The 230,686-nt window shown below is 54.0% G+C and carries 211 protein-coding genes, 5 tRNA genes, 1 other RNA gene, 1 pseudogene and 1 riboswitch (2 of these 219 only partly in view); of the genes and pseudogenes, 78 read left to right on the top strand and 140 right to left on the bottom strand.

Annotated elements, in window-relative coordinates:
* Positions 1 to 2,386 carry the 3' portion of a bifunctional acetaldehyde-CoA/alcohol dehydrogenase gene (adhE, locus tag G163CM_RS04785; RefSeq protein ID WP_231827083.1) on the top strand. 290 nt of this gene lie to the left of the window's left edge, so 2,386 of the gene's 2,676 nt are visible here — the last part of the coding sequence; the start codon falls outside the window, past its left edge; it ends in the stop codon at positions 2,384 to 2,386.
* 177 nt (positions 2,387 to 2,563) lie between these two features.
* Here adhE and tdk read toward each other — a convergent pair whose 3' ends face one another.
* Positions 2,564 to 3,193, bottom strand: a complete 630-nt coding sequence (gene tdk, locus G163CM_RS04780) for a thymidine kinase (RefSeq protein ID WP_231827082.1) — start codon at positions 3,191 to 3,193, stop codon at positions 2,564 to 2,566.
* A gap of 880 nt (positions 3,194 to 4,073) precedes the next feature.
* Between tdk and hns the strand changes: the two genes are divergently transcribed.
* Entirely contained in the window at positions 4,074 to 4,487 is a 414-nt protein-coding gene (gene hns / locus G163CM_RS04775) for a histone-like nucleoid-structuring protein H-NS (protein WP_015964157.1), read from the top strand.
* A gap of 151 nt (positions 4,488 to 4,638) precedes the next feature.
* Here hns and galU read toward each other — a convergent pair whose 3' ends face one another.
* From galU to rssA, 3 genes are all read right to left on the bottom strand, one after another.
* Positions 4,639 to 5,547: a UTP--glucose-1-phosphate uridylyltransferase GalU gene (galU, locus tag G163CM_RS04770; RefSeq protein ID WP_015964156.1), complete on the bottom strand. Its 909-nt coding sequence runs from the start codon at positions 5,545 to 5,547 to the stop codon at positions 4,639 to 4,641.
* A gap of 197 nt (positions 5,548 to 5,744) precedes the next feature.
* Positions 5,745 to 6,758, bottom strand: a complete 1,014-nt coding sequence (rssB, locus tag G163CM_RS04765; RefSeq protein ID WP_015964155.1) for a two-component system response regulator RssB — start codon at positions 6,756 to 6,758, stop codon at positions 5,745 to 5,747.
* A gap of 90 nt (positions 6,759 to 6,848) precedes the next feature.
* Positions 6,849 to 7,760, bottom strand: coding sequence for a patatin-like phospholipase RssA (gene rssA / locus G163CM_RS04760; protein WP_231827081.1), 912 nt, complete (start codon positions 7,758 to 7,760; stop codon positions 6,849 to 6,851).
* 111 nt (positions 7,761 to 7,871) lie between these two features.
* On the opposite strand from rssA, the gene G163CM_RS04755 reads away from it, so the two are divergent.
* The 5 genes from G163CM_RS04755 (at position 7,872) to G163CM_RS04735 (ending at position 9,761) form a co-directional block, all read left to right on the top strand.
* The gene (locus tag G163CM_RS04755; protein ID WP_231827080.1) at positions 7,872 to 8,330 is read left to right on the top strand and encodes a YchJ family protein; all 459 of its coding nucleotides are present in this window, start codon (positions 7,872 to 7,874) and stop codon (positions 8,328 to 8,330) included.
* A gap of 48 nt (positions 8,331 to 8,378) precedes the next feature.
* On the top strand, positions 8,379 to 9,221 hold the full coding sequence (purU, locus tag G163CM_RS04750; RefSeq protein ID WP_015964152.1) for a formyltetrahydrofolate deformylase: 843 nt from the start codon (positions 8,379 to 8,381) through the stop codon (positions 9,219 to 9,221).
* A gap of 159 nt (positions 9,222 to 9,380) precedes the next feature.
* Positions 9,381 to 9,465, top strand: a tRNA-Tyr gene (locus G163CM_RS04745).
* Between the two features lie 34 nt (positions 9,466 to 9,499).
* Positions 9,500 to 9,584: transfer RNA gene (locus G163CM_RS04740), tRNA-Tyr, on the top strand.
* A 46-nt stretch (positions 9,585 to 9,630) separates the two neighbouring features.
* Positions 9,631 to 9,761: non-coding RNA, RtT sRNA (locus G163CM_RS04735), on the top strand.
* A gap of 189 nt (positions 9,762 to 9,950) precedes the next feature.
* Here G163CM_RS04735 and narI read toward each other — a convergent pair.
* The 5 genes from narI to G163CM_RS04710 form a co-directional block, all read right to left on the bottom strand.
* Positions 9,951 to 10,628: a respiratory nitrate reductase subunit gamma gene (narI, locus tag G163CM_RS04730; protein ID WP_015964151.1), complete on the bottom strand. Its 678-nt coding sequence runs from the start codon at positions 10,626 to 10,628 to the stop codon at positions 9,951 to 9,953.
* The gene (gene narJ, locus G163CM_RS04725; protein WP_231827079.1) at positions 10,628 to 11,338 is read right to left on the bottom strand and encodes a nitrate reductase molybdenum cofactor assembly chaperone; all 711 of its coding nucleotides are present in this window, start codon (positions 11,336 to 11,338) and stop codon (positions 10,628 to 10,630) included. Before narJ ends, narI begins: the two co-directional genes overlap by 1 nt.
* Positions 11,335 to 12,873 (bottom strand): nitrate reductase subunit beta, encoded by a 1,539-nt coding sequence (gene narH, locus G163CM_RS04720; RefSeq protein ID WP_231827078.1) that lies wholly within the window; start codon positions 12,871 to 12,873, stop codon positions 11,335 to 11,337. Before narH ends, narJ begins: the two co-directional genes overlap by 4 nt.
* Positions 12,870 to 16,613 (bottom strand): nitrate reductase subunit alpha, encoded by a 3,744-nt coding sequence (locus tag G163CM_RS04715; protein ID WP_015964148.1) that lies wholly within the window; start codon positions 16,611 to 16,613, stop codon positions 12,870 to 12,872. The genes narH and G163CM_RS04715 overlap by 4 nt, the downstream gene beginning before the upstream one ends.
* A gap of 341 nt (positions 16,614 to 16,954) precedes the next feature.
* On the bottom strand, positions 16,955 to 18,346 hold the full coding sequence (locus G163CM_RS04710; protein ID WP_231827077.1) for a NarK family nitrate/nitrite MFS transporter: 1,392 nt from the start codon (positions 18,344 to 18,346) through the stop codon (positions 16,955 to 16,957).
* Positions 18,347 to 18,656: 310 nt separating this feature from the next.
* Here G163CM_RS04710 and narX point away from each other — a divergent pair, with 310 nt between their 5' ends.
* Both narX and narL read left to right on the top strand, forming a co-directional pair.
* The gene (gene narX / locus G163CM_RS04705) at positions 18,657 to 20,453 is read left to right on the top strand and encodes a nitrate/nitrite two-component system sensor histidine kinase NarX (protein WP_015964146.1); all 1,797 of its coding nucleotides are present in this window, start codon (positions 18,657 to 18,659) and stop codon (positions 20,451 to 20,453) included.
* The gene (gene narL, locus G163CM_RS04700; RefSeq protein ID WP_015964145.1) at positions 20,446 to 21,096 is read left to right on the top strand and encodes a two-component system response regulator NarL; all 651 of its coding nucleotides are present in this window, start codon (positions 20,446 to 20,448) and stop codon (positions 21,094 to 21,096) included. The genes narX and narL overlap by 8 nt, the downstream gene beginning before the upstream one ends.
* Here narL and G163CM_RS04695 read toward each other — a convergent pair.
* From G163CM_RS04695 to nasR, 8 genes are all read right to left on the bottom strand, one after another.
* Entirely contained in the window at positions 21,093 to 22,493 is a 1,401-nt protein-coding gene (locus G163CM_RS04695) for a YchO/YchP family invasin (protein WP_231827076.1), read from the bottom strand. The two genes, narL and G163CM_RS04695, sit on opposite strands and share 4 nt — an antisense overlap.
* Positions 22,494 to 22,638: 145 nt before the next feature.
* Positions 22,639 to 23,781, bottom strand: a complete 1,143-nt coding sequence (locus G163CM_RS04690) for an IS481 family transposase (RefSeq protein ID WP_420851270.1) — start codon at positions 23,779 to 23,781, stop codon at positions 22,639 to 22,641.
* A gap of 123 nt (positions 23,782 to 23,904) precedes the next feature.
* The gene (locus G163CM_RS04685; RefSeq protein ID WP_231827075.1) at positions 23,905 to 26,547 is read right to left on the bottom strand and encodes a nitrate reductase; all 2,643 of its coding nucleotides are present in this window, start codon (positions 26,545 to 26,547) and stop codon (positions 23,905 to 23,907) included.
* On the bottom strand, positions 26,544 to 30,608 hold the full coding sequence (gene nirB, locus G163CM_RS04680) for a nitrite reductase large subunit NirB (protein ID WP_231827074.1): 4,065 nt from the start codon (positions 30,606 to 30,608) through the stop codon (positions 26,544 to 26,546). The genes G163CM_RS04685 and nirB overlap by 4 nt, the downstream gene beginning before the upstream one ends.
* 11 nt (positions 30,609 to 30,619) lie before the next feature.
* Positions 30,620 to 31,408, bottom strand: coding sequence for an ABC transporter ATP-binding protein (locus G163CM_RS04675; protein ID WP_231828331.1), 789 nt, complete (start codon positions 31,406 to 31,408; stop codon positions 30,620 to 30,622).
* Positions 31,409 to 31,418: 10 nt separating this feature from the next.
* Complete coding sequence (gene ntrB / locus G163CM_RS04670; RefSeq protein WP_231827073.1) at positions 31,419 to 32,303, bottom strand: nitrate ABC transporter permease; 885 nt, start codon at positions 32,301 to 32,303, stop codon at positions 31,419 to 31,421.
* A 1-nt stretch (position 32,304) separates the two neighbouring features.
* Positions 32,305 to 33,561 (bottom strand): CmpA/NrtA family ABC transporter substrate-binding protein, encoded by a 1,257-nt coding sequence (locus tag G163CM_RS04665; protein ID WP_231827072.1) that lies wholly within the window; start codon positions 33,559 to 33,561, stop codon positions 32,305 to 32,307.
* Between the two features lie 224 nt (positions 33,562 to 33,785).
* Entirely contained in the window at positions 33,786 to 34,982 is a 1,197-nt protein-coding gene (gene nasR / locus G163CM_RS04660) for a nitrate regulatory protein NasR (RefSeq protein WP_231827071.1), read from the bottom strand.
* Between the two features lie 66 nt (positions 34,983 to 35,048).
* On the opposite strand from nasR, the gene G163CM_RS04655 reads away from it, so the two are divergent.
* Both G163CM_RS04655 and G163CM_RS04650 read left to right on the top strand, forming a co-directional pair.
* Entirely contained in the window at positions 35,049 to 35,402 is a 354-nt protein-coding gene (locus G163CM_RS04655) for a DsrE/DsrF/TusD sulfur relay family protein (RefSeq protein WP_015964137.1), read from the top strand.
* 263 nt (positions 35,403 to 35,665) lie between these two features.
* A complete protein-coding gene (locus G163CM_RS04650) occupies positions 35,666 to 35,899 on the top strand; it encodes a DUF1883 domain-containing protein (RefSeq protein WP_041686229.1) in 234 nt (77 codons plus the stop codon).
* A gap of 36 nt (positions 35,900 to 35,935) precedes the next feature.
* On the opposite strand, the gene G163CM_RS04645 is transcribed toward G163CM_RS04650, so the two are convergent.
* On the bottom strand, positions 35,936 to 36,616 hold the full coding sequence (locus tag G163CM_RS04645) for a gamma-glutamylcyclotransferase (RefSeq protein ID WP_231827070.1): 681 nt from the start codon (positions 36,614 to 36,616) through the stop codon (positions 35,936 to 35,938).
* Between the two features lie 215 nt (positions 36,617 to 36,831).
* Entirely contained in the window at positions 36,832 to 37,062 is a 231-nt protein-coding gene (gene chaB, locus G163CM_RS04640) for a putative cation transport regulator ChaB (RefSeq protein WP_015964134.1), read from the bottom strand.
* 286 nt (positions 37,063 to 37,348) lie between these two features.
* On the opposite strand from chaB, the gene chaA reads away from it, so the two are divergent.
* Together chaA and G163CM_RS04630 are read left to right on the top strand one after the other, a co-directional pair.
* On the top strand, positions 37,349 to 38,449 hold the full coding sequence (chaA, locus tag G163CM_RS04635) for a sodium-potassium/proton antiporter ChaA (RefSeq protein WP_015964133.1): 1,101 nt from the start codon (positions 37,349 to 37,351) through the stop codon (positions 38,447 to 38,449).
* A 328-nt stretch (positions 38,450 to 38,777) separates the two neighbouring features.
* Positions 38,778 to 38,885, top strand: a complete 108-nt coding sequence (locus tag G163CM_RS04630) for a type I toxin-antitoxin system toxin Ldr family protein (RefSeq protein ID WP_041686436.1) — start codon at positions 38,778 to 38,780, stop codon at positions 38,883 to 38,885.
* Positions 38,886 to 38,989: 104 nt separating this feature from the next.
* Here G163CM_RS04630 and G163CM_RS04625 read toward each other — a convergent pair whose 3' ends face one another.
* On the bottom strand, positions 38,990 to 39,466 hold the full coding sequence (locus G163CM_RS04625; RefSeq protein WP_231827069.1) for an Imm57 family immunity protein: 477 nt from the start codon (positions 39,464 to 39,466) through the stop codon (positions 38,990 to 38,992).
* A 400-nt stretch (positions 39,467 to 39,866) separates the two neighbouring features.
* Between G163CM_RS04625 and G163CM_RS04620 the strand changes: the two genes are divergently transcribed.
* The gene (locus tag G163CM_RS04620) at positions 39,867 to 39,974 is read left to right on the top strand and encodes a type I toxin-antitoxin system toxin Ldr family protein (protein WP_041686436.1); all 108 of its coding nucleotides are present in this window, start codon (positions 39,867 to 39,869) and stop codon (positions 39,972 to 39,974) included.
* A gap of 151 nt (positions 39,975 to 40,125) precedes the next feature.
* Here G163CM_RS04620 and kdsA read toward each other — a convergent pair whose 3' ends face one another.
* The 6 genes from kdsA to hemA all read right to left on the bottom strand — a co-directional run bounded on the left by kdsA (position 40,126) and on the right by hemA (position 45,510).
* Positions 40,126 to 40,980: a 3-deoxy-8-phosphooctulonate synthase gene (gene kdsA / locus G163CM_RS04615; protein ID WP_015964131.1), complete on the bottom strand. Its 855-nt coding sequence runs from the start codon at positions 40,978 to 40,980 to the stop codon at positions 40,126 to 40,128.
* Positions 40,981 to 41,091: 111 nt separating this feature from the next.
* Positions 41,092 to 41,901, bottom strand: coding sequence for an invasion regulator SirB1 (sirB1, locus tag G163CM_RS04610; RefSeq protein ID WP_015964130.1), 810 nt, complete (start codon positions 41,899 to 41,901; stop codon positions 41,092 to 41,094).
* Between the two features lie 3 nt (positions 41,902 to 41,904).
* Complete coding sequence (locus G163CM_RS04605) at positions 41,905 to 42,297, bottom strand: SirB2 family protein (RefSeq protein WP_231827068.1); 393 nt, start codon at positions 42,295 to 42,297, stop codon at positions 41,905 to 41,907.
* The gene (prmC, locus tag G163CM_RS04600; protein WP_231828330.1) at positions 42,294 to 43,136 is read right to left on the bottom strand and encodes a peptide chain release factor N(5)-glutamine methyltransferase; all 843 of its coding nucleotides are present in this window, start codon (positions 43,134 to 43,136) and stop codon (positions 42,294 to 42,296) included. Before prmC ends, G163CM_RS04605 begins: the two co-directional genes overlap by 4 nt.
* The gene (gene prfA / locus G163CM_RS04595; RefSeq protein WP_231827067.1) at positions 43,136 to 44,218 is read right to left on the bottom strand and encodes a peptide chain release factor 1; all 1,083 of its coding nucleotides are present in this window, start codon (positions 44,216 to 44,218) and stop codon (positions 43,136 to 43,138) included. Before prfA ends, prmC begins: the two co-directional genes overlap by 1 nt.
* Positions 44,219 to 44,253: 35 nt before the next feature.
* Complete coding sequence (hemA, locus tag G163CM_RS04590) at positions 44,254 to 45,510, bottom strand: glutamyl-tRNA reductase (RefSeq protein ID WP_015964126.1); 1,257 nt, start codon at positions 45,508 to 45,510, stop codon at positions 44,254 to 44,256.
* Positions 45,511 to 45,743: 233 nt separating this feature from the next.
* On the opposite strand from hemA, the gene lolB reads away from it, so the two are divergent.
* The 4 genes from lolB (at position 45,744) to dauA (ending at position 50,116) form a co-directional block, all read left to right on the top strand.
* Positions 45,744 to 46,364 carry a lipoprotein insertase outer membrane protein LolB gene (lolB, locus tag G163CM_RS04585; RefSeq protein ID WP_231827066.1) on the top strand — a complete coding sequence of 207 codons (621 nt, stop codon included), beginning with the start codon at positions 45,744 to 45,746 and terminating at the stop codon, positions 46,362 to 46,364.
* Complete coding sequence (ispE, locus tag G163CM_RS04580) at positions 46,361 to 47,212, top strand: 4-(cytidine 5'-diphospho)-2-C-methyl-D-erythritol kinase (RefSeq protein WP_231827065.1); 852 nt, start codon at positions 46,361 to 46,363, stop codon at positions 47,210 to 47,212. Before lolB ends, ispE begins: the two co-directional genes overlap by 4 nt.
* A 149-nt stretch (positions 47,213 to 47,361) precedes the next feature.
* Entirely contained in the window at positions 47,362 to 48,309 is a 948-nt protein-coding gene (gene prs / locus G163CM_RS04575; protein WP_003856663.1) for a ribose-phosphate diphosphokinase, read from the top strand.
* 124 nt (positions 48,310 to 48,433) lie between these two features.
* Positions 48,434 to 50,116, top strand: a complete 1,683-nt coding sequence (gene dauA / locus G163CM_RS04570) for a C4-dicarboxylic acid transporter DauA (RefSeq protein ID WP_231827064.1) — start codon at positions 48,434 to 48,436, stop codon at positions 50,114 to 50,116.
* A gap of 41 nt (positions 50,117 to 50,157) precedes the next feature.
* Here the strand turns inward: dauA and ychH are convergent, their stop codons facing one another.
* Entirely contained in the window at positions 50,158 to 50,433 is a 276-nt protein-coding gene (gene ychH, locus G163CM_RS04565) for a stress-induced protein YchH (protein WP_015964122.1), read from the bottom strand.
* A 273-nt stretch (positions 50,434 to 50,706) separates the two neighbouring features.
* Between ychH and pth the strand changes: the two genes are divergently transcribed.
* Positions 50,707 to 51,291 carry an aminoacyl-tRNA hydrolase gene (gene pth, locus G163CM_RS04560; RefSeq protein ID WP_231827063.1) on the top strand — a complete coding sequence of 195 codons (585 nt, stop codon included), beginning with the start codon at positions 50,707 to 50,709 and terminating at the stop codon, positions 51,289 to 51,291.
* Between the two features lie 115 nt (positions 51,292 to 51,406).
* Positions 51,407 to 52,498: a redox-regulated ATPase YchF gene (gene ychF, locus G163CM_RS04555; protein WP_015964120.1), complete on the top strand. Its 1,092-nt coding sequence runs from the start codon at positions 51,407 to 51,409 to the stop codon at positions 52,496 to 52,498.
* Between the two features lie 166 nt (positions 52,499 to 52,664).
* Here ychF and prpE read toward each other — a convergent pair whose 3' ends face one another.
* The 4 genes from prpE to prpB are packed head-to-tail and all read right to left on the bottom strand — an operon-like array spanning position 52,665 to position 58,166.
* Positions 52,665 to 54,551, bottom strand: coding sequence for a propionate--CoA ligase (gene prpE, locus G163CM_RS04550; protein WP_231827062.1), 1,887 nt, complete (start codon positions 54,549 to 54,551; stop codon positions 52,665 to 52,667).
* A gap of 21 nt (positions 54,552 to 54,572) precedes the next feature.
* The gene (locus G163CM_RS04545) at positions 54,573 to 56,024 is read right to left on the bottom strand and encodes a bifunctional 2-methylcitrate dehydratase/aconitate hydratase (RefSeq protein ID WP_231827061.1); all 1,452 of its coding nucleotides are present in this window, start codon (positions 56,022 to 56,024) and stop codon (positions 54,573 to 54,575) included.
* Between the two features lie 44 nt (positions 56,025 to 56,068).
* A complete protein-coding gene (gene prpC / locus G163CM_RS04540) occupies positions 56,069 to 57,235 on the bottom strand; it encodes a bifunctional 2-methylcitrate synthase/citrate synthase (RefSeq protein ID WP_231827060.1) in 1,167 nt (388 codons plus the stop codon).
* A gap of 40 nt (positions 57,236 to 57,275) precedes the next feature.
* On the bottom strand, positions 57,276 to 58,166 hold the full coding sequence (gene prpB, locus G163CM_RS04535; RefSeq protein WP_231827059.1) for a methylisocitrate lyase: 891 nt from the start codon (positions 58,164 to 58,166) through the stop codon (positions 57,276 to 57,278).
* A 272-nt stretch (positions 58,167 to 58,438) separates the two neighbouring features.
* Here prpB and prpR point away from each other — a divergent pair, with 272 nt between their 5' ends.
* Positions 58,439 to 60,019, top strand: a complete 1,581-nt coding sequence (gene prpR, locus G163CM_RS04530; protein ID WP_231827058.1) for a propionate catabolism operon regulatory protein PrpR — start codon at positions 58,439 to 58,441, stop codon at positions 60,017 to 60,019.
* On the opposite strand, the gene urtE is transcribed toward prpR, so the two are convergent.
* The 8 genes from urtE to atzF all read right to left on the bottom strand — a co-directional run bounded on the left by urtE (position 60,016) and on the right by atzF (position 71,650).
* On the bottom strand, positions 60,016 to 60,714 hold the full coding sequence (gene urtE, locus G163CM_RS04525; RefSeq protein ID WP_231827057.1) for an urea ABC transporter ATP-binding subunit UrtE: 699 nt from the start codon (positions 60,712 to 60,714) through the stop codon (positions 60,016 to 60,018). The genes prpR and urtE overlap by 4 nt on opposite strands.
* Before the next feature lies 1 nt (position 60,715).
* Positions 60,716 to 61,507, bottom strand: a complete 792-nt coding sequence (urtD, locus tag G163CM_RS04520; RefSeq protein WP_015964112.1) for an urea ABC transporter ATP-binding protein UrtD — start codon at positions 61,505 to 61,507, stop codon at positions 60,716 to 60,718.
* Complete coding sequence (gene urtC, locus G163CM_RS04515) at positions 61,500 to 62,576, bottom strand: urea ABC transporter permease subunit UrtC (protein ID WP_231827056.1); 1,077 nt, start codon at positions 62,574 to 62,576, stop codon at positions 61,500 to 61,502. The genes urtD and urtC overlap by 8 nt, the downstream gene beginning before the upstream one ends.
* Positions 62,576 to 64,141: an urea ABC transporter permease subunit UrtB gene (gene urtB / locus G163CM_RS04510; RefSeq protein WP_231827055.1), complete on the bottom strand. Its 1,566-nt coding sequence runs from the start codon at positions 64,139 to 64,141 to the stop codon at positions 62,576 to 62,578. The genes urtC and urtB overlap by 1 nt, the downstream gene beginning before the upstream one ends.
* 83 nt (positions 64,142 to 64,224) lie before the next feature.
* On the bottom strand, positions 64,225 to 65,496 hold the full coding sequence (urtA, locus tag G163CM_RS04505) for an urea ABC transporter substrate-binding protein (RefSeq protein WP_231827054.1): 1,272 nt from the start codon (positions 65,494 to 65,496) through the stop codon (positions 64,225 to 64,227).
* A gap of 57 nt (positions 65,497 to 65,553) precedes the next feature.
* Entirely contained in the window at positions 65,554 to 66,228 is a 675-nt protein-coding gene (locus G163CM_RS04500) for a GntR family transcriptional regulator (RefSeq protein ID WP_231827053.1), read from the bottom strand.
* Between the two features lie 9 nt (positions 66,229 to 66,237).
* Positions 66,238 to 69,855: an urea carboxylase gene (uca, locus tag G163CM_RS04495; protein WP_231827052.1), complete on the bottom strand. Its 3,618-nt coding sequence runs from the start codon at positions 69,853 to 69,855 to the stop codon at positions 66,238 to 66,240.
* The gene (gene atzF, locus G163CM_RS04490) at positions 69,848 to 71,650 is read right to left on the bottom strand and encodes an allophanate hydrolase (RefSeq protein WP_231827051.1); all 1,803 of its coding nucleotides are present in this window, start codon (positions 71,648 to 71,650) and stop codon (positions 69,848 to 69,850) included. Before atzF ends, uca begins: the two co-directional genes overlap by 8 nt.
* Positions 71,651 to 72,016: 366 nt before the next feature.
* Between atzF and G163CM_RS04485 the strand changes: the two genes are divergently transcribed.
* Positions 72,017 to 73,654: an alpha,alpha-trehalase gene (locus G163CM_RS04485; RefSeq protein WP_231827050.1), complete on the top strand. Its 1,638-nt coding sequence runs from the start codon at positions 72,017 to 72,019 to the stop codon at positions 73,652 to 73,654.
* A 76-nt stretch (positions 73,655 to 73,730) separates the two neighbouring features.
* Here the strand turns inward: G163CM_RS04485 and G163CM_RS04480 are convergent, their stop codons facing one another.
* Entirely contained in the window at positions 73,731 to 75,833 is a 2,103-nt protein-coding gene (locus G163CM_RS04480; protein ID WP_231827049.1) for a TonB-dependent siderophore receptor, read from the bottom strand.
* A gap of 155 nt (positions 75,834 to 75,988) precedes the next feature.
* Positions 75,989 to 76,246 (bottom strand): GlsB/YeaQ/YmgE family stress response membrane protein, encoded by a 258-nt coding sequence (locus tag G163CM_RS04475; RefSeq protein ID WP_113857059.1) that lies wholly within the window; start codon positions 76,244 to 76,246, stop codon positions 75,989 to 75,991.
* 264 nt (positions 76,247 to 76,510) lie between these two features.
* Between G163CM_RS04475 and ycgR the strand changes: the two genes are divergently transcribed.
* Positions 76,511 to 77,245, top strand: coding sequence for a flagellar brake protein YcgR (gene ycgR, locus G163CM_RS04470; protein ID WP_231827048.1), 735 nt, complete (start codon positions 76,511 to 76,513; stop codon positions 77,243 to 77,245).
* Here the strand turns inward: ycgR and emtA are convergent, their stop codons facing one another.
* Positions 77,246 to 77,857: a membrane-bound lytic murein transglycosylase EmtA gene (emtA, locus tag G163CM_RS04465; protein WP_149462758.1), complete on the bottom strand. Its 612-nt coding sequence runs from the start codon at positions 77,855 to 77,857 to the stop codon at positions 77,246 to 77,248.
* 94 nt (positions 77,858 to 77,951) lie between these two features.
* On the opposite strand from emtA, the gene ldcA reads away from it, so the two are divergent.
* The 3 genes from ldcA (at position 77,952) to G163CM_RS04450 (ending at position 82,869) form a co-directional block, all read left to right on the top strand.
* Entirely contained in the window at positions 77,952 to 78,863 is a 912-nt protein-coding gene (gene ldcA / locus G163CM_RS04460) for a muramoyltetrapeptide carboxypeptidase (RefSeq protein WP_231827047.1), read from the top strand.
* A 362-nt stretch (positions 78,864 to 79,225) separates the two neighbouring features.
* Positions 79,226 to 80,986: a M48 family metallopeptidase gene (locus G163CM_RS04455; RefSeq protein WP_231827046.1), complete on the top strand. Its 1,761-nt coding sequence runs from the start codon at positions 79,226 to 79,228 to the stop codon at positions 80,984 to 80,986.
* A gap of 149 nt (positions 80,987 to 81,135) precedes the next feature.
* Entirely contained in the window at positions 81,136 to 82,869 is a 1,734-nt protein-coding gene (locus tag G163CM_RS04450; protein WP_015964099.1) for a potassium/proton antiporter, read from the top strand.
* 17 nt (positions 82,870 to 82,886) lie between these two features.
* Here the strand turns inward: G163CM_RS04450 and dadX are convergent, their stop codons facing one another.
* Positions 82,887 to 83,957 (bottom strand): catabolic alanine racemase DadX, encoded by a 1,071-nt coding sequence (gene dadX, locus G163CM_RS04445; RefSeq protein WP_231827045.1) that lies wholly within the window; start codon positions 83,955 to 83,957, stop codon positions 82,887 to 82,889.
* A 9-nt stretch (positions 83,958 to 83,966) separates the two neighbouring features.
* A complete protein-coding gene (locus G163CM_RS04440; RefSeq protein WP_015964097.1) occupies positions 83,967 to 85,265 on the bottom strand; it encodes a D-amino acid dehydrogenase in 1,299 nt (432 codons plus the stop codon).
* 326 nt (positions 85,266 to 85,591) lie between these two features.
* Between G163CM_RS04440 and G163CM_RS04435 the strand changes: the two genes are divergently transcribed.
* Positions 85,592 to 87,124 carry a SpoVR family protein gene (locus tag G163CM_RS04435; RefSeq protein WP_015964096.1) on the top strand — a complete coding sequence of 511 codons (1,533 nt, stop codon included), beginning with the start codon at positions 85,592 to 85,594 and terminating at the stop codon, positions 87,122 to 87,124.
* Positions 87,125 to 87,209: 85 nt separating this feature from the next.
* Here G163CM_RS04435 and fadR read toward each other — a convergent pair whose 3' ends face one another.
* Positions 87,210 to 87,914: a fatty acid metabolism transcriptional regulator FadR gene (gene fadR / locus G163CM_RS04430; protein WP_149462870.1), complete on the bottom strand. Its 705-nt coding sequence runs from the start codon at positions 87,912 to 87,914 to the stop codon at positions 87,210 to 87,212.
* A 212-nt stretch (positions 87,915 to 88,126) separates the two neighbouring features.
* Here fadR and nhaB point away from each other — a divergent pair, with 212 nt between their 5' ends.
* The 3 genes from nhaB (at position 88,127) to cspF (ending at position 90,676) form a co-directional block, all read left to right on the top strand.
* Positions 88,127 to 89,677, top strand: coding sequence for a Na(+)/H(+) antiporter NhaB (nhaB, locus tag G163CM_RS04425; RefSeq protein WP_231827044.1), 1,551 nt, complete (start codon positions 88,127 to 88,129; stop codon positions 89,675 to 89,677).
* A 128-nt stretch (positions 89,678 to 89,805) separates the two neighbouring features.
* Positions 89,806 to 90,336 (top strand): disulfide bond formation protein DsbB, encoded by a 531-nt coding sequence (gene dsbB, locus G163CM_RS04420; RefSeq protein WP_231827043.1) that lies wholly within the window; start codon positions 89,806 to 89,808, stop codon positions 90,334 to 90,336.
* A gap of 127 nt (positions 90,337 to 90,463) precedes the next feature.
* Positions 90,464 to 90,676: a cold shock-like protein CspF gene (cspF, locus tag G163CM_RS04415; RefSeq protein WP_231827042.1), complete on the top strand. Its 213-nt coding sequence runs from the start codon at positions 90,464 to 90,466 to the stop codon at positions 90,674 to 90,676.
* Positions 90,677 to 90,687: 11 nt separating this feature from the next.
* On the opposite strand, the gene G163CM_RS04410 is transcribed toward cspF, so the two are convergent.
* The 3 genes from G163CM_RS04410 to G163CM_RS04400 all read right to left on the bottom strand — a co-directional run bounded on the left by G163CM_RS04410 (position 90,688) and on the right by G163CM_RS04400 (position 92,251).
* Positions 90,688 to 91,134, bottom strand: a complete 447-nt coding sequence (locus G163CM_RS04410) for a YcgN family cysteine cluster protein (RefSeq protein WP_231827041.1) — start codon at positions 91,132 to 91,134, stop codon at positions 90,688 to 90,690.
* A 93-nt stretch (positions 91,135 to 91,227) separates the two neighbouring features.
* Entirely contained in the window at positions 91,228 to 91,887 is a 660-nt protein-coding gene (locus G163CM_RS04405) for a fumarylacetoacetate hydrolase family protein (protein WP_015964090.1), read from the bottom strand.
* 82 nt (positions 91,888 to 91,969) lie between these two features.
* The gene (locus tag G163CM_RS04400; RefSeq protein WP_015964089.1) at positions 91,970 to 92,251 is read right to left on the bottom strand and encodes a YcgL domain-containing protein; all 282 of its coding nucleotides are present in this window, start codon (positions 92,249 to 92,251) and stop codon (positions 91,970 to 91,972) included.
* Between the two features lie 126 nt (positions 92,252 to 92,377).
* Between G163CM_RS04400 and minC the strand changes: the two genes are divergently transcribed.
* The 3 genes from minC to minE are packed head-to-tail and all read left to right on the top strand — an operon-like array spanning position 92,378 to position 94,193.
* Positions 92,378 to 93,085, top strand: a complete 708-nt coding sequence (gene minC / locus G163CM_RS04395) for a septum site-determining protein MinC (RefSeq protein WP_015964088.1) — start codon at positions 92,378 to 92,380, stop codon at positions 93,083 to 93,085.
* A gap of 22 nt (positions 93,086 to 93,107) precedes the next feature.
* The gene (gene minD / locus G163CM_RS04390) at positions 93,108 to 93,920 is read left to right on the top strand and encodes a septum site-determining protein MinD (protein ID WP_015964087.1); all 813 of its coding nucleotides are present in this window, start codon (positions 93,108 to 93,110) and stop codon (positions 93,918 to 93,920) included.
* Positions 93,921 to 93,923: 3 nt separating this feature from the next.
* Complete coding sequence (minE, locus tag G163CM_RS04385; protein ID WP_015964086.1) at positions 93,924 to 94,193, top strand: cell division topological specificity factor MinE; 270 nt, start codon at positions 93,924 to 93,926, stop codon at positions 94,191 to 94,193.
* 58 nt (positions 94,194 to 94,251) lie between these two features.
* Here the strand turns inward: minE and rnd are convergent, their stop codons facing one another.
* The 5 genes from rnd to G163CM_RS04360 form a co-directional block, all read right to left on the bottom strand.
* A complete protein-coding gene (gene rnd / locus G163CM_RS04380; protein WP_231827040.1) occupies positions 94,252 to 95,379 on the bottom strand; it encodes a ribonuclease D in 1,128 nt (375 codons plus the stop codon).
* A gap of 69 nt (positions 95,380 to 95,448) precedes the next feature.
* Positions 95,449 to 97,134, bottom strand: a complete 1,686-nt coding sequence (gene fadD, locus G163CM_RS04375; RefSeq protein ID WP_231827039.1) for a long-chain-fatty-acid--CoA ligase FadD — start codon at positions 97,132 to 97,134, stop codon at positions 95,449 to 95,451.
* A gap of 204 nt (positions 97,135 to 97,338) precedes the next feature.
* Positions 97,339 to 97,926 (bottom strand): Slp/YeaY family lipoprotein, encoded by a 588-nt coding sequence (locus G163CM_RS04370; protein WP_015964083.1) that lies wholly within the window; start codon positions 97,924 to 97,926, stop codon positions 97,339 to 97,341.
* A 38-nt stretch (positions 97,927 to 97,964) separates the two neighbouring features.
* Complete coding sequence (gene tsaB, locus G163CM_RS04365) at positions 97,965 to 98,663, bottom strand: tRNA (adenosine(37)-N6)-threonylcarbamoyltransferase complex dimerization subunit type 1 TsaB (protein WP_231827038.1); 699 nt, start codon at positions 98,661 to 98,663, stop codon at positions 97,965 to 97,967.
* A gap of 78 nt (positions 98,664 to 98,741) precedes the next feature.
* On the bottom strand, positions 98,742 to 100,652 hold the full coding sequence (locus tag G163CM_RS04360; protein WP_231827037.1) for a DNA repair helicase YoaA: 1,911 nt from the start codon (positions 100,650 to 100,652) through the stop codon (positions 98,742 to 98,744).
* A 129-nt stretch (positions 100,653 to 100,781) separates the two neighbouring features.
* On the opposite strand from G163CM_RS04360, the gene G163CM_RS04355 reads away from it, so the two are divergent.
* Positions 100,782 to 101,126, top strand: coding sequence for a RidA family protein (locus tag G163CM_RS04355; protein WP_015964080.1), 345 nt, complete (start codon positions 100,782 to 100,784; stop codon positions 101,124 to 101,126).
* A gap of 5 nt (positions 101,127 to 101,131) precedes the next feature.
* Here the strand turns inward: G163CM_RS04355 and G163CM_RS04350 are convergent, their stop codons facing one another.
* The gene (locus tag G163CM_RS04350; protein WP_015964079.1) at positions 101,132 to 101,317 is read right to left on the bottom strand and encodes a YoaH family protein; all 186 of its coding nucleotides are present in this window, start codon (positions 101,315 to 101,317) and stop codon (positions 101,132 to 101,134) included.
* Between the two features lie 59 nt (positions 101,318 to 101,376).
* Here G163CM_RS04350 and pabB point away from each other — a divergent pair, with 59 nt between their 5' ends.
* The 4 genes from pabB to G163CM_RS04330 all read left to right on the top strand — a co-directional run bounded on the left by pabB (position 101,377) and on the right by G163CM_RS04330 (position 106,542).
* The gene (pabB, locus tag G163CM_RS04345) at positions 101,377 to 102,732 is read left to right on the top strand and encodes an aminodeoxychorismate synthase component 1 (protein WP_231827036.1); all 1,356 of its coding nucleotides are present in this window, start codon (positions 101,377 to 101,379) and stop codon (positions 102,730 to 102,732) included.
* Positions 102,733 to 102,734: 2 nt separating this feature from the next.
* Entirely contained in the window at positions 102,735 to 103,313 is a 579-nt protein-coding gene (locus G163CM_RS04340) for a CoA pyrophosphatase (protein ID WP_015964077.1), read from the top strand.
* Positions 103,314 to 103,478: 165 nt separating this feature from the next.
* Positions 103,479 to 104,843 (top strand): L-serine ammonia-lyase, encoded by a 1,365-nt coding sequence (gene sdaA, locus G163CM_RS04335; RefSeq protein ID WP_231827035.1) that lies wholly within the window; start codon positions 103,479 to 103,481, stop codon positions 104,841 to 104,843.
* Between the two features lie 124 nt (positions 104,844 to 104,967).
* Positions 104,968 to 106,542, top strand: coding sequence for an EAL domain-containing protein (locus G163CM_RS04330; protein ID WP_231827034.1), 1,575 nt, complete (start codon positions 104,968 to 104,970; stop codon positions 106,540 to 106,542).
* Positions 106,543 to 106,551: 9 nt separating this feature from the next.
* On the opposite strand, the gene yoaE is transcribed toward G163CM_RS04330, so the two are convergent.
* On the bottom strand, positions 106,552 to 108,111 hold the full coding sequence (gene yoaE / locus G163CM_RS04325) for a TerC family protein (protein ID WP_231827033.1): 1,560 nt from the start codon (positions 108,109 to 108,111) through the stop codon (positions 106,552 to 106,554).
* Between the two features lie 458 nt (positions 108,112 to 108,569).
* Here yoaE and manX point away from each other — a divergent pair, with 458 nt between their 5' ends.
* The 5 genes from manX (at position 108,570) to mntP (ending at position 112,724) form a co-directional block, all read left to right on the top strand.
* On the top strand, positions 108,570 to 109,532 hold the full coding sequence (manX, locus tag G163CM_RS04320) for a PTS mannose transporter subunit IIAB (RefSeq protein ID WP_231827032.1): 963 nt from the start codon (positions 108,570 to 108,572) through the stop codon (positions 109,530 to 109,532).
* A 62-nt stretch (positions 109,533 to 109,594) separates the two neighbouring features.
* Positions 109,595 to 110,395, top strand: coding sequence for a PTS mannose transporter subunit IIC (gene manY / locus G163CM_RS04315; protein WP_149462785.1), 801 nt, complete (start codon positions 109,595 to 109,597; stop codon positions 110,393 to 110,395).
* A gap of 12 nt (positions 110,396 to 110,407) precedes the next feature.
* Positions 110,408 to 111,259 (top strand): PTS mannose transporter subunit IID, encoded by an 852-nt coding sequence (locus G163CM_RS04310; protein ID WP_015964071.1) that lies wholly within the window; start codon positions 110,408 to 110,410, stop codon positions 111,257 to 111,259.
* A 52-nt stretch (positions 111,260 to 111,311) separates the two neighbouring features.
* Complete coding sequence (locus G163CM_RS04305; RefSeq protein WP_015964070.1) at positions 111,312 to 111,770, top strand: DUF986 family protein; 459 nt, start codon at positions 111,312 to 111,314, stop codon at positions 111,768 to 111,770.
* A gap of 197 nt (positions 111,771 to 111,967) precedes the next feature.
* A riboswitch (yybP-ykoY riboswitch) is annotated at positions 111,968 to 112,073 on the top strand.
* Positions 112,074 to 112,154: 81 nt separating this feature from the next.
* Positions 112,155 to 112,724: a manganese efflux pump MntP gene (mntP, locus tag G163CM_RS04300; protein WP_041686431.1), complete on the top strand. Its 570-nt coding sequence runs from the start codon at positions 112,155 to 112,157 to the stop codon at positions 112,722 to 112,724.
* On the opposite strand, the gene rlmA is transcribed toward mntP, so the two are convergent.
* From rlmA to mgrB, 6 genes and pseudogenes are all read right to left on the bottom strand, one after another.
* On the bottom strand, positions 112,721 to 113,518 hold the full coding sequence (rlmA, locus tag G163CM_RS04295) for a 23S rRNA (guanine(745)-N(1))-methyltransferase (RefSeq protein WP_231827031.1): 798 nt from the start codon (positions 113,516 to 113,518) through the stop codon (positions 112,721 to 112,723). The two genes, mntP and rlmA, sit on opposite strands and share 4 nt — an antisense overlap.
* 63 nt (positions 113,519 to 113,581) lie before the next feature.
* A complete protein-coding gene (gene ftsI / locus G163CM_RS04290) occupies positions 113,582 to 115,324 on the bottom strand; it encodes a peptidoglycan glycosyltransferase FtsI (protein WP_231827030.1) in 1,743 nt (580 codons plus the stop codon).
* 215 nt (positions 115,325 to 115,539) lie between these two features.
* Positions 115,540 to 115,749: a transcription antiterminator/RNA stability regulator CspE gene (gene cspE / locus G163CM_RS04285; protein ID WP_001062678.1), complete on the bottom strand. Its 210-nt coding sequence runs from the start codon at positions 115,747 to 115,749 to the stop codon at positions 115,540 to 115,542.
* 12 nt (positions 115,750 to 115,761) lie between these two features.
* Positions 115,762 to 115,906: pseudogene (locus G163CM_RS04280) on the bottom strand (DUF2627 domain-containing protein).
* 745 nt (positions 115,907 to 116,651) lie between these two features.
* A complete protein-coding gene (locus tag G163CM_RS04275) occupies positions 116,652 to 116,942 on the bottom strand; it encodes a YebO family protein (RefSeq protein ID WP_015964065.1) in 291 nt (96 codons plus the stop codon).
* Positions 116,943 to 117,015: 73 nt separating this feature from the next.
* The gene (gene mgrB, locus G163CM_RS04270) at positions 117,016 to 117,159 is read right to left on the bottom strand and encodes a PhoP/PhoQ regulatory lipoprotein MgrB (protein WP_015964064.1); all 144 of its coding nucleotides are present in this window, start codon (positions 117,157 to 117,159) and stop codon (positions 117,016 to 117,018) included.
* A gap of 164 nt (positions 117,160 to 117,323) precedes the next feature.
* On the opposite strand from mgrB, the gene G163CM_RS04265 reads away from it, so the two are divergent.
* The gene (locus G163CM_RS04265) at positions 117,324 to 117,563 is read left to right on the top strand and encodes a YobH family protein (protein WP_231827029.1); all 240 of its coding nucleotides are present in this window, start codon (positions 117,324 to 117,326) and stop codon (positions 117,561 to 117,563) included.
* Between the two features lie 45 nt (positions 117,564 to 117,608).
* Here G163CM_RS04265 and kdgR read toward each other — a convergent pair whose 3' ends face one another.
* The gene (gene kdgR, locus G163CM_RS04260) at positions 117,609 to 118,400 is read right to left on the bottom strand and encodes a DNA-binding transcriptional regulator KdgR (RefSeq protein WP_149462792.1); all 792 of its coding nucleotides are present in this window, start codon (positions 118,398 to 118,400) and stop codon (positions 117,609 to 117,611) included.
* A gap of 177 nt (positions 118,401 to 118,577) precedes the next feature.
* Between kdgR and G163CM_RS04255 the strand changes: the two genes are divergently transcribed.
* Complete coding sequence (locus G163CM_RS04255) at positions 118,578 to 119,951, top strand: MFS transporter (RefSeq protein WP_015964061.1); 1,374 nt, start codon at positions 118,578 to 118,580, stop codon at positions 119,949 to 119,951.
* Between the two features lie 30 nt (positions 119,952 to 119,981).
* Here the strand turns inward: G163CM_RS04255 and htpX are convergent, their stop codons facing one another.
* From htpX to G163CM_RS04235, 4 genes are all read right to left on the bottom strand, one after another.
* Positions 119,982 to 120,866, bottom strand: coding sequence for a protease HtpX (htpX, locus tag G163CM_RS04250; protein WP_231827028.1), 885 nt, complete (start codon positions 120,864 to 120,866; stop codon positions 119,982 to 119,984).
* A gap of 202 nt (positions 120,867 to 121,068) precedes the next feature.
* On the bottom strand, positions 121,069 to 123,117 hold the full coding sequence (gene prc, locus G163CM_RS04245; RefSeq protein ID WP_231827027.1) for a carboxy terminal-processing peptidase: 2,049 nt from the start codon (positions 123,115 to 123,117) through the stop codon (positions 121,069 to 121,071).
* Between the two features lie 19 nt (positions 123,118 to 123,136).
* Positions 123,137 to 123,820: an RNA chaperone ProQ gene (gene proQ / locus G163CM_RS04240; protein WP_015964058.1), complete on the bottom strand. Its 684-nt coding sequence runs from the start codon at positions 123,818 to 123,820 to the stop codon at positions 123,137 to 123,139.
* Positions 123,821 to 123,917: 97 nt separating this feature from the next.
* Complete coding sequence (locus G163CM_RS04235) at positions 123,918 to 124,415, bottom strand: GAF domain-containing protein (protein WP_015964057.1); 498 nt, start codon at positions 124,413 to 124,415, stop codon at positions 123,918 to 123,920.
* 144 nt (positions 124,416 to 124,559) lie between these two features.
* Between G163CM_RS04235 and yebS the strand changes: the two genes are divergently transcribed.
* The 5 genes from yebS to G163CM_RS04210 all read left to right on the top strand — a co-directional run bounded on the left by yebS (position 124,560) and on the right by G163CM_RS04210 (position 130,636).
* The gene (gene yebS / locus G163CM_RS04230) at positions 124,560 to 125,843 is read left to right on the top strand and encodes a membrane integrity lipid transport subunit YebS (protein ID WP_231827026.1); all 1,284 of its coding nucleotides are present in this window, start codon (positions 124,560 to 124,562) and stop codon (positions 125,841 to 125,843) included.
* Positions 125,812 to 128,445 carry a PqiB family protein gene (locus G163CM_RS04225; protein ID WP_231827025.1) on the top strand — a complete coding sequence of 878 codons (2,634 nt, stop codon included), beginning with the start codon at positions 125,812 to 125,814 and terminating at the stop codon, positions 128,443 to 128,445. The genes yebS and G163CM_RS04225 overlap by 32 nt, the downstream gene beginning before the upstream one ends.
* A 78-nt stretch (positions 128,446 to 128,523) precedes the next feature.
* Positions 128,524 to 129,954, top strand: coding sequence for a 16S rRNA (cytosine(1407)-C(5))-methyltransferase RsmF (gene rsmF / locus G163CM_RS04220; protein ID WP_231827024.1), 1,431 nt, complete (start codon positions 128,524 to 128,526; stop codon positions 129,952 to 129,954).
* Between the two features lie 122 nt (positions 129,955 to 130,076).
* Entirely contained in the window at positions 130,077 to 130,316 is a 240-nt protein-coding gene (locus G163CM_RS04215) for a YebV family protein (protein WP_015964053.1), read from the top strand.
* Between the two features lie 128 nt (positions 130,317 to 130,444).
* Positions 130,445 to 130,636, top strand: coding sequence for a YdfD/YebW family protein (locus G163CM_RS04210; protein ID WP_231827023.1), 192 nt, complete (start codon positions 130,445 to 130,447; stop codon positions 130,634 to 130,636).
* A gap of 9 nt (positions 130,637 to 130,645) precedes the next feature.
* On the opposite strand, the gene lpxP is transcribed toward G163CM_RS04210, so the two are convergent.
* From lpxP to yobA, 4 genes are all read right to left on the bottom strand, one after another.
* Positions 130,646 to 131,578 carry a kdo(2)-lipid IV(A) palmitoleoyltransferase gene (gene lpxP, locus G163CM_RS04205; RefSeq protein ID WP_231827022.1) on the bottom strand — a complete coding sequence of 311 codons (933 nt, stop codon included), beginning with the start codon at positions 131,576 to 131,578 and terminating at the stop codon, positions 130,646 to 130,648.
* A gap of 945 nt (positions 131,579 to 132,523) precedes the next feature.
* Complete coding sequence (locus G163CM_RS04200; protein ID WP_231827021.1) at positions 132,524 to 132,862, bottom strand: YebY family protein; 339 nt, start codon at positions 132,860 to 132,862, stop codon at positions 132,524 to 132,526.
* A 14-nt stretch (positions 132,863 to 132,876) separates the two neighbouring features.
* The gene (gene copD, locus G163CM_RS04195; RefSeq protein ID WP_231827020.1) at positions 132,877 to 133,746 is read right to left on the bottom strand and encodes a copper homeostasis membrane protein CopD; all 870 of its coding nucleotides are present in this window, start codon (positions 133,744 to 133,746) and stop codon (positions 132,877 to 132,879) included.
* 1 nt (position 133,747) lies between these two features.
* Positions 133,748 to 134,122, bottom strand: coding sequence for a CopC domain-containing protein YobA (gene yobA / locus G163CM_RS04190; RefSeq protein WP_231827019.1), 375 nt, complete (start codon positions 134,120 to 134,122; stop codon positions 133,748 to 133,750).
* Positions 134,123 to 134,259: 137 nt separating this feature from the next.
* Between yobA and G163CM_RS04185 the strand changes: the two genes are divergently transcribed.
* The 3 genes from G163CM_RS04185 to exoX all read left to right on the top strand — a co-directional run bounded on the left by G163CM_RS04185 (position 134,260) and on the right by exoX (position 135,940).
* Entirely contained in the window at positions 134,260 to 134,490 is a 231-nt protein-coding gene (locus G163CM_RS04185) for a DNA polymerase III subunit theta (protein ID WP_015964045.1), read from the top strand.
* 98 nt (positions 134,491 to 134,588) lie between these two features.
* Positions 134,589 to 135,257, top strand: coding sequence for a carbon-nitrogen hydrolase family protein (locus G163CM_RS04180; protein WP_231827018.1), 669 nt, complete (start codon positions 134,589 to 134,591; stop codon positions 135,255 to 135,257).
* A gap of 23 nt (positions 135,258 to 135,280) precedes the next feature.
* Positions 135,281 to 135,940 carry an exodeoxyribonuclease X gene (gene exoX, locus G163CM_RS04175; protein WP_231827017.1) on the top strand — a complete coding sequence of 220 codons (660 nt, stop codon included), beginning with the start codon at positions 135,281 to 135,283 and terminating at the stop codon, positions 135,938 to 135,940.
* A 1-nt stretch (position 135,941) separates the two neighbouring features.
* Here exoX and ptrB read toward each other — a convergent pair whose 3' ends face one another.
* Positions 135,942 to 138,002, bottom strand: coding sequence for an oligopeptidase B (gene ptrB, locus G163CM_RS04170; protein ID WP_231827016.1), 2,061 nt, complete (start codon positions 138,000 to 138,002; stop codon positions 135,942 to 135,944).
* 82 nt (positions 138,003 to 138,084) lie between these two features.
* Positions 138,085 to 138,726, bottom strand: a complete 642-nt coding sequence (locus G163CM_RS04165; protein ID WP_015964041.1) for a tellurite resistance TerB family protein — start codon at positions 138,724 to 138,726, stop codon at positions 138,085 to 138,087.
* A 180-nt stretch (positions 138,727 to 138,906) separates the two neighbouring features.
* Between G163CM_RS04165 and purT the strand changes: the two genes are divergently transcribed.
* Positions 138,907 to 140,085 (top strand): formate-dependent phosphoribosylglycinamide formyltransferase, encoded by a 1,179-nt coding sequence (gene purT, locus G163CM_RS04160; protein ID WP_231827015.1) that lies wholly within the window; start codon positions 138,907 to 138,909, stop codon positions 140,083 to 140,085.
* Between the two features lie 72 nt (positions 140,086 to 140,157).
* On the opposite strand, the gene G163CM_RS04155 is transcribed toward purT, so the two are convergent.
* From G163CM_RS04155 to zwf, 3 genes are all read right to left on the bottom strand, one after another.
* Positions 140,158 to 140,799 (bottom strand): bifunctional 4-hydroxy-2-oxoglutarate aldolase/2-dehydro-3-deoxy-phosphogluconate aldolase, encoded by a 642-nt coding sequence (locus G163CM_RS04155; protein ID WP_015964039.1) that lies wholly within the window; start codon positions 140,797 to 140,799, stop codon positions 140,158 to 140,160.
* A gap of 37 nt (positions 140,800 to 140,836) precedes the next feature.
* Positions 140,837 to 142,648 carry a phosphogluconate dehydratase gene (gene edd, locus G163CM_RS04150; RefSeq protein ID WP_231827014.1) on the bottom strand — a complete coding sequence of 604 codons (1,812 nt, stop codon included), beginning with the start codon at positions 142,646 to 142,648 and terminating at the stop codon, positions 140,837 to 140,839.
* 232 nt (positions 142,649 to 142,880) lie between these two features.
* Complete coding sequence (gene zwf / locus G163CM_RS04145; protein WP_015964037.1) at positions 142,881 to 144,356, bottom strand: glucose-6-phosphate dehydrogenase; 1,476 nt, start codon at positions 144,354 to 144,356, stop codon at positions 142,881 to 142,883.
* A gap of 346 nt (positions 144,357 to 144,702) precedes the next feature.
* Between zwf and G163CM_RS04140 the strand changes: the two genes are divergently transcribed.
* Positions 144,703 to 145,572 carry a MurR/RpiR family transcriptional regulator gene (locus G163CM_RS04140; protein WP_113857102.1) on the top strand — a complete coding sequence of 290 codons (870 nt, stop codon included), beginning with the start codon at positions 144,703 to 144,705 and terminating at the stop codon, positions 145,570 to 145,572.
* 120 nt (positions 145,573 to 145,692) lie between these two features.
* Positions 145,693 to 147,135, top strand: coding sequence for a pyruvate kinase (gene pyk, locus G163CM_RS04135; RefSeq protein ID WP_015964035.1), 1,443 nt, complete (start codon positions 145,693 to 145,695; stop codon positions 147,133 to 147,135).
* Between the two features lie 169 nt (positions 147,136 to 147,304).
* Here pyk and lpxM read toward each other — a convergent pair whose 3' ends face one another.
* The 3 genes from lpxM to znuA all read right to left on the bottom strand — a co-directional run bounded on the left by lpxM (position 147,305) and on the right by znuA (position 150,687).
* On the bottom strand, positions 147,305 to 148,273 hold the full coding sequence (gene lpxM / locus G163CM_RS04130) for a lauroyl-Kdo(2)-lipid IV(A) myristoyltransferase (protein WP_231827013.1): 969 nt from the start codon (positions 148,271 to 148,273) through the stop codon (positions 147,305 to 147,307).
* A gap of 131 nt (positions 148,274 to 148,404) precedes the next feature.
* Positions 148,405 to 149,715: a murein DD-endopeptidase MepM gene (mepM, locus tag G163CM_RS04125; protein ID WP_231827012.1), complete on the bottom strand. Its 1,311-nt coding sequence runs from the start codon at positions 149,713 to 149,715 to the stop codon at positions 148,405 to 148,407.
* A 15-nt stretch (positions 149,716 to 149,730) separates the two neighbouring features.
* Positions 149,731 to 150,687, bottom strand: coding sequence for a zinc ABC transporter substrate-binding protein ZnuA (znuA, locus tag G163CM_RS04120; RefSeq protein WP_231827011.1), 957 nt, complete (start codon positions 150,685 to 150,687; stop codon positions 149,731 to 149,733).
* 77 nt (positions 150,688 to 150,764) lie between these two features.
* Between znuA and znuC the strand changes: the two genes are divergently transcribed.
* Positions 150,765 to 151,520 (top strand): zinc ABC transporter ATP-binding protein ZnuC, encoded by a 756-nt coding sequence (gene znuC / locus G163CM_RS04115; protein ID WP_015964029.1) that lies wholly within the window; start codon positions 150,765 to 150,767, stop codon positions 151,518 to 151,520.
* Positions 151,517 to 152,302, top strand: a complete 786-nt coding sequence (znuB, locus tag G163CM_RS04110) for a zinc ABC transporter permease subunit ZnuB (RefSeq protein ID WP_231827010.1) — start codon at positions 151,517 to 151,519, stop codon at positions 152,300 to 152,302. Before znuC ends, znuB begins: the two co-directional genes overlap by 4 nt.
* Positions 152,303 to 152,400: 98 nt before the next feature.
* On the opposite strand, the gene ruvB is transcribed toward znuB, so the two are convergent.
* The 6 genes from ruvB to G163CM_RS04080 form a co-directional block, all read right to left on the bottom strand.
* Positions 152,401 to 153,411: a Holliday junction branch migration DNA helicase RuvB gene (gene ruvB / locus G163CM_RS04105; RefSeq protein WP_015964027.1), complete on the bottom strand. Its 1,011-nt coding sequence runs from the start codon at positions 153,409 to 153,411 to the stop codon at positions 152,401 to 152,403.
* A gap of 8 nt (positions 153,412 to 153,419) precedes the next feature.
* Complete coding sequence (gene ruvA / locus G163CM_RS04100) at positions 153,420 to 154,031, bottom strand: Holliday junction branch migration protein RuvA (protein WP_015964026.1); 612 nt, start codon at positions 154,029 to 154,031, stop codon at positions 153,420 to 153,422.
* Positions 154,032 to 154,252: 221 nt separating this feature from the next.
* Complete coding sequence (locus G163CM_RS04095) at positions 154,253 to 155,017, bottom strand: hypothetical protein (RefSeq protein ID WP_231827009.1); 765 nt, start codon at positions 155,015 to 155,017, stop codon at positions 154,253 to 154,255.
* Between the two features lie 53 nt (positions 155,018 to 155,070).
* Entirely contained in the window at positions 155,071 to 155,745 is a 675-nt protein-coding gene (locus G163CM_RS04090) for a hypothetical protein (RefSeq protein WP_231827008.1), read from the bottom strand.
* 25 nt (positions 155,746 to 155,770) lie between these two features.
* Positions 155,771 to 156,499 carry a hypothetical protein gene (locus G163CM_RS04085; protein ID WP_231827007.1) on the bottom strand — a complete coding sequence of 243 codons (729 nt, stop codon included), beginning with the start codon at positions 156,497 to 156,499 and terminating at the stop codon, positions 155,771 to 155,773.
* Positions 156,496 to 157,545: a hypothetical protein gene (locus tag G163CM_RS04080; RefSeq protein WP_231828421.1), complete on the bottom strand. Its 1,050-nt coding sequence runs from the start codon at positions 157,543 to 157,545 to the stop codon at positions 156,496 to 156,498. The genes G163CM_RS04085 and G163CM_RS04080 overlap by 4 nt, the downstream gene beginning before the upstream one ends.
* On the opposite strand from G163CM_RS04080, the gene G163CM_RS04075 reads away from it, so the two are divergent.
* Positions 157,453 to 157,980, top strand: coding sequence for a YebB family permuted papain-like enzyme (locus G163CM_RS04075; protein WP_231828329.1), 528 nt, complete (start codon positions 157,453 to 157,455; stop codon positions 157,978 to 157,980). The genes G163CM_RS04080 and G163CM_RS04075 overlap by 93 nt on opposite strands.
* 46 nt (positions 157,981 to 158,026) lie before the next feature.
* Here G163CM_RS04075 and G163CM_RS04070 read toward each other — a convergent pair whose 3' ends face one another.
* The 6 genes from G163CM_RS04070 to aspS form a co-directional block, all read right to left on the bottom strand.
* Positions 158,027 to 159,538 carry a PstS family phosphate ABC transporter substrate-binding protein gene (locus G163CM_RS04070; RefSeq protein WP_231827006.1) on the bottom strand — a complete coding sequence of 504 codons (1,512 nt, stop codon included), beginning with the start codon at positions 159,536 to 159,538 and terminating at the stop codon, positions 158,027 to 158,029.
* A gap of 118 nt (positions 159,539 to 159,656) precedes the next feature.
* Entirely contained in the window at positions 159,657 to 160,055 is a 399-nt protein-coding gene (locus G163CM_RS04065) for a hypothetical protein (RefSeq protein WP_231827005.1), read from the bottom strand.
* A gap of 95 nt (positions 160,056 to 160,150) precedes the next feature.
* Entirely contained in the window at positions 160,151 to 160,672 is a 522-nt protein-coding gene (ruvC, locus tag G163CM_RS04060; RefSeq protein WP_015964021.1) for a crossover junction endodeoxyribonuclease RuvC, read from the bottom strand.
* 33 nt (positions 160,673 to 160,705) lie between these two features.
* Positions 160,706 to 161,446 carry a YebC/PmpR family DNA-binding transcriptional regulator gene (locus G163CM_RS04055; protein WP_015964020.1) on the bottom strand — a complete coding sequence of 247 codons (741 nt, stop codon included), beginning with the start codon at positions 161,444 to 161,446 and terminating at the stop codon, positions 160,706 to 160,708.
* 27 nt (positions 161,447 to 161,473) lie between these two features.
* Positions 161,474 to 161,917: a dihydroneopterin triphosphate diphosphatase gene (nudB, locus tag G163CM_RS04050; RefSeq protein ID WP_231827004.1), complete on the bottom strand. Its 444-nt coding sequence runs from the start codon at positions 161,915 to 161,917 to the stop codon at positions 161,474 to 161,476.
* A 1-nt stretch (position 161,918) separates the two neighbouring features.
* Positions 161,919 to 163,706 carry an aspartate--tRNA ligase gene (aspS, locus tag G163CM_RS04045; RefSeq protein ID WP_231827003.1) on the bottom strand — a complete coding sequence of 596 codons (1,788 nt, stop codon included), beginning with the start codon at positions 163,704 to 163,706 and terminating at the stop codon, positions 161,919 to 161,921.
* Between the two features lie 244 nt (positions 163,707 to 163,950).
* Between aspS and G163CM_RS04040 the strand changes: the two genes are divergently transcribed.
* The 5 genes from G163CM_RS04040 to cmoB are packed head-to-tail and all read left to right on the top strand — an operon-like array spanning position 163,951 to position 167,528.
* Positions 163,951 to 164,517 carry a hydrolase gene (locus tag G163CM_RS04040; RefSeq protein ID WP_231827002.1) on the top strand — a complete coding sequence of 189 codons (567 nt, stop codon included), beginning with the start codon at positions 163,951 to 163,953 and terminating at the stop codon, positions 164,515 to 164,517.
* Entirely contained in the window at positions 164,514 to 165,332 is an 819-nt protein-coding gene (locus tag G163CM_RS04035) for a DUF72 domain-containing protein (protein WP_231827001.1), read from the top strand. Before G163CM_RS04040 ends, G163CM_RS04035 begins: the two co-directional genes overlap by 4 nt.
* Before the next feature lie 52 nt (positions 165,333 to 165,384).
* Positions 165,385 to 165,780: an MAPEG family protein gene (locus G163CM_RS04030; protein WP_113857109.1), complete on the top strand. Its 396-nt coding sequence runs from the start codon at positions 165,385 to 165,387 to the stop codon at positions 165,778 to 165,780.
* A 39-nt stretch (positions 165,781 to 165,819) separates the two neighbouring features.
* The gene (gene cmoA / locus G163CM_RS04025) at positions 165,820 to 166,563 is read left to right on the top strand and encodes a carboxy-S-adenosyl-L-methionine synthase CmoA (protein WP_015964014.1); all 744 of its coding nucleotides are present in this window, start codon (positions 165,820 to 165,822) and stop codon (positions 166,561 to 166,563) included.
* The gene (gene cmoB, locus G163CM_RS04020; protein WP_231827000.1) at positions 166,560 to 167,528 is read left to right on the top strand and encodes a tRNA 5-methoxyuridine(34)/uridine 5-oxyacetic acid(34) synthase CmoB; all 969 of its coding nucleotides are present in this window, start codon (positions 166,560 to 166,562) and stop codon (positions 167,526 to 167,528) included. Before cmoA ends, cmoB begins: the two co-directional genes overlap by 4 nt.
* Before the next feature lie 164 nt (positions 167,529 to 167,692).
* Here the strand turns inward: cmoB and G163CM_RS04015 are convergent, their stop codons facing one another.
* From G163CM_RS04015 to G163CM_RS04000, 4 genes are all read right to left on the bottom strand, one after another.
* Complete coding sequence (locus G163CM_RS04015) at positions 167,693 to 168,388, bottom strand: RES family NAD+ phosphorylase (RefSeq protein WP_231826999.1); 696 nt, start codon at positions 168,386 to 168,388, stop codon at positions 167,693 to 167,695.
* Positions 168,385 to 168,786, bottom strand: a complete 402-nt coding sequence (locus G163CM_RS04010) for an MbcA/ParS/Xre antitoxin family protein (RefSeq protein WP_231826998.1) — start codon at positions 168,784 to 168,786, stop codon at positions 168,385 to 168,387. The genes G163CM_RS04015 and G163CM_RS04010 overlap by 4 nt, the downstream gene beginning before the upstream one ends.
* A gap of 196 nt (positions 168,787 to 168,982) precedes the next feature.
* Positions 168,983 to 169,726, bottom strand: a complete 744-nt coding sequence (gene cutC, locus G163CM_RS04005) for a copper homeostasis protein CutC (RefSeq protein WP_231826997.1) — start codon at positions 169,724 to 169,726, stop codon at positions 168,983 to 168,985.
* Positions 169,727 to 169,801: 75 nt separating this feature from the next.
* On the bottom strand, positions 169,802 to 170,368 hold the full coding sequence (locus tag G163CM_RS04000; protein WP_231826996.1) for a VOC family protein: 567 nt from the start codon (positions 170,366 to 170,368) through the stop codon (positions 169,802 to 169,804).
* Between the two features lie 232 nt (positions 170,369 to 170,600).
* On the opposite strand from G163CM_RS04000, the gene argS reads away from it, so the two are divergent.
* The 4 genes from argS to G163CM_RS03980 all read left to right on the top strand — a co-directional run bounded on the left by argS (position 170,601) and on the right by G163CM_RS03980 (position 174,866).
* Positions 170,601 to 172,334, top strand: coding sequence for an arginine--tRNA ligase (gene argS / locus G163CM_RS03995; protein ID WP_231826995.1), 1,734 nt, complete (start codon positions 170,601 to 170,603; stop codon positions 172,332 to 172,334).
* A gap of 281 nt (positions 172,335 to 172,615) precedes the next feature.
* Positions 172,616 to 173,632, top strand: coding sequence for a hypothetical protein (locus G163CM_RS03990; RefSeq protein WP_231826994.1), 1,017 nt, complete (start codon positions 172,616 to 172,618; stop codon positions 173,630 to 173,632).
* A 290-nt stretch (positions 173,633 to 173,922) separates the two neighbouring features.
* Entirely contained in the window at positions 173,923 to 174,492 is a 570-nt protein-coding gene (locus G163CM_RS03985; RefSeq protein WP_231826993.1) for a lysozyme, read from the top strand.
* Positions 174,489 to 174,866, top strand: coding sequence for a hypothetical protein (locus G163CM_RS03980; RefSeq protein WP_231826992.1), 378 nt, complete (start codon positions 174,489 to 174,491; stop codon positions 174,864 to 174,866). Before G163CM_RS03985 ends, G163CM_RS03980 begins: the two co-directional genes overlap by 4 nt.
* Positions 174,867 to 174,910: 44 nt before the next feature.
* Here the strand turns inward: G163CM_RS03980 and bglB are convergent, their stop codons facing one another.
* The 14 genes from bglB to tar form a co-directional block, all read right to left on the bottom strand.
* Positions 174,911 to 176,050, bottom strand: coding sequence for a beta-galactosidase BglB (gene bglB, locus G163CM_RS03975; RefSeq protein WP_231826991.1), 1,140 nt, complete (start codon positions 176,048 to 176,050; stop codon positions 174,911 to 174,913).
* Positions 176,051 to 176,055: 5 nt separating this feature from the next.
* Positions 176,056 to 177,639 carry an MFS transporter gene (locus G163CM_RS03970; RefSeq protein WP_231826990.1) on the bottom strand — a complete coding sequence of 528 codons (1,584 nt, stop codon included), beginning with the start codon at positions 177,637 to 177,639 and terminating at the stop codon, positions 176,056 to 176,058.
* 252 nt (positions 177,640 to 177,891) lie between these two features.
* Positions 177,892 to 178,284, bottom strand: coding sequence for a flagellar protein FlhE (flhE, locus tag G163CM_RS03965; RefSeq protein ID WP_231828328.1), 393 nt, complete (start codon positions 178,282 to 178,284; stop codon positions 177,892 to 177,894).
* Positions 178,284 to 180,362 carry a flagellar biosynthesis protein FlhA gene (gene flhA, locus G163CM_RS03960; RefSeq protein WP_231826989.1) on the bottom strand — a complete coding sequence of 693 codons (2,079 nt, stop codon included), beginning with the start codon at positions 180,360 to 180,362 and terminating at the stop codon, positions 178,284 to 178,286. Before flhA ends, flhE begins: the two co-directional genes overlap by 1 nt.
* A complete protein-coding gene (flhB, locus tag G163CM_RS03955) occupies positions 180,355 to 181,503 on the bottom strand; it encodes a flagellar biosynthesis protein FlhB (RefSeq protein ID WP_015964003.1) in 1,149 nt (382 codons plus the stop codon). The genes flhA and flhB overlap by 8 nt, the downstream gene beginning before the upstream one ends.
* A gap of 110 nt (positions 181,504 to 181,613) precedes the next feature.
* Positions 181,614 to 184,268 carry a glycoside hydrolase family 78 protein gene (locus tag G163CM_RS03950; RefSeq protein ID WP_231826988.1) on the bottom strand — a complete coding sequence of 885 codons (2,655 nt, stop codon included), beginning with the start codon at positions 184,266 to 184,268 and terminating at the stop codon, positions 181,614 to 181,616.
* A 17-nt stretch (positions 184,269 to 184,285) separates the two neighbouring features.
* Positions 184,286 to 185,530: an MFS transporter gene (locus G163CM_RS03945; protein WP_231826987.1), complete on the bottom strand. Its 1,245-nt coding sequence runs from the start codon at positions 185,528 to 185,530 to the stop codon at positions 184,286 to 184,288.
* A gap of 141 nt (positions 185,531 to 185,671) precedes the next feature.
* On the bottom strand, positions 185,672 to 186,523 hold the full coding sequence (locus tag G163CM_RS03940; protein WP_231826986.1) for a helix-turn-helix domain-containing protein: 852 nt from the start codon (positions 186,521 to 186,523) through the stop codon (positions 185,672 to 185,674).
* A 267-nt stretch (positions 186,524 to 186,790) separates the two neighbouring features.
* The gene (cheZ, locus tag G163CM_RS03935; RefSeq protein ID WP_231826985.1) at positions 186,791 to 187,435 is read right to left on the bottom strand and encodes a protein phosphatase CheZ; all 645 of its coding nucleotides are present in this window, start codon (positions 187,433 to 187,435) and stop codon (positions 186,791 to 186,793) included.
* 10 nt (positions 187,436 to 187,445) lie between these two features.
* Positions 187,446 to 187,835, bottom strand: coding sequence for a chemotaxis response regulator CheY (gene cheY, locus G163CM_RS03930; protein WP_231826984.1), 390 nt, complete (start codon positions 187,833 to 187,835; stop codon positions 187,446 to 187,448).
* Between the two features lie 14 nt (positions 187,836 to 187,849).
* Entirely contained in the window at positions 187,850 to 188,899 is a 1,050-nt protein-coding gene (locus G163CM_RS03925; RefSeq protein WP_231826983.1) for a protein-glutamate methylesterase/protein-glutamine glutaminase, read from the bottom strand.
* Complete coding sequence (gene cheR / locus G163CM_RS03920) at positions 188,896 to 189,750, bottom strand: protein-glutamate O-methyltransferase CheR (protein WP_015963999.1); 855 nt, start codon at positions 189,748 to 189,750, stop codon at positions 188,896 to 188,898. The genes G163CM_RS03925 and cheR overlap by 4 nt, the downstream gene beginning before the upstream one ends.
* 20 nt (positions 189,751 to 189,770) lie before the next feature.
* Complete coding sequence (locus G163CM_RS03915) at positions 189,771 to 191,372, bottom strand: methyl-accepting chemotaxis protein (RefSeq protein WP_231826982.1); 1,602 nt, start codon at positions 191,370 to 191,372, stop codon at positions 189,771 to 189,773.
* A 39-nt stretch (positions 191,373 to 191,411) separates the two neighbouring features.
* Entirely contained in the window at positions 191,412 to 193,055 is a 1,644-nt protein-coding gene (gene tar, locus G163CM_RS03910) for a methyl-accepting chemotaxis protein II (RefSeq protein ID WP_231826981.1), read from the bottom strand.
* A 243-nt stretch (positions 193,056 to 193,298) separates the two neighbouring features.
* Between tar and G163CM_RS03905 the strand changes: the two genes are divergently transcribed.
* A complete protein-coding gene (locus G163CM_RS03905; protein WP_231826980.1) occupies positions 193,299 to 194,570 on the top strand; it encodes a dicarboxylate/amino acid:cation symporter in 1,272 nt (423 codons plus the stop codon).
* A 494-nt stretch (positions 194,571 to 195,064) separates the two neighbouring features.
* Here G163CM_RS03905 and cheW read toward each other — a convergent pair whose 3' ends face one another.
* From cheW to flhD, 6 genes are all read right to left on the bottom strand, one after another.
* The gene (gene cheW / locus G163CM_RS03900; RefSeq protein WP_015963995.1) at positions 195,065 to 195,568 is read right to left on the bottom strand and encodes a chemotaxis protein CheW; all 504 of its coding nucleotides are present in this window, start codon (positions 195,566 to 195,568) and stop codon (positions 195,065 to 195,067) included.
* 17 nt (positions 195,569 to 195,585) lie between these two features.
* Positions 195,586 to 197,532, bottom strand: a complete 1,947-nt coding sequence (cheA, locus tag G163CM_RS03895) for a chemotaxis protein CheA (protein WP_231826979.1) — start codon at positions 197,530 to 197,532, stop codon at positions 195,586 to 195,588.
* Between the two features lie 4 nt (positions 197,533 to 197,536).
* Positions 197,537 to 198,457: a flagellar motor protein MotB gene (gene motB / locus G163CM_RS03890; RefSeq protein WP_231826978.1), complete on the bottom strand. Its 921-nt coding sequence runs from the start codon at positions 198,455 to 198,457 to the stop codon at positions 197,537 to 197,539.
* Positions 198,454 to 199,344 (bottom strand): flagellar motor stator protein MotA, encoded by an 891-nt coding sequence (gene motA, locus G163CM_RS03885; protein ID WP_015963992.1) that lies wholly within the window; start codon positions 199,342 to 199,344, stop codon positions 198,454 to 198,456. The genes motB and motA overlap by 4 nt, the downstream gene beginning before the upstream one ends.
* A 118-nt stretch (positions 199,345 to 199,462) precedes the next feature.
* Positions 199,463 to 200,041 (bottom strand): flagellar transcriptional regulator FlhC, encoded by a 579-nt coding sequence (gene flhC / locus G163CM_RS03880; RefSeq protein WP_015963991.1) that lies wholly within the window; start codon positions 200,039 to 200,041, stop codon positions 199,463 to 199,465.
* A 2-nt stretch (positions 200,042 to 200,043) separates the two neighbouring features.
* Positions 200,044 to 200,394: a flagellar transcriptional regulator FlhD gene (gene flhD / locus G163CM_RS03875; RefSeq protein ID WP_149462848.1), complete on the bottom strand. Its 351-nt coding sequence runs from the start codon at positions 200,392 to 200,394 to the stop codon at positions 200,044 to 200,046.
* A gap of 780 nt (positions 200,395 to 201,174) precedes the next feature.
* On the opposite strand from flhD, the gene uspC reads away from it, so the two are divergent.
* Positions 201,175 to 201,594, top strand: a complete 420-nt coding sequence (uspC, locus tag G163CM_RS03870) for a universal stress protein UspC (RefSeq protein WP_231826977.1) — start codon at positions 201,175 to 201,177, stop codon at positions 201,592 to 201,594.
* 48 nt (positions 201,595 to 201,642) lie between these two features.
* On the opposite strand, the gene otsA is transcribed toward uspC, so the two are convergent.
* From otsA to G163CM_RS03840, 6 genes are all read right to left on the bottom strand, one after another.
* The gene (gene otsA / locus G163CM_RS03865; protein ID WP_231826976.1) at positions 201,643 to 203,064 is read right to left on the bottom strand and encodes an alpha,alpha-trehalose-phosphate synthase; all 1,422 of its coding nucleotides are present in this window, start codon (positions 203,062 to 203,064) and stop codon (positions 201,643 to 201,645) included.
* A complete protein-coding gene (gene otsB, locus G163CM_RS03860; protein ID WP_231826975.1) occupies positions 203,039 to 203,839 on the bottom strand; it encodes a trehalose-phosphatase in 801 nt (266 codons plus the stop codon). The genes otsA and otsB overlap by 26 nt, the downstream gene beginning before the upstream one ends.
* 163 nt (positions 203,840 to 204,002) lie before the next feature.
* Positions 204,003 to 204,983: an arabinose ABC transporter permease AraH gene (gene araH, locus G163CM_RS03855; RefSeq protein WP_015963986.1), complete on the bottom strand. Its 981-nt coding sequence runs from the start codon at positions 204,981 to 204,983 to the stop codon at positions 204,003 to 204,005.
* Between the two features lie 14 nt (positions 204,984 to 204,997).
* Positions 204,998 to 206,512: an L-arabinose ABC transporter ATP-binding protein AraG gene (gene araG, locus G163CM_RS03850; RefSeq protein WP_015963985.1), complete on the bottom strand. Its 1,515-nt coding sequence runs from the start codon at positions 206,510 to 206,512 to the stop codon at positions 204,998 to 205,000.
* A gap of 65 nt (positions 206,513 to 206,577) precedes the next feature.
* Complete coding sequence (locus tag G163CM_RS03845) at positions 206,578 to 207,558, bottom strand: arabinose ABC transporter substrate-binding protein (protein ID WP_015963984.1); 981 nt, start codon at positions 207,556 to 207,558, stop codon at positions 206,578 to 206,580.
* Positions 207,559 to 207,850: 292 nt separating this feature from the next.
* On the bottom strand, positions 207,851 to 208,408 hold the full coding sequence (locus G163CM_RS03840; protein ID WP_231826974.1) for a DJ-1/PfpI family protein: 558 nt from the start codon (positions 208,406 to 208,408) through the stop codon (positions 207,851 to 207,853).
* A gap of 601 nt (positions 208,409 to 209,009) precedes the next feature.
* Between G163CM_RS03840 and G163CM_RS03835 the strand changes: the two genes are divergently transcribed.
* On the top strand, positions 209,010 to 209,513 hold the full coding sequence (locus G163CM_RS03835; protein ID WP_231826973.1) for a non-heme ferritin-like protein: 504 nt from the start codon (positions 209,010 to 209,012) through the stop codon (positions 209,511 to 209,513).
* A 66-nt stretch (positions 209,514 to 209,579) separates the two neighbouring features.
* Here the strand turns inward: G163CM_RS03835 and G163CM_RS03830 are convergent, their stop codons facing one another.
* Both G163CM_RS03830 and azuC read right to left on the bottom strand, forming a co-directional pair.
* Positions 209,580 to 209,828, bottom strand: coding sequence for a DUF2766 family protein (locus tag G163CM_RS03830; RefSeq protein ID WP_015963981.1), 249 nt, complete (start codon positions 209,826 to 209,828; stop codon positions 209,580 to 209,582).
* Between the two features lie 95 nt (positions 209,829 to 209,923).
* The gene (azuC, locus tag G163CM_RS03825; RefSeq protein ID WP_015963980.1) at positions 209,924 to 210,013 is read right to left on the bottom strand and encodes a stress response protein AzuC; all 90 of its coding nucleotides are present in this window, start codon (positions 210,011 to 210,013) and stop codon (positions 209,924 to 209,926) included.
* Positions 210,014 to 210,221: 208 nt separating this feature from the next.
* Between azuC and G163CM_RS03820 the strand changes: the two genes are divergently transcribed.
* Positions 210,222 to 211,646 carry an MFS transporter gene (locus tag G163CM_RS03820; RefSeq protein WP_231826972.1) on the top strand — a complete coding sequence of 475 codons (1,425 nt, stop codon included), beginning with the start codon at positions 210,222 to 210,224 and terminating at the stop codon, positions 211,644 to 211,646.
* A 45-nt stretch (positions 211,647 to 211,691) separates the two neighbouring features.
* On the opposite strand, the gene G163CM_RS03815 is transcribed toward G163CM_RS03820, so the two are convergent.
* Entirely contained in the window at positions 211,692 to 212,330 is a 639-nt protein-coding gene (locus G163CM_RS03815) for an RpiB/LacA/LacB family sugar-phosphate isomerase (RefSeq protein ID WP_149462858.1), read from the bottom strand.
* Positions 212,331 to 212,583: 253 nt separating this feature from the next.
* On the opposite strand from G163CM_RS03815, the gene yecR reads away from it, so the two are divergent.
* On the top strand, positions 212,584 to 212,922 hold the full coding sequence (yecR, locus tag G163CM_RS03810) for a YecR family lipoprotein (protein WP_231826971.1): 339 nt from the start codon (positions 212,584 to 212,586) through the stop codon (positions 212,920 to 212,922).
* A 159-nt stretch (positions 212,923 to 213,081) separates the two neighbouring features.
* Positions 213,082 to 213,579 carry a non-heme ferritin gene (ftnA, locus tag G163CM_RS03805; protein ID WP_015963976.1) on the top strand — a complete coding sequence of 166 codons (498 nt, stop codon included), beginning with the start codon at positions 213,082 to 213,084 and terminating at the stop codon, positions 213,577 to 213,579.
* Between the two features lie 34 nt (positions 213,580 to 213,613).
* Here the strand turns inward: ftnA and G163CM_RS03800 are convergent, their stop codons facing one another.
* Positions 213,614 to 213,853: a YecH family metal-binding protein gene (locus G163CM_RS03800; protein WP_231826970.1), complete on the bottom strand. Its 240-nt coding sequence runs from the start codon at positions 213,851 to 213,853 to the stop codon at positions 213,614 to 213,616.
* A 194-nt stretch (positions 213,854 to 214,047) separates the two neighbouring features.
* Here G163CM_RS03800 and tyrP point away from each other — a divergent pair, with 194 nt between their 5' ends.
* A complete protein-coding gene (gene tyrP, locus G163CM_RS03795; RefSeq protein WP_231826969.1) occupies positions 214,048 to 215,259 on the top strand; it encodes a tyrosine transporter TyrP in 1,212 nt (403 codons plus the stop codon).
* Between the two features lie 31 nt (positions 215,260 to 215,290).
* On the opposite strand, the gene G163CM_RS03790 is transcribed toward tyrP, so the two are convergent.
* Entirely contained in the window at positions 215,291 to 215,959 is a 669-nt protein-coding gene (locus G163CM_RS03790; protein WP_231826968.1) for a YecA/YgfB family protein, read from the bottom strand.
* A 114-nt stretch (positions 215,960 to 216,073) separates the two neighbouring features.
* Positions 216,074 to 217,012, bottom strand: a complete 939-nt coding sequence (locus tag G163CM_RS03785) for a hypothetical protein (protein ID WP_231826967.1) — start codon at positions 217,010 to 217,012, stop codon at positions 216,074 to 216,076.
* A gap of 413 nt (positions 217,013 to 217,425) precedes the next feature.
* Here G163CM_RS03785 and G163CM_RS03780 point away from each other — a divergent pair, with 413 nt between their 5' ends.
* Positions 217,426 to 218,046, top strand: a complete 621-nt coding sequence (locus G163CM_RS03780) for a glycoside hydrolase family 19 protein (protein ID WP_231826966.1) — start codon at positions 217,426 to 217,428, stop codon at positions 218,044 to 218,046.
* A 138-nt stretch (positions 218,047 to 218,184) separates the two neighbouring features.
* On the top strand, positions 218,185 to 218,847 hold the full coding sequence (locus G163CM_RS03775; protein WP_231826965.1) for a hypothetical protein: 663 nt from the start codon (positions 218,185 to 218,187) through the stop codon (positions 218,845 to 218,847).
* A 132-nt stretch (positions 218,848 to 218,979) separates the two neighbouring features.
* On the opposite strand, the gene G163CM_RS03770 is transcribed toward G163CM_RS03775, so the two are convergent.
* The 6 genes from G163CM_RS03770 to uvrY all read right to left on the bottom strand — a co-directional run bounded on the left by G163CM_RS03770 (position 218,980) and on the right by uvrY (position 222,506).
* A tRNA-Leu gene (locus tag G163CM_RS03770) sits at positions 218,980 to 219,066 on the bottom strand.
* A 12-nt stretch (positions 219,067 to 219,078) separates the two neighbouring features.
* A tRNA-Cys gene (locus G163CM_RS03765) sits at positions 219,079 to 219,152 on the bottom strand.
* A gap of 38 nt (positions 219,153 to 219,190) precedes the next feature.
* A tRNA-Gly gene (locus tag G163CM_RS03760) sits at positions 219,191 to 219,266 on the bottom strand.
* A gap of 151 nt (positions 219,267 to 219,417) precedes the next feature.
* Positions 219,418 to 219,966, bottom strand: a complete 549-nt coding sequence (gene pgsA, locus G163CM_RS03755) for a CDP-diacylglycerol--glycerol-3-phosphate 3-phosphatidyltransferase (protein ID WP_015963969.1) — start codon at positions 219,964 to 219,966, stop codon at positions 219,418 to 219,420.
* Between the two features lie 54 nt (positions 219,967 to 220,020).
* Positions 220,021 to 221,853, bottom strand: a complete 1,833-nt coding sequence (gene uvrC, locus G163CM_RS03750) for an excinuclease ABC subunit UvrC (RefSeq protein WP_231826964.1) — start codon at positions 221,851 to 221,853, stop codon at positions 220,021 to 220,023.
* A complete protein-coding gene (uvrY, locus tag G163CM_RS03745; protein ID WP_015963967.1) occupies positions 221,850 to 222,506 on the bottom strand; it encodes a UvrY/SirA/GacA family response regulator transcription factor in 657 nt (218 codons plus the stop codon). Before uvrY ends, uvrC begins: the two co-directional genes overlap by 4 nt.
* A 452-nt stretch (positions 222,507 to 222,958) precedes the next feature.
* Here uvrY and G163CM_RS03740 point away from each other — a divergent pair, with 452 nt between their 5' ends.
* A complete protein-coding gene (locus tag G163CM_RS03740; RefSeq protein ID WP_015963966.1) occupies positions 222,959 to 223,183 on the top strand; it encodes a DUF2594 family protein in 225 nt (74 codons plus the stop codon).
* A gap of 67 nt (positions 223,184 to 223,250) precedes the next feature.
* On the opposite strand, the gene sdiA is transcribed toward G163CM_RS03740, so the two are convergent.
* From sdiA to G163CM_RS03700, 8 genes are all read right to left on the bottom strand, one after another.
* The gene (gene sdiA / locus G163CM_RS03735) at positions 223,251 to 223,973 is read right to left on the bottom strand and encodes a quorum-sensing transcriptional regulator SdiA (RefSeq protein ID WP_015963965.1); all 723 of its coding nucleotides are present in this window, start codon (positions 223,971 to 223,973) and stop codon (positions 223,251 to 223,253) included.
* Positions 223,974 to 224,178: 205 nt separating this feature from the next.
* Positions 224,179 to 224,931, bottom strand: coding sequence for an L-cystine ABC transporter ATP-binding protein TcyN (tcyN, locus tag G163CM_RS03730; protein WP_231826963.1), 753 nt, complete (start codon positions 224,929 to 224,931; stop codon positions 224,179 to 224,181).
* Positions 224,928 to 225,596 (bottom strand): cystine ABC transporter permease, encoded by a 669-nt coding sequence (gene tcyL, locus G163CM_RS03725; protein WP_108475248.1) that lies wholly within the window; start codon positions 225,594 to 225,596, stop codon positions 224,928 to 224,930. Before tcyL ends, tcyN begins: the two co-directional genes overlap by 4 nt.
* Before the next feature lie 15 nt (positions 225,597 to 225,611).
* A complete protein-coding gene (dcyD, locus tag G163CM_RS03720) occupies positions 225,612 to 226,598 on the bottom strand; it encodes a D-cysteine desulfhydrase (RefSeq protein ID WP_231826962.1) in 987 nt (328 codons plus the stop codon).
* 93 nt (positions 226,599 to 226,691) lie between these two features.
* Positions 226,692 to 227,492, bottom strand: coding sequence for a cystine ABC transporter substrate-binding protein (tcyJ, locus tag G163CM_RS03715; protein WP_015963961.1), 801 nt, complete (start codon positions 227,490 to 227,492; stop codon positions 226,692 to 226,694).
* An 85-nt stretch (positions 227,493 to 227,577) separates the two neighbouring features.
* On the bottom strand, positions 227,578 to 228,129 hold the full coding sequence (gene fliZ / locus G163CM_RS03710; RefSeq protein WP_231828327.1) for a flagella biosynthesis regulatory protein FliZ: 552 nt from the start codon (positions 228,127 to 228,129) through the stop codon (positions 227,578 to 227,580).
* Positions 228,130 to 228,161: 32 nt separating this feature from the next.
* Positions 228,162 to 228,884: an RNA polymerase sigma factor FliA gene (locus G163CM_RS03705; RefSeq protein ID WP_231826961.1), complete on the bottom strand. Its 723-nt coding sequence runs from the start codon at positions 228,882 to 228,884 to the stop codon at positions 228,162 to 228,164.
* 162 nt (positions 228,885 to 229,046) lie between these two features.
* Positions 229,047 to 230,686, bottom strand: partial view of a FliC/FljB family flagellin gene (locus tag G163CM_RS03700; protein ID WP_231826960.1) — the 3' portion only. It continues 73 nt past the right edge of the window; only the last 1,640 of its 1,713 coding nucleotides appear in the window; its start codon lies off the right edge, out of view; the stop codon is at positions 229,047 to 229,049.

The following is a 230,686-nucleotide window of genomic DNA, read 5'->3' as shown; positions in this document are numbered from 1 at the left end:
CATCACCATCGCTGAACCTATCGGCATTATCTGTGGTATCGTCCCGACTACTAACCCGACTTCAACCGCTATCTTTAAATCACTGATCAGCCTGAAGACGCGTAACGCTATCATCTTCTCTCCGCATCCGCGTGCTAAAGATGCAACGAACAAAGCAGCAGACATCGTCCTGCAGGCAGCTATCGCTGCTGGCGCGCCGAAAGATCTGATCGGCTGGATTGACCAACCGTCTGTAGAACTGTCTAACGCCCTGATGCACCACCCGGACATCAACCTGATCCTCGCGACCGGTGGTCCAGGCATGGTTAAAGCTGCATACAGCTCCGGTAAACCAGCCATCGGCGTAGGTGCAGGTAACACTCCGGTTGTTATCGATGAAACTGCTGATATCAAACGTGCTGTTGCATCCGTGCTGATGTCTAAAACCTTCGATAACGGCGTAATTTGTGCTTCTGAACAGTCTGTTGTTGTGGTTGATTCCGTATACGACGCCGTTCGCGAACGTTTCGCCAGCCACGGCGGCTACATGCTGCAGGGCAAAGAGCTGAAAGCCGTTCAGGACATCATCCTGAAAAATGGCGCGCTGAATGCCGCTATCGTAGGTCAACCGGCAGTTAAAATTGCAGAACTGGCAGGCTTCACCGTACCGGCAACCACCAAGATTCTGATTGGTGAAGTGACTGTTGTCGACGAAAGCGAACCGTTTGCACACGAGAAACTGTCTCCGACGCTGGCAATGTATCGCGCCAAAGACTTCGAAGATGCTGTACTGAAAGCAGAAAAACTGGTTGCCATGGGCGGTATCGGTCACACCTCTTGCCTGTACACCGACCAGGATAACCAGCCAGAACGCGTTGCTTACTTCGGTCAGATGATGAAAACCGCGCGTATCCTGATTAACACCCCGGCTTCTCAGGGTGGTATCGGTGACCTGTATAACTTCAAACTCGCACCTTCCCTGACTCTGGGTTGTGGTTCATGGGGTGGTAACTCCATCTCTGAAAACGTTGGTCCAAAACACCTGATCAACAAGAAAACCGTTGCTAAGCGAGCTGAAAACATGTTGTGGCACAAACTTCCGAAATCTATCTACTTCCGCCGTGGCTCACTGCCAATCGCGCTGGATGAAGTGATTACTGATGGCCACAAACGTGCGCTCATCGTGACTGACCGCTTCCTGTTCAACAACGGCTACGCAGACCAGATCACCTCTGTTCTGAAAGCGGCTGGCGTTGAAACTGAAGTGTTCTTTGAAGTTGAAGCAGATCCAACCCTGACCGTTGTTCGTAAAGGCGCAGAGCTGGCGAACTCCTTCAAACCAGACGTGATCATCGCGCTGGGCGGCGGTTCCCCGATGGATGCTGCGAAAATCATGTGGGTTATGTACGAGCACCCGGAAACTCACTTCGAAGAACTGGCGCTGCGCTTTATGGACATCCGTAAACGTATCTACAAGTTCCCGAAAATGGGCGTGAAAGCGAAAATGATCGCTGTCACCACCACTTCCGGTACCGGTTCTGAAGTCACGCCGTTTGCGGTGGTAACCGACGACGCTACAGGTCAGAAATATCCGCTGGCAGACTACGCGCTGACCCCGGATATGGCGATTGTCGATGCCAACCTGGTAATGGACATGCCGAAATCCCTGTGTGCTTTCGGTGGTCTTGATGCGGTCACTCACGCCCTGGAAGCTTACGTTTCCGTACTGGCGTCTGAGTTCTCCGATGGTCAGGCTCTGCAAGCGCTGAAACTGCTGAAAGAAAACCTGCCAGCGTCCTACCACGAAGGGTCTAAAAACCCGGTAGCACGTGAGCGCGTTCACAGTGCAGCAACCATCGCTGGTATCGCCTTTGCGAACGCCTTCCTGGGTGTTTGTCACTCCATGGCGCACAAACTGGGTTCTCAGTTCCACATTCCTCACGGTCTGGCGAACGCCCTGTTGATCAGCAACGTTATTCGCTACAACGCCAATGACAACCCGACCAAACAGACTGCATTCAGCCAGTACGACCGTCCGCAGGCACGTCGTCGTTACGCTGAAATCGCTGACCACCTGGGTCTGAGCGCACCGGGCGACCGTACTGCGGCTAAAATCCAGAAACTGCTGGCATGGCTGGAAGAGATCAAAGCTGAACTGGGTATTCCTAAGTCTATCCGTGAAGCTGGCGTTCAGGAAGCTGACTTCCTGGCGAACGTTGACAAACTGTCTGAAGACGCGTTTGACGACCAGTGCACCGGCGCTAACCCGCGTTACCCGCTGATTTCTGAACTGAAACAAATCCTGCTGGATACCTTCTACGGACGTGAGTACAACGAAGGCGAAGTTGAAGTGAGAAAAGAAGCTGCACCAGCAAAAGCTGAGAAAAAAGCGAAAAAATCCGCTTAATCAGCCGCTGAGCTAACGCTCTGATAGCAAGCCCCATCGCAGAATGGGGCTTTTTTTTTTGCTTATCGTGTTAACTCGCGCGAGTGCGTCAAAGAAGGATCAATATCGTATTAAAGAATTGGCTCCACTCACGCCATATTAACCGCAGACGTGAGCAGAGAACGCGCGAGAGCGCAATCAGGCAGGGTGACGGCAGTGACGGTGCTTATCCTGAATAACGGCCAGAGAGCCCTCCTCCAGCGCTTCTTTATAGTGCTTACGACAGACGGAGACGTAACGCTCATTTCCGCCAATCACCACCTGCTCGCCTTCATTATAAGGGCGGCCTTCTTGATCAAGACGCAACACCATGCTGGCTTTACGGCCGCAGAAACAAATCGTTTTTAATTCCACCAACTTGTCAGATAGAGCCAGTAAATACTGGCTGCCGCCAAACAGCTCACCGCGGAAGTCAGTACGTAAGCCATAGCATAAAACAGGAATATCGAGTTGATCGACAACGTCAGAAAGCTCGTAGACCTGTTGACGCGTCAGGAACTGGCATTCGTCCACCAGCACGCAGTTAACCGCCTCACGCGCGTTCTCAGCGCTGATTTCATCAAAGAGCTGACTACCCTGGTTAAACAGCTTTGCCGGCGAGGAGAGCCCGATACGCGAACTGACTTTGCCAGCACCGAAACGGTCATCAATTTCGGCGGTATAAACCACGGTACGCATCCCACGTTCCTGGTAATTGTATGATGACTGCAATAGCGCCGTAGACTTACCCGCGTTCATTGCAGAATAGTAGAAATAAAGTTGTGCCATTGGCCGCGAAACCCTAATCAATACGTTTTCAGACCCCGGCAGTGTACCATATTTTATCCTGCCCTACGCTCGCGCATACAAAACATGCGGTTTTTGTATAACTGTCACTATCATAAACATTAAGAATGATGAATCATTGCTTAAAACAGGACACGGCAGGTTACAAATTACCTATATTGGCTTCCAGGCCACGACAGATGCGGCCTCGTCGATTAATCCGACAACCAAACTTCAACTGGCTGTGTTCAGTAAAAATAAGAGCGACATCAATAAATAAGAAATATCGTTAAAATCTGCACAGCTTCCCACAGCAACCTGAAAGGCTTACAACAGGTTTGCTGACAATTTGAATAGCATGAAAATAACATCGTCATAACTATGGATTTAATAGGAAAACTGGGGGTAATAACGGCTACGTTTCTTCTGTATCAGGTGTTCGGCATAAGGCAACATGAGTTCGTTATTATCCCGGCGCTGTCGGCAGGTCAGTAATGTTACTATCACGTAGGGGCAACGGTCATCCTGTATCACCTCAGGTGTGATTTAGCATAGTAACCATTCATAACCTATAAAGAAGCGCACAAAATTGATACGGACCAACTAATACATAAGGTTGATATTTATCCATATGGAGTATATGCCACCTGCGTTTCAGTCCTGACGTACTGCATTCTCCGGCATGTTATAGTTCAGGCTTTCCCGACAATAGACCGGGTAAAGTTGTGAAGCAGCACTAAAAATTTAACTTTTAGATATTAATAAAAGCACCAAATAACACGTTATTTTGAATTCCTTACATTCCTCCCTATTGCACAACTGAATTTAACGCTCTATTATTACTTCAACAAACCACCCCCAATATAAGTTTGAGAATACTACAATGAGCGAAGCACTTAAAATTTTGAACAACATCCGTACTCTTCGTGCGCAGGCAAGAGAATGCACCCTTGAAACGCTTGAAGAAATGCTGGAAAAATTAGAAGTTGTTGTTAACGAGCGTCGCGAAGAAGAAAACGCGGCAGCGGCTGAAGTTGAAGAACGCACTCGTAAACTGCAACAATATCGTGAAATGCTGATTGCTGACGGCATTGATCCGAACGAATTGCTGAACAGCATTGCTGCTGCTAAAACCGGTACCAAAGCAAAACGCGCTGCGCGTCCGGCTAAATACAGCTACGTTGATGAAAACGGCGAAACGAAAACCTGGACCGGCCAGGGTCGTACTCCTGCTGTAATCAAAAAAGCAATGGACGAGCAAGGTAAATCTCTGGATGATTTCCTGATCAAGGACTAATCCTGAAATTGCTTTAAGAATCCCGCTCCGGCGGGATTTTTTTTATCTGTAGGTTACTGCCCTGCTGTTTTTTTACGCATTGGTAAATCACGGCAATAAAAAAGCCGGGTTACCGAACGGTCGGTATCCCGGCTCAGGGTCGAGCGATAAATTACTTCGCTACGCCCAGCGTGTCTTTAAGCCACCCAGTGAATTCTTCACCCAGTGTCTTATGACGAACGCCATATTCAACGAAAGCCTGCATATAACCCAGTTTATTACCGCAGTCATGGCTTTTGCCTTTCATATGATAGGCTTCAACGGTTTCTTTCTCGATCAGCATATCAATAGCATCGGTCAGCTGAATTTCATCACCGGCTCCCGGAGGCGTTTTTGCCAGCAGCGGCCAAATATCAGCGCTCAGGACATAACGCCCAACGATAGCCAGGTTAGACGGTGCGACATCAGCTTTTGGTTTCTCAACCACGCCAACCATCGGTACGCTGTCGCCCGGTGCCAATGGAGCACCTTTACAGTCAACCACGCCGTAAGCGGTAACATCTTCAACCGGCTCAACCATAATCTGGCTTGAACCTGTTTCATCAAAGCGTTTGATCATTTCTGCCAGGTTGTCCTGAGACAGATCGGATTCAAATTCATCCAGAATAACGTCCGGCAGAATAACCGCGACTGGCTCATCACCCACAACTGGATGCGCGCATAATACGGCGTGTCCCAGACCTTTAGCCAGGCCCTGACGCACCTGCATAATCGTTACGTGCGGCGGGCAAATAGATTGCACTTCTTCCAGCAGCTGGCGCTTAACGCGTTTTTCCAGCATAGCTTCCAGTTCGAAGCTGGTGTCAAAATGGTTTTCAATCGAATTCTTGGAAGAGTGAGTGACCAGCACAATTTCAGTGATACCTGCGGCGATACATTCATTTACCACATACTGAATTAATGGTTTGTCTACCAGCGGCAGCATTTCCTTAGGAATTGCCTTCGTAGCAGGTAACATCCTGGTACCTAATCCCGCTACCGGGATAACGGCCTTAGTCACTTTCGAATTTAGGGCAGCCATTCAAATCTCCTGAACTGTTCAAACTTTGAACTTGCTCGTTAATTAATAACGCGTTGAGTATATCATCACAGCCAGGTGGGGCTGCTCCGAAAAGGACGCGCTGACCTCGAATTAAGATTTATACGTATCAGACCTGCTGATAGTACCACCGTGAAAGATAAGCTTCTAAAGCTATCCTGCGAGAAAAATGCGTTTGCTCATTCCGCAGACAACATTAAACGCAAGCGCCCACCATTTCCCCAAATCTGACACTGCCAGGAACTGCAACGCTGACTAATTTGGTTAAGGTATGCATTGCCTAGTGTGCCTAACGGCACACCATTGCTTATTTGTATGTGATGTTCACCGGTATTTAATGTGCCATTAAGCCCGGCTGAAACCAGAATCAGATTTTTTAACTCGCTGTGATAATACCCCACCAGCAGTGGAAACTGACCGGGCAGGTTAGCCTGACGCAAAAGCTGATTCACCTGTTTTAGCAGACTACGCAATTCTGGCAGTCGTTGCCCCTGGTGGGAAAGTTGTTCCTGCAGCAGGCCATTGAACAGCGAGCGTAATAACAGTGCTGCTAATACGCCATTATCTCCCGCACGCGTCACATCAAGACAGTAAAACGCGAGATCGTTTTCTGAGAGCGGCGCAATATCCAGCACCAGGCCGGGTTTATCGGCGAGGACTAATTGACGATAATTAATACGGCAGTGTGAGATAACCTGCTGTACCGGCGGTTGAAGCTCCTGCAACAATTTAGCGGCAGCAGCCGGGTTGTTTACCAGGGCGTCCCAGTCCTCGAATAACCGCTCCTCCTCTTCTACCCGCGAATTAAACATATTGGGATAGAGGCAGGCAAACACGGTTTCTCGCAACCGGTTCAAATCCTTTACCGGCTTTAACAGCACATCCTGAACGCCAAGCCTTAATGCCCTGGCGATATCGGCCATATTTTCTGTGGCCGATATGACCAGAATCGGTAATTTCGCCCCGCCGTTGCGCACATGCTCCACCAGCGTGAGGCCATTCATGCGCGGCATAGCGAGATCGCAAATCATTAAGTCAGGCTGGAGCGTCTCCATGATCTCCAGCGCCGCCACGCCGTCCTGTGCGAGCGAAGTTTCAGCGCCCAGCGAAGAGAGCCACGAATCCAGAAGGGAGCGGAAAACGGGTTCGTCTTCAACAATCAAGATCTGTTTTCCCGCCAATGGCTGCGTCATGATATCTCCCCTGGCCGACGATAAATAAATAGTGGCATGCTATTCACACAATCGCCTGTCAGATTTTGCTTAAGTAGTCTTAAAAGTGTCTCAAATTGAGGCACGAACTAAAGGTAAGAGCTCATCTGTCTTTTTTTCTACCGCTAACTGACCTGCGGCAATTGCAGAAGAGGCTCGGTGAAAATCCAGTGTTGAGATCTGCGGACAAAACGGTTGAATCAGGATATCCGGTGGATCGCCCGCCATACGGTTACGTTTCAGACGGTTTTCCAGCACCTGAATCGAGGTGGACATGATTTCCATCGCCGTTGGCGTCACGGAGGTGCGGCGTGATGCTACGCGGCCTAAACGCACACGCAGTCGCTCATGCCAGGAGAGCGTATCGGGATTATCGCTCTCCTCCGGGTCGGGCTGAATATTGACCGACATTAAATCTTGCTGCATCAGATGCGCATCATGCTGCAAATCGACGGCTATCACGATATCCGCGCCGAGGGCGCGCGTCAGCGAAACGGGAATGGGGTTGACCACTGCGCCATCAACCAGCCAGTAGCCATTATGCAGCACCGGTGACATCAGGCCAGGAATACTGCAGGATGCGCGCACGGCCATATGCAGATCGCCTTTGGTAAACCACAGTTCTCTTCCGGTACTGAGATTCGTCGCCACGGCGGCAAAGCGTTTTTCGCAACGCTCAATGGTATCGTTGGGCATCACCTGTCGGTAGTGACTGAACACACGCTCACCGCGCAGCAACCCGCCGCGACGCCAGGAGAGATCCATCAGGCGCAGCACATCCCAGTAGCTAAAGGAGCAGACCCACTTTTCGAGTGCGGGGAGACGATTGCTGGCGTACGCTGCGCCCACCAGCGAACCGATGGAACAACCCGCAACGATATCGATCTCAATTCCCATTTGCTGTAGTGCTTTAATGACACCAATGTGGGACCAGCCACGCGCTGCGCCCGATCCCAAAGCCAAACCAATTTTAACTTTTCTCATTCGTACCGGTGGACATCCTCTCGCTTCATCGTGGCAACATTGCCACCGCTCGGTTAACATAGTGCCACCCGGCGTCAATCGCGCCATTCATTATTGTACAGGGAGACGATTTTGTCTGAACTTTGCCCCTGTGGCAGCGCTGTCGAGTATAGCGCATGTTGCCAACGTTATCTGTCTGGTGCACAGGTTGCACCGACGCCGTCACACCTTATGCGCTCTCGTTACAGCGCTTTTGTGATGAAAAACGCAGATTATTTAATCAAAACCTGGCATCCGTCCTGTCAGGCTGGCGATTATCGCCAGGATATTGAAAACGGTTTTGCCACAACGCAATGGCTTGGGCTTACCGTCTTCGCGACCGAAGACGGCACCCACGGCGACGAAGGTTTTGTGAGCTTCGTGGCGCGTTTTCACGACCATAACAAGAACGGCGCTATCATTGAGCGTTCAAGATTCTTAAAAGAAAACGGTCAGTGGTACTATATTGATGGCACACGCCCCCTATTTGGCCGCAATGACCCCTGCCCTTGCGGTTCAGGGAAAAAATTTAAAAAATGCTGCGGGCAGTAATTCGACCCGCTCAGTTTCGCAAACATCATCAACAGGATTTACCCGGCAATGCACTCATTACAACGCAAAGTTCTCCGCACAATCTGCCCCGATCAAAAAGGCCTGATCGCACGAATTACCAATATTTGTTACAAGCATGAACTGAATATCGTGCAGAACAATGAATTCGTTGATCACCGTACTGGACGCTTTTTTATGCGTACCGAGCTGGAAGGCATATTTAACGATGTCACGCTGTTGGCAGATTTAGACAGCGCATTACCGGAAGGTTCTATCCGTGAGCTGAACCCGGCAGGCCGTCGCCGTATCGTTATTCTGGTCACCAAAGAGGCGCACTGCCTGGGTGATTTGCTGATGAAAGCGAATTACGGTGGTCTGGATGTGGAAATTGCCGCGGTGATTGGCAACCATGAAACCCTGCGCACGCTGGTTGAGCGTTTTGATATTCCGTTCCAGCTGGTGAGCCACGAAGGGCTGACGCGCGATGAGCACGACCAGCAAATGGCCGATGCCATTGACGCACACGACCCGGATTACGTGGTGCTGGCGAAATATATGCGCGTCCTGACGCCGAACTTTGTGTCACGTTTCCCAAATAAAATTATCAATATTCACCACTCATTCCTGCCGGCCTTTATTGGTGCTCGCCCTTATCACCAGGCCTACGAACGCGGCGTGAAGATCATCGGGGCCACCGCGCATTACGTGAATGATAATCTCGACGAAGGCCCGATCATCATGCAGGACGTGATTCACGTTGATCACACCTATACTGCGGAAGATATGATGCGCGCCGGTCGTGACGTCGAGAAGAATGTATTAAGCCGCGCATTGTACCAGGTGCTGGCCCAGCGCGTGTTCGTCTACGGCAACCGGACGATTATTCTTTAATCACTAATAAAATGAATTGGTTGCCTTTAACGCGTTACGGATGAAAAGTACGCAAACGGTTCATTTTATTCAAACGAAAGCTTTACAGCGGCGCGTCATTTGATATGATGCGCCCCGCTTCCCCACAAGGAAGCAGGCCAGTACCAAGCATTACCCCGTGGTGGGGTTCCCGAGCGGCCAAAGGGAGCAGACTGTAAATCTGCCGTCATCGACTTCGAAGGTTCGAATCCTTCCCCCACCACCATCTCAAGCATTACCTCAAAATTTGAATTACCCCTGGTGGGGTTCCCGAGCGGCCAAAGGGAGCAGACTGTAAATCTGCCGTCATCGACTTCGAAGGTTCGAATCCTTCCCCCACCACCATCACTTCCTGATAAAACTCATTTCAAACTTATCCATATCGTTTTATGTTCTGCCCATGCGGGGAAGGACGAGAAGCTTCGACCAAGGTTCGATTCGAGCGTAGCGAGAAAGCGTTGCCGCAGGCAACGACCCGAAGGGCGAAGCGCGTAGCGCTGAGTCATCCTTCCCCCACCACCATCACTTCCTGAAAAACCCAAAGTTTGTTATTCCGAGCGCATTTCCGCCCGGTGGCACTGCGTTTACCGGGCCTACAAATGCACCCCGCCCGTAGGTCGGATAAGCGAAGCGCCATCCGACAATTCACACCGCACCGGGCCCATAAAAAAACCCCGCCGAAGCAGGGTTTGTCATCAATGCTAACCGCGTTTAGTGGCGCGCACGCACAATCTGGTACTTACGCGTCAGATATTCCACCGGCACGCTCCAGATATGCACCAGACGCGAGAACGGGAACAGCAGGAACAGCGTCATGCCAAGCACCAGGTGCACGCGGTAGATGAGTGCCACGCCGTCCAGATGCGCAGATGCGCCGCCGTGGAAGGTCACTACCGATTGCGCCCAGCCCACCAGTTTCATCATCTCGCTACCGTCCATATGTTGCGCGGAGAACGGAATGGTCAGCAGACCCAGCGCACACTGCACCACCAGCAGCGTCAGAATCAGAATATCCGCCCCGGTTGATGTCGCACGAACGCGCGGGCTGAACAGACGGCGTTTCAGCAGCATCACGCCGCCAATCAGGCACAGTACCCCGCTTGCGCCACCGGCAAACATCGCCATTTTCTGCTTCACTTCAATCGGCAGCCACGCTTCGTACATCCAGTGCGGCGTCAGCATCCCGAGGAAGTGACCGGCGAAAATACCCAGAATCCCCAGGTGGAACAGGTTCGACGCCACGTTCATCCCTTTGCGATCCAGCATCTGGCTGGATGCCGCGCGCCACGTGTACTGACCATAGTCATAACGCAGCCAGCTACCAATCAGAAATACTGAGCCCGCAATGTACGGGTAGATATCGAAGAGAAACATATTCAGGAAGTGCATTATCGCTCTCCTCCGTTAGAGATATTCAGATATTGCGGCGCGACAGCCCCCGCAAACCGGCGTTGGTGAGCCGCAATTTCAGACTCGCCGCAGCCCTGGTCGGCGAAGAATTTCACCTGTTCTTCTTCCCAGACTGCGTCCAGCGCCTGTGGCGTATCATCGCGCGCTTCATCAGCGATTTTTTCGGCGACTTTGTCGCTGTCCACTTCGCTGTGCGCCATTTTCAGCAACGTATCAAACAGCACCGCATAACGACTTTCACGCTGGGTCAGACGCGCGCTTAACAGCGCCAGAATCGGCGCAATATCCTGCAATCCGCCAATGGCTTCGCTTTCCGGCAACTGAGCGAGATATTCCAGATACAGCGGCAGATGGTCCGGCAGTTCGCGGCTATCCAGCTGCAAACCGTGCTGCTCATACTGGTTCATCAGGTCAACCATCGCCTGACCGCGATCGCGGGATTCCCCATGAACGTGTTCGAACAGCAGCAGCGACGTGGCGCGGCCACGGTCGAACAATTCGCTGTAGTTCGCCTGAACATCGAGAAGATCCTGCGCAGTCAAATCGCGCAGGAAAACGCCCAGTTTCTGGGCATCCTCTTTGTCGAGTTTTGCTGAAGACGCGAGAGCCTCGAAAACTTCGTCCTGATGCTGCCACAGGGCAGCATCCGGGTATTCGAGCAGACGCGAGATGACGAGTAGCTCAATCATGCGTGCGGCTCCGTTTTGCTGCTCACATCGATAGCATCGATGCGGCGGCTGTTGAACAGGTTGAATTTGCTGTCTGAACCGTGGCAACCATCGCCGAAGCTGAAACCACAACCGCTTTTTTCCGGGAAGGCTTCACGCGCCTGCTCGCGGTGGCTGCTCGGCACCACGAAACGGTCTTCGTAGTTGGCGATAGCCAGGTAGCGATACATCTCCTGCGCCTGCGCTTCGGTCAGGCCAACTTCTTCCAGGGCGCGGGTATCTACCACGCCGTCGACGTTTTCCGCACGTTTGAAGTGGCGCATCGCCAGCATACGTTTCAGCGCCAGCAGTACCGGCTGGGTATCGCCAGCAGTCAGCAGGTTCGCCAGATACTGAACCGGAATACGCAGGCTTTCGACATCCGGCAGAATGCCGTTGCTGCCCAGTTCGCCCGCATCCGCAGCCGACTGAATCGGAGACAGCGGCGGCACGTACCACACCATCGGCAGCGTACGGTATTCCGGGTGCAGCGGCAGCGCCAGCTTCCAGTCAACGGCCATTTTGTACACCGGAGACTGCTGGGCCGCTTCGATCACGCCCTGCGGAATGCCATCTTTCAGCGCCTGCTCAATCACTTTCGGATCGTTCGGATCGAGGAACACCTCCAGCTGACGCTGATAGAGATCTTTCTCGTTCTCGGTGCTGGCGGCATGTTCAATCGCGTCCGCATCATAGAGCAGCACGCCCAGATAACGGATACGACCCACGCAGGTTTCGGAACACACGGTCGGCTGACCGGCTTCGATACGCGGGTAGCAGAAAATGCACTTCTCAGATTTGCCGCTCTTCCAGTTGAAGTAGATTTTTTTGTACGGGCAGCCGGTAATACACATACGCCAGCCGCGGCACTTATCCTGGTCGATCAGCACGATGCCGTCTTCTTCACGCTTATAGATAGCACCGCTCGGGCAGGTTGCCGCACAGGCCGGGTTCAGGCAGTGCTCGCACAGACGCGGCAGGTACATCATGAAGGTGTTTTCGAACTGGCCGTACATCGCCTTCTGCATGTTCTCGAAGTTTTTGTCTTTCGACAGCTTCTCAAACTCGCCGCCCAGGTCATCTTCCCAGTTCGGGCCCTTCTCGATTTTCGCCAACCGCTTCCCGGTAATCAGCGAGCGTGGGCGAGCAATCGGCTGCACCTTCGTGCCTTCCGGCGCGGTGTGCAGGTTCTGGTAATCAAAATCAAACGGCTCGTAGTAATCGTCAAGGCCCGGCAGATGCGGGTTGGCGAAGATTTTACCCAGCAGCAGCGCACGGTTACCCATGCGCGGCTGGATTTTGCCGTTGATTTTGCGGATCCAACCGCCTTTATATTTTTCCTGGTTTTCCCAGTCGGTCGGGAAGCCCTGACCCGGCTTGGTTTCCACGTTATTGAACCACGCGTACTCCACGCCTTCACGGCTGGTCCAGACGTTTTTACAGGTGACTGAACAGGTGTGGCAACCGATGCACTTATCCAGATTCAGCACCATGCCGACTTGTGAACGAATTTTCATTTTACGCTCTCCTGTACCTGGTCATTGCCTTCGCCATCCAACCAGTCAATGTTCTTCATCTTACGTACTACAACAAACTCATCGCGGTTCGAGCCGACGGTGCCGTAGTAGTTAAAGCCGTAGGCCAGCTGCGCATAGCCGCCAATCATGTGCGTCGGTTTCGGCGTGATACGCGTCACCGAGTTATGAATACCGCCGCGCTGGCTGGTGATTTCTGAACCCGGCAGGTTCACGATACGTTCCTGCGCGTGGTACATCATGGTCATCCCTTCCGGCACACGCTGGCTGACAACCGCACGGGCAGTTAACGCGCCGTTGCTGTTGAAGACTTCAATCCAGTCGTTATCCGCAATACCCAGCGATTTGGCATCAACTTCGCTCATCCATACTACCGGGCCGCCGCGACCTAAGGTCAGCATCAGCAGGTTGTCACTGTAGGTGGAGTGGATCCCCCACTTCTGGTGCGGCGTCAGGAAGTTGAGCGCTTTTTCCGGATTACCGTTAGATTTCTGGCCCATCACTTCTTTTACCGAACGGGTGTCGATCGGCGGACGGTAAACCAGCAGGCTTTCACCGAAATCACGCATCCACTGGTGATCCTGATACAGCTGCTGACGGCCAGAGAGCGTACGCCACGGGATCAGCTCGTGAACGTTGGTGTAACCGGCGTTATAAGAAACGTGCTCATCTTCAAGGCCGGACCAGGTCGGGCTGGAGATGATTTTGCGCGGCTGCGCCTGAATATCGCGGAAACGAATTTTCTCGTCTTCTTTATTCAGCGCCAGGTGTTTATGGTCACGACCGGTAAACTCACCGAGTGCGGCCCACGCCTTCACAGCAACCTGCCCGTTAGTTTCCGGTGCCAGCGTCAGGATCATCTCTGCCGCATCAATCGCCGTGTTCAGCATCGGCTGGCCTTTCGCCGGGCCATCCGCTTTGGTGTAGTTGAGCTTACGCAGCAGGTCCATCTCGCTCTGGGTGTTCCAGGCGATACCTTTACCACCGTTACCGATTTTCTCCATCAGCGGGCCGATAGAGGTGAAGCGCTCGTACGTTGCCGGGTAGTCACGCTCAACGGTCAGAATGTGCGGGGCGGTTTTGCCTGGGATCAGGTCACACTCGCCTTTTTTCCAGTCTTTCACATCCAGCGGCTGCGCCAGTTCGGCGGCGGAGTCGTGCTGAATGGGCAGCGTCACCACGTCAGTTTCTTTGCCTAAATGACCGACACACACTTCCGAGAATTTCTTCGCGATACCTTTGTAGATTTCCCAGTCGCTTTTCGATTCCCAGGCCGGGTCAACCGCGGCAGACAGCGGATGAATAAACGGATGCATATCCGAGGTATTCATGTCGTCTTTTTCATACCAGGTCGCCGTTGGCAGCACGATGTCAGAGTAGAGGCAGGTGCTCGACAGACGGAAGTCCAGCGTGACCACCAGATCCAGTTTGCCGTCGAGGCCGTTGTCCTGCCATTCCACTTCTTCCGGTTTCACGCCGCCCTGTTTGCCGAGATCTTTCCCCTGAATACCGTGCTCGGTACCCAGCAGATATTTCAGCATGAACTCATGGCCTTTACCGGAGGAGCCCAGCAGGTTAGAACGCCAGATGAACATGTTACGCGGGTGGTTTTTACCGTTTTCCGGCTGTTCAGCCGCAAAGCGAATAGAGCCCTCTTTCAGGGACTTCACGGTGTAATCCACCGGATTCATGCCCGCTTTTTCCGCTTCTTCGGCGATACGCAGCGGGTTAGTGCCTAACTGCGGCGCAGACGGCAGCCAGCCCATACGTTCAGCACGCACGTTGAAGTCAATCATGTGGCCGGTATAGCGGGATTTGTCCGCCAGCGGTGACAGCAACTCTTCCGCCGTGACGGTCTCGTAACGCCACTGGCTGGAGTGGTTATAGAAGTACGAGGTGCTGTTCATGTGACGCGCCGGACGCTGCCAGTCGAGAGCAAATGCCAGCGGCTGCCAGCCGGTTTGCGGACGCAGTTTTTCCTGGCCCACATAGTGTGCCCAGCCGCCGCCGCTCTGGCCGACGCAACCGCAGAAGATCAGCATGTTGATCAGACCACGGTAGTTCATGTCCAGGTGATACCAGTGGTTCAGACCGGCACCGACGATGATCATCGAACGACCATGGGTCTTATCGGCGTTATCCGCAAACTCGCGCGCGACGCGGATGATGTGCGCGCGGGAAACGCCCGTCACTTTCTCCGCCCAGGCCGGGGTGTAGGCCTTCATGTCGTCGTAGCTGGTGGCGCAGTTTTCATCGTTCAGACCGCGTTCCAGGCCATAGTTCGCCAGTGTCAGGTCATAAACAGTGGTCACCAGCGCGGTGCTGCCATCGGCCAGTTGAACACGTTTTACCGGCAGTTTGTGCAGCAGGATATTTTCCAGCTCAACGCTCTGGAAGTGCTCGGTGCCTTCGCCGCCAAAGTACGGGAAACCAACCTGCGCGATGTCATCGTGGCTGCCCAGCAGGCTCAGACGCAGCTGTACGTCTTCACCTGTTTTACCGTCACGCTGCTCGAGGTTCCATTTACCTTTATCGCCCCAGCGGAAACCGATAGAGCCGTTCGGCGCGGTCATGTCACCCTGTTCGTCATAGGCGACGGTTTTCCATTCCGGATTCTTTTCCTGACCCAGCGCATCGACCAGATCGGCGGCACGCAGCATGCGGCCCGCCGCGTAGTAACCGTCACGCTCTTCCAGCATCACCAGCATTGGCATGTCGGTGTAACGGCGAACGTAGTCGGTGAAGTACTGGCTCGGTTTGTCGAGGTGGAATTCACGCAGCATCACGTGGCCCATCGCCAGCGCCATCGCGGCGTCGGTACCCTGCTTCGGCGCCAGCCACAGATCGCACAGTTTGGCGATTTCAGCGTAGTCCGGGGTAATGGCTACGGTTTTGGTCCCTTTGTAACGCACTTCAGTGAAGAAGTGGGCATCCGGGGTACGCGTCTGCGGCACGTTAGAGCCCCAGGCGATGATGTAGTTAGAGTTATACCAGTCAGCCGATTCCGGTACGTCCGTCTGCTCGCCCCAGGTTTGCGGCGAGGCTGGCGGTAAGTCACAGTACCAGTCGTAGAAGCTCAGGCAGGTACCGCCAATCAGCGACAGATAACGCGCGCCGGAGGCGTAAGAGACCATCGACATCGCCGGGATCGGCGAGAAGCCTGCCACGCGGTCAGGGCCGTAGGTTTTGACGGTATAGACGTTAGACGCTGCAATCAGCTCATTCACTTCCTGCCAGGAGGAGCGCACGAAACCGCCGCGACCACGCGCCTGTTTGAAGCTTTTGGCTTTATCAGAATCTTCGATGATGGACGCCCATGCATCAACCGGATCGCTGTGCTGCACTTTCGCTTCACGCCACATTTTCATCAGGCGTTTGCGCATCAGAGGATATTTCAGGCGGTTGGCGCTGTAGAGGTACCAGGAGTAGCTGGCGCCGCGAGGGCAGCCGCGTGGCTCGTGGTTAGGCAAATCCGGGCGGGTGCGCGGATAGTCGGTCTGCTGGGTTTCCCAGGTCACGAGGCCATTTTTTACGTAGATTTTCCAGCTGCATGAACCGGTGCAGTTCACCCCGTGGGTAGAACGTACGACTTTGTCATGCTGCCAGCGGCTTCTGTATCCATCTTCCCAATCCCGGTTGGTATTCAGAATCTGTCCGTGCCCATCGGCAAAAGTTTCACCCTTCTGTTTGAAGTAGCGAAACCGGTCCAGGAATTTACTCATCGGGTCTCTCCTGTTTGGAGCCTGTCGGCTCTCTGATAAATCGACATTGCTGAATTTGCAGCGAAATTAACGCTCTGAAAGAAGAAGGGAATTGATGGGGATCAAGATGAAACGGCTTAGTAATCACACAGAATTTTACATATACCACCTTGGTGGTAGTATTTTTTGTTTTTTAACCCACTGTTATATAAGGTTTTTTATCGTTATTTTGCGATTTAACATTGCATGTAGAGATGTTAATGGTATTAAGGGGTAGATGATTTTTATCCGTCGGCATACCGCCTTTTCTCTGGTCAAAAAAAAGGCGCGATTCCTCGCGCCTGATAATCAAAAAGTCATACTTATTTTTTAGTTTTACGCCCGTATACCACCCACGTAATAAACACGCAGGCAATATAGAACACGAGGAAGACTTTCATCGCCCCAGCCGGAGAACCGGTTAATTCCAGAGACGTACCGAAAGCTTTTGGAATAAAGAAGCCGCCGATTGCGCCAATCGCGGAGATAAAGCCCAGCGCGGCCGCCGTATCGGTTGCGGCTTCACGCATCGCTTTCTCTTCAGAGCCGCCTTCCGCTTTAACACGATCCATCGTCAGCTTACGGAAGATAACGGAGATCATCTGGAAGGTGGAACCGCTACCCAGACCGGCGGTCAGGAACAGCACGAGGAAGACGGCGAAGAACGCGGTGAAGTTGCCGCCCACGCCATCCGCAGGCAGGGTCATAAACAGCAGCGCACTGAAGACCGCCATCAGGATAAAGTTAACCAGCGTAACCCGCGTCCCGCCCAGACGGTCGGAAATCGCCCCGCCCGCAGAACGTGCCAGCGCGCCGATAAACGGACCGAAGAAGGCGTAATGCAGGATCTGCACTTCCGGGAACTGGGTTTTCGACAGCATCGCGAAACCGGCAGAGAAACCGATAAACGAACCGAAGGTTGCCAGATACAGCAGGCTCATGATCCACAGGTGGCCGCGTTTCAGAACCGGTAACTGCTCGCGCAGAGACGCTTTCGACGCTGCCAGCTCGTTCATGCCAAACCAGGCTGCGAGGGTAAAGATGGCCAGGAACGGCACCCAAATCCACGCCGCATTCGCCAGATAAAGCTGAGTGCCATCCGGCTGTTCAACGCCCTGGCTACCAAACGCCGCAAAGATAGAGAGGGAAATCGCCAGCGGTGCAACCAACTGCATAACGCTCACGCCCATGTTGCCCAGGCCGCCGTTAATGCCCAGCGCCCCGCCCTGTTTCTCTTTCGGGAAGAAGAAGCTGATGTTCGCCATGCTGGATGCGAAGTTCGCGCCTGCAAAACCACACAGCAGAGAGATAATGATAAAGGTACTAAACGGCGTAGAGGTATCCTGCACCGCAAAACCTAACCACACGCAAGGGATTATCAGGATCCCGGTACTGAACGCCGTCCAGCGGCGACCGCCCACCAGCGGTACCATAAAGGAGTAAGGCACACGCAGCAGCGCGCCCGACACCGATGGCAGCGCCGTCAGCATAAACAATTGATCGGTAGTAAACTGGAAGCCGACTTTCGGTAAATTCACCGCCACGGCACTAAACAACATCCACACACAGAACGCCAACAGCAAGCACGGGACGGAAATCCATAAATTTCGGCTGGCGACGCGGTGACCGCGCGACTGCCAAAATTCGGGATCTTCCGGGCGCCATTCAGTAATAACAGCGCCGCTTGCCCGTTCCGGGGTAGTTGAGTGACTCATAGACACCTCTGATTATTAATATCAACCCTTGGCACAATAGGGTTTACACCGTGAGGTAAGTTGATATAAATCAAAGGAAAAGTCGTCATTATTCTGCGCAAAAATCTATCATGACCCTTTATGAGTAGACGATATTGCGTAAAAAGACCTGATATTTCACATGGCTGAAAGGGATATACTCCTCCCTTGCGAACATCTCTACTATCATGGCAATTAAGGGGTAATCCTTTAGGGGTATGGGTATACTCCAGGCGATAGCCGAAAATAACGCCACTACCGGGGAGCCACCCCGTCAGGGATCCTGCTGTATATGTTTAAACGTCTGTTTACACCACTGACGCTGGTTAATCAACTGGCGCTCATCGTCCTGCTCTCTACCGCCATTGGCGTAGCGGGCATGATCACTTCTGGCCGCCTGGTTGACGGCGTCCAGGGCAGCGCGCACGCCATTAATAAAGCCGGCTCGCTGCGTATGCAGAGCTACCGCCTGCTTGCTGCCATTCCCGTCGATGAACAGGACAATGCTTTATTTGATGAGATGCGCGCCACCGTATTTAGCCCGGAGCTCATTGAAGCTGCTCGCCGCGATGGTCAGCAGGAGCAGCTACTCGCCCTGCAACAATACTGGCAGTCCAGCCTCGCGCCGGGGATTCGCCAGGCGCAAAGCCAGGATGTTGTCGCGGGTGAAGTGGCGAATTTTGTTGGCCGTATCGACCAACTGGTGACGGCGTTTGACCACACCACAGAAAAACGTATTCACCACGTCGTTTGGGTTCACCGTGCGATGGCGGCGATCATGGCGCTGTTGCTGCTGTTTACCGTTATCTGGCTGCGCGCCCGCCTGCTGCGTCCGTGGCAGCAACTGCTGAGCATGGCGCGCGCGGTAAGTCATCGCGATTTTACCCAGCGGGCGCAAATCAGCGGCCGCAATGAAATGGCGACCCTCGGCATGGCGCTGAACAATATGTCGGAAGAGCTGGCGGAAAGTTACGCATCGCTGGAACGCCGGGTACAGGAAAAAACCGCCGGGCTGGAACAGAAAAATGCCATTCTCGCGTTCCTGTGGCAGGCCAATCGCCGCCTGCACGCCAATGCCCCGCTTTGTGAACGCATTTCTCCCGTGTTGAATGGTTTGCAGGGCCTGACGCCGCTGCGTGAAATCGAAGTACGGGTTTATGATATTGAAGATGAAGAGAATCATCAGGAATTCAGCTGCCATTCCGGCATGGCCTGCGATGATAAAGGCTGCTATCTGTGTCCGCGTGACGATCTCCTGACGCCGGACGGCGGCAGCACGCTGAAATGGCGCTTAACAGATAGCCATAATCAATACGGTATTTTACTGGCGACCCTGCCGCATGGCCGCCAGCTCAGCCACGATCAGCAGCAACTGGTCGACACACTGCTGGAACAGTTGACCGCGACCCTGGCGCTCGACCGACACCAGGAACGGCAACAACAGTTGATTGTGATGGAAGAGCGCGCCACCATCGCCCGCGAACTGCATGACTCCATCGCCCAATCGCTCTCCTGTATGAAGATGCAGGTGAGCTGCCTGCAAATGCAGGGCGCGGACCTGTCGCCAGAGAGCCGCGAGCTGCTGGGGCAAATTCGCAACGAACTGAACACATCGTGGGCGCAATTGCGTGAGCTGCTCACCACGTTCCGGCTACAACTCACCGAGCCGGGATTACGCCCGGCGCTGGAAGCCAGCTGTCAGGAGTACAGCGCGCACTTTGGTTTCCCGGTGCAGCTCGATTATCAATTGCCGCCGCGCTATGTACCGTCTCACCAGGCGATCCACGTCTTACAGATCGCCCGCGAAGCGCTGAGTAATTCCCTTAAGCATTCGCAGGCCAGTGAAGTCAAAGTTACCGTCACGCAGCAGGATAATCAGGTCAAACTGGTGGTGGCGGACAACGGCTGCGGCGTACCGGTTCACGCCGAGCGCAGCAACCATTACGGACTCATTATCATGCGTGACCGCGCGCAGAGCCTGCGCGGCGACTGCCAGGTTCGACGCCGTGAAAGCGGCGGCACCGAAGTCGTGGTTACGTTTATCCCTGAAAAACCTCTCTCAACTCAACAAGGAGATATCCATGAGTAATCAGGAACGGGCAACTATCCTGTTAATTGACGATCATCCGATGCTCCGTACTGGCGTAAAACAGCTCATCAGTATGGCGCCGGATATTCAGGTCGTTGGCGAAGCCAGCAATGGCGAGCAAGGCATTGAACTGGCTGAAACGCTCGATCCCGATCTGATCCTGCTCGATCTCAATATGCCTGGCATGAATGGCCTGGAAACACTCGACAAACTGCGCGAGAAAAGCCTTTCTGGCCGCGTAGTGGTGTTCAGTGTCTCAAACCATGAAGAAGATGTGGTCACCGCCCTGAAGCGCGGCGCAGATGGTTATCTGCTAAAAGATATGGAACCGGAAGATTTGCTGAAAGCGCTGCAACAGGCCGCCGCCGGTGAGATGGTATTGAGCGAAGCATTAACGCCCGTTCTGGCTGCCAGCCTGCGCGCCAACCGCGCCACTTCAGACCGCGATATCAATCAGCTTACCCCGCGCGAGCGCGATATCCTGAAACTGATTGCGCAGGGCCTGCCCAACAAAATGATCGCCCGCCGTCTTGATATCACGGAAAGCACGGTGAAAGTGCACGTGAAGCATATGCTGAAGAAAATGAAGCTGAAATCACGCGTTGAAGCCGCCGTGTGGGTCCACCAGGAGCGTATTTTCTAAGGATTAGCTTGCCAGCTGTTCCCCTCTTCAGGGAAGCTGACAAGCGGCTCGGTCAGTGACAAGGTAATCTCATTCGACGACACACGCTGACCGTGTTTATCCTCAACCACCACTTTCAAATGCCAGCGGTTGCTGGCGCCCTCACTGTAATCCCACGCCGGGATGATAATACTCCAGCCATCAGCGCTATCGCGTGAGGCTGGCGGCGTGAGGCTCAGCGCCTGGGTATCGCCCTGCCAGCTCAGTGATTTAATTCCGTGCAGACTGCGAATTTGCAGCTTAAGCTGCACCGTTTCGCCCCCGCTGAGATCCCACGGCGGTGTCGCCAGGTAGACGGTTAAATCTTTGCGCTGACGCGACTCCATCACCGGCAAGGCATTGCGTTCCGGGCTATCGTAGCGGCTACCGCGCAGGGAGCGCGTCATCGCCACTTCATCGGCCTGAAGCTGTTTTTTCAGCGGCACGCCAAAGCGATAGTTGAGTTTCATCCCCAAATTATTCTGGCTGACGCCGCTTTCGCCCTGCTTATGCTGCGCGCTGAAGGTGACCAGCGGCACCGGCGTATAGTTGAGCCCAAGTGAAACAGCGACCGGGTTGTGATACCCCGTACCGCTGTGAAACAGATCGACATTATCGCCAAAGTACTGCTCAAGACTCAGGCTGGTGTTGATGTGATGGTAAGACGGGATCCACGCCTGCGCGGTGACATCATAGCCGCGCGCCATGCGCTGCTGTAGCGTCTCTTCTGTATTGGACCATGTTCGCAGCGGTTGGTAGTAGTTCGCGGAAAAACGCAGATACTCGCCCCAGGCTTCCGCGCCTAACCCGCCGCGATCGAGGTTTTCATCCAGCAAATTGTCATAAAAGGTGTTGTACCCCAGCAGCCATTTCCCGGCGACCCAACGCTGACCGAGGCCCACATTGCCAATCAATCCTTCATCCTGCTGCGCCACCCCAAGCTGGCTCCAGGTGAGGTAATCCCATTGATCCTGCAACGGCACAAACCAGCTGCCGTGGCTACCGTTAAACCCGCCGTCATCATCCACCTGAAGCGCGACGCTGGTATTGCCCCACGGCGACAGCCAGTTTTCCAGCGTCTGATTCACCTCACCGCTCACCTGGTCGCGGATTTTAGACAGCGCAAACATTCGCGCCTGCTCGCCGGTATCCAGCCCGTTATCAACCATGCTGGCTTCACCAAAGGCTTTCGCCATTTCGGCAAGGTGCTTTTCGCCTTCGTTACTCTCTTTTGCCATGCCGAGATCGGGAAGGTTATCCTGATTGTTATCGAAAGGGTTTTCGGCCTGCTGGATAAAAGATGAACGCGCAGCGCCGCTGGCACTCGCCAGCAGCAATAACAACCAGAATGGAGAACGAAAACGTGAGACTAAAAGCATTTTTTTAGTTTATCGCGTTTGCTTAACCATTTCAGCTTTAAGGGGGATTTCGGGAAAATTCTGGTTCTTAACCCTCACCCCGGCCCTCTCCCTGTACGGTCCGGGGACATGGTAGACAGGTGTTCGGGGACATGGTGAACACTTTTTAACATCCTTTACCCATGGAGATCGACCTTTTCTTCAGGTCGATCTCCCCCACTTTTGTACTGTACCACCACACTTCATAGCAGCCATCCTCCTGCGTCTCCTTCAGCCCGACCCGCTCTCCCCTGAACGCATTGCCTGCCTTCAGACTGATACCTTTTATGCTCAGCTTCCCGCTGATATCGACCTTCCTCACCATCACCCCTTCATCATATTCCGGTGGCGTAATGCTGTCGCTGTACTGCCTTGCAGACGGCTGATACCGCGAGGCCGGAACGGCCATACCCAGGGCTTCATGGGGCCGTTCAAGGTTATACACCGTACGCCAGTGGTCGAAAGCACGCTGCAGCTCACCGCTGTCTGTGAACCACTTACCCTGCAGTACTTCCGCCTTCAGGCTGCGGTGAAAACGTTCCAGCTTGCCCTGTGTCTGCGGATGGTATGGCCGGGAATGCCCCACCCGGATACCCTGGCGCATTAGCCACAACTCAAGTGCCGTCCAGGTGCCGGTGGTGTCGCCCCACGGTGAGCCGTTGTCCATCGTCATCCGGTCTGGCAGCCCGTAGCGTTCAAACACGCTGACCAGCTGCTGCTGCACGGTCTCACGGCGTTCATCGGTGCAGGGTGCCAGACACAGGGAGAAACGAGAGTGGTCGTCCAGCAGGGTGAGCGGATGGCAGCGGCCCCCGCCGAAGGGGAAGTGGCCCTTAAAATCCATCTGCCAGAGCCGGTTCGGCGCGTCATGTTCGAAGCGCCCTGTGGCCGGAATGCCCGGAGCCGTGCCCGGTAGCAGACCGTGACGGGCCATCAGGTTATGGACGGTGCTGAAGGCGGGCATACGGTGCCCCTGGTCTTCGAGCCAGCGCTTTATCTTGCGGGCGCCCCAGCGCTCATGACGGGCATGGGCGATGCGCAGCAGGTCAGTGATATCATCCGGAGAACGGTTGGGAGAGTGATGAGGTACGCGGGGACGGTCCAGAAGACCGGATGCGCCTTCCTCAGCCCAGCGACGAAGCCACTTGTAACCGGTGGCGGGAGAAATGCCGTAGTGACGGCAGAGGGAACGGATGTTCGCCCCGTCTTGTGAGGCGAACAGAACAAACTCGGAACGTAATGACATGGTATCTCTCGCATCCCAGGGCATAAGCGACTCCATAAACGGGTTCTTATGCCTTAGTTGTAAGTGTCTACCATGTCCCCGAACAAGTGTTAACTATGTCCCCGGACCGTACACTCCCTGAGGGAGAGGGAGAAAACGATGCAGATCCTAAACATAAGTGCGATCGGTCCCCTCTCCCTCAGGGAGAGGGTTAGGGTGAGGGTGTCCAGTCACATCACCAATAAACCCTCTCAACTCCGGCACACATGACCCGCAGTTAGTTCCACACTTCAGCTTTTGCCCTAATGCATCGACAGAGGTACATCCCCCGGCGATGGCTTGTCGAATTCGCGTCTCCCCCACGCTAAAACAGCTACAGACAATTCGCCCCTGCGCGGGTTGCCCATTGACGCGGCCATTTAATAACGCATGCCGCTCGGCTGGCGTTTGTGGCGCGCTGTCAAACGCCGCCGTAATCAGCGCCAGTTCGATAACAGGCAAAGTTTCAGCGCTCCACAGCCCGAGCATCAATCTGCCTTCATGCCATGCCAGCAAATGACAAAGCGATCCCGCCCGCGCGGTCTGCACCAGCCAGTTGCGCTGCTGGCAAAACAGCAGCAGCTCATCATAGATAATCTTATCGCCGCATAGCGTCAGGTGATGTAAACCGTCGATCGCCTTACGCCACCACTGCACGTGACTCGGTAACGGAACTGGCTGACGAGAAATCAATTCCCCTTGCCACGCCGGTTGCCAGGGCGCAATGCGTACCGCAACCTGTTTGCTTTCCGGTTGCCCGGAGTGCGGATCGGTCACCGCGTCAACCAGCGCATTCACTTTTCCCTGACGCGCGAAGCAGGCATTCCAGTGCATTGGCACAAACAGCGCGCCCGGCCGCTGTCCGGCCTGAATCGACACTTTGGCCACCATGACCCCCTGTCGCGAGGTGATTCGGGCGAAACCGCCGTCGCGGAGCTGAAAATGTTCCGCATCCTGCACAGAAACATCGACCATCGGCTGCGCGATATGCTGCATCAAACGCGGCACGGTGCCTGTACGGGTCATGGTGTGCCACTGGTCGCGAATACGACCGCTATTGAGCAACAGAGGATAAAGCTGCCCAGTGCGCGCATGAGTCGCCTGCGGTTCGATGGGCACCATTCGCAGCTGTTTATCCGCCCGCCAGCCCTGCTGGAGATCCAGCGTGTCACCGGAGGCACGCACAGGCCAGCGCACGGGGGCCAGTGCATCCCACTCTGCACGGGTAAGGTTCGCCAGACCGCTAATATCAAACGCGCGCTCGCCGTGGTTTTCGAAACCGGAAAGCGCGGCGTGCTCACAAAATACCGCGTGAGGATGCTGCCAGCGGAACGCATCGCCATAGCCCAGCGCGCGCGCCATTTGAGCGATAATCCACCAGTCGGCTTTTGCCTCGCCGGGCGCCGGAAGAAACGCGCGCTGGCGCGAAATGCGCCGTTCTGAATTGGTCACCGTGCCGTTTTTCTCGCCCCAACTCAGAGCCGGAAAACGAATATGCGCGTAGCGCGAAGTGTCGGTATCGGCGGCCACCTCAGAGACGATAACCAGCGGGCAAGCCGCCAGCGCCTGGCAGACCGCATGGCTGTCCGGTAACGAAACCGCCGGGTTAGTCCCCATAATCCACACGGCCTTGACGTCACCGCGCCCAATCGCGGCAAACAGATCGACCGCCATCAACCCCGGCGTTTGCGCCAGCCGCTCCGTTCCCCAGAAGCGGGCAACACGCGCCAGATCGTCGGGCTCAAAGTTCATGTGCGCCGCCAGCATCGTCGCCAGCCCGCCGACCTCCCGGCCGCCCATCGCATTCGGCTGTCCGGTCAGCGAAAACGGCCCACATCCGGGGCGGGCGAATTTCCCGCAGGCCAGGTGAACATTGATAATTGCATTGCATTTATCGCTGCCGCTGGCGGACTGATTAATGCCCATCGTGTAGAGCGTAACGGCGCGCGGTGCGGTGATAAACGCCGTATAAAAATCATTAACTTCCTGCTCCGTGAGGCCGCAAAATTCCGCAACCCGCGCCACGGTCCAGGGTTCGGCGGAATCCCTTGCCGCCTGCGCATCCGCATATTGCCGGGCGAATGCCCCCCGCTGCGCAATTTCGCGCAGCAGGCCGACGAATAACCCGGCGTCGCTACCGGGCGCAATCGCCAGATGCCTGTCCGCGATATCACAGGTCGCCGTGCGGCGCGGGTCGATAACCACCACCTGCATCTGCGGATTGACCTGCTTTGCTTTCACCAGACGCTGATACAGCACCGGATGCGACCACGCGGCGTTTGAGCCGACCAACACCACAAGGTCGCTATTTTCAACATCGTCATAGCTGCACGGCACCACATCCGCGCCGAAAGCACGTTTGTAGCCCGTTACCGCCGAAGACATACACAGGCGGGAGTTGGTATCGATATTGGCCGCGCCGATAAATCCCTTCATCAACTTATTGGCTGCGTAATAGTCTTCCGTCAGCAGTTGTCCGGAGGCATAAAATGCCACCGCCTGCGGCCCGTGTTCATCAATAATCGCCCGCAGACGCCTCCCCGCCTCGTCGATCGCGTGCGCCCAACTGACGCGCTGCCCCGCCACTTCCGGGTGCAACAACCTTCCCGCAAGACCCGTCGTTTCACCGAGCGCAGCGCCCTTCACGCACAGGCGGCCAAAATTGGCCGGATGCGCGTCATCGCCGCGCACGCTGACCACGCCTTCCTCTTCGCATGCGATCACCCCGCAGCCTACGCCGCAGTAGGGGCATGTGGTTCGGGTTTCAGTCATGAGGCCTCCGCGCGCAGCAGTAACGGCTGATTGCTGACCCACACGGTGCCGTTTTCCACTTTCACTGGCCAGGCGCGCACCACGGCTTCGCCGCTATCGCATTGTCGGCCATCGCGTAGACGAATACGCCGTTTGTAGAGCGGCGAAATAACAATGGGTTCGCCCGCCGCATCCCCCAGCAGGCCGCGTGAAAGGACGTTAGCCTGGCTACCGGGCTCAAGATTATCAAGGGCATAGACGTTTTCGCCAAAGCGGAACAACGCGATTTGCATCTCGCCAAGGCGCGCGCCAATTCCGGCCTGAGCGGGGATCGCGGTCAGCGCGCAAATCGCCTGCCACGGTTTTGTGCTGACATTAAGCGTTGGCATAACCGGCATCTCCACCGGCTGCAACTGCCCACGCACATCATGGCGCTGCACGGCCTCATCCGGCATCTCGCTGTTAACGTATGAGCGGAACAACGCCAGCCGCTGCGGGTCGTTCAGCGTCGTACGCCATTCACACTGATAGCTGTCGATGACGCGCGCCATTTCCCGTTCCAGCTCGTCGGCAATACCGAGGCTGTCATTAAGAATCACCTCGCGCAGATAGTCGATTCCCCCTTCCAGGTTATCCATCCACGTGCTGGTGCGTTGCAGGCGATCGGCGGTGCGAATATAGAACATCAGAAAACGGTCGATGGTGCGCAGCAGCGTGGCATCATCCAGGTCGCTGGCGAAGAGGTCGGCGTGACGGGGTTTCATACCGCCATTGCCGCACAAATAGAGGTTCCAGCCTTTTTCGGTCGCAATCACGCCCACATCTTTACCCTGCGCTTCCGCGCATTCCCGGGTGCATCCCGACACCGCCATTTTGATCTTATGCGGCGCGCGCAGCCCCTTATAACGGTGCTCCAGCATCACGGCGAGCGCGGTGGAGTCCTGCACACCGTAGCGACACCAGGTTGAGCCCACGCACGATTTCACCGTGCGTAAAGATTTTCCGTAGGCGTGTCCGGTTTCAAATCCGGCATCAATTAGCTCGCGCCAGATGGCGGGTAACTGTTCCAGCCGTGCGCCGAAAAGATCAATGCGCTGACCGCCGGTAATTTTGCTGTACAGCTGATAACGTTTAGCCACCTCTCCGATAGCGATAAGGCCATCCGGCGTGACTTCGCCCGCCGCCATACGCGGCACAATGGAATAGGTGCCGTCTTTCTGGATATTCGCGAAGTAGCGATCGTTGGTATCCTGTAGCGGCAAATGAGCCGGTTTCAGCAAATAGTCATTCCAGCAAGAGGCAAGAACCGAGGCCACCAGCGGTTTACAGATTTCACAACCGTCGCCATGACCGTAGCGGGTAATCAGTTGCTCAAAGGTATGAATACGGTTAACCCGTACCAGGTGATAAATCTCCTGTCGCGAATATGCAAAGTGTTCACAAACATCTTTTTTAACCTCGACACCCTGCTGTGCAAGCTGGAATTCCATCACCTGCTTCACCAGTGCGCTGCATCCACCGCAGCCCGTTGCCGCTTTAGTGCAGCTTTTGATGGCCCCCATCTCCGTTGCGCCCGCCACGACCGCGTGGCAGATATCACCTTTACTGACGTTATGACAGGAACATATTTGCGCGCTGTCCGGTAATGCCGCCACGCCCAGTGCTTTCGGCGCACTGCCTTCCTGAGCCGGTAAAATCAGCGACGCGGGTTGCGGCGGGAGCGCAATCGCGTTAAGCATCATTTGCAGCAGCGTCGGGTAATCGCTGGCGTCGCCCACCAGCACACCGCCAAGCAGCGTTTTGCCGTCGGCGCTCACCACGATTTTTTTGTACACCTGCGCCGGGCCATCCACCCATTGATAGCTTTGGCAACCCGCCGTGCGTCCCTGCGCGTCGCCGAATGACGCCACATCCACGCCCAGCAGCTTCAGTTTGGTACTCATATCCGCGCCAGTAAACGGCAGTTCCGTACCGGCAAGCGCCGCCGCCACGGTGCGCGCCATCTGGTAACCGGGCGCGACCAGGCCGAAGATTTTGTTCTCCCACAGCGCGCATTCGCCAATGGCAAAGATATCCGCGTCCGAGGTGCGGCAGCGGTTATCCACGATAATGCCCCCGCGCTCTCCCACGCTCAGGTTCGCGCTGCGGGCCAGCGTATCCTGCGGGCGAATACCCGCCGAAAAAACCACCATGTCGGTCAGCAGCGTTTCGCCGTCGGCAAAACGCAGGGTCAGGCCCTGCTGCGTAGCTTCAATCGCGGTCGTCGTCTTACTGGTATGTACGCCCACGCCGAGTTCGCTGATTTTCTCGCGCAGCATCGCCGCGCCGCCGTTATCGAGCTGCACCGCCATCAGATTTGGCGCGAACTCAACCACATGCGTTTCCAGCCCTAACTGGCGCAGCGCATTGGCGGCTTCCAGCCCCAGCAGCCCGCCGCCAATCACCACGCCCCGCGTCGCCGTTTTCGCGCACGCGGCAATCGCGTCCAGGTCATCCAGCGTGCGATAGACAAAGCAGCCCGGCAAATCATTGCCAGGGATAGGCGGAACAAACGGCCAGGAGCCGGTCGCCAGCACCAGTTTGTCCCAGTGCAGTTCATGCCCCTGCGCATCGCTAATCAGGTGTGTTTGCGGATCGATGGCCGTCACCGCCTGCGAAAGACGTAATTCAATACCATTTACGGCGAAGAAATCGTCGTCCACAAGCGATAACGACGCCGCATCGCGCCCGGAGAAGTATTCCGAGAGATGTACGCGGTCATAGGCGGCATAACGCTCAGCGCCGAAAACCACAATCTGATAGCGCTGATGAAGATTTTGCTGCACACATTGTTGCAGAAAATGGTGGCCGACCATGCCGTGCCCTACTACCGCAAGCGTTGGTTTGATCATTATTTGTCTTCCTTCAGCCGTTGGCTGCGCTGTGAATTGGTCGAAGATCCAGCCCGGCTGTGCGGGTTGGGGAGATTGGATAAGATCGGTTAACGTGGCGGCAGCGGTGCAATCGCCCATCAGCAATACGCCGCGAAGTCTGCCATCGCGCAGCAGCAGGCGGCGATAATGGCCGCTTTGTGGGTCGAATGAAGACCAGACATCGTCATTTTCAGCTGGCTCTACCGGGCCGGCGCTAAAGAGATCGATACCGGTCACTTTCAGGCGAGTGCCGTTATCCTGCCAGTGAAAATCCGCCTGCGGCGAGCCCGCCAGACGCGCACTGAGCACCTCGGCCTGCTGCAAACAAGGTGCGACTAATCCCCAGGTTTGCCCGTCGATTTCGCAACATTCACCGATAGCGCTCACGCCCGGCACCGCCGTTGCCAGTTGGCGATTGACCACAATCCCACGCTGGCAATGGAGCCCGCTTCGTTGCGCCAGAGCAATATTGGGACGCACGCCCGTTGCCATCACGACGCGCACAGCGGACAGACAGCGGCCATCATTAAGTTCAACAAACGGCTCGCGAATCGCGCGCACGTTCGCGTTGAGCTCGCAACGGATCCCTCGCGCTTGCAGGTTTTGCACCAGTAACTTGCTCGCCTGACTGTCGAGCTGTTGCTCCATTAATTTGTCACCACGATGCAGTAACGTGACATTGTCACCTCTCAGCGCCAGTGCCGCCGCCGCTTCTACCCCCAGCACACCGCCGCCGATGACCACGGTATCTCCGGGCGTCGCCAGCATGGCCTGCACATCCGCCAGCGTGCGAAAGGTGTGGACATGCGGCAACGCAATGCCGGGAACCGGCGGCATAAACGGCAGCGAACCACAGGTAAAAACCAGCTCATCCCACGGCAACTCGCCATGAGTGGTAACAACACGCTGCGTTTGCGTGCAGACCTGCTGCGCCGTCTCGCCCTGCCGCACGTGAATATTGTGCTTTGCATACCAGGCAGGCGATTGCAGCAGCGTCTGGCTGAAGGCTTTTTCGCCGCTCAGCACGGGTGAAAGCTGGATGCGGTTATAGGCCTGACAGGGTTCATCACCGATTATGGTGATGGCAAACGCCCCTGGCGCGACCTTCACCAGCCGCTCAGCCAGACGGGTTGCCGCCATACCGTTGCCAATCATCACCAGTTTTCGCATCGCGCTGCCCCTTACGCCGCTTTAGGCTGTTTTTCGTAAAGGAAATGCAATATTTGCTGGCGCAGGTGGTGATACCGACTGTCATCTGCCAGCTGTACGCGGTTGCGCGGGCGCGCAAGGTTAACGTCGAGAATTTCACCGACCGTCGCCGCCGGGCCATTCGTCATCATCAACACCCGGTCAGAAAGCAGTACCGCTTCATCGACGTCATGGGTTATCAGCACAATCGTGGTATTCAGCGCCTGCTGAATCTGCATTACCGAGTCCTGAAGATGTGCGCGGGTCAGCGCGTCCAGCGCACCAAACGGCTCATCCATCAACAGCACTTTCGGCTTCATCGCCAGCGCGCGGGCAATGCCGACGCGCTGCTTCATCCCGCCCGATATTTCCCCAGGACGTTTATGCAGCGCATGGCCCATCTGCACCCGCTCAAGGTTGTGAACGATCCAGTCGCGGCGTTCGGCTTTGCTCATGCTTTTCTGGAACACGTGATCCACCGCCAGCGCCACGTTGTCGAAGCAGGTTAACCACGGCAGCAGTGAGTGGTTCTGGAAAACGACGGCACGCTCCGGGCCCGGGCCCGCAATTTCTCGGTTATCGCAAATCAGGCCGCCTTCAGTCGGAAGCGTTATTCCGGCAATCAGATTAAGCAGCGTCGATTTACCGCAGCCGGAGTGGCCGATAAGGCTTATCGTTTCACCTTCGTGGATATCGAATGACACGTTTTGCAGCGCCAGAAATTCCCCGCTGGCGGTATGGAATCGTTGGCTGACAGCCTGAACCTGAATTAAGGGTTTCATCATGCGCTCCTTATTTATCCTGCCAGCTGAAACGGCGGGCGATCAGCATCAGCCCCTGCTCCAGCACCAGCCCGACCACGCCAATAATGACGATGGCAATGAGAATGTTTTCGACGTTGAGGTTGTTCCACTCATTCCAGATCCAGAAACCGATCCCCAGCCCGCCGGTGAGCATTTCGGCGGCAACGATCACCAGCCAGGCAATGCCGATTGAGAGACGCACGCCGGTTAGTACCGCTGGCAGCACCGCCGGGAAAAGGATCTTGCGCATTACCGTCCATTCTGAGAGCTGTAACACGCGCGCGACGTTGAGGTAGTCCTGTGGAATACGGCGCACGCCTTCCGCGGTATTGATAACCATCGGCCAGATCGAGCAGATAAAAATGGTCCAGCTGGACGCAGGCTCCGCTTTCTGGAACAGAAGGAGGCCAATCGGCAGCCAGGCAAGCGGACTTACCGGACGCAGCAGCGCAATCAGCGGCGAAAACATGCGGGAGAAAAAGACAAAGCGCCCGATCAAGAAGCCAAGGGGAATACCCACCAGCGCGGCGAGGCCAAATCCCACCGCCACGCGCTGAAGAGAGGCCAGCACATTCCAGCCCACGCCCACATCGTTTGGCCCATTGTTATAGAACGGGTCAGCAAACAGCGTCAGGGCGGAATCCAGCGTGCTGAGCGGCGTCGGGAAACCTTTGCTGTTAATGGCGGCGAGTTGCCAGGCCAGCACCAACAATCCCAGCCCCAACACCGCAGGAATGGTACGTTCGGCGATATTACGCAGCACGCGCCCCGCAGCAGGCGCGCGTCGGCGCACCTGCACCGGCGGCAGCGTAATCACCTCGCCCGGAACAGCCGCTGGTGCGGCAGCCGGTTTGACATTTTGCGTCTGTTTCATCTCAGGCTCCTCTACGTTGAATGGCAAAGCTGCGGGCATACCCTTCCGGGTCGCTACCGTTCCACACCGTACCGTCCATCAGTGTGCTGCTGCGTAACAGGCTGGAAGGCGGCGTAATGCCGCCGACCGCCTGTGCCGCGTCTTTCCAGATATCCGTACGGTTAATGCGTTGCGCGATGGCCCGATAATCGGGCTCCGTTTTGAGGAGTCCCCAGCGGCGAAACTGGGTTAAGAACCACATCCCGTCTGAGATCCACGGGAAGGTCACCTCGCCCTCAGCGTAAAAACGCATCGGATGCGCATCCTGCCAGCGACGGCCAATGCCGTTGTCGTATTCACCCAGCATACGGCCTGTGAGGTACTGCTCTTTGGTGTTCAGCCAGCCGCGACGCGAGAGGATCTGCGCGGTTTCACGTTTGTTTTCCGCTGACGCTTCAATCCAGCGGGCGGCGTCAATGAGCGCCGCGACCAGCGCGCGACTGGTGTTAGGGTTTTGCTCCACCCACTCGCGACGTGTGCCGAGCACTTTCTCCGGGTGCTCCGGCCAGATATCCTGCGTGGTGGCCGCCGTGAAGCCGATACGGTCGTTAATCGCCCGCGCATTCCACGGCTCGCCGACACAAAAGCCCACCATGTTGCCAATACGCATGTTCATCACCATCTGCGGCGGTGGAACCACTACGGTGCGCACATCGTCAAAGGGATGAATACCGCCGCTCGCCAGCCAGTAATAGAGCCACATGGCGTGAGTGCCGGTCGGGAAGGTGTGGGCGAAGGTATATGCGCCCGGCGCACTCTGACCTATCAGCTTTTTCAGCGCAGGAAGATCAGTCACCCCTTTCTCCTGCAACTCAGCAGAAAGCGTAATGGCCTGCCCGTTGCGGTTGAGTGTCATCAGGTTTGCCATCGCCTGCGGCTTACTGGCGATACCCAGTTCCAGCCCGTAAAGCAGACCATAGAGAATATGCGCCGCATCGAGTTCGCCATTGACCAGTTTGTCGCGTACCGCCGCCCAGCTCGCCTCTTTGCTGGGAACCAGCGTAATGCCGTACTTTTTGTCAAAGCCTTTCAGCGAGGCGATTGCCAGCGGTGCGCAATCGGTGAGCGGGATAAACCCCACTCTTACCGCCTCCAGCTCGGGCTTGTCCGAACCCGCCGCCCACGCCGAATGCATCAAACCCGGCAGCAACATCGCGCCCCCCAATGCCGCCCCGGCCTGCAATAATCGCCGACGAGAGAGTGAAAATGCATCGCCCATAGCTACTCCCACATGTAAAAAAAAAGCGCCCGGCAGTGCTTACGCACTGCGGGACGCCGTTATCCTGATGGTTTAAGGCCGCCGTTGGCCCGCTACCGATGATTTACAGGGGATAATGCAATTCAGATGCCAGGTCGTAAATGACCGCGAAATCAGCCCATGATGGCGGAGTTCTCGCCATCAATGCACTTTCAGCAGGCATACTCTGCTCGCGAAGAGTGCAATCAGGCAGAAAGATCGCGCTGCCAGAGTGCACTAACCGTTAACAGCGCGCGTGCCACTTCCACCATGCGCTGGTTTTTATCCATCGCCATTTTGCGCAGACAGTGCCATGCCTGCTCCTCATTCATTTGCTGATGCGCCATCAACACACTTTTCGCTTTATCGATCACTTTGCGCTCTTCAAGCATCTCTTTAAGCGACGCCAGTTGTCCGGTGAGCTGCTCCAGCTCTCGCGCCTGCTGGCGTACCAACGGTAGCAGTTGCCTGTCGAGGGTAAACAACAGGTTATCGCTGGCAGGATCGTCAAACGGGGCGGCGTGTTGGGCCTGCGCATCATCGTCGCGCAGCAGTTCCACGACCTCTGCAATCAAATCGCTTATCAGCGATTCCTCGAGGCTTCGCAGTTGCTCCAGACGCTGAGTTTGCAGGCTAAACCAGCGCAGCGCCGCCTCGCCGCCGTCGGGCGCAGGCTGGCGCGTGCAGGCAATGCGACGCAACTGTTCAATAGCGATTCCCGCCTGCCCGTGTTCATTGAACAACGTTCTTAATGTCTGGCTTGCCAGGCTTAAAAAGCCTTCAAAACAGGGCTGTTGGCCATCAATTCTGTCTACCAACTGCTGGCGAAGATCGTCGCTAAACTGCCCGAGCGTAAAGCCCAGCGCCCCCAGCGCACGTTCCTGCCCCACCAACTCCTTCCCCTGCATAAAGCTGTAAAGCGCGACAAGTCGCCCGACCAGTGCGGGGTTATCAATGGTGTCGTTAAGTTGGGGAATAATATTCAGCAGATGGCGTATCAACCGGCTATAGCGGGCGGTAGCGGTACTGGCATCCACACGTTGGGCATGAATAGCATGGCGCAAATCGGGCAACTGCTCCAGAGACCAGACGGCACTGGCGATGCGCTGACACAGCCCGGATGCTGCAGGTACCGCCTGCGGGTCAAGCAGCCGCAGGAATTCGCGCGCCCGCTCATCAACCAGCGCCGCACTGGCACGGCGTTCAGGTTCATATAAACGTCCCCCCGAACATAACCAGATGTTGGATGCGCCGCGTTCGCACTGTAACATGTGTACCAGATGGCTCAACTGGCTTACCAGCTGGCCCTGCTGCGCCAGCTGTTGAAGCTTACCTTTCTGAACCTGGCGCGCATAACGAAACCACTCGATTGCGCCGGGTGTCGTGTCAGCACGATTGATCATGCTCCCTCCCGGTAACGTCTCTTTTATTAACCGAAGCAATAAACGTGCCTTTTTGAAGGAGTAGAGATGCAACATATTGTGATCGTCGCTAACGGTGCTGCCTACGGCAGTGAATCCCTGTTCAACAGCCTGCGTCTGGCCATTGCCCTGCGCGAGCAACAGGGTGACCTCGACCTGAAACTTTTTTTGATGTCTGATGCGGTCACCGCCGGGTTACGCGGGCAAAAACCTGCGGAAGGTTACAATATTCAGCAAATGCTGGAGATCCTCACCGCGCAAAACGTCCCCGTAAAACTGTGCAAAACCTGCACCGATGGCCGTGGCATCACCGCGCTGCCGCTGATTGATGGAGTGGAAATTGGCACACTGGTCGAACTGGCCCAATGGACACTGGCCGCTGATAAAGTGCTGACTTTTTAAGCGTCCATTTAGTCGACTTTACTGAAATCATCGGCGATTGCCGCAGAATATTCCCGGCTGGCGCGCGTTATCTGGTTAATCACGCGCCAGGCTGAATGGTTTCAGGAAGATTCTCACTTTTGTTGAATCGTTCTCAGATTTGTTGATCGAAATCATCATCTTCCCCCTGCCTATTTGGTGTTATCAATGAGTGATTTGTGAACAACATCACATGCAGGATATCAGTCGCAGGGAGTGCATTCACAGAAAGATTCGGGGTTGAGATGGCGATGGTTAAGGCAAGTTTGACGTTATTTGGTGGGGATACGGTCGTGGTACGTTGCTCAGAGCGCTGCCATATTCATTTAATGAGCGCCAAAAGCAGCAACAGCGATATTCTGAGCGTACAAAACAGAGAGAGCGCCTATCTTACGGTGCCTTACAGCGGTACCTGGAATGTGTTAATTGACAGCCACAGCCAGTCGCTTGAACACTCAATCAGCTATGTTGCAGCCTGATTAAGCGCCCGGAAGCCGAAAACTTCCGGGCGTTTTTTATGCCAGACCCGGCTGTGGGTGGATCCCCAGCAAACCACGAACGTATTTAATCAATTCATTCAGCCCTTCATCAGGCATACCGAGTTTCTGTAACTCTTCATCCAGCGAGAAAAGATACTGCGCATTGGTTCCCAGCGGGCCGCTCGCCGCCGCAATTAACGGCGCGATAACCTGTACGCTGGTGTCTGCTTCGTACTGCGGGTGGCGTGGATCCATAATAAAGACCAGCGCGTTAACCGTGCGCCCGTCGTCGAGTTCCAGCTTACACCAAGTGGGCAAATAGCAACCGGTGATCATCTCGCGTTTCCACAGCAGCGAAAGCTCATCTTCAACCGTCGCCTCTGGCAACTGGTAAGCGATACCGGTGGTGCGCCCACCCTCTTTCAGCGCCAGCATGCGGCCAGGCTGGCAGGCCGTCCCGCGACCGGCGGTCAGGCGCAAACAAAATGCACGGTGCCAGCCGACAAGCGTACCTGTGCAGGAGTCGGTAAACTCCAGCGCCGGATTCCACATCAGCGAGCCATAGCCGAAAATCCACACCGGCCCGTCATCTGGCCGACACGCCAGCGTAGCGGCCAGGGATGCCGCGCGTTGCTCTGGAGACCAGAGCAGCGATTCCTCAATAGCGCCAAACGCTGTTGTACAATCCGCCTTCATTAAGAAATCACGTGTAATCACTCTCAACCTCCGCCACTACGTCACATCCGTGCGTATTATTCAGACCTCTGGTTTTGGCTAATAGCGAACCAGGCAAATTCTCATTTGCATTTGCCTTTCCCTGAGTTTTTATTGCTTAAATATTATCCAGCTTTATTAAACAATATGCAATTGCGCATCTGACGGCAAGAGTATTAAACCGCGACAAAGGGCTATAGGATAATCGTGCTATTGGCCTATTTCTTTTTATGCCATTTGTCATCATCCCCTTTTTCATAGTCATGTTTTACTGCGGCCCAGGCCACGCGATGCGCAGTCTCCTCGCGGGTGGCATCGTCCCGACGGTCTGATTTATCTTTGTATTGTTGCCACGCGCTGTTAAACGCTTCTTTGTAGATCTCCTGTGCGTGGGCTGGCAAAACATGTTGCACGCTATCGGGTAAATCAGATTTGCTGTTATAGGGCATATGTCCTCCTGTTAGTGGCTTCAGGATAAGTATGGCTCACTGCACCGCAAATAGAATTGAATTCAGATTATTACTCACCATAACAACATATCATATTGTTAATTAAAGGTTTAATTCACATAATAAGCATTTTCAATGACTCTAAACCAAAGTTATCAATCAGGGTAAATTTTAGTAAAAAATCGTTATATATAAGACAGGGTCTGTTAATTTATAGACTTATGCTGTGACGATTAGAAATATTCTAAGTATATAATTATAAACACCTGCACTAACGGAGATGGACATGACGCATGTACAAGAGGCGGTAAAAACCCGCCATAAGGAGACTTCTCTCATTTTCCCGGTTATTGCGCTGGCAATATTGTTCTTCTGGGGAAGTAGTCAATCATTGCCAGTCGTTGTCGGGATAAATATCCTGGCGCTTATCGGTATTCTCAGCAGCGCATTCAGCGTTGTTCGCCACGCCGACGTGCTGGCGCACCGCCTCGGCGAACCCTACGGTTCCCTCATCTTAAGTCTTTCCGTGGTCATTCTGGAGGTGAGCCTGATCTCCGCGCTAATGGCGACGGGCGATGCCGCCCCGACGCTGATGCGCGACACGCTCTACTCCATCATTATGATTGTTACTGGCGGCCTGGTAGGCTTCTCACTCTTGCTGGGCGGGCGCAAATTTGCAACGCAGTATGTCAATCTGTTCGGTATCAAACAGTATCTGATTGCCCTCTTCCCGCTGGCGATTATCGTACTGGTGTTCCCGATGGCGTTGCCTGAAGCGAACTTTACTATCGGTCAATCTCTGCTGGTGGCGCTGATTTCTGCCGCGATGTACGGCGTGTTCCTGCTGATTCAGACCAAAACGCACCAGAGCCTGTTTGTTTACGAACATGAAGACGATGGCGACGACGATGATCCGCATCACGGTAAACCATCTGCGCACAGCAACGCCTGGCACGCCGCCTGGCTGATTGTGCATCTGATTGCCGTCATTGCCGTCACTAAAATGAACGCTAACCCGCTGGAGACGCTGCTCACCACCCTGAATGCACCTGTGGCATTTACCGGTTTCCTGGTGGCGCTGTTAATTCTGTCGCCTGAGGGCCTGGGTGCACTGAAAGCAGTACTGAATAATCAGGTGCAGCGAGCGATGAACCTGTTCTTTGGTTCCGTACTGGCGACCATTTCACTGACCGTTCCGGTCGTGACGCTGATTGCCTGGATGACCGGTAATGAGCTGATGTTTGGTCTCGGCGCGCCGGAAATGATTGTGATGGTTGCGTCACTCGTACTGTGCCAGATCTCATTCTCCACCGGACGCACCAATGTGTTAAACGGAGCCGCACATCTGGCGCTGTTTGCTGCCTATCTGATGACCATATTCGCCTGATAATCGTGTCGGCAGCCGTAATTGCGAGCATCCGCGAGAATGCGACCGAAACGGCTGCAATTGATAACGAAAGTTCGGAAGACGTCACGCAGCGTTCGTATTTCGCCACTGAAGTGCACAAAGCAGACGACGTAGAATCCGCACCAAGCCGGAGTCTTCCGGTGAGGCGCAGTGTTGCGGGGGCTTGATCCCCGGCGGCATTGGTTGCTGGAAAGAGAAAACCCCCGCACATTGTAAGGTGTAAACCTGACAACATAACGGGGGCTAATCTTGAACCACAACAATTCAAGGATAGCCGCGAAACGTTGTCATGACAATAGGCGGCTATATGACGCTCGTGCAGTTTAGCGTGATGTTCTGGCACGACCTGGCAGCCCCAATTCTTGCGGGAATTATCACCGCAGCGATTGTCGGCTGGTGGCGTAACAGGAAGTAACGTGAAAGCGGGCGTCTGGCTGTCGTGATGACAACATGCGCCCGAAACGGGCCGCAGGGGTAATAGCCTGCGGCCTTTTTTGTGTCGCCGCGACAACAGTAAGATCACCAGTCTTCGTCATTACACAGTATGCCATCATGTATTCCTGCAATGATCTGCGCGATTTCAGCACGAATATGCTTCTCACTACGGCAAACAGATTCCAGCTCGTCACGAGCTTCTAAGCCATATTTACCCTCATTAAACTCAGCCACGCACTGTTTACGTAACGTCAGTGGGTCTAACCGCTCGAGATAAGGCAAAATAGCCTTCCCTTTACTCAGTAAGTAACAAGTAAACGACTCTCCGTTTCCTGCATCCATGCCTCTCCGCCAGCGAACAAGCTCGGCTAAAAACTGCAATGACAGAGGGCCGTTACCTTCGCCAATCACGGCCAAACCTAACTCACTTTCAACACCTTTTCCCTGCACGAGGGAATGCTCCGCGAACTCCAGCGTGCGCTTCTGATGTTCTGAAATTTCGGCCTGCAACACGAATGGTGTAAGCAATATACTTATTGCCAGAAATATTCTTATATTCAATAAATTATCCTCCCTGAATGATCGGAGTATACCGCCGTGAGTGCCATGTTTATAAACAGAAGAGGTTATCTCGTCGGATATCATCCACACAAATTGCGAGCGCCAACGGTAGCAACGACGAAATAAATGTAACTGGTGAAAAAAGGTCGGAAGATCTTTCTCATCGTATGTATTTTGAGAGTGAAGTGCGTGAAGCAGACGTCATAGAATCCGCACCAAGCCGGAATCTTCCGGTGAGGCGCAATGTTGCGGGGGCTTGATCCCCGGCGGCGTTGGTTGCTGGAAAGAGAAAACCCCCGCACGTTGTAAGGCGTAAACCTGACAACATTACGGGGGCTAATCTTGAACCAGAACAATTCAAGGATAGCCGCGAAACGTTGTCATGACAATAGGCGGCTATATGACGCTCGTGCAGTTTAGCGTGATGTTCTGGCACGACCTGGCAGCCCCAATTCTTGCGGGTATTATCACCGCAGCGATTGTCGGCTGGTGGCGTAACAGGAAGTAACGTGAAGGCGGGCGTCTGGCTGTCGTGATGACAACATGCGCCCGAAACAGGCCGCAGGGGTAATAGCCTGCGGCCTATTTTGTTAGTGCCAGGAACAAAAAAGCCTTACCGCATGACAGTAAGGCTTTGATAAAAAAGCAGTAACGTGAGATTACTTGCTGGTATCCAGCTCGTCGAACCCTTTCACCAGGTCGTCGATCGCTTTCATCTGCTTCAGGAAAGGTTCCAGTTTATCCAGCGGCAGCGCGGACGGGCCGTCGCAGCGAGCGTGGTCCGGATCCGGATGCGCTTCGATAAACAGACCGGCGATACCGACCGCCATACCGGCGCGCGCCAGTTCAGCAACCTGCGCACGGCGACCGCCAGAGGCTGCGCCAAACGGGTCGCGGCACTGCAGCGCATGAGTAACGTCGAAAATAACCGGAGAGTTATTGGACGCTTTTTTCATCACGCCAAAGCCCAGCATATCGACGACCAGGTTGTCGTAACCGAAGTTCGCGCCGCGATCGCAGAGGATCACTTTGTCGTTACCGCCTTCGATAAATTTATCGACGATGTTGCCCATCTGGCCAGGGCTTACGAACTGCGGTTTTTTGACGTTGATGACCGCACCCGTTTTCGCCATCGCTTCAACCAGATCGGTCTGGCGAGCGAGGAATGCAGGCAGCTGAATCACATCCACCACGTCGGCAACCGGCTGCGCCTGGCTGGCTTCGTGCACGTCGGTAATGATTTTTACGCCGAAGGTCTGTTTCAGTTCCTGGAAGATTTTCATCCCCTCTTCCAGGCCCGGGCCACGGTAAGAGTGAATGGAGGAACGGTTAGCTTTATCAAACGACGCTTTGAAGACGTATGGGATACCCAGTTTCTGGGTAACGGTAACGTAGTGTTCACAGATGCGCATTGCCAGGTCGCGCGATTCCAGCACGTTCATGCCGCCAAACAGCACGAACGGCAGGTCGTTTGCTACGTTGATATCACCAATACTGACCACTTTCTGTTTCATAAGATCGCCTTATTAGGGTAAATACTCCAGTTATCTCGGGATGCGTCCAGGCAGTCCTGCCAATAATGACGTCACATAATTGCCCGCGAGTATAACCGGAATCCCTGGATTTTAGTGAAGGGTAATTTGTTTCTGCGCGATAGTGTTTATCTGCGCGCGAATCATTTCGCTAATCGGATCTTCCGGGCACTGTTCGACAAAATAACTCAGGTCATTCAATGCAATATGCTCACATTCAAGCTGAGCATAGATAAGCCCGCGATCGCGAATTTCATACGGATCTTCCGGGTTAAATTGTAACAGCGCTTCACTGGTGCGCAGCGCCAGTTCCATCTGCTGTTCTTCCATTAATGCCGATTTCAGGGTATCGAGCAGTTTGCGGATCACTTCTGCGTTATCCGCTTCGTCGAGATCTTCATTAAACAGCTCTGCCATTGGGCTGATATTGCCTTTCAGCCACACTTCCAGCGTGTGTTCATCCAGCGTATCGCCATTAAACGGGTTGATAAGCCACAACTCTTCGTTGTCGACATCCGCACGCAGCAGCAGCTGCGTCGGGAAAATGACCGGCACCACGGGAATAGAGAGACGCTCGGCGAGCCAGAGCATAATCGCGCCAAGCGAGACGGCGCTGCCCTGGCGATTTTTAAGTACCTGATCCAGCCATAGCGCGTCCGAAAGACGGTAAACGCCTTTTGAATCGCTGAAATGCCATTCGTGGTAGAAGAGTTCAATCAGGCGTTCCATCTGCCGGGTCAGCGTCCAGGAGGGGCTGATCTCCTCCTGCGCCAGCGCCAGCAGGCACTCCAGTTGTTCATTTACGCGCTGTGTCGGGAAATCATCACGGATTAACTCTGACACCAGGACCATGCCCTCGCACAGTGGCGCTTTATTAAATTCAAAATCAGCCAATGACTTCATACCTTACCCCAACAACGGAACTTTAGTGATGGCGAGTTTAACGATGATGCACAACACCACCAGCCCCAGTAGAAAGGCAATAAAGCCTCGCTGCTGACTGCGCGGACAGCGACGTCCGAGCGCAACAAAACCCAAAACGATATAGATGATAACGCCAAACAGTTTCTCCGTCAGCCACGTACCTTGTGGGGTGAAGGGATAAACATGAGCGATAACCATCAGCGTGATACCGCTAAGCAGCAGCACGCTATCAATAGTGTGCGGTAATATACGCACCCAACGCAATTTCAGACGTGAATCATTATTCCACGTCCACCAGTAGCGTAGCGCAAAAAGCGAGACCGAAAAAATCGCGCTGACAACGTGTACCGGCAGAATGACGCTAAACAGGCTCATTGCGCGGCCCCCGGCCAGATGGCGAGCGTCAGACGATCGTTGCCGCCGTAATCTTTGCAGGTTTGCGCCTGAAGATAGCCCGCGCCGGTAAACAGCTGACGAACCGCGTCACCCTGCGTCCAGCCGTGCTCCAGCAGCATGAAGCCACCCGGCAACAACGCCTGTCGGCCTTCCCGGATAATATGTGCGAGATCGGCAAGCCCGTCATCGGCGGCAACCAGCGCCGTTTTTGGCTCGAAGCGGACGTCCCCCTGAGAGAGGTGCGGATCCTGCTCATCAATATAGGGAGGATTACTGACGACCATGGTGAACTGCCGCCCGGCCAGCGCGCTGAACCAGTCACTTTGCACAATGGAAACGTTGTCTATGCCCAGCGTTTGCGCGTTCTGCTGCGCCAGGGCGACGGCATCGGCGATAAAATCGACAGCCGTCACGCGGCAATCCGGTCTTTCACTGGCGATGGCCAGGGCTATCGCGCCGGTGCCGGTGCCTAAATCGAGGATCTCACAGGGCTCTGCAGGCAAACGTGCTAACGCCTGCTCGACCAGACATTCGGTGTCCGGGCGAGGGATCAGGGTGACCGGGGACACCGCCAGCGGCAGCGACCAGAATTCGCGCATGCCCACTAAATGCGCAATCGGTTCACCGCGTTCGCGGCGCGCCAGCAGCGTATCAAGGGGCGCCAGTTCGGCGGGCGTTAACACCGTTTCGTCAAACGCCATAATAAACGTTCGCGTTTTGCCGGTGACGTGCCCGAGCAAAATCTCGGCATCCCGGCGCGGGCTTTCGCTCTCCCGCAGCCGTTCAATTGCCTGTTTCAGCCACTGTTGGTAAGTCATCATTCCTGTTCAGATAGCGCCGCAAGCTGGTCAGCCTGGTATTCCTGAACGATTGGTTCGATCAGCATATCCAGCTTTCCTTCCATCACTTCATCCAGACGGTAGAGCGTCAGGTTGATGCGGTGATCGGTCACGCGCCCCTGCGGGAAGTTGTAGGTACGGTTACGGTCGCTACGATCGCCCGTACCCAGCAGGTTGCGACGCGTGGACGCTTCCGCCTGCTGGCGCTTAGCCATTTCAGCGGCACGAATGCGGGAACCCAGCACGGACAGCGCTTTGGCTTTGTTTTTGTGCTGCGAACGTTCGTCCTGACACTCCACCACAATACCGGTTGGCAAGTGGGTAATACGGATTGCCGAGTCGGTGGTGTTAACGTGCTGACCGCCCGCGCCGGAGGAACGGAAAGTATCGATACGCAGCTCTGACGGATTAATATCGGGCAGTTCGGCTTCCGGCAGCTCTGGCATCACCGCAACGGTACACGCCGAGGTGTGAATACGCCCCTGCGATTCCGTTGCCGGAACGCGCTGCACACGGTGTCCGCCGGATTCAAATTTCAGCCGGCCATACACGCCTTCGCCGCTGATTTTGGCGATCACTTCTTTGAACCCGCCATGCTCGCCTTCGTTGGCGCTCATGATTTCCACACGCCAGCGGCGCGCTTCTGCATAGCGGCTGTACATCCGGAAGAGATCCCCCGCAAACAGCGCAGCTTCGTCGCCGCCGGTGCCGGCGCGCACTTCAACGTAGGCATTGCGTTCGTCATCCGGGTCGCGCGGCAGCAGCAGAACCTGAAGCTGTTGTTCCAGCTCTTCTTCCCGCGCTTTGGCGTCCTGTAATTCTTCCTGCGCCATTTCGCGCATTTCCGGGTCGTCCAGCATCATCTGGGCGGTTTCGATATCGTCCTGAACCTGACGCCAGTCAGTGTAACAGCGTGAAACGTCGCTCAGCTGCGCGTACTCGCGCGACAGCGCCCGGAATCGCTCCTGATCGGAGATGGTCTCCGCATCGCCCAGCAGCGCCTGAACTTCTTCATGGCGCTCATACAGAGCTTCCAGTTTGGCAACAATAGAAGGCTTCATTGGCGTAAATGCACCTTGTAATAGAAAGAGTTGTGCTACTCCAGCCCGAGGCTGTTGCGCAGAATATGCAGGCGTTCGTCATCCCCGTCACGGGCGGCCTGCTGAAGAGATTTGGTTGGGGCGTGGATCAGGCGGTTGGTCAGCTTACGCGACAGGTCCTGCAAAATTGCCTGGGCGTCGCCGCCCTGCTCCAGCGCGGCAAGCGCTTTTGCGGTGAGCTCTTCACGCGCCATTTCGGCCTGTGAACGGTATTCGCGAATAACATCGCTGGCGCTTTGCGCGCGCAGCCAGGCCATAAATTCGCTGGTTTCCTGCTCAACAATGGTTTCAGCCTGCACCGCAGCGGCTTTGCGCTGGGCAAGGTTGTGCTGAATGATGTTTTGCAAATCATCCACGCTGTACAGATAGGCGTTCGCCAGTTTGCCCACTTCGGGCTCGACGTCACGCGGTACGGCGATATCCACCAGCAGCATCGGCTGATTACGGCGGGCTTTTAACGCGCGTTCGACCATCCCTTTACCGATAATCGGCAGCGGGCTGGCGGTAGAACTGATAATGATATCCGCTTCTTTTAAGCGCTCGTCTACATCGCTTAAGGCAATCACTTCCGCCCCCACTTCCTGCGCCAGCACCTGCGCACGTTCGCGGGTACGGTTGGCAATCAGCATTTTCTTGACGTGATGTTCACGCAGATGACGCGCCACCAGCTCGATGGTTTCGCCTGCGCCAACCAGCAGCACGGTAACGGTGGAAAGTGATTCGAAGATTTGTCGCGCCAGCGTACAGGCCGCAAACGCCACTGACACCGCGCTGGCCCCGATATCGGTTTCGGTTCGCACACGTTTGGCGACCGAGAATGATTTCTGGAACATACGCTCCAGTTCGCTGGCATGCAGATGCCCCTGCGCGGAATCCGCGAAGGCTTTTTTAACCTGCCCGAGAATTTGCGGCTCGCCCAGCACCAGCGAATCGAGGCCGCTGGCCACGCGCATCAGGTGGCTGACGGCATCATTATCCTGGTGCCAGTAGAGGCTTTCACGCAGCTCGGTTTCGTTCAACTGATGGTAGTCGCATAACCAGCGCACGATGGCGTCGTGAAGGTTGTCCTGTTCTTCCACACTCAGGTATAGCTCGGTGCGGTTACAGGTCGACAACACCACGCCCCCCTGCACCATTGGCTGAGCCAGCAGGCTCTGCAGCGCCTGGTCAAGCGTATCCGGCGAAAACGAAACGCGTTCTCGCAGCGCTACCGGGGCTGTTTTGTGGTTGATGCCAAGAGCTAAAAGGGTCATGTTGCGGGAGTAGTACCAGCGTTGATAAGGTTAGTCTGAGCGCATCATACAGGATGCGCGAGATCAATAAAAGAGACGCTCCCCTTTTGGAGTAGTGCCATCGCTCACCTTGTGTACAAACGGATAGCCAAGATAATTTAATGATTTAAGACAACTTGAGCGTAGACGCTGGTTCGCCGCGACGCTAGCATTAAGGGTTATAACTGCTACCTATCGCAAGGATTGTCATTATCATGACCCTGTCTGACTTTCGCCTGATTCGTCTGCTGCCGCTGGCAAGCCTCGTTCTAACCGCCTGTGTGACCACGCCACCGCAAGGGCCGGGGAAAAGCCCGGACTCGCCACAGTGGCGTGAGCATCAGCAGGAAATCCGCAAGCTGAACCAGTATCAAACCCGCGGTGCATTCGCGTATCTTTCTGATGAACAAAAAGTTTATGCGCGCTTCTTCTGGCAGCAGACCGGTCAGGATCATTACCGACTGCTGCTGACTAACCCACTGGGCAGCACCGAACTGTCGCTCACCGCGCAGCCGAGCTCGGCGCAGTTAGTCGATAATCAGGGCAAAACCTACACCGACGTGGACGGCGAAGAGATGATTGGCAAGCTCACCGGCATGCCAATTCCGCTTAACAGCCTGCGTCAGTGGATTTTAGGCCTGCCAGGCGACGCGACCGATTATAAACTCGACGATCAGTACCGTCTGCGCGAAGTGAATTACACGCAAAACGGCAAAACCTGGAAAGTGGTGTACGGCGGCTATAACGACCAGAAACCAGCGCTACCTGAGAATATGGAACTCACCGAAGGTTCCCAGCGCATCAAGCTGAAAATGGATAACTGGATCGTGAAATGATGACCCGTTGGCCCTCTCCCGCAAAGCTGAACCTGTTCTTATATATCACCGGGCAACGTGCCGACGGTTATCACGAGTTGCAGACGCTGTTTCAGTTTCTCGACTACGGCGATACCTTAACCATCGAACCGCGTCAGGATGGTCAACTACGCCTGTTAACGCCGCTTGAGGGCGTGCCGGATGAAGAGAATCTCATCATCCGCGCCGCGCGTCTGCTGGCGAAAACGGCGGCGCAAACGCACCGTCTGGCAGAAGGCAGCGGCGCTGATATCAGTATCGAAAAGCGGCTGCCGATGGGCGGCGGCCTCGGCGGTGGCTCTTCTAACGCCGCCACGGTGCTGGTGGCGTTGAATCACCTCTGGCAGTGTGGTTTATCGGAAGATGAGCTGGCCACGATTGGCTTAACGCTGGGCGCCGATGTGCCGGTCTTCGTTCGCGGCCACGCCGCCTTTGCCGAAGGCGTTGGCGAGCAGCTCACGCCCATCGATGTAGCTGAAAAATGGTACCTGGTTGTTCACCCTGGCGTCAGCATTCCCACGCCGGTGATTTTTAAGGATCCAGATTTGCCCCGGAATACGCCAAAAAGGTCAATAGACACGTTATTAAAATGTGAATTTGGCAATGATTGCGAGGTTATCGCAAGAAAACGTTTTCGCGAGGTTGATGAGGTGCTTTCCTGGCTGTTAGAATACGCGCCGTCGCGCCTGACTGGCACAGGGGCCTGTGTTTTTGCTGAATTTGACACAGAACTCGCTGCTCGTCAGGTGCTGGAGCAAGCCCCGGAATGGTTTAATGGCTTTGTGGCGAAGGGTGTCAACCTCTCTCCACTCCATCAATCCATGCTTTAGCCGGGCAAGCTGAGTTTCGGTGACAACGTCACCCTGTTCCAGACGTTGCATCGCGCTCTTTAATACACCGCCTGGGAAGAATATAGCCTGGCCCGCACAGTTTTTGGCTGATTCTTTCCACCAATGGACGCATGCCTGAGGTTCTTCTCGTGCCTGATATGAAGCTTTTTGCTGGTAACGCCACCCCGGAACTAGCACAACGTATTGCCAACCGCCTGTACACTTCTCTTGGCGACGCCGCTGTCGGTCGTTTTAGCGATGGTGAAGTCAGCGTACAAATTAACGAAAATGTACGCGGTGGTGATATTTTCATCATCCAGTCCACTTGTGCTCCCACCAACGACAACCTGATGGAATTGGTTGTTATGGTTGATGCTCTGCGTCGTGCTTCCGCAGGCCGTATCACAGCCGTTATCCCTTACTTTGGCTATGCCCGCCAGGACCGCCGTGTGCGTTCCGCGCGTGTGCCAATTACGGCAAAAGTTGTCGCTGACTTCCTGTCCAGCGTCGGCGTTGACCGCGTACTGACCGTTGACCTGCATGCTGAACAGATTCAGGGCTTCTTCGACGTACCGGTAGATAACGTATTCGGTAGCCCAATCCTGCTCGAAGATATGCTGCAACTGAATCTGGACAACCCGATTGTGGTTTCCCCGGATATCGGCGGCGTTGTTCGTGCTCGCGCCATCGCAAAACTGCTTAACGATACCGACATGGCTATCATCGACAAACGTCGTCCGCGTGCGAACGTTTCTCAGGTGATGCACATCATCGGTGACGTTGCTGGCCGTGACTGCGTTCTGGTTGACGACATGATCGATACCGGCGGCACTCTGTGCAAAGCAGCTGAAGCCCTGAAAGAGCGTGGTGCAAAACGCGTATTCGCTTACGCAACCCACCCGATCTTCTCTGGCAATGCGGTAAACAACCTGCGCAACTCAGTTATCGACGAAGTCGTCGTCTGCGATACCATCCCGCTGTCGGATGAAATCAAAGCGCTGCCTAACGTTCGTACACTGACGCTGTCCGGGATGTTGGCCGAAGCGATTCGTCGTATCAGCAACGAAGAATCCATTTCTGCCATGTTCGAACATTAATCGGACCTGGTTAAAAAACCCGCTGCGGCGGGTTTTTTTGTCTATAGTAACTATTTGTATGACCTATGCCTCCTTCACCTGCCATTCACATGACAGATGATGCGCTCACGGATGAAACATTATTGTGAATAAAATCTTCTCCTCACAGGTGATGCCTTTCCGCGCTCTCATCGACGCGTGCTGGAAAGAGAAGTACACCGTATCCCGCTTTACTCGCGATGTTATCGCCGGGATCACCGTCGGTATTATTGCTATCCCGCTGGCGATGGCGCTGGCGATCGGCAGCGGCGTCGCCCCACAGTACGGTCTGTATACGTCTGCCGTTGCGGGGATTGTAATCGCCCTCACCGGGGGCTCACGCTTTAGCGTCTCCGGGCCGACGGCCGCCTTTGTCGTTATTCTTTACCCTGTATCACAACAGTTTGGCCTTGCCGGGTTGCTGGTCGCCACGTTGATGTCCGGGGTATTTTTGATTCTTTTTGGCCTTGCGCGTTTTGGCCGCTTAATTGAATACATTCCCCTCTCCGTCACGCTGGGCTTTACCTCCGGTATTGGTATCACCATCGGGACAATGCAGATTAAAGACTTCCTTGGCCTGCAACTGACGCACGTGCCGGAACATTATCTGCAAAAAGTCGGCGCGCTGGTGATGGCGCTGCCGACCATCAATATGGGCGATGCAGCGATTGGTATCGTCACGCTCGGCACGCTTATTTTCTGGCCGCGCCTCGGCATTCGTCTGCCGGGCCACCTGCCCGCGCTGATTGCGGGCTGCGTGGTGATGTTTATCGTCAATATGCTCGGTGGTCACGTCGCCACCATTGGCTCTCAGTTCCACTATGTGCTGGCGGATGGCTCGCAGGGTAACGGTATCCCGCAACTGCTGCCGCAGCTGGTGCTGCCGTGGGATATGCCGGGTTCCGACTTCACGCTGAGCTGGGCATCGCTGCGCGCGCTGCTGCCCGCCGCGTTCTCGATGGCGATGCTGGGGGCGATTGAGTCGCTGCTCTGCGCCGTGGTGCTCGATGGCATGACCGGCACCAAACACAAAGCCAACAGCGAGCTGATTGGCCAGGGGCTGGGGAATATCGCCGCGCCGTTCTTTGGCGGCATCACCGCCACCGCTGCCATTGCCCGTTCCGCCGCCAACGTGCGAGCCGGGGCGACCTCACCCGTTTCTGCCGTTATCCACGCGATTCTGGTTATTCTGGCGCTGCTGATCCTCGCGCCGCTGCTCTCCTGGCTGCCGCTTTCAGCGATGGCTGCCCTGCTGCTGATGGTGGCGTGGAACATGAGTGAAGCGCATAAAGTGGTTAACCTGCTTCGCCGCGCGCCGAAAGATGACATCATCGTGATGCTTATCTGTATGTCGCTGACGGTGCTGTTCGACATGGTTATCGCTATCAGTGTGGGGATTGTGCTCGCATCGTTGCTGTTTATGCGTCGTATCGCGCAAATGACCCGTCTGTCTCCGGTCAATGTAGACGTACCCGATGATGTACTGGTACTTCGCGTGATCGGCCCGCTGTTCTTCGCCGCCGCCGAGAACCTGTTTACTGACCTTGAGTCACGCATCGAAGGCAAACGTATCGTGGTGCTGAAGTGGGATGCGGTACCGGTGCTGGATGCGGGCGGGTTGGATGCGTTCCAGCGCTTTGTGCGTAAGCTGCCGGAAGGATGCGAACTGCGGGTGTCGAACATGGAATTCCAGCCGCTGCGTACGATGGCACGCGCCGGAATCAAACCGATTCCCGGCCGCCTGACCTTCTTCCCGAATAAAGAAGCGGCGTTGGCCGATATCGAATAGCAAAATGGCTCCTTCGGGAGCCATTTTTTTTACATCAGATATCAGTGACTGGTGCGTTTGTCGCGGCGACAACGTTTATCATAGTGGCGTACCCACCAATATCTGTCGCAGACCTGTTCGTGTCCGCCGACACGCGCCCCGGCAAGCCAGAGGATTGCGCCGATAAAGATGCTTAACACCGCACCGTGCGCGAAAAACTGTGGCAAATTGAACTGTGGCAACTGGTTTAAAATAGAATAGCCGACGCCGACCACCATTACGACCAGGCCCAGACCCATGAGCACATTACCGAGTAACGAAGCGTTTTTACGTTTCATATGTCACCTCCGAGCTTTTGGGCTTAAGGGAAATATCCCTTCTCCTTGTGTGTAAAGTATAGACACCACTTTTGGCAATTTGTGCGATGGCGATCGCAATTACGAACATTAACGCAACAAAACTTTACATTTAAGTTACTGAATTACATCAAGTCCAAATGGTCACCCGATTGAACTATTCGGTTTTTGCCCCTTTGGGCGCTTATTTTTGTCAAGTGCGCGTTCACCACGTAAACTACGCGCCAGAAATACGACCTGTTCAGGAATAATAACGTGACGATTAAACTGATTGTCGGCCTGGCTAACCCCGGCGCAGAGTATGCTGCGACGCGCCATAACGCGGGTGCCTGGTATGTCGATTTGCTGGCGGAGCGCGCCCGTGCGCCGCTGAAAGAAGAAAGTAAATTTTTTGGCTACACCTCGCGCATTAATCTGGCAGGTGTTGATGTGCGCCTGCTGGTGCCAACCACCTTCATGAACCTGAGTGGTAAAGCGGTTGCCGCGCTGGCGACGTTCTATCGTATTAATCCGGATGAAATTCTGGTGGCGCACGATGAGCTCGACCTCCCGCCCGGTGTGGCGAAGTTTAAGCTTGGAGGTGGTCATGGCGGCCATAATGGGCTGAAAGACATCATCAGCAAATTGGGCAATAACCCCAATTTTCATCGCTTACGCATCGGAATCGGCCATCCGGGCGACAAAAACAAAGTTGTCGGTTTTGTTCTCGGAAAGCCGCAGGCATCTGAACAGAAGCTGATCGACGATGCGGTAGACGAAGCGGCGCGCTGTACGGAGGTTTGGCTGAAGGATGGCTTAACCAAAGCCACCAACCGTTTGCACGCCTTTAAGGCGCAATAACCGTTGAACAGCGGCATTTTTGCCGCATGCCGTGTATAATAGGCAGAGTTATTTACTTTTCTGATACCTGTTATCGCTAACAGGTTGATTATCAAAAGATTAAGGTGATTTAAACATGGGATTTAAATGCGGTATCGTCGGTTTGCCTAACGTGGGCAAATCCACCCTGTTCAATGCGCTCACAAAAGCAGGTATTGAAGCGGCGAACTTCCCGTTCTGTACCATCGAGCCGAACACCGGTGTTGTACCCATGCCCGACCCGCGTCTGGACCAGCTGGCTGAAATCGTTAAACCGCAGCGCATCCTGCCAACAACCATGGAATTCGTGGACATCGCAGGCCTGGTAAAAGGCGCATCAAAAGGTGAAGGTCTGGGTAACCAGTTCCTGACCAACATCCGCGAAACCGAAGCCATTGGCCACGTCGTTCGCTGCTTCGAAAACGACAATATTATCCACGTTTCTGGCAAAGTTGATCCGGCAGAAGATATCGACGTCATCAACACCGAACTGGCGCTCTCTGACCTTGATACCTGCGAACGCGCTATCCACCGCGTGCAGAAGAAAGCCAAAGGCGGCGACAAAGACGCGAAAGCTGAACTGGCTGCACTGGAAAAATGCCTGCCGCAGCTGGAAAACGCCGGTATGCTGCGTGCACTGGATCTCACTGAAGAAGACAAGGCCGCTATCCGCTACCTGAGCTTCCTTACCCTGAAGCCAACCATGTATATCGCGAACGTCAACGAAGACGGTTTCGAGAACAACCCATACCTGGACAAAGTACGCGAAATCGCCGCTGCCGAAGGTTCTGTGGTTGTTCCGGTGTGTGCTGCGGTTGAATCTGATATCGCCGAACTCGACGACGAAGAGCGTGACGAATTCATGCAGGAACTGGGCCTCGAAGAGCCAGGCCTGAACCGCGTGATCCGCGCGGGTTACGCCCTGCTGAATCTGCAAACCTACTTCACCGCTGGCGTGAAAGAAGTGCGTGCATGGACGATTCCTGTCGGCGCAACCGCACCGCAGGCTGCCGGTAAAATCCACACCGACTTTGAAAAAGGCTTCATTCGCGCCCAGACTATCGCGTTTGAAGACTTCATCACTTACAAAGGTGAACAAGGCGCGAAAGAAGCCGGTAAAATGCGTGCAGAAGGGAAAGATTACATCGTGAAAGATGGCGATGTGATGAACTTCTTGTTTAACGTCTAAGGTGCTTAGTCAGGCCAGTTGCTCTAATGAGCGCCTTGCCTGATGCGCTACGCTTATCAGGCCTGCATTATCTCTGCAATATATTGAATTTGCACGATTTTGTAGGCCGGATAAGGCGTTTACGCCGCATCCGGCATCAACAAAGGCAGATTCTCTGCAATCAGATCTACTCCCCCAGCGCCCGCCGGATCTCCACCAGCGCATTCGGGTCCTCAATCGTCGTTAAATCCCCCGGATCCCTCCCCTCACAAATCGCCTGCATCGCGCGCCTGAGCATTTTGCCGGATCGCGTTTTCGGCAACTGTGAAACAAAGTAAATTCGCGCTGGTCGCCCGAAGTGACCAATCTGGTCATCCACCCGGTGCTGGATAGCCTGTTCTTCCTCCTGCGCCACATCACGCAGTAGCAAGCTGTCGCCCTGTTTGGGGATAACAAACGCCACGGCTACCTGCCCTTTTACCGCATCCTTTACGCCCACCACCGCGACTTCCGCGACGTTACCGTAGCCGGAGATACTTTCTTCAATCTCGCGCGTGCCGAGGCGGTGTCCGGCGATGTTAATCACATCGTCCGTGCGCCCGAGGATAAAGTAATAGCCGTCATCATCCCGAATCCCCCAGTCAAAGGTCGCGTAGACCGGGCGGTCGAACAGCGACCAGTAGGTATTGACGAAACGCTCATCATTGCCCCAGATGGTCTGAATACAGCCCGGCGGTAGCGGCCCTTCAATCACCACCATGCCCTTTTCATTCGCCGCGCACTCCTGGCCGGTATGTTCGTTGAGCAGTTTAACGTGATAGCCAAACATCGGCACGCCGGGGCTGCCAAGGCGTGTCGGGCGATCGCTCAACTCGCGGGCGATGGCCATAATCGGCCAGCCAGATTCCGTCTGCCAGTAGTTGTCGATGACAGGGATGCCCAGCGTTTCGGTCACCCAACTGGCGGTCGGTTCATCCAGCGGTTCCCCGGCGAGATACAGCACTTCAAGCGACGAAATATCGTGATTACGAATTTGCGCGGTGGGGAATTTTTTCAGCACACGGATAGCGGTAGGCGCGGAGAACATCCGGCTAACCTGATATTTTTCAACGATCTTCCACCAGACGCTGCAATCCGGCCAGGTCGGTGTACCTTCAAACACCACCGTCGCCATGCCCGCCAGCAGCGGCGCATAGACGATATATGAATGCCCCACTACCCAGCCAATATCCGAGGTGCAGAAGAACACGCCGCCCGCTTTACCGCCAAAAATCGTCGCCATCGTCGTTGCCAGCGCCACGGCATAACCGCCGACATCGCGCTGAACACCTTTCGGTTTACCCGTCGTGCCAGAGGTGTAGAGAATGCAGGAGGTTTCGCTCGATTCTAACCAGACAACCGGCACCTGAGCATCAAGATGCTGCGCTCGCAGCGTCGCGTAATCCACATCACGTTCAGCCACGCACTGCATCGGTGCCAGCCCACGGTCTACCAGCAGCACCCGTTTTGGCGGATATTCGGCGAGAGAAATCGCATCATCAAGCAGCTTTTTGTAGGGGATCACTTTTCCCCCGCGCGATCCGCCATCCGCTGAGACGATCAGCACCGGGCGCGCATCATCAATCCGTGCGGCGAGGCTGTGCGAGGCGAAACCGCCAAACACCACCGAGTGGATCGCGCCAATGCGGGCGCAGGCCAGCAGCGTAATATGCGCTTCGGCGATCATCGGCATATACACCAGCACCCGGTCGCCGCGCGAAACGCCAAGCGTTTGCAGCATCGCCGCCGTGCGATTCACCTCGGCGTGCAGTTCGCGAAAGGTAAATGTTCGCTCCTCGCCGGTTTCCGCCGACACAGCAATCAGTGCCAGCGCTTCCGGCTGCGAAGGTAGCCAGCGATCGATCGCGTTATGGCACAGGTTGGTCTTGCCGCCGCAAAACCAGCGGGCAAACGGCGGATTGTCATAATTGAGGGGGCGCGTAAACGGCGTTTGCCAGTCAATGCGCCGGGCCTGCTCGGCCCAGAATGCCTCCGGGTCGTTAATCGACCGCTGATAGAACGTCTCATAAGACATGGAAGTCTCCTTCTGAACGGATCAGATGACGAACAGATCAAGGAACGCGTTTACCGGCATCTGCTCCAGGCGCTGTCTGTCCAGCGAGGCCTCCAGAATGCGTTGCTGCTGACGCGCCGGGAACTGGCGTGCCAGGTTGGTTTTAAATTTCTCAATCAGCAGCGGGATCCCCTCTTCACGGCGACGGGCGTGACCAATCGGGTACTCCACTACCACTTCCTCAAAGCGGCTACCGTCCGAAAATTCGACGGTTAAGGCATTGGCAATTGAGCGTTTTTGCGGGTCGTGATAATCGCGGGTAAACGCCGGATCTTCATGGCAATGGGTTTTGGCACGCAGAATATCAATGCGCGGGTCGCAGGCGATGTTCTCTTCGTAATCTGCGGCGGTGAGACGCCCGAACAGCAGCGGGATCGCCACCATATACTGGATACAGTGATCGCGATCGGCAGGGTTAGTGAGCGGCCCTTTTTTGTCGATAATGCGGATACAGGCTTCATGCGTGCGAATAGTCACGCGCTCAATATCCGCCGCGGTTTTCCCCGCAGTAGCCATTTTTTGATGCAATGTCATCGCGGCTTCCACGGCGGTCTGCGAATGGAACTCCGCCGGGAAGGAGATTTTAAACAGCACGTTCTCCATCACGTAGCTACCGTAAGGGCGCTGGAAGCGGAACGTTTCCCCTTTAAAAGAGACATCGTAGAAGCCCCATGTTTTGGCGGTCAGCGCCGTGGGATACCCCATTTCACCGGTCTGCGCCATCAGCGCCAGCCGCACCGCGCGCGATGTGGCGTCACCCGCCGCCCAGGATTTCCGCGTGCCGGTGTTCGGCGCATGGCGATAGGTTCGCAGCGACTGCCCATCAACCCACGCCAGCGACACGGCATTGAGAATTTCGTCGCGACTCAGGCCGAGCATCTCAGCCACCACCGCCGTCGAGGCCACTTTCACCAGCAGCACATGGTCTAACCCGACTTTATTGAAGGCGTTTTCCAGCGCAATGCAGCCCTGAATTTCATGCGCTTTAATCATGCCCGCCAGTACTTTCTGCATAGTGAGCGGCGCTTTACCCGCCGCCACCGCATTGCGCGACAGCCAGTCGGCCACTGCGAGAATACCGCCAAGGTTATCGGACGGATGCCCCCACTCTGCCGCCAGCCAGGTATCATTGAAATCCAGCCAGCGGATCATCGCGCCAATATTGAATGCCGCCTGCACCGGGTCGAGCTGGAACTGCGTACCCGGCACTTTTGCGCCGTTGGGCACCACCGTTCCCGGCACAATCGGCCCCATCAGTTTTTTACACGCCGGATACTCCAGCGCTTCCAGCCCGCAGCCCAACGTATCAAGCAGGCAATAATGCGCGGTGTTCCACGCAACGCTGGAATCAATCTGGTAATTCATCACGTAATCCACGATATCGACGATTTCCTGGTCGAATTCCACACGAAGATTGGTAATCGGCTGAGACATGTTTGTTTTCCTGTTTTCGTTATTGTCAGAGGTAAGCATATGAATTACTGGCGATTTTCCAGTGCGACAAACGGTTTATCTTCCGGACCGGTATAGTTGGCGGACGGGCGGATGATTTTATTGTCCTGGCGCTGTTCAATGACATGGGCCGACCAGCCCGTTACGCGCGCCATCACAAACAGCGGCGTGAACATCGCGGTGGGGACGCCCATCATGTTGTAGGAGACCGCCGAGAACCAGTCGAGGTTGGGGAACATCTTTTTGGTTTCCCACATCACCGTTTCCAGGCGGTCGGCGATGTCATACATCTTCATGGAACCCGCTTCACGGGAAAGCTGATGGGCGATGGTTTTGATCACCTGATGGCGCGGGTCGGAAATCGTATACACCGGATGACCAAAGCCGATAACCACTTCTTTGTTGTCGATGCGGCGGCGAATATCCTGCTCGGCTTCATCCGGCGTTTCATAGCGTTGTTGAATATCGAGCGACACTTCATTGGCCCCGCCGTGCTTCGGCCCGCGCAGCGCGCCAATCCCACCGATAATGGCGGAATAGATATCCGAACCGGTTCCGGCAATCACCCGCGAGGCGAACGTTGAGGCATTAAACTCATGTTCGGCGTAGAGAATGAGCGACGCGTGCATCGCCTTCACCTGGCTTTGCGGCGGTTTATGGCCGTGCAGCAGGTGCAAAAAATGGCCGCCGATGGAGTCGTCATCGGTTTCCGGCTGAATACGCTCACCGTTGTGGCTGTAGTGATACCAGTAGAGAAGAATGGAGCCGAGCGACGCCAGTAGCTTATCCGCGATATCACGCGCGCCGGAAACCGAGTGTTCCTCTTTCTCCGGCAATGTACAGCCCAGCGCAGAGACGCCGGTGCGCAGCACATCCATGGGGTGCGACGCCGCTGGCAGCGATTCCAGCACGATGCGTACGTTGGCAGGCAAGCCACGCAGCGCTTTCAACCGCGTCTTATACGCGTGCAACTCATCGCGATTGGGCAATTTGCCGTGAATCAGCAGATACGCCACCTCTTCAAACTCGCAGTGCTTCGCAAGGTCGAGAATGTCATAGCCGCGGTAGTGCAGATCGTTACCGCTTTTGCCCACGGAACAGAGGGCGGTATTTCCGGCAGGCACCCCGGAGAGCGCCACGGATTTTTTCGCTTTTGTGGCAGTCGTGTTTTGCAAAATGGTCGCTTCGCTCATACTGGCCTCGTCTTATTATGGATGTGTAGGGTAAAACCGATTACTTGCCGCGTTTGCTGGCAAACAGGGCGTCGAGTTTCTCTTCAAACTGGTAGTAGTTGATGCTTTCGTAGAGTTCGCTGCGGGTCTGCATGATGTCGATAACGCTCTTCTGCGTGCCTTCCTGACGCAGTACGTTGTAGACCTGTTCTGCGGCGCGGTTCATGGCGCGAAACGCCGACAGCGGATACAGCGCCATCGCCACGTGCGCACTGCGCAGTTCGTCGGTGGTGAACAGCGGCGTGGCGCCAAATTCGGTGATATTGGCAAGAATCGGCACCTGTACCGCATCGGCAAACTGGCGATACATCGAAAGCTCAGTGATGGCTTCCGGGAACAGCATGTCGGCCCCGGCTTCGATATACGCGCGGGCGCGTTCGATGGCCGCCTCCAGCCCTTCCACCGCCAGCGCATCGGTGCGCGCCATAATCACAAAGTCCGGGTCGGTACGGGCATCCACGGCGGCTTTAATGCGATCGACCATCTCTTCGGTTGAGACAATCTCTTTATTCGGGCGATGGCCGCAGCGTTTTGCCCCTACCTGATCTTCAATGTGCAGCCCTGCCGCACCGGCCTTACTCACCGATTTCACCGTGCGCGCCACGTTAAAGGCCGAAGCGCCAAACCCGCTGTCGACGTCCACCAGCAGCGGCAGCGAGCAAACATCCGTAATACGCCGGATATCGGTCAGCACATCGTCCAGCCCGGTGATGCCTAAATCGGGCAGGCCAAGCGACCCCGCCGCCACGCCGCCGCCGGAGAGATAAATCGCCTGAAATCCGGCCCGCTGCGCCAGCAGAGCGTGGTTAGCGTTGATAGTGCCTGCGATTTGCAGCGGCGTTTCTTTACTCAGCGCCTGACGGAACGCCTGACCCGGTGATTGAGTGCTCATGCACACCTCTTTGTTGTTTAAATGTTATTTTTGCGTAACAGCAAAAGAGCAAGCGATGTGCCAGAAGGGCTGCGTCAGTTCACAAAAATCAAAACAGCAGAATATTGATAATAAAATCATCATGTTGAATATTTACTTTCTCGCTATCTCGCTTAAGCATGAGGGTAAAGCGCTTCAGCTAACGTTTCAGAGATTGTTTCACCCTTCTATTTTGAAACATTCATGAAACACAACTACAACAGATCAGGTCACCTTCATTTGAGTGCGTTGTCATGACCGATAACATCACGCCAGCTGCAAAACCGGTTATCTGGACCGTCTCAGTAACGCGCCTGTTTGATCTGTTCCGCGATATCAGCCTTGAGTTCGACCATCTGGCAACAATCACGCCGATTCAGCTCGGTTTTGAGAAAGCGGTGCAGTACATCCGCCAGAAACTGGCCACCGAACACTGCGACGCAATTATTGCTGCCGGTTCGAACGGTGCGTATCTGAAAAGTCGCCTCTCGGTGCCGGTTATCCTGATCCGCCCCGGCGGATTTGATCTGTTACAGGCGCTGGGCAAAGCACGCCGCGTCGCCGATCGGATCGGCGTTATCACCTACAAAGCGCCGCTGCCTGCCCTGCAGGAGTTTCAGAAAAGCTTCCAGCTGCCGCTTGAACAGCGCAGCTACGTCACCGAAGAGGATGCCCGTAGCCAGATAACCGAATTAAAAGCCTCCGGGATCCGCGTGGTGGTCGGCGCGGGATTAGTAACGGAACTCGCCGAAGAGGCCGGGCTGGCGGCAGTTTTTCTCTATTCAGCCGCCACGGTGCGCCAGGCGTTCAACGATGCGCTGGATATGACCCGCTTTTCGGCCACCATCCGCAGCAGCGCCCAACGCGACACGCTGCGAACCCGCTACGGCCTGGGCGATCTGGTGGGGGAATCGGCAATAATGGAACAGGTGCGCCGAACGATTCTGCTCTATGCGCGATCCCCGGCGGCGGTGTTGATTGAAGGCGAAACCGGCACCGGGAAAGAGCTGGCGGCGCAGGCGCTGCATCAGGAATATTTTGCCCGCCATCGTCCGCGCGCGGGCCGCGGCTCGCCGCCCTTTGTGGCGATCAACTGCGGGGCGATTGCGGAGTCGTTGCTGGAAGCCGAGTTGTTTGGCTATGAAGAAGGCGCGTTCACCGGCTCGCGGCGCGGCGGGCGCAGCGGCCTGCTGGAAACGGCCAACGGTGGCACGCTGTTCCTCGATGAAATCGGCGAGATGCCGCTGCATCTGCAAACGCGTTTACTGCGCGTGCTGGAGGAAAAGCGCGTGACGCGCGTCGGCGGGCAGCAGCCGCTGAACGTTGAGTTTCGTGTCATCAGCGCGACGCATTGCGACCTGCAACAAGCCGTCGCCGAGGGGCGTTTCCGCGCCGATCTCTTTTTCCGCCTCAGCGCTCTGCGCCTGCGCGTACCCGCCCTGCGCGAGCGCGGCGACGATATCGCGCTTCTGGCACGACGCTACCTGACGCAATCGCTGGCGACGCTGGATTCGCCGCTGAGCGATACTCTGAATCACCGCATCGCCCTCTGCCTGCCGCCGTTGTTGCGCTACGCCTGGCCGGGCAACATTCGCGAACTTCGCAACCTCTGCGAGCGCCTGGCGCTGTTGCTCAGTAGCGATATGGTCAGCGATGAGCGGGACCTTCCCGCACTGCTGCCAGAGCTGTATGACGCGGGAAACACGCTCACATTTGCGCCGTCAGCCCTCGATGCGCTGGCACAGTGTGGCGGCGATCGCAGCGCCGCCGCGCGTTATCTGGGCGTCAGCCGCACCACCTTCTGGCGACGGCTGAAAGAGGAACAGGCGCGCTAAATCGCCACCAGCCCGCGCACGCCCTGCGCCTCCATTTCATCACCGCGCCCGCGCTGGATAATCGCTCCGCGCGACATCACCAGATAGTTATCCGCAAGCTCGGCGGCAAAGTCATAAAACTGCTCCACCAGCAGAATCGCCATGTCGCCGCGCCTGGCGAGACTTGTGATCACCGCGCCAATCTCTTTGATCACCGACGGTTGAATCCCTTCTGTAGGTTCATCAAGAATCAGCAGTTCCGGGCGACAGGCGAGCGCGCGGCCAATCGCCAGCTGCTGCTGTTGCCCGCCGGATAAATCACCGCCGCGTCGCTGTTTCATTTCACGCAGCACCGGAAAGAGCGCATAGATCTCTTCCGGTACCGCTTTTGCGTCACGCCCGGAGAAACGCGCCAGCCCCATCAACAGGTTCTCTTCTACCGTCAGACGCGGGAAGATTTCGCGCCCCTGCGGCACATAAGCAATCCCCTGCTGCACGCGCTGATGCGGCCTCATCCCGTTAATCACCTTTCCTTTCCAGCGGATCTCGCCAGATTTCGCCGGAATAACGCCCATCAGACATTTCAGCAGCGTGGTTTTGCCCACGCCGTTGCGCCCTAACAGACAGGTGATTTCCCCCGGCGTGGTGTCGAACGACAAGCCGCGCAGAATGTGGCTGCCGCCGTAATATTGATTAAGATCCTGAACCTGCAACATATTAGCGCCCCAGATAAACGTCGATAACCTGCTCGTTGGCCTGTACGTCGCGCAGCGAGCCCTCCGCCAGCACCTGCCCCTGATGCAGCACCGTCACGTGGTCGGCGATACTCTCGACAAAGCCCATATCGTGCTCAACCACCATCAATGAGTGCTTTCCTGCCAGCGTCCGAAACAGTTCGGCAATGTATTCCGTTTCTGCATCCGTCAGCCCGGCGGCGGGTTCATCCAGCAGTAACAGATGCGGCTCCTGCACCAGCAGCATGCCAATTTCCAGAAACTGTTTTTGCCCATGGGATAACAACCCCGCCGCGCGCTGGCTGGAGTCGGTAAGGCGCAGCAGATGCAACACCTCATTGATGCGATCTCGCTGCTCGCCGCTGAGTTTAGCGCGCAGGCTGTGCCACACGGATTTATCATTTTTCTGCGCGATTTCGAGATTTTCCAGCACCGTCAGCGCTTCAAACACGGTGGGTTTCTGAAACTTGCGGCCAATCCCCGCGCGAGCAATCTCAACGGGCGATAAGGTGCGCAGGTCGATAGTCTGATCGTAAAAAATCCGCCCGTTATCCGGCTGGGTTTTCCCGGTGATCACATCCATCAACGTGGTTTTACCCGCGCCGTTAGGGCCAATCACGCAGCGCAGTTCCCCCACGCCAATCGACAACGAGAGATCGGTTAACGCGCGAAAGCCGTCAAAGGTGACGTTGATCTTTTCCAGTTGCAGCACCGGGTCGGTTTTTCCACGATAGCGATCCTGCGGCAATGGCTGGGTAAAAAGGGAATCAGTCATGCTTCCTCCGTTTGAGCAGGCCAATCACGCCGCGCGGTAAAAACAGGGTCACCAGAATAAACATCAGGCCAAGGAAAAAGAGCCAGTAGTCAGGGAACGCGACGGTAAACCAGCTTTTCGCACCGTTCACAATGCCCGCGCCCAGCACCGGGCCAATCAGCGATCCGCGACCGCCGAGCGCCACCCAGATCGCCGCTTCGATAGAGTTAGTGGGCGACATTTCGCTGGGGTTGATAATGCCCACCTGCGGCACATACAGCGCCCCCGCCAGCCCACACAGCACCGCTGACAGCGTCCAGACGAACAGCTTGAATCCGCGCGGGTCGTAACCACAGAACATCAGGCGATTCTCCGCATCGCGCACACCGGTCAGCACCCGGCCAAACTTGCTGCGGGTGATCGCCACGCCGATCGCCAGCGCCGCCACCAGCAGCAACACGGTAGCGATAAACAGCGCGATGCGCGTGCCCGTCGCCGACACCGGAAAGCCTAAAATCGTGGTGAATCCCGTAAAGCCGTTGTTGCCGCCAAAACCGGTTTCGTTACGGAAAAACAGCAACATACCGGCGTAGGTCAGCGCCTGAGTCATGATCGAGAAGTAGACATCTTTGATGCGCGAGCGGAAAGCGAAGTAGCCAAACAGCAGCGCCAGCAGGCCAGGCACCAGAACGATCAGGCACAACGCCCAGGCAAAGTGCTGGGTACCGGCCCAGAACCACGGCAGTTCCGTCCACGAGAGAAACGACATAAAGGCGGGTAAGCCATCGCCCGCGGCCTGGCGCATCAGGTACATGCCCATCGCGTAGCCACCCAGGGCGAAGAACAACCCGTGTCCAAGCGAGAGCAGACCGGCGTAACCCCACACCAGATCCAGCGCCACGGCGACGATCGCATAGCACAGGATTTTGCCCATCAGCGTAAGCGTGTAGGTTGAAACCGCCAGCGGATGCGCCGCAGGCAACAGCGCCAGAAAGGGCAGAATCAGCAGCACGATGAAAATCAACGCGCCGAGTGCGCCCGACACACGCGGCGCGCGGCGGGCTAAAGTCAGTGTCAGTGGCTGGCTCATCAGTCAATCACCCTCCCTTTGAAGGCAAACAGCCCCTGCGGCCGCTTCTGGATAAACAGCACAATCATCACCAGGATGGCGATTTTCCCCAGCACCGCGCCAAGCTGTGGTTCGAGGAATTTATTCAGCACGCCCAGCCCCAGCGCGGCCACCACGGTGCCCGCCAGTTGCCCAACGCCGCCAGTCACCACCACCAGGAAGGAGTCGATGATGTACCCCTGCCCCAGCTCCGGCCCCACGTTGCCCAACTGGGATAACGCCACGCCGCCCAGCCCGGCGATGCCGGAACCCAGCCCAAACGCCAGCATATCCACACGCCCGGTCGGCACGCCGCAACAGTCCGCCATCCGGCGATTCTGTGTGACCGCCCGCACGTTCATTCCGAGACGGGTTTTATTGAGCAGCAGCCAGGTCAGCGCCAGCACGCCCGCCACGAAAACGATCACCGCAATCCGGTTGTACGGCAGCACCAGATTCGGCAGCGCGTTCCAGCCGCCCGATAACCACGCCGGGTTCGCCACTTCCAGGTTTTGCGTGCCAAATATCACGCGCACCAGTTGAATAAGCATCAGGCTGATCCCCCACGTTGCCAGCAGCGTTTCCAGCGGGCGCCCATACAAATGGCGAATAATCGTACGCTCGAGCAGCATGCCCATCACGGCGGTAATGGCGAAAGCCACCGGCAGCGCCGCCAGAGGGTAAAGCGCCAGCCAGTCCGGCGCGTAACGGGCAAAGAAATCCTGCACCAGCCAGGTGGCGTATGCGCCCAGCATCAGCATTTCTCCGTGCGCCATATTGATGACGCCCAGCAGGCCGTAAGTAATGGCAAGGCCTAGCGCCGCCAGCAGCAGAATCGAGCCCAGCGATAAGCCGCTAAACGCCAGCCCCAGCCACTCACCCCATTTCAGGCGCTGCTGGATCTGTTTCAGGCTATCGGCCGCCGCGTCGCGCACTGCCGCATCCGGTTCATTTTCTGGCTGCGTGAGTCGGTTCAGACTCGCCTGAACCTGGGGATCGCTGGCCTCGCCCAGTAATTTCACCGCCTGCAAGCGCTGGGCTGGACGGCTATCGGTTAACTGTAATCCGGCAACCGCGATACCCAGCGCCTGATGTACGGCGTCATTTTTCTCTGCGGCCAGACGTTGGCTGAGGAACGGTAACTGATCTGCCTGCGCGCTGGTCTGCAACGCCTGCGCTGCCTGCAACCGTACGGCGTCGTCCGGGCTCACCAGTTGATGCGCCGACAGCGCACTGGCGACCAGCCCACGCAGACGGTTATTCATAAACACTTTTTTCGTCGCGCCAGCGGGCGCAGCGTCGCCCTCCAGCGGCGTGAGTTTGCCCTGCTGCTGTGAAAAAAGCTGGCCCTGGCTGTCCATCACCACCGTTTCACGGCTCAACGCCTGTAACAGCGTCAGGCGGGAAGCGTCCGGCGTTTGCGCCCACTGTTGCAGCAACTGCGCCTGCTGGCTGCGGTTCGCCTTGCCGTAATCTTCAGCGGGACCGGCCAGCGCCGAGGTTGCCATCAACAGACAGCTAATAAAAAGAGAGCTTAAAATTTTCATCGTGTCGGTGTCTTCTTTTGTGGCCCGACAACGCCGGGCCAGCCAACCGTTGGCAGAGGCGTCATCCGCCCCCGCCGCTGCGATTATTTACCGCCCGTCTTCACCGGACTTTCCGATTTTTTGTCATTGCCCGGAATGTACGGGCTCCACGGCTGCGCGCGCACCGGTTGTTCGGTCTGCCACACCACGTTGAACTGCCCGTTATCTTCGATTTCGCCAATCATCACCGGTTTATGCAGATGGTGGTTGGTGGCATCCATGGTGAGGGTGAAACCGCTCGGCGCAGAAAACGATTGATTCGCCATCGCTTCACGCACTTTATCCACATCCGTGGTGCCCGCTTTTTCCACCGCCTGCGCCCACATATGAATACCGACATAGGTCGCCTCCATCGGGTCGTTGGTCACCACCGTATCGGCGTTCGGCAACTTATGCGCTTTGGCATAGGCGCGATAATCCGCCACGAATTTGGTGTTCACCGGGTTGCTGACCGATTCAAAGTAGTTCCACGCGGCCAGGTGGCCCACCAGCGGTTTGGTGTCGATGCCGCGCAGCTCCTCTTCGCCGACGGAGAACGCCACGACCGGCACATCGGTGGACTTAATGCCCTGATTGGCGAGTTCTTTATAGAACGGCACGTTGGAGTCACCGTTAATGGTGGAGATCACCGCCGTTTTACCGCCTGCGGAGAATTTTTTGATACTGGAGACAATGGTCTGATAGTCGCTGTAACCAAACGGCGTATACACCTCTTCAATATCTTTATCCTGAACGCCTTTTGAATGCAGGAACGCGCGCAGAATTTTGTTGGTGGTGCGCGGATAAACGTAGTCGGTGCCCAGCAGGAAGAAGCGCTTCGCCCCGCCGCCGTCTTCGCTCATCATGTACTCGACTGCCGGGATCGCCTGCTGATTCGGCGCCGCCCCGGTGTAGAACACATTTGGCGACATCTCTTCGCCTTCGTACTGCACCGGATAGAACAGCAAGCCGTTCAGTTCTTCAAATACCGGCAGCACCGATTTGCGCGACACCGACGTCCAGCAGCCAAACACCACGGCGGCTTTATCCTGGCTCAGCAGCTGGCGCGCTTTCTCCGCGAACAGCGGCCAGTTTGACGCGGGGTCAACCACCACCGGTTCCAGTTTTTTACCCAGCACGCCGCCTTTGGCGTTGATTTCATCAATGGTCATCAGCGCCATATCCTTTAATGGCGTTTCTGAAATCGCCATCGTGCCGGAGAGCGAGTGCATGATGCCGACTTTAATGGTGTCTGCTGCGTATGCCTGTAACGAGAAGCCCATGCTCAAAAAGGTCGCGGAGAGGGCAAAAGCTTTCAGTAAAGAACGTCTTTTCATCACTAAACCCCTAAATAATATTGATTAATGTCTCCGCACATGCGGAGCGGGAACGTCTTACAACCTGGCCTGCTGGAGCCGGTGCAGGGTAATTTTCCTGACCTCGGCTTTACTCTGTGAAATGTGTTCTGTCAGCAGGCGCTGCGCCTCTTCCCTTTGCTGACGCAGCACCGCCTGCAATATGCGCGCATGCTCCTGATAGGTGGCATCCACGCGGTCCTCGCGGGTGAAGTCGAGATGGCGAATAATGCGAATCTTTTCCGTCAGCTCGATATGCACGCGCACCATTTCTTCGTTGCCGCTGGCACGTACCAGCGTGGTGTGGAAAGCCTCGTCATGGCGTGAAAGAGTTTTGCCGGGCGCCATGCGCGGTGCCTCTATCCAGAAATCCACCAGCGGTGCGAGATGGTCCTGGCACATCGCGGGCGGCATGTCGCACAGGCGCTTAACTGCTTCACACTCCAGTACGATGCGAAAGTCGTACAGCGCTTCGAACCAGGCGAAATCAAACGGCTTCACCTGCCAGCCGCTCCGGCTGTACACCTGCACGTAGCCCTCCTGTTCGAGACGAAACAGGGCCTGGCGCACCGGTGTGCGGCTGGCGGCCATTCGCTCTGAAATCTCGCTTTCGCTGAAATGCTCACCGGGCATCAGGCGAAAATCGAAGATGTCGTTTTTCAGCGCGTGATAAATTCGCTCGCCAAGGCCGGGACTACGCTTGCTGCTTTCCATTACGCCTCCTTACGCCAGCCACAACAGCGCATCGCCGGGGCTCACCGGGTGGCCCGGCTGACAGCCGATGCGTTTCACGGTTCCCGCCTGAGGGGCGTGGATCGCCAGCTCCATTTTCATCGCTTCGACGATGATCAGCGGCTGCCCTTCGGTCACCTCATCGCCCGGTTTCACCAGCACTTTCCAGATGTTGCCGTTCATATCGCCGGTCACGGCAAAGGCATCATCGTCGGCTTCCTCGATGACAACCGGGTGCGGGCGCTCTGCGTCGACGGCTTGTTCATCCATCTGCCAGCGCGCGACTTCGCCTTCGAAGGCCAGCGCCTGCTTCTCTCGGAAGTCTCGGATCTCCTCGGCGTTGGCCTCAAGGAAGCGCAGATGTTCAGCAAAATCGAACTCGCTCTCTTCGATGCGCACGGCGGCGCGGCCTTCGCGGAAATCATCACGCAGTTGATTGAGTTCGCTTTCGCTGACCGGATAGAAGCGCACCTGGTCAAAGAAGCGCAGCAGCCAGGGCTCGCCCGCCGAGAACTGACGGTTTTTGAGGAATTTATTCCAGATAGGCAGCGTGCGCCCCACCAGTTGATAACCGCCGGGAGAGTCCATGCCGTAGATACACATATACATGCCGCCAATGCCGACCGTGCCTTCTGCGGTAAAGGTACGCGCCGGGTTGTATTTCGAACTCAACAAGCGGTGGCGCGGGTCAATCGGTACAGCGCAGGGAGCGCCGAGGTAAACATCGCCCAGCCCGAGGATCAGATAGCTGGCATCGAAAATCGTGTCACGCACCGCCTCGCGGCTCGCCAGCCCATTGATGCGCTGGATGAAATCAACGTTATTCGGTAACCATGGCGCGCTGGCGCGAACCGTATCCTGATAACGGCTGACGGCATCCAGCGTCGCGGTATCTTCAAAAGCCATCGGCAGCCAGACGATGCGCGACGGGACTTTCATTTCGCTGACATCGCCCATGTGCGACTCCTGCTCCAGCAGAATCGCCACCAGCGCCTGCTGGCTGATTTCACGGCTGTCGTAGCGCACCTGTAGCGAGCGCACGCCCGGCGAAAGCTCTTTAATGCCCGGATGCGATAAATCGTTCAGCCGCGCCATCAGCAGATGCACGCGCAGGCGCAGTGCCAGATCGAGGACGTTGTCACCGTATTCAATCAGGATGTAATTATCTCCCGCCTGGCGATAGACGATGGCGGGCGTTGTCGCGCTGGCAGGCAACGACACCAGCGCCGTCGCCGAGACGCCATCACGCGCGGCCAGCGATGGCACGGCGAATGTCGTCAGATGGCTGGACTGGAGCGTGTCGATCGTGCGATCCATCGCCTTTTCCCGTGCAACCGCGTCTGCCACGCTTATAGGGTAGAAGCGAATCGTGTCGCCGGGCTTCACCTGCCCCACTTTCCACAGCTCCGCTTTGGCAATGGTGACCGGGCAGACAAATCCTCCCAGGCTCGGCCCATCGCGCGTGAGGATCACCGGGAAGTCGCCGGTAAAGTTAATCGCACCAATGGCGTATTCGCAGTCATGCACGTTGGAGGGGTGCAACCCGGCTTCGCCGCCATCCGGGCGAGTCCATTCCGGTTTTGGGCCGACCAGTCGCACACCGAGGCGGTTAGAGTTGTAATGCACCTGCCATTCGCTGGCGAAAAAGTCATCAATCGATTTCTGACTGAAGAAATCCGGCGCGCCGTGCGGGCCATACAGCACGCCGATGCGCCAGCTATCGCCATATTCAGGCACCAGCGACGCGGCCAGCGCCTGCGGTTCGCTCACCGGCGCAGGCGTGGTGCAGGCATTCAGTTCCGGCCGCGAAACGGGCAGCAGATCGGCCACTTTCAGCGTGCGTCCGGCGTGGCCGCCAAACTGCCCCAGGGCGAAGGTGGAACGGCTTCCGAGGTACTCCGGGACATCAAAACCGTTACGCACCGCGAGGTACGCGCGACACCCCGCTTTGGCGCGCCCAAGGCTGAGGGTCTGCCCACGCTTAACCGTGACCGGCTGCCAGAGCGGCACGGGAGTCTCATCCAGCAGCGCCTGACAATCTGCCCCGGTGAGGGCAATGACCGCGTCCGTGTGAAAACGCAATACCGGCCCCTGAAGCGTGAACTCCAGCCCGGCGGCGGTGTGATGGTTACCGACGATGCGGTTCGCCAGTCGAAAGGCGTAATCATCCATTGGCCCGGAGGGCGGTACGCCAATATCCCAGTACCCCAGACGCCCCGGATAATCCTGAATGCTGCTCCAGGTGCCCGGTTGCAGCACTTCAATCACCGGAGATTCTGCTTCCACGCTATCGAGCCAGCGCGTCCAGACGCGGCCTTCCGTAAACGCCTCGCTGGAGGTTATCTGGCGCAGATAATCGAGATTGGTAGTAATGCCGTGCAACCGCGTGGCGTTCAGCGCCTGCGTCAGTTTCTCCAGCGCCGCCTCGCGGGTATCCGTATGCACGATCAGCTTGGCGATCATCGGGTCGTAAAATGCAGAGACTTCACTGCCTGTCGCCACGCCGCTGTCAATGCGCACTCCGTCCGGGAAAGCAACTTCCGTTAGCACGCCGGGGCTCGGCTGGAAGTTCTTTAGCGGGTTTTCCGCATAGATGCGCACTTCCATCGCCGCGCCCTGTGGGGCCTGAGCCAGACGTGCCCAGTCGATGCTTTCGCCTGCGGCGACGCGCAGCATACACTCCACCAGATCAAGCCCGGTAACGCACTCGGTTACCGGATGCTCCACCTGCAAACGGGTGTTCACTTCGAGGAAATAGAACGCGTCCTGCTCGGGGTCGTAGATAAATTCCACCGTACCTGCGCTGCGGTAATTCACCAGCTTGCCCAGCTCAACGGCGGCCTTCAGGAGTGCTTCGCGCGTGGCCTGCGGCAGATTCGGCGCAGGCGTCTCTTCAACCACCTTCTGATTGCGCCGCTGAAGAGAGCAGTCGCGCTCGCCCAGGGCGACAACATTGCCGTTGCCATCGCCAAAGATCTGCACTTCGATATGACGGGCGCGATCGATACAGCGCTCAATAAACACGCCAGCATCGCTAAAGAACTGTTCGCCGAGACGACGCACGCTCTCCCACGCCTGCACCAGCGCCTCTGGGTCGGCGCAGCGTGTGAGGCCGATACCGCCGCCACCCGCCGTACTTTTGAGCATCACCGGAAAGCCAATGTTCTGCGCGGCGTTTAGCGCCTCTTCAACAGTGTCCAGCAGCCCGGTTCCCGGCGTCATCGGCACGCCCGCCTGCGCCGCCAGTTCGCGCGCCCGGTGCTTTAACCCGAACTCGCCAATCTGCTGCGCCGTTGGGCCGACAAACGCGATGCCCGCCTGCTCGCAGGCATCGGCAAATGCCAGGCTTTCCGAGAGAAAACCGTAACCCGGCCAGATAGCCTGCGCCCCGCTTTCCTGCGCGGCGGCGATGATTTTGTCGATGCGCAGATAGCTGTCGCTGGCTTTCTCTCCGCCCAGCGCCAGCGCGATATCCGCCTGCTTGACGTGTTCCGCGTTTTTATCCGCATCGGAATAGACCGCGACGCTGGTGATGCCCAGCCGCTTTAAGGTACGCATCGCGCGGCAGGCAATTTCCCCCCGGTTAGCAATCAGGACAGTGTTAAACATGATGCGTCTCCTTACGGCCAACCCAGTGGCGCCAGCCTTTGAATTCAGTGATATCGGTGGCGTCATTCAGTGCCGCCGGTTCGCAGATAAAGCCTTTCACCCAGCGCCCATCGGCCAACTCCAGTGAGCCAATCCCCAGCGGTGCGGGAATTTCAGCGACAAACTCGCCAAAGCGCGCCAGCGGGATATCCCACAGCTCCACCTGAATCGCCGCGCCGTCGGCATCGCGCGCAATGCCGGGTTTCGGCGGCTGTGTATTCGCCAGCGCAAAAAGCCGATAGCGGGCGGCAGTTTCTGTCGCCTCAACAAACACCGCATCGCGCTGAGTCAGCTGGAAGTTAAGCGGCATACCGCGCAGATGTGCGCCGACCACGGCGACGCGAACGTGATGCTCTGAAAGCGGTAACGATGGAGAGATAGCCGGGAAGGCGTGCCCGGTCGCGCCGAGCGGCAGAGCCAGCTGTTGCTGCCAGCGGCGGCCAAAATCGGCCAGCGCACGGTCATGCCAGGCCGGGGCAAGCAACGTGATGCCAGCGGGTAAGCCATCTGCCCGGAACGGGGCCGGCAGCGCGAGGGCGCTGAGATCGGCAAGGTTGGTGAAATTGGTGTAAGTGCCGAACTGCGAATTAAAGCGAATGGGCTCGCGCGCCATATCCGCCAGGGTGTGTATGGTCGGTGACGTCGGCACCACCAACGCATCAACCTCAGCAAGCGCGGTCTGAATCTTGCGTGCCAGCTCCGCCCGCAGATATTCGGCTTTAAAAGCCTCAACGGCGCTGTAATTCAGACCTGCGGCGATGATGGTATGGACGGTGGGGTCCATCTGCTCCGGGTGATTCAGCGTATCGCCCACCGCCACGGTGCGCTCGGCCACCCACGGGCCCTGGTAAAGCTGTTCCGCAAGTTGATAGAACGCGGTGAAATCGATGGGCTTTAAGGTCACGCCGCTTTCGCGTAGCGCACCGAGCGCCGCCTGCCAGGCCTGCTCTGCCGCGCTATCGTCAAAGAACACCAGCGCGTCGGGAATGGCGAGTACCGGGTTTTGCGAAAAAGTCGCAGGCGCAGTAGCCGGGTTGCTTCGGGAATAGGCATCTTCGGAGTCGAACCCTCCGGCGAGCGTGGCAACCTGCCAGGCGTCATCCACCGTCAGGGCAAACACCGAAAGCGTGTCGTTCAGACGACAGGCCGGGAAAACACCGGTCGCGGAAAGCCAGCCTTTGGTCGGCTTCAGCCCGACAATATTGTTGAACCCGGCGGGTACGCGGCCAGAACCTGCGGTGTCAGTGCCTAATGCAAACGGCACCAGCCCGCGCGCCACCACCGACGCCGAGCCGGAGCTGGAACCGCCGCTCACATAATCGGGGTTAAAGGCATTCGCGACCGCCCCGTAGGGAGAGCGCGTGCCTACCAGCCCGGTGGCGAACTGGTCCAGGTTAGTTTTACCGATAAGGATCGCCCCCGCCGCTTTCAGTTTCGCTACGGCGATAGCGTCGCGTTCCGCGACGGTGGCAATCGCCGGGCAGGCCGCGGTGGTCGGCCAGCCAGCGGCATCGACGTTGTCTTTAATCGCAAAGGGAATACCAAACAGCGGATAACGTTCTGGCTGCTGCTGGTAGTGCGGCAACAGAGCATCTATTTGCTCGCGAACCTGCGTTTCACTGGCAAGCACGATCCACGCATTATCCTGCGCAGTCAGAGACTGAAGGTGGTCATTTAATAAGGCAAATACGTTGTCACTATTACGCGCAATGGCCTGTTGCCATTCGCTAACTGTTTTTCCGGTCATCACTGCCATGTTGGAATTCCTGTTGGTATACAAGATGGAATTCGTATAGCAACCGGCATGCCAAATAATTAACTTGTTGTTTTAAAATAAATTAATTTATTCTCCTTATTATTTATAAGAATTAACTGCACCCTTTCAGAACATGCATGAGCGATAACTGTGCAAATATTCATCAGTAAAAATAATGGCCAATACAGACAGCGAAAAGATATTCCAATGAATAACGGACTTTCATTTTTAACGCATCGCAATGCGATCCGCGCTGAAAAAACAGCAATTAATCACGCAAATCGCCACGGCAAAGAGGAATTTCAACTAAGGTTTTCATCAGGTTGATTGCAGCGCTCCTGCTGTTTGCCGAAATGGAGAAAACCGATGAAGAACATTGCTGCGCATCCTGTTGCGCGCCATACCCTGACGTTAAGCGCCCTGCTGCTGGCCTTTGCCGCACAGGCGCAGGAGGAGTACCCGGCCTCCCCTGATATTCTGCTTGGGCCACTGTTTAATGATGTGCAAAGCGCGAAACTCTTTCCCGATCAAAAAACCTTTGCCGACGCGGTGCCTAAAAGCGACCCGTTGATGATCCTCGCGGATTACCGCATGCAGAAGAGTCAGACCAGCTTCGACCTGCGCCACTTTGTAGAGATGAACTTTGCGTTGCCGCAGGCAGGCGAAACCTATGTGCCGCCCAAAGGGCAAACCCTGCGTCAGCACATTGATGGCCTGTGGCCAGTGCTGACCCGCACCAGCGAAACGGCGGAAAAATGGAGTTCCCTGCTGCCGCTGCCAAAACCGTATGTGGTGCCCGGCGGGCGTTTTCGCGAGGTGTATTACTGGGACAGCTACTTCACCATGCTTGGCCTGGCGGAGAGCGGGCACTGGGATAAAGTGGCCGATATGGTGGCGAACTTCGCTTATGAAATCGACACCTGGGGGCATATCCCCAATGGCAACCGCAGCTACTATTTAAGCCGTTCGCAACCACCATTTTTCTCGCTGATGGTTGAGTTACTGGCAAAACATGACAGCAACGCGCTGAAAACCTATCTGCCGCAGATGGAAAAAGAGCACGCGTACTGGATGGACGGCGCAGACAGTCTTCAGCCTGGCGATGCCAACAAGCGAGTGGTCAAACTGCGCGACGGTACCCTGCTCAACCGCTACTGGGATGATAACGATACGCCACGTCCGGAATCGTGGCTTGATGACGTGACCACGGCGAAGAAAAACCCGAATCGCCCCGCCACGGAAATCTACCGCGACCTGCGCTCCGCCGCCGCATCAGGGTGGGATTTCAGTTCGCGCTGGATGGATAACCCGCAGCAACTGGGCACCATTCGCACCACCAGCATCGTGCCGGTCGACCTGAACGCGCTGATGTTTAAGATGGAAAAACTGATCGCCGAAGGGAGCAAAGCCGCGGGCGATACGGCGAAAAGTAACCAGTACGATACCGAAGCTAACGCGCGTCAGAAAGCCATCGAAAAATATCTGTGGAACGATAAAGAGGGCTGGTATGCCGATTACGATCTGAAGTCGCACAAGGTACGTAATCAGCTCACGGCTGCCGCCCTGTTCCCGCTGTACGTGAATGCCGCTTCGCATGAGCGGGCGACGAAAATGGCGGCGGCGACGCAGAGCCGGTTGTTAAAACCCGGCGGCATTACCACCACGACCATTAACAGCGGGCAACAGTGGGATGCGCCAAACGGCTGGGCGCCGTTACAGTGGGTCGCTGTGGAAGGGTTGCAGAATTATGGTCAGGAGAAAGTGGCGATGGACGTCACCTGGCGCTTCCTGAGCAACGTGCAGCACACCTACGATAAGGAGAAAAAACTGGTGGAGAAATATGATATTACCTCCACCGGGACGGGCGGGGGCGGCGGTGAATATCCGCTGCAGGATGGCTTTGGCTGGACCAACGGCGTGACGCTGAAAATGCTGGATTTGATTTGCCCGAAAGAGAAACCGTGCGATACGGTGCCGGACGCGCCGGTTCAGGCGGCGAAGTAATGCCGGATGGCGGCTGCGCCTTATCCGGCCTACGCGACTCTGTAGGCCCGGTAAGCGCAGCGCCACCGGGCAATCATCAAAACGTATAACTCGCCCCCACCTGCACCGTACGATCGCGGCCAATCCAGCAGTTGGTGCTGTCGTAGCAGCTGAAGGTTTCTTTGTTGGTCAGGTTCTGCGCGCTGGCCTTCAGCATCAAGCCGTTCAGGCTGCTGTCGATAGCCGACATATCGTACGATACCGCCATATCATACTGCGTCGTACCGCCCAGCTTGCCTTCGTTATTGGCCGGAGAAATCTCCATCGGCCCGGTGTAGCGCACGCCCGCACCCACGGTGAAACCGCTTAATACGCTGCTGTCAAAGGTGTAGTCCCCCCACAGGTTAAACGCGTTTTCCGGCACCTGCGTCGGTCGCTTACCTTCGTAAGTTTCATCCTCGGTGTTGATAGCGTGCGTGTAGGCGTAGTTGGCAATCAGGTTGATGTTGTCCGTTGGACGACTCACGACAGAGAGCTCTGCGCCTTTCGATTCAATCTCCCCCGTCTGGCGGTAGTTCCAGCTGGGGTCCGCGCTCACCACGTTTTTCTGGCGAATATTAAACACCGACGCGGTAAAGGTCGTCGCGTATTCTGCCAGCAGGTATTTGACGCCGCCCTCCACCTGTTTGCTGGTGGTCGGTTTCACGTCCTGCGCGGTCAGGTTACCGCGCGGCGATACCGGCAGGAAGCCTTCTGAGTAGCTGATAAACGGTGACAGACCATTATCAAAGGCATACAGCGCGCCCAGGCGTTTAGTGACGCGATCCTGGGAGATCCACGCTTTTTGCTGGTCATTGAGATAATCCGTGGTGGCAGACTGGTACTCATCATAACGAATGCTGCCAAGAATATTCAGGCCGCCGAACTCCACCTGATCCTGGAAGTAATACCCTTTCTGGTTGTAAGAAAGACGATTTTTCTGCGCGGTGTAGAGCCCTAAATTATCACTGGTGATCTGCGAGTAATCCGGATGCAGCATATCGATGCCCGGCGTGGTCGAGGCGTAGCGATAGTTATAGTGCGAATTCAGTTTCTGGTAATCGAACCCCGCCAGCAGGTGATGCTGCCAGTCGCCCAGCGCGAAAGTTTTGCTGACCTGGTTATCGATATTAAAGCTGTGCAGATCTTCATCGGTGGTATAGGCAAAGCGGTTCAGTTCATACACGTTCGCACTACCCGCATTCCCGGTGGAATAGGCGCTGCGCTGGTGAGTATCGATGTCAAAATAACGCGCTTTCTGGGCGATGCCCCAACCGCTGTCGAATTCATGCTCGAAGCTGTACCCCACCATCCACTGGCGCTGTTCGAAACCGCTCCACTTATCCCCCGCAAAGTCGCGACGCCCGGCGTAGCTGGAACGCAGATACGAAAGCGGCAATGGATTGGACGGCGTCAGGCTCGGCGTGTTTTGCGCCAGCGCGTCAATCGTCAGGCGGGTTTTATTATCGGGCTGCCAGGTGACGCTCGGCGCAACCAGATAATCTTCGTAACGCGTAGTATGGGGCTGGTCATCGCCTTCACGTGCTTTGCCCAGCAGGCGGTAGCTCCAGTCGCTGTCGAGGATACGCCCGGTGGAATCCAGATATCCCTCTTTCAGGTTGCGCGTGCCGGTGTTAAACCCCACTTCCGTACGTTGTTCGGTTTGCGGTTTTTTCCCCTGAATATTCACCAGACCACCCGGCGAACCGTTGCCATAAAGCACCGAGGAAGGCCCCTTCAGAATATCCACGTTTTCAATCAGCAGCGGGTCAATACGCGCTTTGGTGTTGCCATTGACGTTATAGGGCAATTGCAGGCCGTTATAAAATTCATTGTCGACGGTAAAGCCACGAATTTTATATTCGCTCATGTAGCTGGTGCTGCCGCGCACTTCCGTCGAGACGCCCGGTGCATAACGCAGAATTTCATTGACCGAGTTGGCGTGACGTTGGGTAATTTCTTTCTCACTGATGGTATTGATAACCTGCGGCGTTTTGCTCTCCGCGACGGCGGATTTGGTGGCGCTGTTGGTCCATGCGGGCAGTTCACTGCTCCCCTGTGAACCGGTGACGACCATAGTGGTTTCAGCGTTGTCGGCCACGGCCGGTGTGGCGAGAGCAAGTGCAATCATTCCCGAGAGCGTACGATAGGCGAAGCGCATAATGTTTGTCTGACCAATAATTAGAATAAAGAATGCTAATTATTCTCATTTTTATTTAACGCGCAATAGGCAGATACACAGAGTCTGGAAAATTTGTGGGGAATCAACAGAAAGGAAGTATAGCGGCCCCGAATGGGGCCGTAGAAGCGTGATGCTTAGTTATTGCGGCGCAGGAAGCGGAAGATAGCCAGCACCACAATGGCGCCCACAACAGCAACCAGGAAGCTGTGCATATCAAAGCCCATTGCGCGATCGCCAAAGCCCAGCGTAGTGGCAATCCAGCCGCCCACCACCGCACCAACGATACCCAGCAGACAGGTCAGAATAAAGCCGCCACCGTCTTTCCCCGGCATAATCAGTTTGGCAATAACACCCGCAATAAGACCAAAAATAATCCAGGCAATAACACCCATTTTTACCATCCTCCAATTAAAAAAACCTCAAAAAAAGCGCCGACATTCTGCGCCGCTAATGTTTCAAGTATAGGTAATTACTCTTAAAAATCTCGCCGTCGCGCTTATATTTTATTCATATGCTGAATATGTTTGACCTGAACAGGCCCTTCTCGCCCGCACGCCGCGTAGAAAGCGAACAAAAAATTTTTTTTACCGAGGCTGAAGTTTCCTGGACGTAAACCGATAACAAGCAGACGGTTTATCCTCCAGAGGAGATAGCAGATGAATCAATACCCTTCGCAGTTTCTGAAACAAAACCCGCTGGCCGTTTTGAATATTCTGCGCGATCTCCATCGCGATGACGTTCCGCTACGCGTCTCGTGGGGAAGCGGGCAATTTATCAGTCGCCTTCTGGAGGTGAGCAAAACCGCACTGATACTCGATTTTGGCAGTCAGGCGTATGAAAACCGCGCGGTACAGCGAGTGGAAAACGTCACCATCACCGCCGAAACCGCCGGCGCTAAGATGGAATTCACGGTAGCACAATTGCAGGCGGGCGAATTTCAGGGGCTACCTGCATTCATTCTTCCCGTTCCGCCGACGATCTGGTTTATCCAGCGTCGTGAATATTTTCGCATCACCGCCCCGCTGCATCCGCCCTACTTTGGCAAAGCGCAGTTGCCCGGCAAACAGATGCTGCGCTTTCGAATTTTTGACCTGTCACTGGGAGGAATGGGCGCGCTGCTGGATAGCCAACCGGAAGATGATTTACAGCCGGGAATGCGTTTTTCCCAGCTGGAGCTGGATATGGGGCAATGGGGAACATTTCATTTTGATGCCCAACTGATTGCAGTCAGCGAGCGAAGAGTGGTCGATCATAAAAACGAAACGGTGAGCACACCACGGTTGAGTTTGCGTTTTCTTAACGTTAACCCGGCGACAGAACGCTCGCTCCAGCGCATTATTTTTTCGCTGGAGCGAGAAGCACGTGAACGCGCCAACAGGGTTCGCGACTAGTTACATCGCATCCATCGCTTTCTGCATTTTCCAGATATAGCGCGGCGCCTGTGGAGCCGGATGGTTTTCAACGACGTGTTCGAAGAACTCGTCTTTATCCAGATCGTTGATTTTGCTGATCGCTTTTTTGCGATCGGAGGAGAACGTCCGCAGCAGCGCGCCCGCGCCGTTGGCATAAGAGACCATCAGCGCGTACTGCATCACTTCCGGGTCTTTAATGCCTGCCAGCGAGCCATGTTCCAGTATGCTCAGGTAAGCCGCTCCCATGGAGATATTACGCTCCGGGTTTTTCAGCTCGCTGGTTGACGGTTGACCGCTCCAGCCCATATGGCGATAGACATCTTTTCCAGAGGTGGACGCTTTGAGTTGCATCAAGCCCACCGCGTTAGATTTGCTGACGGCATTCGGGTTACCGCCAGACTCGATGGCAATGATGGCGGTGATCAAACGCGGGCTTACGCCCCACGCCGCACCGGCTTTTTCGCTAATAGGCATCCATTGCATTGCGCGCTTCACCGGCACCTGTGGGTCCCAGGGTGGATTTTTGTAATCCTGTTTTGAACTGCATCCGGCAAGTAACACAATTAAAAAAGCAAACCATCTCAATTTCACGCAACTATCCTTTTTAGCTCAAGTATGTCGCCAGTAATGACAATAACGGGTTCAGGCGGCATGATACTCGTTTCGTTCTCTGCAAGGAATTACCATGTCACAGTTTCATCTGATCGCCCCGTCGGGCTACTGCATCAATCAATCCGCCGCCGAAATGGGCGTTGGCCGACTGATAAGCGCAGGGCATCAGGTCAACCACCAGCAGGTCATTCCTCGCCGCAGCCAGCGCTTTGCGGGCGTCGAGAGTGAGCGCCTGGCCGATATCAATCAACTCGCGGAACTGAAAGGTAAAAATCAGATTGTGCTGGCGGTGCGCGGCGGCTATGGCGCAAGCCGTCTGCTGGATGCCATCAACTGGCCGTCGCTCGTCGCGCGCCAGCAGCAGGATCCGCTGCTTATCTGCGGCCACAGCGATTTCACCGTTATTCAGTTGGGGCTGCTGGCAAAAGGTGACGTCATCACCTTCAGCGGGCCGATGCTGGCGGGGAATTTTGGTGCAGAAACCCTGAACGACTTTACCGTGCATCACTTCTGGCAGGCGCTGCGCAATGAAAGCTTCACGCTTGAGTGGGCGGGCGACGGTCCACAGTGCCGCGAAGAAGGCAAACTGTGGGGCGGCAATCTGGCAATGCTGACGTCGCTGGTCGGCACGCCGTGGATGCCGCAAATCAGCGACGGTATTCTGGTGCTGGAAGATATCAACGAACATCCTTTCCGCGTGGAGCGCATGCTGCTTCAACTGTTGTACGCCGGTATTCTGCCGCGCCAGAAGGCCATCGTGCTCGGCAGCTTCACCGGCGCTACGCCGAATGACTACGACGCAGGTTATGATTTGCAGACCATGTACGACTATTTGCGTTCAAGGTTGGCGATTCCGGTCATCAGCGGGCTCGATTTCGGCCACGAGCAGCGCACCGTCACGCTGCCGTTAGGGGCGCAGGCGAAACTGGTGCATTCGGCAGGTGCTACGACACTGGCCATCAGCGGGCATCCGGTTCTTCGTTAAGGCTGGTTTGTGGGATGTTGCAACAGATACAGCATCCCACAAACACACACATTCCATTTCTGAATATAATTAAAATATCTTAAAGCTATCGTAAGGAATAATAACAAAAGCTCCCTTAAGGCCAATTTAAAATAAACCGTCATTTTAAATTTATCACTTGATGCGAGTCTTTTTATATGGAAATAAAAGCTTTCAGACGAATATTTTTAATACCAATATTAATTCTTATTTATGGTTTTTGGCAGTTCTGGCGTCTCGGCGGCACGCCTGCGGGGCACAGTTCCTCTGCTGCGCTCCGAGCAGGTCTCTCTGTCTTTGCGGGGCTTTGCAGCGTCGGGTCCATTCTCATTTGCCTTCTGGCGATGCTGATTTGCCATCTGAGTGTGGTCGCGTCGCGTACCTCGCAAAATAAATTGATTGCCACCTTTACCCTCTGCCGGGGCATTATCCCTATCTTTATGCTGCTGATTATGATCTGCAACGGGCTGGGGATTGTCTCCTTAGTGGGCGGTGAGTTGGCCTGGTTGGTTTCGCTCTCGCATTCCGGTCACGGGTCAGGAAAAGTATTTATGATGGCGCTCTTTGCTATTGGCGCCATATTGTGGATGCTGCTGAAAAGCATGTTTTCCATCCGCCGTTGTTTTGCCTTCTTTAAGCGCGAAGAAAGTCATATTCATGGTCATTCGGTCTCAGAGGAACAATCTCCACAGCTGTGGGGCTGGGTGCGCGATCTGGCGCAGAAGAGCCAGGTGGTGATGCCGGATAACATCGTGGTCGGCTTCTTTGACTGCTTTTATGTCACCGCCAATAACGTTCGCCTGAACAGCGGCGATCTGCTGACCGGCAATACCCTTTATTTACCCCTCACCTACTCATCGTTGATGAATAAAGACGAGGTGGCGGCGGTTATTGGTCACGAACTGGGCCATTTTACCGGGAAGGATACGCAGTACAGTTTACGCTTCGCCCCGGTTTATGCGGGCCTTGAAAATACGCTACAGCAGATGGCAAATAACTCCAACGGAGTGGCGTGGATTGACCGCATCGTGTTGCATCCTGCGCTGGATATGGGCCTGTGGTTCCTGATTAAGTTCCACGAAACGGTCAGCTACTGGAGCCGCATCCGTGAGTTTGCCGCCGACCAAACCGGCGCACGGGCCAGTACGCCGCAGGCGCTTTCCACGGCGCTGCTGCGTATTTCCGCGCTGTCTGAAATGGTCGACAACTACCTCAATAAGGTGATGTCCGGTAAACAACAGGCACAGCAGGAGTGGATAAGCGGCCTGCTCGGCGAAGCGTGCAAAGTCAATACTTTCGATGTGCAGGCGTGTCTGGAACATGAGATTCAGCACCCGACAGACAGCCACCCGGTCACGCGCGCGCGTATTGAGGCGCTGAACGTTAAAATTGACGATAGCCTGATTGCGCACGCAACGCGTCAGGTCTCTGAAAGCGACTTCGCTTCTCTGGGCGCGTTATTCGGCGGGCTGGAAGAGGTGCGCGCGTCAATGTCGCAGTCGCTGACGGAAGAAGCCGTCCAGTATAATGCAGAGCACCAGCAGATGCTGGAATCGCACGCGGTACTGGCAACGGAAAGCTGTGAAATCTGGCGCGACAACAAGAAAAAAGTGTTGCTGCAAAGCGCAGGTGCCGTGTTCCTGATGGTTATTGGTGTCGTGGCTCTTTTTATGCCGAACGCCGCCAGGATTTCTGGCGGGTTGATTGGGATGGCCTGGGTATTAGGTTTCGTCACGTTTATGCTGCATCGCTCCGGCAAGACACCGCTCTATACCTTCACGCCAACACACATTGTGTGTAGCGATCTGGATAAACCTATTGAGTGGACCGCCATTACTGACTTTGACGTTGAGGAACGTCATGAAGCGTTGCGCATCGTGTTAAGCTGGCGAGAGGGCTATCAGCCGCCGAAGAAACTCAAACGTATGGTGCGCGGCGTGGAAAACCGGGGTGTGGGCAAACTCTTTGCGCTGATCGTCTATGCTGATATGCGTAAAGCACAGGATGGAACGAAAATAGAAATCTCTGCGGTCAGCGTGATTGAAGAGTTTCAGCAGTATCTGCGTTCGGCCCATGCGCGACAGGAACTTAAAGAGAACCGCTAACGCCATAACCTACGGCGTCGCCCGGTCGAGTTATCGGGCGACGGTGTAAAATAAAAAAACATTCAATCCTCTTATTGTTCCCCTGCTCGCACACTAATTATGATAACTTTTTGTAACTAGCTTGTTCGTTATCGGGGAGTACGTGAACATTGGACGCCGCGGCAGTCATTAGTCTCTTTATTTTGGGTTCAGTCTTAGTAACCTGTAGCATTCTTTTAAGTTCATTCTCCTCCCGCCTCGGTATCCCGATTCTGGTAATCTTTCTTGCCATTGGTATGCTCGCAGGCGTAGATGGCATCGGCGGTATTCCTTTCGATAATTACCCGTTCGCCTATATGGTGAGTAACCTCGCGCTGGCGGTGATCCTGCTGGACGGCGGGATGCGCACTCAGGCGAGCTCATTTCGCGTCGCCCTCGGCCCGGCATTGTCACTGGCAACGGTAGGTGTGTTAATCACTTCGGGGCTGACGGGTATTGCGGCAGCGTGGCTGTTTAACCTTAACTGGATTGAAGGCCTGCTGATTGGCGCGATTGTTGGCTCGACGGATGCGGCGGCGGTGTTCTCACTGCTGGGCGGCAAAGGGCTTAATGAGCGTGTCGGCTCGACGCTTGAAATTGAATCCGGCAGCAACGATCCGATGGCGGTCTTTCTGACCATCACCCTGATTGAGATGATTCAGCAGCACGAAACGGGGTTAAGCTGGATGTTTGCCGTGCATATCATTCAGCAGTTTGGTCTGGGTATTTTGATTGGCCTCGCGGGGGGTTATCTGCTGTTACAGATGATTAACCGCATCACCCTGCCGACCGGGCTGTATCCGCTGCTGGCCCTCAGCGGCGGGATCATGATTTTCGCCATTACCACCTCGCTGGACGGCAGCGGCATCCTCGCCGTGTACCTGTGCGGTTTCCTGCTCGGCAATCGGCCTATTCGTAACCGCTTTGGCATCCTGCAAAACTTCGATGGGCTGGCGTGGCTGGCGCAAATCGGCATGTTCCTGGTGCTCGGCCTGCTGGTGACGCCGTCTGACCTGCTGCCGATTGCCGCTTCCGCCCTGCTGCTGTCGCTGTGGATGATCTTCTTCGCCCGCCCATTATCGGTGTTTATCGGCCTGCTGCCGTTTCGCGGTTTTAACCTGCGCGAGCGCATTTTCATCAGCTGGGTGGGTCTGCGCGGCGCGGTGCCGATTATCCTCGCCGTATTCCCGATGATGGCCGGGCTGGATAACGCGCGTCTGTTCTTTAACGTCGCCTTCTTCGTGGTGTTGGTATCGCTGCTGCTTCAGGGCACCTCACTCTCCTGGGCGGCGAAGCGCGCCAAAGTGGTGGTGCCGCCCGTTGGCTGGCCGGTGTCGCGCGTCGGGCTGGATATTCATCCGGAAAACCCGTGGGAGCAGCTTATTTATCAGTTGAGCGCCGATAAATGGTGCGTGGGCGCGGCGCTGCGTGACCTGCATATGCCGAAGGATACGCGCATTGCCGCACTGTTCCGCGATAACGTGTTGCTGCATCCGAATGGCAGCACGCGCCTGCGTGAAGGCGATATTCTGTGCGTGATTGCCCGCGAGCGTGATATTCCGGCGCTCGGCAAACTGTTCAGTCAGTCACCGCCGGTGGCGCTGGATCAACGTTTCTTTGGTGACTTTATTCTCGAAGCCAGCGCCAAATTCGCCGATGTGGCAATGATTTACGGTCTCGACGGTGTCGAAGAGTTTCGCGATAAACAGCAGTCGCTGGGCGAGATCGTTCAGCAGCTGTTAGGCGCCACGCCGGTTGTTGGCGATCAGGTAGAGTTTGCCGGAATGGTGTGGACGGTCGCGGAGAAAGCCGATAATGAAGTAGTTAAAGTCGGGGTTAAAGTTGCAGAAGAAGAGGCGGAATAACCGCCTCGCCGATTAAGTTACACCGTCACAACCGGTACACGCGGCGCCAGCGCGCACATTAATTCGTAGCCCACGGAGCCCGCACAGGCGGCAACGTCATCGATTTTGATGCCGTTGCCCCACAGCTCTACCGGCGCGCCAATTCCCGCATTGGGGCATGGCGTTAAATCCACCGCCAGCATATCCATCGACACCGTTCCTACCGTGGTGGTACGCACACTGTCTACCATGACCGGCGTACCCGACGGCGCAATACGCGGATAACCATCCGCGTATCCGCAGGCGACAATGCCAATTCGCTGCTCCTGCGTAGCGGTATAACGGCTGCCGTAGCCCACCGTGTCGCCCGGTTTCAGATTTTGCACGGCGATAATCTGACTGCTCAGAGTCATCACCGGTTTAATGCCGCTATTGGCCACATCCTGCCACTGGCCGGAAGGCGACGCGCCATAGAGAATAATGCCCGGCCGCACCCAGTCATAATGCGTTTCAGGGTGCCAGAGCGTTGCTGCCGAATTGGCAAGCGAGCGCGGGCATTCCAGCCCTTCCGCCGCCTGTTCGATTCGCTGCATGGGCCGTTCGACGCCCTCGCTTTTTTCTGCGTCCGCGAAGTGTGACATCAACGTCATCGCGCCGACGTTCGGCACTTTACGCAGGATTTGCCACACGGTACTGACGCGATCCGGCGTAAATCCGAGCCGGTTCATACCGCTGTTCACTTTCAGATAGATATCCAGCGGAGCGTTTAACCGGGCGTCCTGGATCGCTTTGATCTGCCAGTTACTGTGAACACTGGTGGTTAAGCGATACTTATCAAACAGTTCCAGTTCATCGGCATGGAAGAACCCTTCCAGCAGCAGAATAGGCCCTTTCCATCCCCACTCACGTAGCTGGATGGCATCTTCCAGATTGAGCATCGCGAAACCGTCTGTTTCGCGTAATGCGCCCCAGACACGCTTCAGGCCGTGCCCGTAAGCATCGGCTTTAACCACCGACCAGACGCGAGATTCCGGGGCCGCCCGGCGTACCACGTTCAGGTTCTGCCGCAGCGCCGAAAGATCGATGCTGGCTTCTACAGGACGAGACATGCGTTCTCCTTAATGATGAGCGCCGTGCAAATGCTGAGGACGCGACGGCGTAAAGCCCGGCGAGTAGCGCGCCACGCTTAGATCGTCATAAGGAATGGCGGGCGTACGCCCGGAGATTAAATCGCTGATTAGCTGCCCGGAACCGCAGGACATGGTCCAGCCCAGCGTGCCGTGGCCCGTGTTCAGCCACAGATTTTTGAATGCGGTTTTGCCAATAATTGGCGTGCCATCCGGCGTCATGGGGCGCAGACCAGTCCAGAACGTGGCTTGTTCAATATAGCCACCGCGCGGGAACAGATCGCCCACCACCATTTCCAGCGTTTCACGGCGAGGTTGCAGCAGTTCAGTATTAAAGCCGACAATTTCGGCCATCCCGCCAACGCGGATACGATTATCAAAACGGGTGATGGCGATTTTGTAGGTTTCATCAAGGATAGTCGAAACCGGCGCGCCCGCCTCTTCCTTCACCGGGATGGTGAGCGAATACCCTTTCAGCGGATACACCGGAATGTCCACCAGACCCTTGAGCATCGCGGTGGAATAGGAACCAAACGCCATCACATAAGCATCGGCTTTAATCAGTTCATCGCCGCACTTCACGCCATAGATGTGCTCGCCTTCTCGCAGCAGCGCATCCACCGGCGTGTTATAGCGAAAAGTGACGCCCGCATTTTCAGCCATCTGCGCCAGACGTTGAGTGAAGAGCTGGCAGTCGCCGGTTTCATCATTGGGCAAACGCAGGCCGCCAGTGAGCTTGTGCGCCACGCCCGCCAGCGCAGGCTCAACCTCGGCAAGTCGGGCGGATTCCAGTAGTTGATACGGCACGCCCGCGTCTTCCAGCACGGCAATATCGCGCATCGCGTTCTCATACTGCTGTGCGGTGCGGAAAAGCTGCAACGTGCCGCCCTGCCGCCCTTCGTAGGCAATCCCGGTGGATTCACGTAGCGCTTTCAGGCAGTCGCGACTGTACTCTGCCAGACGCACCATGCGCCCTTTGTTCTCCATATAGTGGCGCGTGTCGCAGTTGCGCAGCATTTGCCACATCCATTTCAACTGGAACTGCGTGCCATCGAGGCTAATCGCCAGCGGCGCGTGGCGCTGGAACATCCATTTAATCGCCTTCAGCGGCACGCCAGGCGCGGCCCAGGGTGCCGCGTAACCGGGGGAGATTTGCCCGGCATTTCCGGCGCTGGTCTCCATCGCCGGGCCCGTTTCACGATCGATAACCGTGACCTGATGTCCTGCCTGACTTAAATACCAGGCGCTGGTCACGCCCACTACGCCACTTCCCAGTATGACAACGTGCATAGCTACTCCAGAATCGAAATGAGTAAAAGAACAATCTTCTGATTACAAATTGATAACCCAGATGAAAATATTATTCAACATAGGCTTTTTTTATGGTGACGTAGTTCACATACAGCCCCGCCAGCGCTGGCATGCGAGAATCGACATCTCCTGCTGAGCAATAATATTACCCAGCATAAAATGCTGCATAATTGTAAAAATATCGTCATCAAAATGAAGAAATCGCGAAGAAAAAAATTGGCGCTTGTTACAGTTTTTTCCAGGTGTTCTATTCTTTTACAGAGGCTCTCCAGACAGAGAGAGTCGCCAACAATGAGGGCGCGCTAATGGCAACGATTGATTCGATGAATAAGGACAGCACGCGTTTAAGCGACGGACCCGACTGGACATTTCCCCTGCTGGAAACCTATCTGGTTGAGATAGACCGGGTAGCCAAACTCTACCGGCTGGACACCTACCCCCATCAAATCGAAGTCATTACCTCTGAGCAGATGATGGATGCCTACTCCAGCATCGGGATGCCGATTAATTACACCCACTGGTCGTTCGGCAAGAAGTTCATTGAGACCGAGCGGGCCTATAAACACGGCCAGCAGGGGCTGGCCTATGAGATTGTGATTAACTCCAATCCCTGTATCGCGTATTTGATGGAGGAGAACACCATTACTATGCAGGCGCTGGTGATGGCGCACGCCTGTTACGGACATAACTCCTTCTTTAAAAACAACTATCTGTTCCGCAGCTGGACAGACGCCAGTTCGATCGTCGATTACCTGCTTTTCGCCCGTAAATACATTAGCGAGTGTGAAGAGCGCTACGGCGTGGATGAAGTGGAAAAGCTGCTCGACTCCTGCCACGCATTGATGAACTACGGTGTGGACCGCTACAAACGTCCGCAAAAAATCTCGTTGCAGGAGGAGAAAGCGCGGCAGAAAAGTCGCGAAGAGTATCTGCAAAGCCAGGTGAATATGCTGTGGCGCACTCTGCCGAAGCGTGAAGAGGAGAAAACGGTGGAATCCGCGCGCCGTTATCCTTCCGAACCGCAGGAGAATTTGCTGTACTTTATGGAGAAAAATGCCCCGTTGCTGGAGCCGTGGCAGCGCGAAATCATGCGTATTGTGCGTAAGGTGAGCCAGTATTTTTATCCGCAGAAACAGACACAGGTGATGAACGAAGGCTGGGCTACGTTCTGGCACTACACCATTCTCAACCATCTGTACGATGAAGGGAAAGTGACCGAGCGGTTTATGCTGGAGTTTCTTCATAGCCACACCAACGTGGTCTTCCAGCCGCCGTACAATAGCCCGTGGTACAGCGGGATTAACCCGTACGCGCTGGGCTTTGCCATGTTCCAGGATATCAAACGTATCTGCCAGACGCCGACGGAAGAAGACCGCTACTGGTTCCCGGATATGGCCGGTTCCGACTGGCTGGAAACGCTGCATTTTGCGATGCGCGATTTTAAAGATGAGAGTTTTATCAGCCAGTTCCTGTCACCGAAAGTGATGCGTGATTTCCGCCTGTTTACGGTGCTGGATGACGATCGCAATAACTATCTGGAGATCTCAGCGATCCACAATGAAAGCGGCTATCGTGAAATCCGTGCGCAGCTGTCATCGCAATATAATCTCAGTAACCTGGAGCCGAATATTCAGGTGTGGAATGTGGATCTGCGCGGCGACCGTTCGCTGACGTTACGCTATGTGCCGCACAATCGCGCGCCGCTGGATAAAGGCCGCCGTGAAGTGCTCAAGCACGTGCATCGTCTGTGGGGCTTTGAAGTGCATCTGGAGCAGCAGAATGCGGACGGCAGCGTTGAGTTACTTGAGCGTTGCCCGCCGAGACCGAGCGCGTTGTAGGTTTAAGGCAACAAAAGCGCCCCCGGCAAAACGCCGCAAAAAACCAAAAAGCCTCTCGATTGAGAGGCTTTTTCTTTGCGCTGGCTTATACGCCGCCGGGCATACTTTTCTGCATCCGGTGCCAGATCTCGCCGCTGTCATGGCCGTAACGACGCACGGTTTCATACACCTGATCATGCAGACCCTGCTCGCACACTTCTGTTAAGCGATGATAGAAGCCCAGCGCGCAGCTACGCGCTTCCGGATTGGCGAAATAGTGACGGCCAATACGGGTATAGAGCCCTTTCATGCCGTTCAGAATCAGGCCATAAATCGGGTTACCAGAGGCAAACGCCAGCCCGCGGAAAATATTGTAATCGAGGTCGGCAAACGCATCGGCGTAGTCTTCGACTTCACGCGCAGTGGCCAGCACTTCCAGCGCTTTGTCAGGATGCTGACGAAACGCGGTGCGGATAAAAATGGTGGCGATGTTGGTACGCACGGAAAGCAGGTTATCCAGCAGTTGCGGTACGCTTTCGTGATCGAGACGCGCCAGCGTTTCCAGAATATTGAGGCCGGACGTTTCCCAGAAGTTGTTTACTTTCGTCGGCTTACCGTGCTGGATAGTCAACCAGCCATCACGAGCCAGACGCTGCAACACTTCCCGTAAGGTTGTACGGGTCACACCAATCAGTTCAGAAAGTTCGCGCTCGGCAGGCAGAATAGACCCTGGTGGAAAACGGTTATTCCAGATGCTTTCAACAATATACTCTTCCGCGAAACCCGCCGGGCTTTGCGCCTTAATGACCATAGTTAGAATTTCCATTACACAGCGTTGCAATCCACTCATCATACCAGACCGCATCAACAGCAGATAGCACACGAAGCGAATTAAAAAGGGATCGCCGTTTCATTTTTTGATTTTCCTGTTCCGTACTTAAGGGCGTTTTTTGCGGCGATCTCTGCTAGAGTTTCAGCCCTGGTTGTAACAAAAGATGACTTCTACGAGGCAGACTATTGGTCATGGAAATCTCATACTGTCGCGCGTTATGGCGCAACTTTCTCGGGCAATCCCCGGACTGGTATAAACTTTTACTCCTGATATTTCTGGTAATTAACCCGATTATCTTTCTCGTTAATCCCTTTCTCGCCGGATGGCTACTGGTTGTCGAGTTTATCTTCACCCTGGCGATGGCGCTCAAATGCTATCCGTTGATCCCCGGCGGGCTACTGGCGATTGAAGCGGTGATTGTCGGCATGACGTCAGCTGAACACGTGCGTGAAGAAATCGCGGCTAATCTCGAAGTATTGCTGCTGCTGATCTTCATGGTCGCCGGTATCTACTTTATGAAGCAGCTGCTGCTGTTTATCTTCACCCGCTTGTTGCTGAGTATTCGCAGCAAAATGCTGCTTTCGCTGGCGTTTTGCCTGGCGGCGGCATTCTTGTCAGCCTTCCTTGATGCGCTGACGGTCGTCGCGGTGATCATCAGCGTCGCGGTGGGTTTCTATGGCATTTATCACCGAGCGGCGTCAAACCGTACTGACGATGACGATCTGCTCGATGATAGCCACATTGATAAACACTATCGCGACGTACTGGAACAATTCCGCGCGTTTCTGCGCAGCCTGATGATGCACGCGGGCGTCGGCACCGCGCTTGGCGGCGTGATGACGATGGTCGGCGAACCACAGAACCTGATTATCGCCAAAGCCTCCGGCTGGCACTTCGGTGAGTTCTTTATGCGAATGGCTCCGGTTACCGTGCCGGTGTTTATTTGTGGCATCACCACCTGCCTGCTTTTAGAGAGATTCAAGCTGTTCGGTTACGGGGCCACGCTTCCGGAGACCGTGCGCAAAACACTGCATGATTTTGATGAGCGAAGCCGTAAACAGCGCTCGCGCCAGGACACCATGCGCCTGTGCGTTCAGGCGCTGATTGGCGTCTGGCTGGTGCTGGCGCTGGCTTTCCATCTGGCGGAAGTCGGGTTAATTGGTCTGTCGGTTATCATCTTTGCCACCTCGTTCACCGGCATTACCGATGAGCATGCCATCGGCAAAGCCTTCACCGAGGCGCTGCCCTTCACCGCGCTGCTGACCGTCTTCTTCGCGGTCGTTGCGGTGATTATTGACCAGCACCTGTTCGCGCCAATCATCGACTTTGTGCTGCAAGCTTCTCCGCACGCACAGCGCTCGCTGTTCTATATCTTCAACGGTTTGCTGTCGTCGATTTCCGATAACGTGTTTGTTGGCACCGTCTATATCAACGAAGTGAAGGCTGCGCTGGAGTCTGGCGCTATCGACCTCAAACAATTTGAGATGCTGGCGGTCGCGATCAACACCGGCACTAACCTGCCGTCAGTCGCCACGCCGAATGGTCAGGCGGCATTCCTGTTCCTGCTCACCTCGGCGCTGGCACCGCTCATACGACTTTCTTATGGTCGCATGGTCTGGATGGCGCTGCCTTACACCATTGTACTGACACTGGTTGGGCTGCTGTGCGTTGAGTTTGCCCTGCAACCCGCCAGCGACTGGCTATTGGCGCTCGGTTGGATCCCCTCTCCACATTTACCTTAAAGCTAAACTGCCCGGCCAGTAGTGCCGGGCATTTAATGTTCATTTACGTAATAATTGCTAAACGTCAGTGGCGGCAGGCTTTTTTTGGTTTAAACTGCTGCTCTTAAACATGTTCCAGGGAAATGATTATGTTGCGATATTTGAACCAGTGCTCACGAGGCCGTGGCGCGTGGTTGTTGATGGCGTTGACTGCCTTTGCACTTGAACTCGTTGCGCTGTATTTCCAGCATATTATGCTGCTGCAGCCGTGCGTCATGTGTATCTATGAGCGTTGCGCCCTGTTCGGCATCATGGGTGCAGGTATTGTAGGCGCCATCGCCCCAAAAACGCCGCTGCGTTACGTCGCCATGGTGATTTGGATCTACAGCGCCATTCGTGGTTTGCAGCTTGCCTGGGAGCACACGATGATTCAGCTGCATCCGTCGCCGTTTATGACCTGCGACTTTGCCGCGCGCTTCCCGACCTGGCTGCCGCTCGATAAATGGCTGCCGCAGGTGTTTGTCGCATCCGGCGACTGCGCGGTGCGTCAGTGGTCTTTCCTGTCGCTGGAAATGCCGCAGTGGCTGGTCGGTATCTTCGCCGCTTATCTGGTGGTGGCGGTGCTGGTGATTATCGCTCAGCCGTTTAAGCCGAAAAAACGCGATTTGTTTGGTCGATAATGACTTCTAAAAAACGCGCCTTTTGGCGCGTTTTTTAATTCCGCAGTGCTGCCTGACAAAATAAAACACTGGATAAATATCCAAACCTGCGTATAGTGTTCGGCGTTATCAATACAAAGGAATTTATTTGTCTCGTAAAATGACAGGCATTGTCAAAGCTTTTGACTCCCTCAGCGGTAAAGGTCTCATCACCCCTTCAGATGGTCGTAAAGACGTTCAGGTTCACATCTCAGCCCTCAGTACCCATCAATCCGAATCTCTGATCCCCGGCATGCGCGTGGAGTTTTGCCGCGTAAATGGTTTACGCGGGCCAATGGCGGCAAACGTTTATTGTTCGTGATGGCGTTGGGGTTAGTCTGCCCACTCAGGCTTATTCATAATATGGTCCTGCCAGTCGCGCACTTCCGACTCTTTCACAGCAATATGGCGCACAGAAATACGCTCGCCATGCATCGCGGCTTTTGAGCCGGTCAACAGCGGATGCCACTCCGGCAGACCTTTCCCCTCCGCCAGCAGGCGATAGGCACAGGTGTGCGGTAACCACTCGAAGGTTGGCAAATTCTCGCGGGTGAGTTTGATGCAGTCCGGCTCATATTCGAAACGACGTTCGTAGTTACGGCACTGACAGGTTTTGATGTTCAGCTGACGGCAGGCAACGTTGGTGAAATAGATTTCATCCGTGTCTTCATCCATCAGTTTATGCAGGCAGCATTGCCCGCAGCCATCGCACAGCGATTCCCACTCGGCGTCAGTCATTTCGTCGAGAGTTTTGCTTTGCCAGAAAGGTAATTCGCTCATAAGGATGTCCACATCAAAAACCAGGGTGCACCTTATAACCAGTCTGGCACAGGGATGCAAGTTTTGCCGCCCAATCAGGGCGGCAAGAAGGGATTACAGTACGCGGGTAGAGAGGGAAAGGCCGTTGAACTGTACGGTCAGTTCATCGCCGCTCAGCAGTGGCCCCACGCCTTCGGGGGTGCCGGTTAACACGACATCGCCAGGCTTCAGAGTGAAGAAACGGCTCATATAGGCAATCAGCGGGATGATTTTATGGATCATGTCTGCCGTCGTTCCCTGCTGGCGCACCTCGCCGTTAACCGTTAACGCCAGCGGCGTATTCTGCGGATCGCTCTCGAATTCGGCAGCCGGAATAAAACCAGAAATCGGGCAGGAATTATCAAAGCCTTTGGCTTTTTCCCACGGTTGCCCCGCTTTCTTCATTTTACCCTGCACATCGCGCAGCGTGAGATCCAGCGCTACGCCATAACCCGCAATCGCTTTCTGAACGTGCTCTTCGGTTGCCTGGCGCAATGTTGCGCCAATCAGCACCGCCAGTTCAACTTCATGATGCACAGAACCCAGCCCTTGCGGAAGCACCAGCGGTTGGCGAATATCGCAAAGCGCGGTTTCCGGTTTGATAAACAACACCGGTTCTTCCGGAATAGCGCTGCCCATTTCCTGAATGTGCTTTGCGTAATTACTGCCGACACAGACGACTTTACTGACCGGATAATCCAGCAATGCCCCTTGCCAGTTATGATGCTGATACATTCGTTTCCCCTATTCGTTTTTCAAACATATTTGTTATAACTAATAGACTCATTTTTCGACCAACATCAATAACGGACCAGGATTAATCTTGCGGTTTACCTGATTCGGCCAGATGCTGTTTCAGTAAATTCTCAGGCGGCGGCGGGATCTGTAAATAATATCCCTGCTCTTTGAGGGCCTGTTTTACCTTTTCAAGATCCGCGTTCACCAGCTGTTTACGCCCGTCCAGCGGCAGCAGCATCGCCAACTGCGGTTGCCCGAAGCCTTTCATCAGCTCCTCAGGCACGCGGGAGAAATCGTCTCTTTTTTCGACATAAAGATAGGTTTGGTCGCGTTTAGCGCTCCGGTAGATCACACAAAACATACTTTTACTCTTATTTAAGCCCGTGGTGACTTGCCTCTATATATCAGTGACTATAACATGCCTGATAGTCTTCGGAATATCACCGCATAGTGCTGGATGATAAATAGCAAATTGAGTAAGGCCAGGATGTCAAACACGCCAATCGAACTTAAAGGCAGTAGCTTCACTTTATCAGTGGTGCATTTGCATGAGGCAAATCCCGAGATTATTCGTCAGGCGTTAGAAGACAAGGTGGCTCAGGCTCCGGCTTTTTTTCGTCACGCGCCGGTGGTGGTAAACGTCAGTAGCCTGGAAGAGACGACCCAATGGCAGCCGTTGCAGCAGGCGATTAATGCTGCGGGTTTGCGTATTGTGGGCGTGAGCGGCGCGAAGAACCCGCGCATGAAAGCGGAAATCGACAAAGCGGGCCTGCCTTTACTCACTGAGGGTAAAGAAAAAATCGCCCGCCCTGCTCCCGCCGAACCTCAACCTCAGCCAGAACCTGCCCCAACTGTTAGCACGATCACAAAAACGCGATTGATTGATATGCCGGTTCGTTCCGGTCAGCGCATTTATGCGCCAAACTGTGATCTGATTGTTACAAACCACGTGAGCGCAGGCGCAGAGCTTATCGCTGATGGTAACATTCATGTGTATGGCATGATGCGGGGACGCGTGCTGGCTGGCGCTGCCGGTGACCGGGAGGCACAAATTTTTTGTACACATCTGGCAGCGGAATTGATGTCCATTGCCGGGGAATACTGGCTGAGCGATCAAATCCCAGCCGAGTTTTATGGCAAAGCGGCGCGTCTGCGTTTAGACGACAGCGCTTTGACAATTCAACCGTTTAATTAATCCCTTTTAACAAGGAATTTCTATGGCACGCATTATTGTTGTGACTTCGGGTAAAGGGGGCGTGGGCAAAACCACCTCCAGCGCGGCCATCGCGACTGGTTTGGCGCAGAAGGGAAAGAAAACTGTCGTTATCGATTTCGATATCGGACTGCGAAACCTCGACCTGATTATGGGCTGTGAACGCCGCGTTGTGTATGATTTCGTTAACGTTATTCAGGGCGATGCCACGCTGAACCAGGCGCTGATCAAAGATAAGCGCACGGAAAATCTGTTTATTCTTCCGGCCTCACAGACCCGTGATAAAGACGCATTGACCCGCGAAGGCGTCGCAAAAGTACTCGAAGAACTGAAGAAGATGGAGTTCGACTTTGTGGTCTGCGACTCCCCGGCGGGCATCGAAACCGGCGCGCTGATGGCGCTCTATTTCGCCGATGAAGCGATCATCACCACCAACCCGGAAGTCTCTTCCGTGCGCGACTCCGACCGCATTCTGGGCATTCTGGCCTCGAAATCGCGTCGTGCGGAAAACGGTGAAGAACCGATTAAAGAACACCTTCTGCTGACCCGCTACAATCCGGGTCGCGTAAACAAAGGCGATATGCTGAGCATGGAAGATGTGCTGGAAATTCTGCGCATTAAACTGGTCGGCGTCATCCCGGAAGATCAATCTGTACTGCGCGCCTCCAACCAGGGTGAACCGGTTATTCTGGATGCGGTGTCCGATGCAGGTAAAGCCTACGCTGACACTGTGGATCGTCTGTTGGGAGAAGAACGTCCTTTCCGCTTCATTGAAGAAGAGAAGAAAGGTTTCCTCAAACGCCTGTTCGGAGGATAAATTATGGCATTACTCGACTTTTTTCTCTCACGAAAAAAGAGCACCGCGAATATCGCGAAAGAACGCTTACAGATTATTGTGGCAGAACGCCGCCGCAGCGATGCTGAACCGCATTACCTGCCGCAGCTGCGCAAGGACATTCTGGAAGTCATCTGCAAATACATTCAGATTGACCCGGAAATGGTGACAGTACAGCTGGAACAGAAAGACGGGGATATCTCGATTCTGGAACTTAACGTGACCTTACCGGAAGCGGAAGAATCTAAGTCCTGATATCGCTGGTCGATGTGAGAAAAAACCCCGGAAGGCGCAGGCCACCGGGGTTTCTTTTTTAGCGCGGATACTCGGCGAGCAGCGCGTCAAGACGGCCACCCAGCAGCTCGCCGCGCCAGCCGGAGATCATCTCTGGTGCGCTGGCGAAGGTTTTCAGCTGCCAGTGCCAGTTCAGCAACTGGTTAATCTGGCGACGCGACGCCAGCAGTTCGGCACTTACACCAGATTCCTGCCCCACTTCCTGCACCAGCGCTTTAATCTCTTTAAACGCTTTGCGATAGCCCGGCATGTCCATCAGATTCAGCAACGGCTCTGGCAGTGCGTCATCCGGTAGCGCCTGCGCTTTCGCCACCAGGCTCAGCAGCGTTTTACCATGGAAGCGGATCTCACTACCGGAAAGGCCCAGACTGTCGAGCTCGCCCATGCTGCCCGGCATATAGCGCGCCACGCTCCACAGATGTTCTTCACGCACCACAAAATTCACCGCCAGATCGCGCTCACGGGCTTTACGCAGACGCCAGTCGGCCAGCAGTTGCAGGCACGCCAGCTGACGCGTACGCAGTTGCCAGGCGTTGGTGATGTCGCGCCAGGCTTCCGCCGGGTCAACCACTTCCTGACGACGCTGCTGCATGAGACGGCACTCATCCAGTGCGGCGTCTAAGCGCCCTGCCTGCTCGGTTTCCGCCATCAGCTTGTGCGCGATAGGCAGCAGATACCAGACGTCTGCCGCCGCATAGATGCATTGACGCTCGGTCAACGGGCGCGCCAGCCAGTCGGTACGCGACTCGCTTTTGTCCAGTTTGACGCCGGTATACTCTTCCACCATCGCCGCAAAACCCCAGGACATCGGGCGGCCGCAAAACGCGGCCAGAATTTGGGTATCAATCAGCGGTTTTGGCATTGAACCGAATACATTCAGAAACACTTCCAGGTCTTCGCTACCCGCGTGCAGGAACTTAGTGATGCGGGTGTCCTGCAAAATCGCCTGCAACGGAGACCAGTCGGTAATGCCGAGCGGATCGATAAGCGACGTTTGCTGACCATCAAACAGCTGAATGAGTCCCAGCTGCGGATAATAGGTACGGGTGCGGACAAACTCGGTGTCCAGCGCGATGGAAGTAACCTGCGCAACGGCTTCGCACAAGGTGCTCAGCGCTTCGTTGGTGGTGATCATCTGATAGTTCAAATCATACTCTCTTAGATTGCGCCCAATAAAAACGCCGGCATAGCCGGCGTCTGGCGACTTAGAAATTTCTCAGCCTTTATTCTCTACTTTAGCACGTGCTTCGTCACGTAATTCTCGTCTCAAAATCTTACCAACGTTAGACTTCGGTAATTCATCACGGAATTCGACAAGTTTCGGCACCTTATAGCCCGTTAGCTGGCGGCGGCAGAAGGTGATGAGCGCTTCATCAGTTAACGAGGCGTCTTTCTTAACGACAAAAATCTTCACCGTTTCGCCGCTACTTCCCGCCGGTACGCCGACGGCCGCCACTTCCTGAACGCCAGGATGCTGCATCACTACATCTTCAATTTCATTTGGATACACATTGAAGCCAGAGACCAGAATCATGTCTTTTTTGCGATCGACAATACGCAGGAAGCCTTCGTCGTCCATCACCGCGATATCGCCAGTATGCAGCCAGCCGTCTTTGATGATTTCATCCGTCGCGTCCGGACGCTGCCAGTAGCCCAGCATCACCTGTGGCCCTTTCACGCAAAGTTCACCCGGCTCGCCGTGCGCCACTTCGTTATCGTCATCATCCACCAGCTTAACATCGGTGGACGGCACCGGCAGGCCAATACTGCCGCTGTGATAGTCGATATCGTGCGGGTTGACGCTCACCAGCGGCGAGCACTCCGTCAGGCCGTAACCTTCCAGCAGATACTGCCCGGTCAGTTTTACCCAGCGTTCAGCAACCGCATTCTGTACCGGCATGCCGCCGCCCGCCGAGAGATGCAGTGTCGAAAAGTCGAGCTGCTGAAACTCTTTGTTGTTCAGCAGCGCGTTGAATAAGGTATTTACCCCGGTCATCGCGGTAAACGGGTATTTTGCCAGCTCTTTCACCAGCCCCGGAATATCGCGCGGGTTGGTGATTAACACGTTCTTACCGCCCAGCTCGATAAACAGCAGGCAGTTCATGGTGAGCGCAAAGATGTGATACAGCGGCAGTGCGGTTATCACCAGCTCCGTACCGCGATGCAACAACGGCCCATAGGTGGCGTTAACCTGTTCGAGGTTGGCGAGCATATTGCGGTGCGTGAGCATCGCGCCTTTCGCCACGCCGGTAGTGCCGCCGGTATATTGCAGGAACGCGAGATCGTCGGCGCTGATCTCAGGTTTAACATACTGAAGCCGATAGCCGTTGTGCAGCGCGCGACGGAAAGAGATAGCATCCGGCAGATGATATTTTGGCACCAGACGCTTGATGTACTTCACCACAAAGTTAACCAGCGTCCCTTTCGCGGTGGAAAGCTGATCGCCCATGCGCGTCAGAATAACGTGCTTCACCTGGGTTTTTTCGACGACTTTTTCCAGGGTGTGGGCAAAGTTGGAGACAATGACAATTGCTGCCGCACCGCTGTCGTTGAGCTGATGCTCCAGCTCGCGTGGGGTATAGAGCGGGTTGACGTTCACCGCAATCATGCCCGCACGTAGAATACCAAACAGCGCGACCGGATATTGCAGCAGGTTCGGCATCATCAACGCCACGCGATCGCCCTTTTGTAACCCAAGCCCCTGCTGAAGATAGGCGGCGAACGCACGACTGCGCTCTTCCAGTTTACGAAACGTCATCACTTCGCCCATGTTGACGAACGCTGGCTGGTCAGCATAGCGCGTCGTGGCATGTTCGAAGAGTTCAACCAGGGATTGATAACGGTCAGGATTGATATCCGCCGGAACATCGGACGGATAACGGTTGAGCCAAACCTTCTTCAAAGTATCACCTCTAAAATGCGTATTCGTCGTCATCACAACCCCAATTAATAAACCATCCGTTAACATAATATTAACTCAGCGTACCAGTTTATTAATTACACAAACCGCAGGTTGCGAAGCGCGTCACTTTTTATTTTTCTAATACCATCTAAATAAAGAGACAGCGGACTAGCCGCTGCCTCTTTTCTTTTACAAATCAATTCGTTATTCAGTAACGATAGTTTGTACCTGAGCGGGGCCGGGGTTATACCATCCCCAACCGCCATAACCGTAACCCCCACGCCACGGATGCGGGCCGTAGAACCAGGGATCAATCGGCTGCGGCGGCATCACCACCTGCTGGGTCACCCGCCAGCGTTTATAGCCGGTGACCTGAACACGCAGATACTTGTAGGCGGTATTGCCAATCTTGCCTTCCACCGTGCCCGCAATAGGGCCGACAACCGTCACCAGTTGCCCACGGAAATCGACGGGGTCAAGGAAGCCATTAACATCGGCATAAATTCGCCCGCGCGAAGGTTCGCCAAGAATCGGGCGCGCACCGCTGTCGAGGGGTACGGTAGCAATTTCCAGACGCGTATTACCGTTGGTATTCTGCACATTGACCACTTTCCCACCGAAACGGGACTCCTGGCCGACATACAACTGCGGCGATGCCATTACGCGCACCAGATCCTGCTGCGGCGTTGGGCTGCTGCCCTTAATAGCATCCGGCACGCTGACGCAGCCACTCAGTGCGACAGCAATAAGCCCCGCCAGAGCAATGCGAACGACCGCTTTTTGACCCGCCATGATGCAACTCCTTTTTCTCAGTATTTACTTACTAAGATTCATTCACGGCCCGGAAGTTTCTTCCATGCCACTTCGTTGCGTAAATATTTAGGTTCGGCTTTCTCAACGGCGACGGTTTTGCCCTGCTCCAGCAGATAAACCGCGATGGGTAGCATATCTTCGGCTGCGGGCAGTAACACCTCGCCATCGGTTATCGTGAGGTGCGTGGCGTCGGCGGCCAGTTCAGGCCATGCCGGCCAACCGGTGCCCACGGTTACCCATTCACCGGATAACTGCATGAGACGTGCTTTAACCGCTTCCGGTTTCAGTACCGCTTCACTCTCTTCGCCGTGCCAGATGCCCTGCTCGTCGCGAACATACTCCGCCCAGTAGACTTCGCCCATGCGGGCATCAATGGCGGCCAGAACGCGCGTCGCGCCGCTTTTGCGGAATGCGCCCTGCGCCATGGTCGCAAGCGTCGAGACGCCAATCATCGGCAGTTCAGCGCCGAGCGCCAGCCCCTGCGCGATACCGATACCGATACGCACACCGGTAAAACTGCCCGGCCCACGGCCAAAAGCCAGCGCGTCCAGCTCCGCTAAAGTGACGCCGCTTTGGCTAAGAATATCCTGCACCACAGGCAGAATGCGTTGGGTGTGTTCACGAGGACAGAGTTCAAAATGAGCACAGATGTCACCGGTATTCCACAGGGCAGCCGAGCAGGCTTCCGTGGCGGTGTCGATAGCCAGAATTCGCATGATTCGTCGCGCTCTCGCAATTGCAGATCAATAAAATGGCGCGCATCTTAGCACACTTTGTACCAGGCTGCGCCCTTGTTAACGAATGGATGACATCGCCAGGAAACGAACCGCGCGCCCGATATCCCGCGTGCGCGGTGCAGGCGGCAGGCTGGCAAGGAACGTTGCGCCGTACGGGCGCATCACCAGACGATTGTCGCAAATCACCAGCACACCGCGATCGTCGGTGTCGCGAATCAAACGCCCGACGCCCTGTTTAAGGGTAATGACCGCATCCGGCAGCTGAACGTCTTCAAAGGGATCGCCGCCGCGCAGACGACAATCTTCCATTCGCGCCTTCAGCAGCGGGTCATCCGGTGAGGTAAACGGCAGTTTATCGATGATCACCAACGAGAGCGCATCACCACGCACATCCACACCTTCCCAGAAACTGCTGGTCGCCACCAGTAGCGCATTACCCGCGCTGACAAACTGTTGCAGCAACTGCCCTTTGCTGGTTTCGCCCTGGAGTAACACCGGTAACGTCATAGTGGCGCGGAACTGCTCCGCCAGATCACGCATCATGGCGTGTGAGGTGCAAAGCATAAAACAGCGGCCATCGTTGGCTTCGATGATCGGTTTTAACATGGCCGCCAGATGACGCGCCGCGCCGGGCTGATTGGGTAACGGCAGGTTACGCGGTACGCACAGCAGTGCCTGATGCGCGTAGTCAAACGGGCTCGGCAACAGGAGTGAGTGCGCCTCTCCGATGCCGAGGCGATCGGTGAAGTGATGCAGATCGTCGTTCACCGATAAGGTGGCCGAGGTAAAAATCCAGCTACCCGGCTTCTGCGCCATGACTTCTTTGAATTTATCGGCTACCGTGAGCGGCGTTAGCGCCATGGTAAAGTGGCGCGAGTTGCACTCATACCAGTAGCTGTAACCCGGCTGGTTGACGTCTTTCAACCGTTTGAGTCGCGCACGATACAGCGTCGCCCGTTCAAAGGCCGCGTCCAGCAAAGCAGAGCGCCCCAGCGACAGTTTGGCGACGTCATAGCACAGCTCCAGCGCATCATCTAACAACAGAAGCGCGCGCTGAATGGTGTTATCTGCCAGCAGTTCACGCAGATTCCCGCGATAGCCAGGATCGCCCAGCTGCAAGCGGAAGTCCTGAGTGGCCTGCGCCAGGCGGTCAGCACATTTTTGCAATTGCTGGGTATCTTTCAGTTCTGTTCGGTACGCGATGGTGATGTCTTTGGCGAGGTCTAACAGCTGTCGGCTGGAGAGCGACTGACCAAAATACTGGCTGGCGATATCAGGAAGCTGATGCGCTTCATCGAAAATCATCACCTCGGCCTCGGGTATGAGTTCCCCGAAACCGCTCTCTTTGACCACCATATCGGCCAGAAACAGGTGATGGTTGACCACCACCACATCGGCGTCCATCGCTTTTTTACGCGCCTTCACCACAAAGCAGTCGGCGTACTGGGGGCAGTCGCTACCGAGGCAGTTGTCATTTGTGCTGGTGACCAGCGGCCAGGCCTGCGAATCTTCCGCGACGCTGACACAGGTGCTGATGTCGCCATCAATCGTTTGATTCGCCCACGAACGGAGCAGAATAACATCGCTTAAGGTGTTCACCGGCAGATCGCCGCCCGCCAGCGCCTGCTGTTCAAGACGTTCAATACACAAGTAGTTCGAACGCCCTTTCAGTAACGCCAGTTTGCCTTTGAATTCCAGGGCTTTCGCCACCGTGGGTAAATCACGGCTGTAGAGCTGATCCTGCAACGCTTTCGAGCCGGTAGAGATAATCACCTTTTTATCGGCGCGCAGCGCGGGCGCAAGATAGGCGTAGGTTTTCCCGGTACCGGTACCCGCTTCCACCACCAACGGTTCGCCGTCACGGATTGCCTGCGCCACGGCGTGCGCCATCTGGCGCTGCGGTTCGCGTGGTTTGAAACCGGTAATCGCTTTCGCTAACTGACCGTCTGCTGCAAAATCGTCCGTCACACTGCCCCCTGTTTATTTGGACAGTGATTATGTCAGGCTGACCGTCCTTTCGCCAGTCGAACGGGTGACGACCGGGCAACAATGTGGCACTCTTGCGCACGTAAAGGAACTTCAACAGAGGAAACTGCAATGACGATTACGCGTATTGATGCCGAAGCCCGCTGGTCTGATGTCGTGATTCACAACCAGACGCTGTACTACACCGGGGTACCGGAAAATCTGCAAGCAGATGCTTACGAGCAAACAGCGAACACTCTGGCGCAGATTGACGCGATTTTGCAAAAACAGGGTAGCGATAAAACCAAAATTCTTGATGCGACGATTTTTCTCGCCAACGGAGATGATTTCGCCGCAATGAACAAAGCGTGGGATGAATGGGTTGTTGCGGGCCATGCGCCGGTGCGTTGCACCGTGCAGGCCAGACTGATGAAAGCGGAGTATAAGGTCGAAATTAAAATTATCGCCGCAGTATAACTGCCCTACTCTTCTTCATCCTCATCTTCAAAACGCGCCACAATCTGCTCGCCCGTGTGGGTGGCGCGAATTTCTGCGGCGACCAGCGCAATCGCTTCGCCGCTGCTCATTCCCTGAGAAATGAGGTCATGAATACGTTCTACCGCTTGTTGCTGCTGCTCGTGGGTCAGCGAAGGTAATCCTGCAAACATGTTTGACTCCTGCTACATTGTTGGCGCTTATTATTTCACGCTGTTTGGGTTTGAGGAAGATGTTACTCCCTTCAATGATTACGTTACCGTGGCGACAGGATGCCGCTGAGCACTATTTTGCGCCGTTTAGCCACCAGCCGTGGGCGATGCTACTGCACTCGGGCCATGCGGACCATCCACACAGTCGTTACGACATTCTGGTTGCGCAACCTCTCACTATCCTGGTGACACAGGGCGAAACAACCACGATTACGCGCGGCAGTGAGCATACCGCGTCATCGCAGGATCCGCTCTCTCTTTTACAAGCAGAACTCGATGCCCATGCGTTCAATACCGATTCGCTTCCTGATATGCCGTTTACCGGCGGTGCGCTGGGGCTTTTCGGCTACGATTTGGGTCGCCGCTTTGAGCAACTTCCCCATCATGCGCAGCAGGATATTGACCTGCCGGATATGGCGGTGGGCATTTATGACTGGGCGCTGATTGTCGATCATCATCAGCAAACGGTGACACTGGTCAGTCAGCGTAACGCGCAGGAGCGTCTGGACTGGCTGCTGAATCAGCAGGGGCAATCGAGGCTGCCATTTGCGCTAACCTCGGCGTGGCAGGCAAATATGAGCCGGGAAACGTATGGCGAAAAATTCCGCCAGGTGCAGGCGTATCTGCAGAGCGGCGATTGTTATCAGGTCAACCTTGCCCAGCGTTTTCAGGCGAGTTATACCGGTGATGAATGGCAGGCTTTCGTTCAGCTCAACCGCAGTAATCGCGCACCATTCAGCGCGTTTATCCGACTTGAAGAAGGGGCGATTTTAAGCCTCTCGCCGGAGCGGTTCATTCTGCTGGAACACGGCGAGATTCAGACGCGCCCGATTAAAGGTACCCTTCCACGCCTGGCCGACGCCACTGAAGACGCCGCACAGGCTGAACGCCTGGCAAACTCGCCGAAAGATCGCGCCGAGAATCTGATGATTGTCGATTTGATGCGCAACGATATTGGCCGCGTCGCGGTGCCGGGCAGCGTTCGCGTGCCGGAACTGTTTGTGGTCGAGCCCTTCCCGGCAGTGCACCATTTGGTGAGTACTATTACCGCAACCTTGCCGGATACGCTCCACGCCAGCGACCTGCTGCGCGCGGCGTTTCCAGGTGGTTCGATCACCGGTGCGCCGAAGGTGCGGGCCATGCAGATTATCGACGAACTCGAACCGCATCGCCGTAACGCCTGGTGCGGCAGCATCGGGTATCTCAGCGCCTGCGGCAACATGGATACCAGCATCACCATTCGCACCGTTACCGCCTGGCGCGGGCAGGTTTACTGTTCCGCCGGGGGTGGTATTGTGGCAGACAGCAACGAAGCAGCGGAATATCAGGAAACGTTTGATAAAGTTAACCGTATTCTGCATCAACTGGAGTCGTAACCATGGCATCCCCTGCTCTGAACCTGGATGATTTTCTTTCTCGCTTTCAACTGCTGCGCCCGCAGGCGAGCCGCATGACGGTCAATCAGCGCCAGGCGGCGGTGCTGGTGCCGATTGTGCGGCGCCCTGAGCCCGGTTTGCTGCTGACCCAACGTTCAGCAAAGTTGCGCAAACATCCTGGTCAGGTAGCCTTCCCTGGGGGCGCGGTCGATAGCACCGATGCGTCGCTGATTGCCGCCGCGCTGCGTGAAGCGCAGGAAGAGGTCGCCATTCCGCCAGAGAGTGTTGAAATCATCGGCATGCTGCCGCCGGTCGATAGCGTAACCGGTTTTCAGGTCACGCCGGTGGTCGGCGTTATTCCGCCAAATCTGCACTATCACGCCAGCGTCGATGAAGTGTCATCGGTATTTGAAATGCCGCTGGCAGAGGCCCTGCGGCTCGGGCGTTACCATCCGCTCGACATTCATCGCCGGGGCGATTCACACCGTGTATGGCTTTCGTGGTACCAGCACTATTTTGTCTGGGGCATGACCGCCGGCATCATCCGTGAACTGGCCTTACAAATAGGCGTGAAACCCTGACTATACTTAGCGTAACAGGAAGATGTTCGGTATTAGTAAAACAGGATCGATTCATTAGTTTAATTCATGTGAATAGTTCAGCCGAATATCCGGTTCCCTCATACACTATGCGCAATTATAACATCGTTGCCGCAACACGCTGGTAACCCTGTCAGGAGTAAGAAAGTGATTAGTATATTCGACATGTTCAAGGTGGGGATTGGCCCCTCATCTTCCCATACTGTAGGGCCGATGAAAGCGGGCAAGCAGTTCGTCGATGACCTGGTCGAAAAAGGTTTGATTGATGATGTTACCCGCGTCGCGGTTGATGTCTACGGTTCTCTCTCGTTAACCGGTAAAGGTCACCATACTGATATCGCCATTATTATGGGTCTGGCGGGCAATCAGCCTGCGACGGTCGATATTGATGCTATTCCCGCGTTTATCCGCGACGTCGAAACCCGTGGCCGTCTGCTGCTGGCGCAGGGGCGCAAAGAAGTCGACTTCCCGAAAGATAACGGCATGCGTTTCCACAATGGCAACCTGCCGCTGCATGAAAACGGCATGCAGATCCACGCCTGGGCGGGTGAAACGGAACTCTACAGCAAAACCTATTACTCCATCGGCGGCGGCTTTATCGTTGATGAAGAACATTTCGGCAAAGATGCGGTCGATGAGGTGAAAGTGCCTTACCCGTTCGCTTCCGCGACCGAAATGCTGAACTACTGCAAAGAGACCGGCCTGTCACTTTCTGGCATGGTGATGCAGAACGAACTGGCGCTGCACAGCAAGAAAGAGATTGAAGAGTACTTCGCTAACGTCTGGCAGACCATGCAGGCCTGTATCGACCGCGGCATGAATACTGAAGGCGTGCTGCCAGGTCCGCTGCGCGTACCGCGTCGCGCCTCCGCGCTGCGTCGCCTGCTGGTCGCCAGCGATAAGCTCTCTAACGACCCGATGAACGTGGTCGATTGGGTGAATATGTTCGCGCTGGCGGTGAACGAAGAGAACGCCGCCGGGGGCCGTGTGGTCACTGCGCCAACCAACGGCGCCTGCGGGATCGTGCCAGCAGTACTCGCCTATTACGATCACTTTATTGAATCCGTTAGCCCGGATATCTACATTCGCTACTTCCTCGCCGCCGGGGCAATTGGCGCGCTCTATAAAATGAACGCCTCTATTTCCGGCGCAGAAGTCGGTTGTCAGGGCGAAGTGGGCGTGGCCTGTTCCATGGCGGCTGCGGGTCTCGCAGAACTGCTGGGCGCCAGCCCGGAACAGGTTTGCGTGGCGGCGGAAATCGGTATGGAACACAACCTGGGTCTCACCTGCGACCCGGTTGCCGGTCAGGTTCAGGTTCCATGCATTGAACGTAACGCGATTGCCTCGGTAAAAGCGATTAACGCCTCACGGATGGCGATGCGCCGTACCAGCGAGCCGCGCGTCTCACTCGATAAAGTCATCGAAACGATGTATGAAACCGGGAAAGATATGAACGCAAAATACCGCGAAACCTCACGCGGCGGCCTGGCGATTAAAGTACAGTGTGACTAACCTCTCCTCGCCCATCTTCGGATGGGCGATTTATTTCTCTCTTTTACCTCACTTTTTTCTTCGCGCACCGCTAAACTTGCTTGTGTTGCCGTAAAAGGCTCTGGCCAGGTATTGAGCATCGGATATGCAATCTGCGCACTGGATAGTAAAACAATATCTCCATAAGCGTATTCTTCTCTGTGTCCTGGTGGCGCTGGGTGTCTTTTCGCTTACGCTGGGTATTGGATTTATTTTACAGCGTAGCGAAAATAAACAGCAGATAGAAAGCTATACCCTGCGCGCAGTAACTACGATGGATAAGATCCTTCGGAGCCTGGAAAAAGAGCGCATTCGCCTGCAACCCCTTATCGGAAAACCCTGTAATGACAGTCTGTTACAGCTTCGTCAGCAGGTCGCAACCTTAAAAACCGCGCGCTCTATTTTCCTGGTCAAGGACGGTATTCTTTACTGCTCCAGCGCCTTCGGCGAGCGCGATATTCCGTTGCGCAAACTGCAGCCCAGGTTAGCGGACAGCAAGCCTAAAATCATCCTGACAATAGATCGTTCGCTGGTCAAAGGAAGTCCCGTGTTGATGCAGTGGTTCCCGGCAGCGCAGGACGACCAAAACGGTGTGGTGATCGGCATTAACATTGATTTGGTCAGCGAAATGATTCTCGACCCTTCCCCGCCGCTCATAACCCGTACCAGTCTGAACATCGATAACGCCTATTACATGGACGGTGTCGGCATTACCGAACAGCGATTACAGCGTAAAGGTGAGATGTTCTATTCGCAGGCATCGCGCGCCTATCCTTTCAGCATTGCCGTCAGTGGCCCCTCTTTCTGGATGCTGGCATTGCGTGAGTTACCCGGCAGGCTGCCGCTGGCGTTGATCTTCGGCCTGCTTTTCGCCTGGATAACGTGGATTGCGACCGCCAGACGCATGAGCTTTTCCTGGGAAATCAACATGGGCATTGCCCAGCGCGAATTCACACTTTTCTGCCAGCCGCTGCTGAACACCCGCGCCCAGCGCTGCGACGGTGTAGAGATTCTGCTGCGCTGGAACAATCCTCGTTTAGGGCCGATCGCACCAGATGTGTTTATCCCCATTGCCGAAGCCAAAAATCTTATCCTGCCGCTGACCCGCTATGTGCTGAATGAAACGGCACAGCAGCTGCACTACTTTCCCGCGGATCCTAAGTTTCATATTGGCATCAACGCGGCCGCAGCGCATTTCCGTGACGACAAGCTGCTGCTTGAAGACCTCAATAACCTGTGGTTTAGCGTAAAGCCCGTCGTCCAGTTAACCATTGAACTGACCGAGCGCGATGCGCTGCACGACGTGAACAGTGAGCTTTTACGCGAACTGCACAGCAGAAAAGTCCAGCTGGCGATTGATGATTTCGGGACCGGCAACAGCTCGCTCTCGTGGCTTGAGAAACTGCATCCCGATGTGCTGAAAATTGATAAGTCGTTTACCCATGCGATTGGCACCGATGCGGTCAATTCGACGGTAACGGACATTATTATTGCGCTGGGGCAACGATTGAATATTGAACTGGTTGCGGAAGGGGTGGAAACGCCGGAGCAGGCAAACTATTTGCAACGCCACGGCGTCCATTTACTGCAAGGTTATCTCTACGCGCCGCCAATGCCACTGGCGGAATTCCCCCAGTGGCTGGCGAAGCATAACGGGCCACCTCCGCCCGTTATGCCCTAGGGGCCCGCGTTACTCTTCTTCGTCATGTTCTGACGGTTGCTTCACCACGCGCACCTGATCGATGCGGTAGTTATTGGCTTCGGTGATGGTTATCTGCAACGGCGCCAGTTCAATCACATCGCCCACTTTCGGGATATGCCCGTTTACGGCAATCACCAGACCCGCAACGGTGGCGATATCTTCTTCCTCATTCACCAGGTTATCGATTCCCAGCGCCTGTTGCAGCGCGTGCAGGTCGGTACCGCCTTTCACCACCCAGCCTTCGCCATCGGCGACGATTTCCGGTGTTTCATCGGCATCCGGGAATTCACCGGCGATAGCTTCCAGCACGTCCAGCGGCGTCACCAGCCCCTGCACCACACCAAATTCGTTGGTGACGATAACAAAGCTCCCCTTTGCCCGACGCAGCACGCCCAGCAGGTTAATCGGGTCGAGTGTATCCGGCACAACAATGGCCGGATGCGCCGAGGCAATCGCCGCCACGTCATCACCCGCTTCCAGCGCCACCAGCATCTCTTTGGCACGCACGATGCCGATAACCTCATCCAGTTCACCGCGACACACCGGGAACAGGCTGTGCGGCGACGAAAGCAGTTGTTGGCGGATTTCGTCTTTGCTGAGGTCGGCATCGACCCAACTGATTTCACCGCGCGGCGTCATAATGCTGCGCAGGGAACGCGAAGCCAGCGTCAGCACGCCGTTGATCATATAGCGTTCTTCTTCCGCAAACGCACCTTCCGGCACTGACACAGGCGTCGGGTTATCACCTTCCTGCTGCGGGCTGGCCTGCTTACGGCTGCCCATCAGGCGCAGAATGGCATCTGCTGTACGCGCACGCAGCGGCAGCGTGGACTGGTGGCGAATGAAGTTACGACGCGCAATCTGGTTAAACAGTTCGATAATGATGGAGAAACCAATCGCCGCGTACAGGTAGCCTTTCGGAATATGGAAACCGAAACCTTCCGCCACGAGGCTCAAACCAATCATCAGCAGGAAGCTCAGACAGAGCACCACCACCGTCGGATGCTGATTGACAAAATTCGTCAGCGGCTTGGAAGCCAGCAACATCACGCCCATCGCAATCACCACGGCCGCCATCATGACAGGCAGATCGTTCACCATCCCCACGGCGGTAATCACCGCATCAAGGGAGAAGACGGCATCCAGCACCACAATTTGCAGCACCACGACCCAGAAGCTGGCGTAGCCTTTGCCGTGACCGGCATCGTGCTGACGGTTTTCCAGCCGTTCATGAAGCTCGGTTGTCGCCTTGAACAACAGGAACAGACCACCCAGCAGCATGATCAAATCACGCCCGGAGAACGAGTAATCCCACACGCTGAACAGCGGCGCGGTGAGCGTGACCATCCACGAGATCACCGAAAGCAGGCCCAGACGCATAATCAGCGCCAACGACAAACCTATCAGGCGCGCTTTATCACGCTGTTTTGGCGGAAGTTTATCCGCAAGGATCGCGATAAAGACCAGGTTATCAATACCCAGCACGATTTCCAGGACGACAAGCGTCAACAAACCGGCCCAGATTGACGGGTCCATTAACAATTCCATGAGCGACTCCAGCTAACAAGATGACGCGTCATCGCGCTGTCAGATACAGGCGTGACAATTTCGGACAAAAGGGAACGGTGGCGCGGCTGGCCGGGATGTACTGCACAAATGTGCGATGTGAATGTGTAAAGGCGTCGGTGACGGTCCATACTTTGGGCTACTGCCCTATACTCCTGCAAAATTAAACGGAAGCTAAACATAGCAAAAACTGATCACAATTTGGCAAAGATTTACCTGTCTTTGCAATAAGTAAGATTATTTTTTGCGCCGCAAAATAATTGGCCCCCTTTGACTAAATTACGGATCTTCATCACATTAATTATTTTTTCACTATCTAAAATAATTCTCGGCAGTTATTAATTTTTTCTCTCAAACCCTTATCTGAATCGATTCGGTCACGATATCGCTTCAACAAGCATCAGCCCGCCTGATGCAACGATAATAAAAGGAGGTAGCAAGTGACGATTGCTATTGTAATAGGCACACATGGTTGGGCAGCAGAACAACTGCTGAAGACAGCAGAGATGCTGTTGGGCGAGCAGGAAAATGTGGGTTGGATCGATTTCGTGCCTGGCGAGAATGCCGAGACGCTGATCGAAAAATACAACGCGCAGCTGGCAAAGCTTGATACCAGCAAAGGCGTGTTGTTCCTCGTTGATACCTGGGGCGGAAGCCCGTTCAACGCGGCCAGCCGTATTGTTGTCGATAAAGAACAGTATGAAGTCATCGCGGGCGTCAACATCCCGATGTTAGTGGAAACGCTGATGGCGCGTGATGATAACCCATCGTTTGATGAGCTGGTGGCGATTGCCGTTGAAACCGGTCGTGAAGGAGTGAAAGCGCTCAAAGCGAAGCCGGTTGAAAAAGCCGCACCTGCCCCGGTCGCAGCGAAACCTGCGGCTCCGGTTAAACCGATGGGTGAAAATGACTACATGGTCATTGGCCTGGCGCGTATCGATGACCGTTTAATCCACGGTCAGGTAGCAACCCGCTGGACCAAAGAAACCAACGTCCGCCGCATCATCGTCGTCAGCGATGAAGTTGCCGCAGATACCGTACGTAAAACCCTGCTGACGCAGGTTGCTCCTCCGGGCGTAACCGCGCATGTGGTTGATATTGCCAAGATGCTTCGCGTCTACAACAACCCGAAATACGCGGGTGAACGAGTGATGCTGCTGTTCACGAACCCAACGGATGTCGAACGCCTTGCTGAAGGTGGTGTGAAATTCACCTCCATCAACATCGGTGGTATGGCCTTCCGCCAGGGTAAAACTCAGGTGAATAACGCCGTTTCGGTCGATGAAAAAGATATCGAAGCGTTCAAGAAACTGAACGACCGTGGTATCGAACTGGAAGTCCGTAAGGTCTCCAACGATCCGAAACTGAAAATGATGGATCTGATCAACAAGATTGGTAAATAAGCTATCTCGTTGATTGTCACTCAGTTTTCACACTTTAGTCTTACGTTTATAGGAGAAGTACAATGGAGATTACCACTCTTCAAATTGTGCTGATATTCATCGTTGCCTGTATCGCAGGTATGGAGTCGATCCTTGATGAGTTTCAGTGCCACCGACCGCTCGTTGCCTGTACTCTGGTCGGTATCGTTCTCGGCGACATGAAAACCGGTATCATCATCGGTGGTACGCTGGAAATGATCGCCCTCGGCTGGATGAACATCGGTGCGGCGGTTGCGCCTGACGCCGCGCTGGCATCCATTATCTCTACCATTCTGGTTATTGCAGGTCATCAGAGCATCGGCGCCGGTATCGCGCTGGCAATTCCTCTGGCAGCCGCAGGCCAGGTTCTGACCATCATCGTACGTACCATTACCGTGGCATTCCAGCACGCAGCGGATAAGGCGGCCGAAAACGGCAACCTGACGGCGCTCTCCTGGATCCACGTCTCCTCCCTGTTCCTGCAGGCGATGCGTATCGCTATCCCGGCAGTGATCGTGGCGGTGTCCGTGGGTACCAGCGAAGTGCAGAACATGCTGAACGCGATCCCGGAAGTGGTCACCAGCGGCCTGAACATCGCCGGTGGTATGATCGTTGTCGTCGGTTACGCCATGGTTATTAACATGATGCGTGCAGGCTACCTGATGCCGTTCTTCTACCTGGGCTTCGTCACCGCTGCCTTCACCAACTTCAACCTGGTTGCGCTGGGTGTGATTGGTGCGGTAATGGCGATTCTGTACATTCAGCTGAGCCCGAAATATAACCGCGTTGCGGGTGCTGCGGCTCCGGCTGCTGGCGCGAATGATCTTGATAACGAACTGGACTAACAGGTGAGCGACATGGTTGATACAACTCAAACTACCACCGAGAAAAAACTCACTCCGAGCGATATCCGTGGCGTGTTCCTGCGTTCAAACCTGTTCCAGGGTTCATGGAACTTCGAACGTATGCAGGCGCTGGGCTTCTGCTTCTCCATGGTACCGGCGATCCGTCGTCTGTATCCTGAGAACAACGATGCGCGTAAACAGGCTATCAAGCGTCACCTGGAGTTCTTTAACACCCATCCGTACGTTGCTGCACCGGTTCTGGGCGTAACGCTTGCGATGGAAGAACAGCGTGCTAACGGCGCTGAAATTGACGATGCGGCAATCAACGGTATCAAAGTCGGTCTGATGGGCCCGCTGGCTGGCGTCGGCGACCCGATCTTCTGGGGTACTGTGCGTCCGGTCTTCGCGGCGCTGGGTGCGGGTATCGCGATGAGCGGTAGCCTGCTTGGGCCTCTGCTGTTCTTCATCCTGTTTAACGTGGTGCGTCTGGCTACCCGTTACTACGGTGTGGCGTACGGCTACCGTAAAGGTGTCGATATCGTTAAAGATATGGGCGGCGGCTTCCTGCAGAAACTGACTGAGGGGGCGTCAATCCTCGGCCTGTTTGTCATGGGGGCATTGGTTAACAAGTGGACGCACGTCAACATCCCGCTGGTGGTTTCGACCATTACCGGTCAGGATGGCCAGACGCGCGTCACCACCGTGCAGACCATCCTGGACCAGCTGATGCCGGGCCTGGTGCCGCTGCTGTTGACCTTCGCCTGTATGTGGCTGCTGCGTAAGAAAGTCAACCCGCTGTGGATCATCGTTGGCTTCTTCGTCATCGGTATCGCGGGCTACGCTGTCGGCCTGCTGGGTCTGTAATATCTGTTGTACGCCGGGGGCTCAGGCCCCCGGTTTTTTATTCGGAGGCTTAATGACAATAACGGATTGGGTACTGGTTTTCTTCATCATCGCACTGCTGGCTTTCGCTATTTACGACCAGTTCATCATGCCCCGCCGTCATGGCGCCACGCTGCTTTCTATCCCCCTTCTGCGTCGTAACCGTATTGATGGCGCAATTTTCGTCGGTCTCATCGCGATTCTTATCTATAACAACATCAATAATAATGGTGCGCAAATCACCACCTGGCTGTTATCGTCGCTGGCATTGATGGGCCTTTATCTGTTCTGGATCCGCAGCCCAAAAATCATTTTCAAATCGGCAGGCTTTTTCTTCGCCAATATCTGGATTGAATATCCACGGGTGAAACAGATGAATTTATCCGAGGATGGCGTACTGGTGATGCAATTAGAACAACGACGTCTGCTGGTTCGTGTGAAGAATATTGATGACCTCGAAAGGATCTCTAAACTTCTTCTTTCTGCTCAATAGGTTGTAAATATAGCCAGTGCTATAATTGTGCTATTTTCAGGCACTTTTAATATAGCGCTGGCTATATTCCCTCAAAAAATGAACGATAATAATTAACGTTTTTCTCACCTTATTTCGCAAATGAAAATCGTTATCATTTAGTTAAAAGAAATAACACTTTCTGTTCTTGGTTTATATTCTAAAAATATGTTAAGGTTGCGTCCGTCGTTGGGGAGTAGCCGATTTTCAGTTATCTGAAAATGTGCGTGTCAACATACTCGTTGCAAAACGTGGCACGTGCGAACCATTCAACCCAGAATGGTTAGGCGAGACCATAGATGCGCTTACTGCTGTTTACTGGGGGCAGGAGTGTGTCATATGGATATTCCCGGTCTGGACGCTCTGATGAACGCATACGCAATTATTCTCCTCGCCCTTGGCATGTCGATGGATGCTTTCGCTGCATCGATGGGAAAAGGCGCAACGCTCCACAAACCCAAATTCTCTGAAGCCATCCGTACTGGCCTTATCTTTGGCGTTATCGAAACCCTTACCCCGCTGATTGGTTGGGGGCTGGGAATGCTCGCCAGTCGCTTTGTACTGGAGTGGAGCCACTGGGTGGCGTTCGTGCTGCTGGTCTTTTTAGGCGGGCGAATGATTGTCGAAGGATTCCGGGGCGACGATAGCGATGAAGAGTGCGAACCGCCCCGCCGTCACGGTTTCTGGTTATTAGTGACCACCGCAATTGCCACCAGCCTTGATGCTATGGCGGTCGGTGTCGGCCTGGCGTTTTTACAGGTCAATATTCTGGTGATGGCACTGGCCATTGGCTGCGCGACCTTCACCATGTCGACGCTGGGCATGATGATTGGCCGCTTTATTGGCCCGCTGCTCGGCAAACGGGCTGAAATTCTTGGCGGTATCGTGCTTATCGGTATTGGCGCAGAAATTCTCTACAGCCACTTCGCGGGTTAATCTTCCGAACGCTGCCAGGCATGAATGGCAAAATCGGTCTGGCAGTCAAAGTGTTCCTGCCCTTTCAGGGTTTCCCATACGTCTGGTTTCGCGCGCCAGGCAAACGGCGTCATCTGCAATAGCGTTACCGCTTCCGCCCCGCTCAACTGCATCGGATAGGCTAACGCATCGTGCGTTTGCAGCGTGAAGCCCGGCAACGTTTCCGAATGCGGGGCATGCAGCTGGACTTCGTCGTAAATCAGCCCTTTTAGCTCAACTAAATGTCGCGGCCCCGGCGTGACTGTAATCACCCATCCGCCCGGTTTAACGACTCTTGCCAGCTCTTCAGGGTTGCAGGGTGCGTAAATACGGACCACCACGTCCATGCAGTTATCTTCAAACGGCAGGCGCTGGCTGGAAGCGACACAAAAATCGACATTCGCATAACGCTTTGCCCCGGCGCGAATGGCGTTCTTTGCCACATCGAGGCCCCACGTGTGCCCGGCAATTTCGGCAAAAGCATGAGTGTAGTACCCTTCCCCGCAGCCGATATCCAGTAGTTGTGCTGGCTTAATCTCGTCAAGCTTCGCGCAAATAGCATCGCGTAAAGGTTGATAGTGCCCGGCATCAAGGAAGGCGCGGCGCGCCTGCATCATCTCTGCGCTGTCGCCCGGATCGCGGGAACGCTTATGCTGCACGGGCAGTAAATTGACATAACCTTCTTTCGCCATATCAAACTGATGGCGATGAGGACAACAATAGCTGTTTCCGCTGCGGGTGAGCGGCGCGTGGCAGAGCGGGCAACTCCAGGACATAACAACTCCGGGGAACATTCAAAGGGCGAAAGTGTACCGCTTTTCGCCCCTGAGTGGGAGGATTTACAGCGCAGGCGCCCCCGCAGGCGCGTGCATCACAATCAAATTATCTGAGCCCTGTGGTAAGCCATCCGGCATGACGTTCTCCAGACGTAATACATCGCCCATAATCTGGCTGAATACCGGTGCGGAAACCGCGCCGCCGTAATACTGTCCGTTCTGCGGTTCATTGATCACCACGACCAGCGCAAACTGCGGGTTGCTGGCGGGCGCCACACCTGCGGTATACGCGACATATTTATCGACATACTTCCCGTCGTCGCCAATTTTCTTGGCTGTCCCGGTTTTCACCGCGACGCGATAATCACGAACGGCGGCTTTTGTCCCGCCACCGCCCGGCAGCGCGACGCTTTCCATCATATGTTCAACCTGATGCACCAGGGGTTCGGGCATTACCCGATGACCGATGACCGGCGGATCGATACGGGTAATTGACAGGGGACGAGAAATACCAAAGCCGCCAATGGTCGCGTAAACGTGCGCGAGTTGCAGCGGCGTGACCATTAAGCCGTAGCCGAAGGCGAACGTCGCACGATCCAGCTCGCCCCAGTAACGACGATGCGGTAACAATCCCTGACTTTCACCGGTTAAGCCCAATCCGGTCGGTTCACCAAAACCAAACGCGGTGTAGGTGTCCAGCAGCTTTTGTACCGGCATCGCCAGTGAAAGACGCGAGACGCCCGTGTCGCTCGATTTTTGCAAAATACCGGTTAGGGTGAGCTCCGGATAATAGCCCACGTCACGAATGCGATGGCCGTCCAGTACATAAGGATGAGTATCGACCACGCTATCCGGGCGAACAATGCCCTGCTGAAGCGCCGTCATGATCACTAATGGTTTCACCGTGGAACCCGGTTCGAAGGTATCGCTGATTGCGCGGTTGCGGAAATCATCCAGCGTGGCAGCTTCGCGATTGTTCGGGTTGTAGTCCGGGTAGCTCGCCATTGAGAGAATTTCGCCAGTGTCGATTTTCACCAGTACCGCTGCGCCAGACGCGGCTTTGTTCCAGCGCACAGCGTTATCCAGCGCGTCTTCCGTTACCGTTTGCAATCGCTCATCAATACTGAGCTGAATGTTATGCGCAGGTACGGGGGCCATTTCGGTAATGTTTTCGATAACCCGGCCAAATTTATCCTTACGCACCTGACGCAAACCCGGTTTGCCAATGAGTTGGCTGTTAAAGCTTTTCTCAATACCTTCAATGCCCTGATCGTCGACATTCGTAAAACCTATCAGGTTCGCCGCGACGTGGCCGGCAGGATAAAAGCGGCGTGACTCTTCGCGCAGGTTAATGCCTGGCAGATGCAGCTTATCAATCCACTGCGCCTGAAGCGGGTCCACCTGGCGGGCAAGATAGAGAAATCGGCTGTGGGGGTGCGCATTGACGCGGGCCTGTAATGCGCTTAAGGAGAGGTTTAACGCTTTTGCCAGCGCCTGCCAACGATTATCGAAACCCACACCACCCTTCTCAATCAGGGTTTGCGGATCGACCCAAATCGCGCTGACCGGTACGCTCACAGCCAGCGGCCGGTTTTCGCGATCGACAATCATGCCACGTGGTACATCAATCGGTTCTTCGCGCACCGAGCGCATATCTTCCTGCTTGACCAGGTTATCGGGGGAGACAATTTGCAACCAGCCAACTCGCGCAAGGAGGAAGCCCAAACAGCTTAAAATACCGGCGCATACCAGACCAAACCGGACGGGGGTAAAGTGAGGGGGCTTCCCTCGGGATTTATCTTGCACTCTGACTCCAGTATTAAAAAGCAACGGACTGATTTAACAGGAATAGTTCAGAGATTTATCGCGCAACAATGCTAATAAGATCGCGGATTTGCAACAAAGGACGACCAGAAGGGAAATCAGAAACACTTTGCAAAGAATGTAAAAAGCCCCGCGGTTGCGAGGCTTTAAGGCTGATTATGATGCGCGCACGCATCAAAGCATCAGTGGCAGTCGAATCAGATTGCAGTTACGTTAACTGCAGCTGGGCCTTTCTGGCCGTCCTGAATTTCGAACTCAACGTTCTGGCCTTCAGCCAGAGTTTTGAAACCGTTACCCTGGATTGCAGAGAAATGTACGAATACATCTTTGCTGCCGTCAGCCGGAGTAATGAAGCCAAAACCTTTAGACTCGTTGAACCACTTAACTTGACCTTTAATCTTTGCCATTTGCAAAATTCCTTAGAGTGTTTTCTTCGCCCGTGGGCGCATTCATAGATAAAACTGAGACATGACTGCATGAGGCACTAATATAAGGTTCGGCAGAGAAGCGGTATTCAACGTCAACGTGTTTACTCAGGACTTCTTTACTGATAATGCCATACATAGACAGAACTGTACCTCGTTTAACCCAAAACGTGTTATCACATACAACGTTAATAATGGCAAGCCATTTTTAAACGTGTCTCGATCAGCCGCACAAATCATACAACAATCATTTGATCGACTACGCATTTATACGGCAAACCCTAATCCTGCCGCGCCCAGGCTCGTGTCTTGTATCTCACCTACCTTGCGGTAACGTAAGACTTTTTTACCATAGACCAACATTTTCTGTACGTCCAGAAAAGCGAAGCGGCATCAACATTTTTTTATATCGTTAGAATATTTTCGAGCTAATTTTTGAAAGGTGCATTTTGATAACCGGTTATAAGTAAGTAACGTTTCGCTATACTGCTGCCGTGACTCACACAAGCCAAATAATGTACTTAGGTTGCACCAAAATAATGAACGTTTAATGACATAGCGTTATCACCGCGCAATAAAAACGTTTCGCTAATACCGTACGGCAAATGCGGCTAGTAGGTTGCGCAAATAAAGTAGATATCCGTCACTCATACATTTGGGTGATGGATAATTGACCGGGTTGTTTGGCTGATAAAAAATTAATTATAAATACAATTAGATACGAAGCCGGGATTGAAAAACGACACCGAGCCTGCTTTGAGACGCATCAGGAAGATGGATGATAGGGAGAGGTAATACCGTTGTTCAGACTGCGTGCACCGCGGCGGTGCAACCTATGGTCTCCGGCAGCCTGGTTAGACAGCCGGAGTAAAGAGGAGAAAAGATTATCGTTCTGCCACCAGGCGAATGAAATCATCTTCATCTTCGTTTTTTGCTTCAACGGCTTTCTCTTCGACTGCCGGTTTTTCAGGTTCATTGGCTTCACAGAGTCGACGCAGCAGCGCATTCTGACGCTTTTGCTGATCCAACAATGCTTCAAGCAGTTCAATTTGCTCACTGGTGCGCGAACTTGCGCGGTTAACAAAGAACCAAAGTACCAGCCCCACGACCAGGAGCAGAACAGATACCACCACAGACGCCAGATTTAATGCCCCAGAACTTACTAGATCACTCATTTCACCACCTCAAAAGGAACGGGCTATTCTACCACTCGTATTAAGGAAGGAAATCGTTGATGGCAAAAATGTTTTACCAGGGAATGAATTTGTTGATGCTGCAGATCCCGTTAAAGAACTGAACATCCTGGTCGCACAACACGTTGAGCGTCTGAGTCCAGAGCAGCAAACAGGCCGCCAGTACGACAATCAGTAACACCCACCGAAATTTTTTCACTCCACACTCCACGACTTATAGCATTAACAGACGATCAAATTAACACGGACATCTTAAACCGCGGCTAACTGTACAGATAAATTCTGCTTTTAGGAATCATGGAGTTGTCTCGCAATATTGAAAAGCTACTCTATTATCAAGGATAGAAAAGACGTGAGGATGTCATGAGATTTGCGATCAGAACAATTATTATACTGGCCATTGTCTGGATTGGCATATTGCTGAGCGGTTATGGTGTTTTAATCGGCAGCAAGGAGAATGCTGGCGGTTTGGGGCTACAATGTAAATATCTGACCGCACGAGGCACCAGCACAGCACAATACGTTCATTCCAGCAGCGGGATCATTGGTCTGACCGATTGCCCGGTCCTGCGAAAAAGTGAAACTGTGGTTGATAATGGATAAAAAAATGCCGCGAACATCGCGGCGTTTTTTTGATTACGCGCTGAATCAGAACGGATAATCGTTATAGCCTAACTGCTCTGAAATCTTACGCGCCGCCGTATGCAGCATCGCCACATACTCGTGCAGACGTTCTTCAGAGAAACGCAGCGTCGGGAACGAAATACTCAAGCCCGCGATGACCACGCCAAAACGGTCAAAGACCGGTACGCCGATGCAGCGCAGACCTTCTTCCTGTTCTTCGTTATCTTCCCCATACCCCTGCTGACGAACCAGATCCAGAACCGGCATCAGTTCATCGGTGCTGGTGATGGTGCGATCGGTGCTGTGCTTGTATTCCACATCCTGCAGAATTTCACGCACTTCATCGCGGTCGCGCCAGGCCAGCAGCACTTTACCAATGGCGGTGCTGTAAAGCGGGTTACGACGACCTACGCGAGAGTACATACGCAAGTTGTACATCGAGTCAATTTTATGGATATAGACAATACTGTCTTCATCCAGCGCACCAAGGTGAATCGTCTCTTTGGTCAAACGCGAGAGTTCACGCATCTGAATGTCTGCGCTACGAATTAAATCAACGTTCTGTAATGCGCGTGCGCCCAGCTCAAACAGCTTAAGCGTTAACGAATATTTTTCAGATTCCCCTTCCTGGGCAACGTATCCCAATGATTTCATGGTCTGCAAAAAGCGATAAACAGTGCTTTTCGACATCATGACACGCTGCGACAGTTCGGTAATTCCGATTTCGCGCTCTTCACCAAGCGCCTGCAGGATGCCAAAAACCTTCAATACTGAAGAGACAGAATCTGGCTGTTTATCCAAATCTGCAACTGCCATTTATCACCTCATCGCAACTGTTTTATAAAAATTAGAACCGGTTTTTATTATAATTTCGCAAAGCGTTCGTCGCAATGAATCTTCTGCAACCTGGTTACAAATCTGCGACATACAGCCGAATAATCAATGCTAAAATAGTTTTCTGGCAAATAATTTCTTAAAAAACGCATTTTTCTCATGGATAAAAAACTCTCGGATGGCTTACCTGTCCCTCAACGGTATGGCGCTATCTTAACCATTGTGCTTGGTATTACGATGGCGGTGCTCGATGGGGCTATCGCCAACGTTGCCTTACCGACGATTGCCAGCGATCTGCATGCCTCACCGGCAGCGTCTATCTGGATAGTCAACGCCTATCAGATAGCTATCGTCATCTCGCTGCTGTCGCTGGCTTTTCTGGGGGACATGATTGGCTATCACCGGATCTACAAAATAGGCCTGATTGTCTTTACCCTCGCGTCTGGGCTGTGTGCGATGTCGAATTCGCTCGAGATGCTAACGCTTGCGCGTGTGGCGCAGGGTCTGGGTGGCGCTGCGCTCATGAGCGTGAATACGGCGCTCATTCGGCTTATCTATCCGCAGCGCCAACTGGGGCGCGGTATGGGTATTAACTCGTTTGTGGTTGCTGTCTCCTCAGCGGCCGGGCCGACCATCGCGGCGGCGATCCTGTCAGTCGCATCATGGCAATGGCTATTCCTTGTGAACGTGCCGCTGGGCGTTATCTCGTGGGTGCTGGCGGTGCGTTATCTGCCCGCAAACGGTTCGCGCAGCCAGGCCACGCGCTTCGATCTGCCAAGCGCAATCATGAATGCCCTGACGTTTGGTCTGCTGATCACCGCGCTGGGCGGTTTCGCGCAGGGGCAATCGACCACGCAGGTGGTCGCGGAAGTGGTGCTGTTACTGATTGTCGGTTTCTTTTTCATCCGTCGTCAGTTGCGTTTACCCGTACCGCTATTACCGGTCGATTTACTGCGTATTCCCTTGTTCTCACTCTCTATTTGCACCTCTATCTGTTCTTTCTGCGCACAGATGCTGGCGCTGGTCTCGCTTCCCTTCTTCCTGCAAACCATGATGGGGCGCAGCGAAGTGGAAACGGGTTTGCTGCTGACGCCCTGGCCTTTAGCCACCATGGTAATGGCACCGCTGGCCGGGTATCTCATTGAGCGAGTTCACGCCGGATTCCTCGGCGCGCTGGGCATGGCGGTAATGGCCTGCGGATTATTTGCGCTCGCCCTGCTGCCCTCTTCGCCTTCCGACCTGGATATCATCTGGCGCATGATCCTGTGCGGCGCAGGATTCGGGCTGTTTCAGTCGCCCAACAACCACACCATTATTTCCGCCGCGCCTCGTTCGCGTAGCGGTGGTGCCAGCGGGATGCTGGGTACGGCTCGCCTGCTGGGGCAAAGCACCGGTGCGGCGCTGGTGGCGTTAATGTTTAATGCGTTTGGCGATAGCGGGACACATGTGTCATTGCTGCTGGCGGGAAGTCTGGCGGTGGTAGCGGCGCTGTTTAGCGGCTTGAGGGTGACGCAACCGCGCGTGCAGAGCTAAAAAAAGCGCCTCACTTGAGGCGCTTTTTCATTATTTCAGATACTCGCCGGTACGCAGCGCTTCGATGCGCTTGTCCAGCGGCGGGTGAGTCATAAACAGCTCACTCAGCGTTTTGGACTTACCGTTGATGCAGAAGGCCATCATGCTGCTGGCTTCCTGTGGTTCGTAGCTGGTTTTCAGACGTTGCAGAGCAGCAATCATTTTTTCACGCCCGACCAGGCGCGCTGAACCGGCATCCGCGTGGAATTCACGGTGACGCGAGAACCACATGGTAATAATGCTGGCCAGAATACCGAACACCAGTTCAAGGACCATTGAAACCGCAAAATAGATAAGCGGGTTACCATTACCGCCCTCTTCACCTTCATCACGGTTACCGCTCAGGAAACCGGCGGCAATCTGCGCAATGACGCGCGAGATGAAGATAACAAAGGTGTTCACCACGCCCTGAATCAGCGTCATAGTCACCATATCACCGTTAGCCACGTGGCTAATCTCGTGCGCGATGACCGCTTCCGCTTCGTCACGGCTCATGTTCTGCAACAGACCCGTACTGACCGCTACCAGAGACGCATCACGGCGCGCACCGGTGGCAAAGGCGTTGATATCCGGCGCATGATAGATAGCGACCTGCGGCATACCAATACCGGCCTGACGCGATTGTTGCGCCACGGTGTCCATCAGCCAGCGCTCCGTTTCGTTGCGCGCCTGCTCAATCACTTCCCCACCCACAGATTTCAGCGCCATCCATTTCGACATCATCAGCGAAACGATAGAACCACCAAAACCAAATAGCAGAGCCATAATCAGCAGGCCCGTCATGCTGCTCGACTGAATTCCTGTCAGGCTTAGCACCAGCCCAAACACAACCATCACAGCAAGGTTGGTCAACAGGAAGAGCGCGATTCGCATCATAATTTACTTTTAACCTCGTTTTAACAAAACGCACTATGCGATTACCCACATCGTATGGGTATTAATACAATTTTCAACTATCCACGGCGGGTAAGTCACGAGAAAGACACAACTTTACATTTTTTCGCACACTTGCTTACGCGCGGTTTAGAGATGTAAAAAAACAGGCACAATCGCTTGTGCCTGTTTAATTTAGGGAGGATTACTTGCTGGTCGCAGGGGTTGCGGCTGGCCTGTCTTTTTCAAGATGCGCCAGGTCAACCGCGATATTCACGGTTTCATCCAGATACGGATCCGGCTCCTGGTAATCCTTCGGCAAATCGTCGATGTTCTTCAGCAACGGTTTTCCATCGCGTTTGTAGCGATCGTTAACGCGAGCCAGACGTGTTGCATCATCTTCCAGGTTCTCTTTTTCACGCTGAGCGTAGTTCAGAGAGACGATGTTGCGCTTGTCTTTCATCGCATTAAAGCGCGCGATATCCTTCATGATGTACTGGAATTCAGGATCTTTCGCGATACGCGCATTGTGCAGCTTCAGCAGTTCCGGACCAAACGGTGTTAAATCATCAGATTTCACATAGGTCGCGGCATCAATGCTGTCCCACGGCAATGCGTTATCTTCAAATTTCTCACCCGTTTCCGTCTCTTCAGAACCGGTCGGCATCAGGATATCCGGTGTTACACCTTTACGTTGCGTACTGCCGCCGTTAATGCGGTAGAACTTCTGAATGGTGTACTGCACAGAGCCCAGCGCTGGCCATTCCGGGCGCAGCATTTGATCGTAGATGCGGTTCAGAGAACGGTACTGCTGAACAGTGCCTTTCCCAAAGGTCGGTTCACCGACAATCAGCGCGCGTCCGTAGTCCTGCATAGCTGCAGCAAAGATTTCAGAAGCCGAGGCGCTGAAGCGGTCAACCAGCACCACCAGCGGGCCTTTGTAGTACACCACGCCGTCGTTGTCGCTGTCTTCACGCACTTTACCGTTGTTGTCACGCACCTGCACAACCGGGCCGGACGGAATGAACAAACCAGAGAGCGATACCGCTTCCGTCAATGCTCCGCCACCGTTGGTACGCAGATCGATAATCACGCTGCTGACGTTCTGTTTTTCCAGCTTCTGCAGTTGCACCTTAACGTCTTCTGTCAGGCCAACATAGAAACCAGGAATGTCGAGCACACCCACTTTCTCTTTGCCGACGGTTTTCACCGACATTTTCACGGCACGGTCTTCCAGACGAATGCGTTCGCGCGTCAGGGTGACGATTTTGGTTTTCGCACCTTTACCCGCAGGCAGAATTTCCAGACGAACTTTACTGCCCTTCGGCCCTTTGATCAGCGCCACGACATCGTCCAGACGCCAGCCGATCACATCGACCATGCCTTTACCCGCCTGGCCTACGCCGACAATTTTATCGCCAACCGTAATCGCTTTACTCTTCGCCGCCGGCCCACCAGCCACCATGGAATTGATAACCGTATAGTCATCATCCATTTGCAGCACGGCGCCAATACCTTCCAGAGACAGGCTCATTTCGGTATTGAACTGCTCAGTGTTGCGCGGAGAGAGATAGTTGGTATGCGGGTCGATTTCGCGTGCGAAAGAAGTCATCGCCAGCGAGAAAACGTCTTCGCTGTTGGTTTGCGCCAGACGACGAATCGCGAACTTATAGCGACGCGTCAGGGTTTCGCGGATCTCTTTTTCATCTTTCCCGGTCAGCTTCAGACTCAGTTCATCGAACTTGACCTTGCCGTCCCACAGGGCGTTCAGCTCGGCCTCATCTTTTGGCCATGGCGCTTTTGCCCGGTCAAGATTGAAGGTGTCGTTGCCGGTGAAGTCCATCGGGCGTTCAAGCACTTTCAGCGCGTACTGATAACGTTCAAAACGTCGCTTTTGCGCCAGATTGTAGAGATCGTAAAACACGTCGAGCTTGCCCGAGCGCAGTTCATCGCCAATCTGCCCTTTCTTCGAGGCAAACTGCGCAACGTCGCTGGCCAGCAGGACGTTGTGGCTGTAATCGAGCAGGTTCAGATAGCGGTCAAAAATCTTGGCGGAAAAGGACTGGTCGAGATCGAACTGACGGTAATGAGAACGGGTAAAGCGCGATGTTACGCGCTCGCTCACCGTTGCGTGCTGCGTCTCTTCCTTAAGAATCGGAATTTGATCAACACGGGTAATATCTTCCACCGCTAAGGCGTGGCCTGTTATTAAAAACAGGCCAGCGAGGGCGGAGAGCCTAAAAAGTTTGTTCATGCCTGGCCCGGCCTCCGTTTCAGAACACCAGGTGTTCTGCGCGTACTATCATTGACATACCAGAAGTAAGCTGCACGCGGACACCATCTTTGGTGATTTCCAGAATCGTGGCGTCCATTGCGTTATTGCCCGCTTTGACTTTCAGGGATTGACCAACGGTCAGCGCAGAAATGTCGGAAACAGGAGTAAGCTTTTCTTCGCGCACTTCGCGCACGGCTTTCGCAGCAGGTTTTGCATCGCGCGGTTTACGCTCAGCGTTCTCTTTGCGGCGAACCGGAGGACGCGGCTTACGTTCGCGACGCGGAGCATCACCTTCACCCGCAGCAGCGGCAGCTTCGCGTTTTTTCGCCTGCTGTTCAGCACGCTGAGCCTGAACACGCGCTTTGGCTTCTTCAAGCTGCTGACGAGCATGGGCAACGTGCTGCTCATCGAGTTCACCGCAAGGGTTACCGTCGAGGTCGACACGTACTGCGCCAGCTTTGATACCGTAAAGGTAGCGCCAGCTTGAAGTATAAAGACGTAATGCGGAACGTAATTGGGTTTTGCTGAGGTTCATCTCACCATCAACACGCTCGACAAGATCCTGAAAAATACCGACTTTCAGAGGACGAGCTTCACCTTCGGCACTGAAACAGTGCGGAAAACGTTCGGCCAGAAATGCGATAACTTCTTTACTGCTATTCAACTTAGGTTGATTTTCCATGAAATTTCCTGATTACAACGGACGTAGCCAACAAGCCGCAGGCATGAACAGGCGACATTATAATGACGCCATCGCTAAATGCTACGTTATCCGTTGATTATCCTTCGACGCGGGCAAAGAATTTTTGATAATCGGTGCCAGCAAGCACATTTTCGAGATGACCGACCAGTTCACGCAGGCCCTGTTCGTCCTCTTCGCTGAAGCGTGAAAAGAGCGGGCTATCGATATCCAACACGCCAATCACTTCTCCGTCAACCACCAGCGGCAGGACGATTTCGGAGTTACTCGCGCTGTCGCAGGCGATATGACCGTCGAACGCGTGCACATCTTCTACGCGCTGCACTTCATTCTTCGCCACTGCAGTGCCGCATACGCCTCGGCCAACCGGAATACGCACGCACGCCAGCTTGCCCTGGAATGGGCCTAAAACCAGCGTATCGCCTTCCAGTAAATAAAAACCTGCCCAGTTAACATCCGCCAGACGTTCAAAAAGCAACGCGCTGGTGTTAGAGATTACAGCTAAAAAACTGTTCTCACCTGCCATCAATGCCTGAAAATCACGGTTGAGATCCGCGTAAAGTTCTGTTTTGTTCATTATTAAACCACTATTGTCTACTTCAATTACTGATACTATCGACGACGCATACTCCTATAAAATAAGCATTAAATGCGTCAGGGCTCAAGTTCAATCCATTCATGAGTTAAGATAGAGTTATACATTCATTCTACGATGTAATAAATGCCACTAAAAACATCACGCATTACACCGACACAGAAAATTCGTATTCATGCGATGGGTGATCCTATCCCGCAGGCACAATACCAACGTTGCCCGCAGTGCGATACGCTTTTTCAATTACCGTCGGTTAAATCGCATCAATGCGCCTATTGCCCGCGCTGCAATGCCAAAGTTCGCGACGGTCGTGACTGGTCGTTAACGCGTCTTGGCGCCATGGCGATTGCCATGATGCTATTGATGCCATTCGCCTGGAGCGAGCCTCTGCTTCGCCTGCACCTGCTTGGGGTACGCATCGACGCAAACGTACTACACGGTATCCAGCAAATGACCGCCCAGGGCGATCCCATTACCGCCGCGATGGTGCTGTTCTGTAGCGTCGCCGCGCCAGCGGTACTGGTTATCTCCATCGCCTATCTCTGGCTTGGCAATATTCTGGGCATGAACCTGCGCCCGGTACTGCTGATGCTGGAGAAACTCAAAGAGTGGGTGATGCTGGACATTTATCTGGTGGGCATCGCCGTTGCGTCTATCAAGGTACAGGATTACGCCTTCCTGCAACCGGGGCTGGGCCTGCTGGCGTTTATCTCACTGGTGGTACTCAGTATTCTGACGATGATTCATCTGAATATCGAAGAACTCTGGGAGCGCTTTTATCCGCAACGCCCGGCAACCCGCCCTAATGAAGGGCTGATGGTGTGCCTGGATTGCCATCACACTGGCTTTCCTGATTCACGTGGGCGCTGCCATCGTTGCCACGTACCACTCACCAGGCGGCGTCGCCAGAGTCTGCAGAAATGCTGGGCGGCGCTGACTGCCTCCATCATCTTTCTGTTACCGGCGAATTTTTTGCCGATTTCGATTATTTACGTCAACGGCGGGCGACAGGAAGATACCATCATGTCGGGAATTCTTTCGCTGGCGGACAGTAACGTCGCCGTCGCCGCCGTGGTATTCTTCGCCAGTATCCTGGTACCGTTTACCAAAGTCATCGTGTTGTTTACCCTGCTGGTTAGCATTCATTCCAAATGTGAACAGGGGTTACGCACGCGAATTCTGTTGCTGCGATTCGTGACGTGGATTGGTCGCTGGTCGATGCTGGATCTGTTCGTGATCTCGTTGACCATGTCGCTGATTAATCGCGATCAGCTTCTCGCCTTTACGATGGGCCCCGCTGCATTTTATTTCGGTGCCGCGGTTATTTTGACTATTCTTGCTGTTAATTGGCTGGACAGCCGCTTACTTTGGGACGCTCATGAGTCAGGAAACGCCCGCTTCACCGACTGAAGCGAAAATTAAAATTAAACGTCGCATTTCACCCTTCTGGTTGCTGCCTATCATCGCGTTGCTGATTGCAGGCTGGCTTATCTGGAACAGCTATGAAGATCGCGGCACTACCATCACCATCGACTTTATGTCGGCGGACGGTATCGTACCGGGCCGTACGCCCGTGCGCTATCAGGGGGTGGAAGTGGGAACGGTGCAGGAGATTCGCCTGACCGACGACCTGAACCGTATCGAAGTGAAGGCCAGCATCAAAAGCGATATGGAAGACGCGCTGCGTGATGATACGCAATTCTGGCTGGTGACACCGAAGGCCTCTCTGGCCGGGGTTTCCGGGCTGGACGCGCTGGTCGGCGGTAACTATATCGGCATGATGCCCGGCAAAGGTAAAGCGCGCGATCACTTCACCGCGCTGGATACGCAGCCAAAATATCGTCTGAATAACGGCGAGCTGATGATTCACCTGCACGCGCCGGATCTCGGCTCGCTCAGCAGCGGCTCGCTGGTCTACTATCGTAAAATTCCCGTTGGACGCGTCTACGATTACGCCATTAATGCCAACAAACGCGGTGTGACCATCGATGTACTGATTGAGCGCCGCTTCACCAACCTGGTAAAAAAAGGCAGCCGCTTCTGGAACGTATCGGGCATTAAAGCAGACGTCGATTTGAGCGGTGCGAAGGTACAGCTCGAAAGTCTGGCAGCGCTGGTGAATGGCGCGATTGCATTTGACTCGCCGGATAAATCAGAAGTCGCCGCGCAAAACGATGAATTTGGTCTCTATGAAGATCTCGCCCACAGTCAGCGTGGGGTGATCGTCAAATTGCAGCTTCCCAGCGGCCAGGGTCTGAAAGCGGGTTCAACCCCCCTGCTCTATCAAGGCCTGGAAGTGGGGCAACTGACGAAACTTAATCTTAATTCAGACAGTTCCGTTACGGGCGAAATGACCGTCGATCCGAGCGTGGTCACCCTGCTGCGCGAGAAAACGCGTATTGAGCTGCATGAGCCGAAACTGTCGCTGGAGAACGCTAATCTCAGCATGTTGCTTACCGGAAGCACCTTTGAACTGGTGCCGGGCGAAGGCGAGGCGCGGGACAGCTTTACCGTTCTGCCTGCCAGCAAAACGTTACTGCAACAACCTGACGTCATGACACTCTCCCTCACCGCGCCGGAAAGCTACGGCATCGATGCCGGGCAACCGCTCATTCTGCACGGTGTGAAAGTGGGTCAGGTCATGGAGCGTAAGCTAACCAATAAAGGTGTGACGTTCACTATCGCTATCGAACCGCAATATCGTGAACTGATCCATGGCGACAGCAAGTTTGTGGTGAACAGCCGCGTGGATGTCAAAGTGGGTCTCGATGGCGTTGAGTTCCTGGGCGCAAGCGCCAGTGAATGGCTGAGCGGCGGGATCCGCATTCTGCCCGGTGAAAAAGGTGAGATGAAGTCTGACTATCCTCTTTACGCCAACCTTGAAAAAGCCCAGGAAAACAGTCTCAGCGAACTGCCGACCTCTACGCTTGTCCTGACAGCAGAAACGTTGCCGGATATTCAGGCGGGGTCGGTTGTGCTGTATCGCAAGTTCGAAGTGGGTGAAGTCATTACCGTCACGCCACGGGCAAATGCATTTGAAATTTCTCTGCACATCAAGCCGGAATATCGTTCTCTGCTTACGCCAGACAGCGTGTTCTGGGCAGAGGGTGGTGCAAAAGTTCAGTTGAACGGCAGCGGGTTGACCGTCCAGGCTTCGCCGCTGTCTCGTGCGCTGAAAGGTGCAATCAGCTTCGATAACCTGAGCGGCGCGGGGGGAAATACGCGTAAAGGCGATAAACGTATCCTGTTCGCGTCTGAAACTGCGGCGCGTGCGGTAGGTGGCCAGATTACGCTGCACGCCTTCGATGCCGGGAAACTGGCGGCAGGTATGCCGATTCGTTATCTGGGCATTGATATTGGACAGGTACAGACGCTGGAGCTGAACGCCGGGCGCAACGAAGTTCAGGCGCGCGCGGTGCTTTATCCGGAGTATGTGAATACTTTCGCGCGTCGCGGCAGCCGCTTCTCGGTTGTAACGCCGCAGATTTCCGCGGCCGGTGTAGAGCACCTCGATACCATCCTGCAACCTTACATCAACGTTGAGATGGGCCAGGGTTCGCCACGTCGCGAATTTGAGCTTCAGGAAGCCACCATCGCCGACTCCCGCTATCTCGACGGGCTGAGTCTGGTGGTAGAAGCGCCAGAAGCCGGTTCGCTGGGCATTGGTACGCCGGTGCTGTTCCGTGGTATCGAAGTGGGCACGGTAACGGGTCTAACGCTGGGGTCGCTTTCCGACCGCGTGATGGTTGAGCTGCGTATCAGCCAGCGTTATCAGCATCTGGTGCGCAACAATTCAGTCTTCTGGCTGGCATCCGGCTACAGCCTCGACTTTGGCCTGACGGGGGGTGTAGTGAAAACCGGCACCTTCAATCAGTTCATTCGCGGCGGTATTGCCTTTGCCACCCCGCCAGGCACGCCGCTCGCGCCGAAAGCGCAGGCAGGCAAACACTTCCTGTTACAGGAAGAGGAGCCGAAAGAGTGGCGCCAATGGGGCACCGCCCTGCCACGTTAATGTTAAACGCCCCGGTGTCACTGCGCTGGGGCGTTTATGCTAAACTGCACGCTCTCTGTTTATGTGTGGTACTCCCCAGTGGCTCAAAACTCTGTCTTTCTTCCCGATGAATTCCTCGCGCAGATGCGTGAGGCCATGCCTGCTCACCTCGACTTTGATGATTTTATTGCCGCCTGCCAGCGCCCGCTGCGCCGCAGTATTCGCGTCAATACATTAAAAATCAGCGTTGCCGATTTCCTGGCGCTGGTCGCCCCTTATGGCTGGCAACTGACGCCGGTGCCCTGGTGTGCGGAAGGTTTCTGGATTGAACGCGAAGACGAAGAGTCACTGCCGCTAGGCAGCACCGCTGAGCACCTTAGCGGCCTGTTTTATATTCAGGAAGCCAGCTCGATGTTGCCGGTCGCCGCGCTGTTTACCGGCGACGAGCTGCCAAAACGAGTGATGGACGTCGCCGCCGCTCCTGGATCGAAAACCACCCAGATTGCCGCTCGCATGGGCAACCAGGGCGCAATTCTCGCCAATGAGTTTTCCGCCAGCCGGGTAAAAGTGCTGCACGCCAATATCAGCCGCTGCGGTATTGCAAACGTGGCGCTGACCCATTTTGATGGCCGCGTCTTCGGCGCGGCAGTACCGGAAAGTTTTGACGCTATTCTGCTCGATGCGCCGTGTTCCGGCGAAGGTGTAGTGCGTAAAGATCCCGACGCGCTGAAAAACTGGTCGGTACAAAGTAATCTTGAGATTGCCGCCACGCAGCGAGAGCTTATCGACAGCGCTTTTCACGCACTGAAACCTGGCGGTACGCTGGTTTACTCAACCTGTACGCTCAATCGCGACGAAAACGAATCGGTGCTCGCCTGGCTGCTGGAACAGTATCCGCAGGCCGTGGAAGTTGAATCGCTGGCAACGCTATTCCCGTCAGCGAAAGAGGCACTCACGCCCGAAGGTTTCCTCCACGTCTTCCCGCAGATTTACGATTGTGAAGGCTTCTTCGTCGCCCGTCTGCGTAAAATCGCCTCGGTCGAGCCTCTGCCAGCACCGGGCTACAAAGTGGGTAAATTCCCGTTCACGCCGATGAAAGCCCGCGAATCAGCCGCCGTCACTGAGGCAGCCGGTCAGGTCGGGCTGTTCTGGAATGACGCGCTTTCCCTCTGGCAGCGCGATAAAGAGATTTGGCTCTTCCCGGCAGAGATTGAACCGCTGCTCGGAAAAGTCCGTTTCTCGCGTATTGGCCTCAAACTTGCCGAGACGCATAACAAAGGTTATCGCTGGCAGCACGAAGCGGTGATTGCGCTGGCCGAAACCGACAAACTGGGGCATGAGCTGACGCTGAATGAGGCGCAGGAGTGGTATCGCGGGCGCGATATCTACCCGGAAAATGTGCCAAATCACGACGATGTGGTGGTGACGTATCAGGGCTTCCCGCTTGGGCTGGCGAAGCGAATCAGCTCACGATTGAAAAACAGTTATCCGCGCGAACTGGTTCGCGACGGTAAACTTTTTGCCGAATAACCCTGAAAAGCGCGCAAAAATAGCGCACTTTTTGACTGGCGATATTCTCTTCGTTGGCTACGCTAAAAAATGGGCGACCTGAACTGGTCGTACCACAATTTCAGCGACCAACGGAGAGCATCATGAGTAAAACCAACGTACGCATCGGCGCATTCGAGATAGATGATGCCGAGCTGCACGGCGAGCAGCACGGTGAACGAACGTTAAGCATTCCCTGTAAATCCGACCCTGACTTATGCATGCAGCTAGACGCCTGGGATGCCGACACCAGCGTCCCTGCCGTACTCAACGGCGAACACTCTGTCCTTTACCGTAAACACTACGACCAACGTTCTGATGCCTGGGTGCTGCGCTTCGCATAACCCAAAAGGAACCCGCCCACAGGCGGGTTATTTATTTGCATAACCTTTCCCGCCGCTGCCCTTCATCCCCTACACTTAATTCTTAACGGATCCGTTGTGTCATAACCATTTATCAGACTGAGGGCAGGATGTTCGCACTGGTTTTGTTCATCTGCTACCTTGACGGTGGCTGTGATGATATTGTCGTGGACGTGTATAACTCGGAGAAGCAATGCGTTGCTGCGATGGAAGATCAGCGATTGCGTCGTGGTGGATGTTTTCCGATAGAGGATTTTGTGGACGGGTTCTGGTATCCCGCCCACGAATACAGCGATTTTTGAGGATAACGATCAGTGCGGAGACGCCGCATGATAGAGCGACGCTTCACCGCGCGGACGCGTTTTAAAGCGACGGTGCACCCACAGATACTGTTCCGGCGCGCGTAAAATCTCTTTCTCGATGATTTTATTCATATAGCTGGCCGCATCGATTTCGTCATTTACCGGGTAATCAGACATCACGTCACTGATGTGCAGCACGTAACCTTTCTTATTCGCCTTACGCACCATGGTGATGCTGAGCATTGCCGCGCCTGACAAACGAGAAAGCACCCAGGTCCCGTTGGTGGTTGCCGCTTCGTTCACGGAGAAGAACGGTGCGAAAACGCTACCCTTCGGGCCGTAATCCTGATCTGGCGCAAACCACACGGCTTCACCGGCTTTCAGCGCCTGCACCAGGCCACGCAAATTGCGGCGATCGATCATCGCTTTATTGGAACGCAGGCGACCTTTGGTCTGAACCCACTCCATCAGCGGATCATTATGACGACGATAGGTTGCCATCATCGGGCGACATAACCCCATGACCCTGCCCCCGAGCTCCAGTGACATAAAGTGCACGCCAACAACCATAACACCACGATGCTGCTGTAACGCTTTGGTGAGGTTATCGTAGCCTTCGACATCAAACCATTTTTTGACGCGGGCATCACTCCAGAACCAGGCCATGCCGGTTTCAATCAGGCCCATCCCGAGCGACATAAAGTTTTGCTCAAGCATCGCTTCACGTGAAGCCGCGTCCATCTGAGGGAAGCAGAGTTCAATGTTACGCGCAGCAATGCGCTCGCGGCGCTTAAGAAAACGACGAGACATTTTACCCACCGTTGAACCGAGGGCATGTAAGACAGGATAAGGAAGCTGGACGATGAGCCAAAGCACACCTAAGCCGAACCATGTTAACCAATTACGCGGGTGCAATAACCGGGTATCAAATTCTTTTGACATCATTTTTTCCTGAAGCATGAAAAAAAGTAGCGCGTAAGGAAAAAATGAATCCTTTTCATCACTCTTTATGCGGTACGTACAAGAGTTTGACAGTAATACGTTCGGCTAATTCACTTTCAGGACAAGACTTTACAAAAGAGACCTGAAAAAAGAAAAAAACTTACCGGAAGGCTGTAGCTTAACTCGCCGCCAGCATGCACTTTTTTTGGCAAAAAGGATAGTGAGATTTACGCAGATCACACGATTACATTAGAGCTGCATCCCGCTGCAGGCCGCAGTCTGCGGCGATTTGTTCGCCAGAGCAGATGATTAATCAGGCATTTCCGAATTATTCATTAGACAAGGACTTATCAGGGAAATAAATATTTACTTCACTCCTTTATTTATTCTATTTGTCAGAGCATTCTTAACTTTAGAGCTTTTATAAATGCGATGATACTGAAGGTGTAAAACAGATCATCAGACTAATTATTTCGCCATACATTGATAAAAGCGCCTAATCATACAGAAACACCGAGCAATGCTGGCAATTTACCTGGTCATAGCGACACATATCCGCATCAAAAAATAAATGTAAATTAATTGTTAAGTACACAATCGCTATGATATAAAGAAAAAGGACGTACCGGGAGGTATGGCTCTTTGCTCAGGATGCTGACCATCACAGATGTCGCAGCAGACTGATAAAAAGAGACCGAATACGATTCCTGTATTCGGTCCAGGGAAATGGCTCTTGGGAGAGAGCCGTGCGCTAAAAGTTGGCATTAATGCAGGCTAAGTCGCCTTGCACTATAAGAATAGATGACCGTGCCAGGTTTTCCAGTCCGCGACGAAAGCGGTCAGAAAATTTCGGCGTCAAAAAACGGCAGACCATAAAAAAACCGCTCGTACATTCCCAGAATGGCGGCGGTTTTTTATTTGGAATCAATTAGATATTTTTGACAATCAGCACAGCTTTTCGGCGCGTTCGATAAACGGCGCCAGGCTCATTTTCTCTCCCGGACGCGCAGGATCATCAATTTGTATGATGCTCAGCGGCTGCGCGGTGGTCTTCCCGGCCTTAACCTGCTCTTCAGCGATGCTGTTGAGCGGATACTGAACCAGCGTGCTTGGGTTAATGACATACAGCGCATTGCCCGGGCGACAGGTCAGCATCACCTCTTCCCGATTAAACGCCCACTTATCTTTCCCCACCTCAAAGCGGCTCACGGTGATAATTTGCGGAGCGGCCAGCGCGGGACCCGCCGCCGTTAACAATAAAAGAGTCAGAACGATTTTTTTCATATCTTCGCCATTATTTAAAAAGGTTCCCAGGTGGGGAACAGGCTGACACATGCCAGCACCAGTGCCCCAAGAACAAGTTCTACCTGCGTTGTGCGCAGGAAAAAGCGTTGCGTAGCGGGCTCGGCCAACACCATTCGCGGCACGACAACATAGCGGTTCACCAGCGCAATAACCACCATCATGGCGACCAGCGCACATTTTACCAGCAGCATGCGGCTATAAGGCGTATCCAATGGCCAGCCATTCTGAATCAATAATGCGTTGATGACTCCCGTCAGCACGACACCCGCCACCGCGAGATGCCCGTACCGTGAAAAACGCATCATGGTATAGATTGCCGCCTGCCGCCAGCGCCCTTTTGCCAGTCTCAGACAATATAGAAACGGCAGTAAGCCGCCAAGCCAGGCCGCCGCAAACAGCAGATGCAGCCCATGGTTCCCGCGCTGTAGCGCGCCAATTGCCCCGTCGCGCATTGCCGAATGCCCGGTACCTGCCAACAGGATAAACTGCGCCGCCGTCAGGAGCAGCAGTAAACGCATCATCTGACGCGGTTTCACCCAACCGATGGTTAGCGCCACGCCCGCCAGAATGATTTGCCACAGCCAGACGCCGCCAAATTGCGTCGCCGCCACCGCCAGCCAGACTTCAGGCTGCCAGACGTCGCGCCAGCCATCCCCCATCAACCCGCCCTGCACCATCAGCATCAACAGTGCCGATGCGGCGCAGGCCAGCAGCGAGAGATGAATCAGCGGTGCAAAGCGCTGGCTGAAAAGACGGCGCAGCGATGCTGGAGCCCACCAGCCGCCATAAAGCGCGCATCCCAGTACCGCCATCAGCGCAGCAAAATGCACGAAGCGCAGCCCAACATAGAGCGTCGTCAGCATATTATTTCACGCGAAACTGGTACTGACCCTGGGTTTTATGCCCATCGACTGACACAACGTGCCAGTTAACGGTATAGAGCCCGGATGCCAACGGTTGATTGATCGGAACCGTCAGTTGCGTTTTATCGGTTTCACTGCGTACCGCTTTGCCCGTTTCGACTTTTTTATCATCTGCGCCAGTCACCGTGACGCCGCTGAAGCGCGATTCGACGCCTTCAGAAAAATGCAGCGTGATAGATTGCGGAGCGGGGCTAACTTCACTTTCCGCGGCAGGCACCTGTTGTTTGAGGTGGGCATGCGCCCAGACAGCCGGGGCAGAGAGGGAGCAGGTTAAAAACAGCGTAGCGCAGAGCGTGCGAACGACGTGGGATCCCATATTGTTCATTCCCTTTTGTTATGGATGTAGCTGAAAGAATAACCTTGTATAATTCCTGAGTCGAGATGTGCCGCCATTAAGCTTGCCATTCTACGAGACTCTTAGTAACGTTGCGCCCCTGGAAAGGAGAGAATCTGATGCATACGAATCTGGCTAAACTACCTCAAGATGAGATGGACAAAGTGAACGTCGATCTTGCCGCAGCGGGCGTCGCCTTTAAAGAACGCTATAACATGCCAGTGGTTGCCGAAGTGGTGGAACGCGAACAGCCGGAACACCTTCGCGACTGGTTCCGCGAGCGTTTAATCGCTCATCGTCTGGCCTCGGTTTCCCTGTCTCGTTTGCCTTACGAGCCGAAACAAAAATAATCCTTACGGACTGTTACACTTCCTTACGGCAATCGGTGTAAACTTCTTAGGAAAATCTGAAGTAACGACCCACTGACCTCTTGTTGAAGGAAGCAACTATGCTGGCATGGTCTATTGCAGCGGCGCAATTCGCGCCGCAAAACGGCAGCCTCGCCGAAAATATTGTTCACCATCTCCGTTTTATCCGCGCCGCGGCGAAACTGGAATGTAAGGTATTAATTTTCCCTGAACTCTCTCTGACTGGCCTGACGGGTGAGTCAGGGCTCCCCTCACCTCCCGGTATCGACCAATTGCAACCGCTCACCGATGCGGCCCGCCAGCATCAGATAACCATTGTGGCTGGCTTACCCGTTGAGGAAAACGGTCAACGCAGTAAGGGCGTGGCCATATTCTCCCCCGACACAGCGAAACCGTATACCTGCGCGCAGGGCAACGGTACCTGCCTGACGCCGGAATCGCGCTATATCAGTGTGTTCAATTTGAATAACGATGGCTGCGATCTATCGCCACAGGCGTCGCTGCTGGCTACGCTCACCAGCACCGCAGAATCACAGCAGAGCCTGAATACTCAGCGGTTACAATGGTTTGCACGAAAGCATGCCATCGCGGTCCTTAAGTCTAACTACAGCTGCGATAACTTTTCCGGCGGCAGCGCACTATGGGATGAAACCGGGCAACTGATCGTCCGGGCGGACCAGGGTGAACTGCTGGTAACCGGCAGAAAAAGCGCTCAGGGTTGGCAAGGCGACATCATTCCATTACGCTAGCTTCTTTTGGCCGGGAGTAAGCCATGTTACGCGTGATCGATACCGAAACCTGCGACCTTCAGGGGGGCGTCGTTGAGATAGCATCTGTAGATGTCGTGGATGGGAAAATCACCAACCCAATGAGCCACCTGGTGCGCCCCGATCGCCCGATCAGCGCACAGGCGATGGCGATTCACCGCATTACGGAAGAGATGGTTGCCGATCAGCCGTGGATTGAAGAGGTGCTGCCGTTTTACCAGGGAAGCCCGTGGTATGTCGCGCACAACGCCAGTTTCGACCGTCGCGTTCTGCCAGAAATGAACGGCGAGTGGATTTGCACGATGAAGATGGCGCGTCGCTTATGGCCCGGAATCAAATACAGCAACATGGCGCTGTATAAATCGCGCAAACTGAGCGTCGCTACGCCGCCGGGGTTACATCATCACCGCGCATTGTATGATTGCTACATTACCGCCGCATTACTGATTAATATTATGGATGTTTCTGGCTGGTCGCCGGAGCAAATGGTTGATGTCACCGGACGCCCGGCGCTGCTGCGCACCTTTACCTTTGGTAAATACCGCGGCAAAGCGGTTTCGGAAGTGGCGGAAAACGATCCAGGTTATTTACGTTGGTTGTTCAACAACCTGGATCGAATGAGCCCGGAATTGCGCCTCACCTTAAAGCACTATTTGGGCGAATAACTTAACGGACACTTCTGCCGGGTAAAGTGCCCTGAGCCAGCGCAATCAGGAACGTGAATTCGAGCGCTACGCCTTCATAACTTTTGAAGCGCCCCGACTTCCCACCGTGCCCGGAGTCCATATCCGTACACAGCAGCAGAAGGTTATCATCCACCTTCTGCTCGCGCAGTTTAGCCACCCATTTCGCGGGCTCCCAGTACTGTACCTGAGAATCATGCAGACCGGTGGTCACCAGCAGATGCGGATACGCCATTGGCTGCACATTGTCGTAGGGGCTGTATGACTTCATGTAGTGGTAATAGGTTTCATCCTGCGGATTTCCCCACTCCTCAAACTCCCCGGTGGTCAGCGGAATAGACTCATCCAGCATCGTCGTGACGACATCAACAAATGGCACCTGCGCCACCACGCCATGGAACAGTTCAGGGCGCAGATTAATAGCGGTTCCCATTAACATCCCCCCCGCGCTGCCCCCCATGCCGTAGCACAGTTTGGCATCACCATAGCCCTGAGCCAGCAGCGCATCGGTCACATCCAGGTAATCATTGAAGGTGTTCATCTTCTTGAGGAATTTGCCATCTTCATACCACTGCTGCCCCAACTCGCCGCCGCCGCGAACGTGGGCGATAGCATAGACAAAACCGCGATCCAGCAGGCTCAGACGGCTACCGCTGAAATCGGCGTCCATACTGGCGCCGTAAGAGCCGTAGCCATACACCAGCAGCGGATTTTTTCCTTTGCGGAAATGTTCGCGGTGATATACCAGCGATACCGGAACCTCTGCGCCGTCGCGTGCAGTGATCCACAGATGCTCGCTCTGATAACGTGAACCGTCGAAGCCTTTAACTTCCTGCTGTTTCAGCACCCGACGCTCACCGGTGTCCATATCCAGCTCAAACAGTGTGTCCGGCGTGGTCATTGACGAATAGCCATAGCGCAGCCGCGACGTTTCCGGCTCAGGGTTATAGGCCACCCAGGTGACATAGGCCGGGTCATCAAAGGCGATCCCGCTCTCTTCATGGGTATGGCGATTAATCTGCCGCAGGCTGGTCAGGCCGTGCTGACGCTCCTCCAGCACCAGCCAGTCGGTAAAGAGCGTAAAGCTCTCAAGCATCACATCATCGCGTGCCGGAATCAGCGTTTGCCACTGTTTCTCATCGCGTACGTTACTGCGGTAAAGACCGAAGTTTTTCCCTTCACGGTTGGAGCGAATATAAAAATGATGCTGGAAGTGATCGATGCTGTATTCATGATCTTTTCGACGCGGCAGGAACACGATCGGTTCGGCATCCGGCAACTCGGCATCGAGCAGCCGCATTTCGCTGGTCGTGGCGCTGGAGAGCGCAATCACCACATAGTGTTTCGAGGACGTTTTATGCAGGCTAACGTAGAACGTGTCATCTTTCTCTTCATACACCAGCGTATCCTGCGCCGCAGGCGTACCGATGCGATGTCGCCACACCTGCCACGGCAAAAGCGTCGTGGGGTGTTTACGAACATAATAGAGAGTTTGTGAATCATTGACCCAGACGATGCCGGGAGAGACGTTCTCCAGCACTTCTGGATACCAGTTCCCGGTACGCAAATTGCAAAAACGCAGGCCGTACTGGCGACGCGAAAGATAATCTTCGGTGATCGCCAGCAGATCGTTGTCCGGTGACACCGTCAGCCCACCGAGGGTATAAAACTCGCTGTGCGCGGCGCGCTGGTTAGCGTCGAGAAGCAGATCCCAGGGTTCCCACTCCCCCTTCTGCACCGACTGGCGCTGATATATCGCGTACTCGCAGCCCGGCTCATACACCTGGCGATAGCGATAACCGTTTTTGGTATAGGGCGCGGACTCTTCCCGCTGAGGAATACGGTCGATGATCTCCTTCAGCACGCGCTCCTGAAGGTCGCGCTGAGAATCCATCACACTTTTTCCGTAATCATTTTCCTGATGCAGATAGTCGAGAACGTCTGGATCTGCGCGATTATCGTCGCGCAGCCAGAAATAGTTATCGATACGCGTATCGCCATGAAGCGTCATGGCGTGAGGAATTCGTTTCGCTTTTGGCGGCATGTCATTGTTCTTCTGTATTAGTTACACCCTATAAGGGTGGACAAATTAAACGACGATGCAAGCGAAACCTGTGACAAGACGTTTAAAGTTGCTGTTTTTGTTGCTGCAAATCCTGCTCGATGCCTTCTCGCACTTCCGGCGGCAGCTTCAGCGCGTCGCCCAGCGCATTCAGATAGCTGCGCTCCATAAAGTGATCGATATCTATTGCCGCACAACTCACAAAGTAAAGCTCTAAAGCCTCTTCTTCGTTATGCACATCACGCGCCAAACGTTGGGGATCGAGCGGCTGCTCGATAGCCTGGGCGATCAGCGCACGCCCCTGCTCTTCAACACCGGCTTCGCGCAATTGCTGTTCGATAGCCGCCTGCTCTTTGGCATCAATATGCCCGTCGCTTTTCGCGGCAAAGACCAACGCCAGAATCAGCCGCTCCGTACGCACATCCAGCGGCGCGGCGGGTTCACCGTATTTCTGTTCTGTTTGTGGGTTACCTTTTAACTTATCTTTATATTTGTTCCACAACACGCTGCCAGCCACCGCACCGCCGCCGACCAACAGCGCCCCGGTGCCGTATTTCGCCAGCATTTTGCGCGAGGATTTACTGGCGACCAGCAACCCCGCCAGCCCGCCCAGTGCGCCAGGCACCAGCATTTGGCTGAGATCTTTCTTCCCCTCACCCGATTTTTGCCCCAGCAGCGATTGCAGTTGATTAAGCCAGCCAGACATATGACCTCCGATAGATTTGTGCCAGTTATCCAGCGTAGGCGAGCCGATGTCAGGATATGTCTGCTACGCATAAAGATGCGCAAATTTAGGGTGATAGCGCCGGGTTAACGCTGACAGCAAGACAGACGCAAACGTTTTCGTTTATAATGCACGAAATTTTGACAGACGATGGAAGATGTAATGACTTTACTAGGCACAGCCCTGCGTCCTGCGGCGACGCGCGTAATGCTATTAGGTTCTGGCGAACTCGGAAAAGAGGTCGCCATTGAGTGTCAGCGACTGGGAATTGAAGTGATTGCTGTCGATCGCTATGCCGATGCGCCTGCCATGCACGTCGCTCATCGCTCGCACGTCATTAACATGCTGGATGGTCAGGCGCTGAAAGCGCTGGTCGAGGCGGAAAAACCGCATTTCATCGTGCCGGAAATTGAAGCCATCGCTACTGACATGCTGGTTGAGCTGGAACGTCAGGGCCAGAACGTGGTGCCCTGCGCACGCGCCACGCAACTGACCATGAACCGCGAAGGCATTCGTCGCCTGGCCGCCGAAGAACTCAAGCTCCCCACGTCGGCATATCGTTTTGCCGACAGCGAAGCTGCGTTCCGTGATGCCGTCCAGCAGATTGGCCTGCCCTGCATCATCAAACCGGTAATGAGCTCATCTGGCAAAGGCCAGAGCTTTATCCGCAGCGAAACGCAGCTTGCCGATGCCTGGCAATATGCTCAGCAGGGTGGCCGTGCGGGCGCGGGCCTTGTCATCGTCGAAGGCGTGGTGAATTTCGATTTTGAAATCACCCTGCTGACGGTGAGCGCGGTCGATGGCGTTCACTTCTGCGCACCGGTCGGTCACCGCCAGGAAGATGGCGATTATCGCGAATCGTGGCAGCCGCAGCAGATGAGCGCCCTCGCGCTGGAACGTGCGCAGGCTATCGCGCGGGACGTTGTGCTGGCGCTGGGCGGTCATGGCTTGTTTGGTGTCGAACTGTTTGTCTGTGGCGATGAGGTTATCTTCAGCGAGGTTTCCCCGCGCCCGCATGACACCGGGATGGTGACGCTGATTTCACAAGACCTCTCCGAATTCGCCCTGCACGTCCGCGCATTTCTGGGCCTGCCGGTTGGCGCGATTCGTCAGTATGGGCCGTCCGCTTCGGCGGTTATATTGCCGCGCATGCAGAGCCATAATGTCACCTTTGATAACGTCAATGGCGCAGTGGGCGCGGGTTTGCAGGTTCGCCTGTTTGCTAAACCGGAAATTGACGGTACGCGTCGAATGGGCGTGGCGCTGGCAACAGCGGATTCGGTTGATGACGCCATCGAGCGGGCAAAAGCCGCCGCCGCCGCCGTGATCGTGAAGGGATAAAAAAAGCGGGCCGATGGCCCGCTTCTGGTTTTAGGCCGGGTAAACGCAGTGCCACCCGGCATGATCTCGAACTTACAGCGTTGCAGTCTCTACCGCTTCACGAGCCAGTTTGGTGATGCGGTCGTAGTCGCCTGCTTCCAGCGCATCAGCCGGAACCAGCCAGGAACCACCAACGCACAGAACGCTTTTCAGCGCCAGGTAATCGCGGCAGTTTTTCAGAGAGATACCGCCGGTTGGGCAGAAACGAACCTGAGAGAACGGACCTGCAATCGCCTGCAGCGCTTTCACGCCGCCGTTGGCTTCAGCCGGGAAGAATTTGAACTCTTTCAGACCGTGATCCATACCCAGCATCAGTTCAGAAACAGAGCTGATACCCGGGATCAGCGGGATAGTACCTTCGGTTGCCGCTTTCAGCAGAGAGTCGGTCAGGCCCGGGCTGATGGCGAACTGCGCACCTGCTTCGGTGACTTCTTTCAGCTGCTGCGGGTTAGTGACGGTACCCGCACCTACGATAGCGTCCGGCACTTCTTTAGCGATAGCGCGGATAGCATCCATTGCGCACGCGGTACGCAGGGTCACTTCCAGCACGCGTACACCGCCTGCAACCAGCGCTTTTGCCATCGGCACAGCGTGTTCCAGCTTGTTCACTACGATTACCGGTACAACAGGACCCGTAGTCAGGATTGCTTCTGCAGTGGTTTTCCAGTTTTTCATCAGATTATTCTCTCGCCAGATCTAAAAACGTATCATCTTAAAAGGTAATGCAGGTTGCGCCCTGCTCTGCGCCGGAGAGTTTCTCACGTAGCGCGCTGAACATTTCGCGGCCAGTACCGACACGGGAGGCGCTCATGTCAGGAATGTGCGGTTGACGTGCGGCCAGCTCGGCTTCATCGACCAGCAGCGTTAATTCGCCGGTCTGCCCGTTGACACGGATCATATCGCCGTCACGTACTTTTGCCAGCAAGCCACCATCGTATGCTTCCGGGGTGACATGAATTGCTGACGGCACTTTACCTGATGCACCAGAGAGTCGTCCATCGGTGACTAACGCAATTTTGAAACAGCGGTCCAATAATACACCAAGTGGCGGCATGAGTTTATGTAATTCTGGCATTCCGTTCGCTTTTGGTCCCTGATGGCGCACAACGACCACGCAATCTTTGTCCAGCAGGCCCGCTTCGAAGGCTGGCAGAACGTCATGCTGGCTCTCAAAGACCACGGCTGGCGCTTCAATAACCTGGTTTTCGACTGGCACAGCAGACGTTTTCATCACCGCGCGGCCAAGGTTGCCGCTCAGCACTTTTGTGCCGCCATGTCTGGAGAACGGTTTGTCGAAGGAGGCGATGATGTTTTCATCCAGAGACGCAGTCGCGCCTTCACGCCAGTCGAGCTTGCCGTTATTCAGCCACGGTTCCATGGTGTAGTGAGACAGACCGAAGCCCGCCACGGTATTTACGTCTTCGTGCAGCAGGCCGCCTTTCAGCAGTTCGCGCACCAGCACCGGCACACCGCCCGCAGCCTGGAAGTGGTTAATATCCGCCGGGCCGTTCGGGTACAGACGCGCCATCAGCGGCACAACGTCGGAGATTTCAGAGAAGTCATCCCAGTTGATGATGATGCCCGCCGCACGCGCCATGGCGACCAGGTGCATAGTGTGGTTAGTGGAGCCCCCGGTTGCCAGCAGCGCAACGATACCGTTGACCACCACTTTTTCGTCGATCATCTGACCGAGCGGCATCCATTCGTTGCCGTTACCGGTCATGCGGGTCACCTGACGTGCGGCGGCCGCAGTCAGTTCTTGACGCAGCGGCGCGTCCGGGTGAACAAATGAAGAGCCTGGCAGCTGCATCCCCATGAATTCAATAACCATTTGGTTGGTGTTCGCGGTGCCGTAGAACGTACAGGTACCTGGCGCATGGTAAGAAGCGGCTTCGGATTCCAGCAGCGCGTTGCGATCAACTTTGCCTTCCGCATACAGCTGACGAATACGTACTTTTTCTTTGTTCGGCAGGCCGCTGGCCATCGGGCCTGACGGAATGAATACGGACGGCAAGTGGCCGAAAGAGAGCGCCGCCATCGCCAGCCCAGGGACGATTTTATCGCACACGCCGAGGTACAGCGCGCCGTCGAACATATTGTGAGACAGGCCCACTGCCGCCGACATGGCGATCACTTCACGGCTCAGCAGGGAGAGTTCCATCCCGTCCTGGCCCTGCGTGACGCCATCGCACATCGCCGGTACGCCACCCGCAACCTGACCCACAGCATTGACGCTGTGCAGGGCTTTACGAATGATATCCGGATAGTGCTCATACGGCTGATGCGCGGAGAGCATGTCGTTATAGGAGGTGATGATCGCAATATTGTTACGCAGCATGCTTTTCAGCGAGGCTTTATCCTCTGCGCCGCAAGCCGCAAAACCGTGCGCCAGGTTACCGCAGGCCAGCAGGGAGCGGTGAACGGTTTCTGTCTTCGCACGCTTGATGCGTTCAAGGTAGGCAGAACGGGTATCGCGCGAGCGGTCGATAATGCGATTTGTTACGCGTAACAACACAGGATTCATAAAAGCTCCTCAAAATTTTTCTGTCCAGGCTCCAGCGACATAAGGTTTTGATTAGCATTTTCTGCCACAAAACCCCCGTATTCTGTAGCTTAGGGGCAAACATCTGAAGATAGTGTAATAAAAAAAGCCCCGGGGGTGAATCCACCCGGGGCTTAAATGCGTAAAAATAGCACTACATGCTGTGTTAGATCATGTTACCGGTAAAATACCCCAATGGGATTACCGGCATTCCTTACTCAAACTCGTTCCAGGAACGGCCATCGCGGGTGATCATCGCAACGGAAGCCACCGGCCCCCAGGTGCCTGCCTGGTATGGTTTCGGCGGATCCTGATCGGCGGCCCACGCTTCAGTGATGGAGTCGACCCACTTCCACGCTTCTTCCACCTCATCGCGACGCACGAAGAGCGCCTGAATTCCGCGCATGGTTTCCAGCAGCAGGCGCTCGTAAGCATCCGCCAGGTGCGTTTGATTGAAGGTTTCGGAGTAGCTCAGATCCAGCTTGGTGATTTGCAGGTTATGTTTGTGGTCCAGACCCGGCACTTTGTTCAGCACCTGGATATCCACACCTTCATCTGGCTGCAAGCGAATCGTCAGTTTATTCTGCGGCAGCTCCTGCCAGGACTCTTTAAACAGATTGAGTTCCGGGTTTTTGAAGTACACCACCACTTCAGAGCATTTGGTCGGCAGTCGTTTACCGGTGCGCAGGTAGAACGGCACGCCCGCCCAGCGCCAGTTATCGATATCCACGCGGATAGCGACGAAGGTTTCCGTATTGCTCTGCTTGTTGGCGCCTTCTTCTTCCAGGTAGCCCGGCACTTTTTTGCCCTGAGCAAAACCTGAGGTGTACTGACCGCGCACGGTTTTTTCGCGCACGTTAGAACGGTCGATACGACGCAGGGATTTCAGTACTTTTACTTTGGCATCGCGAATGCTGTCGGCAGTCAGATCGGACGGCGGCGACATCGCAATCATGCACAGAATTTGCAGCAGGTGGTTCTGAATCATATCGCGCATCTGACCGGCCTGGTCGAAGTAACCCCAACGGCCTTCGATACCGACTTCTTCTGCCACGGTGATTTCGACGTGATCGATAGTGCGATTATCCCAGTTATTAACAAACAGGGAGTTGGCAAAACGCAGCGCCAGCAGGTTCAGAACCGTTTCTTTACCCAGATAGTGGTCGATACGGTAAACCTGGCACTCTTCGAAGTACTCGCCCACCTGGTCGTTGATTTCACGAGAGGTCGCAAGCGAGGTGCCCAGCGGTTTTTCCATCACCACGCGCGCAGGCTTGGCGTTCAGTTTCGCCTCACCCAAACCTTTGCAAATCGCGCCGAACGTATTTGGCGGCATCGCGAAGTAGTTGATGGTGACACGGTTTTTCTGATCCAGCATCGCGCCAAGGCGGCTAAACGCGCTGGTGTCGTTGACATCCAGATTGCAGAAATCCAGGCGGCCGCTCAGGGTCTCCCACAAACCTTCATCAATTTTCTCCTTCATGAAGGTTTCGAGCGCCTCGCGCACCACTTTGGTGTACGCCTCTTTGTCCCAATCCGCTCGTCCTACCCCAATAATACGGGTCTCCGGATTGATCTGACCGGCTTTTTCAAGCTGATACAGGGAAGGCAACAATTTACGACGCGCCAGGTCACCTTTCGCGCCGAAAATGACCAGATCGCATGCCTGGGCCGTTTGCGTTACCGCCATGTCATTCTCCTCAGTTGTATTTCCTGGTTCTTATGCCAGGCTACAGTTGTAATTTTATTACACCGCACTGTACTGTGTTTACTAACTTACCGAAACCTTTTACCGCCTTTGACCGCACAAATGGAAATATCTGCGGCTTAACGCCTGGGCAAAGCGCTAATTTTGTTCGTTCTTTCGCCCTGCTCGGGAATGCAAAAATTCGACGTTGATCATGTAATGAAAAAAAACAACATTTTTTGCTGGTGTTTGTCCCCTTTCATCAACCTTGAGGGGTATATTCTTGCTAAAACGCCTGCAGATTTCACCCATTAATGGAATCGTTTCAATCAATGAGCGCCCCATCACGATGAACATGCTGGAAAAAATTCAGTCGCAACTGGAAAACCTTAGCAAATCCGAACGTAAAGTGGCGGAGGTGATCCTTGCCGCGCCAGAGCAGGCTATCCATTCGAGTATCGCGGCGCTGGCACTGGAAGCCGAGGTCAGCGAGCCAACGGTTAACCGTTTTTGCCGCAGCCTGGAAACGCGCGGCTTCCCCGATTTTAAGCTTCATCTTGCCCAAAGCCTGGCCAACGGTACACCGTATGTTAATCGTAATGTGGATGAAGATGACAGCGTAGAAGCATACACAGGGAAAATATTTGAGTCGGCGATGGCAAGCCTGGCCCACGTCCGCCAGTCGCTGGAGATGTCGGCGGTAAACCGGGCGGTTGATCTGCTTACCCAGGCCAAACGTATCGCCTTCTTCGGATTGGGCTCTTCCGCCGCTGTCGCCCACGACGCCATGAACAAATTCTTCCGCTTCAACGTGCCGGTGGTCTATTCCGATGACATCGTCCTGCAACGGATGAGCTGTATGAATTGCAGCGAAGATGACGTCGTGGTGCTGATATCACACACCGGCAGAACCAAAAGCCTGGTGGAACTGGCACAGCTGGCGCGTGAGAACGATGCCATGGTGATTGCGCTGACGTCGGCCAACACGCCGCTCGCGCGCGAAGCCACCCTTGCCATTACGCTCGACGTTCCCGAAGACACCGACGTTTATATGCCCATGGTTTCCAGGCTGGCACAGTTGACGGTGATTGACGTGCTGGCTACCGGTTTTACGCTGCGCCGGGGCGCGAAATTCAGGGATAACTTGAAGCGAGTCAAAGAAGCGTTAAAGGAATCGCGGTTTGATAAAGAACGTATGACACACAGCGATAACCATTAAAAATCGTTACAGCACTATTGATTAGACATTCGGCGTTATCACTGCCCAAGCGGTGCTACCTTAAAGGTGCCGAATCCATGTTCACGCAACACCTGGTTGTTTAAGTTAACGGAGTATTACATGTCCAGAAGGCTTCGCAGAACCAAAATCGTTACCACGTTAGGGCCAGCCACTGACCGCGACAATAATCTTGAGAAAGTGATTGCCGCAGGTGCCAACGTTGTACGAATGAACTTCTCTCACGGCACGCCGGAAGATCATAAACTTCGCGCAGATAAAGTACGCGAAATCGCGGCAAAACTCGGTCGTCATGTAGCTATTTTAGGCGATCTCCAGGGTCCAAAAATCCGTGTATCTACCTTCAAAGAAGGCAAAGTTTTCCTCAATATTGGCGATAAATTCCTGCTCGACGCCAACCTGGGTAAAGGTGAAGGCGATAAAGAAAAAGTCGGTATCGACTATAAAGGTCTGCCTGCGGATGTGGTCCCGGGCGATATTCTGCTGCTCGACGATGGTCGCGTACAGCTGAAAGTGCTGGAAGTTCAGGGCATGAAAGTGTTCACCGAAGTGACCGTCGGCGGCCCGCTTTCCAACAACAAAGGTATTAACAAACTGGGCGGCGGCCTCTCTGCTGAAGCTCTGACCGAGAAAGACAAAGCAGATATCGTGACGGCGGCAAAAATTGCTGTCGACTATCTGGCGGTCTCCTTCCCGCGCTGTGGCGAAGACCTGAACTACGCTCGTCGCCTGGCGCGCGAAGCAGGCTGCGATGCGAAAATCGTGGCGAAAGTTGAACGTGCGGAAGCCGTATGCAGCCAGGACGCGATGGATGACATCATTCTGGCATCTGACGTGGTGATGGTTGCGCGTGGCGACCTGGGTGTTGAAATCGGCGACCCGGAGCTGGTAGGTATTCAGAAAGCGCTGATTCGTCGCGCACGTCAGTTGAACCGTGCAGTGATCACTGCAACCCAGATGATGGAATCGATGATCACCAACCCAATGCCAACCCGTGCGGAAGTCATGGACGTGGCGAACGCCGTGCTGGATGGTACCGATGCGGTGATGCTGTCAGCGGAAACCGCCGCTGGCCAGTATCCGTCTGAAACCGTCGCGGCGATGGCGCGCGTATGCCTGGGTGCGGAAAAAATCCCAAGCATCAACGTCTCTAAACACCGTCTGGACGTGCAGTTCGATAACGTGGAAGAAGCGATTGCGATGTCTGCGATGTACGCGGCAAACCACCTGAAAGGCGTTAGCGCCATCATCACCATGACCGAGTCTGGCCGTACCGCGCTGATGACTTCACGTATCACCTCCGGTCTGCCGATTTTCGCCATGTCGCGTCATGAGCGCACCCTGAACCTGACCGCGCTGTATCGCGGCGTGACCCCGGTTCATTTCGATAGCGAAAGCGACGGCGTTGCGGCGGCCCATGAAGCCGTTAATCTGCTGCGCGACAAAGGCTATCTGGTTGCCGGCGACCTGGTAATTGTGACGCAGGGTGATGTGATGGATACCGTGGGTTCCACCAACACCACACGTATTTTGACAGTCGAATAAAAATTATCTTTTATCAGAACAAAGGCCTCTTCACAGGAAGAGGCCTTTTTTTGGCAACGAGCTGGCTGTAATTTGCCTGATGGCGCTTCGCTTATCAGGCCTACCAGACTTCGCTCTACTCAAATCATGTAGGCCTGGTAAGCGCAGCGCCGCCGGGCACATAAAGCACTTACTCCGGATATCGCTCGCTCGGTTTATACGGCTTAATATCGCCAGGCTTACGCGTTTTCAGCAGCTTCAGGATCCAGGTGTACTGTTCCGGATGTGGGCCGACAAAAATCTCCACCTCTTCATTCATTCGACGCGCAATGGTGTGATCGTCTGCTTCCAACAGATCGTCCATCGGCGGGCGTACCAGAATGGTTAAACGATGCGTTTTGCCATCATAGACCGGGAACAGCGGCACAACGCGCGCACGGCACACCTTCATCAGACGACCAATCGCCGGAAGCGTGGCTTTATAGGTGGCGAAGAAATCGACGAACTCGCTGTGCTCCGGGCCGTGATCCTGATCCGGCAGATAGTAGCCCCAGTAGCCCTGACGCACGGATTGGATAAACGGCTTAATGCCATCGTTACGCGCATGCAGGCGACCACCAAAACGACGACGTACGGTATTCCACACGTAATCGAATACTTTATTGCCCTGATTGTGGAACATGGCGGCCATTTTCTGCCCCTGCGACGCCATCAGCATTGCCGGGATATCCACACCCCAACCGTGCGGCACGAGGAAAATGACGTTCTCGCCCTTCTCGTGCATTTCGTCGATGATCTCTTTGCCCTGCCAGTCGACGCGCGGCAGAATTTTCTCTGGCCCGCGAATCGCCAGTTCAGCCATCATCGCCATCGCCTGCGGGGCAGTGGTATACATACCATCAATGATAGACTCGACTTCTGCATCGCTTTTGTCCGGGAAGCAGTAGCGCAGGTTGATTTGTGCGCGGCGGCGAGCGCTTTTACCTAAACGTCCGGCCAGACGGCCTAAAGAGCCTAAGAGCGGGTCGCGTACTTTCGCGGGTAAACAAGCGGCTCCCGCAAAGGCGAATACACCCAGCCACGCACCCCAGTACTGTGGGCGGCGAAAGTCTTTCTCGAATTCAGGAATGTATTCACTGTTTTTTTTGTTTGTTTCCATGCTTATTCCATGAAGAGCGCTTCTGGTGCGAAACGATTACCGATAGTGTAGCGAGGCGCTCTGGTTCACACAAAAGAAAAAGCCGGTGACACTGAGTACACCGGCTTTAATTGCATATAAATTAAGCGAAATTAATCAAAACGTAGCTGCGGAAGGACCAGCTTAACCTGTGCCAGGTAATCCGTACGATCGGAGCCGGTCAGGCCTTCCGTGCGCGGAAGTTTCGCCGTCAGCGGGTTGACTGCCTGCTGGTTGATCCACACTTCATAGTGCAGGTGCGGGCCGGTAGAACGCCCGGTATTCCCGGAAAGCGCGATACGGTCGCCACGTTTGATTTTTTGCCCTGGTTTCACGAGGATTTTACGCAGGTGCATGTAACGGGTGGTGTAGGTACGACCATGACGGATCGCTACATAGTAACCTGCCGCACCGCTACGCTTCGCCATGACCACTTCACCATCACCCACCGCCAGTACTGGCGTGCCTTGCGGCATTGCGAAGTCTACGCCACGGTGCGGCGCGACACGGCCGGTAACCGGGTTCAGGCGACGCGGGTTAAAGTTAGAGGAGACGCGGAACTGACGCGCGGTTGGGAAACGCAAGAACCCTTTTGCCAGCCCGGTACCGTTACGGTCGTAATACTTACCGTCTTCGGAGCGGATCGCGTAGTAATCTTTACCTTCGGAACGGATACGCACGCCAACAAGTTGGCTCTGCTCGCGCTTGCCATCCAGCATTTCGCGCGACATCAGTACGGCGAATTCATCATCTTTTTTCAGCTTACGGAAATCCATCTGCCACTGCATCGCTTTGATTACCGCACTGACTTCTGTGCTGGTAAGGCCAGCATTGCGCGCGCTGGTCACAAAGCTGCCGCCAACGGTGCCTTTCAGCAGGCTGTTCACCCACTCGCCCTGTTGCGTTTCAGCGCTCATTTTAAAGCCGTTAGCCACACGGTCGTAGGTACGGGTTTCGCGACGGGACATTTCCCAGGTGAGCTGTTGTAAATCGCCATCCGCCGTCAGCGTCCAGGAGAGCTGTTGGCCGATTTTCATATTACGCAGGTCTTTATCCGCCGCCGCAAGACGACTGATATCACCCATATCAATACCATACTGATTGAGGATGCTGCTGAGGGTGTCGCCTGTGGAGACAACATACTCATGCTGGTTATCGGTTTTCTCGTCCAGCTCATCCTGTGGGATTGCTTCATCTTCCTGTGCTGCCTGGTCGATAGGCTCGCTCGCTTCCGGCAACAGGGAACGGATTTCTTTCTGTTCCAGCTCGATGGTGCGCACAATCGGGCTGGATGTTGGGTGATAAACGTATGGTCGCCATACGGCGACCGCTAAAGTCAGGACTGTCAACGACCCCAGCATAACGCGGTGGGGTCGCGGCAAATTGTTAAACGCCAGGGCGACAGAGCGGGCTATCTGTTGCACGTATTCACTTCCTCATTAATCTCCCTTCAGGCAGCTCGAATATTGGTTCGCGAGTTGACGAAGAAACGTCGCGTAACTCTCTTTGCTCAATTGAATGTTTGTACCCAGAGGATCTAACGTGCCCATACGCACAGAAGTTCCCCTGGCCACCGCTTCAACGACCGCTGGCCTGAACTGTGGCTCAGCAAAAACGCAGGTTGCTTTTTGCTCAACCAACTGTGTTCTGATTTGATGTAAACGCTGCGCACCGGGTTGGATTTCAGGGTTTACGGTAAAGTGGCCAAGTGGCGTTAAACCGTACTGTTTTTCATAGTAGCCATAGGCGTCATGAAAAACGAAATACCCCTTCCCTTTCAGCGGTGCCAGCTCGTTACCAACCTCTTTATCGGCTGTGGCTAACTGTGCCTCAAAATCCTTCAGGTTGGCGTCGAGTTTGGCTCGACTCTGCGGCATAAGTTCCACTAATTTGTCATGGATTGCAACCGCTGACAGCCGCGCTATCTCTGGCGAGAGCCACAGATGCATGTTGTAGTCACCGTGATGGTGATGTGCGTCACCTTTTTCACTCTCATGGCCTGCGTGATCGTGGTCACCTTCATGGTCATGGTCATCATCATCTCCCCCTTTCATGAGCAACGGTTTCACGCCGTCAAGCTGGGCAACGGTGACTTTATTTTTGTCAGAAATGCTTTGTGCTGACTTATTCATGAAAGCTTCCATTTCCGGCCCAATCCATACGACTAAGTCCGCGTTCTGTAAGCGTTTTACATCAGATGGACGTAACGAATAATCATGTTCAGACGCACCGTCCGGCAATAAAACCTGCGTCTCGGTGACGCCATCGGTGATAGCTGAAGCGATAAATCCAAGTGGTTTCAGTGAGGCGACAACAGCCGCGTCAGCGCGCTGAACGGCGGCACCGCTAAACGCAATCGATAAAGCAGCGAAAAGAAGCGTATTTTTCTGTAACATAATGCGTCTGATAATCGTAATGAATAAGTGGAATGTGATATTATAACATTCACTCACTTGTGCAACCCCTAATTGCTATGACGAATCTTGTAACACTGGAAAATGTTTCGGTCTCATTCGGCCAGCGCCGCGTGTTGTCTGACATTTCGCTGGCCCTCAAGCCAGGACGCATTTTGACGTTACTCGGGCCGAACGGCGCGGGTAAATCCACGCTGGTACGCGTGGTTTTAGGCCTGGTAGCACCCAATGAAGGCGTGATCAAGCGCGAGGGCAAACTGCGCATTGGCTATGTGCCGCAGAAATTACACCTCGATGCCACGCTGCCGCTGACGGTGGAGCGTTTCTTACGCCTGCACCCGGCGACCAAAAAAGCGGATATCCTTCCGGCGCTGAAACGCGTGCAGGCCGGTCATTTGCTTAACGCGCCCATGCAGAAACTCTCTGGCGGCGAGACGCAACGCGTCCTGCTGGCACGCGCGCTGTTGAACAGCCCGCAACTGCTGGTGCTGGACGAACCGACGCAGGGCGTCGACGTTAACGGGCAGGTCGCGCTGTACGATCTGATTAACCAGCTGCGTCAGGAACTGGACTGCGCGGTATTAATGGTTTCGCATGATCTGCACCTGGTGATGGCTAAAACGGACGAAGTTTTATGCCTGAATCATCACATCTGCTGTTCCGGCACGCCGGACGTGGTGTCAATGCACCCGGAATTTATCTCAATGTTCGGCCCGCGCGGCGCTGAGCAGCTCGGCATCTACCGCCATCAGCATAACCATCGCCACGATTTACAGGGTCGTATTGTTTTGCGTCGGGGAAATGGTCACTCATGATTGAATTGTTACTGCCCGGCTGGCTGGCCGGGATGATGCTGGCGTGCGCCGCTGGCCCACTGGGTTCGTTTGTGGTCTGGCGTCGCATGTCCTATTTCGGCGATACCCTGGCCCATGCCTCATTACTGGGCGTGGCGTTTGGCCTGCTGCTGGATGTTAATCCTTTCTATGCGGTTATCGCGGTTACGCTCTTTTTAGCCGGCGGGCTGGTATGGCTGGAAAAACGCCCTCACCTTGCGGTCGATACCTTGCTGGGGATTATGGCGCACAGTGCGCTGTCGCTGGGTCTGGTGGTGGTCAGCCTGATGTCGAATATCCGCGTTGACCTGATGGCGTATCTGTTTGGCGATCTGTTGGCGGTGACGCCTGAAGATCTGATTTCCATCGCGATTGGCGTGGTGATTGTGCTGGCCATTCTCTTCTGGCAGTGGCGTAACCTGCTGTCGATGACCATCAGCCCGGATCTGGCGTTTGTCGACGGCGTGAAGTTGCAGCGTGTGAAACTGCTGCTGATGCTGGTGACGGCATTAACCATCGGCGTGGCTATGAAGTTTGTAGGTGCGCTAATCATTACTTCGCTGCTGATTATTCCCGCCGCGACGGCGCGTCGTTTTGCCCGTACACCGGAGCAAATGGCGAGCATCGCCGTTGGCGTAGGGATGATTGCGGTCACCGGCGGCCTGACCTTCTCGGCGTTTTATGATACACCGGCTGGCCCGTCAGTCGTTCTGTGTGCAGCGATGCTGTTTATTTTCAGTATGATGAAAAAGCAGGCTCAGTGAGCCGTTGAGATGCCGGATGCGGCTTCGCCTTATCCGGCCTGGGGATACGGTTTGGTAGGCCGGATAAGATGCGTGAGCATCGCCATCCGACACGGTTCTCAGGGCATTTCAGGCGGTGTAATGCCGAAGTGATTCCATGCACGCACCGTCGCCATACGTCCACGCGGCGTACGTTGCAGGAAGCCCTGCTGAATCAGGTAGGGCTCCAGCACATCTTCAATGGTTTCCCGCTCTTCACCAATCGCCGCCGCCAGGTTATCTAACCCCACCGGGCCGCCGAAGAATTTATCGATAACGGCCAGCAGCAATTTGCGGTCCATGTAATCAAACCCTTCCGCATCGACGTTAAGCATATCCAGCGCCTGCGCGGCGATCTCCGCTGAGATGGAGCCATCATGCTTCACTTCCGCGAAATCGCGAACGCGGCGCAACAGGCGGTTGGCGATACGTGGGGTACCACGCGCGCGGCGAGCGACTTCCAGCGCGCCTTCGTCGCTCATCTCCAGCCCCATATAGCGGGCGCTACGGCCAACGATATGTTGCAGGTCAGGCACCTGATAAAACTCAAGACGCTGAACGATACCGAAACGGTCACGCAGCGGCGAGGTTAACGAACCCGCACGCGTGGTCGCGCCAATCAGGGTAAACGGCGGCAGATCGATTTTGATCGAGCGTGCGGCCGGGCCTTCGCCAATCATAATGTCGAGCTGATAATCCTCCATCGCCGGATAGAGCACCTCTTCCACCACCGGTGACAGTCGATGGATTTCATCGATAAACAGCACATCATGCGGTTCGAGGTTGGTGAGCATCGCCGCCAGGTCGCCCGCTTTCTCCAGCACCGGGCCAGACGTAGTACGCAAATTCACGCCCATTTCATTGGCGACAATATTGGCAAGCGTGGTTTTACCCAGCCCCGGAGGGCCGAAAATCAGCAGGTGGTCGAGTGCATCGCCACGCAGTTTCGCAGCCTGGATGAAAATCTCCATCTGCGATCGCACCTGCGGCTGACCAATATACTCTTCCAGCAATTTTGGCCTGATGGCACGGTCTACTATATCTTCCGGCAACGTGCTTTCAGCACTAATCAGGCGGTCTGCTTCAATCATCCTCTACCTCACAGCGCAGCGCGTAACGCTTCGCGGATCAATGTTTCGCTATTGGCATCCGGACGCGCAATTTTACTGATCATCCGGCTGGCTTCCTGAGGTTTATAGCCCAGCGCCACCAGCGCGGCAACCGCTTCCTGCTCGGCATCGTCCGTCGCCGGGCCTGCCGGAGAGGTGAGCACCAGATCGGCAGCCGGGGTAAACAGGTCGCCGTGCAGGCCCTTGAAGCGGTCTTTCATTTCGACAATCAAACGCTCGGCGGTTTTTTTACCAATACCCGGCAGTTTCACCAGTGCGCCAAGTTCTTCGCGTTCAACGGCATTGACGAACTGCTGCGCCGACATGCCGGAGAGGATCGCCAGCGCCAGTTTCGGGCCCACGCCGTTAGTTTTAATCAACTCTTTAAACAGGGTACGTTCCTGTTTGTTGTTAAAGCCGTAAAGCAACTGTGCATCTTCGCGCACCACAAAATGGGTGAAGATGATGGCTTCTTGCCCCGCTTCCGGCAGCTCATAAAAGCAGGTCATCGGCATATGCACTTCATAGCCGACGCCGCCCGTTTCCAGCAGTACTAACGGGGGTTGTTTTTCAATGATGATGCCTCTGAGTCTGCCTATCACATGACGCTCCTGCGTTAATGGCTCTGATACAAAGGTGTATCATAAAAAAATGCTGGATAGATATCCAGCGGGGATAACATTAAAAATGTCTTTCTGGCGCGCATTATAGCGCTGACGGGCACCCCATACCTGCCCTTTCTGGCGAAGGATTGCGTTAGTAAGATGTTGCATTGAGAAGAGTGTCTTGCTACCTAAATTTTGTTGGAAGGTTAAACAATTATTTATAGACCAATTTTCTTGCGCCCCTTTCTGGGCCGAACATAATAACTCACACAACCTACCTTTTTCTTTTTTCCATCGATAATAATCTCTTCAACCGTTTTTCTGGTTGAAGGCAGCAGGTATTTCCCGGAAATAAACGGCATTGCCTCTTGCCAACTCTTCGTTTCCAGTAGTAATTGACCCGATATCGTGTAAATACGATAAAGACCAGGGGTTGGATGCGGCGACATGCGACGCATCTTCAGTTGATATCCGATGACTACTAAAAAAATAAAAGCGCTTATCGCCCAAATCGCTATCAGCACCGGTAAATGGCTCACGTTAAAAAAAATATTTTCGCAGGGTTTGCCAATAGCGGGTTTATCTTTAACGACATTCACGCACATGGCACCATTCGGTTCCACTCGTTTGTCCTCGGCGTGGTAAACCCAGGTTTTGTCGTTAACCCGCCAGGTAAGATCATAGTCATATAACGTGGAGCAATCTACTCTACCGCCCCTGAGATAATGACAAGTGTCGGTCATACGACGCTCCACGCTGCTGATGGAGTGTACTGCGGAAACCGTTGCCAGCATGGGGAGGCTAGTACGGTGATAGTGATATTCCATCGCGACGGCATAGACGGTATACATCAGTAAAAACGCATAAAAAAGTGCAATCAGTTTTGTATAACGATGATAGTGGATCACAACAATCCAGCAAGCAAAGAACAGCAACGTGGAATATATAAAAGGAAGCAGTATTTGATGGTTATCAATGTTCAAATGATGCCTCCATTACATTTAGGATAAACGTGAACACTCGTTATACGTCAAGGTTAGTTGCATGCTATTTCGCCGAATTCATCGACCTTGTGTAGGGACTTATCACAAAGCATATACTGTGCTGATTTATTATACTTCCCTTCAAAATTCACAATAGGTATGCTGTTCGAGTAGCTAAACCAGATATTCACATATTCTTCTGAATCAAAAAGAGAATCCCAAATAATTGCATTCGTATCGCATTGTTTCGCTGAATCGTATTGAAAACACCGCCCGCTTGCTCCACACCCTCCACCATCATTTACAATACACACATTCGCCTGATGAAACTCTCGTTCAAGCCATGTTTGCCAGAGTACACCCGCAGCGCAGCCCACGAACAGAAGTGAAGCAAGCAAAAGATATCCTTTTTTATGCCTAGTCCCCGAGAACGCCAGACAAAAGATGAATAGCATACATTGTGCCACAAACACCCATTCCTTATTTCCATCGACCAAATGCCATTGGTTGGCGATAACCGTAAGAAAAATGGATGTCACCATACACGTCCAGCGTAATGGATCTAAGGGCAATAGCAGATAAAGCAGTGATATCGTGCCCGGCATAATGAGAAAAGCGACGGCATTTGCTTCGGGGAGATCGCTAAAAATTGAGTAAAAACCGGCAATAACAGCCTGAACCAAAAGAAAGAGGATAATTATACCGCTACATTCTGCTATTCTTCTCATCCGTGAACATCTCACTATTCAGAAATCAATAATACCAAATCGCTTTGAGGTAGTGATTGTTATCCCTTTGATAAATAGCAGTAAGCCAGCTACAGGAATCACCACTATGACACGTTATGGTACCTAATTCTTTTATCCTGATTCCGTTTATTGTCATTGTATTTCCATTCCGTACGCCAGGCGACAACTTCACGTGCTGCATTCTGCCGCCATTGTATTGACCTGGGCCATAATAGTAATACACCGCAGTCAGTCTGTATTGGTAGTTAGCAAAAGAAACAAAGCCTTCCATATCCGAAATATAACTTTTGCTGTAAGGCAAACTCAGCGCATCAGATTTTAGTGACGTCGGGCGGCGAGGCGTTTTAACATTGGGGAATTCCATATAGAGAAATGCTCGGTCCGTCCAATCGCGATCGCCGTCGCAGGTATCGTCACCAGTAATAGTTGTACACTCCACAACCAGAGAGGGTGTGACCAGAAAGTGATTCTGAGTATAGGCAAAGATTCGCTGTTGATATTCATGTTTATCATTTTCGAAATTTTCACACGCTGATGCATACTCATCATGATAGCCGTACATATGTCTCGTAAGCTGCATCAACTTCTGCTCATCACTAGCACCGCCATTTTTTACTGTGCTGGCATACTTATCATATACCTGGCACGTATCCTCTACTTTTTCAACAGCAGCAGCGAGCGTTGTTTTACTCGCCAGAAGAAGCAGAGCGATCACCCACCCAATATGTTTCATTCATGCACTCCCTGCACGTTAAATTTTTTCGGAGTAAGTCCACTCTCAATTCGCCATTGATACGCCTGTGCATGTTCTAAATCGCTACCATCAAGAGTAATCGAGATTTGGTTTGAGTAAATCAAATATTCATCACCTCTGTTAGCAGGTTGAGTGCCAGACAGAGCATAAGTCCCCGCCAGCAAATCCCCCTCTGACACCATTTCATAACTTTTTAATGCGTAGCCATATCGCCAGTTAATCAAATCAAAAAGTATTCTTTCAGCCGCCTCTCTTGCAAAAATATCATTCCCCACTCTGATGGAAAAACTTCTTGTGTTAATTTTATAATGATGTTTCCCTTGTAAGAATTCAAAAGCCTGAGTCAGTGAAAACGATTTCTTATAATGCCCACCCGGCGGAATAAGTTGCCAGCCATCGACACCATCAAAAATTCCACACATCCCATCAAGGACAATATTACACGTTGAAACATTAAATGCAGCGTTGCAGGGCAGCAATCCACCTTTAAATATATAAGCTGGTTGATTATTGCGATTATAAAAATCCAGAACGGCATTCACCACGCGACCTTGCTGTATGACGCCAAGCCTCATGGTTACTCCACTTTGCGCCATTCTCGCATTGTTGATACTCGTACCAACTTCATCTACGCCGTAGATGTCATCACTTATATGAATGATTTGTGGAACAATTTCCCCTTTATCATTTAAAGAAACGCGTCCATAGCGATAGGGATAACGAATAACATTGTCATTAGCGCATACATTCATACAATGGCTCACTACAACAACAAATATCACTTTAATTAATAACCGCATAAAACTTGCCTTGTCATTGTCTTTATACAATGCTAATTCTTTATCCGCATGAAAGAAAGTTCCTGGTTCATATATAAATAATGGATTGATATAGTGAAAATAAATTACCCAGCCAAATATGAAACCGGTGATATTGTCTTCACCTGCATCGGTGCTCGCCTGTTTGGGCAAATTTCTGCGGCTTCGCAATGCTGGAGCAACCATGTGGGGATTATCATCGGGCATGACGGCGAAGATTACCTGGTCGCCGAAAGTCGAGTTCCGCTCTCCACCATCACAACGTTGTCACGCTTTATTGAACGCTCGACCGACCAACGCTACGGCGTCCGCCGTCTGGCTGGAGGATTAACCGCAGAACAAAAACTGGCGCTGGTCGAAAAGGTGCCAGGACGGCTGCATAAGCTCTACCACACCGGCTTTAAATACGATTCCGCACGTCAGTTCTGCTCGAAGTTTGTCTTCGATATTTATAAAGAAGCGTTATGCATCCCGGTGGGGGAAATAGAAACCTTCGGGAATTTGCTGCACAGCAACCCGAACGCCAAACTCACCTTCTGGAAGTTCTGGTTTCTGGGCTCAATTCCGTGGGAGCGAAAAACCGTTACACCAGCCAGCTTGTGGCATCATCCGAGTCTGGAATTGATTTACGGAAATGTTTAACGCCTGCAAGCGCTCGCTACCTCAGGCGGGTTTCCCCGCCTGATTGTTAGTTGACGGGAATATAGCCCACATCAGCAATGAGTTGTTTTCCCTGCTCGCTTAAAAACCAGTCAATGACCTTCTGTGATTGCGTTGATGGCGTGCCGGCAGTAACCATATAGACATTCACCGTATAGGGATATTTACCGCTGCGAATAGTCTCTTTCGTTGGCGCAATGCCATTCACTGCCAGTAAACGAATGTTGTCGTTATGATGCAGTTGCGTGGCATAATACCGAAAGGTATAGCCGAGTGAACTGGCGCTGTTTTGATAATCCGCCACATTGCGCAGCAGTCCGAGCATATCGTTGATCGATTCCGTTTCCAGTGGCTTACGCATCTTTTCCGTTTTCATGACAGCAGCACGCATAATGGTTTGGCTACCCGAATCTTCTCTACGCTGATAGGCATAAATACGGGCATCCCGGCCTCCGACCTCTCGCCAGTTATTTATTTGTCCTGAGTAGATTGCACGTATCTGCGTATCAGTGAGTTGAGTGACTGGATTATCCTTGTGGGTAATAAAGACAAACGCCTCTCTGGCGATGGGATAGAAATGCAAATCAACGCCTTGCGTTTTCGCCTTTTCACGTTGTTGTACTGAAGGTTCAGCAACAAAAATAATATCAGCGCGTCCATCAATGAGGGCATCATAAGCGCCATCTGTCGTTCTTACTCGAAGGTAAGATTCGAGATCCTCAGTTGGAATATTTCGATAAAGTGCCTGAGCCGCAGATGCGTAAAGTGGATACAACGCAGTGGCACCGTCCAGTCTCGGCCACCTGGTCTCTAATAATAGCGTGGCTGGCTTGCGCAATGGAGTCAGATTATTATCGGAACTAAAAGGTGTGTACTCCTCAAACATTATATTTTCCGCAATCTGATTTACTGTATTTGTCGCGACACGACGCTGATAGCGATCCCATGTTTGCCAGCTCAACAAACCACTAATACTCGATACGATTAACAGCATAACAATAGCAATATACCTTCCGACTGGATTCGACACCAGCATACCTGTCCGTTTTTCCATAACAGGTTGTACGGCTATATAGGCCAGAATTCCCCCTAAAGGAATCACTGGCCCTAACACGATCATCACCGTAGGGGCATAATAAGTTTCTGAGGTTGAGGCCATATTCATCAAAATTGAGTAAATACAGAACCAGCGTTGATGCGTGTAGAATACAAGATGGCTAAAATCACCATCAGCAATGATGACCGTTGCCAACCAATTAAAAAGCGAACAAAATATCAGAATAATAGCAGGAAGAAATCGAACTAACGTATACGCCTCTTCGCGGATAAACTTTCCTCGAACCCAGCCTAACAGACCTCCAGCCAAAACCGTTAAAGTGAATACGAAAATCAAATCTGCTAAATGGCCTGAAAGCTCTCTGTGTATAGCTAAAAAGAATAATACCATGGGTATGTTGAGAAAAATTGCTAATACCGGCAATGCGAGTCCCAAACATAAAATCTCCTGCACCCATATTTTCACTATTCTTATGAATAACATAAATATCTCCTGTAGAACTGAAATCCCCCGATACGCTGTTTTAGTGATGCTCTGCTAACCAACGTATCCAGGACGTGCCCCACGGCAAAATAAAATATGACGAGCAGGCTTTCGCGGTTCAGCCTTTTGTAATTTCCTGCTGCTCGTTGCGCCATACCGACATCCCCGCTGCATTGATAGAAAAATGCCACGCTACGCCATCGTCAATAAGCTCGCCGTCAATATCGCAGGGCATCCAGTTAAAATCAGGCGGCACAGAACGACAGAATTGACCAGAATTTGATGTCTCACAAACTTCGCTGAGTTGATATATTTTCTTGATCGCCGCGGGTGTTAATTTCCATTTATTACACGCCTTCACTTCAGCATCTGCGCTTCCTTCGAAGTTATTTCCACTAAAAACAGACTTATCAATTTTCGTTATCGATATTTTGGTATTTGTCTCCGAAAATGCAAAAGAATTATTCATCGCAAAGCAAGATACGACAATAAATATAACCCTCATAAATTTATACATTTAACCCTCCCTGTCATTCCTTCGCATAAAGACGATATCAGCCGCGAATTGAGATAAAAAAAAGCCCCCGTCATCAATGACAGAGGCATTCGAATTTAACGCAGTCGCCCTCTCGCCAGATTCAGCCGCGATTCGCTCATTTGCATCGCGTTTTGGCTGACATGGCAGTGGGTGATGGCAATGGCCAGCGCATCGGCGGCATCGGCCTGCGGGTTCGCGGGGAGCTTCAGCAACGTGCGCACCATGTGCTGCACCTGGCTTTTCTCGGCGCTACCAATGCCCACGACGGTCTGCTTGACCTGACGGGCGGCATATTCAAACACCGGTAGGTCCTGATTCACCGCCGCGACAATCGCCACGCCGCGCGCCTGCCCCAGCTTTAACGCGGAGTCGGCGTTTTTCGCCATAAAGACCTGCTCAATGGCAAAAAAATCAGGCTGAAACTGGGTGATGATTTCGCTGACGCCAGCGTAAATTAGCTTCAGACGGGACGGCAGGTCATCCACCTTAGTTCGAATGCAGCCGCTGCCTAAATAGGTAAGCTGCCTGCCAACCTGGCGGATGACGCCGTAACCGGTGATGCGTGAGCCGGGGTCAATCCCGAGAATAATCGACAACACGCACCTCCGGTTGTTGAGTGAACGGCTCCATTACAGAGTCGCTGCTACCTCATCAGAGATCTCACCGTTATGGTAGACTTCCTGCACATCGTCGCAGTCTTCCAGCATATCGATCAGACGCAGCAGTTTCGGCGCAGTTTCTGCATCCATGTCTGCTTTGGTCGATGGGATCATGGAGACTTCCGCTTCGTCGGCTTTCAGGCCAGCAGCTTCCAGCGCATCACGGACTGCGCCCATCTCTTCCCATGCGGTGTAGACGTCGATTGCGCCATCGTCGAAGGTCACAACGTCTTCTGCACCGGCTTCCAGCGCCGCTTCCATGATCGCGTCTTCATCGCCTTTCTCGAAGGAGATCACGCCTTTTTTGCTGAACAGGTAGGCAACAGAGCCGTCAGTGCCCAGGTTACCACCGGTTTTGGTGAACGCGTGACGTACTTCCGCTACGGTACGGTTACGGTTGTCAGACAGACATTCAACCATCACCGCAGTACCGCCAGGGCCGTAACCTTCATAAATGATGGTTTCCATGTTCGCATCGTCATCACCGCCCACGCCACGTGCGATGGCACGGTTCAGGGTGTCACGCGTCATGTTGTTAGACAGCGCTTTATCAATCGCCGCACGCAGACGCGGGTTGGAGCCAGCGTCGCCGCCGCCCAGACGCGCAGCCGTTACCAGCTCACGAATGATTTTGGTGAAGATTTTACCGCGCTTGGCATCCTGTGCCGCTTTGCGGTGTTTGGTGTTGGCCCATTTACTATGACCTGCCATAAATATTTCCTCAAAAAGCGCGCCCTATCAGGCGGCGTTAATTACAAACTCTTCAATCGCCTGCCGGTTGCTCCACGACTTGGTTAATGCCGCGGCGTCCACAGCATTAACCCAGCGGTAGGTCAGATGTTCAGTGAACACGATCTCCCGTTCGTGAGGGAGCGCAAGGCAAAACCAGGATTCGGTATTGCGCATGACGCCCGGCGCATAGCGATGACGTAAATGACTAAAAATTTCAAACTCCACCGTACGCTGACAATCCATAAGATTCAGACGCTCCGCGAAAATATCGACAGAGACCTCTTCCTTTACTTCACGCGCGGCGGCCTGCGGCGCGGTTTCCCCCTCTTCCACGCTGCCGGTAACCGACTGCCAGAAATCAGGATCATCGCGCCGCTGTAGCATCAGCACCCGCTTCGTGTCCTCGGCATAAATCACCACGAGAATCGACACGGGACGCTTGAATGACATATTACTTGTTCTCCGCAGACTCTTTTGCTTCCTTCGCCACGACCTGAATGTTCAGTTCAGCCAGAGAAGCCGGATTCGCGAAGCTTGGTGCTTCGGTCATCAGACAGGCTGCTGCCGTAGTTTTCGGGAAGGCGATAACGTCACGGATGTTATCGGTGCCGGTCAGCAGCATGGTCAGACGGTCAAGACCGAATGCCAGACCTGCGTGCGGCGGCGTACCGTATTTCAGAGCGTCGAGCAGGAAGCCGAATTTCTCGCGCTGTTCCTGTTCGTTAATGCCCAGAATGCCGAACACTGTCTGCTGCATTTCACCACGGTGAATACGCACGGAACCCCCACCCACTTCATAGCCGTTGATAACCATGTCGTAGGCGTTCGCTACCGCGTCTTCCGGTGCCGCTTTCAGTTCGTCTGCGGTCATGTCTTTCGGCGAGGTGAACGGGTGGTGCATCGCGGTCAGACCGCCTTCACCGTCGTCTTCAAACATCGGGAAGTCGATAACCCACAGCGGCGCCCACTTGGACTCGTCGGTCAGGTTAAGGTCTTTACCCAGTTTCAGGCGCAGTGCGCCCAGCGCGTCGGCAACCACTTTTTTGTTGTCGGCGCCGAAGAAGATCATGTCGCCATCTTGTGCGCCAGTGCGCTCAAGGATCGCTTCGACGATTTCTGCGTTCAGGAATTTCGCTACCGGGCTGTTAATGCCGTCGAGACCTTTAGCACGTTCGTTGACTTTAATATAAGCCAGACCTTTCGCACCGTAGATCTTCACGAAATTGCCGTATTCGTCGATAAGTTTACGGGTCAGTGCCGCACCGCCTGGTACACGCAGCGCCGCAACACGGCCTTTCGGATCGTTTGCCGGGCCTGCGAAGACCGCGAACTCAACGTCTTTCAGCAGGTCAGCAACATCTACCAGCTCCATCGGGTTACGCAGGTCCGGTTTATCAGAACCGTAACGGCGTTCTGCTTCAGCAAAGGTCATGATCGGGAAATCGCCCAGATCCACGCCTTTGATTTCCAGCCACAGCTGACGTACCAGCGCTTCCATCACTTCACGCACTTGCGGTGCGGTCATGAAAGAGGTTTCGACGTCGATCTGGGTGAATTCCGGCTGACGGTCAGCACGCAGGTCTTCGTCACGGAAGCATTTAACGATCTGATAGTAGCGGTCGAAGCCTGACATCATCAGCAGCTGTTTGAACAGCTGCGGAGACTGCGGCAGCGCGTAGAATTTACCTTTATGTACGCGAGACGGTACCAGGTAGTCGCGCGCGCCTTCCGGGGTCGCTTTGGTCAGCATCGGGGTTTCGATATCAAGGAAACCGTGATCGTCCATAAAGCGACGCACGAAGCTGGTGATTTTCGCGCGGGTTTTCAGGCGTTGCGCCATTTCCGGGCGACGCAGGTCGAGGTAGCGGTACTTCAGACGCGCTTCTTCGGTGTTAACGTGGTTTGAATCCAGCGGCAGTGATTCTGAACGGTTGATGATGGTCAGATCAGACGCAAGCACTTCGATTTCGCCGGTAGCCATGTCGGCGTTGACGTTTTTCTCGTCACGCGCACGCACGGTGCCGGTGACCTGAATGCAGAACTCATTACGCAGTTCGGAGGCCAGCTTTAATGCGTCGGCACGATCCGGATCGAAAAACACCTGCACGATGCCTTCGCGGTCACGCATATCAATGAAGATGAGGCTACCGAGATCACGACGACGGTTGACCCAACCACACAGAGTCACCTGCTGCCCAACGTGGGACGGTCGAAGCTGTCCGCAATATTCTGTACGCATGAGATATCCCTTAACTTAGCCGCAGGCACAACTGTCGCAGCTTTAGCTGAATGTCACTACTGGATGAAAAAAGGGGGTTATTATACTGGAAATTCTCGCTGGCGATAAGTCCGCTGCGGTTTATCCGCGCATTAGCTGAACGCTTATTGCGCAGACTCACAAAAATTAACAAAATAGATCCCGCTGATAACCGTTCAGTCGTCGTAAGGTATTGCTCTCTTTGCCTGTTTAGATGAGAAACGTGATGTTGACTATTGATGCGAAAAAGACCGCGCTGGTAATTATTGACCTGCAGGAAGGCATTCTGCCTTTCGCCGGAGGCCCGCATACGGCGAGTGATGTGGTCACCCGTGCGGCCCGTCTGGCGGAAAAATGCCGCACCGCGGGTTCCCCGGTGGTGATGGTGCGCGTGGGCTGGTCTGCCGATTTTGCCGAAGCGCTGAAACAGCCGGTTGATGCGCAGGCGGGCGCGGGCGCGCTGCCGGACAACTGGTGGACCTATCCGCAGGCCCTTGGTAAACAAGATCGCGATATTGAAGTCACTAAACGCCAGTGGGGCGCATTTTACGGCACCGACCTGGAGTTACAGCTGCGTCGTCGCGGCATCGACACCATTATCCTGTGCGGTATTTCCACCAACATTGGCGTGGAATCCACCGCGCGCAACGCCTGGGAACTGGGCTTTAATCTGATCATTGCTGAAGACGCGTGCAGCGCCGCCAGTGCGGAACAGCACCAGGGCAGCATGACGCATATTTTCCCGCGTATCGCTCGCGTGCGCAGTACAGAAGAGATTGCTCAGGCGCTATGATTTACATCGGTTTGCCGCAGTGGTCACATCCCAAATGGGCGCGTCAGGGCATTAGCGGGCTGGAGGATTACGCCCGCTACTTTAACTGCGTAGAGGGGAATACCACGCTCTATGCTCTGCCGAAAGCGGAAATCGTCACCCGCTGGCGCGAGCAGACTGGCGATGATTTTCGCTTCTGTTTTAAATTCCCGGCGACAATTTCCCACGAAGCAAAACTTCGCTACTGCGACGACCTGACCACGGAATTTTTCCAGCGGATGTCGCCGCTGGAAGAGAGGATTGGGCAATACTGGCTCCAGTTGCCCGCCACGTTTGGCCCGCAGGATCTTCCCGTTCTGTGGGCTTTCCTCGACGGCCTGCCGAAAAACTTCACCTACGGCATAGAAGTGCGCCATCCGCAGTTTTTCGATAAAGGTGAATCCGAGCAGCAGCTGAATCGCGGGTTGATAGAACGCGGTGTCAATCGCACCATTCTCGACAGCCGCCCGGTGCATGCCGCCGTGCCGCACAGCGAGGCTATCGTTGACGCCCAGCGTAAGAAGCCAAAAGTGCCCGTTCACGCCATTGTCACCGCCAGTAATCCGATGGTCCGGTTTATCGGTAGCGATGATATGGCGCAGAATCAGGCATTTTTTGCCGCCTGGCTGAAGAAACTCCCCGAGTGGACAACCACCACTACGCCGTATCTGTTTTTACATACGCCGGATATTGCACAGGCGCTGGAGCTGGTTAACGCCCTCTGGCATGACCTGCAAATCGCACTGCCGGAAGTAGGTTCTGCGCCCGCGATCCCACAACAATCTTCTCTTTTTTGATATTCCTACCTATCATAGTGAATGCCATCTGCCAGCGAGAAAGGGAGTTTGTATGGTAAGTGCGCTTTATGCCGTACTGGCCGCACTGTTGTTGATCAAGTTTTCCTTCGACGTCGTTCGCCTGCGCATGCAATACCGCGTCGCCTACGGTGACGGTGGTTTTAGCGAACTGCAAAGCGCGATTCGTATTCATGGCAATGCGGTGGAATATATTCCCATCGGCGTCATTTTATTGCTGTTTATGGAAATGAACGGCGCGGAAACCTGGATGGTTCACCTGTGCGGCATTTTGCTGCTGGCAGGCCGTTTAATGCATTATTATGGTTTTCATCATCGCCTTTTCCGCTGGCGTCGCTCTGGCATGAGCGCAACCTACATTTCGCTTCTGCTCATGGTACTGGCAAATCTGTGGTATCTGCCGTGGGAGTTGGTTTTCTCACTCCGTTAGCGCACAATACGCCGTTTTCGTTTTTTCGGATTTTACGTTATGTCTCACCGCGACACGCTTTTTTCTGCGCCAATTGCCCGTCTCGGCGACTGGACCTTTGATGAACGGGTAGCCGAAGTCTTCCCGGATATGATCCAACGTTCCGTCCCCGGCTATTCCAATATCATTTCAATGATCGGTATGCTGGCGGAACGTTTTGTTCAGCCTGCCACCCATGTCTACGATCTCGGCTGTTCGCTGGGTGCGGCAACGCTCTCCATTCGCCGTAACATCGCCCATGAGAGCAGCAAAATTATCGCGGTGGATAACTCCCCGGCGATGGTGGAACGCTGCCGTCGCCACATTGACGCCTATAAAGCGCCAACGCCGGTTGAGGTGATTGAGGGTGATATCCGTGATATCGAGATTGAGAACGCCTCGATGGTGGTGCTCAACTTTACCCTGCAATTTCTTGAGCCCGCTGAACGTCAGGCGCTGCTGAATAAAATCTACAAAGGGTTGAATCCCGGCGGCGCGCTGGTGCTGTCAGAAAAATTCAGCTTCGAAGATTCAACCGTCGGCGAACTGCTGTTTAACATGCATCACGATTTCAAACGCGCCAACGGTTATAGCGAACTGGAAATCAGCCAGAAGCGCAGCATGCTGGAAAATGTGATGCTCACCGATTCTGTCGAAACCCATAAAGCGCGCCTGAGCCAGGCCGGGTTTGAGCACAGCGAACTGTGGTTCCAGTGCTTCAACTTCGGTTCACTGGTGGCACTGAAAGCAGGAGCGGCGGCATGATCGAGTTCGGCAATTTTTACCAGCTGATTGCGAAAAATCACCTCTCTCATTGGCTGGAAACCCTGCCCGCGCAAATCGCCACCTGGCAGCGCGATCAGCACGGTTTGTTTAAGCAGTGGTCCAACGCCGTCGAGTTTCTGCCGGAAATCACCCCGTGGAAACTGGACCTGCTGCACAGCGTGACCGCCGAGAGCGAAACGCCGCTCAGCGACGGGCAAATCAAACGTATTGATACGTTGATGCGCAATCTGATGCCGTGGCGCAAAGGCCCCTACTCTCTCTATGGCGTGAATATTGATACCGAATGGCGCTCCGACTGGAAATGGGAACGCGTACTGCCGCACCTGTCCGACCTGACCGGTCGCACCATTCTGGATGTCGGCTGCGGCAGCGGTTATCACATGTGGCGCATGATTGGCGCGGGCGCGCATCTGGCGGTGGGTATCGACCCCACGCAGCTGTTCCTGTGCCAGTTTGAAGCGGTGCGCAAACTGCTGGGAAATGACCAGCGCGCGCATCTGCTGCCGCTCGGCATTGAACAGCTTCCGGCGCTGAAAGCCTTTGATACCGTGTTCTCGATGGGCGTGCTGTATCATCGCCGTTCGCCGCTGGAACACCTCTGGCAGTTGAAAGATCAACTGGTGAGCGAAGGTGAGCTGGTGCTGGAAACGTTGGTGGTTGACGGTGACGAAAATACGGTACTGGTGCCGGGCGATCGCTACGCGCAGATGCGCAACGTTTACTTTATCCCTTCCGCCCCGGCATTGAAAAACTGGCTGGAGAAATGCGGCTTTGTTGATGTGCGTATTGTGGATATGTCTGTGACGTCCACCGAAGAGCAACGTCGTACCGAATGGATGGTAACCGAGTCACTGGCCGACTTCCTTGACCCGAACGACCCGACAAAAACGATTGAAGGTTATCCGGCCCCGCTGCGCGCGGTGTTGATTGCGAAAAAGCCTTAACACCTTTGCAACGCCTGATGGCGCTTCGCTTATCAGGCCTACGGAAGGTATCCGGTAATTTCGCCGGGCGTAACACGCCTGATGCGCTGCGCTTATCAGGCCTACAAAGTACCGTAGGTCGGATAAGGCGAAGCCGCCATCCGACAATTTCACCGCCCGCACCACTAATCCCCGAACAACCGAATGCTGAGGATGTTGGAAATCGATCTGCCGTTCCAGTGATACTCCAGATGCTCCGCCTGAAGGATCTTCGTTACCAGACAAGGCCGATACAGCACATAGCAGGTGTGCCCGGCGTGGCGGACGGAGCAATAGTGAATGCCGTCAACGTTTTGCGCCTTTTGCTGCTGGGCAAACGCCTTCGACTGGCTGTAGTCAGTGGCATGATAAATTGAAGAAGAGAGAAAAGGTTCCTGCGTGATATCCACCAGCGTGGCATCAAACTCCGTGTAGAGCACCCGCATCTGCACTTTCTGCGCCGGTTCGTTGGTGTAACCAAAAATACGCTCCTGATGGTACACCGTCTCTTTCACCGCCGTATCCAGCTGCGGCGCGCAGTAATAACCGCCAAAATCTCCCGTCGTGAAACGTGCGCCCTCCGGGTTCACATGCGTAAAAGCCGCCATGACGTAGCTACAGCCATTAAGCCCAACGAGCCAGTCTTCTTTTGGCACTCTGGATAACGAGCCCACTTGCTCCTGTAACCGCTCATTGGTGATGGCTTCAACTGCCCACACGGCTTCTAATTCATCGCTACTGGCGACATCTTCAAATAAATCGATAGTGGGATAGCGGCTGGGGATAATGCGATAAGCCGTTGCGCCTTTAAAGGCGGCGAGGATGGGCGCGTCATTAATCAAGCCATTCCTCCTCTCCACGCCTGAAGACGCGTGGCAACCTCGTATAGGTCGGCAACGCGACCGCCGCTCATCACATCCATTGCCGAACGCCCAGCGAAGAAAGGATGATTATTCGGTTTGCGCACCCAACCATAAATGCTGTCATCGGCGGTAAACAACACGCGCAGGCACTTATGAATGTTGAGGATATAGCTCATCCGTTCGAGAGTATCCGCACTTAGACGGATGCCGCCACTCACCTCTTTATATTTGTTCAATGTTGAACGTGAACTTACACCCAACAGCTTTAATTGTTCATCAGTGGTGCATTGCCATTTATCCAGAATACGGAAGACAACGGGCAGCGCCTTACTGGTATCAATCGCATTATTTTCATGCTGTTTGTTGACGATTGCCATCGTTCCCCCCTCGTCTGCATGGCTTCAACGCACGTTTCATATATGGACAATAATAGTTCATTTACCCATTTATGTACACTGGCGAATAGTGCACCGTTACACCGCCCGGGAGATAAAAAAAGGCCCCTGTTGAATTGGCAGGGGCCTGGTACAAGCAAACATCATATTGGGCGACATGATGCGCGGTAAAAATCGGTTATTCGGCGCGGCGCGCGATAATCGCCTTCATTTGCGCAACGGCGGCGGCGTCGACGGCATAGCGCGAGTATTCATCCGCTTCCGGGTCTGTTGACATGGAGAGCCCCGGATTACGGTAACGCATTGCCGACGGGATCCACTGCCCGGCAGAGCTGTGAACTTCCTTCACACCTGCCTCAAGAAACAGTTCAAGGTTGCTGGCCCTGACTCCTGCCCCCGCCATAATGATTGGAGCATCGGCACGGGCAATAAGTTCCCGAATTAATGAAAGACCTTTTTCCGCTGACGCTTTTTGCCCGGATGTCAGCACCCTTGCCACGCCCAGTTTTGCCAGCGTATCAAAGGCTTGCTGCGGATTGACGCACATATCAAAAGCACGATGAAAAGTCACCGCCAGCGGGCCCGCCGCCGCCATAATTTGCTGCATCCGCGCGTTATCGACGTTGCCATCTTCATCCAGCACGCCGATGACCAGGCCGGGAAAACCCAGCTCGCGGACGGTGCGCACATCTTCAAGCATCGCCTGAAATTCAGCGTCGGTGTAGCAAAAATCACCGCCGCGCGGGCGGATAATCGGATGTACCGGAATCGAGACTTGCTCTCGCGTCGATTTCAACACGCCATACGAAGGCGTCAGCCCGCCCTCCAGCGGCGCGGCACACAATTCGATGCGATCGGCACCGTTTTTTTCTGCGCTCAGCGCGCACTCCATGCTGTAACAGCATATCTCCAGCACTGTCATTCGCTTCTCCATAACTCAAAACTGGGCGGATCATGCCACGGTTCGCGGCCACAGACCCCGCGTCACTTCACATTGTTACACTGCCTGCTCACTAGCCACGATCGCTTCAATCGTCCAGGGGTGAAATTTGATGGTCACTTTACCGTCAGTCACGGCCAGGGTTGGATTGGGCAGGCGCTCCTTCTCCCCTTTCGGCGAACTGGTTTTGACAAAAATCCCCGGCTGGCTTAGCCCGTCATCGCTCAACAGTGCCAGCGCACGGGTATTTAAGGTCTCCGGCTCTCCTGGTAGCACGATTTCAATATGTTCCCAGCCTTCGTGGGGATAGCGCTTTTCGCCAGGCCAGGGAAGCTCAACCACACTGAACTGCCAGTGCGCCACGCAGACTGGTTCACGCAGTTTAAACAGGCAGATGGGGCGACCATTAATGATATTCTCTGAAAGCAGTTCCCCACACTGCTCCAGCCCGTGACGCCAGCGTTCGGCGGTGGCATTTTGATGACAGCGAAGCGATATATGGTCGGCATCGAGCGGGGCAATATTCAATCCCAGGCGAGTGGAAAGTTCTGTGAACGCCTGAACGAAACGCGGGAGATCCGCGGAAATATCATTCAGTTCTTCAATTGTCTGCCAGTTAGCCATTTTCCCACTCCCGTTTGCAATAAAGGCGCTAATCTACCCTGTTGTTGGTGGTGAACCAAGACCAGCCGCGACATGAATGGTTATTCATTAATCGTGCAGGTGCATCTGGCGGTTTGTAACGCGTCCCTGATGCTGACGCCATCAGGCAAATGCAGTATACTCCCGCCTTAATTTATCCACACCCGACGCGGCTCTTAACGCGATGCCACGTCTTTCAATGTAAGGTATTTCGGTGAATATTCAGGCTCTTCTCTCAGAAAAGGTTAGCCAGGCCCTGATTGCGGCAGGCGCGCCTGCCGATTGCGAACCGCAGGTTCGTCAGTCAGCAAAAGTACAGTTCGGCGACTATCAGGCTAATGGCGTGATGGCGGTTGCGAAAAAACTGGGCATGGCGCCGCGACAACTGGCAGAGCAGGTCCTGTCTCACCTCGACCTTACCGGTATCGCCAGTAAAGTTGAAATCGCAGGCCCGGGGTTTATCAATATTTTCCTCGACCCGGCATTCCTGGCTGAGCACATCAACCATGCGCTGGCCTCCGATCGTCTGGGCATTACCCAGCCTGCACCGCAAACCATCGTGGTGGACTACTCTGCGCCTAACGTCGCAAAAGAGATGCACGTAGGTCACCTGCGCTCAACCATCATCGGTGATGCCTCCGTGCGTACGCTTGAACTGCTGGGCCATAAAGTGATCCGCGCAAACCACGTCGGTGACTGGGGTACCCAGTTCGGCATGCTGATCGCGTGGCTGGAAAAACAGCAGCAGGAAAACGCTGGTGAAATGGAACTGGCTGACCTCGAAGGTTTCTATCGCGATGCGAAAAAACACTACGACGAAGACGAAGCGTTTGCCGAGCGCGCACGTAGCTACGTGGTGAAATTGCAGAGCGGCGATGAGTATTTCCGCGAGATGTGGCGCAAGCTGGTCGATATCACTATGACCCAGAACCAGATCACTTATAACCGTCTGAACGTCACTCTGACGCGTGACGACGTCATGGGTGAAAGCCTTTACAACCCGATGCTGCCGGGCGTGGTTGCTGACCTCAAAGCGAAAGGCATGGCCGTTGAGAGCGAAGGCGCAACCGTGGTGTTCCTTGACGAGTTCAAGAACAAAGAAGGTGAGCCTATGGGCGTCATTATCCAGAAAAAGGATGGCGGCTACCTCTACACCACCACCGATATCGCCTGCGCAAAATACCGTTATGAAACTCTGCACGCCGACCGTGTGCTGTACTACATCGACTCCCGTCAGCATCAGCACCTGATGCAGGCGTGGACCATCGTGCGCAAAGCCGGTTACGTGCCGGAATCCGTACCGCTGGAACACCACATGTTCGGTATGATGCTGGGCAAAGACGGCAAGCCGTTCAAAACCCGCGCCGGCGGCACCGTGAAACTTGCTGATCTGCTGGACGAAGCGCTGGAACGCGCCCGTCGCCTGGTCGCCGAGAAGAACCCGGATATGCCGGCCGATGAGCTGGAAAAACTGGCCAATGCGGTTGGTATCGGCGCGGTGAAATATGCGGATCTCTCTAAAAACCGTACCACCGATTACATCTTCGACTGGGACAACATGCTGGCGTTTGAAGGTAATACTGCGCCATATATGCAGTATGCCTACACCCGTGTGCTTTCCGTGTTCCGCAAAGCGGGCCTCGAAGAGAGCGAACTGCTGAACGCAACGGTTGAGATTAAAGAAGATCGTGAAGCCCAGTTGGCTGCGCGCCTGCTGCAATTCGAAGAAACCCTGAACGTGGTCGCTCGCGAAGGCACGCCGCACGTGATGTGTGCCTACCTGTACGATCTGGCCGGTCTGTTCTCTGGCTTCTACGAGCATTGCCCGATCCTGAGCGCAGAAAGCGAATCTATTCGCAACAGCCGTCTGAAACTGGCGCTGCTGACGGCGAAAACGCTGAAAACCGGTCTGGATACCTTGGGTATTGAGACGGTAGAGCGAATGTAAAAACCTATTACCCCGGCGGGCCTAAGCACGCCGGGGTAATTCTTAGCATATAATGAACAATTCACTTTTCAGATTAACCTTCATATTTCCATCAACACGTTAATTATAATTATTATTTATATAATAAACCCTCCCTTCATTTCTAATGAATCATTCTTTAATACACCCAGAACTGGAACAATAAAGTAAAATCGGAACTGTCTTGTATTAAGAAACAGGGCTAGAATACCCGCGTAAATTAACCGGCAGGACTAATGCTTCACCTTAAAATCTGAAGCCTGTTGCAGATCAAATTACAGCGAGTTGATTTCAATATTATGCATCGTCACGGACTTATTTCCGCACTGGTAATGCTGAGCGGTATTTCCCTTTCTGTATGTGCGGATGATGGAGACTGTTTTCATTACAATGATGTCGTTACCCTTAGTGGTGTTGTCCAATCCCAAACCTTTTTTGGTCCTCCAGGATATGGTGAAACGCCTGATATCGACAGGCGTGATGTTCAGGATGTTCTTTTGCTCGATGAACCGATTTACACAACCGCCAGTTCGGAAGGCGGCGCAGAGAGTAATGAAACCGAAATCACGTTGGAAGCACAAAGCCGTGAAGGCAACGTCTCACAGATGCTGGCGGGAAAACATATTACCGTCACGGGCCTTATCCAACATACGCCGATCGCTGAGGGGACAAATCTCATTCTGTCCTCATATCAAATCACAAATAACGTCTCTTTGAACGACACGCAGAAACGTGACGCACTGACACAGTTTAAACGCTTCCAGCAGGCATTAAAGAACGGAGACGTTGCTGGAGTGAAATCATTCATCACGTTTCCGCTAAAATGGGATACAGAAATTCCATGGTTAAAAGAAGGGACTCCTGCCCCAGGGGAAATCACTGATGAGGATTTTACTCAACATTTTCCTGACATCGTTCAGTTACTCAATCCCATTACTCATATTGAGACGGATTTGCAAAGATTGACCCTGAAAGAGTATCGAATCAGCGGGTTATCTGCTGAAGCGCAAAAAAAAGAATATTACCCGGCAGATAACGACGATGAGGATAACGATCTTTACTATTATCTGGAGGGTGACCAAAAACATTTTGTAAAAGGTGTTTGTGACAAAGTCAGCGGTGCCTTCTTTTCTGGTGATAGTCTTCAGGTGATGATAGGCACCTCGCCGAATAAGCAAGTACCAGGGTTGTATGAGGTCTGCGATTACCAACCTTATATTCTGTCATTTGGCTTAACACAAAATCAGCTGAAAATTTTAGATGTCTCAGGTGCGGGTTAATATGCAGAAACCCGGCATTCGCCGGGTTTCTTTTTTGGCGGGGGCGCTGCGCTTGCCCGTCCTACCGTTCTCCAGTAATAATTCTCAGGTAGATGATGTATAGCCAGCACGGGCTTATTCTTTAAAGCCCCCCTTATAATACAAATTACATCATATTTTATCCATTTAACAATTAACTCATTCCACTCATCAATATATTGTTAACATTCCCACATATACAAACGGATTTTATTTCTCTTTCGATTTAATCAAAGTATAATTATCATCCCCATTTCAGAGTGGAATGAAAAATGTTAACTCTAAATGAAATAAACTCATTTCGTGCAAACGCCAGATATACTCGTTATCAATGTATTAAACTTTCTCCCCCAAAATTCATGAAGCCTTCCCCCTCCTGCCTCCGATTAATGAAGTCTTATGAACAGTTACGCACGCAGCCTTATGACGATCAAACAGGAAGGTCAGTAATTAATTACTGCTCAGGCGCAACCATAGGATATGGACATTTAATAAAAGACAGAAATGAATTCGAAAAATATAGACAAGGAATTAATGAATCCACCGCTGATTCGCTCTTTGAGAGCGACCTATACAAATATATACATGGCGTCAGGACAGATGTGTTGGTAGATCTGACACAAAATGAATTTGATGCATTAGTAATAATGGCTTTCAACATTGGGAAAAATGCTTTTAAACATTCAACAGTATTGGAAATAATTAATGGTAGAAATACAAAAAACCTCCGTGACGCCTGGAATCAGTTTCGCTATTCTCAGGGAAAAGTGATGAAAGGACTCATCAATCGGCGTGCATGTGAAATGAATGTTTTCTTTGATGGAGTGTATAAAAAAATATGAAAATATTAGCAATTATGCTCCTGCCATTATTCTCATCTTTTTTATATGCAAGCGAACCTTATTACAAGGTTTTCGAAAATAAGTCTTTGATTATTGTTTTGGAATCTCAATGCTCACCTTGCGATCTGGCCTGTGATAAAATCCATTATCAACTCTTTGATAAAGAAAACAATGCATCTTTTACTGGATCTGCAATTTCATTATCGACATCTCCAACCCATAATTTTAGAGGATATCAGATAGATAATGGTAATACGATCTATAGAATTACAGAATCGGATTCAGAAGACACCTGGGATGTGTCTATCAATACCAAAACAGATAAAGAAAAAACAATTCAAATAACTGCTATTTTTAACAATGGTACTTGTTGAAACCTTTTTAATCGGGGATACATATTCATGTATCCCCATGACCATCAAAAATACTTACGCAAATACTCCGTCAAACACAGAATCGCCATCGCCTGGCCGTAAGGCATAGAGGTCAGCGGGATCTCGCGATAAAAATCGAGATTAGAACCCATTCCGGTGCCAAATGAGGTTTGCAGCAGTTCCCCTTCCGGCGAGATGTGTTTCACAATCCCTTTAATCGCTTTTTCCGCCACTTCCGCATACTCCGCCCCAACGTAGCGCTTACGCACAGCTTTGAGGATCCCGTAGGCAAATCCCGCTGTTGCAGAGGCTTCAAGATAAGAGTTTGGATCGTCGAGCAGCGTATGCCACAGGCCGCTTTCATCCTGGCATTTCGCCAGCGCGGCAATCTGCGCATTCAGTACCTGCACCAGATACCGACGTACGGCGTTGTTTTCCGGCAGATCCACCAGTTCCAGGAAGTCCGGGATCACAATCGTTAACCAGCTATTGCCGCGCGCCCAGCGAGCATTGGCAAAGTTATGCTGACCGTCGTAGGTCCAGCCGTGGAACCACAACCCGGTCTCCCGGTCCATCAGGTTCTGTACGTGCAGCAGGAACTGATAGACCGCCTCTTCAATATATTCCGGGCGATTGAGCAGTTTGCCAATTTTCGCCAGCGGCAGTACGGTCATCATCAGCGTGTCATCCCACATCTGCTGATGGTTTTCCTCCGCCAGCGTAATGTGCTGCATGCCGCCGTGACTGGTTCGCGGCATTTCGTTCATCGCCCACTCAGCCCAGCTATCGAGCCACGGCAGATACGCGGGGTTACCCGTCTCTTCGTAGCGATACGCCAGCGTCAGGAACGGCGCCATGGTGTTGACGTTTTTGGTGGTTGCGCCCTCGGCGAAGCGATCGGCGAACCAGTTGTCGATGATGTCACGCATCGCCACATCGCCGGTCTGCTGGAAGTACTGGTGAATACCGTACAGGCCGACGCCGTGCGTCCACTCCCAACCCGCCCAGCCTTTGGTATCAATCACGCGGCCATCGTCGAGGCGCAGCAGGAACTGACCGGTTTCATCCTTAATGTTGACCAGATTGTTGGTCACCGTCTGGATCAAACCCTTAAGTTCTTCCCGAGAGATAAAACGCTCCGGTTGACGTAATAATGCGCTGTGTTTTACCGGCCAAACTTTCATATCCATTAACCTCTGTGATAAGTCGAATTCAATGTGACACCCTGCTTAAGCGATGGCGCAGCAGGTTTGTTACGATTCAGATAACCAATATTGTTGTTGCCCCACAGGGATTCATACGGCATCCCTGCCAGCATTTCGACCGTGGCACGGGCAGCCGGAGTGATGCTTTCCGGCATCGCGCGTCCAGACTCACGCATCTTCGCGGTCTCTTCACGCAGTACACTGTGCGTTTTCAGATTCAGTTTGAAACGCAGGGAGACCAGGAAGCCGCAGGCCAGTACCAGAATGGTGCCGAAACTTAGGATCATCAGGATGGTGTGGCTCACTTCCGGCGGCTGAACTTTTTGCCCGGAGACGAAACCCGACATCTGCATGATGATCCCCACCATCATCACCGCGCCCGCCTGAGATGCTTTACGCGTCAGGGTCATGATGCCCGCAAAGATACCTTCACGGCGCTGACCGGTAATCACTTCATCAACGTCAGAAATGTAGGTGTAAGTGTTCCACGGTACATAGTTGATACCGCCGCGCCCCAGACCGGCGATGGCTGAAATCAGCAGCAACAGGGAATAGACATCGCTCATGCCCGCGTAATAAAGCATCGCGTAGGAGAGTGAACCGAGGCCAAACAGTACCACCACCATGCGGTAAGACGGCGCGGGCCCGAAGCGGATGCACAGCGGGATCATGGCGATAACCGCAATAAACTGGAAGATGGCCATGGTGCCCAGCAGATTAGAGGCCATAGAGGCTTCCTGCATTAGCACGAAGACCACGTAGTAGGTAAACACCGCGTTAAAGACGTCCTGCGCGATATAGCCACCGAGGTACATCCCAAGGTGTTGGCGGAAAATTTTAATCCGCAGCGTGGAGGTCAGTTCGGTAATCAAACGGCTCATGCTCTGCGCAAACGTCAGGTGCTTTTTCTCTTCTTCCGCACGCAGGGCCGCTTCCGTCCACTCCTCACGCGGGCGCTCCCAGGTGAAGAACCAGACAAAGGTCAGCATCATCGCGCACAGCACCGAGAAGACCAGACTTGCGTAGAAGAAGGAGATGGCGTTGTCTTTACCGAAGGTTGTCAACAGAATACCTGGCAGGAAAGAGGCCAGAATCGCCGACATCTGCGCCATAGAAATACGCGCGCCGGAGAACTTGGTTTTTTGTTTGAAGTCGTCGGTCATTTCCGGCACCAGTGTTTCATACGGCACCAGAATCATGGTGTAGACGATATCGAAGATCAGATACGTCAGTAGGTAATACCAGAAGCCCATGTCTCCGACCCACATGAAGGAGTAGCTGAAGACGCAGGGAATGCCGAGCAGAATAAAGAACTTACGGCGGCCAAAGCGTTTACCAAGCCAGGTCGAACCAAAATTATCGGTTAAGAAGCCCATCAGCGGGCTGACAACGGCATCAAGTACGCGTGCCGTCGCAAAAATAAACGTGGCTTCAATCGGCGTTAAGCCGCAGAAGGTAGTGTAGAAGTAGAGCAGCCAGGCTGCGGTTAACGCAGTAGTGCCTGCGCCGAGAAAATCCCCTGACCCGTAAGCAAGGTAATTAGCCAAACCTATTTTTCGTGTTTTCATCGCCGTGGATCCTGTGTTTTTTAAGGCCCCTCTCAGAAGACAAGAGAGGACTGACACGGCTACAGTAAAATCATGCAAAGCTTGATACCTTTTCATTATTGCCAGCGGAATCCATTCACTGGCAAAAACGCAAAGAGTGGTGGCACGTGCTTCACTGATTTATAAAACAACGTTTCTTTTCAATCAAAAGAAGGGACCAGAAATGCGAGGCGCGCTACAGATTAACGCGGCATCCGGCGAAAGAAAATACAACTAGCGGTAATTGGTAATCACCTCATAACGGCGGATCTTCAACGCCGGAACCAGCCTGCCGCCCCCCGGCACTTGCCAGATAAAACGCAGTGATTCCCCGGCGGATAGGCTACTGAACGCGCGCGTCGTTCCGCTCTGTCCGTCCAGCTCAACACAGCGTACAGAGGAACATAAACGTGTTTGTAACCCGGCGGGCGTCGGGCCGATAAGCTCGTAGCGCCACGCCACCAGCGTCATTTTACCCGTCACCGGCCCAGTCGCGCTCAGCGGCAAAGATGATGCCGCCTCACCGCGATAATTCAGCGTCATTCCCGCGCGGCTGGCCTGCCAGGCGCCCTCTCCCGCCGCGTGGACGGTGAGGGGAAAACACAATAACAGCAAATACTTCATCATCATTTACCGCCAATCGTCGCGGTCATGCGGATGTTACGGTTGTCCGAAAGTTCCAGGCTGGAGAGCACCACCAGTTGCGGCAGGCTACGGCGTAAGAAGCGCGACAACAGCGGACGCAGAGCATGATTCACCAGTAGCACCGGCGGCGCGCCGAGCATCTCCTGACGCGCCAGCGCCTCCTGGGTTTGCGCCAGTAATCGGTCCGCCAGCCCCGGCTCCAGCCCGCCTCCGCTCTGCAAGGCCTGCAACAACAACCTTTCCAGCGGCGCATCCAGGCCAATCACCTGCACTTCATCGCTGCCAGGGAACCAGCGCTGAGTGATGGCCCGGCCCAGCGCCACGCGCACCACCGCCGTCAGTTCGTTCGGATCGTGCTGCACCGGCGCGTGTTCTGCCAGCGTCTCCAGAATGGTACGCATATCGCGAATCGGCACTTTCTCATCAAGCAGATTTTGCAGCACTTTATGCAGCGTGGTGAGCGTGACCACGCCCGGCACCAGATCCTCCGTCAGTTTTGGCATCTCCTGAGTGACGCGATCCAGCAGTTGCTGCGCTTCCTGACGCCCAAACAGCTCAGCAGAGTGTTGGCTTATCAAATGGTTAAGATGTGTGGCGACGACGGTACTGGCCTCCACCACCGTAAAGCCCTGAATTTGCGCCTGCTCTTTTAACGCATTCTCAATCCAAATCGCTGCCAGCCCAAACGCCGGATCGACCGTCACTTCGCCGGGCAATGTACCCGCTGCCGTACCGGGGTTAATCGCCAGCCAGCGCCCTGGATAGGCTTCACCGCTGCCAATCTCTACGCCTTTGAGCAAAATGCGATAGCGCGCAGGCGGCAGATCCATATTGTCGCGGATGTGCACCACCGGCGGCAGGAAGCCCATTTCCTGGGCGAATTTTTTACGAATGCTGCGAATACGCCCCAGCAGTTCGCCGTCCTGCTGGAAATCCACCATCGGGATCAGGCGATAACCGACCTCCATGCCCAGCGTATCTTCCAGTTGTACGTCATTCCAGGTAGCCTCGACCGCCTGCGTGTTCTCCACGGGTTTGGTTTGTGGTGTCGGTTCCGGGGTTTTCATTTCACGCCCGCGCAGCCACCAGGCGAGCCCGAGCAGCGCGGCGGTAAACAGCAGGAAGACAAAGTTTGGCATCCCTGGCACCAGCCCAAGCAGGCCCAGCACGGCGGCACTGAGCATCATCACGCGCGGGTTACTGAATAGCTGGCCGACCATCTGCTGACCCACATCCTGCTCGGTGCTGACGCGGGTGACAATAACCCCCGCAGCGGTAGAGATAACCAGCGCCGGGATCTGCGCCACCAGGCCGTCGCCGATAGTTAGCAGCGTGTAGGATTCCGCCGCTTTGCCCATCGGCAGCCCGTGCTGTAATACCCCCACCAGCAGGCCACCGATGATGTTTATCACCATTATCAGGATCCCGGCGATGGCATCGCCGCGCACAAACTTACTCGCGCCGTCCATCGAGCCGTAAAAATCGGCCTCCTGCGTCACTTCGGTACGGCGCTTTTTGGCCTCGTCTTCGCCGATGATCCCGGCGTTGAGATCCGCATCAATCGCCATCTGTTTGCCGGGCATGCCGTCCAGCACAAAGCGCGCGCCCACTTCGGCAATACGCCCGGCACCTTTGGTGATCACCATAAAGTTGATAATCACCAGGATGATGAACACCACGATACCGATAGCAAAGTTACCGCCGACGAGGAAGTGGCCGAAGGCTTCCACCACCTTCCCCGCCGCCGCGCCGCCGGTATGCCCTTCCATCAGGATGATACGGGTTGATGCCACGTTGAGCGCCAGACGCAGCAGCGTCGTGAACAGCAGAATGGTGGGGAAGGCTGCAAACTCCAGCGTCCGCTGGGTGAACATCGCCACCAGCAGCACCATAATCGACAGCGCGATGTTGAAGGTGAACAACAGGTCGAGAACGAATGCGGGCAGCGGCAGCACCATCATCGACAAAATCAGCAGAATAAGCACCGGCCCGGCGAGAACCTGCCACTGGGTCGATTTAAAATTGTCGGGCAGACGCAGCATTGCAGCCAGATTAGCCATCAGAGTCCTTCTCATTCAAAAAATCCAGCGCCTCGGGCACCGGCAGGTTATCAGGTTTTTTCGGCGGCGTTCCGCCCGCCAGACGCCAGCGTTTTAGCTGCCATACCCAGGCAAGCACTTCCGCCACCGCGGCATACAGTTGGCCGGGAATTTGCTGCCCCACTTCCGCGTGGCGATACAGCGCGCGCGCCAGCGGTGGAGCTTCCAGCATCGGCACGCGATTTTCTTCGCCCAGTTCACGAATGCGCAGCGCCACCAGCCCGGCACCTTTTGCCACCACGCGCGGGGCGCTCATTTTGTTTTCGTCATACTGCAACGCCACCGAATAGTGGGTCGGGTTATTGACGATGACATCCGCCTTCGGGACATCCGCCATCATGCGTCGACGCGCCGCCGCGCGCTGCATCTGGCGAATACGCCCCTTCACGTGCGGGTCACCTTCGCTCTGTTTGAATTCATCGCGAATGTCCTGGCGCGACATGCGCAGCTTTTTCAGGTGGCTGTAGATCTGCCAGAAGACGTCAAACCCCACCATCGGGATAATCGCCAGCACCACCAGCAGGGCGCAAAAACCGACCATATTCAGTGCGTTGCCCATCGCCACCAGCGGGGATTCACTGATAAGGCGCATCATGTCCGGCCAGTGCAGCCACAAGAACAGCCCGGCCATGCTGCCCATCAGCAGCGATTTCATCACCGCTTTCATCAGTTCCGCTGCCGTTTGCGCCGAGAACATGCGCTTTATCCCCGGCAGCGGGTTAAGTTTGTCAAGTTTGAACGCCAGCGATTTGGTGCTGAATACCAGCCCACCGAGCATGACCGGGGCCACCAGCGCCACCACCACCACGCCGACAATCAGCGGCATCAGTGCCAGCATCGCCTCTTTCAGCAGCAGGATTATCTGCCCCAGAATGAGGTTGGGATCGTTGATAATCGAATGATCAAAACGCAGGCCGGAGGAGAGCAAGCTGGCTAAACGCCGGGCGAGCGACTCCCCGCCAAGCCAGATGACGCAGACGCCCACCAGCAGGATCAACAGCGAGGTTAATTCGCGGGAACGCGGAATTTGCCCCTCTTCCCTGGCTTTCTCTAACCGTTGGGGTGTGGGGTCTTCTGTTTTGTCGTCGTTTTCTTCTGACACGCGGTGGCTCTCACAGACTCATCCACGGTCATTATTACGCGAGGGGAAAAGAACAATCGGAGGAAAAGCGGCGTAAAACGGAGGGAACTCCCCCGTTTACGCCGCAGGCGTTACGCCAGCAGATAGGTAAAGGTATAACGACCCGAGCCGAGCGCCGTACGCATACCCTCGGAGCTGCTCATGAACGTGATGCCGTCATCGTGCAACACACGCTGCGCGCCATCCAGCACCACATCCGCGCGGGTGTTCGGTGGAATGACCACCGAGAGCGTCAGCATCTTCTCGCCGTCGCGCTGCCAGTGCACGCCAATTTCCCCGTAGTTCGACCGATACGTTGCCTTCAGCCAGCGAAGGTCGCCCCCCGGCAGCGGGCGCAGGTGAATACGCTTAAAGCCGGGTTCGTTTTCGTCCGGGTTGATGCCCGCCGCCGCGCGATACAGCCATTCGCCAATCGCGCCATAGGCGTAGTGGTTGAAGGAGTTCATGTCCGGGCTCCACATGCTACCGTCTGGTTTAATGCCATCCCAGTGTTCCCAGATAGTCGTCGCTCCGGCATGTACCTGGTAGAGCCATGAAGGGAAGTCCTCTTTCAGCAGCAGTTGCCAGGCAGCCTGAGTTTGGCCATTTTCGCTCAGCGCGTGACAAAAGTACGGCGTGCCGACAAAGCCGGTCACCAGGTGCCCACCGTTCTCTTCCAGCAGTTGCAGCAGCGTTTGTACCGTGCGTTCGCGAAACGCGGCGGGCACAAGGTCAAAATAGAGCGCGAGGATATGCGCCGTTTGGGTACGTGCTGCCAGACGCCCGGTCGGGGTGAAAAACTCCTGCTGGAAGCGCGCAACAATCGCCTCATGCAGCGCCGAATACTCAGCATAATCGGCCTCGTTGCCCAATGCCTGCGCCGCGCGGGCAAACAGTTTTGTCGATAGCGCATAGTAGGCCATGCAGGTCAACTCGTTCGGCGTTGCGCCAAAATAGCTGCCCTCTTTCGCATCCAGCGCCACCCAATCGCCAAATTGCAGGCGATAGCTCCACAAATGATCTACCGCGTGCGCGCGCATAAAATCGACCCACGCTTTCATGCTGTCGTACTGCTGGCGCAGAATGGCTTTATCGCCATACATCAGATACAGCGTCCACGGGTTAATCACCGCCGCATCGGCCCAGGCCGCGGCAGAGTGCGTCCGTCCGTGCGACAGAAAACGGTCGTTATCGCACTTCCCGGTCAGAATATCCGGTACCACGTGCGGCACGCCGCCCTCTTCCGTTTGGTCATATTTCAGGTCGAGCAGCCACTTGCTGAAGAAATTACGCGTCTGCATCAGGTAGCTGGCGGTGCGGCAGAAAATTTGCGCGTCCCCGGTCCAGCCCAGCCTTTCATCGCGCTGCGGGCAGTCGGTAGGCACATCAACAAAATTGCCTTTCAATCCCCAGACGATGTTGTGGTGTAACTGGTTAAGGTCATTCCGCGAGGTTTCCAGCGAGCCGGTAGGCTGCATGGCGGAATGCAGAACAGCCGCATGGAAGTCGTCACATACCGGCGTTCCCGGCCACGCGTCGATACGAACGTAGCGAAAACCCTGAAAAGTGAAATGCGGATGATAGTGTTCATCTTCGCCACCGCGCAGGGTGTACTCCACGCACTGTTTGGCGGTGCGCAGGTTGTCGAGATAGACATTGCCGTCGGCGTCCAGCACCTCAAAATGGCGCAGCACCACTTTCTGCCCGCGCTCACCGCGCACGCTGAAATTGACCCAGCCGCTCAGGTTCTGGCCGAAATCAAGCACGGTATCGCCCTGCGGCGTCGTGATTATCTCTTTCGGGCGCAGGTATTCAATGGCCTGTACCGCGCAGGACGTTTGCGGCGTCAGTATCGATTTATCCGTCTCGGGAAAGGTGACTTCACGCCACAGTCGCGAACTGAATCCCGGTTGACTCCAGCCAGCCTGCTCCAGTCGCGCGTCGTAGATTTCACCATCATAAAGTTCGGAGAATAAAATCGGCGCATCGGAGGCCCGCCACTGATTATCGGTGGCGATAATAACTTCCCGTCCATCACGATAGCGCACCACCACCTGACTTATAAACGCCGTTTGTTCGCCATAATAGTTGCGATAACGGTTAAAGCTCATATCGCCTTTGTACCAGCCTGCGCCTACCATCGCCCCCAGCGCATTTTCACCCGGTTGCAGCAGCGAAGTGACGTCATAGGTTTGGTAGCGCAGATGATGGTGATAGCTGGTCCAGCCAGGCGTTAGCTCATCCTGGCCGACACGCTGCCCGTTGAGGTACATCTGATACAGCCCCAGCGCGCTGGCGTGCGCCACCGCCGACACAATCTCGCCTTCCGGTAGCGTAAATTCCCGGCGCAGCAGCGTACCTTTGGAATTCTCTTTATCAGCGGGCGTTTCCGCCGAAATAAATATCGCCTGCCACTGCGCTGCCGGTAAGCCCGTGATAAACCGTGCGGCTGAGCTCCAGTCACTTGCATTCCCCTGGTTATCGCGAACTTTTACCCGCACGACGTAGTGCGCCGATGGCGTTAACGTCAAAGCAGGCAGCGTAATATTCGCTGATTCCGCGCTCTGCACTACGCCGCTGTCATAACATAGTGACGTGAAATCTTCGCCCTGCGCGATTTGCACCTGCCATGCGGTTTGCTCAACGTTGCGCTGGTCGCTGGCGATAATCCATCCCAGCACCGGCAGCGTCTCGACGCCTGACAGGGTTGATTCATAATCTAAAGTGATTCTTTCTACCGCTAACATAATTATTCCCTTAATGATTAACTGTGAACATTCACGGCACCGTGCGCCGCCGGCGTCTGCGACGAGACAATCTCGCCTTCGTCATTAAATTCATTACGCTGCTTGCCGTGGAAGCACAGCCAGCCGATAACCATCCCGGCCACCACGATTGCGGTTAACAGACAGTAGAGAACGATGGGCCCGGCAGTCAGCAGTACCGGCGTGACAAACGCCAGCAGGCCGCAGGTCAGACGCGCGACGCCCACGATGACGCCCTGCGCGGTGGCGCGCAGCATGGTAGGAAACGACTCCTGTGCCCACACTTTCATGATCCCTTCAAAGGCAAAACCGGTGCCGATGTTGGTGAACAGCAGGCAGCAGAACCAGGAGAGCGGCGAGAAGTTGAGCAGTACCGGCGTGAAATAGCCCACCGACATCATCGCTGCGCCGAAGATAAAGAACGGAATACGTTTTGTGGTATCAACGATGCGCATAAACATCAGGCCCGATGCCACGCTCACAGGCAGAATCAGCAGCCCCCACAGCGAGTTGGTACTGACCGAAATACCCACCACGTTCACGGCAACATAGGTCCCAAACTGCCCGCCGGTATTCGCCGCCAGGTTGGTAAAGGTGTAGAACGCGCACAGGGAGAGGAACGGCCAGAAGTATTTTTTATCCAGCAGATCGCGCCAGCCGTTTTTCTGCGCGCGAACGGTTGCCACGCCGCGACGCAGTTCATCGCGCGCCACCAGCCACAAGGGCGACTCAGGAATTGACCAGCGCAATACCAGCAGCACCAGCGCAACCAGTCCGACATGCAGATACATAATCTGCGCGCCGACTTTGCCCCAGTCGCCCACGATGGCGGAGATCCCCATCGTCGCACCAATCCCCACTAACCACAGCAGGTTAGACAGGCCGATAATTTTGCCGCGATTATTGTCATCTGCCGCTTCGGAAATGGTCGCCAGGGAAACCGGTAAATCCGCCCCGGTTGCCAGCCCGACGAGCAGCGTGCCGATAACCAGGAATGGGAAGCTCAGGCCAAAGGCCATTGCCAGCGTGCCGATCAAAATCATCGCCATCGTGATAATAAAAACATTACGTCGGCCGATACGGTCACCCAGTCGGCCACCGCAAAATGCCCCGGCAGCAATACTGAGGGTTAATAACCCCGACAGAATGCCGATTTCCAGCGCGGTAATACCAATCGTTTTTTGATAAATAACCAGCGCGGTTCCGTTTGATACAATTGCCGCAGAGTCTATATATGATGCCATTCCTGACACCACCCCTACATACCAGGGGTTTGGTGTTTTATTTTTTGACATAATAATTCCTTAATTCAGAGCGAGTCGGGAGACACACCAACGCCTCTCGACCGGGGAGTGAAATATTTTTATTTTGTTATTAGCCTGAAATTAAATTGCCGTTAGAATCCGCAAATGCAGTTCCCGCTCATGACTGGGAGAATAATTAAAATAACGTTTGTAGGATTCTGTTAACCGAATACCATTCATAAATCCGCAGCGTACGGCAATTTCACTCACGGTTTTATCCGTGGTGCGTAGCATCTCCTGTGCTTTCAATAATCGATATAACATCTGAAATCTGACCGGTGTATACCCGGTGATTCGCTTGATAAAACGAAATAGTGTGCGTCTGGCAATACCGTTTTCATCACTGACCGCGTTCCAGTCCAGATGACGCAGGCTGCTGGTTTTGAGGGTCCGAATCAGGTTTGCCCGCCCTCTCTCCTCGGCGCTTAGCGCGCGCGGTTGCTGGCCGCAGTGGCATAGCGCATTAATGATATTGAAAAATGCGGCTTCGATGGTTGAAAAATAGAGCACATCATAGTCGCTGTCATTACGCGAGATGATCTCCTGGCTCCAGCGTGAAATATCTTCCAGCACCGCCGAGGTTAAAGTCATTTCGTCTTGTCGTAACAGGTTTTCTTTCACCCGTTCCAACAGCAGATCCATTTGCTGTAAAAAATAAAAACTTCTGACACGGCGCACCAGAATATTAATCACGGAAAGATTATTGGTTGAGACATAACTGTGCGTGTCATTTGTCGTCACCAGAAAAAAGTCACCCGCACAAATAAATCGCACCTCATCATTGATGATATGAAAACCACTCCCGTTGCGGACAATAACAATTTCGTCAAAATCGTGACCGTGCACGCCTTCCATCAATTGATGATTCATTGAAAAAAGGCAAAAAGTATGTTTTTCAGAGAGAAAGAATTCATTATCCCGTAAAATTCGCATAGCCCCTCCTGTTTTATTAAAGACAAGCACGCCGCCTTAATAAAGAATAAGGTTGTATACAATTAATATTAACTAATCTTGCGCTGGAGACTATTTAACCGCATTAATTATGACAAGTCTATATAGAAGAGTGACACTCAGACGTAAGCCGCTGTGACCTCGGCGTCATTTCGGGGAAAGAGGAGACCTAATAATTATGAATGGCAGCTTCGCGTTATCCGACATACCTGAAAGTACGCCGGGCAAGCGAAGCGCCCCCGGCAACCATCAGAAGCCTAAACTGTCCAGCAAATCGTCAACCTGATCCTGGCTTGCGACCACACCCGCTTTCGAGGTGTCCACCTGTGGGCCGTTGAGCAGGCTTTCGTTTTCACGTTTTGTGCGTGACGCAGGCTCCGGCATATTCTCCAGCAGCACCATTAACAACTGGCGCTCAATCTCCTGGATAACATCCATCATCCGCTTGATAACCTGTCCGGTGAGATCCTGGAAATCCTGCGCCATCATAATTTCCAGTAGCTGGGCATTGGTAAAACGGGTGTGCTCCGGCACATCGCGCAGATACTGGCGCGTGTCGGTGACCAGCTCACGCGCGTCCGTTAGCGCGATCGGGTTTTCAAACCAAGCATCCCAGCGCGTACTCAGCGCGTTCGCATTTTTCTCAAGCGCGTCCTGGTGCGGCTGCGATGCCTCGACGCTGTTCAGCGCGCGTTCGGCGGCCTGCGCGGTCATCTGCACCACATAGTCCAGACGATCGCGCGCATCAGGGATCGCTTCCGCCGCTTCAGCAATCGCTTGATCAAGCCCCAGTTCGCGCAGGCTGTCGCGCAGCATGCGGGTCAGGCTGCCGATACGCGCAATGATATCCGCAGCAGAATGTTCATCATCGGGCTTAATGGGGGGGTGTATCATGGTCATCTCCTCACATGCCCAGCTTCTCGAAAATCTTATTCAGCTTTTCTTCCAGCGTCGCAGCGGTAAACGGCTTCACCACATAGCCGCTGGCACCAGCCTGCGCGGCGGCAATAATGTTCTCTTTTTTGGCTTCTGCGGTCACCATCAGCACCGGCAGCGCAGCCATTGCGCCATCACCGCGAATGGTTTTCAGCAGATCCAGCCCGTCCATGTTCGGCATGTTCCAGTCAGAAATCACAAAGCCAAAGCCGCCCGTCTGCAATTTATTCAGCGCATCTACACCGTCTTCCGCTTCTTCGACATTATTGAAGCCGAGTTCTTTAAGCAGGTTACGCACGATGCGGCGCATGGTGGAAAAGTCATCCACAACCAAAAACTTAAGCTCTTTATCCGCCATTCACTTCTCTCCTGTTATATACGTATTGCCTGTCCGGCACTGATTTTGGCCAGCATTTGCTGGCTTATCTGACTGAGATCGACCACTTCGCTGACGCCACCCATATTGATGGCTTCGCGCGGCATGCCGAACACCACACAACTGGCTTCGTTCTGGGCAATGGTCCAGGCACCCGCCTGGCGCATCTCCCGCATTCCTGCCGCACCGTCGTTACCCATCCCGGTGAGGATCACGCCAACGGCATTGCGCCCTGCGTGCTGAGCAACGGAGTGAAACAACACATCCACCGACGGGCGATGGCGATTCACCGCCGGTCCGTCGTGAATTTTGATTTGATAGTTCGCCCCGCTGCGTGCCAGCTCAAGATGACGATCGCCCGGTGCGATATAGGCATGTCCTGGCAAGACGCGTTCGCCGTCTTCCGCTTCTTTCACGCCAATCTGGCACAGCTTATTGAGTCGGTCGGCAAAAGATCGGGTAAAGCCCGGCGGCATATGCTGGGTGATCAATAACGCCGGGCTGGTCACCGGCAGTGGTTGCAGCACATGGCGAATCGCCTCTGTTCCACCGGTCGATGCACCAATAGCAATCAGCTTTTCCGAGCTCAGCAATGGCCCGCTTTTTAAGGTGGTCGGTGCGGCTAACGTTTTATGCGCGGAAATTTGCGCCCGCGCCGCCGCGCGCACTTTGTCGGCAATCATTTCGCTGTAGGCCAGCATCCCTTCGCGGATACCCAGCTGTGGTTTGGTGACAAAATCCACCGCCCCCAGCTCCAGCGCGCGCAGTGTCACTTCCGAACCTTTGCCGGTTAGCGAGGAGACCATCACCACCGGCATCGGACGCAGGCGCATCAGCTTCTCTAGAAAATCGAGGCCATCCATGCGCGGCATCTCGACATCGAGCGTCAGAACGTCGGGGTTAAATTTTTTGATCAGATCGCGCGCCACCAGCGGATCTGGCGCAGTAGCAATCATCTCCATATCGCTGTGGCTGTTGATAATCTCGGTCATGATTTGCCGCATCAGCGCGGAATCATCCACCGACAGCACCCTGATTTTACTCATGCGTTTTCCTTACCCAGCGCGTAAACCGTTTGCCCCCGCAGGCTGAATTCATGCACGAGGTGGCTAAAGTTCTCCGAATGCCCGGCAAACAGTAATCCGCCCGGTTTAAGCAGCGGAATAAAGCGGCGGAGGATCGCCTGCTGGGTCGCCTTATCAAAATAGATCATCACGTTACGACAAAAAATCGCATCGAATGGCCCCGGTACGTTGTAGTGTCTTTCCAGCAAATTGACGCTGGAGAAATCTACAAAATTGCTCAGTTCCGGGCGCACTTTCACCAGCCCGGCATGCGGGCCGGTGCCGCGCATAAACCAGTTTTGTAGCTGCTGATGTGTCAGCGTTTTCAACTCTTCCTGCCGATAGATGCCGGCCTGCGCTTTGTTCAGCACTTCCGTATCAATATCGCTGGCGTGCACTCGCCAGCGTCCCGGCGCGTTGCCAAGCGTCTGGGCGAGCGTCATCGCAATGGAATAAGGTTCCTCGCCCGTCGAGGCCGCCGCACTCCAGACCCGGTATTCGCCACGCCGTTTTGCCGCGTGCTCAGCAAGCGTTGGGAAATGGTGCGCCTCACGGAAGAAAGCCGTGAGGTTGGTGGTGAGCGAATTAATAAATGCCTGCCATTCGGTGCTTTCGGTATTCCCCTCCAGCAACGATAAATAGTGACCAAAGTCATCAAGCCCGAGCGTGCGTAAGCGCCTTACCAGGCGGTTGTAGACCATATCGCGCTTGTGATCCGCCAGCACAATACCTGCGCGCTGGTGGATCAATTGGCTTATCCGACGAAACTGGGCGTCGGACAGCTCGAGGCGCTGCGTCATCGGTGTAGTTAACGACGAGGGAATAGATGTCATAGCGCCTTCTTTCATTACTTTCAGGAAACCGCAGGCTGTGCGTTCGGCACAACTCGCTCAGGAGAAACGGTATTCAGTTCTTCAATCTTAAACACAGACACCAGCGTGGTGAGCGTGTCCGCCTGCCCGGTCAACTGCTCCGTTGCGGCGGCCCCCTCTTCCACCAGCGCGGCATTTTGCTGCGTCACCTGATCCATCTGGCTGACCGCAAGCGCGACCTGCTCAATGCCGCGACGCTGTTCATCCGACGCCGAGGCAATCTCGCCCATGATGTCGTTGACCTGGGTAACCGAGTGGACAATTTCGCCCATCGTTTTCGCAGCGGTATCTACCAGTGCCGATCCTTCCTGCACGCGAGCCACCGACTCTTCAATCAATACTTTGATCTCTTTCGCCGCCTGAGCGCTGCGGCTTGCCAGGTTACGCACCTCACCCGCCACCACCGCAAACCCGCGCCCCTGTTCACCCGCGCGTGCCGCTTCTACCGCTGCGTTAAGGGCCAGAATGTTGGTCTGGAAAGCGATGCCGTCGATGACGCTGATAATGTCGCCAATTTTCTGCGAACTGGTGGCAATGCTTTGCATGGTGTGAGCAACGTTTGATGCCTGTTCGCCCCCCTGCCTTGCCGTGTGCGCCGCGTTGCTGGCGAGTTCGGACGCCTGACGCGCGTTGTCGGCGTTCTGCCCGACTGTCGCGGTAAGCTGTTCCATGCTGGCCGCCGTTTCCGCCAGCGATGCCGCCTGCTGTTCGGTACGCGACGAGAGATCGTTGTTGCCTGCGGCGATTTCGGAAATGCCCGTATGCATGGCGTAGCTACTTTGACGAACCTGGCTTACGGTGTTGCGCAACGCATCCTGCATCGCCTTCAGCCCGGCGAAAATGGCGCTGATTTCGTTTTTACCGTACACCGCAATCGGGCGTGCAAGGTCGCCTTTGGCAATGCTGTCAAAATGGTCGCTGACTATCTTCAGAGGTGACACAATCATTCGCCGCGACCACAGCAGAGAGCCTGCCGTAATCAGCACCGCCAGCACCACCATGGTAAGGAACATTAGCTGTGAACGCTGATAATCACGCTGACTTTCCGCCCGCGCATCATCAATATAGGCGTCGATGTGGCGCTGCCAGCCCTGGTAATCTGCATCAAATCTGGCCTGCATTTTTTGTACCGGCGAGCCAAGAAAATCGGCAAGCTGATTGGTTTCAAGCCAGGTGGCCTGATGCTCGAGGCCGTTACGCCAGGCGCTGAAGCTGGCTTCCGTCCGCTCGCCCAACTGGCGCGACTCGGTGGATCGCTGCTCAATCGATTTAAAGGCAGCAAATTCGCTGTCGGCCAGTTTGAGCGCCTGTCGCGCGTCTACCATTCCGGCTTTGATTTCATCAAGCGGATAGCCCAGCGCGGTCAGCGTGCCCGTGCGATTCAACACCTGGCTGGTCTGTAATAGTGCCGCACGCGCCGCCATCAACGAACTGAGCTGCTGGCCGCTGTGTTCAATTTGCTCAAGGTTTTGTTGGCCGTCGCGAAAGGCCCAGAAAGAGAGGCCGTTGCTGCCAATCTGTAACAGGCCGCAAATAATCAAAATCAAAAACAACGTGGTCGAAATGCGAATACGAGTAAACATCACCACTCCTGTTACGCAGGCAAACGCGCCTGACACAAATTAAAAGGTTTCCCAGTTTTCTTCTGAACGCGCGACGGCAGGTTGTACGACTGGGGCCGACGCTGTTTTAAGCGAGGCTACCGCGCGCGCGGACGACGCCAGGCGAAACGCGCTAACGGCTTCGCTCAGCTTCCCGGCCTGCTCTTCCAGCGCCGCCGCCGCTGCCGCCGATTCTTCAACCAGCGCGGCGTTTTGCTGCGTCACTTTGTCCATTTCGGTGACCGCCAGCGCGACCTGGTCTATCCCGCGGCTCTGCTCATCAGAAGCGGAAGAGATTTCGCCCATAATGTCGGTGACGCGCGTAACGGCGCTGACAATCTCATGCATGGTTTCCCCGGCACTTTCCACCAGCCGGGAACCGGCATCCACGCGCTCGACGGAGTTGTCGATCAGCGCTTTAATCTCTTTTGCCGCCTGAGCGCTACGGCTCGCCAGGTTGCGCACTTCTCCGGCCACCACGGCAAATCCCCGCCCTTGCTCGCCCGCGCGTGCCGCCTCCACGGCGGCGTTCAGCGCCAGAATGTTGGTCTGGAAGGCGATGCCATCAATGACGCTGGTGATGTCAGCAATTTTCTGCGAGCTTCCCGCGATGTCGTGCATGGTGCTGACCACGTTATCGACTACGTCACCGCCGCGTCGCGCCGTTTGCGAAGCGCTTTGCGCCAGCCGTGAGGCCTGACGCGCGTTGTCGGCATTCTGTTTTACCGTCGCGGTAAGCTGCTCCATGCTGGCGGCGGTCTCTTCCAGCGAGGCGGATTGTTGTTCAGTGCGTGAAGAGAGGTCGTTATTTCCGGCGGCAATTTCGCTGGTACCGCTATAAATGGCATCGGTGCCCTCGCGAACGCGGGTAACCGTGTCAATTAACGCGTGCTGCATGTGATTGACGGTATCCGCCAGTTGGGTGAGTTCATTACGCCCTTTCAGAGACAGCGCGGGCGTCAGGTCGCCGTTAGCGATGTGGCGAATATGCGTCATGACATGGTTAAGCGGCGTCAACAGAATACGGCGAATACCAAACCACACCGCCAGTAGCACCGCCGCCAGCACCAGCGCCAGAATCATTAACTGCCAGCGGGCAAACTGATAATCATGGCTGCTGGTTGTAAAGGCCTGCTGATACAGCGATTCACTTTGCGCACGATACACACCCATCGCCTCGCCCATGGCGTTCTGTTTGCCCTGGGTCGGCTGGGCAAAATAGGCGTCCATATTCCCCTGCTCCAGGAAACCAATCAGCTCCTGTAAGGCGGCGAAATAGTCCTGAGTTTGTTGCGCAACACGCTGGCTGACCTGCGCCATTTCCGGCTCAACCGCCGCCTGATTAAATCGTGTGATATGCGCCTGAGCCTGCGCCAGCGTTGATTTGGCATTCTTCAGTAAATCGTTTTTGGCGCTGCTTTGAAGGTTGCTGGTATCCATCATCATGCGCGCCGAGGAGCGGCTGAGGTTGATACGCGTTTGCAGCATCAGGTCCCAGGCGTCTGTCAGCTCGGACTGCTGGGTACGCAGGGCGTTAGAGAGCGCAAAACTGTGCTGGTTTTGCGAAAGAGACGAAAAAAGCAATCCCCCGGAGAGCAGCTGCAAAAGTGCGAAGACGACCAGCACCAACATCAGCAGGGTGACAACGCGGATACGGTTTAACATACAACACCTTCTCGATGACGTGATATCGGTGTTATCGGCAAGGAGAAGTGAAACTTTAAGCAGAGAAACAGGACTTCCCCGCACGAATGCGCAAAATTACAACATTCTCGATAAACCCTAAAAAATAGTTGTAAATCTGTCCGCTTTAATCCAATTTATACTACGAATGAATTAATGGAATTACATAATAAAAAATCATTGATCATCATGTTAATTATTCGTTACACGACGGGGAAATATTAAGTGGCAAACGCAAATAAACTCACGGTATTTATCGTGATTTTCATGCTGGCGGGGATTCTCACCGGCGCAATGATCCATTCCTACGCATCAGCAGACTCCATCACCGCATGGTCCGATAACATCACCCTTCTCACCGATATCTTCCTGCGACTCATTAAAATGGTTATCGCCCCGTTAGTATTCAGTACGCTGACCGTGGGGATTATGCGTCTGGGTGAAACCTCGACAATTGGTCGCGTTGGCGGGAAAGCCATGGTGTGGTTTATCAGCTCATCTGTGCTGTCCATCCTGGTGGGGCTGTTTATCGTCACCCTGGAGCAACCGGGTAGTGGCCTGAACCTTGCCATTCCGGTTGATGCGGTTGAGACCGGCATCTCCACCAGTAGCATGTCGCTGAAAGCGTTTCTGGCACATACCATCCCCACCAGTATCGCGGGCGCAATGGCCGATAACGAGATCCTGCAAATTGTGGTCTTCTCGATGTTCTTCGGCATTGGCGGCGCATCGTTGGGGCAGAAATTCAACGCACCGCTGGTTGCCGCGCTGGACGTGGTTTCGCACATTATGCTGAAGGTGACGGGCTATGTGATGTATGTGGCTCCGCTGGCGATTTTCGCCGCCATCTCGTCGGTTATCGCCAAAGAAGGTCTCGGCATTTTGCTGAACTACGCCTCTTTCATTGGTGGTTATTATCTGGCGATTGTGCTCACCTGCCTGGTGCTGATAGGCGTCGGTTACATGGTGCTGAAGAAAGATATTTTCCGCCTGGTCAATATGCTTAAAGATCCGGTGCTGGTCGCTTTCACCACCAGTAGCTCTGAAGCGGCCTATCCAAAAACGCTGGAACAACTGGCGAAATTTGGTTGCTCTCCTAACATCGTATCTTTCGTTCTGCCGATCGGTTACTCCTTTAACCTGGTGGGGTCGATGGTGTACTGCTCGTTTGCGTCGATGTTTATCGCGCAGGCCTACAATATTCAGCTGAGCTTCTCTGAAATTACCGTATTGATGCTGACGCTGATGCTGGCGTCAAAAGGTATCGCCGGGGTTCCGCGCTCTGCGCTGGTGGTGCTGGCGGCGACCATTCCAAGCTTTAACATTCCTGTGGCCGGGATCCTGCTGCTGATGGGGATTGACCACTTCCTCGATATGGGGCGTTCCGCAATCAACGTGCTGGGTAACGGCGTGGCGGCGGCGATGCTGTCACAGAATGAAGGGATGCTGAGCGAAGGCGAAGCGGAAGAAGTGGAACAGCAGGAAGTGCAGGCATAACGCAAGCGGCGTTATGCGGGATTGCCGGATGGCGGCTACGCCTTATCCGGCCTACAAATCGCACCGCCCCCGTAGGCCGGATAAGCGCAGCGCCATCCGGCATTACACAAACCGCACCTACCCGTAGGCCGGATAAGCGCAGCGCATCCGGCATTGCACAAACCGCACCCACCACGTAGGCCGGATAAGCAAAGCGCCATCCGGCATTACACAAACCGCACCAACCCGTAGGCCGGATAAGCGCAGCACATCCGGCATTACACAAACCGCACCTGCCCGTAGGCCGGATAAGCGCAGCGCCATCCGGCATTACACAAACCGCACCCAACCCGTAGGCCGGATAAGCGCAGCGCCATCCGGCATTACACAAACCGCACCCAACCCGTAGGCCGGATAAGCAAAGCGCCATCCGGCATTACACAAACCGCACCCAACCCGTAGGCCGGATAAGCGCAGCGCCATCCGGCATTATATTCGCACAGTAGCGACAGGCATCACGCAGCTTGCGTCGCCGTACTGTCCAGCAGCGCCATCTCATCACTGCTCAACAACTTCTCAATATTCACCAGAATCAACATGCGGTCGCCCAGCGCGCCCAGCCCGGTCAAATACTCCGTCGACAGCGTGACGGCGAATTCCGGCGCGGGGCGAATTTGGTCCGCCGCAAGGGACAGCACGTCAGACACACCGTCCACCACAATGCCCACCACCCGCTGACCGAGATTCAACACAATCACTACCGTATTGTCGTTGTACTCCACGTCCTGCTGGCTGAACTTTACGCGCAGGTCGACAATCGGCACAATCACGCCGCGTAAATTGGTGACGCCTTTAATAAACGCAGGCGTATTGGCGATGCGAGTTACCTGATCGTAACCGCGAATTTCCTGCACTTTCAGAATATCGATACCGTACTCTTCATCACCAAGGGTAAAAACCAAAAACTCCTGGCCCGATGGCTCGCCCGCCAGTTTTGCTACGCTATTCATACCGGTCATAATATTTCCTTCTTGTTTCAGGCGGCGATGTACGCCAGACGTTTTTCACGATTAAGACTTTGCAGGGCGGCAACATCCACAATCAGCGCCACGCTGCCGTCACCGAGAATGGTGGCAGCGGAAATGCCCGGCACTTTGCGATAGTTACTCTCCAGGTTTTTCACCACCACCTGATGCTGACCAATGAGCTGATCGACCAGCAGCGCATAGCGTCGCCCGGCGCTTTGCAGAATGACCACAATGCCCTGCGTCGCTTCGGTTTTGGCCCCCTGCACATCAAACACTTTCCACAGTTCTACCAGCGGCAGGTATTCACCGCGCACTTCCAGCACGCGCTCCCCGCCCGCCAGCGGGTGCAAATCTTCGTCGCGCGGCTGGAGCGATTCCATCACCGCATTCAGCGGCAGAATAAAGACTTCGTCGCATACCTTCACGGACATGCCGTCGAGGATTGCCAGCGTCAGCGGCAGCAGAATACGAATGGTGGTGCCCGTGCCCTGTTTCGATTGAATCTCGACGTGGCCGCCCATCTCCTGGATATTGCGTTTCACCACATCCATGCCCACGCCGCGCCCGGAAACGTCCGTCACCTGCTCGGCGGTCGAGAATCCTGGCGCAAAGATGAGCATCCCCACTTCGTCGTCGGTCATGTTGTCGTGAACCGCCAGCCCCTGCGAGAGCGCTTTTGCCAGAATGCGCTCGCGGTTCAGCCCTGCACCATCGTCGGTCACTTCGATACAGATATTGCCGCCCTGATGCTCCGCCGACAGAATAAGATTGCCGACCTCTGATTTTCCTGCGGCGATACGTGTTTCCGGCAGTTCAATGCCGTGATCCAGGCTGTTGCGCACCAGGTGCGTCAGCGGGTCAATAATTCTCTCAATCAGGCTTTTGTCGAGTTCGGTTGAACTGCCCTGCAGTGTGAGCTCAACCTGTTTACCGAGCTTGCTCGCCAGGTCACGCACCAGACGCGGGAAGCGGCTAAATACGTACTCCATCGGCATCATACGAATGGACATCACCGATTCCTGCAAGTCACGGGCGTTACGCTGTAGCTGGCCCATGCTGGTGATGAGGTCGCCATGCTGCACCGGGTCGAGTTCCGTCGAGCGTTGCGCCAGCATCGACTGGGTGATCACCAGTTCCCCCACCAGGTTGATAAGTTGATCAACCTTCTCAACGGCAACGCGAATGCTGGTCGATTCGCTGGCGCGCGCCGGTTTTTCGCGTTCTGCGCGTGCGGGCGCGACGGGCACCAAAGTCGGTGCAACTGCGGGTTTGCTCTCTTCAGGCTCTTCAGCAAGCTCGCTATCAAACGAAATTTGATCCGCCTCGATAACAAAACAGAGCACCGCCACGATATCGTCCTGATTCACATCCCCTTCCAGGGTCGCGCTCAGGCTATCAACGCCCAGCGTGACGTCGCTAAGCGTCGCAAGGTTTCGGAGCTCTTCCTGGAGCATCTCCGGCTCGCCGGGTTTCAGGCGTGAAAGGGTGATCCGTGAATTTCCCGGCAGTGGGTCCGCTTTCTCGACTACGGTCAACCGGGTCGCGGGCGGCACGCTCTCGCCTTTGGCTTCCAGCGCCAGCTGACGCAGCGCCTGGCAGATGTATTCAAAACTGGCGGCATCCGGCTCCTGCGAGCTTTTATAGGCGTCGAGCTGTTCCTGCATAATATCTTTGGTTTCCAAAAACAGGTTGATAATGTCGGTATTGAGCGGCATTTCCCCTCGACGCGCATCGTCGAGCAGGTTCTCCATTAAATGGGTCGTTTCCTGCAACACAGAAAAACCGAAGGTGCCCGCTCCTCCTTTGATGGAGTGCGCCGCCCGAAAGATGGCGTTCATCTGTTCGGTGTCGGGATCTGACGGGACAAGATCCAGCAGGTGCTGCTCCATGTCCGCCAACAGTTCGTCGGCTTCATCAAAGAAAGTCTGATAAAAATCGCTGATATCCATGCTCACGCAATCACCTCTGATCGGATTGTGGCGGTGTTGGGCTTTGTGTCGCTGACGGCGACGGTAATGCACTTAACGGTTCGTTCTGGCTCTGCGCGTTCTCGTTCAGAATCGCCTGCTCGGCCTGGTTGTTGAGCACCAGCAAACTGATGCGGCGGTTAATAGCGTCATCGCCACCATGGCTGGATAGGCGCATGGTGTTTGCCATACCCACCACGCGCAGTACTTTGCCTTCACTCAGCCCGCCAATCACCAGCTCACGCCGGGAAGCGTTCGCGCGATCCGCCGAGAGTTCCCAGTTGCTGTATCCGCGCTCGCCGCCCGCATAGGGATAATCGTCCGTATGTCCGGATAGGCTGATTTTATTAGGAATTTCATTCAGCACCGGGGCGATACCGCGCAGGATATCGCGCATATACGGCTCCACCTCGGCACTGCCGGTTTTAAACATTGGCCTGTTCTGGCTGTCGATAATTTGAATGCGTAAGCCTTCCTGAACGAGGTCAATCTTCAGGTGCGGACGCAGGGCCCTCAGTTTGGGATCGGCCTCAATTAGCTGGTCCAGTTCGCCGCGAATGCGCTTCAGGCGGTTGGTTTCCATCCGTTTTTTCAGTTCATCCATGTTGGGCTGTTTATTCACCTCGCCCTGCTGCTGGGTGACGTCATCCCCACCGCCGGGGATCGGGCTGTCGCTGTTGGAAATCCGCGGGCCGCCCACCACAGCCGTTGCCAGCGGCGTACGGAAGTACTCGGCAATTTGAATAAGCTCTTTAGGGCTGGAGATGGAAATCAGCCACATCACCAGAAAGAAGGCCATCATGGCGGTCATAAAATCGGCGTAGGCAATCTTCCACGATCCGTGACCGCCTCCGCCATGCGATTTGGCTTTGCGTCTTTTGACGACGACGATCGGGTGCGACTGATTTTTCATGCGTCCTCGGTTGTGGCTTGCTGCGCCGTCGGGTTACGCACCGCGCGCACATGCTCTTCCAGTTCAACAAACGACGGACGCTCGCTGGTGTAGAGTGTTTTACGGCCAAATTCGACCGCGATCGGCGGCGCGTACCCGTTGAGATTCGAGAGCAGCGTAATTTTGACGCACTGCATCATTTTGGTGGTTTCTGCGCTTTTTTGTCTGAGCACGCTGGCTAACGGCGAGACAAACCCATAAGCCAAAAGAATACCGAGGAACGTCCCCACCATGGCGTGGGCGATTAATGCACCCAGTTCTGCCGCCGGGCGATCCGCCGAACCGAGTGCGTGTACCACGCCCATCACCGCCGCCACGATGCCAAAGGCCGGTAATGAGTCGCCTACCAGCGCCAGGCTGTTGGCGGGAACTTCGCTTTCGCTCTCGAAGGTTTCAATTTCCTCGTCCATCAGCGCTTCAATTTCGAAGGTATTCATATTGCCGCTGATGATAAGTCGCAGATAATCGACGATGAAATCCAGCATGACGCTGTCGGCAAGAATGCGCGGATAGCTGGCGAAGATTTCACTTTCGCGCGGGTTTTCTATATCGCGTTCGAGCGAGAACATCCCCTGCTGGCGCGACTTGGCCATCAGGCGATAGAGCAGCGCCAGCAGATCCATATACATGGTTTTGGTGTATTTTGAGCGGCGAAAAAGCAGCGGCAGCGCTTTAAGTGTGCCCTTAATCGCTTTCCCGTTGTTACCGACGATAAACGCGCCGACGCCAGCTCCCCCGATAATAATCAGTTCAGCGGGTTGATACAGTGCCCCAAGGTGCCCGCCGGTCATGGCATAACCGCCGAATACTGTCCCGATGACGACCAGGTAACCGATTAAGATAAGCACGTTTCATCCTTCCACTGTTGACCAGGCTGAAGGACAGATAAAAGCGTCGCCGAACGACAGGCAAAAAAAAGCAGCGGTCACGGGCCCCGCTGCTGGAGTGTTTGCCACACCGTTCCGGCTAAACAGCTTGCTCTATCTGTTCATCCAGCAGTTGTGGATTACTATCGGCAGCGTTGTCGGAAAGTTTACGTCTTTTTACGGCGCGTGATGGCGGCTGGCACAGACTGCAAACGAAGCTGCCCACCGGTTGATGTGCGTGAGTGATAAAATTACCGCCGCAGCTGTTGCAGTGCGACAGTTCCAGCAGGCCGCTTTCAACGAAGCGCACCAGCGTCCAGGCGCGGGTCAGCGCCAGTAGCGGGGCTTCATCCTGGGCCGGGCACTGTTCAAGATAGAGCCGATAAGCCTTAATGACGGCGTCGACGCCTGAACACAGGCCGGTGCTGAGAAGAAATTGCCAGGCATTGCAGAACATGGAAGAGTGGATATTCTGCTCCCACGTCATAAACCAGTCAGTGGAAAATGGCAGCATCCCTTTCGGTGGCGGACTGCCGCGCAGCTCTTTATAGAGCTTAATCAGGCGACCACGGCTCAGCTGCGTTTCACTTTCCAGCATCTGCAAACGCGCGCCCAGGGTAATCAGCTCCATCGCAAGCTGAATGTCCCGGGCTTCCTGGACAATACTTTTTTCGCTCATGCTCAGGCCCTTTTCTTACGGCCGGAATCAGCGGTCTGGCTGGCGTCGTTCAGTAAACGCGTAGAAAGAAGAATACCGGTGTGGATCTGTTGCAGGTCGTCGACCCGAGAATCCTGTGTGAGTTGAGTGATGGTTTGATGACTGTCAAAACGGAACTGGCAAACCAGTTGATTGGTTTCCGCCAGTTTTACCATCTGCGGAAGCGTCAGTTCACCCAGCGTGGTGGCCATCTCTTCATTAATACCCAGGCGAAACATGGCTGAAGCTTTATCCTGACCGATCAGCCGTTGCGCAAGAAGTAGATAGGACAAATTGATGTCATAGATATGTTTTAGCAACTCGGATGTATGCATTTTCCCCATCCCGAATAACCAACTATTGTTTTAATGCGGTTAAACCGCACACCCCGTGATGTCGTCGGGAAATCCCGATAAAAAAAGAAATGGCTGAAATGCATAGCCGATGCTGATTGAAATATCGGCGAGTGCGCTTCACGTTATGAAGCAACAAATTTAAACATTTCTTACAAATGACTAAGAATTTTCCTAAATCCACGCAACTTTACCCGCCAGCTATGACACATACAATCTGGCCTTAGGGTAAATTTAGGAATTATGTGATTTATGTCACATAATCTACCTGAATGTTAATCGTCAATCCATCAGATTACATTGCCATTTGAATAGTTATTAATCAAATGAGCCATTTTTCTATTCTTCAGGGACGAATATTCATTCAAAAGTGAAAAGAGTAAGTCATGCCTCGAGGAACCATAGATGAGAGAGGATTGACAACGGGCACGATGAATCGCTTAGCACCGGAGATTATAAATTTATATCTTAAATTCATACAATTAAATAAAATTAGCATTTGCATAATCACCTAATTAAATCATTTTCCTTTTGTTAATCACTTTCAACTATGGGTTAAGTGATTACTATAACTTAAGGAAAGTAGTTACATTCTCAGCATAATTTGCAACACGCCCACTTTTTACACTATTCCGAACATAAGAATAATTAATGCATATGTTGAAGCAGCTCACAGTTACGTTTGAAGCCATCCTTGCAGTCAGGCGGCAAAAAGAGTATGAGCTTAAATAAGGTTAGTGAAGTGTCCTGCAAGGAGGTCTGATGCCTTACTCTCACCTGTTAGTGGCGGTAGCGCCAACGCCTGAAAGCCACGCGCTGTTACGCAAGGCAGTTTCGATTGCCCGCCCGGTTAATGCCCGCGTCAGCCTGATCACGTTCTCAACCGATCCGGAAATGTATAACCAGCTGGCCGCGCCAATGATGGAGAATCTGCGTGAATTAATGCAGGAGGAGACACAGCAGTTTCTTGATACGCTGGTAGAACAAGCCGAATACCCCATCTGGAAAACCCAAATTGCCAGCGGCGAATTGTGTGAAAGTATTAAATCCTGGTGTCAGCACTACCAGGTCGATTTAGTCATCTGCGGGAACCACAATCAAAGCTTTTTCTCGCGTGCCACCTGCTCAGCGAAGAATATCGTCGGCAGCAGCTGCGCCGACGTTTTACTTGTGACGTTGTAACATTCCCTGTGTGACGCCGGTTTTGTCTGCTCCGGCGTCACTCTTTCCTTATGCCAGCTTTGGGAATGCCGCTACTTTACTCTCCATCTGACTCTCTTCACTTCTCGGCGTGATGCGTTTCAGATCGCTCATAAACTGCGCCTGCCAGTGGTGAATATCGTTACGCGTGATGATCTCCAGCATTTCCGCATGGCGCGAGATACGCTCGGCAAGCGGCATCTTCAACGCTCTGTCCAGCGCTGCCGCCACTTCATCACGATCGTACGGATTCACAATCAGCGCTGAGGTCAGCTCATTGGCGGCCCCGGCAAACTGCGAGAGCACCAGCACGCCGGGGTTCTCCGGATCCTGCGCGGCCACAAACTCTTTTGCCACCAGATTCATCCCGTCACGTAGCGGCGTGACCAGCCCGACATCGGAATAACGGAAAACCTTCATCAATAATTTACGGTCAAAATGCTGATTCAGGTAGTAGAGCGGCGTCCAGCCCAGTTGGCCGTACTGCCCGTTAATCCGCCCTGCCGCCGTCTCCAGTTGATGACGGATATCCTGATAAGCCTGTACATCGCCACGCGAGGTTGGTGCAATCTGGGTATAACGAATTTTGCCATGATGATGCGGGAATTTCTCCAGCAACGCTTCATAGGCCTGAAAACGCTCCGGCAGGCCTTTGGAGTAGTCCAGTCGCTCAACGGAGAAGATATTTTTGAGGTTTTTAAGCTCGGCTTTCAGTTGCGCCAGCTTCGGCGGCAATGGCCCCTGCGCCTGTTTGGCTATCTCTTCCGGTTCGATACCAATCGGGTAGACTTCCGTGCGGAAGGTTTTTCCCCAGGCGGTATGCGTTTTGCTGCGCGTGGTAAGCCGCGTTTGCGCGCTGACGCAGTCGAGGAACGCCAGCCTGTCGTTTTCCGTCTGAAAACCCAGCAGGTCGTAATCGCAGAGCTGCTCCAGCAGTTCGGCGTGCGGCGGCAGCGCGTTAAAAATTTCCGGCGTCGGGAAAGGAATGTGCAGGAAGAATCCAATACGATTATTCACATTGCGTTTGCGCAGTTCGCTGGCGAAAGGCAGCAGATGGTAATCGTGAACCCAAATATCATCATCTTCTTTAACCAGCGGCAGCAGTTTATCCGCCAGCTTGCTGTTCACACGCAGGTAACCTTCCCAGCATTCACGCTGGAAAGTGACCAAATCCAGTCGATAGTGAAACGCGGGCCAGAGCACCGCATTGGAAAACTGATTGTAGTAGTGTTCGTGATCCTGCTCGTTCAGCGTAAAAGAAGCCCAACTTATGTTGCCCTGGGTCACCTTTTCCAGCGGCGCATTCTCATCACCAATTTTGCCATTCCAGCCAAACCACAGGCCTCCTTTACTCTTCAACGCTCCCATGATCCCCACGGCCAGCCCACCGGCGCTGGCCTTTTTATCATCAGGAACGGAAATACGGTTAGATACTACGACTAAGCGACTCATAGCCATCTCTCCTGTTAGTAAGCGCGTTTTGTTTTTGATTTTCAGCCGCGTTTTGCAACCACTGGTGAACGGCCGCCACATCAGGCAAACGAGCCATCGCCTGCGTGTCGCCCACTCCCACTTTAATCGATAGTCCACCCAGCCTGTTTACGGCGGCAAAACCCGCCTCATCCGTTAAATCATCGCCGATAAACACGGGCAGCTTGCCGCGAAACGGGGCTTCCTGCATGAAGGCGTCAATTGCCGCGCCTTTATTGATGCCCCTGGGTTTAATTTCCACCACGCACTTGCCCGGCTGCAGCGCCAGTTCGGGAAACTGCGTGACTATCTCCTGCGCCAGCGCCACGATCGCCGCTTGATGCTGCGGTGCCTGACGATAATGCAGCGCAAATGCCATCCCTTTGGCTTCGAGCTCCGCCCCCGGTAATAACGCCAGCGCCTCATTCAATTGCCGTTCCACGCGTTGAACCGTCTTCTCATCCAGCGCAACGATATGCGTTTTCCCGTTGATATCGCGGCGTTCCGCTCCGTGTACGCCCGCCAGAGGAAAGCGATACGGACTGGCGAGCCGGTCCAGCTCTGCCATTGAGCGCCCTGAAATCAACGCTACTGCGCCATCATGCGCCTGCGACAGTCGCGACAACGCATCACGAACGGGCTCAGGTATAGCAACATGATCGGGATGCATTTTGATCCCAGCGAGAGTGCCATCAAGGTCAAAGAAAAAAGCGACGTTTTCAGTTGGTGCAGGGGGTACAGATAACAGGTCAGCCACCCTGGGTTCCTCCTTATCAGTAAATGACTCAGCTATGTGTTAACAAAAAGTTAGCAGTTAAAGTATAGACAGTGTGACGCGGCTCGCCATTTTCAAATGAAAACGCCGGTGGGATTAGCCACCGGCGCTGCCAGTACATACACTTAAAAATTGAGTCCGTTTTTTAGACGGTCCGTTTCGCTTTTTGTTTGTAACGGTCAAAGATAACCGCCGCCAGCAGAATCAAACCGCGCACCACATATTGCGAAAACGGCGAAATATTCAGCAGGTTCATGGCGTTTTCCACCGTGCCCAGAATCAGGATCCCGGCCACCACGTAGGAGATTTTCCCGATACCGCCTTTGAGCGACACGCCGCCCAGCACGCAGGCTGAGATAACAATCAGCTCATAACCGATAGAGGTCATCGGCTGCCCGCTGGTCATACGCGAAGCCAAAATAATTCCCGCCGCCGCCGACACCAGGCCTGACAAAATAAAGATGATAATTTTGGTGCGAACCACCGGAACACCCGCCAGACGCGCAGCCTCTTCGTTACCGCCAATCGCCAGGGTATTGCGCCCAAAAGTGGTCTTATTCAGTAATAATCCGAAAATGATCAAACAGGCCACGGTCAGCCAGATTGGCGCGGGTAAACCGAGCCAGTTAGCGTATCCCAGTTCAAAGAAACGCTCATCTTCAATGCCGACGGCTTTACCGTCAGAGATGATGTATGCAAGGCCGCGCACAATTTGCATGGTGGCAAGTGTGGTGATCAGGGCGTTGATCTTCAGTTTAGCAATGACGAAGCCGTTGACCAGACCGCTCAGCACGCCCAGCATCAGCCCGGCGAAGACGCCTATCCACAGGCTTTCTGTCAGGTTAATCACCACCGCCGTGGTGACGCCTGCGCAGGCAATCACCGAGGCAACGGAGAGGTCAAAGTCGCCAGAAGCCAGGCAGAACAGCATTCCGCAGGCGACCATGCCGGACATCGATATCGCCAGCCCCAGCCCCTTCATGTTGACGAAGGAAGCAAAATTGGGCACAAAAATCGCGCAGCCGATAAACAGTACCGCGAAGACAACCAGCATGCCGTACTGATCCCAGATACGGCCAAAGCTGAGTGATGGTCGGCGTGCGCCGGAAGTCGTTACAGATGACATCATAAACTCCTTTCTCAGGCGACGGCCTGACTCACTTTAGGCATAGCGAGGCTTAACGCCTGCTGTTCATTCGCGCTGCCATGCAGCAGTTCACCGGCAATTTCGCCTTCGCGCATCACCACGATGCGGTCCGCCACGCCCAGCACTTCTGGCAGGTCGCTCGAGGCAAACAGTACCGCTACGCCGGATGCCGCCAGGGCGTAAATGACGTTATAAATTTCATGCTTCGCGCCCACGTCAATGCCGCGCGTGGGTTCATCAAGCAAAATGACCTTCATCTCTTCCGACAGCCAGCGCCCCAGAATCGCCTTCTGCTGGTTACCGCCGGAAAGATTCATAATCAGCTGCTCGGCACCCGGCGTTTTAATATTCAGTGATTGAATATGATGATCCGCGTTGCGCGCCTCCCAGCCGTTGTTGATCAGGCATCCGGCGTGAATATTGTTACGCCGTGCGCTGATGTTGATGTTGTCGCGTACGGAGTGAACGGGAATAATCCCTTCGGCTTTGCGATCTTCCGGGCACAGCATCATGCCGGCGCGAATCGCATGCGCGGGCTTGTCGATGGTGACGGCCGCACCATCAATATAAACCTGGCCGCTGGATATTTTGTTGCCGCCAAACAGCCCTTTCATCAGTTCGCTACGCCCGGCCCCAACCAGCCCGAACAGGCCGACGATTTCACCGCTGCGCACCGTCAGAGAAATGGGTGTCCGCACGCCTGGCGCCTTGACCTGGTCCAGCCGCAGGCGTTCCGCACCGTGCTCGCGTGGCTGCCAGCCATAGATATCACCAATGTCACGCCCGACCATCGCCTGCACCAGGCTGTCGTGGTTCACTCTTTCCATATCGCTGAAGGTGCAGACATAACGTCCGTCTTTAAAGACGGTGATGGCATCGCTCAGGGCAAAAATCTCTTCCATACGATGAGACACATAGATGATCACGCGGCCTTCTTTGCGCAGTTCGCGGATCACGCGGAACAGATTTTCAATTTCGCGCGCTGAAAGCGAGCTGGTCGGTTCATCGAAGGCGATGACTTTAGCGTTGCGCGCTAGCGCTTTGGCAATTTCCACCATTTGCCACTGGCCGATGGAGAGATACTTCAGCGGTGTGTCCGGGTCGATATCGAGCCCAAGATGCTGTAACTGTAGCCCGGCTTCGTAGTTCAGCAGCGAACGATTAACAATGCCGCCTTTGCTGGGCAACTGCCCGAGATAGATATTTTCCGCGACGGTCATCTCCGGCACCAGGTGCAGTTCCTGATAGATAATCGCGACGCCAGCGTTCAGCGCGGCGGTCGTATCCGTAAAGGCGACATCCTGCCCGCGCAGCGTTAGCGTGCCCGCCGTCGGGGCATAGTTGCCGCTAAGAATCTTGAGCAGCGTAGATTTCCCTGCGCCGTTCTCGCCCATCAGCGCATGCACCTGCCCGGCATAGCAGTCGAAGCTGATATCGGATAACGCTTTCACGCCCGGGAAGGTTTTAGAAATGCCGCGAAACGAGAGATAAGGGGTTGACTGTTGCATAACCACTCCTGAATGACAGGGTCACCTCTCCCCCGGCAACCTGGCCGGGGGAGAGGCATCACGACTTACAGACCTTTTTTCGCCAGTTCTTCTTTGAAGTTTTCACGGGTAATCAGCACCACGTCGGTAACCGCAGTAAATTTCGGCGGCTCTACGCCCTTCTCTACCCAGTTGTAGAGCATTTCACTGGTTTTGTAGCCGTGAATATCCGGGCTTGGCAGCAGGGAACCATAGAAGCCAGTGGCCTGGGCTTTCGACAGTTCGTTCACCGCATCCACACCGTTGATACCGATGCCGATGACATCAGCCGCTTTAAAGCCCTGACCTTCCGTCGCGCGCACGCCGCCCAGAACGGTGTTATCGTTCATGCCGACGATCAGCCAGTGCTTCACGCCGGGATGTTGCACCAACATGGAGTTACCGGCATCAAACGCACCGGGGATATCGTTGGATTTGGTCGGGACCTGATAAATCTGTTTTTCCGGGAAGCCTGCGGCTTTCAGCGCATCCAGCGAACCGGTAGTACGACGACGCGCGGTATCCAGTTCATTGGCGGTGATCGCCATCACGGCGGTATCTTTCACGTCCCAGCCGCGTTTTTGCATCTCTTTATAGAGTTCCTGCCCCTGACGTGCGCCGATTTCACTGGCCGCCATCATCACCAGCGGAACGGTGTCCATCGGCTTGCCTTTAGCGTTAACGAACTGGTCATCGACGGTGATGACTTTCATGTCATAGCCGCGCGCTTTCGCCATAATCGCCGAGCCCAGTTTCGGATCCGGCGTACAGATAACGAACCCTTTCGCACCGTTAGCCGCCAGGCTATCGATGGCGTTCAGGGTTTTCTCGCCGTCGGGCACGGCAATTTTAATGACGTCAAAGCCTAAATCTTTGCCGGCTTTATCAGCAAACTTCCATTCGGTCTGGAACCACGGCTCTTCCGGCTGCTTCACCAGAAAACCGAGCTTCAAATTTTCTGCCATAGCTGATTGTGACATAACCGCTGCCAGGCCGATGGCGGCCAGCGCTTTAGTGAATTTGTGCATGGTATACTCCAGCCTTTGTGCTTTTATTTGTAGGGAAATAATCGGTTATAAAATTTAATTAGGACGTAAAACAACGTATTAGCCGTTTCGTTAATTGCTATACGGTTGTTAGCACATTAATAGCGGGAAAATATTTATCCATAAGAGAGCCGCATCACACCGCAGAATTACAGTAGTTGCATACATGGATTTAGCAGAAAATGACATACAGAAAGGGCGAATTGTCCGACAATTCGCCCTGGCAATAGCATTATAATCTATATTGTTAGCTAACTAATCCTTGTATAACGGATTACCACGGATAGTAGATGTGGTCCGCGTGATCGCGGACTGGCGCCTCATCCCCTAATAAGCGCGCCGCTACGGTAAAGGCGAAATCGAAGACATGACCAAATCCTTTCCCGCTGATGAGGTTGCCATCTTCCACTACCGGGGCATCAATATACTCACCGTCTTTAATATCCTGCCATAAGTCGCCAGAACAGACATAGCGACGGCCTTTAAGCAGGCCGTTACCTGCCAGCACGCGGGCGGCGGCAGAGCAAATGGGGCAAATATATTTTCCGGCTTCATCATGTGCGGCGACAAACTTCACCACGTCTTTATTTGCCGCGAGATTCACACTACCCTGCGGCCCGCCAGGCAGTACTACAGCGTCATAGATTTTATCCATACATTCCGCAAGCGTGGCATCCGCCACCATCGGGATATCGTGATAGCTCACCACCGCGCGCGATTCGGCGCAGGACACCAGTTCAACCTCAAGATGCAAACGACGCAGAATATCAATAGTGACAATCGCTTCGCCTTCTTCAAACCCGGGTGCTAACAGCACGGCAACCTGTTTCATTGTAACTCCTGTTTTATCGTAATCGGGGATTGGCCGAATAATTGCGCGCGAACCAATCTGCCTCACAACTGGCTAAAATGATCTAAAACAATTTCCTGGCTATTGAACTGTTTGTCTGATTCACATAATAAACAAACAAAAATAAACCGCTGTTTCATTTTATCACACAAATAGTACGTAATGCCTGGCAAGGAGTGAAGCGGGTTTTTGTGATCGTCCATAAAAAATGCTAACGCGATCACAAATAAAGATGAATATTAATATATTCACTATACAAATCAGATAGCTGTAATAATTCATTACGGTAACACGCGCAGGCTTAATCCTTTTCTGGAATATAGTTGTAACAAAACGTAAATTAACAAACTTAAGAGTTTTCTTAGATGATGACGCGCGGTATTATTTTTCTAGCCGAGTCAGGAATCGTACATCGGTCACATTCAGAGGGCGTCGAATATTACATTCTGTCATTGTTCTCTGACGCGTAAATAACGTGATTTAAACCTGATTACTTTGCGCCACGTAATCGTGCGTAATGATGAGAAGTAAGAATCCTGATTGTTAACGCGAATTGTCCCTTCCAGGAAATAAGGATATTGGTATGGCAGTCCCAGGAATGGTTCAAAAACTGAATACTCAAATGAACCTTGAGTTTTACGCATCTAATCTCTATCTCCGTCTGAGCGAGTGGTGTTCCGAACAACGTCTCAACGGCACCGCAACATTTCTTCGCGCACAGGCACAAACCAGCGTCACGCAAATGATGCGGGTGTTTGATTATATGAAGAAATCCGGCGGGTACCCGGTAGTAAAAGCTATCGAACCGCACGAAGAGAAGTGTGCCTCACTCGAAGAACTCTTCCTGAAAACCATTGAAGAGTATAATCAGCGCAGCAATACGCTTTCTGAGCTGGCTGAACAAGCGAAGGTTCTGCGCGACGACAGCACGCTGAGCTTCTTAACCAATCTTGAAGAAGAGCAGCAGCAGGATGGGGTTTTACTTCAGGCGATTCTTGAAGAAGTACGCAGTGCGAACAAAGCGGGCCTGTGTATGCAACAAACCGATCAGCACTTGCTGAACGTAGTGAACCACCAGGTGCACTAATCCCTTCCCCGCTCTACAACCGGCAGCATAAATCTGCCGGTTGCAAATCACCTCTCAATTACCCAATCAGTGTGCTTCACCCTGCGGTGTAAACTTCAGCTCAATCAGGGCAATCGCTTTCTGGATGGCGCGCAGCGTGACCGGGTCAGCTGACGGATGCCCGGCGAAATCGATAGATTTCAGCTGAGTGGACATCTTCTCACGCACTTCGACGGGGGCGATGACATCGATGACATCAAGAATTTGCTTAATGACCAACTGGCAGGCTACCACGTCGGATACCAGTTCTTCATCAGCAGTCAGGTTCTGGGACATATACGCTCCTTAACATTTAGGGGTACTATGGTACCCGAAAGGACCGAAGCGCGCCCCTTACAGACATAAAAAAACCTGCCGTGGCAGGTTTTTTATCAGAACATAGCGCCTGGCGGTACGTCTTTGAAAGTTTTGCAATAGTTCTCGAACATGCTTTTGAGGATTTTGCGCATGCGTTGTTTCATTGTGATGCTCCTATTTTGTTACGCAGGTGTTATTGTCTTTTGCCACATAGTATGACATTCATCACAAAAATCAACCAAAATGAGACATGCATCACGTTTATTTTTTCAGCAAATGGCGATAAAGACCTATTATCTGAAACAAATCCGTTACTTAGCTTAAAACTTAAATTATAAAATTTGCAGATTATTTTGATAGGGTAAAACAGAAATGAGTGAGCCTCTCCAGGCACAAAACGGGCGCGGCCTATCGCCCGCGGCTCTGTTGGTTGCTGGCGCGTTTTTTATGGAGTTTCTTGATGGCACCGTGATCGCCACCGCCCTGCCCGACATGGCTAAAAGTTTCGGCGTTGACGCCGTCGATCTTAACATTGGTATCAGCGCCTATCTGATTACGCTGGCTGTACTCATTCCCGCCAGCGGCTGGATAGCCGACCGATTCGGCGCGCGTAAAATATTCACCCTGGCGCTGGCGATTTTTACTCTGGCGTCGGTATTTTGCGGCCTGGCGACCACCGTCGACAGTTTCGTTGCAATGCGCATTCTTCAGGGGATGGGCGGCGCGCTCATGGTGCCCGTCGGGCGTCTGGCGGTTCTGCGTACCACGCCAAAACATCTGCTTATTACGGCCATCGCCACGCTAACCTGGCCCGCGCTCATCGCGCCCATTATCGGGCCGCCGCTCGGCGGGTTTATCACCAGCGTCGCCGACTGGCGGTGGATCTTCTTTATTAACGTTCCACTGGGTATTATCGCCATTTTGCTGTCGCTACGTATCATTCCGGATATACGCGATGACGAACGCCGCCCCTTTGACCTGCCCGGTTTTCTCGCCACGTCGGTGGCGATGGTGAGCCTGGTGTGCGCCATGGAGGCGCTGGGCGGGCAAACCCAGCAAAACGGGCTGGTGCTGACACTGTTTATTCTTGGCGGGCTGGCGTTTTATTACTCGCTGTACCATTTCCGGCGGGCAAAATGGCCGATGATCCGCCTGGACGCGCTGAAGGTTCCCACCTTCCGTGTGACGATGTACGGCGGTTCGCTGTTCCGCGCCTCAATCAGTGCGGTACCGTTCCTGCTGCCGCTGCTTTTTCAGGTCGGTTTTGGGATGGATCCATTCCATTCCGGGCTGCTGGTGCTGGCGGTATTCGTCGGCAATCTGACCATCAAACCCGCTACCACGCCGTTGATTCGCTGGCTCGGTTTCCGCCGCCTGTTACTGATCAATGGCGCATTGAACGTGCTGGCCCTGACCGCCTGCGCATTTTTAACACCACAAACGCCCATATGGGCCATATTGCTGGTGCTTTATTTAGGCGGCGTATTCCGCTCCATCCAGTTCACCGGTGTGAGCACCCTGGCTTTTGCCGACGTGCCCGGTCCGCAGATGAGCTATGCCAATACGTTGTTCAGCACCGCCAGCCAGTTAGCCATTGGGCTTGGCATCACCCTCGGGGCAATCGGTATACGTCTGGGGGAGAAAGTCAGCGAGGTGCTGGCGCTCGGCACAATGCCGGGAATCAGCTTCAGGCTGGCGTTTGTGTTTATCGCCATTATCTGCCTGATTGGGATGATAGATACCCTGCGGCTGACTAAAGATGCCGGTGTGTCGGTATCCAAAAAAGTGAAGGCGTAGAAACAAAAATCCCCACGCAGGTGGGGATTTTTATATCATGCAAAATTAGCCGAGGATCTGGCGCACGAACGCTTCGATCTCTTTATTCTGGCAATTTTCGAAGAAGCACTGCTGGAAACGTTGGCCAGAAACGGCGGTTTTCACCAGTTCCGGATCAATGGCGCGCAGCGTATCCAGATAGTTTTCTTTCACTACCGCTGCTTTCACCTGGTTCAGAATACCCGCGTTACGCACCTGCGGTTCTTTACGCTCTGGCGGATAGCCTTCACCGTTACGACCGGTGAACGCTTTTTCAAAGATAAAGCGCACGTTCAGTTCCGCGCCCCAACCGAAGCCTTTGGCGAATGGCAGAGAAAGTGCGTTACCGTTGTTGATCTGCGCGAACAGGAAGGCATCAGCCGGGTCGATGCAGTAACCGCACACCACGCCCGGATGAATGTTCAGAGACATCAGCGCGCCCTGGCCGGTGCCGCAACCAGTCACCACGAAGTCAACCGCTTTGGAATTCAGCAGGATGCTGGCCATGATACCCAGATGAATGTAGGTCAGATGATGGTCGTTCTCATCGCTCATACCCACGTTGAAAACCGGGAAGCCTTTTTCATCGGCAACCGCTTTTAACTCATTATGAATGATGGCGTTTTTGCTGGCCTGGCTGTTTTCCATCATCAGTGCAATTTTCATTCTTTCCTCTCCTGAATGCAGCGCGGGCGTCTCCCGCAAGGGTACGATAACAATGTATCAACCTTACAACCTTGCAAACATACTTTCAAATTTTATGAAAAATGGTTTTAAAATTCACAGCAAGGCTCACATTTTTTCTTACCAGGTCGAAGATCGTCGCCTTAAGAAAGTAACGTTATCGTCTTTATTCGGAGGATTGTCCGCGTTTGCATGTGCCAGGATAGAGCAATGAAAGATTGCCTCGAGTACTATCATGAAAACTCTTTTCCCGATTAGCGCTATCGTGCTGGTGCTTTCCGCCTGTAGCGTGCACCGACAGGCTACCGTAAGCGAAATGGATGCGACCAGCGGGATCGTACGGCTGACATATGGCCAGGCGATGTTGCAGAACGCAAAAACCGACGACTACGTTGTTAACGGCACCGCGACCAATGCCTGCCAGCAAATGGGTTATGCCACCGCCTTTGCCTATGGACAGCCCATTACCACCTGCGTCAGCAGCAGCGGGCCATTATGTATTAATGAAAGCGTGACGCTGCAGTATCAGTGCAGGGGGATCGCCGTTACGCCAGTTGCGCCGGCCTGGAATTAAATTATATGCCGGAATAAACTCCGGCGATATTATTATGCCAATGCGTTTTATTCCCATTCGCATTATTAAATAAAAATTTTTATTTTTACCTTTTGCAAATAATTTAATAACAACTTATAGTTCCTCCATAATTAATTAACAGCTTTATGGAGTCTGACAATGTTAAAAGCGGAAATGATCGAGAAATTAAACCAACAAATGAATCTCGAGCTTTATTCCTCCCTGCTTTACCAACAGATGAGCGCCTGGTGCAGCTTCAATAGTTTTGAAGGGGCTGCGGCATTTCTGCGTCGCCACGCACAAGAAGAGATGCAGCATATGCAGCGTCTGTTCGATTACCTGACTGATACCGGCAGCCTGCCCTGCATCAACAGCGTCGCCTCGCCGGTAGCAGAATATGCATCGCTGGACGATCTGTTCCGCGCCACCTACGAGCATGAACAGCTGATCACGTCTAAAATCAATGAACTGGCGCATGCCGCGATGACCAATCAGGATTACCCAACCTTTAACTTCCTGCAATGGTATGTGGCTGAGCAGCACGAAGAAGAGAAACTGTTTAAATCTGTGATTGATAAACTGACCCTCGCCGGTAAAAGCGGTGAAGGCCTCTACTTTATTGATAAAGAGCTTTCTACGCTCGATACGCAGAATTAATTAACAGGCAGCGGCGTTAATTCGCCGCTGCTTATTAATGTCGACAGATTTTACTTTCCGCCGTTGTGAAGCCCGCGTCCGCCGGAATAAACTTGCCTTTTTTCGCCAGAAAAGCCACCAGCTCAGCCGCAGACATATTCTCTGCCGAACAGGTATGAAAACGCGCGCTCTCGCCAAAACGACTTTCAATCGCCGCCACCAGACTTTCTGTTGAATAAGACTCACCCGATGCGATCATCATATTCAGTACTTCATGACCGTGAATAGATTCCATAATGCCTCCGCTAAAAACCGCACAATAACCTGCATTTGACTTACCTGTTTTGCGCTAGCGCAGGCTTTCGTTCCTCGCCTTTTTCGTAAACTTATTATTACACACACTGTAATCGTGATTTGACGAATCGTCTGGTTTCACATAACCTGCGCGACATATTTGTGTCGCATATACGTGCTGTAGCAGAGGAAAGCGTGAAGAACCGTACCCTGGGGAGTATTTTAATCGTAGCGGGCACCACTATTGGTGCAGGGATGCTGGCGATGCCGCTGGCTGCGGCTGGCGTTGGCTTTGGCGTGACGCTGGTGCTGTTAATTGGGCTCTGGGCGTTGATGTGCTACACCGCCCTCCTGCTGCTGGAAGTGTATCAACACGTGCCTGCCGATACCGGCCTGGGCTCCCTGGCACAACGTTATCTGGGTCGCTATGGTCAGTGGGTAACGGGTTTCAGCATGTTATTTTTAATGTACGCCCTGACTGCCGCCTATATCAGCGGTGCGGGTGAACTGCTGGCCTCCAGCCTCAGTCAGTGGTTCTCGGTTGATATGCCGCCCGCCATTGGCGTACTGCTGTTTACGGCAATCGGCGGCACGGTGATTTGCATTGGCACATCGCTGGTCGACCTTTTCAACCGTTTTCTGTTCAGCGCCAAGATTATTTTTCTGGTGGTGATGCTGGCGCTGCTGCTACCGCACATTCATAAAATCAATTTGCTAACCCTGCCATTGCAACAGGGCCTGGCGCTGTCGGCCATTCCGGTGATTTTTACCTCATTCGGTTTCCACGGCAGTGTACCCAGCATTGTGAGCTACATGAATGGCGATATTCGCAAGCTGCGCCGCGTGTTTATGATTGGCAGCTTCATTCCGCTGGTCGCTTATCTTTTCTGGCAGCTGGCGACGCTTGGCAGCATTGAGTCTGGCGTCTTTGCCGGGTTGATGGCGCAACATACCGGGCTGAACGGTCTGCTGGAAGCCATTCGCGCCGTGGTGGCTTCGGCCCACGTCGAGCTGGCCGTACACCTGTTTGCCGATCTGGCGCTGGCGACCTCTTTCCTCGGCGTTGCTCTGGGGCTATTTGATTACCTGGCGGATCTGTTCCAGCGTCAGAATGGCGTGCGTGGCCGCCTGCAAACGGGTGGCATCACCTTCCTGCCGCCGCTGGCATTCGCCCTTTTCTATCCGCGTGGTTTTGTGATGGCGCTGGGTTACGCGGGCGTTGCGCTGGCGGTGCTGGCATTGATTATCCCGTCACTACTGACGATGCAGAGCCGTAAACATCACCCACAAGGGGGATATCGCGTCGCAGGCGGCACCCCCGCGTTATGGTTCGTGTTTGCCTGTGGAATTGCAGTGATTGCAATACAGGTAGCGATAGCGGCAAACCTTTTGCCTGCCGTGGGCTAAAAAAATGCCGGGTAATTTACCCGGCATTTTTTCATTTATTGGCGCAGCACTGTTTGTATTTCTTGCCGCTGCCGCACGGGCATGGGTCATTGCGCCCCACTTTCCCTTCGTTTCTGACCGGCTGCTGCACCGGTGCAACCTTCGGATGCGCCATCCAGTAACCATGCAGCATCAGCGCCGCCGGGCGAATCTTATCGATGCTTGCCAGATATTCATCTGCCGTGAAGTTATCAAGTGCCGTGGCTTTCTGGTCATCGCCGTGCAGCGCGATGGCGTCCAGCTCTTCCTGCAACGCTGGCGGCAAACCTGACCAGTCGCTTAAGCCCACACCGCGCATATAGCCATAGCACCACTCTTCGACAACGGTCAGCTCCTGGCCCTCTTCCTCACGCGTGCCGAACAGCGGTTCAAACTGGTCAGGATAGTCATTCAGACGCTCGGCGATATCGCCCATATGTTGCAGCGTGAGGTTGATGAAATGATCACGTTCGCGATCCGCCGACCAGCGCGGCACGCTATCCGCCCCGCCCCATACGGCCAGCAGCCAGTCAGCAGGTTCAATGTCCTGCGGCGAGGAAAGAATTGCCGTCAGCATACCGTCCAGCTCGGAAACGTCGAGAATGGATTTATCCGTCGAATATTTGTCGATGGTCTCATCCAGCCATTCCAGCTCGCTTTCGGTTAAGGGTCCTGTTTTCATGTCATTCTCATCGTAGTGGGATTGTGGGGCAGTGAAATTCACCCGCCATCGGTAAATGTTACCACGCCCACCGTGCTGAAATCTGCTTTCACTGAAATGAGGATGACATTATTGCTATGGCTTTTCAGGTGTGCCCGGCTTTTGACCTGCCGCGCGGATTTGCATAAAACGTTGCAAAATGTCGAACCAGAACGGCGCGCCCAGAGAAACGGCGATGATGCTGATGAGCAAGCCGGCTATTTTAGCCAGCCAATGAGAATGAAACGCATCATAAAATTCATCCCAATCATTCCATCCAATTGATACCCCCGCAGAAATCAAGCTATTGACGGCATCATGTTGAATCTGTTGAGCAGACTCTGTCTTGCACGTTGCTTCCTTGAGCTCTTCTTCTTTGCTTTTACTTGTACAACTTGTCGATCCTTTATCATCGCCTTTAACCTGCTCTTCAGTCACCGTTAACAGTTTTTGCAACACTTCAGGGTTGCTCGACAACTGTTTTACCAGCACCAACGTATCCACGTTGAAACTAAGCACCAATACCACGGCAACGGCATAGGTAACATTTTGCGCATGCCGTTTGTACCACCCGGATGCCCTGTCCATCACCGCATCGAAATGCGATTCAAGGGCGAGGCGCAACCGTTGTTCATCGCCATCTGCTTCATTTGCTAAGGTTTTCAGGATACCGGTGAGGTTCGTTTTATCGTCAGGTAACTGCCTTATACTCTCAATCAGGTTTGATCCAGCATTTGCACCCATCACCAGGGATTCAATGACCTGCCTGAATGTTTTAGCCGGTATGTACGATGGGCGACCGTCTTCATTCTTGCTCAGCGACTTAATTAATGGATGGTCGTAAAATTGCGTCACGACATTATTATTCCCAGCAGGATTTCCCGAAATAAACTCCTTCAGTGCACTTTCCAGGTTCTTACTTCGAACACCACGCCAGGCGGCGATGGCCTCAACAATGGCTGTACAGATTGTACTGAACAATAAAAAAACCGTGAACAAGCCTATCAATATGTCAAGCGTGTGGAGTCCAGACATTTTCGTTATCCTCAATAAGGAATAAAGCCAATCGCTATCCCGGATGGGATACCTTAAAGTTTGGATATTCTATGCGCGTTGTTCGCCAGGTACTTTTTCGTAATTTACAACAAAAACTTCATTCTGAAGTTGCATACTGAAAGCGACAAATATTATTTGATAAGCAATTAAATTTTATCTATACGTATCCACATCACAGATACATTCATTATAAATTAACTTACCATCTAAAATTAAGCATTGCTTAATGATACATACTCCACCATTTATCCTCCAGGTCAGATGCAAGTTGTCCATATGATTAAAAGATGATTCCGTCCGCACAGTTCACCCATTTCGATTACTGTAATGCCTGTTTTAGTCTTCCATATTTGAATGATTAGTCACTACGATAATCTGTTCCGGGGGCTTCAATGAGTATCAACAGAAATTTCTTCTTCGACCATATTCTTGACTCTTTATTCAAAGGTTCCCTACGTCAAAGTCAACTTGCAGGCATTGAAGCCATTCTCGATAAATGGGAAAAAGAATCTCCCAAAGACGATGATCGCTGGCTGGCGTATATGTTAGCAACGGCGCATCACGAAACAGGTCACACCATGCAACCCGTGCGTGAGACCTTCGCCACTACAGATGATGAAGCGATCAGACGCCTGGAGAAAGCATGGCGTGCGGGGAAGCTCACGTGGGTAAAAACGCCGTACTGGCGACCAGATGCGGAAGGTAAATCATGGTATGGTCGAGGTTTCGTTCAATTAACACACAAAGATAATTATGTGAAACTTGGCCACGCCATCAAGGCCGATCTGGTTTCCGAACCGGATAAGGTCATGGAACTTAATACGGCGTTGGCCATTATGTTTGTCGGGATGCGAAATGGGCTTTTCACATCCCATAAGCTTGCAGATTACTTTAATGATGCTACCGAGGATTGGGTGAAGGCCCGTAAGATCATTAACGGCTTAGAAAGCGCCAACCTGGTCGCTGGCTATACAAAAGCCTATTATGCCGCAATCAGCTATACGGTTGGTTGAGTACTGAATTTGCCAGGCACGTCATTTCTTTGAATGACGTGCTTGCGTTAGATCTCTATAAACATCGATTATATTTATTATGTTGTAAACTAACACTGGCTTTACACACACATCCCTGGCAAATATCCCGGAGGTTCTATGTTTATTTTAAAAATCAACAGAATATATATTATTGATAACTACACATGGAATCTTTTTTACATTTATGATGTCGCCAATGTAAAAATAATGAGTATTGTTACCGATGATAGTGTTTCGATGGATGATATTGAATCCTGGCAAAATGAAGTCGATGAGACTAAAAAACATGATCTTTTAAAAAAAATTGTCATGTCAATGAAGGATGTTATTACTTTCCCCGAAATAGCACATGTACGCGATCATGACACCATTCCTTTTGGGGAGTCAGGATATTTGATTTACCATAGCGATAATATCCCGGAATATTTAAACTGGGTGCTTTGCGTTATCAAGAGCAATGATGATTTTCGGAATAGCTGGGCTGCAATACATCAGTTAATCACTTCAGAAAAGCTCGACAAGCTAGCGGTTAACATTGCGTCCCTGGTCAAGGCCACGCTCAATCCCGGTTTTTTAATCTCTGCGGAGATAGCCCGTTTCACAGCATCGCTGATTTCTGAATACCTGGCGAATAAAGGCGATGTGCAGTTAGGCTTGCTTTGCCAGTCACTCAGTCGCGCAGAGCATTACAAATATGGTGACTGGAAGCAAAGTGGCGTTCAGGATCTCACCAGAAACATGACTGTGGACTATTCACTGTTCTCCTACACCATCCCTTGATACAGGGGACGAGGATATACAGTACTCCGAACACGGAGCCCATGTCAGGAAGGTGAATTTCAGACACAAAAAAACCACCCGTAGGTGGTTTCACGACACTGCTTATTGCTTTGATTATTCTTTACTTTCCCATGGTACCCGGAGTGGGACTTGAACCCACACAGCGCGAACGCCGAGGGATTTTAAATCCCTTGTGTCTACCGATTCCACCATCCGGGCTCGGGAAGAAAGTGGAGGCGCGTTCCGGAGTCGAACCGGACTAGACGGATTTGCAATCCGCTACATAACCGCTTTGCTAACGCGCCTTTAAAACTTAACACCCGCAACTGCCGATGTTTTAATTTGGAGCGGGAAACGAGACTCGAACTCGCGACCCCGACCTTGGCAAGGTCGTGCTCTACCAACTGAGCTATTCCCGCATCATCAAGTTGATTTGCTAACCACTTGATTTTGCTATCGTCTGGCAATCAGTGCTGCCGTTCGATGCGTTGCATTCTACTTATCTGACGCACTGAGTCAACGGTATTTTTCGCAACTTTGTGTTGTTTGCTGAAAATTACGCCGAAACGATCACTGTTCAAGCAAATCTGCACGCGCAGCGTTCAAATATTGCAGCATTGACCACAGCGTCAGCACCGCCGCAAACAGGAACAGCACGATCCCGGCCCACTCAACCCACTCATTTGGACGCCACAGCAGCCACGCCAGAGCCGCCATTTGCGCGGTGGTTTTCACTTTGCCAATCCAGGAGACCGCCACGCTGCTGCGTTTACCCAGCTCGGCCATCCACTCACGCAGGGCAGAAATGATAATTTCGCGGCCAATCATAATGGCAGCCGGCAGCGTCACCCACCATGTGTGGTAGTGTTCAACCACCAGCACCATGGCGATGGCCACCATCACTTTATCGGCAACCGGGTCAAGGAATGCGCCAAAACGCGTGCTCTGGTTCCAGCGACGCGCCAGGTAGCCATCAAACCAGTCGGTCACGGCGGCAATACAGAAGATAAGCGCGCAGGCGAACGGTGCCCAGACAAACGGCAGATAAAACGCCAACACAAAGAACGGGATAAGGATGACGCGGAACAGGGTAAGCAACGTAGGAATATTATATTGCATGCAAGGTAACTATCTGTTGTTAGTAAATATTAGCCCTATGTTGCTACAGAGCCCCTAATGTTTCAACGAGTAGAAGATCTTTTCTGCCAGGCCGTGTGAGATACCCGGAACTTTTGCTATCTCTTCTACGCTTGCATTCTGCAAGCCCTGTAGGCCGCCCATGTACTTGAGCAGCATCTGGCGGCGCTTCGGCCCAACGCCTTCGATAGTCTCCAGCGTACTGGTGCTCTTTACTTTAGCGCGTTTTTTACGGTGCCCGGAAATCGCATGATCGTGTGATTCGTCACGAATATGCTGGATAACGTGCAGCGCAGGTGAATCTGGCGGTAAGCTGAAGCCCTCACCTTCCGGTTCGAAGAACAGCGTTTCGAGCCCTGCTTTACGGTCGCTGCCTTTCGCGACACCGAGCAGTAAAGGATGGTTTTTATCCCATGTGACATCAAGCTCGGCAAAAACGGTTTTTGCCTGCCCCAGTTGCCCTTTCCCGCCGTCGATCAGAATGACATCCGGGATCTTACTCTCTTCTATAGCTTTGCCATAGCGACGTCGCAGCACCTGGTTCATTGCCGCGTAATCATCCCCCGGCGTGATTCCAGTGATATTGTAGCGACGATACTCGGCACGCAGCGGCCCGTTCTCATCAAACACCACGCAGGAGGCCACGGTCTGTTCCCCCATCGTATGGCTGATATCAAAACATTCCATACGCTTGATCTCGGGCAGTTCCAGCTGTGTCGCCAGCGCTTTCAGGCGCTGATGCACTGTAGACTGTTGCGAAAGTTTCGTAGTGAGCGCTGTCGCCGCGTTGGTACGGGCAAGTTTCAGGTATCGTGCGCGGTCGCCGCGCGGTTTGGTTTCAACGTGGATGCGTCGCCCGGCCAGCTCCGACAAGGAATCGGCCAGCAGGGTTTTATCACTGAGCGCAAAGTCGAGCAGGATTTCCCCTGGCAGAGTACGCATCTGGCTGCCCTGGAAGTAGAACTGACCGACGAAGGTTTCCACCACTTCGTCCAGCTCCGTACCGCCAGGCACTTTCGGGAAGTAGCTGCGACTGCCCAGCACTTTCCCCTGACGGATAAAGAGCACATAGACGCAGGCCATTCCTGCTTCAAACGAGACGCCGATAACGTCGAGGTCATCGCCGTTATTCGAGACAAACTGTTTCTCCGTCACACGTCGCACGGCCTGAATCTGGTCGCGAATGCGCGCCGCCTCTTCAAACTCCAGCGCCTGACTGGCTTTTTCCATCCGCGCGATCAGCATGGTCAACACCTGATCGTCTTTCCCGGCGAGAAACAGACGCACATAGTCGACCTGTTGCGCGTACTCCTCTTCGCTCACCAGCCCGGCCACACAAGGCCCAAGACAGCGGCCAATCTGGTATTGCAGACAGGGGCGTGAGCGATTGCGGTACACGCTGTTTTCACACTGACGAATGGGGAAGATTTTTTGCAACAGCGCCAACGTTTCCCGCACAGCATAACCGTTGGGAAACGGGCCAAAATATTCCCCTTTCGCATGCTTCGCGCCACGGTGCATCGCCAGCCGCGGGTGGGTATCGCCGCTCAGGAAAATAAAGGGATAGGATTTATCATCACGCAGCAGCACGTTGTAACGCGGCTGATAGAGTTTAATGTAGTTGTGTTCCAGCAGCAGCGCTTCGGTTTCCGTGTGCGTCACGGTCACGTCGATCTGCGCGATTTGCGCCACCAGCGCTTCCGTTTTACGGGAAGAGACCTGGCGACGAAAATAGCTGGAGAGGCGTTTTTTTAGATCTTTGGCTTTACCGACGTAAATAACGGTGCCGCCGACATCGTACATGCGATAGACGCCGGGCTGGCTGGTGACCGTTTTCAGGAAGGCTTTTGAATCAAAAACTTCACTCACTGACTTGCTAACGACTCCGCATTACACAGACCATGGCGAATTGCCAGGTGAGTCAGTTCGACATCGCCATGAATGTTCAGCTTACTGAACATGCGATAGCGATAACTGTTCACCGTTTTTGGACTCAGATTCAACTGCTCTGAGATCTCATTTACTTTTTGGCCTTTAGTGATCATCAGCATAATCTGCAATTCGCGTTCAGACAAACTGGCGAATGGCGATTCTGTTTTTTCCGGCTCAATCTGACTCAGGGCCATCTGTTGCGCAATATCAGATGCGATATAGCGCTGGCCAGAGAATACAGAGCGGATGGCATTCACCACTTCTTGCGGTGCTGCCCCTTTAGTTAAATAACCAGCCGCCCCTGCCTGCATAACCCTGGCGGGAAGCGGATTTTCGGTATGAACGGTTAACATTATCACTTTTGTGTCAACCGCAGAGCGCGCAATTTTACGCGTGGCCTCAAGGCCGCCGATGCCCGGCATGTTCATATCCATCAGTACAACATCAACGGGATTAGCGCGGCACCACTTCACAGCGTCTTCGCCGCAGTTAACTTCACCGGTGACCCTAATACCCTTTATATCTTCGAGAATGCGTCGTATCCCTGCGCGCACCAGTTCGTGGTCATCAACAAGAAGGACGTTGATCAAAGGAATAATCTCCAGAATAGGGATAACGCTACTGCCTCTTAATTCACCCCCATAGTACCGGGTTTTATATCAATTTTGAAAGTCTAAAAGTGTCACAGCGTCGATTTTGATCTCGTTTTTGGAAATTAGAATGTACATCTGATGGAAACGTCTTAAAAACAGTGAGATGCAAAGCGCTCTTTTACAACTTCTTGCACACTTTGTCCGTATATGGACAATTTTTCGCAGATGAGAAATACGCAATATAATATGTAACAATAATTAACGATGAGAGAACCAGATTTAAACATTTTGTGTGCATAATCACTGTTCTGGTCATTTTTAATTATCCGGAAAGGTGAGAATGGCGGGTAAAAAACAAGCACTCCATTTTTTCTGCTGGCTTGTGGTATACTTCGCGCCCTTCACTATCCAGTATCGCGCACCAGCGCAGAAATCATACGAGGCAATAAATGAGCACACCTGATTTTTCCACCGCGGAGAATAACCAACACCTGGCCCAGGAGGTATCCTGTCTGAAAGCCATGCTGACTCTGATGCTACAGGCCATGGGTCAGGCAGATGCAGGCCGCGTGATTCTCAAAATGGAAAAGCAAATTGCACTGCTGGAAGATGAAGCCCAGTCTGCTGTATTTTCCAGCACCGTTAAGCAAATTAAACAAGCTTACCGCCAGTAATAAAAAACCGGCTGTAAGCAATGCCTACAGCCGGTTTCCAGTCTGACACGCAGAACCTTAAACAGAGTCAGATAAGACCAATCGCCACCGCATAGCAGGCAATCTGCGTTTTATTGGGCGCATCAAATTTCTTCTGCATATTCTTTTGGTGGAAGTTCACCGTATTCTCGGAAATTGACAGAATCATCGAAATCTCCGCCGATGTTTTACCTTCTGCCGTCCATTGTAGTATTTCCAGTTCACGTTTACTGAACTTCATCTCCCTCGGCATGACCATTTCATCTTCTACGCGTAATAGCGCAAGGGAACTCATCTCTAATAACATTTGCAGGCGAAGTTCTATTTCATCGCTATGCGGACCCGCTTCTGTGGCGTGCGTTCGTGATACCGAAAAGAAACTATGAGCATGATTAGGAAGCATCAGGCATTGTGTCGCGCCGGTGCGCAGACCATGGTCGCGTGCGGCATCCCACAGCTCCTGGGCTTCACAGAATAACGTATCATCCCAGCGTAAATGTCCAAGACGGAAATTACCTTGCTTCAGCACCGGATCGACTGCCAGATAATTCGCGGCTTTGTAATGCGACATCCAGGCGTCAGGATAAGTGGTATAAAGTGAAATTTTAGGTCGCGTGAATGGCACCGGATGGCGCACGCACAGCGAGAAGAAGTCATATTCAAGAAGTTCGGTTTGCTGCTGCAGAAGCGTATAAATTTGATCGCTGGTCGATGCGGATTGAAAACGGTGCAGCATCTCCCGCCGCCAACTGAAAAAGTCACTGTCCCTCATAACGAACGAGAAAGCCTCTTATTGAGAATTATTTTTATCAGTACAGAAAACTAACACATAAATCATGCTTATATGTATAAAATATTACATTTTCGTTAAATTAACTTAGTTTTCGACTGCCAGGCTGAGATTTGTCAGGCAAGTCTACGGGAGGGCTGGACAATTACCGTCCTGATTTAGGTTAAGGACGGTAATTGATTACGGCTTATTGCATGAGAAATTTTTCGAGGAACTGACGGGTACGCGCCTGCTGTGGATTAGCAAACAGCGCTTTCGCCTCGCCCTGCTCCACGATGCGCCCTTGATCCATAAAGATAGCGCGGTCAGCAACATCGCGCGCAAAGCTCATCTCATGCGTCACGATAACCATGGTACGTTTCTCCTGCGCCAGCTGGCGGATGGTGTTCAGCACCTCGCCGACCAGTTCGGGATCCAGCGCAGACGTCGGCTCATCAAACAGAATCACATCCGGGCGCATAGCCAGCGCTCGGGCGATAGCCACACGCTGCTGCTGGCCGCCGGACAAGCGGCGCGGATAGCTCCCCTCTTTCCCGGTAAGCCCCACTTTTGCCAGCAGTTCACGCGCGCGCGCGCTGGCTTCAGCTTTATCTTCACCTTTCACAATCACCGGGCCTTCAATGATATTTTCCAGTACCGTCCGGTGCGGAAACAGATTGAAGCTCTGGAAGACAAACCCCACATGCTGACGCAGACGGCGGATTAATCCCTTCTGCTGACTGATGGATTTTGCCGTGTCGATGGTAATATCACCCACCCGAATGGTGCCGCCCTCCGGCTGCTCCAGCAAATTAATGCTGCGCAGAAGCGTGGTTTTCCCCGAGCCGCTCGGCCCGATAATCGCCACCACTTCCCCTTCATTTACCTGCAAATCGATGCCGTGCAGCACCGTCTGACCATGGAACTTTTTCACCAGGTTTTTTACGTCGATGGCACTCATTTTGGATCACGCTCCTGGCGGTTAAGCTGATTTTCAAAGTAGTTTTGCAGCGAGGAGAGCACCGTCGCCATCACCCAGTAGATCAACGACGCCGCAAGGTACATGGTGAACACTTCCAGCGTGCGCGAGGTGATCAGCTGCGCCTGACGGAACAGCTCCGGCACCTGAATCGTCGCGGCAAGCGAGGTATCTTTTACCAGGCTAATAAAACTGTTCGACAGCGGCGGCAGCGCAACGCGCGCAGCCTGAGGCAGAATCGCCCGGCGCAGCGTTTGCCACGGCGTCATCCCGATACTGGCGGCAGCTTCCCACTGGCCTTTATCGATAGAAGAGATCGCCGCGCGCAGCGTTTCAGACGTATACGCCGCCGTGTTCAGCGACAGACCGATCATCGCCGACGGGATAGGATCTAATTCGATACCAAACTGCGGCAGCCCGTAGTAAATCATAAACAGCTGCGCGATAAGCGGCGTTCCACGAAAAATAGAGATGTAGAATCTTGCCAGCCAGCGCACCGGCCAGACTTGCGACATGCGCATCAGCGCCAGCAGGAACCCCAGCACCAACCCAAAAAACATGCCGCCAATACTCAATTGCAGCGTGAATACCGCGCCTTTGAGCAGATAGGGCAGCGAATCAACAACCAGTTGTATACTCTCTTGCATAAGTCTTTTTCTACGTTAGATATGCGGATGATAGGCGAAGAGCGCAGGCGCGCCGCCCGTATGAACAAACAGAATCGGCCCTTCATCCTTAAAGCGTTTCTGCGTTATACCGTCGATAAGCCCGGCCATCGCTTTACCGGTATAAACCGGGTCCAGCAGAATACCTTCGAGGCGAGAAAGCAGTTTCACCGCTTCCATGCCGGCTTCATTGGGCATGCCGTAAGCCGGGGCAAAATAGTCATCCCACAGCAGAATATCCGTACTGGCGCTCACTTCAAGGCTTTCGGCAACGGCCTGTTGCAGAGTAACCACTTTCGGTTTTTGGTCCGCGACGCTGCGCGAAACGGTGACACCAATCAGTTCCGCATCCGGCATCACCTGTTCAAGGCCCACCGCCAGCCCGGCGTGGGTGCCTGCGCTACCTGACGCCACCACCACGGAAGAAATAGCCACCGCACCTTCACACTGCTGAGCGATTTCCAGCGCGCTTTCTACATAGCCCAGCGCACCCAGCGCGTTTGAGCCGCCTACCGGAATGACATAGGGACGAAAACCCTGCGCTTCGATGCGCGTCGCCAGTTCAGCCAGCTGCGCGTTCGGGTCGGTCAGCGCGTCGCACATTTCCACCTGGGTATTAAACAGGTCCAGCAGCAGGCGGTTACCATTGGTCAGATAGTTTTCCGCCGTGGTGCCAATCGGGTTTTCCAGCAGCGCCACACAGTGCAGGCCGAGTTTCGCCGCCACGGCAGCCGTCTGGCGCACGTGGTTCGACTGAATGGCCCCGGCGGTAATCAGCGTATCCGCGCCTTCACGCAGCGCATCCGCCGCCAGAAATTCCAGCTTGCGCAGTTTATTGCCGCCCATCGCCAGCGGCGTGACGTCATCGCGTTTGATAAAAATGTCGCGCCCTAAGTAATCGGAAAAACGCGGCAGATATTCCAGCGGCGTCGGCGCGCCAATAAATTCGAGGCGCGGGAAGCGCGTTAAGTTTTGCAGAGACATGAAACCTCCTGACTAAATTCTCTTGATTATGCACCCAGTTGCCGCGGAAATAAAAAAAGGCGCTCTGTTAGCGCCTTTTTTAAGCAACTTCGATTATTTGGTGACGTCAGCGCCGAACCATTTTTCAGACAGCGCCTTCATGGTGCCGTCTTTCTGCATGGCATCGATCGCGCCATCAATCGCTTTCAGCAGGTCTTCATTGCCCTTGCGCAGCGCCACGCCAGATTCCTGGTGAGAGAATGCTTCACCAGTTACGGCCAGCGTGTCATTGGTTTTCTTCACCATATCCAGCGCCGCCAGGCGGTCAACCAGAATGGCGTCAACACGGCCTACGCGCAGATCCTGGAATTTCGTCGGGTCATCATCATAGGTGCGGACATCAACGCCCTGCACGTTCTGACGCAGCCACTCTTCGTAGTTGGTGCCCAGACCGACGCCCACTTTTTTACCTTTGAGGTCAGCCGGGGTTTTAATGGAACCTTCATTGCCTTTTTTCACCAGCGCCTGAATACCGGAGATGGTATACGGGGTAGAGAAATCATATTTTTTCTGACGCTCAGGTGAAATGGTCACCTGGTTAATCGCCACATCAATACGTTTGGAATCCAGCGATGCCAGCATCCCGTCCCATTTGGTCGGTTTGAGGTCCGCTTTTACGCCCAAATGTTTCGCCAGGTCGTTAGCAAAATCGACTTCAAAACCGGTCAGTTTGCCATCGTCACCCTGGAAGCTGAACGGCGGATAGGTGCCTTCCAGGCCAACGCGCAGCGTGCCGCGCTCTTTCACCTGGTTAAGCAGATTTTCCGCTGCAAAGGTGTTCGCGCTGACGCCTGCCATCAGAGCCACTGCCATCACGCCCATCAGCGCCTGACGACCGAAAAGTGCTAATTTCATTATACCCCCGAAAAGATTGCTTTTTTTGTAGTGTAGGCTGTTTGTCAAAACAGACAAACACCAGACAGTTATAAGCTATTCCGTTTTAATATATATCAGAGCTCGCGGGATACGCGAGGTTCTGACCCGGTGCCATGCCCGCCCGATTAACAAATTGCGTATATTTTCGTAGCGCAATACGATAATTATTGGTGCTGGTCAGCGGCAGCCAGGGAATTAATATCTCATCCGGCGCGCCTTTCTGCAGCAGGTTTCGGGGAATATTATTTTTAACCAGATGCTCGCCCAGACGCCGTAAGCGCACGACATATTCGCGCACCGTGCCAGGGCTCATTTCGGTCTGTTCAAAGAGAAACTGCTTAAAGCCGATGATATCGAAGAAATCACTCTGCTCTTTGCAGTGCAGGTCGCCGCAGAAACGGCATAGCGCAGCCCACTCGCCACGCTGCTGCAACCATGTTTCCTCGTCCATCAGCATATCCAGGCGGGCGATGGCAAGCTTGTTAACGATTTCGCCAAGGCGGACGAGCGTCACCCGATCGAGCGCTTTATGGCAGTGAGTACAATGTGTTTGGCTGTGTTTAAAGTCTTTAAGATAGCGGCTTAATGGCCGTCTTTTTAATTGCTGCATAGTGATGAAAACTCCACGTTATCATTTCTTATGCGGCATTACTCAAGCTTACCCAGCTTAGTGCGCAGGCGTTTGATTGCCTGGCTATGCAACTGACTGACTCGCGACTCCCCTACTTCCAGTACCGCGCCAATCTCTTTCAGATTCAGCTCTTCCTGATAATAGAGCGTCAGCACCAATTTTTCCCGCTCAGGAAGGGCTTCGATGGCCTCCATCACGCGCTGGCGGAGATTCCCCTCCAGCAATTGGTGTAGCGGGTTTTCCTGCTGATTTGCCTCCGTCACCATCTCGACGCTATCGCCATGCTCTTCCCGCCACTCATCGTAGGAGAACAGCTGACTATTATTGGTATCGAGCAGCATCTGACGGTACTCTTCAACGGGAATGCCCAACCGATGCGCAACTTCTGTTTCGGTCGCGTTACGGCCCAGTTCCTGTTCCAGTTGCCCCATCGCCTGCGCAACTTCACGCGCGTTACGCCGAACGCTACGCGGTGCCCAGTCTCGGCTGCGTAGTTCGTCCAGCATCGCCCCACGGATGCGTTGCACTGCGTAAGTGGTAAATGCCGTGCCCTGCAGAGCGTCGTAGCGTTCAACGGCATTCAATAACCCTATGCCGCCCGCCTGGAGCAAATCGTCAAGTTCCACACTCGCCGGCAATCGCACCTGAAGGCGCAGTGCCTCATGGCGCACCAGAGGTACGTAACGTTGCCATAGCGAGTGTTTATCCATTACACCATCAGCGGTATAGAGTGAATTCACGATAAACAGCCCTGCATTAATTAAGTTATCGGCATAATTATCCGTTTCTGCATAATTTTTAATTGAGGGAATAGTGGGTGAAATGAGGGGTTATTTGCGCAGTCGGGGAAGAGGAAACGTGAAAAACCCCGCCGGAGCGGGGTTTGCGAGGCATTCAGGCGATTAGCCCTGCAGCAGAGACAGAACCTGCTGCGGTACCTGGTTGGCTTTCGCCAGCACGGAGTTACCGGCCTGCTGAATGATCTGCGCTTTCGACATGTTGGACACTTCGGTCGCATAGTCGGCATCCTGAATACGGGACTGCGCTTCAGACAGGTTAGTGGTGGTGTTGTTCAGGTTGGTGACCGCAGAATCCAGACGGTTTTGAACGGCACCGAGGGAGGAGCGGAATTTGTCTACAGATGCGATAGCATCGTCCAGCGCCTTCAGCGGATCCGTGGTCGCTTCAGATTTACCTGTAGCTTCAGTGGTCAGAGAACCGTCAGCCGCTTTGTACAGAGCCGCGCCGTCATCATCCAGAATATTGCCGTTAGCAAATTCGTGATAAGTTTCTGTGACAGTCTTGTTGGTCGCAGTCGTCAGTTCACCATCAGCATCAACATTTACGGTAGCGCCACCTGTAGTAGCGGTTACTGCACCACCAGCGGCAACGTCATAAGACTTTGCGCCATTAGCTACGGTATAAGCCTGCCCGGTTAACGCAGTGTCCATATCTTCTGCGGATATCGTCGCGCCCTTAATATCCACATTGTTGGTAGCCTGGGTGAAGTCAACGGTCATGCCGCTTCCGAAGGTAATCTTCGCATCAACTGCTGCATTACCATTCGCACCGTTGAAAATACCGTCCAACGTTGCCGCATCTGGGCCGCCGGCCTGGTTTTTAGTCAGATTGCCGTCAGAACCAATATATAAAGCATCGCCATTGACGTCAGTCAGGGTGCCATCGCTGGCAATTTTAACGTCCTGAGCGCTTCCGCCGATGGAGATCTGAGCCGTGTTATCACCGTTTGCTGCATATGCTTTCAGCACATCAGCAACTTTAGTGGTGGCCCCAGTACCATCGCCATTGGTAAGTGCGGTTGCGTCAAATGAATAAGACTTGCTGGTTGCGTTGTAGGTATATGCAGTAGAAGCCGCTACGCCTAAGCCATTGTTTGTACCGGTATAACCGCTAATAGTGCTGCCGCCGCTAACGCTAGCCAGCACGTCGGTAGCTGTTGCTGCATTAAAGGTAGTAACAGTAGATTTAGTCCAGGTGCTGTTGCCACTGACGACTGCACCTTGGGAGAAGCCCGCAGCAGTCAGATCTGCTTCAGTGGCTTTCGCATTATCAACAGCGCCTTTACCGTTAACATTGAAGCTGGTCAGCTTCAATGTAGAAGAATCGATTTTTTTCAGATCGATGGTGATGGTTTCACCATCATTTGCGCCAACCTGAATTTTCATTGAACCGTCTTTGGACAGCACGTTCACGCCGTTGAACTGGGTCTGCCCAGATACGCGGTCAATTTCATCCAGACGAGATTTAATTTCGTCCTGAATGGAGTTCAGGTCAGAATCAGAGTTAGTACCGGTAGACGCCTGAACGGTCAGTTCACGGATACGCTGCAAGTTGTTGTTAATCTCAGACAACGCGCCTTCCGTGGTCTGCGCCAGAGAAATACCGTCGTTGGCGTTACGTGCAGCCTGAGTCAGGCCTTTGATATTAGCGGTGAAACGGTTAGCAATGGCCTGGCCCGCTGCATCATCCTTTGCGCTGTTAATACGCAGACCGGAAGACAGACGCTCGATAGACGTCGACA

Source organism: Pseudocitrobacter corydidari (assembly GCF_021172065.1).
GTDB classification, from domain to species: domain Bacteria; phylum Pseudomonadota; class Gammaproteobacteria; order Enterobacterales; family Enterobacteriaceae; genus Pseudocitrobacter; species Pseudocitrobacter corydidari.
The sequence above is the reverse complement of the archived record's forward strand: the minus strand, read 5'-3'. Positions and strand labels throughout refer to the sequence as shown.

Excerpts from the sequence above, each read along its gene's own strand:
- tdk (WP_231827082.1), bottom strand. The coding sequence starts at position 3,193 with ATGGCACAACTTTATTTCTACTATTCTGCAATGAACGCGGGTAAGTCT.
- nasR (WP_231827071.1), bottom strand. The coding sequence starts at position 34,982 with ATGATCAATCGTGCTGACACGACACCCGGCGCAATCGAGTGGTTTCGT.
- urtC (WP_231827056.1), bottom strand. The coding sequence starts at position 62,576 with ATGAGCCAGCCACTGACACTGACTTTAGCCCGCCGCGCGCCGCGTGTG.
- G163CM_RS04225 (WP_231827025.1), top strand. The coding sequence starts at position 125,812 with ATGAGTCAGGAAACGCCCGCTTCACCGACTGAAGCGAAAATTAAAATT.
- G163CM_RS04405 (WP_015964090.1), bottom strand. The coding sequence starts at position 91,887 with ATGTATCAGCATCATAACTGGCAAGGGGCATTGCTGGATTATCCGGTC.
- narH (WP_231827078.1), bottom strand. The coding sequence starts at position 12,873 with ATGAAAATTCGTTCACAAGTCGGCATGGTGCTGAATCTGGATAAGTGC.
- edd (WP_231827014.1), bottom strand. The coding sequence starts at position 142,648 with ATGAATCCTGTGTTGTTACGCGTAACAAATCGCATTATCGACCGCTCG.
- G163CM_RS04180 (WP_231827018.1), top strand. The coding sequence starts at position 134,589 with ATGCTGGCATGGTCTATTGCAGCGGCGCAATTCGCGCCGCAAAACGGC.
- G163CM_RS04235 (WP_015964057.1), bottom strand. The coding sequence starts at position 124,415 with ATGAACAAAACAGAACTTTACGCGGATCTCAACCGTGATTTTCAGGCA.
- G163CM_RS04675 (WP_231828331.1), bottom strand. The coding sequence starts at position 31,408 with ATGAAACCCTTAATTCAGGTTCAGGCTGTCAGCCAACGATTCCATACC.
- minE (WP_015964086.1), top strand. The coding sequence starts at position 93,924 with ATGGCATTACTCGACTTTTTTCTCTCACGAAAAAAGAGCACCGCGAAT.
- ispE (WP_231827065.1), top strand. The coding sequence starts at position 46,361 with ATGATGACCCGTTGGCCCTCTCCCGCAAAGCTGAACCTGTTCTTATAT.
- tar (WP_231826981.1), bottom strand. The coding sequence starts at position 193,055 with ATGTTAAACCGTATCCGCGTTGTCACCCTGCTGATGTTGGTGCTGGTC.
- cheY (WP_231826984.1), bottom strand. The coding sequence starts at position 187,835 with ATGGCGGATAAAGAGCTTAAGTTTTTGGTTGTGGATGACTTTTCCACC.
- G163CM_RS04255 (WP_015964061.1), top strand. The coding sequence starts at position 118,578 with ATGGATAAAAAACTCTCGGATGGCTTACCTGTCCCTCAACGGTATGGC.
- G163CM_RS04185 (WP_015964045.1), top strand. The coding sequence starts at position 134,260 with ATGCATACGAATCTGGCTAAACTACCTCAAGATGAGATGGACAAAGTG.
- G163CM_RS03950 (WP_231826988.1), bottom strand. The coding sequence starts at position 184,268 with ATGTTAGCGGTAGAAAGAATCACTTTAGATTATGAATCAACCCTGTCA.
- G163CM_RS04010 (WP_231826998.1), bottom strand. The coding sequence starts at position 168,786 with ATGGCAATCGTCAACAAACAGCATGAAAATAATGCGATTGATACCAGT.
- lolB (WP_231827066.1), top strand. The coding sequence starts at position 45,744 with ATGACCCTGTCTGACTTTCGCCTGATTCGTCTGCTGCCGCTGGCAAGC.
- flhE (WP_231828328.1), bottom strand. The coding sequence starts at position 178,284 with ATGATGAAGTATTTGCTGTTATTGTGTTTTCCCCTCACCGTCCACGCG.
- hns (WP_015964157.1), top strand. The coding sequence starts at position 4,074 with ATGAGCGAAGCACTTAAAATTTTGAACAACATCCGTACTCTTCGTGCG.
- mntP (WP_041686431.1), top strand. The coding sequence starts at position 112,155 with ATGAACGCATACGCAATTATTCTCCTCGCCCTTGGCATGTCGATGGAT.
- narL (WP_015964145.1), top strand. The coding sequence starts at position 20,446 with ATGAGTAATCAGGAACGGGCAACTATCCTGTTAATTGACGATCATCCG.
- G163CM_RS04440 (WP_015964097.1), bottom strand. The coding sequence starts at position 85,265 with ATGCACGTTGTCATACTGGGAAGTGGCGTAGTGGGCGTGACCAGCGCC.
- G163CM_RS04080 (WP_231828421.1), bottom strand. The coding sequence starts at position 157,545 with ATGCCCGATGATAATCCCCACATGGTTGCTCCAGCATTGCGAAGCCGC.
- pgsA (WP_015963969.1), bottom strand. The coding sequence starts at position 219,966 with ATGCAATATAATATTCCTACGTTGCTTACCCTGTTCCGCGTCATCCTT.
- narJ (WP_231827079.1), bottom strand. The coding sequence starts at position 11,338 with ATGATTGAGCTACTCGTCATCTCGCGTCTGCTCGAATACCCGGATGCT.
- narI (WP_015964151.1), bottom strand. The coding sequence starts at position 10,628 with ATGCACTTCCTGAATATGTTTCTCTTCGATATCTACCCGTACATTGCG.
- cheW (WP_015963995.1), bottom strand. The coding sequence starts at position 195,568 with ATGACCGGTATGAATAGCGTAGCAAAACTGGCGGGCGAGCCATCGGGC.
- G163CM_RS03775 (WP_231826965.1), top strand. The coding sequence starts at position 218,185 with ATGTTTATTTTAAAAATCAACAGAATATATATTATTGATAACTACACA.
- G163CM_RS04695 (WP_231827076.1), bottom strand. The coding sequence starts at position 22,493 with ATGCTTTTAGTCTCACGTTTTCGTTCTCCATTCTGGTTGTTATTGCTG.
- G163CM_RS04275 (WP_015964065.1), bottom strand. The coding sequence starts at position 116,942 with ATGAGTGATCTAGTAAGTTCTGGGGCATTAAATCTGGCGTCTGTGGTG.
- zwf (WP_015964037.1), bottom strand. The coding sequence starts at position 144,356 with ATGGCGGTAACGCAAACGGCCCAGGCATGCGATCTGGTCATTTTCGGC.
- prpB (WP_231827059.1), bottom strand. The coding sequence starts at position 58,166 with ATGAGCACTCAATCACCGGGTCAGGCGTTCCGTCAGGCGCTGAGTAAA.
- lpxM (WP_231827013.1), bottom strand. The coding sequence starts at position 148,273 with ATGGAAACAAACAAAAAAAACAGTGAATACATTCCTGAATTCGAGAAA.
- cheR (WP_015963999.1), bottom strand. The coding sequence starts at position 189,750 with ATGACATCTATTCCCTCGTCGTTAACTACACCGATGACGCAGCGCCTC.
- uca (WP_231827052.1), bottom strand. The coding sequence starts at position 69,855 with ATGTTTAACACTGTCCTGATTGCTAACCGGGGGGAAATTGCCTGCCGC.
- G163CM_RS03915 (WP_231826982.1), bottom strand. The coding sequence starts at position 191,372 with ATGTTTACTCGTATTCGCATTTCGACCACGTTGTTTTTGATTTTGATT.
- copD (WP_231827020.1), bottom strand. The coding sequence starts at position 133,746 with ATGCTGACGACGCTCTATGTTGGGCTGCGCTTCGTGCATTTTGCTGCG.
- prpE (WP_231827062.1), bottom strand. The coding sequence starts at position 54,551 with ATGTCTTATGAGACGTTCTATCAGCGGTCGATTAACGACCCGGAGGCA.
- dcyD (WP_231826962.1), bottom strand. The coding sequence starts at position 226,598 with ATGTCTCTGCAAAACTTAACGCGCTTCCCGCGCCTCGAATTTATTGGC.
- G163CM_RS03835 (WP_231826973.1), top strand. The coding sequence starts at position 209,010 with ATGGCAGTCCCAGGAATGGTTCAAAAACTGAATACTCAAATGAACCTT.
- prmC (WP_231828330.1), bottom strand. The coding sequence starts at position 43,136 with ATGACTTACCAACAGTGGCTGAAACAGGCAATTGAACGGCTGCGGGAG.
- G163CM_RS04630 (WP_041686436.1), top strand. The coding sequence starts at position 38,778 with ATGACGCTCGTGCAGTTTAGCGTGATGTTCTGGCACGACCTGGCAGCC.
- G163CM_RS04710 (WP_231827077.1), bottom strand. The coding sequence starts at position 18,346 with ATGAGTCACTCAACTACCCCGGAACGGGCAAGCGGCGCTGTTATTACT.
- araG (WP_015963985.1), bottom strand. The coding sequence starts at position 206,512 with ATGCAACAGTCAACCCCTTATCTCTCGTTTCGCGGCATTTCTAAAACC.
- manY (WP_149462785.1), top strand. The coding sequence starts at position 109,595 with ATGGAGATTACCACTCTTCAAATTGTGCTGATATTCATCGTTGCCTGT.
- G163CM_RS03820 (WP_231826972.1), top strand. The coding sequence starts at position 210,222 with ATGAGTGAGCCTCTCCAGGCACAAAACGGGCGCGGCCTATCGCCCGCG.
- rlmA (WP_231827031.1), bottom strand. The coding sequence starts at position 113,518 with ATGTCCTGGAGTTGCCCGCTCTGCCACGCGCCGCTCACCCGCAGCGGA.
- flhC (WP_015963991.1), bottom strand. The coding sequence starts at position 200,041 with ATGAGCGAAAAAAGTATTGTCCAGGAAGCCCGGGACATTCAGCTTGCG.
- cheZ (WP_231826985.1), bottom strand. The coding sequence starts at position 187,435 with ATGATACACCCCCCCATTAAGCCCGATGATGAACATTCTGCTGCGGAT.
- lpxP (WP_231827022.1), bottom strand. The coding sequence starts at position 131,578 with ATGTCAAAAGAATTTGATACCCGGTTATTGCACCCGCGTAATTGGTTA.
- G163CM_RS04305 (WP_015964070.1), top strand. The coding sequence starts at position 111,312 with ATGACAATAACGGATTGGGTACTGGTTTTCTTCATCATCGCACTGCTG.
- purT (WP_231827015.1), top strand. The coding sequence starts at position 138,907 with ATGACTTTACTAGGCACAGCCCTGCGTCCTGCGGCGACGCGCGTAATG.
- G163CM_RS04090 (WP_231827008.1), bottom strand. The coding sequence starts at position 155,745 with ATGAGAAGAATAGCAGAATGTAGCGGTATAATTATCCTCTTTCTTTTG.
- tcyJ (WP_015963961.1), bottom strand. The coding sequence starts at position 227,492 with ATGAAATTAGCACTTTTCGGTCGTCAGGCGCTGATGGGCGTGATGGCA.
- kdgR (WP_149462792.1), bottom strand. The coding sequence starts at position 118,400 with ATGGCAGTTGCAGATTTGGATAAACAGCCAGATTCTGTCTCTTCAGTA.
- G163CM_RS04140 (WP_113857102.1), top strand. The coding sequence starts at position 144,703 with ATGAACATGCTGGAAAAAATTCAGTCGCAACTGGAAAACCTTAGCAAA.
- nirB (WP_231827074.1), bottom strand. The coding sequence starts at position 30,608 with ATGCGAAAACTGGTGATGATTGGCAACGGTATGGCGGCAACCCGTCTG.
- cspE (WP_001062678.1), bottom strand. The coding sequence starts at position 115,749 with ATGGCAAAGATTAAAGGTCAAGTTAAGTGGTTCAACGAGTCTAAAGGT.
- chaB (WP_015964134.1), bottom strand. The coding sequence starts at position 37,062 with ATGCCCTATAACAGCAAATCTGATTTACCCGATAGCGTGCAACATGTT.
- tcyN (WP_231826963.1), bottom strand. The coding sequence starts at position 224,931 with ATGAGTGCCATCGACGTAAAAAACCTGGTGAAAAAGTTCCATGGTCAG.
- rssA (WP_231827081.1), bottom strand. The coding sequence starts at position 7,760 with ATGAGAAAAGTTAAAATTGGTTTGGCTTTGGGATCGGGCGCAGCGCGT.
- G163CM_RS04070 (WP_231827006.1), bottom strand. The coding sequence starts at position 159,538 with ATGTTATTCATAAGAATAGTGAAAATATGGGTGCAGGAGATTTTATGT.
- G163CM_RS04690 (WP_420851270.1), bottom strand. The coding sequence starts at position 23,781 with ATGCCCTGGGATGCGAGAGATACCATGTCATTACGTTCCGAGTTTGTT.
- cmoB (WP_231827000.1), top strand. The coding sequence starts at position 166,560 with ATGATCGAGTTCGGCAATTTTTACCAGCTGATTGCGAAAAATCACCTC.
- G163CM_RS04605 (WP_231827068.1), bottom strand. The coding sequence starts at position 42,297 with ATGAGCCTGTTTAGCGTCATTCTGCCGGTACACGTTGTCAGCGCGATT.
- bglB (WP_231826991.1), bottom strand. The coding sequence starts at position 176,050 with ATGAAAGTTTGGCCGGTAAAACACAGCGCATTATTACGTCAACCGGAG.
- G163CM_RS04085 (WP_231827007.1), bottom strand. The coding sequence starts at position 156,499 with ATGAAACATATTGGGTGGGTGATCGCTCTGCTTCTTCTGGCGAGTAAA.
- G163CM_RS04620 (WP_041686436.1), top strand. The coding sequence starts at position 39,867 with ATGACGCTCGTGCAGTTTAGCGTGATGTTCTGGCACGACCTGGCAGCC.
- G163CM_RS04350 (WP_015964079.1), bottom strand. The coding sequence starts at position 101,317 with ATGTTTGCAGGATTACCTTCGCTGACCCACGAGCAGCAGCAACAAGCG.
- cmoA (WP_015964014.1), top strand. The coding sequence starts at position 165,820 with ATGTCTCACCGCGACACGCTTTTTTCTGCGCCAATTGCCCGTCTCGGC.
- aspS (WP_231827003.1), bottom strand. The coding sequence starts at position 163,706 with ATGCGTACAGAATATTGCGGACAGCTTCGACCGTCCCACGTTGGGCAG.
- prfA (WP_231827067.1), bottom strand. The coding sequence starts at position 44,218 with ATGAAGCCTTCTATTGTTGCCAAACTGGAAGCTCTGTATGAGCGCCAT.
- G163CM_RS03985 (WP_231826993.1), top strand. The coding sequence starts at position 173,923 with ATGTTAACTCTAAATGAAATAAACTCATTTCGTGCAAACGCCAGATAT.
- G163CM_RS04650 (WP_041686229.1), top strand. The coding sequence starts at position 35,666 with ATGGCGATGGTTAAGGCAAGTTTGACGTTATTTGGTGGGGATACGGTC.
- ychH (WP_015964122.1), bottom strand. The coding sequence starts at position 50,433 with ATGAAACGTAAAAACGCTTCGTTACTCGGTAATGTGCTCATGGGTCTG.
- G163CM_RS04210 (WP_231827023.1), top strand. The coding sequence starts at position 130,445 with ATGTTCGCACTGGTTTTGTTCATCTGCTACCTTGACGGTGGCTGTGAT.
- G163CM_RS04715 (WP_015964148.1), bottom strand. The coding sequence starts at position 16,613 with ATGAGTAAATTCCTGGACCGGTTTCGCTACTTCAAACAGAAGGGTGAA.
- urtA (WP_231827054.1), bottom strand. The coding sequence starts at position 65,496 with ATGAAAAGACGTTCTTTACTGAAAGCTTTTGCCCTCTCCGCGACCTTT.
- G163CM_RS04265 (WP_231827029.1), top strand. The coding sequence starts at position 117,324 with ATGAGATTTGCGATCAGAACAATTATTATACTGGCCATTGTCTGGATT.
- G163CM_RS03800 (WP_231826970.1), bottom strand. The coding sequence starts at position 213,853 with ATGGAATCTATTCACGGTCATGAAGTACTGAATATGATGATCGCATCG.
- G163CM_RS03790 (WP_231826968.1), bottom strand. The coding sequence starts at position 215,959 with ATGAAAACAGGACCCTTAACCGAAAGCGAGCTGGAATGGCTGGATGAG.
- G163CM_RS04370 (WP_015964083.1), bottom strand. The coding sequence starts at position 97,926 with ATGGCGGGTCAAAAAGCGGTCGTTCGCATTGCTCTGGCGGGGCTTATT.
- tcyL (WP_108475248.1), bottom strand. The coding sequence starts at position 225,596 with ATGCAAGAGAGTATACAACTGGTTGTTGATTCGCTGCCCTATCTGCTC.
- prc (WP_231827027.1), bottom strand. The coding sequence starts at position 123,117 with ATGAACAAACTTTTTAGGCTCTCCGCCCTCGCTGGCCTGTTTTTAATA.
- G163CM_RS04435 (WP_015964096.1), top strand. The coding sequence starts at position 85,592 with ATGGCAACGATTGATTCGATGAATAAGGACAGCACGCGTTTAAGCGAC.
- yoaE (WP_231827033.1), bottom strand. The coding sequence starts at position 108,111 with ATGGAATTGTTAATGGACCCGTCAATCTGGGCCGGTTTGTTGACGCTT.
- otsA (WP_231826976.1), bottom strand. The coding sequence starts at position 203,064 with ATGAGTCGCTTAGTCGTAGTATCTAACCGTATTTCCGTTCCTGATGAT.
- araH (WP_015963986.1), bottom strand. The coding sequence starts at position 204,983 with ATGTCATCTGTAACGACTTCCGGCGCACGCCGACCATCACTCAGCTTT.
- dadX (WP_231827045.1), bottom strand. The coding sequence starts at position 83,957 with ATGTCTCGTCCTGTAGAAGCCAGCATCGATCTTTCGGCGCTGCGGCAG.
- urtD (WP_015964112.1), bottom strand. The coding sequence starts at position 61,507 with ATGACTGATTCCCTTTTTACCCAGCCATTGCCGCAGGATCGCTATCGT.
- G163CM_RS03945 (WP_231826987.1), bottom strand. The coding sequence starts at position 185,530 with ATGGCATCATATATAGACTCTGCGGCAATTGTATCAAACGGAACCGCG.
- uspC (WP_231826977.1), top strand. The coding sequence starts at position 201,175 with ATGCCTTACTCTCACCTGTTAGTGGCGGTAGCGCCAACGCCTGAAAGC.
- proQ (WP_015964058.1), bottom strand. The coding sequence starts at position 123,820 with ATGGAAAATCAACCTAAGTTGAATAGCAGTAAAGAAGTTATCGCATTT.
- nudB (WP_231827004.1), bottom strand. The coding sequence starts at position 161,917 with ATGTCATTCAAGCGTCCCGTGTCGATTCTCGTGGTGATTTATGCCGAG.
- ldcA (WP_231827047.1), top strand. The coding sequence starts at position 77,952 with ATGTCACAGTTTCATCTGATCGCCCCGTCGGGCTACTGCATCAATCAA.
- G163CM_RS04455 (WP_231827046.1), top strand. The coding sequence starts at position 79,226 with ATGCTGATTTGCCATCTGAGTGTGGTCGCGTCGCGTACCTCGCAAAAT.
- hemA (WP_015964126.1), bottom strand. The coding sequence starts at position 45,510 with ATGACCCTTTTAGCTCTTGGCATCAACCACAAAACAGCCCCGGTAGCG.
- G163CM_RS03925 (WP_231826983.1), bottom strand. The coding sequence starts at position 188,899 with ATGAGTAAAATCAGGGTGCTGTCGGTGGATGATTCCGCGCTGATGCGG.
- ntrB (WP_231827073.1), bottom strand. The coding sequence starts at position 32,303 with ATGAAACAGACGCAAAATGTCAAACCGGCTGCCGCACCAGCGGCTGTT.
- pyk (WP_015964035.1), top strand. The coding sequence starts at position 145,693 with ATGTCCAGAAGGCTTCGCAGAACCAAAATCGTTACCACGTTAGGGCCA.
- minC (WP_015964088.1), top strand. The coding sequence starts at position 92,378 with ATGTCAAACACGCCAATCGAACTTAAAGGCAGTAGCTTCACTTTATCA.
- znuC (WP_015964029.1), top strand. The coding sequence starts at position 150,765 with ATGACGAATCTTGTAACACTGGAAAATGTTTCGGTCTCATTCGGCCAG.
- G163CM_RS04310 (WP_015964071.1), top strand. The coding sequence starts at position 110,408 with ATGGTTGATACAACTCAAACTACCACCGAGAAAAAACTCACTCCGAGC.
- G163CM_RS03980 (WP_231826992.1), top strand. The coding sequence starts at position 174,489 with ATGAAAATATTAGCAATTATGCTCCTGCCATTATTCTCATCTTTTTTA.
- G163CM_RS03940 (WP_231826986.1), bottom strand. The coding sequence starts at position 186,523 with ATGCGAATTTTACGGGATAATGAATTCTTTCTCTCTGAAAAACATACT.
- dsbB (WP_231827043.1), top strand. The coding sequence starts at position 89,806 with ATGTTGCGATATTTGAACCAGTGCTCACGAGGCCGTGGCGCGTGGTTG.
- G163CM_RS04065 (WP_231827005.1), bottom strand. The coding sequence starts at position 160,055 with ATGTATAAATTTATGAGGGTTATATTTATTGTCGTATCTTGCTTTGCG.
- ftnA (WP_015963976.1), top strand. The coding sequence starts at position 213,082 with ATGTTAAAAGCGGAAATGATCGAGAAATTAAACCAACAAATGAATCTC.
- G163CM_RS04475 (WP_113857059.1), bottom strand. The coding sequence starts at position 76,246 with ATGGGTGTTATTGCCTGGATTATTTTTGGTCTTATTGCGGGTGTTATT.
- G163CM_RS04040 (WP_231827002.1), top strand. The coding sequence starts at position 163,951 with ATGTTGACTATTGATGCGAAAAAGACCGCGCTGGTAATTATTGACCTG.
- G163CM_RS03840 (WP_231826974.1), bottom strand. The coding sequence starts at position 208,408 with ATGAAACAGGTTGCCGTGCTGTTAGCACCCGGGTTTGAAGAAGGCGAA.
- galU (WP_015964156.1), bottom strand. The coding sequence starts at position 5,547 with ATGGCTGCCCTAAATTCGAAAGTGACTAAGGCCGTTATCCCGGTAGCG.
- motB (WP_231826978.1), bottom strand. The coding sequence starts at position 198,457 with ATGAAAAATCAGTCGCACCCGATCGTCGTCGTCAAAAGACGCAAAGCC.
- tsaB (WP_231827038.1), bottom strand. The coding sequence starts at position 98,663 with ATGCGAATTCTGGCTATCGACACCGCCACGGAAGCCTGCTCGGCTGCC.
- ycgR (WP_231827048.1), top strand. The coding sequence starts at position 76,511 with ATGAATCAATACCCTTCGCAGTTTCTGAAACAAAACCCGCTGGCCGTT.
- G163CM_RS04485 (WP_231827050.1), top strand. The coding sequence starts at position 72,017 with ATGAAGAACATTGCTGCGCATCCTGTTGCGCGCCATACCCTGACGTTA.
- G163CM_RS04000 (WP_231826996.1), bottom strand. The coding sequence starts at position 170,368 with ATGGCTAACTGGCAGACAATTGAAGAACTGAATGATATTTCCGCGGAT.
- flhD (WP_149462848.1), bottom strand. The coding sequence starts at position 200,394 with ATGCATACATCCGAGTTGCTAAAACATATCTATGACATCAATTTGTCC.
- htpX (WP_231827028.1), bottom strand. The coding sequence starts at position 120,866 with ATGATGCGAATCGCGCTCTTCCTGTTGACCAACCTTGCTGTGATGGTT.
- G163CM_RS04165 (WP_015964041.1), bottom strand. The coding sequence starts at position 138,726 with ATGTCTGGCTGGCTTAATCAACTGCAATCGCTGCTGGGGCAAAAATCG.
- cutC (WP_231826997.1), bottom strand. The coding sequence starts at position 169,726 with ATGACAGTGCTGGAGATATGCTGTTACAGCATGGAGTGCGCGCTGAGC.
- yebS (WP_231827026.1), top strand. The coding sequence starts at position 124,560 with ATGCCACTAAAAACATCACGCATTACACCGACACAGAAAATTCGTATT.
- G163CM_RS04055 (WP_015964020.1), bottom strand. The coding sequence starts at position 161,446 with ATGGCAGGTCATAGTAAATGGGCCAACACCAAACACCGCAAAGCGGCA.
- znuA (WP_231827011.1), bottom strand. The coding sequence starts at position 150,687 with ATGTTACAGAAAAATACGCTTCTTTTCGCTGCTTTATCGATTGCGTTT.
- purU (WP_015964152.1), top strand. The coding sequence starts at position 8,379 with ATGCACTCATTACAACGCAAAGTTCTCCGCACAATCTGCCCCGATCAA.
- sdiA (WP_015963965.1), bottom strand. The coding sequence starts at position 223,973 with ATGAGGGACAGTGACTTTTTCAGTTGGCGGCGGGAGATGCTGCACCGT.
- G163CM_RS03970 (WP_231826990.1), bottom strand. The coding sequence starts at position 177,639 with ATGAAAACACGAAAAATAGGTTTGGCTAATTACCTTGCTTACGGGTCA.
- G163CM_RS03845 (WP_015963984.1), bottom strand. The coding sequence starts at position 207,558 with ATGCACAAATTCACTAAAGCGCTGGCCGCCATCGGCCTGGCAGCGGTT.
- urtB (WP_231827055.1), bottom strand. The coding sequence starts at position 64,141 with ATGAAAATTTTAAGCTCTCTTTTTATTAGCTGTCTGTTGATGGCAACC.
- ychF (WP_015964120.1), top strand. The coding sequence starts at position 51,407 with ATGGGATTTAAATGCGGTATCGTCGGTTTGCCTAACGTGGGCAAATCC.
- G163CM_RS04400 (WP_015964089.1), bottom strand. The coding sequence starts at position 92,251 with ATGTTTTGTGTGATCTACCGGAGCGCTAAACGCGACCAAACCTATCTT.
- G163CM_RS04200 (WP_231827021.1), bottom strand. The coding sequence starts at position 132,862 with ATGAAAAAAATCGTTCTGACTCTTTTATTGTTAACGGCGGCGGGTCCC.
- pabB (WP_231827036.1), top strand. The coding sequence starts at position 101,377 with ATGTTACTCCCTTCAATGATTACGTTACCGTGGCGACAGGATGCCGCT.
- G163CM_RS04340 (WP_015964077.1), top strand. The coding sequence starts at position 102,735 with ATGGCATCCCCTGCTCTGAACCTGGATGATTTTCTTTCTCGCTTTCAA.
- G163CM_RS03740 (WP_015963966.1), top strand. The coding sequence starts at position 222,959 with ATGAGCACACCTGATTTTTCCACCGCGGAGAATAACCAACACCTGGCC.
- narX (WP_015964146.1), top strand. The coding sequence starts at position 18,657 with ATGTTTAAACGTCTGTTTACACCACTGACGCTGGTTAATCAACTGGCG.
- rssB (WP_015964155.1), bottom strand. The coding sequence starts at position 6,758 with ATGACGCAGCCATTGGCGGGAAAACAGATCTTGATTGTTGAAGACGAA.
- yobA (WP_231827019.1), bottom strand. The coding sequence starts at position 134,122 with ATGGGATCCCACGTCGTTCGCACGCTCTGCGCTACGCTGTTTTTAACC.
- G163CM_RS04155 (WP_015964039.1), bottom strand. The coding sequence starts at position 140,799 with ATGAAAAACTGGAAAACCACTGCAGAAGCAATCCTGACTACGGGTCCT.
- G163CM_RS03780 (WP_231826966.1), top strand. The coding sequence starts at position 217,426 with ATGAGTATCAACAGAAATTTCTTCTTCGACCATATTCTTGACTCTTTA.
- fadR (WP_149462870.1), bottom strand. The coding sequence starts at position 87,914 with ATGGTCATTAAGGCGCAAAGCCCGGCGGGTTTCGCGGAAGAGTATATT.
- exoX (WP_231827017.1), top strand. The coding sequence starts at position 135,281 with ATGTTACGCGTGATCGATACCGAAACCTGCGACCTTCAGGGGGGCGTC.
- flhA (WP_231826989.1), bottom strand. The coding sequence starts at position 180,362 with ATGGCTAATCTGGCTGCAATGCTGCGTCTGCCCGACAATTTTAAATCG.
- kdsA (WP_015964131.1), bottom strand. The coding sequence starts at position 40,980 with ATGAAACAGAAAGTGGTCAGTATTGGTGATATCAACGTAGCAAACGAC.
- urtE (WP_231827057.1), bottom strand. The coding sequence starts at position 60,714 with ATGTTGCAGGTTCAGGATCTTAATCAATATTACGGCGGCAGCCACATT.
- G163CM_RS04410 (WP_231827041.1), bottom strand. The coding sequence starts at position 91,134 with ATGAGCGAATTACCTTTCTGGCAAAGCAAAACTCTCGACGAAATGACT.
- prpR (WP_231827058.1), top strand. The coding sequence starts at position 58,439 with ATGACCGATAACATCACGCCAGCTGCAAAACCGGTTATCTGGACCGTC.
- yecR (WP_231826971.1), top strand. The coding sequence starts at position 212,584 with ATGAAAACTCTTTTCCCGATTAGCGCTATCGTGCTGGTGCTTTCCGCC.
- azuC (WP_015963980.1), bottom strand. The coding sequence starts at position 210,013 with ATGAAACAACGCATGCGCAAAATCCTCAAAAGCATGTTCGAGAACTAT.
- prpC (WP_231827060.1), bottom strand. The coding sequence starts at position 57,235 with ATGAGCGAAGCGACCATTTTGCAAAACACGACTGCCACAAAAGCGAAA.
- G163CM_RS04545 (WP_231827061.1), bottom strand. The coding sequence starts at position 56,024 with ATGTCTCAGCCGATTACCAATCTTCGTGTGGAATTCGACCAGGAAATC.
- chaA (WP_015964133.1), top strand. The coding sequence starts at position 37,349 with ATGACGCATGTACAAGAGGCGGTAAAAACCCGCCATAAGGAGACTTCT.
- ruvB (WP_015964027.1), bottom strand. The coding sequence starts at position 153,411 with ATGATTGAAGCAGACCGCCTGATTAGTGCTGAAAGCACGTTGCCGGAA.
- G163CM_RS04215 (WP_015964053.1), top strand. The coding sequence starts at position 130,077 with ATGAGTAAAACCAACGTACGCATCGGCGCATTCGAGATAGATGATGCC.
- G163CM_RS03785 (WP_231826967.1), bottom strand. The coding sequence starts at position 217,012 with ATGTCTGGACTCCACACGCTTGACATATTGATAGGCTTGTTCACGGTT.
- G163CM_RS03815 (WP_149462858.1), bottom strand. The coding sequence starts at position 212,330 with ATGAAAATTGCACTGATGATGGAAAACAGCCAGGCCAGCAAAAACGCC.
- atzF (WP_231827051.1), bottom strand. The coding sequence starts at position 71,650 with ATGGCAGTGATGACCGGAAAAACAGTTAGCGAATGGCAACAGGCCATT.
- sirB1 (WP_015964130.1), bottom strand. The coding sequence starts at position 41,901 with ATGAAGTCATTGGCTGATTTTGAATTTAATAAAGCGCCACTGTGCGAG.
- G163CM_RS04030 (WP_113857109.1), top strand. The coding sequence starts at position 165,385 with ATGGTAAGTGCGCTTTATGCCGTACTGGCCGCACTGTTGTTGATCAAG.
- G163CM_RS04480 (WP_231827049.1), bottom strand. The coding sequence starts at position 75,833 with ATGCGCTTCGCCTATCGTACGCTCTCGGGAATGATTGCACTTGCTCTC.
- G163CM_RS03830 (WP_015963981.1), bottom strand. The coding sequence starts at position 209,828 with ATGTCCCAGAACCTGACTGCTGATGAAGAACTGGTATCCGACGTGGTA.
- G163CM_RS04355 (WP_015964080.1), top strand. The coding sequence starts at position 100,782 with ATGACGATTACGCGTATTGATGCCGAAGCCCGCTGGTCTGATGTCGTG.
- znuB (WP_231827010.1), top strand. The coding sequence starts at position 151,517 with ATGATTGAATTGTTACTGCCCGGCTGGCTGGCCGGGATGATGCTGGCG.
- G163CM_RS04655 (WP_015964137.1), top strand. The coding sequence starts at position 35,049 with ATGCAACATATTGTGATCGTCGCTAACGGTGCTGCCTACGGCAGTGAA.
- G163CM_RS04035 (WP_231827001.1), top strand. The coding sequence starts at position 164,514 with ATGATTTACATCGGTTTGCCGCAGTGGTCACATCCCAAATGGGCGCGT.
- G163CM_RS04500 (WP_231827053.1), bottom strand. The coding sequence starts at position 66,228 with ATGGAAAGCAGCAAGCGTAGTCCCGGCCTTGGCGAGCGAATTTATCAC.
- ptrB (WP_231827016.1), bottom strand. The coding sequence starts at position 138,002 with ATGCCGCCAAAAGCGAAACGAATTCCTCACGCCATGACGCTTCATGGC.
- G163CM_RS04665 (WP_231827072.1), bottom strand. The coding sequence starts at position 33,561 with ATGGGCGATGCATTTTCACTCTCTCGTCGGCGATTATTGCAGGCCGGG.
- minD (WP_015964087.1), top strand. The coding sequence starts at position 93,108 with ATGGCACGCATTATTGTTGTGACTTCGGGTAAAGGGGGCGTGGGCAAA.
- G163CM_RS04685 (WP_231827075.1), bottom strand. The coding sequence starts at position 26,547 with ATGACTGAAACCCGAACCACATGCCCCTACTGCGGCGTAGGCTGCGGG.
- nhaB (WP_231827044.1), top strand. The coding sequence starts at position 88,127 with ATGGAAATCTCATACTGTCGCGCGTTATGGCGCAACTTTCTCGGGCAA.
- G163CM_RS04330 (WP_231827034.1), top strand. The coding sequence starts at position 104,968 with ATGCAATCTGCGCACTGGATAGTAAAACAATATCTCCATAAGCGTATT.